This window comes from Citricoccus muralis, assembly GCF_029637705.1.
In the GTDB taxonomy this organism is placed as follows: domain Bacteria; phylum Actinomycetota; class Actinomycetes; order Actinomycetales; family Micrococcaceae; genus CmP2.
Genome location: NZ_CP121252.1, coordinates 630,522 through 861,207, shown reverse-complemented (window position 1 = coordinate 861,207; position 230,686 = coordinate 630,522). Strand labels below are relative to the sequence as shown.

Annotated in this window: 192 protein-coding genes, 8 tRNA genes, 3 rRNA genes, 3 pseudogenes and 1 riboswitch (2 of these 207 only partly in view); of the genes and pseudogenes, 85 read left to right on the top strand and 121 right to left on the bottom strand. The window is 64.1% G+C overall.

Annotated features, from left to right (window positions below; genetic code table 11):
• Positions 1-817, top strand: partial view of a phosphoserine transaminase gene (gene serC / locus P8192_RS03920; protein ID WP_278158654.1) — the 3' portion only. 311 nt of this gene lie to the left of the window's left edge; 817 of the gene's 1,128 nt are visible here — the last part of the coding sequence; its start codon lies off the left edge, out of view; it ends in the stop codon at positions 815-817.
• An 86-nt stretch (positions 818-903) separates the two neighbouring features.
• On the opposite strand, the gene P8192_RS03915 is transcribed toward serC, so the two are convergent.
• On the bottom strand, positions 904-1,692 hold the full coding sequence (locus P8192_RS03915; RefSeq protein WP_278158652.1) for a DUF3027 domain-containing protein: 789 nt from the start codon (positions 1,690-1,692) through the stop codon (positions 904-906).
• Positions 1,685-2,068 (bottom strand): cold-shock protein, encoded by a 384-nt coding sequence (locus P8192_RS03910; protein WP_270106041.1) that lies wholly within the window; start codon positions 2,066-2,068, stop codon positions 1,685-1,687. Before P8192_RS03910 ends, P8192_RS03915 begins: the two co-directional genes overlap by 8 nt.
• Positions 2,069-2,272: 204 nt before the next feature.
• Between P8192_RS03910 and P8192_RS03905 the strand changes: the two genes are divergently transcribed.
• The 7 genes from P8192_RS03905 to P8192_RS03875 all read left to right on the top strand — a co-directional run bounded on the left by P8192_RS03905 (position 2,273) and on the right by P8192_RS03875 (position 10,537).
• Positions 2,273-2,560 (top strand): hypothetical protein, encoded by a 288-nt coding sequence (locus P8192_RS03905; protein ID WP_278158650.1) that lies wholly within the window; start codon positions 2,273-2,275, stop codon positions 2,558-2,560.
• Between the two features lie 52 nt (positions 2,561-2,612).
• Complete coding sequence (locus P8192_RS03900) at positions 2,613-4,964, top strand: helicase-associated domain-containing protein (protein ID WP_278158648.1); 2,352 nt, start codon at positions 2,613-2,615, stop codon at positions 4,962-4,964.
• The gene (locus tag P8192_RS03895; protein ID WP_278158646.1) at positions 4,961-6,640 is read left to right on the top strand and encodes a DNA repair helicase XPB; all 1,680 of its coding nucleotides are present in this window, start codon (positions 4,961-4,963) and stop codon (positions 6,638-6,640) included. Before P8192_RS03900 ends, P8192_RS03895 begins: the two co-directional genes overlap by 4 nt.
• Positions 6,641-6,717: 77 nt before the next feature.
• Positions 6,718-7,425: a response regulator transcription factor gene (locus tag P8192_RS03890; RefSeq protein ID WP_270106045.1), complete on the top strand. Its 708-nt coding sequence runs from the start codon at positions 6,718-6,720 to the stop codon at positions 7,423-7,425.
• Positions 7,426-7,428: 3 nt separating this feature from the next.
• A complete protein-coding gene (locus P8192_RS03885; RefSeq protein ID WP_431521136.1) occupies positions 7,429-9,069 on the top strand; it encodes a sensor histidine kinase in 1,641 nt (546 codons plus the stop codon).
• Between the two features lie 115 nt (positions 9,070-9,184).
• The gene (locus P8192_RS03880) at positions 9,185-9,475 is read left to right on the top strand and encodes a WXG100 family type VII secretion target (RefSeq protein ID WP_270106046.1); all 291 of its coding nucleotides are present in this window, start codon (positions 9,185-9,187) and stop codon (positions 9,473-9,475) included.
• An 87-nt stretch (positions 9,476-9,562) separates the two neighbouring features.
• Positions 9,563-10,537 (top strand): DUF4031 domain-containing protein, encoded by a 975-nt coding sequence (locus P8192_RS03875; RefSeq protein ID WP_270106047.1) that lies wholly within the window; start codon positions 9,563-9,565, stop codon positions 10,535-10,537.
• Positions 10,538-10,633: 96 nt separating this feature from the next.
• Here the strand turns inward: P8192_RS03875 and groL are convergent, their stop codons facing one another.
• The 3 genes from groL to P8192_RS03860 form a co-directional block, all read right to left on the bottom strand.
• Positions 10,634-12,268, bottom strand: coding sequence for a chaperonin GroEL (gene groL, locus P8192_RS03870; RefSeq protein ID WP_270106048.1), 1,635 nt, complete (start codon positions 12,266-12,268; stop codon positions 10,634-10,636).
• Positions 12,269-12,469: 201 nt separating this feature from the next.
• The gene (locus P8192_RS03865; protein ID WP_278158642.1) at positions 12,470-13,144 is read right to left on the bottom strand and encodes a LytR C-terminal domain-containing protein; all 675 of its coding nucleotides are present in this window, start codon (positions 13,142-13,144) and stop codon (positions 12,470-12,472) included.
• Complete coding sequence (locus tag P8192_RS03860; RefSeq protein ID WP_270106050.1) at positions 13,141-13,398, bottom strand: DUF3263 domain-containing protein; 258 nt, start codon at positions 13,396-13,398, stop codon at positions 13,141-13,143. The genes P8192_RS03865 and P8192_RS03860 overlap by 4 nt, the downstream gene beginning before the upstream one ends.
• Positions 13,399-13,508: 110 nt before the next feature.
• On the opposite strand from P8192_RS03860, the gene P8192_RS03855 reads away from it, so the two are divergent.
• Positions 13,509-14,195 (top strand): uracil-DNA glycosylase, encoded by a 687-nt coding sequence (locus P8192_RS03855; RefSeq protein WP_278158640.1) that lies wholly within the window; start codon positions 13,509-13,511, stop codon positions 14,193-14,195.
• 9 nt (positions 14,196-14,204) lie between these two features.
• Here P8192_RS03855 and P8192_RS03850 read toward each other — a convergent pair whose 3' ends face one another.
• Positions 14,205-16,046, bottom strand: coding sequence for a threonine/serine ThrE exporter family protein (locus tag P8192_RS03850; RefSeq protein ID WP_278158638.1), 1,842 nt, complete (start codon positions 16,044-16,046; stop codon positions 14,205-14,207).
• Positions 16,047-16,229: 183 nt separating this feature from the next.
• A tRNA-Val gene (locus tag P8192_RS03845) sits at positions 16,230-16,306 on the bottom strand.
• Between the two features lie 102 nt (positions 16,307-16,408).
• On the opposite strand from P8192_RS03845, the gene P8192_RS03840 reads away from it, so the two are divergent.
• Positions 16,409-17,161 carry an AzlC family ABC transporter permease gene (locus tag P8192_RS03840; protein WP_270106053.1) on the top strand — a complete coding sequence of 251 codons (753 nt, stop codon included), beginning with the start codon at positions 16,409-16,411 and terminating at the stop codon, positions 17,159-17,161.
• A complete protein-coding gene (locus P8192_RS03835; protein WP_278158635.1) occupies positions 17,158-17,469 on the top strand; it encodes an AzlD domain-containing protein in 312 nt (103 codons plus the stop codon). The genes P8192_RS03840 and P8192_RS03835 overlap by 4 nt, the downstream gene beginning before the upstream one ends.
• 11 nt (positions 17,470-17,480) lie before the next feature.
• Here P8192_RS03835 and P8192_RS03830 read toward each other — a convergent pair whose 3' ends face one another.
• Positions 17,481-18,857 (bottom strand): NtaA/DmoA family FMN-dependent monooxygenase, encoded by a 1,377-nt coding sequence (locus P8192_RS03830; protein WP_278158633.1) that lies wholly within the window; start codon positions 18,855-18,857, stop codon positions 17,481-17,483.
• 115 nt (positions 18,858-18,972) lie between these two features.
• Between P8192_RS03830 and P8192_RS03825 the strand changes: the two genes are divergently transcribed.
• A complete protein-coding gene (locus P8192_RS03825) occupies positions 18,973-19,206 on the top strand; it encodes a hypothetical protein (protein ID WP_278158630.1) in 234 nt (77 codons plus the stop codon).
• Positions 19,207-19,250: 44 nt separating this feature from the next.
• On the opposite strand, the gene P8192_RS03820 is transcribed toward P8192_RS03825, so the two are convergent.
• The 7 genes from P8192_RS03820 to P8192_RS03790 all read right to left on the bottom strand — a co-directional run bounded on the left by P8192_RS03820 (position 19,251) and on the right by P8192_RS03790 (position 25,549).
• Positions 19,251-20,612 (bottom strand): GntP family permease, encoded by a 1,362-nt coding sequence (locus P8192_RS03820; protein WP_278158628.1) that lies wholly within the window; start codon positions 20,610-20,612, stop codon positions 19,251-19,253.
• Positions 20,613-20,691: 79 nt separating this feature from the next.
• Complete coding sequence (locus tag P8192_RS03815) at positions 20,692-21,858, bottom strand: glycerate kinase (RefSeq protein ID WP_278158626.1); 1,167 nt, start codon at positions 21,856-21,858, stop codon at positions 20,692-20,694.
• A 65-nt stretch (positions 21,859-21,923) separates the two neighbouring features.
• Entirely contained in the window at positions 21,924-23,045 is a 1,122-nt protein-coding gene (locus tag P8192_RS03810; RefSeq protein ID WP_278158624.1) for a sugar diacid recognition domain-containing protein, read from the bottom strand.
• A gap of 56 nt (positions 23,046-23,101) precedes the next feature.
• Positions 23,102-23,680, bottom strand: coding sequence for a type IV toxin-antitoxin system AbiEi family antitoxin domain-containing protein (locus tag P8192_RS03805; protein WP_278158622.1), 579 nt, complete (start codon positions 23,678-23,680; stop codon positions 23,102-23,104).
• A gap of 107 nt (positions 23,681-23,787) precedes the next feature.
• Entirely contained in the window at positions 23,788-24,435 is a 648-nt protein-coding gene (locus P8192_RS03800) for a DUF6308 family protein (RefSeq protein ID WP_278158620.1), read from the bottom strand.
• 98 nt (positions 24,436-24,533) lie between these two features.
• Positions 24,534-24,610: transfer RNA gene (locus tag P8192_RS03795), tRNA-Thr, on the bottom strand.
• Between the two features lie 63 nt (positions 24,611-24,673).
• Positions 24,674-25,549, bottom strand: coding sequence for a DsbA family protein (locus P8192_RS03790; protein WP_278158618.1), 876 nt, complete (start codon positions 25,547-25,549; stop codon positions 24,674-24,676).
• A 113-nt stretch (positions 25,550-25,662) separates the two neighbouring features.
• Here P8192_RS03790 and P8192_RS03785 point away from each other — a divergent pair, with 113 nt between their 5' ends.
• Positions 25,663-26,982: a DUF4032 domain-containing protein gene (locus P8192_RS03785; RefSeq protein WP_278158616.1), complete on the top strand. Its 1,320-nt coding sequence runs from the start codon at positions 25,663-25,665 to the stop codon at positions 26,980-26,982.
• Here the strand turns inward: P8192_RS03785 and treZ are convergent.
• Positions 26,921-28,849: a malto-oligosyltrehalose trehalohydrolase gene (gene treZ / locus P8192_RS03780; protein WP_278158615.1), complete on the bottom strand. Its 1,929-nt coding sequence runs from the start codon at positions 28,847-28,849 to the stop codon at positions 26,921-26,923. The genes P8192_RS03785 and treZ overlap by 62 nt on opposite strands.
• Positions 28,846-31,230: a malto-oligosyltrehalose synthase gene (gene treY / locus P8192_RS03775; protein ID WP_278158613.1), complete on the bottom strand. Its 2,385-nt coding sequence runs from the start codon at positions 31,228-31,230 to the stop codon at positions 28,846-28,848. Before treY ends, treZ begins: the two co-directional genes overlap by 4 nt.
• Before the next feature lie 80 nt (positions 31,231-31,310).
• On the opposite strand from treY, the gene P8192_RS03770 reads away from it, so the two are divergent.
• Together P8192_RS03770 and P8192_RS03765 are read left to right on the top strand one after the other, a co-directional pair.
• On the top strand, positions 31,311-31,958 hold the full coding sequence (locus P8192_RS03770) for a GntR family transcriptional regulator (RefSeq protein WP_278158611.1): 648 nt from the start codon (positions 31,311-31,313) through the stop codon (positions 31,956-31,958).
• Positions 31,955-33,208, top strand: a complete 1,254-nt coding sequence (locus P8192_RS03765) for an MFS transporter (protein WP_278158610.1) — start codon at positions 31,955-31,957, stop codon at positions 33,206-33,208. The genes P8192_RS03770 and P8192_RS03765 overlap by 4 nt, the downstream gene beginning before the upstream one ends.
• An 11-nt stretch (positions 33,209-33,219) precedes the next feature.
• Here P8192_RS03765 and P8192_RS03760 read toward each other — a convergent pair whose 3' ends face one another.
• Positions 33,220-33,720, bottom strand: a complete 501-nt coding sequence (locus P8192_RS03760) for a hypothetical protein (RefSeq protein WP_278158609.1) — start codon at positions 33,718-33,720, stop codon at positions 33,220-33,222.
• A gap of 67 nt (positions 33,721-33,787) precedes the next feature.
• On the opposite strand from P8192_RS03760, the gene P8192_RS03755 reads away from it, so the two are divergent.
• Together P8192_RS03755 and P8192_RS03750 are read left to right on the top strand one after the other, a co-directional pair.
• On the top strand, positions 33,788-34,693 hold the full coding sequence (locus P8192_RS03755) for a fumarylacetoacetate hydrolase family protein (RefSeq protein WP_278158608.1): 906 nt from the start codon (positions 33,788-33,790) through the stop codon (positions 34,691-34,693).
• A complete protein-coding gene (locus tag P8192_RS03750; RefSeq protein WP_278158607.1) occupies positions 34,690-35,325 on the top strand; it encodes an NADPH-dependent F420 reductase in 636 nt (211 codons plus the stop codon). The genes P8192_RS03755 and P8192_RS03750 overlap by 4 nt, the downstream gene beginning before the upstream one ends.
• A 16-nt stretch (positions 35,326-35,341) precedes the next feature.
• On the opposite strand, the gene P8192_RS03745 is transcribed toward P8192_RS03750, so the two are convergent.
• Complete coding sequence (locus P8192_RS03745; protein ID WP_278158606.1) at positions 35,342-36,133, bottom strand: alpha/beta fold hydrolase; 792 nt, start codon at positions 36,131-36,133, stop codon at positions 35,342-35,344.
• Positions 36,134-36,449: 316 nt separating this feature from the next.
• Between P8192_RS03745 and argG the strand changes: the two genes are divergently transcribed.
• Positions 36,450-37,871, top strand: a complete 1,422-nt coding sequence (gene argG, locus P8192_RS03740) for an argininosuccinate synthase (protein WP_278158605.1) — start codon at positions 36,450-36,452, stop codon at positions 37,869-37,871.
• Positions 37,872-38,082: 211 nt separating this feature from the next.
• On the opposite strand, the pseudogene P8192_RS03735 reads toward argG, so the two are convergent.
• Positions 38,083-39,407: pseudogene (locus tag P8192_RS03735) on the bottom strand (ISL3-like element ISPfr2 family transposase).
• A gap of 632 nt (positions 39,408-40,039) precedes the next feature.
• A complete protein-coding gene (locus P8192_RS03730; RefSeq protein WP_278158604.1) occupies positions 40,040-40,351 on the bottom strand; it encodes a putative quinol monooxygenase in 312 nt (103 codons plus the stop codon).
• 107 nt (positions 40,352-40,458) lie between these two features.
• Here P8192_RS03730 and P8192_RS03725 point away from each other — a divergent pair, with 107 nt between their 5' ends.
• Entirely contained in the window at positions 40,459-41,400 is a 942-nt protein-coding gene (locus tag P8192_RS03725) for a GlxA family transcriptional regulator (RefSeq protein ID WP_278158603.1), read from the top strand.
• A gap of 907 nt (positions 41,401-42,307) precedes the next feature.
• Here the strand turns inward: P8192_RS03725 and dld are convergent.
• From dld to P8192_RS03705, 4 genes are all read right to left on the bottom strand, one after another.
• The gene (gene dld / locus P8192_RS03720; protein ID WP_278158601.1) at positions 42,308-44,020 is read right to left on the bottom strand and encodes a D-lactate dehydrogenase; all 1,713 of its coding nucleotides are present in this window, start codon (positions 44,018-44,020) and stop codon (positions 42,308-42,310) included.
• A 199-nt stretch (positions 44,021-44,219) separates the two neighbouring features.
• Positions 44,220-45,494 (bottom strand): TRAP transporter large permease, encoded by a 1,275-nt coding sequence (locus P8192_RS03715; protein WP_278158599.1) that lies wholly within the window; start codon positions 45,492-45,494, stop codon positions 44,220-44,222.
• Between the two features lie 2 nt (positions 45,495-45,496).
• On the bottom strand, positions 45,497-46,042 hold the full coding sequence (locus P8192_RS03710) for a TRAP transporter small permease (RefSeq protein WP_278158597.1): 546 nt from the start codon (positions 46,040-46,042) through the stop codon (positions 45,497-45,499).
• Complete coding sequence (locus P8192_RS03705; protein ID WP_278158595.1) at positions 46,039-47,124, bottom strand: TRAP transporter substrate-binding protein; 1,086 nt, start codon at positions 47,122-47,124, stop codon at positions 46,039-46,041. Before P8192_RS03705 ends, P8192_RS03710 begins: the two co-directional genes overlap by 4 nt.
• A gap of 140 nt (positions 47,125-47,264) precedes the next feature.
• Here P8192_RS03705 and P8192_RS03700 point away from each other — a divergent pair, with 140 nt between their 5' ends.
• Positions 47,265-47,915 carry a GntR family transcriptional regulator gene (locus P8192_RS03700; protein ID WP_278158593.1) on the top strand — a complete coding sequence of 217 codons (651 nt, stop codon included), beginning with the start codon at positions 47,265-47,267 and terminating at the stop codon, positions 47,913-47,915.
• 214 nt (positions 47,916-48,129) lie between these two features.
• Positions 48,130-48,870, top strand: coding sequence for a GntR family transcriptional regulator (locus P8192_RS03695; protein ID WP_347403424.1), 741 nt, complete (start codon positions 48,130-48,132; stop codon positions 48,868-48,870).
• A 209-nt stretch (positions 48,871-49,079) separates the two neighbouring features.
• On the opposite strand, the gene P8192_RS03690 is transcribed toward P8192_RS03695, so the two are convergent.
• Together P8192_RS03690 and P8192_RS03685 are read right to left on the bottom strand one after the other, a co-directional pair.
• Positions 49,080-50,180: a Zn-dependent alcohol dehydrogenase gene (locus P8192_RS03690; RefSeq protein WP_278158591.1), complete on the bottom strand. Its 1,101-nt coding sequence runs from the start codon at positions 50,178-50,180 to the stop codon at positions 49,080-49,082.
• 138 nt (positions 50,181-50,318) lie between these two features.
• Positions 50,319-51,101 (bottom strand): IclR family transcriptional regulator, encoded by a 783-nt coding sequence (locus tag P8192_RS03685; RefSeq protein ID WP_278158589.1) that lies wholly within the window; start codon positions 51,099-51,101, stop codon positions 50,319-50,321.
• 107 nt (positions 51,102-51,208) lie between these two features.
• Between P8192_RS03685 and P8192_RS03680 the strand changes: the two genes are divergently transcribed.
• The gene (locus P8192_RS03680) at positions 51,209-52,663 is read left to right on the top strand and encodes an aldehyde dehydrogenase family protein (protein WP_278158587.1); all 1,455 of its coding nucleotides are present in this window, start codon (positions 51,209-51,211) and stop codon (positions 52,661-52,663) included.
• Between the two features lie 113 nt (positions 52,664-52,776).
• Here the strand turns inward: P8192_RS03680 and P8192_RS03675 are convergent, their stop codons facing one another.
• From P8192_RS03675 to P8192_RS03655, 5 genes are all read right to left on the bottom strand, one after another.
• On the bottom strand, positions 52,777-53,172 hold the full coding sequence (locus P8192_RS03675; protein ID WP_278158585.1) for a hypothetical protein: 396 nt from the start codon (positions 53,170-53,172) through the stop codon (positions 52,777-52,779).
• Positions 53,169-53,444: a helix-turn-helix transcriptional regulator gene (locus tag P8192_RS03670; RefSeq protein ID WP_278158583.1), complete on the bottom strand. Its 276-nt coding sequence runs from the start codon at positions 53,442-53,444 to the stop codon at positions 53,169-53,171. Before P8192_RS03670 ends, P8192_RS03675 begins: the two co-directional genes overlap by 4 nt.
• A 163-nt stretch (positions 53,445-53,607) precedes the next feature.
• Positions 53,608-53,681 (bottom strand) — tRNA-Pro (locus tag P8192_RS03665).
• A 98-nt stretch (positions 53,682-53,779) separates the two neighbouring features.
• Positions 53,780-55,165, bottom strand: coding sequence for an FAD-binding oxidoreductase (locus P8192_RS03660; protein WP_278158581.1), 1,386 nt, complete (start codon positions 55,163-55,165; stop codon positions 53,780-53,782).
• Positions 55,162-55,653 carry a GNAT family N-acetyltransferase gene (locus P8192_RS03655; RefSeq protein ID WP_278158579.1) on the bottom strand — a complete coding sequence of 164 codons (492 nt, stop codon included), beginning with the start codon at positions 55,651-55,653 and terminating at the stop codon, positions 55,162-55,164. The genes P8192_RS03660 and P8192_RS03655 overlap by 4 nt, the downstream gene beginning before the upstream one ends.
• A gap of 100 nt (positions 55,654-55,753) precedes the next feature.
• Between P8192_RS03655 and P8192_RS03650 the strand changes: the two genes are divergently transcribed.
• From P8192_RS03650 to P8192_RS03610, 9 genes are all read left to right on the top strand, one after another.
• Positions 55,754-57,427 carry an ABC transporter substrate-binding protein gene (locus P8192_RS03650; RefSeq protein WP_278158577.1) on the top strand — a complete coding sequence of 558 codons (1,674 nt, stop codon included), beginning with the start codon at positions 55,754-55,756 and terminating at the stop codon, positions 57,425-57,427.
• A 3-nt stretch (positions 57,428-57,430) separates the two neighbouring features.
• Complete coding sequence (locus tag P8192_RS03645) at positions 57,431-58,378, top strand: ABC transporter permease (protein WP_278158575.1); 948 nt, start codon at positions 57,431-57,433, stop codon at positions 58,376-58,378.
• Positions 58,375-59,172: an ABC transporter permease gene (locus P8192_RS03640; RefSeq protein WP_278158573.1), complete on the top strand. Its 798-nt coding sequence runs from the start codon at positions 58,375-58,377 to the stop codon at positions 59,170-59,172. The genes P8192_RS03645 and P8192_RS03640 overlap by 4 nt, the downstream gene beginning before the upstream one ends.
• A complete protein-coding gene (locus tag P8192_RS03635; protein ID WP_278158571.1) occupies positions 59,169-60,011 on the top strand; it encodes an ABC transporter ATP-binding protein in 843 nt (280 codons plus the stop codon). The genes P8192_RS03640 and P8192_RS03635 overlap by 4 nt, the downstream gene beginning before the upstream one ends.
• A 51-nt stretch (positions 60,012-60,062) precedes the next feature.
• Positions 60,063-61,285, top strand: a protein-coding gene (locus tag P8192_RS03630; protein ID WP_278158568.1) for an IS3 family transposase whose coding sequence is annotated in 2 segments (ribosomal slippage) — positions 60,063-60,336 and positions 60,336-61,285 — 1,224 coding nt in all. Because the reading frame shifts where the segments join, the coding sequence is not laid out codon by codon here.
• A 64-nt stretch (positions 61,286-61,349) separates the two neighbouring features.
• Positions 61,350-61,493: an ATP-binding cassette domain-containing protein gene (locus P8192_RS14490; RefSeq protein WP_431521135.1), complete on the top strand. Its 144-nt coding sequence runs from the start codon at positions 61,350-61,352 to the stop codon at positions 61,491-61,493.
• A gap of 134 nt (positions 61,494-61,627) precedes the next feature.
• Positions 61,628-63,211, top strand: a complete 1,584-nt coding sequence (istA, locus tag P8192_RS03620; protein WP_278156880.1) for an IS21 family transposase — start codon at positions 61,628-61,630, stop codon at positions 63,209-63,211.
• An 8-nt stretch (positions 63,212-63,219) separates the two neighbouring features.
• A complete protein-coding gene (locus P8192_RS03615) occupies positions 63,220-64,026 on the top strand; it encodes an ATP-binding protein (RefSeq protein ID WP_270105186.1) in 807 nt (268 codons plus the stop codon).
• Between the two features lie 109 nt (positions 64,027-64,135).
• Positions 64,136-64,762 carry an ATP-binding cassette domain-containing protein gene (locus tag P8192_RS03610; RefSeq protein WP_278158566.1) on the top strand — a complete coding sequence of 209 codons (627 nt, stop codon included), beginning with the start codon at positions 64,136-64,138 and terminating at the stop codon, positions 64,760-64,762.
• Between the two features lie 147 nt (positions 64,763-64,909).
• On the opposite strand, the gene rrf is transcribed toward P8192_RS03610, so the two are convergent.
• The 12 genes and pseudogenes from rrf to P8192_RS03550 all read right to left on the bottom strand — a co-directional run bounded on the left by rrf (position 64,910) and on the right by P8192_RS03550 (position 83,730).
• A 5S ribosomal RNA gene (rrf, locus tag P8192_RS03605) occupies positions 64,910-65,026 on the bottom strand.
• Between the two features lie 161 nt (positions 65,027-65,187).
• Positions 65,188-68,296: ribosomal RNA gene (locus P8192_RS03600) — 23S ribosomal RNA — on the bottom strand.
• Positions 68,297-68,880: 584 nt separating this feature from the next.
• Positions 68,881-70,410, bottom strand: a 16S ribosomal RNA gene (locus P8192_RS03595).
• Together the 16S, 23S and 5S rRNA genes form the textbook arrangement of a ribosomal RNA operon.
• 524 nt (positions 70,411-70,934) lie before the next feature.
• Positions 70,935-73,235: pseudogene (glgB, locus tag P8192_RS03590) on the bottom strand (1,4-alpha-glucan branching protein GlgB); the annotation flags it as partial.
• Positions 73,181-75,226 (bottom strand): alpha-1,4-glucan--maltose-1-phosphate maltosyltransferase, encoded by a 2,046-nt coding sequence (locus tag P8192_RS03585; protein ID WP_278159719.1) that lies wholly within the window; start codon positions 75,224-75,226, stop codon positions 73,181-73,183. The pseudogene glgB and the gene P8192_RS03585, both read right to left, overlap by 55 nt.
• Positions 75,227-75,396: 170 nt before the next feature.
• Positions 75,397-76,188 (bottom strand): ABC transporter ATP-binding protein, encoded by a 792-nt coding sequence (locus P8192_RS03580; RefSeq protein WP_278158564.1) that lies wholly within the window; start codon positions 76,186-76,188, stop codon positions 75,397-75,399.
• On the bottom strand, positions 76,181-77,140 hold the full coding sequence (locus tag P8192_RS03575; RefSeq protein ID WP_278158563.1) for an ABC transporter permease: 960 nt from the start codon (positions 77,138-77,140) through the stop codon (positions 76,181-76,183). Before P8192_RS03575 ends, P8192_RS03580 begins: the two co-directional genes overlap by 8 nt.
• Positions 77,141-77,244: 104 nt before the next feature.
• Positions 77,245-78,270, bottom strand: coding sequence for an ABC transporter substrate-binding protein (locus tag P8192_RS03570; RefSeq protein ID WP_278158562.1), 1,026 nt, complete (start codon positions 78,268-78,270; stop codon positions 77,245-77,247).
• 265 nt (positions 78,271-78,535) lie between these two features.
• A complete protein-coding gene (gene glgX / locus P8192_RS03565; protein ID WP_278158560.1) occupies positions 78,536-80,668 on the bottom strand; it encodes a glycogen debranching protein GlgX in 2,133 nt (710 codons plus the stop codon).
• Complete coding sequence (gene rlmB / locus P8192_RS03560) at positions 80,661-81,620, bottom strand: 23S rRNA (guanosine(2251)-2'-O)-methyltransferase RlmB (protein WP_278158558.1); 960 nt, start codon at positions 81,618-81,620, stop codon at positions 80,661-80,663. The genes glgX and rlmB overlap by 8 nt, the downstream gene beginning before the upstream one ends.
• 28 nt (positions 81,621-81,648) lie before the next feature.
• On the bottom strand, positions 81,649-83,112 hold the full coding sequence (gene cysS, locus P8192_RS03555; protein ID WP_278158557.1) for a cysteine--tRNA ligase: 1,464 nt from the start codon (positions 83,110-83,112) through the stop codon (positions 81,649-81,651).
• 105 nt (positions 83,113-83,217) lie between these two features.
• The gene (locus P8192_RS03550) at positions 83,218-83,730 is read right to left on the bottom strand and encodes a CarD family transcriptional regulator (RefSeq protein WP_270106098.1); all 513 of its coding nucleotides are present in this window, start codon (positions 83,728-83,730) and stop codon (positions 83,218-83,220) included.
• A gap of 310 nt (positions 83,731-84,040) precedes the next feature.
• Here P8192_RS03550 and P8192_RS03545 point away from each other — a divergent pair, with 310 nt between their 5' ends.
• Entirely contained in the window at positions 84,041-84,622 is a 582-nt protein-coding gene (locus P8192_RS03545; RefSeq protein WP_270106099.1) for a hypothetical protein, read from the top strand.
• 104 nt (positions 84,623-84,726) lie between these two features.
• Here the strand turns inward: P8192_RS03545 and P8192_RS03540 are convergent, their stop codons facing one another.
• On the bottom strand, positions 84,727-85,407 hold the full coding sequence (locus tag P8192_RS03540) for a response regulator transcription factor (protein WP_278158556.1): 681 nt from the start codon (positions 85,405-85,407) through the stop codon (positions 84,727-84,729).
• Positions 85,404-86,513: a sensor histidine kinase gene (locus P8192_RS03535; protein WP_270107464.1), complete on the bottom strand. Its 1,110-nt coding sequence runs from the start codon at positions 86,511-86,513 to the stop codon at positions 85,404-85,406. The genes P8192_RS03540 and P8192_RS03535 overlap by 4 nt, the downstream gene beginning before the upstream one ends.
• A gap of 223 nt (positions 86,514-86,736) precedes the next feature.
• Between P8192_RS03535 and phoU the strand changes: the two genes are divergently transcribed.
• Entirely contained in the window at positions 86,737-87,396 is a 660-nt protein-coding gene (gene phoU, locus P8192_RS03530; protein ID WP_278158555.1) for a phosphate signaling complex protein PhoU, read from the top strand.
• A 117-nt stretch (positions 87,397-87,513) separates the two neighbouring features.
• On the opposite strand, the gene P8192_RS03525 is transcribed toward phoU, so the two are convergent.
• From P8192_RS03525 to P8192_RS03515, 3 genes are all read right to left on the bottom strand, one after another.
• Positions 87,514-88,269: a phosphoglyceromutase gene (locus P8192_RS03525; protein WP_278158553.1), complete on the bottom strand. Its 756-nt coding sequence runs from the start codon at positions 88,267-88,269 to the stop codon at positions 87,514-87,516.
• Between the two features lie 88 nt (positions 88,270-88,357).
• Positions 88,358-88,708: a DUF2516 family protein gene (locus P8192_RS03520; protein ID WP_270106103.1), complete on the bottom strand. Its 351-nt coding sequence runs from the start codon at positions 88,706-88,708 to the stop codon at positions 88,358-88,360.
• Between the two features lie 9 nt (positions 88,709-88,717).
• On the bottom strand, positions 88,718-89,962 hold the full coding sequence (locus P8192_RS03515; protein ID WP_278158549.1) for a trans-sulfuration enzyme family protein: 1,245 nt from the start codon (positions 89,960-89,962) through the stop codon (positions 88,718-88,720).
• A gap of 88 nt (positions 89,963-90,050) precedes the next feature.
• Between P8192_RS03515 and tmk the strand changes: the two genes are divergently transcribed.
• The 4 genes from tmk (at position 90,051) to P8192_RS03495 (ending at position 93,619) form a co-directional block, all read left to right on the top strand.
• Positions 90,051-90,770, top strand: a complete 720-nt coding sequence (tmk, locus tag P8192_RS03510) for a dTMP kinase (RefSeq protein ID WP_278158547.1) — start codon at positions 90,051-90,053, stop codon at positions 90,768-90,770.
• Positions 90,767-91,945, top strand: a complete 1,179-nt coding sequence (locus tag P8192_RS03505) for a DNA polymerase III subunit delta' (RefSeq protein ID WP_278158545.1) — start codon at positions 90,767-90,769, stop codon at positions 91,943-91,945. Before tmk ends, P8192_RS03505 begins: the two co-directional genes overlap by 4 nt.
• 25 nt (positions 91,946-91,970) lie before the next feature.
• Positions 91,971-93,479, top strand: coding sequence for an alpha/beta hydrolase (locus P8192_RS03500; protein WP_278158543.1), 1,509 nt, complete (start codon positions 91,971-91,973; stop codon positions 93,477-93,479).
• A 66-nt stretch (positions 93,480-93,545) separates the two neighbouring features.
• Positions 93,546-93,619, top strand: a tRNA-Thr gene (locus tag P8192_RS03495).
• An 8-nt stretch (positions 93,620-93,627) separates the two neighbouring features.
• On the opposite strand, the gene P8192_RS03490 is transcribed toward P8192_RS03495, so the two are convergent.
• Positions 93,628-94,092, bottom strand: coding sequence for a hypothetical protein (locus P8192_RS03490; RefSeq protein ID WP_278158541.1), 465 nt, complete (start codon positions 94,090-94,092; stop codon positions 93,628-93,630).
• Positions 94,093-94,128: 36 nt separating this feature from the next.
• A complete protein-coding gene (locus P8192_RS03485; protein ID WP_431521158.1) occupies positions 94,129-95,136 on the bottom strand; it encodes an NAD(P)H-quinone oxidoreductase in 1,008 nt (335 codons plus the stop codon).
• 112 nt (positions 95,137-95,248) lie between these two features.
• Here P8192_RS03485 and P8192_RS03480 point away from each other — a divergent pair.
• Positions 95,249-95,336 (top strand) — tRNA-Ser (locus P8192_RS03480).
• A 125-nt stretch (positions 95,337-95,461) separates the two neighbouring features.
• Here P8192_RS03480 and P8192_RS03475 read toward each other — a convergent pair.
• The 4 genes from P8192_RS03475 to P8192_RS03460 form a co-directional block, all read right to left on the bottom strand.
• Positions 95,462-97,003, bottom strand: a complete 1,542-nt coding sequence (locus P8192_RS03475) for an IS1634 family transposase (protein ID WP_431521101.1) — start codon at positions 97,001-97,003, stop codon at positions 95,462-95,464.
• A gap of 794 nt (positions 97,004-97,797) precedes the next feature.
• Entirely contained in the window at positions 97,798-103,146 is a 5,349-nt protein-coding gene (locus tag P8192_RS03470) for a DEAD/DEAH box helicase (RefSeq protein WP_278158538.1), read from the bottom strand.
• A 17-nt stretch (positions 103,147-103,163) separates the two neighbouring features.
• On the bottom strand, positions 103,164-106,208 hold the full coding sequence (locus tag P8192_RS03465) for a hypothetical protein (protein WP_278158536.1): 3,045 nt from the start codon (positions 106,206-106,208) through the stop codon (positions 103,164-103,166).
• A 176-nt stretch (positions 106,209-106,384) separates the two neighbouring features.
• A protein-coding gene (locus P8192_RS03460) for an IS3 family transposase (protein ID WP_278158466.1) occupies positions 106,385-107,532 on the bottom strand; the annotation gives its coding sequence in 2 pieces (ribosomal slippage) (positions 106,385-107,262 and positions 107,262-107,532; 1,149 coding nt in all).
• Positions 107,533-107,939: 407 nt separating this feature from the next.
• On the opposite strand from P8192_RS03460, the gene P8192_RS03455 reads away from it, so the two are divergent.
• Complete coding sequence (locus P8192_RS03455) at positions 107,940-109,133, top strand: IS110 family transposase (protein ID WP_278158534.1); 1,194 nt, start codon at positions 107,940-107,942, stop codon at positions 109,131-109,133.
• Positions 109,134-109,162: 29 nt separating this feature from the next.
• Here P8192_RS03455 and P8192_RS03450 read toward each other — a convergent pair whose 3' ends face one another.
• The 4 genes from P8192_RS03450 to P8192_RS03435 all read right to left on the bottom strand — a co-directional run bounded on the left by P8192_RS03450 (position 109,163) and on the right by P8192_RS03435 (position 115,959).
• Positions 109,163-111,433 carry a 3'-5' exonuclease gene (locus P8192_RS03450; protein ID WP_278158532.1) on the bottom strand — a complete coding sequence of 757 codons (2,271 nt, stop codon included), beginning with the start codon at positions 111,431-111,433 and terminating at the stop codon, positions 109,163-109,165.
• Positions 111,434-111,463: 30 nt separating this feature from the next.
• Positions 111,464-111,991, bottom strand: coding sequence for a hypothetical protein (locus tag P8192_RS03445; protein ID WP_278158530.1), 528 nt, complete (start codon positions 111,989-111,991; stop codon positions 111,464-111,466).
• A gap of 246 nt (positions 111,992-112,237) precedes the next feature.
• Positions 112,238-113,385, bottom strand: a protein-coding gene (locus P8192_RS03440) for an IS3 family transposase (RefSeq protein WP_278158466.1) whose coding sequence is annotated in 2 segments (ribosomal slippage) — positions 112,238-113,115 and positions 113,115-113,385 — 1,149 coding nt in all. Because the reading frame shifts where the segments join, the coding sequence is not laid out codon by codon here.
• 558 nt (positions 113,386-113,943) lie between these two features.
• The gene (locus P8192_RS03435) at positions 113,944-115,959 is read right to left on the bottom strand and encodes an FAD/NAD(P)-binding protein (protein WP_278158528.1); all 2,016 of its coding nucleotides are present in this window, start codon (positions 115,957-115,959) and stop codon (positions 113,944-113,946) included.
• 146 nt (positions 115,960-116,105) lie between these two features.
• Between P8192_RS03435 and P8192_RS03430 the strand changes: the two genes are divergently transcribed.
• Both P8192_RS03430 and P8192_RS03425 read left to right on the top strand, forming a co-directional pair.
• A tRNA-Ser gene (locus tag P8192_RS03430) sits at positions 116,106-116,194 on the top strand.
• Positions 116,195-116,969: 775 nt separating this feature from the next.
• Entirely contained in the window at positions 116,970-117,284 is a 315-nt protein-coding gene (locus tag P8192_RS03425; protein WP_278158526.1) for an XRE family transcriptional regulator, read from the top strand.
• Positions 117,285-117,310: 26 nt separating this feature from the next.
• On the opposite strand, the gene P8192_RS03420 is transcribed toward P8192_RS03425, so the two are convergent.
• Both P8192_RS03420 and P8192_RS03415 read right to left on the bottom strand, forming a co-directional pair.
• Positions 117,311-118,045 carry a hypothetical protein gene (locus P8192_RS03420; protein ID WP_278158524.1) on the bottom strand — a complete coding sequence of 245 codons (735 nt, stop codon included), beginning with the start codon at positions 118,043-118,045 and terminating at the stop codon, positions 117,311-117,313.
• Positions 118,046-118,054: 9 nt separating this feature from the next.
• The gene (locus P8192_RS03415) at positions 118,055-119,275 is read right to left on the bottom strand and encodes an MFS transporter (protein WP_278158522.1); all 1,221 of its coding nucleotides are present in this window, start codon (positions 119,273-119,275) and stop codon (positions 118,055-118,057) included.
• Between the two features lie 141 nt (positions 119,276-119,416).
• On the opposite strand from P8192_RS03415, the gene P8192_RS03410 reads away from it, so the two are divergent.
• Positions 119,417-120,175, top strand: coding sequence for a DUF1345 domain-containing protein (locus P8192_RS03410; protein WP_278158521.1), 759 nt, complete (start codon positions 119,417-119,419; stop codon positions 120,173-120,175).
• 36 nt (positions 120,176-120,211) lie between these two features.
• Complete coding sequence (manB, locus tag P8192_RS03405) at positions 120,212-121,741, top strand: phosphomannomutase/phosphoglucomutase (RefSeq protein ID WP_278158520.1); 1,530 nt, start codon at positions 120,212-120,214, stop codon at positions 121,739-121,741.
• Here the strand turns inward: manB and P8192_RS03400 are convergent, their stop codons facing one another.
• On the bottom strand, positions 121,742-123,901 hold the full coding sequence (locus P8192_RS03400) for a RecQ family ATP-dependent DNA helicase (RefSeq protein ID WP_278158519.1): 2,160 nt from the start codon (positions 123,899-123,901) through the stop codon (positions 121,742-121,744).
• 135 nt (positions 123,902-124,036) lie between these two features.
• Between P8192_RS03400 and P8192_RS03395 the strand changes: the two genes are divergently transcribed.
• Complete coding sequence (locus P8192_RS03395; RefSeq protein ID WP_278158517.1) at positions 124,037-124,405, top strand: hypothetical protein; 369 nt, start codon at positions 124,037-124,039, stop codon at positions 124,403-124,405.
• 48 nt (positions 124,406-124,453) lie between these two features.
• Here P8192_RS03395 and P8192_RS03390 read toward each other — a convergent pair whose 3' ends face one another.
• Positions 124,454-126,292: a phosphoenolpyruvate carboxykinase (GTP) gene (locus tag P8192_RS03390; protein ID WP_270106120.1), complete on the bottom strand. Its 1,839-nt coding sequence runs from the start codon at positions 126,290-126,292 to the stop codon at positions 124,454-124,456.
• Between the two features lie 288 nt (positions 126,293-126,580).
• On the opposite strand from P8192_RS03390, the gene P8192_RS03385 reads away from it, so the two are divergent.
• Positions 126,581-126,654: transfer RNA gene (locus P8192_RS03385), tRNA-Arg, on the top strand.
• 86 nt (positions 126,655-126,740) lie between these two features.
• Here P8192_RS03385 and P8192_RS03380 read toward each other — a convergent pair.
• From P8192_RS03380 to upp, 7 genes are all read right to left on the bottom strand, one after another.
• Complete coding sequence (locus P8192_RS03380; RefSeq protein ID WP_270106122.1) at positions 126,741-127,277, bottom strand: SixA phosphatase family protein; 537 nt, start codon at positions 127,275-127,277, stop codon at positions 126,741-126,743.
• A 4-nt stretch (positions 127,278-127,281) separates the two neighbouring features.
• Positions 127,282-128,448 carry an N-acetylglucosamine-6-phosphate deacetylase gene (locus P8192_RS03375; protein WP_278158514.1) on the bottom strand — a complete coding sequence of 389 codons (1,167 nt, stop codon included), beginning with the start codon at positions 128,446-128,448 and terminating at the stop codon, positions 127,282-127,284.
• Between the two features lie 48 nt (positions 128,449-128,496).
• Positions 128,497-128,829 (bottom strand): GNAT family N-acetyltransferase, encoded by a 333-nt coding sequence (locus P8192_RS03370; RefSeq protein WP_278158512.1) that lies wholly within the window; start codon positions 128,827-128,829, stop codon positions 128,497-128,499.
• A 27-nt stretch (positions 128,830-128,856) separates the two neighbouring features.
• A complete protein-coding gene (locus P8192_RS03365) occupies positions 128,857-129,987 on the bottom strand; it encodes a pirin family protein (protein WP_278158510.1) in 1,131 nt (376 codons plus the stop codon).
• Between the two features lie 70 nt (positions 129,988-130,057).
• Complete coding sequence (locus P8192_RS03360) at positions 130,058-130,522, bottom strand: carboxymuconolactone decarboxylase family protein (RefSeq protein WP_278158508.1); 465 nt, start codon at positions 130,520-130,522, stop codon at positions 130,058-130,060.
• A 99-nt stretch (positions 130,523-130,621) separates the two neighbouring features.
• A complete protein-coding gene (locus tag P8192_RS03355) occupies positions 130,622-131,446 on the bottom strand; it encodes a winged helix-turn-helix domain-containing protein (RefSeq protein WP_270106127.1) in 825 nt (274 codons plus the stop codon).
• Positions 131,447-131,793: 347 nt separating this feature from the next.
• A complete protein-coding gene (upp, locus tag P8192_RS03350) occupies positions 131,794-132,429 on the bottom strand; it encodes a uracil phosphoribosyltransferase (protein ID WP_270106128.1) in 636 nt (211 codons plus the stop codon).
• Between the two features lie 54 nt (positions 132,430-132,483).
• Between upp and tadA the strand changes: the two genes are divergently transcribed.
• From tadA to P8192_RS03335, 3 genes are all read left to right on the top strand, one after another.
• The gene (tadA, locus tag P8192_RS03345; protein WP_431521133.1) at positions 132,484-132,990 is read left to right on the top strand and encodes a tRNA adenosine(34) deaminase TadA; all 507 of its coding nucleotides are present in this window, start codon (positions 132,484-132,486) and stop codon (positions 132,988-132,990) included.
• Between the two features lie 81 nt (positions 132,991-133,071).
• A tRNA-Ser gene (locus P8192_RS03340) sits at positions 133,072-133,162 on the top strand.
• A gap of 121 nt (positions 133,163-133,283) precedes the next feature.
• Positions 133,284-133,523: a hypothetical protein gene (locus P8192_RS03335; RefSeq protein ID WP_278158505.1), complete on the top strand. Its 240-nt coding sequence runs from the start codon at positions 133,284-133,286 to the stop codon at positions 133,521-133,523.
• Positions 133,524-133,578: 55 nt separating this feature from the next.
• Here P8192_RS03335 and P8192_RS03330 read toward each other — a convergent pair whose 3' ends face one another.
• Together P8192_RS03330 and P8192_RS03325 are read right to left on the bottom strand one after the other, a co-directional pair.
• Positions 133,579-134,034 carry a DoxX family protein gene (locus P8192_RS03330; protein ID WP_278158503.1) on the bottom strand — a complete coding sequence of 152 codons (456 nt, stop codon included), beginning with the start codon at positions 134,032-134,034 and terminating at the stop codon, positions 133,579-133,581.
• Between the two features lie 227 nt (positions 134,035-134,261).
• Positions 134,262-135,614, bottom strand: coding sequence for a sodium/glutamate symporter (locus P8192_RS03325; protein WP_278158501.1), 1,353 nt, complete (start codon positions 135,612-135,614; stop codon positions 134,262-134,264).
• Positions 135,615-135,757: 143 nt separating this feature from the next.
• Between P8192_RS03325 and rlmH the strand changes: the two genes are divergently transcribed.
• Positions 135,758-136,216, top strand: coding sequence for a 23S rRNA (pseudouridine(1915)-N(3))-methyltransferase RlmH (gene rlmH, locus P8192_RS03320; RefSeq protein ID WP_278158499.1), 459 nt, complete (start codon positions 135,758-135,760; stop codon positions 136,214-136,216).
• Here the strand turns inward: rlmH and P8192_RS03315 are convergent.
• The 4 genes from P8192_RS03315 to P8192_RS03300 form a co-directional block, all read right to left on the bottom strand.
• On the bottom strand, positions 136,204-137,196 hold the full coding sequence (locus tag P8192_RS03315; protein ID WP_278158497.1) for a diacylglycerol/lipid kinase family protein: 993 nt from the start codon (positions 137,194-137,196) through the stop codon (positions 136,204-136,206). The genes rlmH and P8192_RS03315 overlap by 13 nt on opposite strands.
• A gap of 13 nt (positions 137,197-137,209) precedes the next feature.
• Positions 137,210-137,812 (bottom strand): low molecular weight phosphatase family protein, encoded by a 603-nt coding sequence (locus P8192_RS03310; RefSeq protein ID WP_278158495.1) that lies wholly within the window; start codon positions 137,810-137,812, stop codon positions 137,210-137,212.
• Complete coding sequence (locus P8192_RS03305; protein ID WP_278158493.1) at positions 137,794-139,299, bottom strand: polysaccharide biosynthesis tyrosine autokinase; 1,506 nt, start codon at positions 139,297-139,299, stop codon at positions 137,794-137,796. The genes P8192_RS03310 and P8192_RS03305 overlap by 19 nt, the downstream gene beginning before the upstream one ends.
• A gap of 89 nt (positions 139,300-139,388) precedes the next feature.
• Positions 139,389-139,874, bottom strand: coding sequence for an ElyC/SanA/YdcF family protein (locus P8192_RS03300; protein WP_278158490.1), 486 nt, complete (start codon positions 139,872-139,874; stop codon positions 139,389-139,391).
• Between the two features lie 129 nt (positions 139,875-140,003).
• Here P8192_RS03300 and P8192_RS03295 point away from each other — a divergent pair, with 129 nt between their 5' ends.
• Positions 140,004-141,437 carry a hypothetical protein gene (locus P8192_RS03295; protein ID WP_278158488.1) on the top strand — a complete coding sequence of 478 codons (1,434 nt, stop codon included), beginning with the start codon at positions 140,004-140,006 and terminating at the stop codon, positions 141,435-141,437.
• Here the strand turns inward: P8192_RS03295 and P8192_RS03290 are convergent.
• The 11 genes from P8192_RS03290 to P8192_RS03240 are packed head-to-tail and all read right to left on the bottom strand — an operon-like array spanning position 141,328 to position 154,333.
• Positions 141,328-142,548, bottom strand: a complete 1,221-nt coding sequence (locus P8192_RS03290) for a hypothetical protein (RefSeq protein WP_278158486.1) — start codon at positions 142,546-142,548, stop codon at positions 141,328-141,330. The genes P8192_RS03295 and P8192_RS03290 overlap by 110 nt on opposite strands.
• 4 nt (positions 142,549-142,552) lie before the next feature.
• Positions 142,553-143,689: a glycosyltransferase gene (locus P8192_RS03285; protein WP_278158485.1), complete on the bottom strand. Its 1,137-nt coding sequence runs from the start codon at positions 143,687-143,689 to the stop codon at positions 142,553-142,555.
• A 47-nt stretch (positions 143,690-143,736) separates the two neighbouring features.
• On the bottom strand, positions 143,737-144,855 hold the full coding sequence (gene wecB / locus P8192_RS03280) for a non-hydrolyzing UDP-N-acetylglucosamine 2-epimerase (protein WP_278158483.1): 1,119 nt from the start codon (positions 144,853-144,855) through the stop codon (positions 143,737-143,739).
• A 13-nt stretch (positions 144,856-144,868) separates the two neighbouring features.
• A complete protein-coding gene (locus P8192_RS03275) occupies positions 144,869-145,963 on the bottom strand; it encodes an NAD-dependent epimerase/dehydratase family protein (RefSeq protein ID WP_278158481.1) in 1,095 nt (364 codons plus the stop codon).
• Positions 145,956-147,011, bottom strand: a complete 1,056-nt coding sequence (locus P8192_RS03270; RefSeq protein WP_278158479.1) for a polysaccharide biosynthesis protein — start codon at positions 147,009-147,011, stop codon at positions 145,956-145,958. The genes P8192_RS03275 and P8192_RS03270 overlap by 8 nt, the downstream gene beginning before the upstream one ends.
• Entirely contained in the window at positions 147,008-148,246 is a 1,239-nt protein-coding gene (locus P8192_RS03265) for a glycosyltransferase family 4 protein (protein WP_278158477.1), read from the bottom strand. Before P8192_RS03265 ends, P8192_RS03270 begins: the two co-directional genes overlap by 4 nt.
• 43 nt (positions 148,247-148,289) lie before the next feature.
• Positions 148,290-149,588: a hypothetical protein gene (locus P8192_RS03260; RefSeq protein ID WP_278158475.1), complete on the bottom strand. Its 1,299-nt coding sequence runs from the start codon at positions 149,586-149,588 to the stop codon at positions 148,290-148,292.
• A gap of 11 nt (positions 149,589-149,599) precedes the next feature.
• Positions 149,600-150,634 carry an ATP-grasp domain-containing protein gene (locus P8192_RS03255; protein ID WP_278158473.1) on the bottom strand — a complete coding sequence of 345 codons (1,035 nt, stop codon included), beginning with the start codon at positions 150,632-150,634 and terminating at the stop codon, positions 149,600-149,602.
• On the bottom strand, positions 150,631-151,617 hold the full coding sequence (locus P8192_RS03250; RefSeq protein ID WP_278158471.1) for a sugar transferase: 987 nt from the start codon (positions 151,615-151,617) through the stop codon (positions 150,631-150,633). The genes P8192_RS03255 and P8192_RS03250 overlap by 4 nt, the downstream gene beginning before the upstream one ends.
• Complete coding sequence (locus P8192_RS03245; protein ID WP_278158469.1) at positions 151,614-152,804, bottom strand: DegT/DnrJ/EryC1/StrS family aminotransferase; 1,191 nt, start codon at positions 152,802-152,804, stop codon at positions 151,614-151,616. Before P8192_RS03245 ends, P8192_RS03250 begins: the two co-directional genes overlap by 4 nt.
• Positions 152,801-154,333 carry a polysaccharide biosynthesis protein gene (locus P8192_RS03240; RefSeq protein WP_278158468.1) on the bottom strand — a complete coding sequence of 511 codons (1,533 nt, stop codon included), beginning with the start codon at positions 154,331-154,333 and terminating at the stop codon, positions 152,801-152,803. The genes P8192_RS03245 and P8192_RS03240 overlap by 4 nt, the downstream gene beginning before the upstream one ends.
• A 50-nt stretch (positions 154,334-154,383) precedes the next feature.
• Between P8192_RS03240 and P8192_RS03235 the strand changes: the two genes are divergently transcribed.
• A protein-coding gene (locus tag P8192_RS03235) for an IS3 family transposase (RefSeq protein WP_278158466.1) occupies positions 154,384-155,531 on the top strand; the annotation gives its coding sequence in 2 pieces (ribosomal slippage) (positions 154,384-154,654 and positions 154,654-155,531; 1,149 coding nt in all).
• Here P8192_RS03235 and P8192_RS03230 read toward each other — a convergent pair.
• Complete coding sequence (locus P8192_RS03230; RefSeq protein ID WP_278158464.1) at positions 155,528-155,716, bottom strand: hypothetical protein; 189 nt, start codon at positions 155,714-155,716, stop codon at positions 155,528-155,530. The two genes, P8192_RS03235 and P8192_RS03230, sit on opposite strands and share 4 nt — an antisense overlap.
• A 295-nt stretch (positions 155,717-156,011) precedes the next feature.
• On the opposite strand from P8192_RS03230, the gene P8192_RS03225 reads away from it, so the two are divergent.
• The 5 genes from P8192_RS03225 (at position 156,012) to P8192_RS03205 (ending at position 165,576) form a co-directional block, all read left to right on the top strand.
• Positions 156,012-161,039 (top strand): ATP-dependent helicase, encoded by a 5,028-nt coding sequence (locus P8192_RS03225; RefSeq protein ID WP_278158463.1) that lies wholly within the window; start codon positions 156,012-156,014, stop codon positions 161,037-161,039.
• A 7-nt stretch (positions 161,040-161,046) separates the two neighbouring features.
• On the top strand, positions 161,047-162,036 hold the full coding sequence (locus tag P8192_RS03220; protein WP_278158461.1) for a DNA-formamidopyrimidine glycosylase family protein: 990 nt from the start codon (positions 161,047-161,049) through the stop codon (positions 162,034-162,036).
• A 44-nt stretch (positions 162,037-162,080) separates the two neighbouring features.
• A complete protein-coding gene (locus tag P8192_RS03215) occupies positions 162,081-163,094 on the top strand; it encodes a pseudouridine synthase (RefSeq protein WP_278158460.1) in 1,014 nt (337 codons plus the stop codon).
• A complete protein-coding gene (locus P8192_RS03210; RefSeq protein ID WP_278158459.1) occupies positions 163,094-163,750 on the top strand; it encodes a DedA family protein in 657 nt (218 codons plus the stop codon). The genes P8192_RS03215 and P8192_RS03210 overlap by 1 nt, the downstream gene beginning before the upstream one ends.
• Before the next feature lie 110 nt (positions 163,751-163,860).
• Positions 163,861-165,576 carry a hypothetical protein gene (locus tag P8192_RS03205; protein WP_278158457.1) on the top strand — a complete coding sequence of 572 codons (1,716 nt, stop codon included), beginning with the start codon at positions 163,861-163,863 and terminating at the stop codon, positions 165,574-165,576.
• 28 nt (positions 165,577-165,604) lie between these two features.
• Here the strand turns inward: P8192_RS03205 and P8192_RS03200 are convergent, their stop codons facing one another.
• Positions 165,605-165,919: a hypothetical protein gene (locus tag P8192_RS03200; protein ID WP_270106176.1), complete on the bottom strand. Its 315-nt coding sequence runs from the start codon at positions 165,917-165,919 to the stop codon at positions 165,605-165,607.
• Positions 165,920-165,941: 22 nt separating this feature from the next.
• Here P8192_RS03200 and P8192_RS03195 point away from each other — a divergent pair, with 22 nt between their 5' ends.
• The 5 genes from P8192_RS03195 to P8192_RS03175 are packed head-to-tail and all read left to right on the top strand — an operon-like array spanning position 165,942 to position 170,217.
• Positions 165,942-166,826 carry a glutamine amidotransferase gene (locus P8192_RS03195; protein ID WP_278158455.1) on the top strand — a complete coding sequence of 295 codons (885 nt, stop codon included), beginning with the start codon at positions 165,942-165,944 and terminating at the stop codon, positions 166,824-166,826.
• The gene (locus P8192_RS03190) at positions 166,792-167,943 is read left to right on the top strand and encodes an NADH:flavin oxidoreductase/NADH oxidase (protein WP_278158453.1); all 1,152 of its coding nucleotides are present in this window, start codon (positions 166,792-166,794) and stop codon (positions 167,941-167,943) included. The genes P8192_RS03195 and P8192_RS03190 overlap by 35 nt, the downstream gene beginning before the upstream one ends.
• 20 nt (positions 167,944-167,963) lie before the next feature.
• Positions 167,964-168,503 carry an NUDIX hydrolase family protein gene (locus P8192_RS03185; protein ID WP_278158451.1) on the top strand — a complete coding sequence of 180 codons (540 nt, stop codon included), beginning with the start codon at positions 167,964-167,966 and terminating at the stop codon, positions 168,501-168,503.
• An 8-nt stretch (positions 168,504-168,511) separates the two neighbouring features.
• On the top strand, positions 168,512-168,856 hold the full coding sequence (locus tag P8192_RS03180) for a bifunctional 3-phenylpropionate/cinnamic acid dioxygenase ferredoxin subunit (RefSeq protein ID WP_270106180.1): 345 nt from the start codon (positions 168,512-168,514) through the stop codon (positions 168,854-168,856).
• Positions 168,853-170,217: an NAD(P)/FAD-dependent oxidoreductase gene (locus P8192_RS03175; protein ID WP_278158449.1), complete on the top strand. Its 1,365-nt coding sequence runs from the start codon at positions 168,853-168,855 to the stop codon at positions 170,215-170,217. The genes P8192_RS03180 and P8192_RS03175 overlap by 4 nt, the downstream gene beginning before the upstream one ends.
• A gap of 21 nt (positions 170,218-170,238) precedes the next feature.
• Here P8192_RS03175 and P8192_RS03170 read toward each other — a convergent pair whose 3' ends face one another.
• Positions 170,239-171,366 (bottom strand): FUSC family protein, encoded by a 1,128-nt coding sequence (locus tag P8192_RS03170; RefSeq protein ID WP_278158448.1) that lies wholly within the window; start codon positions 171,364-171,366, stop codon positions 170,239-170,241.
• Positions 171,367-171,452: 86 nt separating this feature from the next.
• Between P8192_RS03170 and P8192_RS03165 the strand changes: the two genes are divergently transcribed.
• Positions 171,453-172,835 carry a tRNA guanosine(34) transglycosylase Tgt gene (locus P8192_RS03165; protein WP_278158446.1) on the top strand — a complete coding sequence of 461 codons (1,383 nt, stop codon included), beginning with the start codon at positions 171,453-171,455 and terminating at the stop codon, positions 172,833-172,835.
• Between the two features lie 16 nt (positions 172,836-172,851).
• Here the strand turns inward: P8192_RS03165 and P8192_RS03160 are convergent, their stop codons facing one another.
• Together P8192_RS03160 and P8192_RS03155 are read right to left on the bottom strand one after the other, a co-directional pair.
• Positions 172,852-173,409, bottom strand: a complete 558-nt coding sequence (locus tag P8192_RS03160; RefSeq protein WP_278158443.1) for a GNAT family N-acetyltransferase — start codon at positions 173,407-173,409, stop codon at positions 172,852-172,854.
• 96 nt (positions 173,410-173,505) lie between these two features.
• Complete coding sequence (locus P8192_RS03155; RefSeq protein WP_278158441.1) at positions 173,506-174,423, bottom strand: SRPBCC family protein; 918 nt, start codon at positions 174,421-174,423, stop codon at positions 173,506-173,508.
• Between the two features lie 175 nt (positions 174,424-174,598).
• Between P8192_RS03155 and P8192_RS03150 the strand changes: the two genes are divergently transcribed.
• The gene (locus P8192_RS03150; protein ID WP_278158440.1) at positions 174,599-175,813 is read left to right on the top strand and encodes an acyl-CoA dehydrogenase family protein; all 1,215 of its coding nucleotides are present in this window, start codon (positions 174,599-174,601) and stop codon (positions 175,811-175,813) included.
• 35 nt (positions 175,814-175,848) lie between these two features.
• Here the strand turns inward: P8192_RS03150 and P8192_RS03145 are convergent, their stop codons facing one another.
• The 6 genes from P8192_RS03145 to P8192_RS03120 all read right to left on the bottom strand — a co-directional run bounded on the left by P8192_RS03145 (position 175,849) and on the right by P8192_RS03120 (position 183,790).
• Entirely contained in the window at positions 175,849-177,609 is a 1,761-nt protein-coding gene (locus P8192_RS03145) for an HNH endonuclease signature motif containing protein (RefSeq protein ID WP_278158439.1), read from the bottom strand.
• Between the two features lie 255 nt (positions 177,610-177,864).
• On the bottom strand, positions 177,865-179,586 hold the full coding sequence (locus P8192_RS03140) for an MDR family MFS transporter (RefSeq protein WP_347403423.1): 1,722 nt from the start codon (positions 179,584-179,586) through the stop codon (positions 177,865-177,867).
• Positions 179,583-180,245 (bottom strand): TetR/AcrR family transcriptional regulator, encoded by a 663-nt coding sequence (locus P8192_RS03135; RefSeq protein WP_278158437.1) that lies wholly within the window; start codon positions 180,243-180,245, stop codon positions 179,583-179,585. Before P8192_RS03135 ends, P8192_RS03140 begins: the two co-directional genes overlap by 4 nt.
• A 45-nt stretch (positions 180,246-180,290) precedes the next feature.
• Positions 180,291-180,971: a queuosine precursor transporter gene (locus P8192_RS03130; protein WP_270106190.1), complete on the bottom strand. Its 681-nt coding sequence runs from the start codon at positions 180,969-180,971 to the stop codon at positions 180,291-180,293.
• A gap of 159 nt (positions 180,972-181,130) precedes the next feature.
• Complete coding sequence (locus tag P8192_RS03125; protein ID WP_278158435.1) at positions 181,131-182,408, bottom strand: acyl-CoA dehydrogenase family protein; 1,278 nt, start codon at positions 182,406-182,408, stop codon at positions 181,131-181,133.
• Positions 182,408-183,790 (bottom strand): monooxygenase, encoded by a 1,383-nt coding sequence (locus P8192_RS03120; protein WP_270106192.1) that lies wholly within the window; start codon positions 183,788-183,790, stop codon positions 182,408-182,410. The genes P8192_RS03125 and P8192_RS03120 overlap by 1 nt, the downstream gene beginning before the upstream one ends.
• Positions 183,791-183,804: 14 nt before the next feature.
• A riboswitch (SAM riboswitch) is annotated at positions 183,805-183,920 on the bottom strand.
• A 137-nt stretch (positions 183,921-184,057) separates the two neighbouring features.
• Here P8192_RS03120 and P8192_RS03115 point away from each other — a divergent pair.
• Positions 184,058-184,852 (top strand): hypothetical protein, encoded by a 795-nt coding sequence (locus tag P8192_RS03115; protein ID WP_278158433.1) that lies wholly within the window; start codon positions 184,058-184,060, stop codon positions 184,850-184,852.
• Positions 184,853-184,944: 92 nt separating this feature from the next.
• Here P8192_RS03115 and P8192_RS03110 read toward each other — a convergent pair whose 3' ends face one another.
• Positions 184,945-186,057, bottom strand: a complete 1,113-nt coding sequence (locus P8192_RS03110; RefSeq protein ID WP_278158431.1) for a type I restriction endonuclease — start codon at positions 186,055-186,057, stop codon at positions 184,945-184,947.
• A 185-nt stretch (positions 186,058-186,242) separates the two neighbouring features.
• Here P8192_RS03110 and P8192_RS03105 point away from each other — a divergent pair, with 185 nt between their 5' ends.
• From P8192_RS03105 to P8192_RS03070, 8 genes and pseudogenes are all read left to right on the top strand, one after another.
• The gene (locus P8192_RS03105; protein WP_278158429.1) at positions 186,243-186,980 is read left to right on the top strand and encodes an IclR family transcriptional regulator; all 738 of its coding nucleotides are present in this window, start codon (positions 186,243-186,245) and stop codon (positions 186,978-186,980) included.
• Positions 186,981-187,102: 122 nt separating this feature from the next.
• Positions 187,103-188,167, top strand: a complete 1,065-nt coding sequence (locus tag P8192_RS03100; RefSeq protein WP_278158427.1) for an ABC transporter substrate-binding protein — start codon at positions 187,103-187,105, stop codon at positions 188,165-188,167.
• Positions 188,168-188,205: 38 nt separating this feature from the next.
• Positions 188,206-189,051, top strand: coding sequence for an ABC transporter ATP-binding protein (locus tag P8192_RS03095; RefSeq protein WP_278158425.1), 846 nt, complete (start codon positions 188,206-188,208; stop codon positions 189,049-189,051).
• The gene (locus tag P8192_RS03090; protein WP_278158423.1) at positions 189,041-189,835 is read left to right on the top strand and encodes an ABC transporter permease; all 795 of its coding nucleotides are present in this window, start codon (positions 189,041-189,043) and stop codon (positions 189,833-189,835) included. Before P8192_RS03095 ends, P8192_RS03090 begins: the two co-directional genes overlap by 11 nt.
• Positions 189,832-191,529 (top strand): dihydroxy-acid dehydratase, encoded by a 1,698-nt coding sequence (locus tag P8192_RS03085; protein ID WP_278158421.1) that lies wholly within the window; start codon positions 189,832-189,834, stop codon positions 191,527-191,529. Before P8192_RS03090 ends, P8192_RS03085 begins: the two co-directional genes overlap by 4 nt.
• Positions 191,530-191,552: 23 nt before the next feature.
• The gene (locus tag P8192_RS03080; protein ID WP_270106201.1) at positions 191,553-192,896 is read left to right on the top strand and encodes an FAD-dependent oxidoreductase; all 1,344 of its coding nucleotides are present in this window, start codon (positions 191,553-191,555) and stop codon (positions 192,894-192,896) included.
• Positions 192,880-194,160 (top strand): annotated as a pseudogene (locus P8192_RS03075) (aconitase X). Before P8192_RS03080 ends, P8192_RS03075 begins: the two are co-directional and overlap by 17 nt.
• On the top strand, positions 194,157-194,621 hold the full coding sequence (locus P8192_RS03070; RefSeq protein ID WP_270106202.1) for an aconitase X swivel domain-containing protein: 465 nt from the start codon (positions 194,157-194,159) through the stop codon (positions 194,619-194,621). Before P8192_RS03075 ends, P8192_RS03070 begins: the two are co-directional and overlap by 4 nt.
• Here P8192_RS03070 and P8192_RS03065 read toward each other — a convergent pair.
• Both P8192_RS03065 and P8192_RS03060 read right to left on the bottom strand, forming a co-directional pair.
• A complete protein-coding gene (locus P8192_RS03065) occupies positions 194,618-195,625 on the bottom strand; it encodes an ABC transporter substrate-binding protein (RefSeq protein ID WP_278158419.1) in 1,008 nt (335 codons plus the stop codon). The genes P8192_RS03070 and P8192_RS03065 overlap by 4 nt on opposite strands.
• Positions 195,626-195,660: 35 nt before the next feature.
• Entirely contained in the window at positions 195,661-197,034 is a 1,374-nt protein-coding gene (locus tag P8192_RS03060; protein WP_278158416.1) for an aminomethyl transferase family protein, read from the bottom strand.
• 135 nt (positions 197,035-197,169) lie between these two features.
• On the opposite strand from P8192_RS03060, the gene P8192_RS03055 reads away from it, so the two are divergent.
• Together P8192_RS03055 and P8192_RS03050 are read left to right on the top strand one after the other, a co-directional pair.
• Complete coding sequence (locus P8192_RS03055) at positions 197,170-198,099, top strand: LysR family transcriptional regulator (protein WP_278158414.1); 930 nt, start codon at positions 197,170-197,172, stop codon at positions 198,097-198,099.
• Positions 198,100-198,195: 96 nt separating this feature from the next.
• Positions 198,196-199,188, top strand: coding sequence for a VOC family protein (locus P8192_RS03050; RefSeq protein WP_270106206.1), 993 nt, complete (start codon positions 198,196-198,198; stop codon positions 199,186-199,188).
• Between the two features lie 99 nt (positions 199,189-199,287).
• Here P8192_RS03050 and P8192_RS03045 read toward each other — a convergent pair whose 3' ends face one another.
• Positions 199,288-199,899 (bottom strand): RraA family protein, encoded by a 612-nt coding sequence (locus P8192_RS03045; RefSeq protein ID WP_278158412.1) that lies wholly within the window; start codon positions 199,897-199,899, stop codon positions 199,288-199,290.
• 49 nt (positions 199,900-199,948) lie between these two features.
• Positions 199,949-200,680, bottom strand: a complete 732-nt coding sequence (locus P8192_RS03040) for a PIG-L deacetylase family protein (protein WP_278158410.1) — start codon at positions 200,678-200,680, stop codon at positions 199,949-199,951.
• 137 nt (positions 200,681-200,817) lie between these two features.
• On the opposite strand from P8192_RS03040, the gene P8192_RS03035 reads away from it, so the two are divergent.
• Positions 200,818-201,192 carry a PH domain-containing protein gene (locus P8192_RS03035; RefSeq protein WP_278158408.1) on the top strand — a complete coding sequence of 125 codons (375 nt, stop codon included), beginning with the start codon at positions 200,818-200,820 and terminating at the stop codon, positions 201,190-201,192.
• A gap of 285 nt (positions 201,193-201,477) precedes the next feature.
• Here P8192_RS03035 and P8192_RS03030 read toward each other — a convergent pair whose 3' ends face one another.
• Positions 201,478-202,128, bottom strand: a complete 651-nt coding sequence (locus P8192_RS03030; RefSeq protein ID WP_278158406.1) for a GntR family transcriptional regulator — start codon at positions 202,126-202,128, stop codon at positions 201,478-201,480.
• A gap of 82 nt (positions 202,129-202,210) precedes the next feature.
• Here P8192_RS03030 and P8192_RS03025 point away from each other — a divergent pair, with 82 nt between their 5' ends.
• The 4 genes from P8192_RS03025 to P8192_RS03010 are packed head-to-tail and all read left to right on the top strand — an operon-like array spanning position 202,211 to position 205,573.
• Positions 202,211-203,353, top strand: a complete 1,143-nt coding sequence (locus P8192_RS03025; protein ID WP_278158404.1) for a 4-oxalomesaconate tautomerase — start codon at positions 202,211-202,213, stop codon at positions 203,351-203,353.
• Between the two features lie 30 nt (positions 203,354-203,383).
• Positions 203,384-203,917 (top strand): hypothetical protein, encoded by a 534-nt coding sequence (locus P8192_RS03020; RefSeq protein WP_278158402.1) that lies wholly within the window; start codon positions 203,384-203,386, stop codon positions 203,915-203,917.
• 33 nt (positions 203,918-203,950) lie between these two features.
• On the top strand, positions 203,951-204,799 hold the full coding sequence (thiD, locus tag P8192_RS03015) for a bifunctional hydroxymethylpyrimidine kinase/phosphomethylpyrimidine kinase (protein ID WP_278158400.1): 849 nt from the start codon (positions 203,951-203,953) through the stop codon (positions 204,797-204,799).
• Between the two features lie 36 nt (positions 204,800-204,835).
• On the top strand, positions 204,836-205,573 hold the full coding sequence (locus P8192_RS03010; RefSeq protein ID WP_278158398.1) for a DsbA family oxidoreductase: 738 nt from the start codon (positions 204,836-204,838) through the stop codon (positions 205,571-205,573).
• Positions 205,574-205,602: 29 nt separating this feature from the next.
• On the opposite strand, the gene P8192_RS03005 is transcribed toward P8192_RS03010, so the two are convergent.
• Positions 205,603-206,856: an MFS transporter gene (locus P8192_RS03005; protein ID WP_278158396.1), complete on the bottom strand. Its 1,254-nt coding sequence runs from the start codon at positions 206,854-206,856 to the stop codon at positions 205,603-205,605.
• A gap of 43 nt (positions 206,857-206,899) precedes the next feature.
• The gene (locus P8192_RS03000; protein WP_278158394.1) at positions 206,900-208,018 is read right to left on the bottom strand and encodes a thermonuclease family protein; all 1,119 of its coding nucleotides are present in this window, start codon (positions 208,016-208,018) and stop codon (positions 206,900-206,902) included.
• Positions 208,019-208,159: 141 nt separating this feature from the next.
• On the opposite strand from P8192_RS03000, the gene P8192_RS02995 reads away from it, so the two are divergent.
• Entirely contained in the window at positions 208,160-209,125 is a 966-nt protein-coding gene (locus tag P8192_RS02995; RefSeq protein WP_278158392.1) for a YeiH family protein, read from the top strand.
• Positions 209,126-209,146: 21 nt separating this feature from the next.
• On the opposite strand, the gene P8192_RS02990 is transcribed toward P8192_RS02995, so the two are convergent.
• From P8192_RS02990 to P8192_RS02975, 4 genes are all read right to left on the bottom strand, one after another.
• The gene (locus P8192_RS02990) at positions 209,147-210,250 is read right to left on the bottom strand and encodes an enoyl-CoA hydratase/isomerase family protein (RefSeq protein ID WP_278158390.1); all 1,104 of its coding nucleotides are present in this window, start codon (positions 210,248-210,250) and stop codon (positions 209,147-209,149) included.
• A gap of 34 nt (positions 210,251-210,284) precedes the next feature.
• A complete protein-coding gene (locus tag P8192_RS02985) occupies positions 210,285-211,364 on the bottom strand; it encodes a cytochrome b/b6 domain-containing protein (protein WP_278158388.1) in 1,080 nt (359 codons plus the stop codon).
• A 389-nt stretch (positions 211,365-211,753) separates the two neighbouring features.
• Positions 211,754-212,740 carry an electron transfer flavoprotein subunit alpha/FixB family protein gene (locus tag P8192_RS02980; protein WP_278158386.1) on the bottom strand — a complete coding sequence of 329 codons (987 nt, stop codon included), beginning with the start codon at positions 212,738-212,740 and terminating at the stop codon, positions 211,754-211,756.
• 43 nt (positions 212,741-212,783) lie between these two features.
• Positions 212,784-213,590: an electron transfer flavoprotein subunit beta/FixA family protein gene (locus P8192_RS02975; RefSeq protein WP_278158384.1), complete on the bottom strand. Its 807-nt coding sequence runs from the start codon at positions 213,588-213,590 to the stop codon at positions 212,784-212,786.
• A 31-nt stretch (positions 213,591-213,621) separates the two neighbouring features.
• Here P8192_RS02975 and P8192_RS14485 point away from each other — a divergent pair, with 31 nt between their 5' ends.
• A complete protein-coding gene (locus P8192_RS14485; protein ID WP_431521187.1) occupies positions 213,622-213,891 on the top strand; it encodes a hypothetical protein in 270 nt (89 codons plus the stop codon).
• A gap of 143 nt (positions 213,892-214,034) precedes the next feature.
• Complete coding sequence (locus tag P8192_RS02965) at positions 214,035-215,132, top strand: YihY/virulence factor BrkB family protein (RefSeq protein WP_278158381.1); 1,098 nt, start codon at positions 214,035-214,037, stop codon at positions 215,130-215,132.
• Positions 215,133-215,154: 22 nt separating this feature from the next.
• Here P8192_RS02965 and P8192_RS02960 read toward each other — a convergent pair whose 3' ends face one another.
• From P8192_RS02960 to P8192_RS02940, 5 genes are all read right to left on the bottom strand, one after another.
• Entirely contained in the window at positions 215,155-216,621 is a 1,467-nt protein-coding gene (locus P8192_RS02960; RefSeq protein ID WP_278158379.1) for an XRE family transcriptional regulator, read from the bottom strand.
• Between the two features lie 160 nt (positions 216,622-216,781).
• The gene (locus tag P8192_RS02955) at positions 216,782-217,753 is read right to left on the bottom strand and encodes an ABC transporter substrate-binding protein (RefSeq protein WP_278158378.1); all 972 of its coding nucleotides are present in this window, start codon (positions 217,751-217,753) and stop codon (positions 216,782-216,784) included.
• Between the two features lie 86 nt (positions 217,754-217,839).
• On the bottom strand, positions 217,840-219,078 hold the full coding sequence (locus P8192_RS02950; protein WP_278158376.1) for an NAD(P)/FAD-dependent oxidoreductase: 1,239 nt from the start codon (positions 219,076-219,078) through the stop codon (positions 217,840-217,842).
• A gap of 3 nt (positions 219,079-219,081) precedes the next feature.
• Positions 219,082-219,408, bottom strand: a complete 327-nt coding sequence (locus tag P8192_RS02945; RefSeq protein ID WP_278158374.1) for a 2Fe-2S iron-sulfur cluster-binding protein — start codon at positions 219,406-219,408, stop codon at positions 219,082-219,084.
• Positions 219,409-219,579: 171 nt separating this feature from the next.
• Positions 219,580-220,308 (bottom strand): IclR family transcriptional regulator, encoded by a 729-nt coding sequence (locus tag P8192_RS02940; RefSeq protein WP_278158373.1) that lies wholly within the window; start codon positions 220,306-220,308, stop codon positions 219,580-219,582.
• 132 nt (positions 220,309-220,440) lie between these two features.
• On the opposite strand from P8192_RS02940, the gene P8192_RS02935 reads away from it, so the two are divergent.
• The gene (locus tag P8192_RS02935) at positions 220,441-221,640 is read left to right on the top strand and encodes a cytochrome P450 (protein WP_278158371.1); all 1,200 of its coding nucleotides are present in this window, start codon (positions 220,441-220,443) and stop codon (positions 221,638-221,640) included.
• 3 nt (positions 221,641-221,643) lie between these two features.
• On the opposite strand, the gene P8192_RS02930 is transcribed toward P8192_RS02935, so the two are convergent.
• Positions 221,644-222,483 carry a spermidine synthase gene (locus P8192_RS02930; protein WP_278158369.1) on the bottom strand — a complete coding sequence of 280 codons (840 nt, stop codon included), beginning with the start codon at positions 222,481-222,483 and terminating at the stop codon, positions 221,644-221,646.
• Between the two features lie 252 nt (positions 222,484-222,735).
• Between P8192_RS02930 and aceA the strand changes: the two genes are divergently transcribed.
• Positions 222,736-224,031 carry an isocitrate lyase gene (aceA, locus tag P8192_RS02925; protein ID WP_270106229.1) on the top strand — a complete coding sequence of 432 codons (1,296 nt, stop codon included), beginning with the start codon at positions 222,736-222,738 and terminating at the stop codon, positions 224,029-224,031.
• A gap of 42 nt (positions 224,032-224,073) precedes the next feature.
• Entirely contained in the window at positions 224,074-225,756 is a 1,683-nt protein-coding gene (gene aceB, locus P8192_RS02920) for a malate synthase A (protein ID WP_278158368.1), read from the top strand.
• Positions 225,757-225,849: 93 nt separating this feature from the next.
• Here aceB and P8192_RS02915 read toward each other — a convergent pair whose 3' ends face one another.
• From P8192_RS02915 to P8192_RS02895, 5 genes are all read right to left on the bottom strand, one after another.
• Entirely contained in the window at positions 225,850-226,869 is a 1,020-nt protein-coding gene (locus P8192_RS02915) for a LacI family DNA-binding transcriptional regulator (protein WP_278158366.1), read from the bottom strand.
• Positions 226,870-227,004: 135 nt separating this feature from the next.
• A complete protein-coding gene (locus P8192_RS02910) occupies positions 227,005-227,910 on the bottom strand; it encodes a glycine betaine ABC transporter substrate-binding protein (RefSeq protein WP_278158364.1) in 906 nt (301 codons plus the stop codon).
• Between the two features lie 61 nt (positions 227,911-227,971).
• Positions 227,972-228,805, bottom strand: a complete 834-nt coding sequence (locus P8192_RS02905) for an ABC transporter permease (RefSeq protein WP_278158362.1) — start codon at positions 228,803-228,805, stop codon at positions 227,972-227,974.
• Positions 228,802-229,995, bottom strand: coding sequence for a quaternary amine ABC transporter ATP-binding protein (locus P8192_RS02900; RefSeq protein WP_278158360.1), 1,194 nt, complete (start codon positions 229,993-229,995; stop codon positions 228,802-228,804). The genes P8192_RS02905 and P8192_RS02900 overlap by 4 nt, the downstream gene beginning before the upstream one ends.
• A gap of 500 nt (positions 229,996-230,495) precedes the next feature.
• Positions 230,496-230,686 carry the 3' end of a dihydrofolate reductase family protein gene (locus P8192_RS02895; RefSeq protein ID WP_278158357.1) on the bottom strand. Its footprint extends 352 nt past the window's final position, so the window shows 191 of its 543 coding nt (coding positions 353-543); the start codon falls outside the window, past its right edge; the stop codon is at positions 230,496-230,498.

Here is a 230,686-nt window from a genome sequence, read left to right as displayed (position 1 = left end):
GTTCGGTTCGAAATTCGCCAAGGCCACCAACAAGGCCCCTTTCTTGGAAGCGTCCTCGATTCTGACCGCCGAGCCGGGGACTCGCCCCGAGCCTGTCGCCGAGACCGGTGTGGACGTCTACGCCTGGCCGCACAACGAGACTTCGACCGGAGTGTCTGCGCCCGTGCAGCGCGTAGCCGGCGCGGATGCCGATGCCCTAGTGCTGGTGGATGCCACGTCCGGTGCGGGCGGCTTGCCCGTGGATGTCGCCGAATCCGACGTCTACTATTTTGCCCCGCAGAAGAACTTTGCCTCCGATGGCGGCCTGTGGTTGGCTCTGTTCTCCCCCGCCGCGCTGGCCCGGGTTGAGGAGATCTCGGCATCCGGTCGCTGGATCCCGGACTTCTTGGACGTGAAGACCGCTGTCGATAACTCGGTGAAGAACCAGACCTACAACACTCCGGCGCTGGCCACTCTGGTGATGCTCGATGAGCAGCTGTCCTGGATGAACTCCAACGGCGGGTTGGACTTCACCACCGCCCGCACCAAGGATTCCTCGGACCGGATCTACACCTGGGCCGAGCAGTCGACCTTCGCCACCCCGTTCGTGACGCGTGCGGAAGACCGTTCCCAGGTGATCGTCACTGTCGACTTTGACGAGGCCGTCGACGCCGCCCAGGTCGCTTCGATACTGCGCGCCCACGGTGTGGTGGACACGGAGCCGTACCGGAAGCTGGGACGCAACCAGCTACGCATCGCCACCTTTGCCGCGATCGAGCCCGAAGATGTGTCGGCACTGCTCTCCTGCATCGACCACGTGGTTGCGCAACTCGGCTAAGTCGGGCCCGCCCGGCAGGGCATCAGACTGCAGAGGGCCGAACCCTATCCGGGTTCGGCCCTCTGCTGTGGTGCGGCGAGGTGCTGTTATTCAGCCTCGTGCGCGGCCTGCTCGGCTCGTTGAGCAGCCTTTTTCGCGGCTTTCCGCTCGGCTTTCTTCTTGGCCTTTTTGGCGGCCTTCTTTTGGGCGGCCTTGGCTGCCTTTTTCGCGGCTTTTTCGGCGTCGTCGTCGGTATCCGACTCTGCCTCAGGGGTCACGGCGTCGTCAGCATTGCCTGCGTGAGAGTCCGACGACTTCTTCTTGGACTTGCCACCCTTGCTCTTGGACTTGTTCTTCTTCTTGCCCTTGCTGGAGGGTTCCGAAGAGTGAGACGAGTCTGAGGATTCCTGTGAGGTGCTGTCCTCGGCGTGCTCGTCGTCCTCGGTTTCACCGCGGAACTCGGCCAGCGCTTTCTCCGGGTCTCGTCCTTCGGCGATGGCACGCAGGCGCACGCGCTCTTCTTCGGAGGCGCGTTCGGACCACGGCACCCACGGCGGAGAGAGCAACGCACCCTCACCGGGGAGCATGCCCACCTCGCACACGGTCAGCGTCTTGCTGCGCGGGGCGCGGGCCAGGGTGCAGAACCATTCCCAGCCGCGGTAGCCGCGCACGTGGGCAACGAACCGGTGGGTGACCACGCGGTCGTCGTCGGCCATCGCACTGACGTGCTCACCGAGCTCGGCCGCGTCGACCGATTCCAGTAGCGCCTCGCGGGCGGTCTCCACCGCGGCAGCCAGCGTCTGGTCAAGCTTGGGCCGACGACGGCCGGAGCGCACCGGACCCAGGGTCAGGCTCTCCTCGGGGGGAGCGTCAAGGGTCTCTGCGGGCTCAGGCATCGAGATCGTCCGCCACCTTCCGTAGCACCTGGGCGAGCTTCTCTGACTGCGAGCGTGACGGGTAGGACCCCTTACGCAGCGAGGTGGAGGCGGTGTCCAGCCAGCGGATCAGGTCATCCATGATGGTGGCCATATCCTGCGGCTTCGGGCGCTGATTGCGCACCACGGAGGTGCCGCGGTCGATCACGGTGGCGGACAGGGCCTGCAGGCCGCGACGGCCTTCGGCGATTCCGAATTCCATGCGGGTGCCGGCGCGCAGCTCGGTCACCCCGCTGGGCAGGGCCGAAGAGGGCAGGTGAACTTCCTGACCATCATCGCTCTGCAGAAATCCGAAACCCTTCTTCGAATCGTAAAACTTCACTTTGCCGGTGGGCATCTTCTTCGTTTCCTCTTGCGTACATTGTCGTGACACGGGCTCCACCCTCGACGCGGACTAGCCGATGCGGCTCTAGTGGCTAACATGCTGCGTCGCGTCGCAGTGGCCGCTACCGGAGACGGAATCGTCGTCACGCCCGATAGCGGGAGAGTCTATAGTTCAGACAAGGATACCCCCTGGCACGCTTCGGCGTAGACTGAGCAGATGACCACACCGACCGCGCCACGCCACACCACCACCCCCTCGGCCCCGCTGATGGCAGCACCCAGCGTCGCTCCGGTGCCGCTCGGATTGCAGGTGCTGCTCTGGGTCGGCGTCGTCATGACCCTGGCATCGTTTGTCGCCACGGTGGCACTGTTGGTGGTCTATTTTGTGGGCACCGCGCAGCTGCCCGCGCTGTTCTGGTTGGCGCTGTTCGCGTTCCCGATCGGCTTCACGTTGATTCTGCTCTACCTGGTGATCGCGGCCCTGCGGCGCCGTCGGCAGGCGTGAGTCGAATCCCGACACGCCCCCTCGCCACGATGAGCGCGGCCGCGGATTCGTGATGACCACGCTGCTTCAGCATCTGAGTGACCGCAGCGACGATGAGTTGCGTCTTCTGTTCCGGCTCCGCCCCGACCTCTGCATTCCCGGGGTCGCTGACTTCTCTGCGTTAGCAACCCGCGCTTCCACCCAAATGTCGGTGTTGCGCGCTCTGGAGCGACTGAACGAACCGCAGTTACAGGCGCTCTCTACCGCGGTGGTACACGGGCAGGACTCTGTGAGCCTCGCCGAGCTGGCTGCCCTGCTGGCCCCGGATGCGGCTGAGCACGAGGACGAATTAGCCGCCACGGTGGCTGAGTTAGTCGAGCGGGTGCTGCTGCTGCCAGCAGAGGACGAGCGGTGGAACGTGCCCGGCCCGGTGCACCGCGCCCTGGGCACCTATCCGGCGGAGCTGGGTCGCCCCGCGGCGGTGCTGGGATCCGACCATTCGGCGCGCAGCCGGGAGGAGATTCGGCGGCGGATCGTAGAACACCCGTCGGTGACCCAGGAGGACGACGCCGCCAGGGTGCAGCGCGGTCTCGAGTTACTCGCTCACTCCCCCGTGGCCCGGGTGCCGGATCCGGCCGGTGCGGTACTGACGGTGTTGCTGGACACCGGGATCCTGGTGCGGGTCACGGAGGACACCGCCGAGCTGCCACGAGAGACCGGGCTGGCGTTGCGTGGCGGCACCCTGTTTCCCGCGTTTTCGATCGCCCCGCCCACTTCCGGAGCGGCCCGGGTGCTTCCGATGCTGGTCAACAACGCGGCGGCTGCTGCGATCTCGGACCTCCTGCGGGGGATGACTCACCTGGTGCGCGCGGCGAGTTCGGCCCGTGGGGTGCCCACGCTGCGCTCCGGCGGGGTCGGGGTGCGCGAGGTGCAGCAGTTGGCGCGCCGTCTCGACGCCGACGTCGAGGACACCACCTGGCTGCTGGAACTGGCCGCTGCAGCAGATGTCATTGCCCTGAATCCTGACACCTCCCGTTGGGAATCCCGCTACACCACGGCACTGTGGGGCCGGTTGCCGCGCCACCGGCAGTGGCACCTGCTGGCGGCCGGATGGCTGAGCAGTCAGCGCGCCCCCTTCACGGCCCCGCTGGCCGCTCCGGCACAACAGCGATCTTCCTCTGCGTCAGGTGCTACTCCGGGTCGCGCACTCGCCCCGGACCGGGCACGCGCCGACGCCCCACGGCTGCGCCAAGGACTGCTCGACGCCGCCGCCGACCTCGACGCCCGGCATCCCGGCACCGCCGTCGTCAACGAGCTGGAAACGTTCCGCCGCTGGCAACACCCCCGCTCGATTACTCGCACCCAGGCTTTTACGACCCCGCTGGCGGGCGAAGCCGAACGGCTGGGGCTCTTCGGAGCGCAGGCCCTCACCTCCCCGGGCCGGGCGCTGGCCGAGCAGGGTCTCGAGGGGCTCGACGCCGCCGCAGATGCCGTGGCTGAACTGTTGCCCGCCCCGATCCGCACCCTGCGCCTGCAGGCCGACCTCACCGCGGTCGCCCCAGGATTCCTTGACCCCGAGCTGGCGGCACATCTGGAGCGCTTCGCCGATGACGAGGGCGACGGCACCGCCGCGGTATTCCGGTTCTCCGCCGAGAGTGTGCGCCGCGGACTCGATGATGGGCTCACTGCCGAGGCGATGCTGGAACTGCTCGCCGCGCACTCCTCCGATGCCCTGCCGCAGACCCTGCGCTACCTGATCGACGACACGGCGCGCCGGCACCTGGCCCTGGCCGTTCACCGCGCCGGCGCAGTGCTGACGGTGGAGGAGCCGGCCACGCTGACCACCCTGCTGGCGATGCCCGAACTGGCTCCGGCCGGACTGCAGCGGCTCAGTGACACCATAGCCCTGAGCCGGCTCGACGACGCCGAACTGCACGCCCTGCTCGCCGAAACCGGACGCCGGGCCGCCCGCCGCGGGCACCATACCGAGAACTCCCGATCCCCACTGATCCCCGGGCCGGGCGGCGCCGCTGTCCCGACCGGTCGTGTGACGCCTGCTTCCGGTCTCGCCGTCACGGTGGCCTCCCAACAGCTCACCGAGGACGACATCGAGGCCCAGATCCGACACCTGCGCACAGCCCCCACCCGACCGACCCCGACGGGTGAGGGCCCCGAGGAACTCATCGCCGGGCTCACCGAGGCCGCCGCACACCGGCGCGAACTCTCCGTGACCACCGCCAACCACCAGGGTGCTCACGTCACCCGGCGCCTGTTGCCCACCGCCGTCGGCGATGGCCGGCTGCGCGGCCGCGACCTGCAACGCGATACGGACGTCATCGTCCCGCTGCACCGCGTGGTCTCCGCCGTCCCCGTTCATCCAGCGCAACCCACCGAATCCACCGTGCCTGCTGAGGAGCATTCGTGACCGAGTCCACCGGCGCCCTGATCGTCCAGTCCGACAAGACCGTGCTGCTCGAGGTCGACCACCTCGCCGCCACCGAGGCGCGCGGTGAGCTCGCCAGCTTCGCGGAACTGGAGCGCGCCCCGGAACACGTACACACCTACCGGATTACCGACCTGGGGCTGTGGAACGCCCGCGCCGCCGGGGTCGACGCCGAGCAGGTGCTGGACGTGCTGCTGCGCCACTCCCGCTATCCGGTGCCGCACTCCCTGCTGATGGATATTGCCGATGTGATGTCTCGGTACGGCCGGCTGCGGCTCGAACGCGACGAACAGCACGGCCTCGTCATGCGCACCACCGACTACCCGGTGCTCGAGGAAGTGCTGCACGCGAAGAAGACCGCCGAGCTGTTCGGTCCGCGCATCGACGCCACCACTGTGGTAGTCCACTCTGCGGCCCGCGGCCAGCTGAAACAAGCGCTCATCAAAATCGGGTGGCCCGCCGAAGACCTCGCCGGCTACGTCGATGGCACCCCGCATCCCATAGCCCTGACCGACGGCAAGGACGACCCCGACGCCGACCCAGACTCCAGCTGGGAGTTGCGCCCCTACCAGCAGCTCGCCGTCGAGAACTTCTGGGCAGGCGGCTCGGGCGTCGTCGTGCTGCCCTGCGGCGCCGGCAAAACCCTGGTCGGGGCCGCCACCATGGCCACCTCCTCGACCACCACGCTGATCCTGGTCACCAACACCGTCTCGGCACGCCAGTGGAAAGCGGAACTGCTCGCACGCACCACCCTCACCGAATCCGACATCGGTGAATATTCGGGCTCCGCTAAAGAGGTCCGCCCCGTCACCATCGCCACCTACCAGGTACTCACCACCAAACGCGGCGGTATCTACCCGCATCTTGAACTGGTCGACGGCAACGACTGGGGGCTGATCATCTACGACGAGGTCCACCTGCTCCCGGCCCCGATCTTCCGGATGACCGCGGACCTGCAAGCTCGACGCCGCCTCGGACTCACAGCAACGCTGGTTCGCGAGGACGGGCGCGAGGCCGAGGTGTTTTCCCTCATCGGCCCCAAACGCTACGACGCCCCGTGGAAGGACATTGAGGCCCAGGGGTACATCGCCCCGGCCGTGTGCACCGAGGTGCGGGTGGACCTGCCCCACGACGAACGCGTCACCTACGCCATGGCCGAGGACGCCGATAAATACCGCCTCGGCGCCACCTCCGAGGTGAAACTACCCATCGTCCACGCTCTGGGCCGCCGTCACGCCGGAGAACAGCTGCTGGTGATCGGGCAGTACCTGGACCAGCTACGCGAAATATCCGAGCTGCTCGGGGCTCCGCTGATCACCGGCGACACCTCGGTGAAGGTCCGCCAGCAGCACTTCGATGCCTTCCGAAACGGCGACGAACAGGTGCTGGTGGTGTCCAAGGTTGCCAACTTCTCCCTGGATCTGCCCGAGGCCACCGTCGCTATCCAGGTGTCCGGTGCTTACGGTTCCCGGCAGGAAGAGGCCCAGCGGTTGGGTCGGCTGCTGCGCCCCAAGCAGGACGGCCGCTCGGCGCATTTCTATACCATCGTCACCCGCGACACTCTCGACCAGGACTACGCCGCCAAACGTCAGCGCTTCCTCGCCGAGCAGGGCTACGCCTACACGATCATCGACGCCGAGGACGTCACCGCCAGCTGATCGCGTTCAGCTGAAGTCACAGCTTCGGCCAGCCAACATCTAGCCAATGCACAGCTTCCACCGTCACACTTAACGACATGAACTCAGAGAATCCTGAAGCAAAGCTGCTCGTCGTCGACGACGAACCCAATATCCGCGAGCTGCTCTCCACCTCCCTGCGCTTCGCCGGGTTCGAGGTGGTCGCCGCCGCCAACGGTCGGGAGGCCCTGGCCGCCGCAGAACAGGAACAGCCCGATCTCGCCGTGCTCGACGTGATGCTGCCCGATATGGACGGCTTCACCGTCACCCGCAAACTCCGCGCCGCTGGCAAACACTTCCCGGTGCTCTTCCTCACCGCCCGCGATGACACCGAAGACAAGGTCACCGGCCTCACCGTGGGCGGCGACGACTACGTGACCAAGCCCTTCTCCCTCGACGAGGTCGTGGCCCGCATCCGCGCGGTGCTGCGCCGCACCGCTTCACTGGAGGACGACGAGGCCGTCCTGCGCGTAGATGATCTGGAGCTCGACGACGACGCCCACGAGGTCCGCCGTGCCGGGGAGATCATCGACCTCTCCCCCACCGAATTCAAGCTGCTGCGCTACCTGATGATGAACCCGAACCGGGTGCTGTCGAAGTCGCAGATCCTCGACCACGTCTGGGAGTACGACTTCAATGGGGACGCCTCCATCGTGGAGTCCTACATCTCCTACCTGCGGCGCAAGATTGACCGCAAGGACCTGCCGAACATGATTCAGACCAAGCGTGGCGTGGGTTACCTGCTACGGTCGGCGGACAAACGCTAAGTCTTGGCGTCCCCCACCAAACAGATTCCGGCGCGCCCGAGCCGACCGCCTCGGGTGCGCCGTGGTTTTGCACCCTTCCGCTGGATCTCCAGCACCTGGCGCGCCGCCTCCCTGCGTTCCCAGCTCGTGGTGATCACCTCGGTGCTGATGATGGCCACCGTGTTCATCACGGCCCTGCTCACCAGCTCCCTGTACCGCCAGGAGCTGATGCGCCAGATCGACGAGGACATCCACGCCAACGCCGGAGCGGTCTCCACCTTCCTGATTACCCTGGGCAGCTCCAGTGAGCTCGACAGCGACTCGGTGCAGCAATCCATCGTCCGGTTCTACGCCGAGGCGTGGGACAACGACGGCAACGTCACCGTCGCCATCCGCACCCGGGCCGACTCCCCCGATATCCCGCCGCTCACCGAGGAAGAAGTCAACGCCCACGGCACCGAGGCCTACAACGTGCCCGGCACCGCCGATGACTCCCGCGGCTGGCGCGTCCAGCTCTACCGCCTCGAATCCGGAGCCGGCTCCATTGCCATCGCCCTACCCTTGGACACCGTCTACGAATCCGCCGACCGGGTCACCACCCTGGTGGTCACCATCGGCCTGCTCGCCACCCTCGGTGCTTCTCTCATCGCCTACACGGTGGTGACCCGCGCCTTCGGACCCTTCAACCGAATGGAACGTACCGCGGCGGCCATTGCGGCCGGGGACCTCTCCCAGCGCATCACCAACGGCCCACCCGACACCGAAGTGGGCCGACTCTCGCGCTCCCTGAACGCCATGCTCGCCCGCATCGAGACCGCATTCCGGGCCAAAGAAGTTTCCGAAGACAAGATGCGCCGGTTCATCCAGGACGCCTCCCACGAGCTACGCACCCCGCTGGTCACCATCCGCGGCTACTCCGAGCTCTACCGTCACGGCGGCATCGTCAAGCCCGACGACGTCGCCACCGCCATGAGCCGCATCGAGTCAGAATCCACCCGGATGACCCACCTGGTCGAGGACCTTCTCACCCTGGCCCGCTTGGATGAGCAGCGCCCCCTGGACCTGGTGCCGTTGGATCTGCTCATGCTGGCCACCGACGCCGTCGTCGACACCCGGGTCAACGCCCCGGACCGTACCGTGTCCCTGGTGGGAATCGATTCTGATCTGCCCGCGTCCGCTCCCACCATCGGCGACGAACACAAGCTGCGCCAGGTCATCGTCAACCTGGTCACCAACGCGCTGCGCTACACCCCGGAGGGCACCCCGCTGGAGATCGCAGTGGGCACCGTGGACGTGCTCTCGGGACTCGACGACGACGGCTCCGCCGGCGCATTGGGCTCGGATCGCGGGGTGGCACGCGATGCCGTCATCGAAATCCGCGACCACGGCCCCGGCATCTCGGAAGAGGATGCGAACCGGATCTTCGAGCGCTTTTACCGCGCCGATACTTCCCGGCACCGTGAGACCGGTGGCACCGGGCTCGGCCTGGCGATTGTCGCCGCCATCATCGCGCAGCACGACGGCTCCGTGCGCCTGAGCGAAACCGAAGGCGGCGGCGCCACCATGTCGGTGCGCCTGCCCTGGCATCCCATCGAGGACGACGAGGATTCGGAGGATTCCGACGCCACCGAGGAAGACGAGAACGGCTCCTCCACAGCCTCCTGAGCCACGGGTCTTCTCCCCCACCGCAGGCTCGCGGCTCGGCCCACTCCGCACCAGACTTCTAGCGTGGTCATCAGAACGGACAGCCCGTTCCCCGACGACGACTCAGGAGACACCCATGGCACTGGTTCAGATCGACACCGACGACCTTCTCGCGAAATCCTCCGCCGTGGAGGGTTCCATTGGGAGGTTGCAATCCGAAGTGAACGCAATGGAAGCCCACCTCCGCCAGCTACAGGACACCTGGCGCGGACAGGCGTCCAATAATTTCCAGGAGGTACTCACTCAGTGGCGCGCCACCCAACTTCGGGTGGAAGAGTCGCTGACCTCCATCCGTACCGCCATGAGCCACGCCGCGGACCAGTACCTGCAGACGGAGACTGCGAACGCCTCCATGTTCCGCGGATAGTCACCTCCGTGACCTGCGCGCACGAATATCGCCCCGTTGAAAGGTGAACGCCATGGTTCCGGCCTGCATCCTCGGTAGGCTGGGACCATGGCAGTTCTCATCGATCCAGCTCGGTGGCCGGCACATGGCACCGTCTTCTCCCATCTGGTCTCAGATGAATCGCTGGATGAGCTGCACCGATTCGCCCGCGCCAATGACGTCGCCCCGCGCGCCTTCGACGGCGACCACTACGACGTGCCCGTGGAAATGTACGGGGATCTCGTCGCTGCCGGCGCCGTGGAGGTCTCCGGCAGCGAGCTGGTTCGCCGCCTCGTCGCCTCGGGGCTGCGCATCCCCGCCGCACAGCGCCCCAGCAAGCTGCAGAAAATCCTGCACCAGCGCTTCGACCGGCTCTTCCCCGGCACCTCGGAGCTGGACCGGGATCCGATCGCCACAGGTCTGATCGAGCGCTGGCGCGAACCTCACCGGCACTACCATGACCTCTCGCACCTGCTCTCGGTACTCAAAGCGTTGGATCTGTTGGAGCGACAAGGCGAATCCTTTGGCCCCTACCCGCGGGCCGTTAAATTGGCGGCGTGGTTTCACGATGCAATCTACCTAGGAAGTCCGGCCCGCCCCCCGGGGCAGGATGAAGAAGACTCCGCCCGGCTGGCCGAGCGCACCCTGCCCGAGCTGGGGCTGCCGGCCTCAGAGATCATCGAAACGGCCCGGCTGGTGCGGCTGACCTTTACCCACGATCCCCACGAGGACGATCCCGGCGGCCAGGTGCTCTGTGATGCCGACTTGGAGGTGCTGGGACGCAATCCGGGCGCCTACGGCCGCTACCGTGACGCCGTCCGGCAGGATTTCGCCCATATCCCCGACGAGCAGTTCTTCGCCGGTCGGGAGAAAGTGCTGCGGTCATTGCTGGCGCAGAACCCGATCTTCAACACCCGCACCGCGATCAAACGCTGGGAACGACAGGCGCGCAAGAATCTCATCGCCGAGCTCTACCCCTCGGGCAAGGCCCGCAAGAAATCCGACGAGACACCAGAACAGCCCGACGAGACTCAGCAAGAGTAGCGAACCACAAAACGACGGTGGCCCGCACTCCGTTCAGGAGTGCGGGCCACCGTCGGTGATCCTCGGGTCAGCGAGGCGTCATCCGTGATCAGCTGATCACATCATGCCGCCCATGCCACCCATCGGGTCCATGCCTTCGCCGCCGCCGGCCGGAGCCTTCTCGGGCTTGTCTGCGACAACGGCCTCGGTGGTCAGGAACAGACCGGCAATGGAGGCCGCGTTCTGCAGTGCAGAGCGGGTCACCTTCACCGGATCGTTCACGCCAGCCTTCAGCAGGTTCTCGTACTCGCCGGTGGCGGCGTTCAGGCCTTCACCGTCGGCGAGGGACTGCACGCGGTCTACCACGACGCCGGGCTCGAGGCCAGCGTTCAGGGCGATCTGCTTCAGCGGAGCCTCCACAGCGACCTTGACGATGTTGGCGCCGGTGGCCTCATCGCCTTCCAGGTTCAGACCGGCCAGCACCTTGGCGCCAGCCTGGATCAGGGCCACGCCACCGCCGGCGACGATGCCCTCTTCCACGGCAGCCTTGGCGTTGCGCACGGCGTCTTCGATGCGGTGCTTGCGCTCCTTGAGCTCCACCTCGGTGGCAGCACCGGCCTTGATGACAGCCACGCCGCCGGCCAGCTTCGCCAGACGCTCCTGGAGCTTCTCGCGGTCGTAGTCGGAGTCGGTGTTCTCGATCTCAGCGCGGATCTGGGCTACGCGGCCGGAGATCTGGTCGGCGTCGCCGGCGCCCTCAACGATGGTGGTCTCGTCCTTGGTCACCACAACCTTGCGGGCGGTGCCGAGCACGGAGATATCAGCGTTGTCCAGGGACAGGCCGACCTCTTCGGAGATGACCTGGCCACCGGTGAGGATGGCGATGTCGGCCAGCATGGCCTTGCGGCGGTCACCGAAGCCGGGAGCCTTGACGGCCACGGACTTGAAGGTGCCGCGAATCTTGTTGACCACCAGGGTGGCCAGGGCCTCACCCTCGACGTCCTCAGCGATGATCAGCAGCGGCTTGCCGGACTGCATGACCTTCTCCAGCAAGGACACCATGTCCTTGACGTTGGAGATCTTCGAGTTGACGATCAGGATGTAGGGGTCCTCCAGGACAGCTTCCTGGCGGTCGGCGTCGGAGACGAAGTAACCGGAGATGTAGCCCTTATCGAAGCGCATACCCTCGGTCAGTTCGAGGTCCAGCCCGAAGGTGTTGGACTCCTCGACGGTGATGACGCCTTCCTTGCCCACCTTGTCCAGGGCCTCGGCGATGAGCTCGCCGATCTGGGTGTCAGCGGCGGAGATGGACGCGGTCGCGGCGATCTGCTCCTTGGTCTCGATCTCCACAGCGGAATCGAGCAGCTGGGCGGTCACAGCTTCGACAGCCTTGTCGATACCGCGACGGAGGGCGATCGGGTCGGCACCGGCGGCCACGTTGCGCAGGCCTTCCTTGACCAGGGCCTGAGCCAGCACGGTCGCGGTGGTGGTGCCGTCGCCTGCGACGTCGTCCGTCTTCTTGGCGACTTCCTTGACCAGCTCGGCGCCGATCTTCTCGTAGGGATCCTCGAGCTCGATCTCCTTGGCGATGGACACGCCATCGTTGGTGATGGTGGGGGCGCCCCACTTCTTCTCGAGAACGACGTTACGGCCGCGGGGGCCCAAGGTCACCTTCACGGCGTCGGCAAGGGTGTTGAGCCCCTTCTCCAGGCCGCGGCGAGCCTCTTCATCAAATGCAATGGTCTTAGCCATTTGTCGCAGTCCTTTCTGGACGGGTCTTGATGTAGGTACCTCGGCCCGAGTTAGCGCCCGCGACGGCTGGTCGACGCACTGGTAATCGACCCAACTAACTCGAGAAAGCTCTGGCAGTCAGAGCCCGAGAGTGCTAACCCCATTTTTAGCACTCACCCCTGGCGAGTGCAAGTGCTTGACGCCCGGAACGAACTGCGACGGTCAGTCGGCGAAGTCGTCGGCGAGGACCACGGCGATGGCACCCATGCTGGGCACGTGGACGGCGGTGATGCCAAGCTCGTCGGCGATGGCCTGAGCGGTGGCTTCGTCGTCAGCGTAATACACGACCGATGAGGACACGGCGGAGCCCTGCCAGTTCGCGGTGATCGGCACGTTGAAGCCCGCACTGGTCAGCTGCTGGGTTGCTTGTCCAGCCAGCCCCGGCGTCATGGTCGCGTTGTAGACCTCGATGCCCTGGCTGTAATCGACGTTGGCGGCACCGGTCGGGTCCGGCTCCTCCCCGCCCTCCAGGTCGTCGCCCGCTCCCGCTTCGCCACCGGTCGGGTCGGTCTCATCGCCCCGGGCAGCGTCCTCGTCAGTGGCCTCAGCTTCACCAGCCCCGGCATCGGTCTCAGCGTCGGCGTCCGTGCCGGAAGGATCGGCGGGGGCTTCGGTGGTCTGCTCATCCGTGGGTGCGGAGGCACCGAACCAGTCGTTGCGCAGCTGGGGCAACAGGAGGAAAGAGACGATGCCCACGACCAGCGCCAACGCGGCGGCGATGATCAGCACATTGAGCCCGGTGTTGGACTCGGGCTTGGCGACGGCGGCGCGGTGAGCACCGACCTGGTCGGTGTATTCCGGGACGTCATCGTAGTGGTCCTGCGGATACTTGGTCATGAGCTCCCCTGCTCTGGACTGCCGTGGGCACGAAATCGGGTCGATCTGAGTCTACGCAATCGTCGCACTACCAGAGGTTTATAGGCCAGGGCGCGTTCGTCGTCGAGCAATCGGGCGAGAATCTGATAGTACGTCGTCGCCGAGAGCCCGAACGTATCGCGGATGGCCTGGTCTTTCGCTCCCTGGTAGGTGAAACGCTGTTCTTCGAAGGCGAGGATGTTCCGGTCCCGCTCAGAGAGCTCAGAGCCGGGCATGGATCGCTCCTCGTTGAATCGGTAACCAGCATAACGACGGGTGTCGGTGATCCTCCATTTTACGCGCTCGGACGTCGGCCATGGTCCCGACGGCTGGTTAGGCTGGTGGGATGCTGATCTCTGACGTACGTGAACCCCTGGATCAGGGCTGGGATGCGGTGCTGGCCGAGCACACCGGCACCTTCGCCGCGTTGGCGGAAACCCTGCAGGAGCGGCAGAAATCCGGGGAACAGGTGCTGCCGGCGGCCGAGAATATTCTGCGCGTGTTCCGCCAGCCCTTCGATGAGGTCAAGGTGCTGATCCTGGGTCAGGACCCCTACCCCACCCCGGGACATGCGGTGGGGATGAGTTTCTCCGTGGCCCGCGACGTGCGTCCCCTGGCGCGTTCGCTGACGAATATCTATCGGGAACTGCACGACGACCTCGGCATCGCCCCGGCCGAGCACGGTGATCTCACCTCGTGGGCCGAGCAAGGTGTGGCCCTGCTGAACCGGGTGCTCACGGTGCAGGCCGGCACACCGGGCTCGCACCGTGGCCTGGGGTGGGAGCAGATCACCGAAACCGCTGTACGGGCGCTGGCCGCTCGGGACCAACCACTGGTGGCGATCCTCTGGGGCAACGATGCCCGCCGCATGGCCCCGGTGTTGCAGACGGGCGAGCACGTGCTGGTGATCGAGTCCGCCCACCCCTCCCCGCTGTCGGCACGTCGCGGGTTCTTCGGTTCGAAGCCCTTCTCGCGGGCCAACGAGTTTTTGCGGGCCCAAGGTGCGGAGCCAGTGGACTGGCAGGTGCGCTGACCGCTCGGCTCAGCGGCGGCCGATGCGCCGTCGTTCGTTCCCTTGCAGATTCGAGGTGAGCGGGCGGGCTAGGGTGTCGCCCAGCACGGAGCCGGCTGCGACCGCCAGGATGACGATGGAGGCCATCACCATGCCGACGATGCCGCTGACGGCACCGGTGTTCATGGCGATCTCGTACATGGAGCGGAAGATGGCCAGACCGGGCAACAGGAACAGCACCGAGGGCACCGCGATCACCAGCTGCGGTGCACCGAGACGCAATGCGACCATGCGCGCTAGGAAACCGATGATGACGGCGGCCACGGCAGGTGAAATCACCGGACCGAGTCCCAGGAACAGAGCGAATTCGTAGCCGATGAATCCGAGGGTGGCGACAATGCCGGTGGGCAGTAGCAACCGCCACTCGGATTGCTCCGCGGCCGCCACTCCAGCCGAGGCGAAGAACACCAGGATGCCCAGCACCCACACAGGGTACGAGTTGACCGGGGCTGCGGTCACGTCGACCTCGGGCACCCCCATTTGTGAGGCGGACACGGCGGCCAGCACGATGCCGCCAACCATGGCGACGTAGGTCAGCGCTGCGGAGACAAAACGGCCGGCCGCGGTGATCGGGAAGCCGTTGATGCCGTCCTGCACCGCGGAGACGATGCGCCCCGAGGGCAACATGATCATCAAGATGCCGGCCACCACCGTAGCCGGGTCCTTGAACACGTCGAAGGAGAACAACCCTAACGAGATCACGGTGGCCAAGAACCCACCCAGCATGGTGGTGAAGAACTCGGGCGCTCGCAACCGGGCCATGGAATACATGGCGATCACCACGACGGCCGCCGACACCAGCGTCATCAGCCCGGCCAGCGGGCTGCCACCGATGTAGAGCACGAACAGGGCGGCGAACAGGGCGTTGGCCGACACCGTCATCCACGGCCGGAACGGCTTGCGCCGGTGCCGGATTTCAGCCAGTTGCCGCTCAGCGTCTTCGCGGGTGATGTCGCCGGATGCAATCGCGGAGACCAACCGATGTAAGAACGCCAGCCCGGCGTAGTTCTGCGACCAGGAGCGCACCACGCGCTGCAGCGTGTACGGAGTCTCCCCCGGAGGCGCATAGTTCAGCGAGAACGCCTGGTTGGTGATGTCGATCTCGGTCTCGTGCACCCCGTACGCCTGGGTGACCACGATGATCGAAGTCTCCACCTCCAGGGCGCCGGCACCGAAACGGAACATGGTCTCCCCCAACTTCATGGCGAAGTCCAGGGTGTTGCGAATATCGGCGGCCTCAGCGGCCTTCTGGTATTCCTTGCGCGCTGCAGCTGCAAACGGGCTGGTTTCCAGGCGGCTCACCAGGTTCATCACCTGAGTAGGCATCCGCTCCTGGTACGGTTCGGCCGGCTGGGACTCTGACTCCTCACGACGGCGCGGGCGACGCGCGGGCAGGCGCAGACCGCGGGACGGGCGGCCGGTCGAGGTGCCCGGCTCTCGCTGAGCTTTCCGGGGGCGGGTTGGTTGCGGGCGGGGTGCTTCCGGGGCGGAGATCACCGGCAGCGCGCCGACGGTCGGGGCGGGCTCGGGATCCGCCGCGGGCACCGTGTAGAGGTCACGGGTGTCCGTGCTCGGCGTCTCCGTTGCCGACAGCGCAGCCGTGGGCGCGGTCTCAGGGCCGAACCCGTCCGAGGGGTCCATCTGGGGCGCCTGAGCGTCCGGGTTGGGGAGGGTGACCGCGGGACGGATCACGGGAATGGTGATCTGGCCGGTGGCTGGCGCCGTTTCTGATTCCATGGCCGCACCGGCGGCGGTAGAACCGTGCGGCACCTCATCGGGTGAGGATGCGTCGGGGTGCGGTTCGCGGGTCATTCGACCACCTCCTGTCGGCTCACTCGCGGCCGTCGGCGGACCGCGGGTCCGTGACGGACCATCTCTGATGTGTGTGTCATGACGCCTTCGCGGCGGTGAACCACGATCGACGAGGAATGGAATTTCACGGGCGGACGACCCGCTCTTAACGAGATCAGGACCCCTGTACAGGGCCCTGATGGGTGGTGGATCTTACTGGACTCGAACCAGCGACCTCTCGCGTGTGAAGCGAACGCTCTAACCAACTGAGCTAAAGATCCAAGCGACTTAGTGAGTTTAGCAGAGAAGACCGGCGCGCAGAAATCCATCGTGCGTGAGAAACGCAACCGTCACGACCTGGGGTTGATCATAAGATGGGCGCTATGCCCGCTACCCCCTCCGAGCTCGCACGGGAACAGCCCGACCCTTCATTCTGGTCGCATCCCGCCCTGCGCACCGGCGTCTCGGTGGCCATCGCTACTGGACTGTACGGTATCTCTTTCGGCGCCCTGGCCGTCACCGCCGGGCTCTCCGTCTGGCAGACCATCGCCCTGAGCGCCCTGATGTTCACCGGAGGATCCCAGTTCGCCTTTATCGGAGTCCTCGGCGGCGGATCCGGAGCCCAACTGGGCGGGGCCGCCACCGGGGCTGCCTCGCTGCTCGGGGTGCGTAACGCCGTCTACGGCATGCAGATGAAGGCACTGTTGCGTCCGCGCCCGGCCCTGCGACCGCTGGCGGCGCACGTGACCATCGATGAGTCCGCCGCCACGGCCGCCACGCAGACAGACCGCCGTGGCATCAGCATTGGTTTCTGGAGTGCCGGCATCGGTGTTTATCTGCTGTGGAATCTGTTCACGATTGTCGGCGCGGTGGCAGGGACCGCGCTCGGTGACCCAGCCAACTGGGGCTTGGATGGTGCGGCCACCGCAGCGATGCTGGGGCTGCTCTGGCCCCGGTTGCGCAGCGGCAACACCTGGGCACTGGCGGTCACCGCCGCCCTGGTCACTTCGATTACCCTGCCGATGTTGCCGGCCGGGCTGCCGATTCTGTTGGCCGCCGCCGTCGCCGGCATCTGGGGCTGGTTCATTGCCGAGCCGCGCCCCCGCGCCGAGATTCTGCGAGAGGAGGCCTCATGAGCCTGTGGTTCTGGATACTGCTGGCCTCGGTGATTGCCTTCGCCACCAAATTCGTGGGCTATTTGATGCCACAGGCCTGGCTCGAGCACGAGCGGGTGCTGCGCACCGCCAACGCGGTGACCATCGGACTCCTCGCAGCATTGGTGGCGATGAACGCCCTGGGTGATGGCACTTCACTCACCGCGGATTCTCGCATCGGTGCGCTTGTTGCCGCTGCGGTAGCCCTGATCCATCGGGCTCCGTTCCTGGTGGTGGTGCTGGTCGGCGCGATCGTCGCTGCGGGACTGCGTCTGCTGGGCTTCCCCTAAACCGGGTTTCTTCAGCCCTGGCGGCGGCGCGATCCTCCGGTGGAGTGCGTCGGCAACCAGTCGTATCCAAAGACCCGGCCGCGCAACGTCTGCGACTGCTGCACGTCGACGTCCGTATGGTCCGGCACGGCGTCGAGGTATCCGCGAGCACGCAGTTCGGGGCTGACGTGTTCAGCGAAGGCTTGCAGGTCGATGTGACGCAGGGCGTAGTCGACGTTGAAGCCGTCCACCCCGGCCTCGGCCATCCACCGCTCCAGTTCGTCAACGACCGTCTTGCCCGAGCCGATGATCACCGGGCCGCGAGCGCCAATGGCCATATAGGCGGCCAAGTCTGCCACGGTCCACTGCCGGTCCGGGTCCATGGAGGTGAACGATTGCAGTGCGGAGCGGTTGCCCTCGATGTGCACTTCTTCGATCACGTCGTCGCCGGAGAGCTGGGCCAGGTCCAGGCCGGTCCACCCGGCGAACAGGGCCAGCGCGGCGTCCTCGTCCACGTAGTGGGTGTAGTCGCGGAACCGTGCCTGCGCTTCTTCATCGGTGGCAGCGGCGATGACGGTGATCGAGGTGATCAGCCGCACCTCGTCGCGGGCGCGCCCGGCCGCCGCCAGACGCGCTTCTACCTGGTCCACCAGTTGGCGTACGTTGGCCGGGGAGGTGCCCGAGAAAAAGAGCGCTTCGGCGTGCTTGACGGCAAAGTCGATACCCCGCGGTGACGAGCCCGCTTGGAAAAGCAAAGGGGTGCGCTGCGGACCCGGCGTCACCAGCGCGGGCCCAGGCACCGAGAACCACCGGCCCTGGTGGTCGATGGTGTGCACCTTGTCGGGGTCCAGGTAGGTGTTCGCCGCGGCGTCGTTCACCACAGCGCCGGGCTCGACCGAGGCTTCCCAGAGCCCGTAGACGACGTCCATGTATTCATCGGCCCGGTCATAGCGCTCGTCGTGGCGCATGAGCTCTTCCGTACCGAGATTGCGCAGCGCCGACTGTTGGTAGCCGGTCACGATGTTCCAGCCAATACGCCCGCCGGTGAGGTGGTCGAGCGTGGCGAAGGTGCGGGCCAGCAGGTACGGGGGCAGGTAGGAGACGTTCGCGGTGACGCCGAAGCCGATCCGTTCGGTCGCCGCCGCCAGCGCGCTGATCAGCAGTAGCGGATCGAGCGCCGGGTACTGCATGCCGGCCTGAATCGCAGTGCGCCCCGACCCGTCGTACACGTCGTACACCCCGGCCACATCGGCAAAGAACACGGTGTCGAAGCCCGCGGATTCCAGCAGTTGCACGTGCTCGACCCAGAAACTCAGGTCGGTGAACTGGTCGGGATCGGCATCGGGGTGACGCCAGAGCCCGGACGTCTGGTGAGTGGGCACCATCATGTCGAGCGCGCTGAGGAACATGGCTCTCATTGTCACACGCGGATTCACCTCACCCGCGCAGGTGCTCGCGGAGTGACGTGCACCTCGGCCTAGAATGGCGGTGCACCCAACACGCTAGCGCGGCAGGAGGAAAACGATGACGGACCCTCGTCCTCTGGATCATTCCGACCGCGCCGCACACCGCGCCTGGCAGCATCAGTACGGCCAACTCATCGAGGAACTTCTGGCCTCCGAAACGTGTACGTGCACCTGGGCGACCGAGCGGATCCGCCAGTGGGGCGGGACGTACCTGGATCACCGTTATCGCACCGAATCCGACCCACAGTGCCCGCAGCACGGACACGAACACGCCTCATGGTGGTTACGCTGATCCGCTCATGAGGCGTGCTCGGTCGTGATGATTCCGGCCGGTCCTTAGAGCAGCACGGCCCCCAGAATCCAGACCACGATGAAGGCGGCGAGGCCTTCGATCCCGGAGGCCACCGTCAGCGTGCGGTATGCCGTGCCCACCGGGATGCGGCTGAGCTGCGACACCACCCAGAAGAAGGAATCGTTGGCGTGCGAAACCACCATCGCGCCTGCACCGATGGCCAGCACCGTCAGCACCATGCCCAGGTCAGATCCCAGCCCCATGGACGGCAGCAGCGGTGCCATCATCGCCGAGGTGGTCACCAGGGAGACGGTGGAGGAACCCTGCGCGGTCTTCAGTGCGGCGGCCACCAAGAACGGAACCAGCAGTCCCAGCCCCAGTGAGCTCAGCCCATCAGCCAGGAAGTCGGTGAGACGGGAGCCGCCCAGCACCGCACCAAACGCGGCACCGGCACCGGTGATGAAGATGATGGGGCCGGAAACGGTGACCGCCTCGGAGATCTGCGCGTTGAACCGTTCGAGCTTGCCCTTGCCGCGCATCAGCAACACTGCGGATGCCAGGCCAAGGATGAGCGCGATCAGCGGGGTGCCCAGAAAGATGATGATCTCGGTGACGATGCTGTCACCAAACGGCTGGGCGGGCAGCTTCGCAATCGAGGACAGCATGATGAGCACCAGGGGCAGCACGATCGGAAAGAAGGAGGCGGCCGCCGAGGGCAGTTTTCCGTAGCTGGAGCGCAGTTCCTCGTAGGTCTTGTTGTCCAGGTCGGATTCCGACGTCGGCTCCAACAGCGGCAGCGTGCTCTTGGAGAAGCGCTGCGCGTAGAGCAGGCCCGCCATGGCGGCCACCATGGCCACCGGCAGACCCACCAGAATCAGGAAGTCCAGGTTGTGGGAGATGCCGACGTTTTCCGCTGCTGCCAGTGGACCGGGGGTGGGAGGTACCAGGGTGTGTGTCGCGTAGAGGCCGGTCATCAACGCAATAGCAGTGGCGATGTGTGAGACCCCGGTGCGCACGGTGATCGCCTTGCGCAGGGAGTTCAGAATCACGTAGCCGGAGTCGCAGAACACCGGAATAGACACGATGTAGCCGACCAAGCTCATGGTGAGGTTGGGGAATCGCGGTCCCAGCACTCTCACCAGAAAATCGGCCATAGCGATCGCCGCACCGGAACGCTCGAGGATCGCCCCGAGCATCGTGCCAACCAGAATCACCAAACCGATATTGCCGATGGTGCTTCCAAACGCTCCGCCAATGGCGGTGACGACTTCGTCCATAGGCACGCCGTAGGCGAATGCCGCGATGATGGCGGCACCCAGTAGTGCCAGCAAGGGGCTAATTTTCCACCGCGCGGTGACCAGCACGATGCCGATCACCAACACGATCAGAACGATGAGTTCATACATTTCGGGGGTGCTTACTTCAAGGGGTTCGTCACGACGGTGTGCGTTGGAGTGATGAGGTGAGTGACAGAGGGGATGCGCGTCAGGGTGTCAGCAGCAGACGAGCAACTTGATAGGCGGTCCAGGTCAGGTTCTCGGCGGTGTGCGGCGCCGTCTCCTCCAGAGTGCCCGGACCGCGGCCGATGGAGAACGCCGCTGTCACGCCACTGGCCTGCAGCGCCTCGGCATCCACGGCCACCTGGCCGGCCAGGACGATCATTGGGGTCGTTTCTGCGGTGAGCTGCCGGACGCCGTGGATGACTTTGCCGTCCAGCGACTGGGTGTCGAACCGGCCTTCACCGGTGAACACGAGGTCCGCTTGACCGATTTTTTCGGCCGCACCGAGTGCGTCGCTGACCATTTCCCATCCGGGCACTAGCTCGACGGTGAAGAAGGCATAGAGCAGCGCTCCCAGCCCGCCGGCCGCGCCCAATCCGGCCACGCCATCGAGGGATTTTCCGCCAGATTCCGCCACCACCTCAGCCAGGTGCTTCAGGCACCGGTCCAGGTGCTCCACGTCTTCAAGAGCGGCGCCCTTCTGTGGGCCGAAAACATGCGCCGCGCCCTGCGGCCCGGTGAGCGGGTTGGTGACGTCGGTGGCAATGCGCCAGGTGACGTCTCGTACTCGAGGATCAATTCCGGAGAGGTCGATGGTGGCAAGGTTCAGCAGCGAACCACCACCGTCGGGCAACTCGACGCCGTTCACATCGAAAAAGCGCGCGCCGAGTTCGCGCAGCAAACCGGTACCGGCATCGGTGGTGGCTGATCCGCCGATGGTCAGCAGGATTTCGTCCACGCCTTCATCAAGGGCGGCGCGCACCAAAGTGCCCACTCCCCGCGTGGTGGCTTCGGCAGCCCGTAGCGGGACATCGCTCACGGCGGCGAGCCCGTTCGCCTGGGCCGCCTCGATCAGTCCGATGCGGCCATCGGCAGAGACGGCGTACTCGGCATTGCAGGGCCGGCCGATCGCGTCCGTGGTCGTACAGCTCTGGGCAGATGTCCCCCACGCGGCGAGCACTGCATCCAGGGTGCCTTCTCCCCCATCGGCAAAGGGCAGTTCATCGACAATGATGTCCTGTTGCGCTTCACCCGCTGCACGACGGACACCATCAGCGATGGCCGTAGCCACCCGACGGGCGTCGAGGGTGCCTTTGAAGGAGTCAGGAATCACTGCCACACGTAGTGGCGACGGTCGATCTGCACGGCTCATCCTTGCAGATTATGACACAGGTCACATCTATTTCGACGTGCAAAAGCACTACATCGCGCACCTAGTCAGGAGCCGAATATGTGCAGATCACCCAGTGCCGCGCGGGCATATACGGATAGCAGCAAGGCGGATAGTTCCGCCCCGATCCTCGGATCGTGCCCTGTGCGTGCGATGATCTGGTCGATCCGCTGAGCCATGGTGTTCCGATGGATGTACAGCCCCGCAGCCGCGGCGTGGCTGGAAGAGTGCTCGCCTAGTGCCAGCACCGTTCGACACTGTTCTCGGGTCAGCTTGGACACTACCTCGGCACGGTGCGAGATGGCGGTCCGCGGCATCGAGGCCACCACCGAGGCAATCTCCCACCGCCACATCGGTGGCTGTTGCATCTCGTCCGACTCAGTAGAGGCGTTGACTGCGGGGAAGATCCCCGGGGTCGCGCAGGCGTGGCGCAAAGTGACCGCTTGCGCTTGGAGCTGTGCCATGGAGGATGCGGCCGGTACAGCGATGCGTCGCTCGTCCACCAGCTTTCCTCCCCGTGGCGCGGAGGCACCAGACCGTAGCGTCCAGACCGCGCCGAAGAGTTCGGCTGCCATGACCCCCGGCGTCCTGTTGAGTCGGCGCAGCCGTTCACTCAACCGCCCCGGCGTGACCGTCCGCAGAGGGTCCTGAGCGTCGATGTTGAGGCTGACCGCGAGCGTCCACGGCCCCAGGATCGACAGCGCGGACAGGCGCGAGCCGAGGTCGCTGGGATCACTGGCCCCGGAGCTCAGGGCAGCGAGCACATCGCGGGCTTGGGTGTCCCGTTGAACGTCGTCGTTGATTTGCCGTTCTTGAGTGAGCAAGAGTTCCACGGTCAGGGCGATGAGCTCGGCCGTGGAGCGCACCTCGTCGGGGTTGCCGGTGAGTCCCACAACACCGCGGACCGCACCGTCGTGCCACAGCGGGATGTTCACGCCGGGACGCACGCCCGATTCATCGTCACGGTCCCAGATCTCCACGGAATTTTGGGCGGCCACGACCTGCAGTGCGCCTGCGTGGTGAGTGCCCACCCGATCCGGGTCAACCGCAGCGATGATCACACCGTGGGAGTCCATGATGTTGATGTTGTGACGCACCGTGGGTTTGATGGTGTCGATCACGTGCTGCGCCATGTCACGCGTCATCAGCTCCGGAGCACGCTTCTTCATTTCATGAACGGTATCAGTGCATCTTGGCTAGTCGCCTCCGATAGGTGCTGGCGGTGTCACTGGAGAATTTTCAATGCGTCCCGGATTCGAGGGAGCGCTTTCGGGAACGAGCTCGCAACCTTCAGTAACCGCGCCGGAGTGTTCCCTCGATTCCGTAGCCAACGACGGAGTACTTCATACGCAACGTCACTTCCTTCCCGGTGCATCAGTCGAAAGCTGTCAACGATGCTCCGTTCAGCCGAGTAGATCGCCACGATGGAGCCGCCGGCATCCGCGTGCTCACGACCGATCGAAAATGTTGCTGGATTGAAGCTATGCCAGGTCACGTTCGAGAGACCGGTTGGCCGATGGGCCCCTCGAGGAAGTGCGATATCGGAAGCAAACGGGACCACATCACTCCGGCCGTGGTGAACGAGTGCACTCGCCAGGCACAGTGTGGCATCGCCACGCAGAGCCGTAACGATGGCTATTGCAGTAAGTTCTGGCTGAATAACGTCTGGACGCAGATAGACACCTCGCTCAACACGCTCGATTTCGTCTCGCTGGAGCAAGGAATAGACATGTTCCTTGGTCAGACCGACTGAGCGCGCATCTTCAAGAGTGAAGGCAGCAGGAATAAGCTCGGATATCGGCATCACGGCCTCCTCACCCTTTACACATCAAGGGTATCGGTAGAGAGTTAGGATGGACCGGTTCGAATTTCTTGGCTCACCGCCGCAGGTTCTTGAATCGTCGATGACCGCTATTTTCCGCCCAGATGCCACGCAATGATGTCGAGAGCCCGAAGCCTAGTAATTTGCACGTCCGGCAAAGCTAGTTTGGTCACTTCTTCTAAGAATGCTCGGTTCTTAGTGAGATCTTCCTGCAGTAAAGGCAACCACGAACGAACATAGTCCCGATGCGACCGATTCCTGTCTTTCGGAAGCGGCGCCGCGTCGCCTTCGGAGTATGTGCGCCATACTTGCTTGTCGAAGAGCGGAAGTAGAGCAGGTAGCTTTCGATGAAGGACCTTACTGAGCTTGGTTTTGCCGACCTGTGGAGTCGGCGCGTATTCGTCGAGCACACCGAAGAGATCAGCAATGGCGTCGAGAGTCTCGTCACCAGCGTCTTCGAGCGTTCCGTCCAATGCCGGGTCAGCAAGCCGTTCATTCAGCGGCGCCAGGAGGCGACGAAACGTGTAGAAAGTGGGGATCGGCTTTTGCCCTGCGTTAAGCAATGAAACCGCCAAAAGGTCGGCGTCCCCGACAACCTTCGACGCGGTAGAACTCTCGTAACTGTCGTATGCCGGATAGGCCCATTTCCCTTCTTCGGTTAAATACGCTTCGGCATAGCAAAGAAGTTTCTGCGCGGAACTTGAGCGTCCGCCCACCGTGATCATCTGGTCTCCCATAGCAAGACCCTACCAGGCGAAAATTCAACGACGAAGGCCCTCACTTTGCTCTGGATCTCCAGAATGCGTGAAGGCCTTCGTCGTCTTCAGTGGTGTGGTGGAGCCCCCTGCCGGATTCGAACCGGCGACCCTCTGTTTACAAGACAGATGCTCTGGCCAACTGAGCTAAGGAGGCGGGATCGTTCACGTGCCAATTTCGTGACAGCTCGAGAACGACCTTATCTAGGGTAGCGGAAAATCAGGCACCCTGGTGCTCGTCGATGATGGACTGGGTCCACTCAGCGAAGCCCTGGTCGGCGCCGTCCACGGCCCAGTTCTTACCCTGCACCCACACGGAGGGGGTACCGGCCACGCCGTCGGCCAGTGCGAGATCGGAGGTCCAGTCCACGAACGGACGGTAGGTGTTCCCGTCAACGCAGGAGCTGATGTCCACGCCGAGACCGGAGGCCATCTCCTTGAGCTCATCATTGCTCATGCCCTGACCGTCGTAGGCGGCGAAGATCTGGGCGATGTAATCGTTGTAGGACTCCGGGGACTCCTCGGCCACGCAGATGGCGGCGTTGGCTGCGCGGGAGGAGTAGTTCTCGGTGCCGGGCGAGTCCAGGAAGTTCACGAGGCGGTATTCCAGGGTGATGTCTCCGGCATCGAGCCACTGATTGAGCTGTTCACCGTTGGTCTGCTCGAAATCGGCGCAGTGCACACAGTTCGGATCGGCGTAGACGATAACGTTCACGGGCTCGCCTTCGGCGGAGGCTTCGGCGCCTTCCAGCTCGGAGGGCTGACCGTCGCCGACATTGGCTTCACCGACGGATTCGACGTCGACCTCTCCCACGTCAGCACCGTCGGCGATCTCCGTGGTGGAGGTCAGCACGACGCCACCCTGCTCGGTAGCAACGGCCGGAGCGGGGCCAGTGGTGGGGATGGAGCGGGAAGAGTTCATCCAGATAAAGCCGACGACCACCGCGACGACCACCACCACGACACCCACGATCGACCAAATGGTGATCATCTGGTTGCGCTTTTCACGCTGACGCTGCTGCTCTGCCATCTGACGTGCTTTATCGCGCGCCGATTCCTGACGTTCCTTCTTCGAAGGGCGGTTGTTCGAGGCCATGAAGTCTGTTGGTCCAATCGTGGTGGGTGCCGGAGGGCACGGTACGTTCAACGGGCGACACTTTACCGCTCAAATCTGAACTACACCTGAGATGACGTGGGTAGACTCGACTCATGAGTGCAGGGGTCGAACTCAAGATCACCGCCGGAGGAGAATCAGGATCCGGTGTGGGCACGGCTGACGTGCTCGAGCTCCCTTTGGATCTGCCGTTGCTGGAGTGGCCGGCTGGTTATCTGGCCGCCCTGCCGCGGGGTATTTCTCGGCACGTGGTGCGTTTCGTGCGACTGCCCGGGATGGTGGTGGCGATGAAAGAGACCACAGACGCCGCAGCGCATCACGAATACGGGCTGCTGCGGCAGCTGCGTCGACTCGAAGTGCCGTGCGTGGAACCGGTGGCGGTGATTTCTGGACGCACCACCGCCGAGGGTGATCCGCTACCCACCATGCTGGTGACCCGACATCTGGCGTTTTCTCTGCCCTACCGCGCGGTGTTTTCGCAGCAGCTGACCCGTGACACCCTGACCCGGCTCATCGACGCGCTGGCCCTGCTCCTGGTCCAACTGCATCTGGAGGGGTTTTACTGGGGGGATGTGTCGCTGTCGAACGCGCTGTTCCGCCGCGACGCCGGTGCTTTCGCCGCGTATCTGGTGGATGCGGAGACGGGTGAACTGCACGGGAACCTGTCCCGCGGGCAGCGCGAGCACGACCTGGAGATCGCCCGGGTGAACATTGCCGGGGAGCTGATGGATCTGCAGGGCGGCGGGATGATCGAGGCGGATGTCGACCCGCTGGGCACCTCAGAGCTGATCATGGCGGCCTACCGGTCGCTCTGGGATGAGCTCACCGCGGATATGACGTTCTCCGCCTCAGAGCGGTGGCGGATTGAGGATCGGATCCGCCGGCTGAACGAGCTGGGTTTCGACGTCGAGGAGTATGCGCTGCGTCCGCGAGCGGGTGGCTCGGAGCTGGTGCTGCAGCCGAAGGTGGTGGACCCGGGGCATCACACCCGGCGTTTGGAGCGGTTGACCGGGTTGCGAGTGCAGGAGAATCAGGCGCGACGGTTGTTGCATGATCTGGATGAGTACCGGGCGGAGGTGCACCCGGGGCTGGACGAGCACGAGGCGGCGCACTATTGGACCACGGAGGTCTTCGAGCCGATGGTGGCGGCGATCCCGGAGCATTTGAAGGGCAAGCTGGAACCGGCCGAGGTGATGCACCAGTTACTGGAGCACCGCTGGTACCTCTCGGAGCGCGCGCAACGGTCGGTGAGCCTGCAGGAGGCGCTGGATTCCTACCTGGCGGAGGTGCTACCCGCCCGTCGTGATGAGGATGCCATTGTGCTGAACCCGACCACGAGTATGCTCAGCGCGGTCAATCCAGAGGACGCCGAAACACCGCCACGGCGTGCCGAGGAACCACCGTCAGACCACTGATCACGGGCAACTCGTCGAGGAAGCTTTCAGGGCCGTGGGCCAGCACGAGTTCGGCCTCGGCGTGCAGGTCCGGCGGCACGGGCATCGGGGCCTCCCCCAGGGTGAGCAGGATGCTGAGGTGGGGTAGCTCGTCGTCGTGGGAACGCCAGCGGTCGAGCATCACATAGCGGGAGTGCTCGTCCACGTGGCACCGGGTCAGGGACCGGTCCGGCTCGGTGAGCGTGGGGGTGTCGGCGCGCAGCCGGATCAGGCGGCGATAGAGCTCCAGCAGGGTGGAGTTTTCGGTCTGGGACCAGTCAAGCCGGGAGGCGCGGAAGGTGGCCGGATCTTGCGGGTCGACCACAGCGTCGGCGTCCCAGTCCATGCGCTCGAATTCACGGCGGCGCCCCTCAGACACCGCGCTGGCGAGCTGCGGGGAGCGGTGGGCGGTGAAGAATGCGAACGGGGTGGTCGCGCCCCATTCCTCCCCCATGAAGAGCATGGGCGTGTACGGGCCGAGTAGCAGCAGGGCGGCTTCGATGCCGAGCTGACCGGCGTCCAGCACGGCGGACGGGCGGTCGCCGGCCGCGCGGTTGCCCACCTGGTCGTGGTTCTGCACGGAAACCACCAGCCGCCAGTTCGGGGTCTCGGCTGGCAAGGGGGCACCGTGGTCGCGGCCGCGGAAGCTGGAGTAGGTGCCGTGGTGGAAGAATCCGTGCGCCACGGTTTTCTCGAGGGCGGCCAGCGGGGCGAAGTCGCGGTAGTACCCGTGGTGTTCCCCAGTGACGGCGGAGTGCACGGCGTGGTGGTAGTCATCGGACCACTGGGCGTGCAACCCGTCGCCGTCCGGGCGCGGGGTGATCAGCCGCGGGTCGTTGAGATCGGACTCGGCGATCAGGTGGCGGGGCACCCCGGTGCGCTCGGTGATCTCATCGGCCAGAGCGGCCAGCTGAGCCAGCAACCGGGGCGTGCCTGGAGCGCGGGCGGCATCGTCGTCGCTGGTGTCCATCAGAGCGTGCACGGCGTCCAGGCGCAGCCCATCCACCCCGTACTCTTCGAGCCAGAGGGCGGCGTTGTCGAGGATGAGCTCGCGTACGGTCACGGAGTGCTCGCCGTGCAGGTCGGGCCCGTCGCCCCAGCCGGTGGTGGCGTCGCTGAGATACGGGCCGAAGGCGGGCAGATAGTTGCCGTCGGGACCGAGGTGGTTGTAGACGACGTCCTGAATCACACACAGCCCGCGGGTATGACAGGCGGCGACGAAGCGACGGTATGCATCCGGGCCGCCGTAGGACTCGTCGACGGCGAACCAGCCCACCCCGTCGTAACCCCAGTTGTGGTCGCCGGAGAAGGAGTTGACCGGCATCAGCTCGACGTGGGTGATACCGAGGCGTACCAGGTGGTCGAGGCGCTCGATAGCGGAGTCGAGGGTGCCGTCGTGGGTGAAGGTGCCCAGGTGAAGTTCGTAGATGACCGCGTGGCGCAGCGTGTGATCGGTCGGCACTGTGGGTGCTGAGGCGCGATGCTCGGTGCCGGCGGTGTCACGGCGGGCGGGGCCATGCACGGTGTCGGGCAATCGGCGAGCGCGGGGATCCGGGAAAGGCCCGGCGCCGTCGATCACGTAGCCGTAGCCGGGGTCGGTGCGATGTTCCGGCGCCAGCTGGGCCAGCGCCTCATCGAGGGCGACCGACGCAGGCGCCCACCAGCCGTCGTCGTCGCGAGTCAGGTCCAGGCTCGCGGCGACGGGCCAGCTCACGGGCTCCTCGGTAGCAAGCTGAGCGGCGAATCCGGGGCGCAACTCCCCGGGGGCAGTGTCGGTAAGAACCAGTTCCACCCGCTCGGCGTGCGGGGACCAGACGGCGTAGGGCGGGCGCGGGGCAGAACGGCTCATGACTGCGACTCCGGGGTGAGTGTGTGCGAGGCGGGGATCAGCAGCGCCACCGGCAGGTGTTCCAGTAGCTGGGCGACCGGCGCCACCCGGTGCTGCCGGGCGTCGATGCGGGTTCCGGTAAACGCGTCGACGAACTCGCGCTCGGGCAGCACCACGGCGGTGTCGTCCCAGTATCGCTCGAGCCACCAGCGTCCGGCCACGGCCACGGCCTCACCCCGGTGACTCGCAATGACGCGATCTGCTTGGGCACCCACCACCTCGGCCGGGGCGTAGCGGGTGAAGAGGGCCGGGTGGTCGCGGCGCAGTCGCAGGGTGCGGGCGGTGATGAGCAGCTTGGCGTCATCGACATCATCGGGCAGGGTCCACGCCGTCGGTGGCTGTTCCTCGAGGCGGCGCAGGGCCGAGGCACGCGAGGTGAAGTCGACGCTGCGCCGGTTGTCCGGGTCTACGAGGGTGGGGAACACCGTCTCGGTGCCCTGATAGACGTCGGGGGCGCCAGGGTTCACCAGGTGCAGAAACCGCATCACCAGCTGGTTGCGGGCCCCGGCCTCGCTGATCCGGTCGCTGACGTGCTGGAGGATCTCGCGCACCGGACCAGTGCCGGCGGTGGCGGCTTCGGCGGCACGGATGAGAGCCTGTTCGACGTCATCGTCGGGGTCGGTCCAGGTGGTGGCAGTGCCCGCCTCTCGCGCGGCTTTGACCGCGTAGTCGGCCAGACGCTCCGTATCGGGCGCCGTGCCGTCAGCGGGCCACACCCCCAGCAGGGTTTCCCAGAACAGCTTGGCGAAGGTCCGGTCATACTGGGGCGCTGCCCGGTGAAGCTGTTCCAGTTGTGCAGCCCAGTCGGCGGCGCACTCGGAGAGAACGGCGATGCGGGCCCGCACGTCCTCGCTGCGCTTGGTGTCGTGGGTGGACAGCGCAGTCATCGCGTGCGGGGTCTCCGCCTGACGTTGGGACTGGGCACGGTGATACTCGTCGAGGTCCACGGCGAAGCGGGAGGGATCGCCGCCCACCTCGTTCAGTGAGCTCAACCGGGTGTACCGATAGAACGCGCTGTCTTCCACGCCCTTGGCCATGACCGCGCCCGAGGTCTGTTGGAAGCGCCGCGCCACCGGCTGCTCGGCGTCGGTCAGGATGGGGTGCAGTTCGTCCAGCACCGGGGCCAGCTTTGGACGGCGAGCGCGCACCGCGGCGAAGGCTTCCTCCAGAGAGGCGCGCCCGGTGGGCAGATAACTGCGGTAGACGGGCAACGACGCCAGCAGCTCGTTCAGTGCTTCTTTCCGAGCATCGACGTCCACGTTGTCAGCCCACCCCAGCTCGCGCAGCAATCGGTTCACCTCCGAGCCCAGTTGGGTGCGCGCCACGGTGAGCCGGGTGTGATGGGTCAGTTCAGCCCACTCCCTCGCCGGGTCGCGCTGACCGGCGGCAGCGTCCAGCGCCTCAGCACCGGTGGGGTCGGTGAGCACCCGGTCGATGACGGCCAGCGCCTCATAGCCGGTGGTACCGGACACCAACCAGTCGGCGGGCAGCTCTTCCCCGGGCTCCAGGATTTTCTCGACCACGACGTGTGCCCCATCGGTCGCCTCGTGTAGCCGGGCACAGTAGCCGCCCGGGTCGGCGAGCCCGTCCACGTGGTCCAGGCGCAGCCCGTCCACCACGCCCTCGCGCAGCAGGCGCAGCGTCACCGCGTTCACCGCTGCGAACACCTCTGGGTCCTCCACTCGCACCGCGGCGAGCTCATTGATGGCGAAAAACCGCCGGTAGTTCAGCCGGTCATCCGCCCACCGCCACGGCACCAGCCGGTAGTGCTGGCGGGCGTGCACCTCCCGCGGGGTGAGCCCGGCATCGAGGCTGCCCTCGGCCAATGGAAAGACGTGGTCGTAGTAGCGCAGGGTCTCCCCTTCGATGCGCAGCTGGTCCAGCTCGGCTTCCGGGTCGGTTTCGTTGCCGTCGCCGAGCACCGGAAGTAGCACTTTTCCTTCTCCGGCCGCCCAGTCGATGTCGAACATCTTCGCCGAAGCTGAGGCTTGCCCCTCGCGCAACACGTCCCACCACCAGGGGTTCTGTCGAGGGTCGGCCACACCCACGTGGTTGGGCACGGCATCAAGCAACACACCCATGCCGGCCTGATGTGCCGCTTCGGCCAGCCGACGCAGTCGCCCCTCTCCCCCGCGCTGCTCATCCACCCGGGTGGGGTCCACGACGTCGTATCCGTGATCGGAGCCCGAGGTCGAGGCCATCATGGGCGACAGGTACACCCAGTCCGCGCCGAGATCACGCAGATACGGCACCACCTCGAGCGCGTCGTCCACCGTGAAGGACGGGCTGATCTGAAGCCGGTAGGTGCTGCGCGGAGAGGGCGATGCCAGTGGAGTGCTCACTCTTCTGGACGCTAACAGAACCGCTGGCGAGCGAGAAGAGTTTGCGCCCGCTCCACACTGGCATGCAACATAGATACATCATGTCTGCATCATCCGAGGTCACGGCCGCCCAGAAGGCCTACCAGTCCGTTAAGGCGCGGATCCTGTCCGGGGAGTTGCCGCCCTCGGAGATGATCACCGAAGGCGAGGTCGCCCAACAGTTAGGCATCAGCCGCACCCCGGTGCGCGAGGCCTTGCTGCGCCTGGAGGTCGAAGGGCACTTGCGCCTGTACCCGAAGCGCGGCGCCCTGGTGGTGCCGATCGCCCCGGCTCAGATTCACGAGATTTTCGACGCCCGGCTGCTCGTGGAATCCCACGCTGCCCACGTCGCCTGCGCCGCACCCGAGGCCAGCCACGCCCGGCTCTTGGAGATCCTCTCGGTGGTGATCAACCAGCAGTCCCAAGCCATCGACGACGGCGAACTGCAGCGCTACGCCGAACTCGACGCGCAGTTTCACCACCATCTCATTGGCGCTGGGGGCAACACCCTACTCACCGAATTCGCCACCAGCATCCGCGAGCGCCAGCAGCGCCTCGTCGCCGCCTCGGTGGACCGCGACGCTGACCGGGCACGCGTCTATCTTGAAGGCCATCGCGCCCTGTATGAACGGCTGCGTGACCGCGATCCTGTCGGATACTCCGACACGTTGGCCGAACACCTGAACACCGCGAAGGGGACGCTGCTGTGAGCCGCCGGACGCAGTCCGCCCCCGCCTGGGCGCGGCACCCGGAACGGGCCTGGCTCCCGGTGGCCGCCGCCATGATGGCGGTGGCCTGGGGCGGCAATGAATTCACCCCCCTATTGGTGATGTACCGCGACGTCAGCGGATTCACCGAGTTCACCGTGTACGGGTTGTTGGCCGCCTATGTGGTGGGCATCGTGCCCGCCCTGTTGATCGGTGGACCGCTTTCCACGGCCTGGGGCCGACGCATGGTGATGCTACCGGCCGCGCCGGTGTCATTTCTCGGATCCACCGTGTTGGCCCTGTCTCCCGACTCAGCGCCCCTGTTGGCGGTGGGGCGCGTGCTCTGTGGTGCAGCGCTGGGCATGGTGATGGCGGTGGGCAGCACCTGGGTCAAGGAACTCTGCGATCGCGCCGGCACCGACCCCACCGCGGGGGCACGCCGCGCCGCTCTCTCGCTGACCGGCGGGTTCCTGCTGGGCGCCGGCGTGGCCGCAGCACTGGCTCAGTGGGCACCCGGCCCCACGTACCTGGCCTATGTGGTGCATCTGGTGCTGACTGTGGCCGCCGGATGCTGGCTGTTCACCGTGCCCGAAACTCGCCCCCGCCGCTCCGAGCTCTCGGGCCGGCAACTCGTGCGACTCTTCGCCATCCCTTCGGCACGACATCCACGGTTTTTGCTCGTCGTGGTCCCGGCCGCACCGTGGGTGTTCAGTTGCGCCGGTGCCGCCTATGCGGTGCTGCCCATGTTCCTCAGCGACGCCGCCGGGGACCTCCCCATTGCCTTCTCCGGCATGATGACGGTCGTGACCCTGGGGTGCGGTGTCGGCATCCAGACCCTAGGCCGCCGGATCGATACCCCGCGCAGTTCCCGGGCCACGGTGGTCGGTTTGTCGATCGCCGCCACCGGCACCCTGCTCGGAGCCGGCGCCGCCTCGACCCATCAGCTCGCGCTCGGCTTGGTCGCCGCGGCCGTACTCGGCGCCGGGTACGGTCTCACCCTGGTGGCCGGGCTCTCCGAGGTGCAGCGCATCGCCACCCCGGATGATCTCGCCGGTCTCACCGCCGTGTACTACTCGCTGACCTACCTGGGGTTCTTCGTGCCCATGGTGCTGGCCACCCTCTCGGCCTACCTCAGCTACGCCGCACTCTTCGCCATCGGCACCGGCATCGCGCTGGTATGCCTCATCATTGTCGCCTGCGCCTGGCGTGCCTTCCTACCGCCGGCCGCCCCGTTGGAGGAATACCCCAACTAACGTCAACCGCGTCAGTCCTCGTCGGCCGATTCCTCCGGTTCGGTCAGTCCCGGGTGGTCACCCATGACGGTTGGCTCACCGGTCTGCGGGTCGAAGGCGATCAGCACCTCCTCATAAACGGTGCCATCGGGCATCACCACCGTGGCGTTCAGGGCGTTGCCGCGCCAGCCGTTGCCCTGCACATCCTCGGTGCCATACTTGATCGACACGTTCTGGTCGACGGTCTCCTCGAGGTGGTTGACCGTTACGTACGAAAACACCCCAGCGACCACACCGAGTGCAATCATCGCCAACGCCGCGTACATTTCGCGGCGGGCATCGAATCCACGGTCTGCCCCCTCGTAGCGAGTGTCTTCGCCGTCTTCCGCTCCCATTCCGCCGGTGGCGTCGAGGCGAACATAGCGGCGTTGGCGCCAGCGGGAGTGCAATAGCACCACCACGCCGGCGGCGAGGAACAAGACGGCAGCCCAGAGGGTGACCTGCGTCGTCTGGAGATCGAGTGGCTCGTACATGTCTCCATTGTCCCATCTCCGCCCGGCCCTCTTGGGCGTAGGTCAGCCGGTGTGATGAGATGGAGGCATGAAGCTTGCCACGTTCCGCCAGCCCGATGCCGCCACCGATCAGCCCGGCGCCACCTTTGCCGCCCTGATCACCTCCGTGGAGACCCACGACGGCGTCGAAACCGCCACCGCAGCAGTCGCCCTGCCCGAGGTGCAGGATGTGGGCGAGTTCCTGGCTTACCCCACTGAGGAGCGCGAGGCCATTGTCGCGGCCGCGCTGGAGCAGGCTGAAGAACAGCCCGCTTCCGTGCTCGATCCGGCCGAGCTGACGTATGACACCTTGGTCCCCTTCCCCACCAAGGTGTTCTGCGTGGGCCTGAACTATCTCAACCACATCGAGGAAACCGGCCAGCAGCGCCCCGAGTATCCCTCGCTGTTCGCCAAGTTCGGTCAGTCGCTCACCGCCGCCGGTGCCGAGATTGAGATCCCGGCCGAGGACCACCGTCTCGATTACGAGGGCGAGCTCTGCATCGTCATCGGCGAGCCCGGCCGCCGCATCGCCGAGGCCGACGCCGCCGACCACATCGCCGGCTACGCGGTCGCCAATGACGTCTCCCTGCGCGGCTTCCAAGGCCGCACCACCGAGTGGTTGCAGGGCAAGATCTTCGAGGCCACCACCCCGGTCGGCCCCTGGCTGGTCACTGCCGACGAGTTCGACGGCACCGGCACCATCTCCACCTTCGTCAACGGCGAGCGGGTGCAGTACGACGACGTCGCCGATCAGGTGTTCTCCCCCGCCCAACTGGTCTCCTACATCTCCACCATGATCACCCTGCTGCCCGGCGACCTCATTCTCACCGGCACCCCGGCCGGGGTCGCCCTGGGACGCCGCAACGATGAGGGCCGTCACCCATGGCTGCGCTCCGGCGACGTCGTAGAAGTCCGCATCGAAGGCCTCGGCGCTCAGCGCAACACCATCGCATGACCGAGCCCATCACCGTCATTGGCGTGCTCGGGGCCGGCCGCGCGGGCACTGCACTCGCCCGGGTCGCCGACAGCTGCGGCATCGAGGTCGACATCGCCGCCACCCGCACCCCCGTCCAGCTGAAGTACCATCTGGCCCAGTACGCCCCACGTGCTCGCGCTGTGAACGCCGAGGAGATCGGCGAGCGCGCCCAGATCGTGGTCCTCATGGTGCCGCAGGAGGATCTCGACGACGTCGACGCCCCCACCCTGGCCGGCACGGTGCTCGTGGACGCCACCAATCGCTGGCAGCAAGAACCGGTGCCGCGCTGGCTGCAAGCACATCTCGATGAGGGGATGTCCAGCTCTGAGGCTATTGCCACCCACTTCTCCACCGCCCGGGTGGTCAAGGCGCTGAATCACTTGAGCCACTGGGATCTCGATGCTCCTGACCGAGCCACCGCCTCACCGCGGAGGGGCTTGCTCGTGGCGTCCGACGACGATGCCGCGGCCGCACTCGTCTCGAGCTTGATCACCCAGCTTGGCTACGACCCGGTGCACGTGCCGCGTCTGCACAAAGGCCGCATCGCCGAGCCTGGCGGCCCCTTGTTCAACCGCCCCATGACCGCCGCGCAGATCCGCGAAGTCCTCTGAGCGACCCGATTCCGGATTAGGCGGCCGGCGCCCACGAGCCGGAGGCCCGGCTGGCCGGCGCGACTCCGAGCGCGTTCAGAATCCAGCTCACGTAATGCGGGGCCTGAGTGGGCAGGTGATGCCCGGTCTGCGACACGAACACATCGATCGAATCCGGCAGTTCGGCCTCATTCAGGTTCGACAGGTAGATCTCACGGTCCTGCGCCCCGGTCACCACCACGGCAGGCACCTCCAGCTTCCGCAGATCGCTGAGACCTTTGCCGCGGAACACCACTTCTTCTAGAGCGCCTTCTCGCGCTTTGGCCGAGTGGCGCCCGATCACCGGGAAGCCGAGCAGTCGTGCGGTGACCCAGCCGGCCGCGCGGAATTTCGAGGTCAACAGGAACCGGTAGAGGGCACTCGTATCCAGAATGGAGGAGCGCGCTTCGTCGCCGTCGCGGTACAGCGGAGCATTGAGAATCACCAGCTGAGATACCAGCTCGGGGTGACGGCGTGCCAACTTCATGGAGACCAGGCCACCCAGCGAGTGCCCGATGAGGATCACGGGCTCTTTCTCCGCGACGGCTTCGACGGCCGAGCGGACGTGCTCGACGTGCTCGGTGTAGTCGTAGCTCGTCGCGGGCGCTTTGGCCGCGGAGCCGAAACCCAGTAGATCGATGGTGACCACGCGGTACCCGTCGGAACTCAGACGACGCCGGACCGGTCCCCAGTATTTGGCAGACGCCAACAACCCGTGCAAGAGGACCACGGTGGGGCCGTCGCCGGGATAGTCGTGAATATGCGACATACGGGTATCGGTCGAAGTCATGAAATCAGCTGCCTAGCAAACGCAAAAATTCGTGGGGTGCTGCCCGCTTCGTGCGGGGCGCCAACGGCCGACGGCTCAACGGAGGAACGGCACCAACAGGGCGCGGAATCTCCGCGCAAGAACAAAACCTGACATTAAGTTTAATGGCACATGACGCGTAGGCAAACTCCACCCCCTGGTCGAGCCCCTGAAATTCACTGCACACGGGTCTGTTGTGTGACCAGCGAGGACACCATTCGGTCGGTCATTGCTGGCTTTGCTAAGTTCATGGAAAGGTTAGGTCCCAGTATTCGACACCACGATGGAGTAACGAGTCATGTCCAAGGTTCTCTCTTCGCTTCCCGTCGGCCAGAAGGTCGGCATCGCCTTCTCCGGCGGCCTCGATACATCCTGCGCGGTGGCGTGGATGCGCGAGAAGGGGGCCATCCCCTGCACCTACACCGCCGACATCGGCCAGTATGACGAGCCCGACATTGACGGTGTGGCCGATCGCGCCAAGGAATACGGTGCCGAAATCGCCCGTCACGTCGATGCCAAGCGCGCCCTGGTCGAGGAAGGCTTCGTCGCCTTGCAGACCGGTGCGTTCAACGTGCGCTCCGGCGGCAAGACCTACTTCAACACCACCCCGCTCGGTCGCGCCGTCACCGGCACCCTGCTCGTACGCGCCATGAAGGAAGACGGCGTCGACATCTGGGGCGATGGCTCCACCTATAAGGGCAATGACATCGAGCGGTTCTACCGCTACGGACTCATGGCCAACCCGGCGCTGCGCATCTACAAGCCCTGGCTGGACAACGACTTCGTCGAGGAGCTCGGCGGCCGTCACGAGATGAGTGAATGGCTCGTCGCCCATGGGTTCCCCTACCGTGACGCCACCGAGAAGGCCTACTCGACCGATGCCAACATCTGGGGCGCCACCCACGAGGCAAAGAAGCTCGAGTTCCTCGATGCTGGCCTCGACATTGTGGAGCCGATCATGGGTGTGGCCGCCTGGCGCGATGACGTCGAGGTGGCCACCGAAGAGGTGTCGGTGCGTTTCGAGTCGGGCCGTCCTGTGGCCATCAACGGCATTGAATACTCCGACCCGGTGGCCTTGGTCTACGAGGCGAACGCGATCGGCGGGCGTCACGGTTTGGGTGTCTCCGACCAGATCGAGAACCGCATCATCGAAGCCAAGTCTCGCGGCATCTATGAGGCCCCGGGCATGGCCCTGCTGCACATCACCTATGAACGCCTGGTCAACGCCATCCACAACGAGAACACGCTGGCCGCGTACCATAACGACGGCCGACGGCTGGGACGCCTGATGTACGAGGGACGCTGGCTGGACCCAGAGTCACTGATGCTGCGGGAGTCGCTGCAGCGCTGGGTTGGCTCCGCGATCACCGGCGAGGTCACCCTGCGGCTGCGCCGCGGCGACGACTACACCATCCTCAACACCACCGGCCCCGGCCTCAGCTACCACCCGGAGAAGCTCTCCATGGAGCGCACCGTGGGTGCCGCATTCGGCCCGGAAGATCGTATCGGTCAGCTCACCATGCGCAACCTCGACATCGCCGATTCACGTGCCCGCCTCGAGCAGTACGCCTCGCTGGGCCTCGTCGGAGGCTCGACCGCGCAGCTGGTGGGCGAACTCGAGTCCGGCGGCGCCGAAGCGATCGCCAATGCCGTCGGTGGCATCGACGAGAATGCCGACGAGCTGGGTCTCGCCGCCGCCTTCGACACCGGAACCGACTGAACATTCCGTGATCACGACGTGACGTCGAGGTCACGGCGAATGGGCCGCACCCAACCACCAAGGTGGCTGGGGGCGGCCCATTTCCCTGGGCTACCCCAGACGCAAAAAACCCGGACCACCACAGTGGACCGGGTTGCGCTCCCTGGCGAGAGCGTCATTTTCTGGTCGGGGTGACAGGATTTGAACCTGGGGACCCGTCCTTTAAAAAGGCTCATCCCAATCGGGGGTGTAGGAGTTGGGGTCTGAAGCCGCCGGTCTCGAGCAGGCTTCGGGCGATGTAGTTGGTCAGGTTGCGGAACCCGAGTGCGGAGCCGCGCAGGTGTTCGAGCCGTCCGTTGAGCGCCTCGGTCGGCCCGTTGCTGGTGCCGGGTCGTTCGAAGTCGGCGAGCACGTCAGCGGCTCGCTTCTTCAGGGTCCGGCCCAGGGTGGTGAGCTCGGTGAGCACCTTGGGGACGCCGGCGCTGAGGTCGGTGATCAGCTTCTCCATGAGCTCGCGGCCACGTTGCCGGTCCTCGTGGCGATAGGCGGCGATCATGCGCTGGTAGACACCCCAGGTAGCCTCGACCTCGACGTGAGCGTCATCAACGAACAGCGCGCGTAGCCTGTCGCTCTGCTTGTCGGTGAGCAGGTCCGCGCCGGTGTGCAGCGTGCGCCGCGACTTGTAGAGCGGGTCGTCCCTGAACCCACGGTGCCCGTGGATCGCGAGTTGGACCCGGCGCCGGCACCTGTCGAGGGCGTCACCGGCCAGGCGCACGACGTGGAAGGGATCCATCACCGTGACCGCGTCCGGGATCTCCTCTGCAGCGGCGGTCTTGAACCCGGTGAAGCCGTCCATCGCGACCACCTCGACCGCGTCACGGAAGGCGTCGTCGCGGTCGGCGAGCCAGGTCTTGAACGCCGCCTTCGACCGGCCATCGACCATGTCCAGCAGTCTTGCTGGGCCGGCGCCATCGCGGACCGGGGTGAGGTCGATGATCACGGTAACGTACTTGCGCCACGCCTGGTGTGGCGCCAGACGTGCTCATCGACGCCAACGACCTTCACGCCCTCAAACCGCGTGGGGTCGTTGATCAGCAGCCGCTTGTCTTCAGCCAGGACCGCGTTGTGGGCGGTGTCCCACGCGACCCCGAGTCCCTCGGCGACACGGGCGACGGTGAGGTGTGCGACCACGATCCCTTCCAGCGCCCACCGCAGCCCGGTGCGCGAGAGCTTCGCACGTGGCTCCGCCGCGGCGCTGGTGTCTTGGCGCCACACGTGTCCGCAGTCGGCACAGCGGTAGCGGCGCACTACAACTTCCAGCACGGTCGGTCGCCAGCCCAGCGGCTCGTGGGCCAACCGCCGGATCACGGTGTCACGAGCAGCGCCTTCGCTGCCGCACCGTCGGCACCACTGATCTGGTTCCACCACGCGGCACGCGAGGACCGCACGCTCCGGTTCAAGTCGTTGTCCGGTCACGCTCAGACCGAGGCCGTCGAGTCGAGCGAAGGCGGTCAGGTCAGGGCGGCCGAAGCCGGCCGGCGGGGTAGCGTCGGACACGTCGAGGTCTTTCGGATGGATGGCGTAGGAACCTCCATCGTCGGGAGACCTCGACGTCTATCTGCGGACCGACGCGCTCGGCCGACCTACACCGTCATCTGAGAAGACCCCTGAAACGACTTCGACGACGACGGGGCCGGCGAGGAGGAGGGAGCGGTGAGCTAAAGGAATGGAGCTTGCTCGGCTTCGACGCCGCCGCAAGCTCCGGTGAAACGGTCGGTACTGGTCGGTCGTCGTCGGTCACCACCGGATGGCGGCGTCCCCCACGCTCGGCGTTTGCGCGGGTCAGCGGCTCGTTCGCCCAGTGGGCGCATCAAGCGATAGACGCAAAGCCGACGTGATGAGGTCGTCGGTTCGATTCCGAAAGGCGGCTCCGGCGAACCGCCCCTGCCCTGCGTTTCCGCAGGTCAGGGGCGGTTCGGTTCTGGTGGTCGCGCGATGCGCTGGCCTCACGGCTCTGCCCGACACCGACGTCGCTCTCCTCTGCGACGGACCCCTCGCCGGCTCAGCGCTCGCGGCCGGCATCCTGTCCGTGTGCCGATAGGCCTCGCACCGCTCGGCAACGCAACCGGGCGTTGCGTCGTGACCTGGCGACGGCTCGGCGGGGCGCGATCGTCTCGTGCGTTGGCGGACTACGGAAGCTTGGACGCGAGAACGTCGGCCGCCAGGATCTCGGGTGCTGCGCCGAGCAGGTGCTGGTTAGCCGTCAGAGCTGCGACGATGGCGCCGTTGGCGTGGGCGTCGCGAGCGGCCTCGTCGGGGAATGCATCGAAGATCCAGAAGGTGTCGGCGTCGGTCCTGACCGCGAACCAGACAATCGTTCCTACTTCTTCGTTGGCGAGCGCGACAGCGCCGGCAAGCAGATCGGCAAGCGCGTCCTGCTGTCCATCGGCCGCGACGATCTTGGCGACGAAAGCATAGGGAAGTGATGCGGGTGTTGACATGAGAGACTCTCCTTGAAATCGGTGTTCTTAGTGGTACGGGTTCAGCCTATGACGAGCGAGGGCCCGTGGGGAGTGGCGTATACGGCAGTAATGCTATTGTTTACGTCATGCGTATCGGACTAATCGCGATCGACGGCTGCTTCGGTTCGGCTATCGCGTCGATCATCGACATCGTGCGGGTGGCCGACGGAGCCCGCGGCGATGTCGACCCGCGGATCGACCCGATCGAACTCGCCATCCTCGGACCGAAACGGCGAGTGACCACGACGTCATCGATGACCCTGTCGGTGGACCACCCGCTGTCGGAGTCCGGAGAGTTCGACGTCGTCGTCGTCCCTGCGCTTGGAACCCTTACGGCCGCCGCTACCAACGACGCCCTCCAGAGCCGAGATACTCGTTCGGTCATCGCCTCGCTCGGGCGCCTCGACGAGGCGACCACCCGGATCGCCGCGGCGTGCACCGGCGTGTTCGCTGTCGCCGAGACCGGACGGATGCATCATCGGCGGGCGACGACCAGCTGGTTCCTGGGTCCGGAGTTCCTGAAGCGCTATCCGACCGTCGCCCTCGATCTCGACACCATGGTCGTGGCCGACGGGAACCTCGTCACCGCCGGCGCCGCGTTCGCCCACATCGACCTCGCGCTCTCACTCGTGCGATCGATCAGCCCCGACCTGGCCCAACATGTCGCCAAGCTCCTCATCATCGACGAGCGCCCGTCGCAGGCCGCCTTCGTCGCCTACGAACATCTCCAGCACGAGGACCCTATCGTCGTCGACTTCGAACGCTTCGTGCGCGCCCGCCTGGACGAACCGTTCAACCTCGCCTTCGTCGCGCAGTCGCTCGGCACCAGCCGGCGCACCCTCGAACGACGAGTCCGTGCGGCGCTCAACCTCACTCCGCTCGGCTTCGTCCAACGGCTTCGCATCGAACGAGCTCGGCACCTCTCAGCAACCACGGACCTCACCTCCGCCGAGATCGCGCGACGGGTCGGCTACGCGAACGCCGAGACTCTCCGCTCCCTCCTGCGCAGGGAGCGACGCCATTCCTGACCTATCGCCATGCCTGTAGCCGGTGTCCTAGCGCTCGACTGGAACCACCTCTCAGCACGTCGCGTCGACGCTCCTGCGTCACCCCCTGGACGACCCACTCGACACACCCGCAGCACAGGCCATGTGACGTGTCCCGACTTCCCGGACGGTCGGGGTTGGGCGGCCGTGATGTCGCTGCGTTCTCGTCGAGGGGGTCAGCAGACTCGATCAGGGTCGATTGGGATGAGACGCGAAGGCGGTCAGGTCAGGGCGGCCGAAGCCGGCCGGCGGGGTAGCGTCGGACACGTCGAGGTCTTTCGGATGGATGGCGTAGGAACCTCCATCGTCGGGAGACCTCGACGTCTATCTGCGGACCGACGCGCCCGGCCGACCTACACCCTCATCTGGGAAGAGCCGCGAAACGTGTCGTCGGTGATGCCATCGCCCAGCTGCGCCGTATGAATGGCGGCAGCGCCCGCCGGGTGCTGGTTCGGGCAGACTCGGCGTACTACTCGCATGCGGTCGTTACCGCCGCCACGCAGCAGGGCGCGGCGGTCTCGGTGACCGTTCGGATGATTCCCTCGATCAGGCGCGCGATCGAGCAGATTCCCGATACGGAGTGGACACCGATCGAGTACCCCGGCACCACTCGCGACAAGGAGACCGGTCTCCTGATCTCCCGCGCCGAGGTCGCGGAGGTTCCCTACACCGCATTCACCTCGAAGAACGCGCAGCAGATCATAGGGCGGCTGGGCCGACGCATCAGCCAAGATCAGAGCAGACGGGCGAGAACTCACTTCACAGCCCATTTGCTTGGAGCAATCGCTGTTCCTCGCGATAGGCCATGCCCGCGTAATGTGGAACGAGCCCGCGCTATGCGCCTCTCCTCGGCCAGCGACCTCCGGTCTACGTCTGTTCTCCCGCAGGGTTATCCCCAGTTCTTGCGCGGCGACGTATTACCCACTCCGGCGTTGAAGACGTTGCACGGGTCGAGCCGCTTGTAGTGCTCCACCAGCGCGGGAGGCGCCTCGTACAATCGGCCGTAGTTGTGCTCAGCAGGGATCGCCGCTCCGCGATCTTCGAGCAGTTTCGTCATCTGCTTTTTGAGCTCGACCAAGTCGACACCTTTCTTCGCCACATGATTCTGGTGAAGGACATGGCAGAAGAAGTGGCCGTAGTACGCGCTCACCTCGAGCTTATCGGCGATCTCGGGTGGTAGTGTCTCGAGCCAGTCCTCGTCGTCCCGCCGAAGCGCCACGTCGAAGGTCACCATGCCGCCCACGTTCTTGCGGTAGAGGTTGAAGTATCTCGCGATCGCGCTGGCCGCGCCGAAGCGCTGCAGCATGGCACTCTGCGCTTCTTCGTCGGTGCAGACGAAGAACGCGCCAGCCCTCCCGGATTCGGCGAAGAACGAGGCCAGAAATTTCTCGGTCTCCGTTTTCTGGGCGTCCCCGACCTCCATGATCAAATGATGCTCGAAGCGGTCCCTGTAGTCGAGCATCCGCTTCGGCAGCTGCTGGGGCAGCAACGCGAAGGCCTTCTGGGAGATCGTGTCGGCGAATGTCTGACCTAGGAACGGGAAGAGCTTCGCGAAGACCCCGTTCGCCCAGCTCTTGAGGGCGAACATTCGTCGCACCTGCTGGTTTCCCCAGTGTTTCAAACCGACGAAGGTGTCCTTGCCGTATTTCTCGGCTAGGTCGAAGGTCGCGCGGTCGAAGTACTCGCCCGAGATGGGCAGCTGTCGGTCGGCGGTGAGAACGACGCGCCGCAGATCCTCGAGCTCGGACGGATCGTTCGTGCCGATGTAGAAGGTCGTGGTGCGCCAATCCTTCGGAAAGGTTCGCGTGCGCACTGCGAACACCATGAGCTTGCCAGCGCACCCGGACGACTCGAAGAGGAACTTCGGGTCGGCGTTGTACCGCGCAGGTGTGCCGACGATCTGACGTACATGCTCCCCGTACTCCGTGTCGAGGGAATCGGCCGGAGGAGGAGTGACGTCGGCCGCATCCCAGTCGCCGCGCTGCAGCCTATCGAGCACCTGCGCAGGATCGTCTCCCAGTTCGATGCCGAGATGGTTGACGAGTTCGACCCTGTTGTCCTCATTCACACGAGCATAGATCGCGTACTCCGTAAAGGCGGGGCCTTTACGGACCTGGCTGCCTCCCGAGTTGTTGGCGAGCCCACCGACCACGGACGCCCCGATAGAAGTAGAGCCGATCACCGAATGCGGCTCCCGTCCGTGGGGTGCCAGAGCCTCCTCGAGCTCGTACAGCCTGGCCCCGGCCAGGCACACCGCCTCACGCGCATCGTTGATCACGTGGATCTGATTGATGCGCATCGTCGAGATGATCACCACCTCGCGGTCGTAGTCCTGGTCCCCCGGGCCAGAGCCTCCGGTCAGGCCGGTGTTGGCGGCCTGAGGGATGACGATGAGATCGTTATCGACACAGACCTGCAACGCTAGCCACATCTCAACGAGAGTGCCAGGGCGGAGCACCGCGAGCACCTTCCCGGCCCCGAAACGGCTCCCACGCGCATACGGGGCCGTCGCTTGAGGGGAAGTCAGAACTTGGCTCGTCCCCAGAATGTCGACGAACGCTTTCAGTGTCTTTTCAGACTTTCGGGGTCTGTCATCATGCATTTTCGATCAGCCTCTTTTCATTGTTCTCGAACGAACTCCCGGCACGTTCCCCACTCTCCCGACACCGATACTGCATGTGTTGAGATCCTTTGCTGTTTCGATCATCGCTTCTCCACCAAGAGAAACTTGCCTGCTTTGCCTGAGCGACGCCGGGAAAGGGCCGGCTGATTCGGACACTTTCTCGGCGTCACTTGCCCATCTACGGGGCGATAAGGGCCATCGAGAGCCAGGGCACGAAGCTCACGAGAAGGGCGACGCCGAGCAGTAGCGCGATTCCAGGCATGATCGCGACCATGGTCTGCTCGCTGCTCACCTTCGCAGTGTTCGATGCGATGAACACGTTCGGGCCGAGCGGTGGCGTCACGAAGCCAATTGAGATCTGGACAACGACGATGATACCGATATGGATAGGATCAAGCCCTGCTTCAGCGAGCACCGGCATGAGTACCGGTGAGGTGAGGAGAATCGCTGGAATCGTATCCATGAACGTGCCAATCAGAAGTAGCAGCAGGTTCGCAAGGAGCACGATCACTACTGGGTTATCGCTGATGCCACTCATTGCGGAAACGATCGTCGCAGGCACGTCCTCGATCGTAAGGAAGTGTCCGAATACGACGGCCGCGGTCACCATCACCATGAGGGCACTCGTCGAGATAGCTGCGCTTCCGAATGTGTTAAGGATCTCGCGAAGGGTGGTTTCACGATAGAAGCCGAGGCTGACGACCAGTCCATAGACGACGGCGATGACAGCCGCCTCGGTCGGGGTGAAAACGCCACCGTAAATGCCACCAAGAATGATTACTGGCATTAGGAGTCCGCCAATGGAACCCCAGAGTGCCTGAGCACGCTCGCGCCAGGTACTCCGTTCGACCCCGCGGATGTGGTGGCGTTTCGCGTGGACGATGACCCAGCCCATGAGCACGAGTCCCATGAGGATACCCGGAATCACGGCTGCGATGAAGAGATCTCCGATGCTGGTGCCGGTCACGACTCCGAAGAGCACGAGAGGAATGCTCGGCGGCAGGACGACACCGATGGTTCCGGCTGCTGCGATCAGCGCGGCCGAGTATTTCCGAGTGTAGCCGGACTTGACCATCTCTGGGATCATGATGCTGCCTACGGCGGCGACCGTCGCAAGCCCTGATCCTGAGATCGCGGAGAAAAACATTGCCGTCAACACTGCCGCGACTCCGATTCCGCCGGGTAGGTGGCCGACAAGGGCGTTGGCAAGGACGAACAGGCGCCTCGATATGCCGCCCCGTCCCATTATGAGACCGGCGAGGATGAAGAAAGGAATCGCCATTAGCGGGAAGGAATCGCCGGCTACCGTCAGTGACTGAGCGACGAAGGTGTAAGTGATGCCGGTGTCGGCGAAGAGGATGGTCACCGCGCTGGCGAGCAGGAAGGCGTAGACCACGGGGATTCCGCAGGCCAGGCCGATCAGCATGACGATGGTGAGGAGCAGTGCATCCATGATTACACCTCCGTTTCTTCATCTAGCGAGGACGCTCGCCCGCCGGGCGGTGGCTTCCAGATGGCGATGCTCGCCTGCACGGCTCGGATCGAAGCAAGAAGGAGGCCTACCGGCAGCGCGGTGTACACCACCCACATCGGCAGGTTTAGTGCTGAGGAAGTCTGCCCGAGGCTGAACATTCGCACGACGAGGATCATCCCGTAGATCAGAATGAGGACGTTGAGGGCGAAGATCACTACCTGGATTCCCTGCTCCCACCAGCGTGAAGCGTTCGCGGGCAGCCGGGAGATAACGGCGTCGACCGTGACGTGCTGGGCCTTGAGTACGACTGCGCCGAGCGTGAAGTAGATCAGCCAGATGAAGCAGTAGCGTGCTAGCTCTTCGCTCCAGGAAAAGGAGTCACCGAAGACGTATCTTGCGATCACCTGCAGGAAGATCACGACGACCATGACACCGAGCAGCGCGCCGCCGACGTATTCTTCGATCGAGTGTCGTTTCCACCAGACTTTGGGCTGGCTGAGACTGGTTACTGTCGTGTTCGTCGTCATTGACGTTCCTCCTCGATTGCCGCCTCAAGGTGGTCTACGGTCTCATCCCCGACTGTTTCGCGCAGATATGGCAGGGCGGCACCCTGCATTGCTTCCCGGAATTCCTCGCGCCCCTCATCAGAGATTTCGGCAATTGTGACACCGGCTTCTTTGATGATCTCGGCGGATTCGATGTCTGATTCTGCGGCACGGATCCGGTTGAACTCGACACTCTCCTGCGCGGACTCGACCACAACTTGCTGCAGATCTTCAGGCAGCCGGTCGTAGAAAATCTTCGACAGGATGAGCGTGCTCGTCGAGTGAACGTGCGCGGTCAATGTCACCCGGTCTTGCACCTCGTAGAAGCGCTGGGAGACGATGAGCGCCAGTGGGTTTTCCTGTGCGTCAATCGTGCGCTGCTGCAGTCCGGTATAGACCTCACCGAAAGCCATCGGAGTTGGGTTCGCCTGCGTTGCGTCCCACGCTTCGAGTTGGAGGGTGTTTGGCTGCACGCGGATCTTCACCCCGTTCAGGTCGTCAGGCCCGTCGACCTCGATGCCTCGCGTGGTGAGATGACGTACGCCGTTTTCCAAATACCCCAGGCCCACGAGATCGATGTGCTCGAGGGCGGCGAGAACCTCTTGCCCGAACTCGCCGTCAAGCACCCGGTGTGCATGATCGGGATCATCGAAGAGATACGGGGTATCCCACACGTTCTGCTCTGGCGAAAACTGGCCCAGGATCCCAGAGGTGGTGGCCGTCATCTGAATGCTGTCGAGTTGCACGGCAGTGGTCAAGGCATCAGCAGTCCCGAACAGTGCGTTGGGAACGACCTTGACGTCGATTCTCCCGTTCGACCGTTCCTCCACGAGTTCTTCAAACAACAAGTAGGTCTCGTGGTAGTAGTGATCGGTCGGTACCTCGTGCGCGACCACGAGCGAGAACTCCGGCTTGGTTTCCTCTGCCGTGGCACTGCACCCGCTCAGGAGCACGAGGAGGCTCCCCAATCCGAGCGCGGCCGATGCACGCCGCTTTCTCATCTTCTGGTGATTCATAGACACCTCGGTCTTTAGGAAGAACAATCCTTTGACGGTTTCCCGCATGTAACATGTTAAGTGATCCAGGTAACATGCTAAGTGATCATTTCAGTCGCCGCAACTCAGCGATCACAGCGCCACCTTGCAGGGATCGGCCTGCCTGCAAAGTAGGATGCGTTTGAAGCCCGCACCAGGAGAGGACGGATGTGATCATCAAGAATCAGCCCCTCGGCGTTCAGCTCGCCAAGCGGCTACGCCGAGAGATCCTCGACGGAACCCGTAGCGCCGGGGACCTCCTAATCGAGAACACGCTCTCCGCAGAGTTCGGCCTGAGCAGAGGCCCGGTTCGCGACGCATTCCGGCAACTGACCCAAGAAGGACTAATCGAGATGCAGGGGCGAAGCTATCGAGTGTCCGAGTTCACCCGAGACGACGTCAGAGAACTCTATGACCTGCGGTTCTCATTGGAAAGGCTCGCGGTGGAGCGCGCCATGCATTCCGCCCCCGATTGGTCGCGGTGCCACAAGGCGCTCGAGTCGATGCATACAGCAGCCGAGCAGGGCGACGCTGCCGCGTTTGCGCTCGCTGATCTCGAATTCCACCGAGGCTTCTATGAAGCAACCCCGCAACGGCGAGTGACGCACGCCTCTCGCACCATCGAACGCACGCTCGAGGTGCTACTCGAACTCACCCCCACCGTGAAGAATGACATGCCCAGCATGACCGTCGAGCATCGGGAGATCCTCGACGCTATCGAAGCGAACGATTCCCGCTGGCCCGGGCTACTCAAGGCTCATCTCGACCTCGGAGCGGCGAAGCTCGACACGCTGTTTCCCGACAGAGCGGCGTCGGCGTAGCCCTGAGCAGCTACGCACCCTCCGGCTCAGCCAAAGCGCGTTGAAGCACCGGGCAAGATGCCGACCACTCACCCCGGTACCGGGGAGCTGCTTGCGACAGGAATCCGTCGGCGAGAAGGGATACTGCGGTCAGTCTGAAGGTCGTTATGGAAGAATCGTGGTGCCCGGCTCAACATGAGCGCAGCAAGTTTCGGTATAGCTCAAGGAGTGGATAGTGGCTAAATCAGGCGAGACGTCGATCAGTCTCGGAGCTTCACTCGCCGACCAGGTCGTGCGATTCGTGACGAATGCAGCGGCCTCAGGGGAACTGGAAGTCGAGCAGTTCTACAGCGTCTATCAGCTGGCAGAGCAACTCGGCATCTCCCGCTCCCCCGTTCGTGAGGGGCTCTTACGACTTGAAGAGGCTGGCCTGATCCAGTTCTCCCGAAACAAGGGCTTTAAGATACTCCCGGTCGGCCCGCAAGACGTCGCGGAGATCTTCAGCATGAGAATAGCCGTGGAAGTTCCAGCTGCCGCCCGAGTGGCGAAGCGCGCGGATCGAGCTTGGTCCGCCGATGCCGATCAGATTACGGCGCGAATGACCGCGCTCGCCTCTGCCGATGACGCGGAGGCTTTCATGGAGCAAGACCGGCGGTTGCATGATCTAATCATGGACGCATCGGGGTCGCATCGCGGTCGAGACGTAGTGAATCGCCTCCGCGTGTCCACGAGCAGACTGGGGGTATCGACGGCAGGGAAGGAGCGCTCCCTCGACCAGATCCTGCGCGAGCACGCCCCGATCTTGCAGGCAGTCCGCGAAAGAGACCCTCAGCGAGCGGCGAAAGCAATGCACGATCATCTCTACCGGACGGGTTTGCTCCTGGTGGAACAGACTTGGTCTGCGCTACCCGAGGATTCGCCGTTGCGGCAAACAACACCTTCCGAGATATGGAACGATTTCACCATCACTCGCTAGGCCCCAAACACCCTCGCTGAGTACCCTAATTCTCCCGAATCAATCTGGCGAATAGCAGCTGGATCTACGCGAGTTCCTGCCGCACGAGACGGTACCAGTACCCGCTTCACGCGACAGGAGACCTTTAACTGGAACGGGCGTTGGCGACGACCGGCATTCGAAGCACCTGTCCTTGTGACCAAACCGGCTCATCGGAGTTGATATACGTTTTACGGAAGCAAGACCGGACGACCAACGGCTTTGGTGCGCAGATGCTCCACGGCTTCGTTCGCTTCGGCCAGGGGGAAGGTCTGATCGAGCAGCTTGTCGAGCGGGATACGACCCGAGCGATACAGGCCCAGAATCTCAGGCAGCTGCAGGGGAATGTTCGAAGATCCATAGAGGGCTCCGACCACTCGTTTCTCGCCCTGAACGAGCTGATTGAGCGGAAGCGTGATTTCATCCTTTATGCTTCCGAGGCCGGCTACCACGAGGGTGCCACCCGAGCGGAGCGCGTCGAACCCCGCTCGGATCGTCGGCTGTTTGCCGATGGCTTCGAAGACGTAGTTCGCGCCGCCGCCGGTGATCTCTTGCACCCGATCGGCGAAGTCTTCCCTCGCGGAATTGAGCGTGTGAGTCGCTCCAAGTTCGCGCGCCTTCTCGAGCCTGCTGTCAACGACATCGGAGACGATGATCTGCGCGGCACCGACGAGCTGTGCGGCGATGACGGCTGCGAGACCCACGCCGCCCGCCCCAATGATCGCGATGCTCTTGCCCGCGGGCTCAGGCATGCAGTTCATGACGGTGCCCATCCCAGTGATCACGGCGCATCCGACGATCGCGGCAATCTCAGAGGGCACGTCCTGATCGATCGCAACAAGCGACTCCTGGGAGACCACGGCGCGTTCCGAAAAGCAAGAGTCGCCCATGAGGTGGTGGTAGCGCACACCGTCTTTGCTCAGTCTGGTACCGCCACGGAGGAGTTCGTTCTTCTGTGCATGGATTCGGCCGAGCGAGCAGAGCGCAGGACGGCCTGCAAGGCAGTACTCGCAGCTGCCGCAGCGCGGACGCCACATCAATACGGCCTTGTCACCTGGCTTGAACGCAGCGACGCCCTCACCTACGGCCTCAACAACGCCTGCGCCCTCGTGACCGAGAACGATGGGGGTCTTCGCAATGAAGTCCCCGGCGAGGTAATGCAGGTCACTGTGGCAGACACCCGTCGCCTCAATTCTCATGAGCACTTCGCCTGGCCCCGGCTGGTCGACTTCCAGCTCTTCGAGAACCATTGGCTTTCCGATCTCATGCATGACCATTGCTTTCGCTTTCATTGCGAATGCACTCCTTTGTGTGAAACTAGAGCGACTTCGTTAGTCGCTAAACTTAGAACAACCCGCCGCGCGGATACGGTCACACTGTAAATTCCCTCCAGCTGGTTTCACGAACTCCTGATCCGCTGATCGGATCACTTAGAGGTCGCTGAAGACACTACTGGCACGGATGCGCCGATTCAAGCCGAGTGCCGCTGTCTGCACGGCGCTACCAAACATTTTCACGTTGATCTCTGCGACTGGGCCAGTCACCGAAATCGCTGCAAGTGGCGATTTGTCGGCACGCAGAATCGAGGCGGCAGCGCAAGTTACACCGGGGTTGGATTCTTCGATTTCATACGCGACGCCCTCCTTGCGAATCTGGGCGATCTGCCGCTTCAGAATCGCACGATCGGTAATCGTGCCTGGTCCGACTTTCTCGAGCGGGCCAGACAAGATCCGTTCGACCTCTTCGTCGGGCAGCGCGGCAAGCACCGCTTTGCCTCCCGCAGTTGCGTAGGCGGGAACTCGGCCACCGATACGGGATTTGATCTCAAGCTGAGCAGCCTCGCCACGGCCTCGGAGAATCTCGACATAGACCTGGTCGATGTCTTTTAGCACACTCAGTTGCACCGTGAGCCCGGTCGCCTGACGCAAGTCAGCCATCGCGCCCAGCGCGAGTTGCCGAAGCTCTTTCGCCCGTTGCGCCAGCTCGCCAAGCTCGAACATGCGTATACCGACACGCACGCCCTTGCCTGCTGGTTCGAGGAAGTCTACGTCAAGGAGATCGGCAACAATTCGCGAGGTGACAGATTTGGCAAGTCCTGTCCTTCGCGCAATTTCAGAAACGCGGAGTACCGGTTCATCTGCAGTGAAGACCGCCATCACGTCAGAAACCCGGGCAATCATCCCTTTTCTTTCGTTCCGCTCATCGGATCGCATGGCCCCAGTTTAGCGGCCCCACGTTGTTGAATGGAGAGATGCGCCAGGCAAGTAAGCCCGTGCGCGCAGAACGAACGCTTCATTTCACAGCAAGGAAGAGAGCACGAATGACTGAGAACCAAATCGTCGCGTCTGTTGAAGACACTGTAGTCAAGGTTGCGGCGGCCTCCGCGGTCTGGGCAGCCACCCCGGAGACCGAGCGAGCACGAGTGATTCGGGCTGTGGCAGATGCCCTGGACGCGGCAGCCGACTCACTGATCCCGATCGCTCAGGAAGAGACGAACCTTCCGACGCCTCGTCTGCAGAGTGAGTTGAAGCGCACGACGTTCCAGCTTCGCCTCTTCGCTGAGACCGTCGAGAAGGGCGAGTACCTGGGCGTGATAATCGACCATGCCGACCCGGTATGGCCGATGGGTGCTCCCCGCCCCGATCTGCGACGTATGCTCGTTCCGATCGGCCCGGTGCTCGTGTTCTCAGCCAGCAACTTCCCCTTCGCGTTCTCCGTGGCCGGCGGTGATACCGCTGCTGCGCTCGCGGCGGGCAACGCTGTAGTGGTGAAGGCTCATCCGGGGCACCCAAAGCTTTCCGACGCAACAGCTACGGTAATCACCGGCACTGCGGCAGAGGCGGGCGCACCTGAAGGCCTGCTCGAGGTCATTCATGGCCAGCAGGAGGGTGTCGACGCGCTGAAGCATCCCGCGATCAAGGCTGCCTCGTTCACTGGCTCCATTCCGGGTGGGCGGGCGCTGTTCGATATCGCGAATGCGCGGCCGGAGCCGATCCCGTTCTATGGCGAGTTGGGCAGCGTCAACCCTGCCTTCGTCGCACCGGCTATTGCTGCTGCACGCCCAGAAGAGATTGCTGAAGGCTATCTTGGATCGATCACGGGTAGCCAGGGGCAGTTGTGCACGAAGCCGGGACTGTTGTTCGTTCCTGAGGATTCGATGGTTGTGGAGCACCTTCGTGCTGCGCCGGCTCCCTCCCCCGCCCCGCTGCTCAACGATCGGATTCAGGAGTCGTATATTCGCGAGCTGCAGCGCATCCAGGCCGCAGAGGGCGTTGAACCCATCAAGTCGGGTGACAACAGCCTCAACAATCCTCCGCAGGCGACGGTGCTGTTCACCAGAATCGACCAGGTACTTGCGGATCCCAAGAAACTGATTGCTGAGGTCTTTGGCCCTGCTGGAGTCGTGGTGGCCTACTCCGACCCAGCTGCACTGACCGAGGTGGCCAAGGGTCTGGAGGGGCAGCTTACCTCGACGATTTTCGCCGAAGCCGAGAAGGATTCCGATCTTGAGATCGCTCGCAATCTGCTACCGATTCTGCGAGAGAAGGCCGGACGCCTGCTGTGGAACCAGTGGCCCACCGGCCTGTCGGTCACCTACGCACAGCAGCACGGAGGCCCCTACCCGGCGACTACCGCTCCGACGACGACTGCGGTCGGAACGACCTCGATCGCACGATTCCTGCGTCCGGTGGTGTTCCAGAACTTCCCCGAAACGCTGCTACCCGCACAGCTGCACGATTCCAACCCGCTGGGTGTCCCGCAGCAGGTGAACTGAACGATCCCTTATCTCCTTCGCCACCACTCCTTGAGATGGTTGCGGGGCGGTGGCGAAGGAGCCGACCGAATTGAGCGAAACTTTCCGCGTCTCCGAATCACCGGTATCTCGTCTCACAGCAGAGCCCCCACCCTATGACATTCGTGCGGCGTTCGAGCATTGCTCGACGACCAGACAAGGGCGCGCATGTTCCTTTCGTCGAGCTCCCTGGTCGACTTCGCGATTCGCCCCTCGAGGTCGAGGTCTTCGAGCCAGTAGTCGACCAGTTCCCCGAAGCTGCTGTCGGGAGTCAGCGGGGTCGAGGTGAGCTCAGGGTTGAAGAGGCTCCGCTCGAGCAGCTTCGCTTTCAGTGCCCGCTCCGCCACCGGACGGGTGGCTCCGCTGCACTGCACGACGCGGTTCTTCCCCTCCCAGTCTCGATAGTTGGCGCGTACGGTGCAGCGCCCGGTCGAGGAGGTGGAGAACCAGATGTCTCCGTAGGTGCCGATGGTGAGGCGCTGGCGGCTCATTCTGACACCTCCGTCTCGGAGAGAGGCGCTTCTTCCATGGCGGAAGGATCAGCGTCTCGCCGTTCGGCGATCCACGATTGCACGTCGGAGAGTGCGAACTTGAGGTGCTTGCCGAAGCGATGGGCGCGGGGGCCGTTGCCCCTGGTGCGCCAATCGTAGATCGTCGAGACCGGCACTCCGAGATAGGAGGCCAGGTCGCCGATGTCGAGCAGGGGTTCGAGCCCCAGATGATGCAGTTCGTTGTTGAGTTCCATGCCGGGGATGTAGGGCATCAACACCCGAGAAACCGGAAGTGCTCGGAGACAACGAACTCGTGTCGGATACCGTTTCGGACGGAGCCGCCGAACGGGGTCAATTACGTGACAATCACGTGACCTGGTCATATTCCACCAACTAAGAAGGCCGCGGAATCGCACTGATTCCGCGGCCTCTGAGTCGGGGTGACAGGATTTGAACCTGCGGCCTCGTCGTCCCGAACGACGCGCGCTACCAAGCTGCGCCACACCCCGTTGTTGGTGTTCCACCCACCGACAAAACCGTCGGACGGAGCAACCACAATGGTCAATCTTAGAGCGTTCACCCGGTTTTCACCAAACCGTATCGCAGACTACGCGATCGCCCGTCCCGGGTTCAGGCGATGCTCCGGATCGAAGAGGTTCTTCAGCTCCCGTTGTACCCATATAGCAGGCTCATCGTGCTCTCTATTGAACCAACGCACCTTGTACGAGCCCACGCCGTGCTCACCGGTGATGGTCCCACCCATCTCCAGCGCTACCTGGATGGACTCATCCAGCGCCGCATCTAGACGGGCCATCCCGGCCGTGCCTTGGTCAACGTCGATCCAGAAACTGGGGTGCAGGTTGCCGTCACCGGCGTGGGCGATCACCTTGATCTTCACATCATGGTCCCTCCCGATCCGCTGCACCTCCCGCACATACTCCACGAGCCGTGATTTCGGCACCGCCACGTCTTCGCCAACCCGGATATCGGTGACCGTGTCGTCTCCGCGGGCGTGACGACGCAGCTCAACCAGGCTGCGGGCCCGCTCATCACCGGGCGGGCTGACTTGGGCACCCAGCGGGGCCAACGCGTCGCGGATCGCGTCCATCTCAGCAGCGGCACCGTAACCGTCGGTCTGCACCAACAGACACGCTCCGCCCAGGCCGGCCAGGTTCGAACCATGCGCCGCGTCGAGGGCGGCCATGGTGGCGCCGTCCATCATCTCCAGAATGGCCGGTTGCACCCCGGCCTGGCTGATAGCCAGCACCCCGGCCGCTGCCGTCTCCAGATCCTCCACAAAAACAGAAGCGGTCTCCTCTGCCACGGGGAGCGGGCGCAGCCGCACCGTGATCTCGGTGACGATCCCCAGAGTGCCCTCGGAGCCCACGAAGAGCCCGGTCAGGTCGTAGCCGGAGACGTTCTTGAAGGTCCCTGTCCCGGTGCGCAGCACGGTCCCATCGGCCAACACCACCTCGAGAGACAGCACCGAGTCGCGGGTGACCCCGTATTTCGCGCAGCGCAGCCCTCCGGCGTTGGTGGCCACATTGCCGCCGATGGTGGAGATCCGGTAACTGGCCGGATCGGGAGCGTACATCAGCCGATGTTGTTCAACCGTCTGCCCCAGCTCGGCGTTGATCACCCCGGGCTGTACCCGAGCGGTCTGGTCCTCCACGTCGATACTGAGAATCTGGTTCATCCGCTCCAGCGAGATCGTCACCGCGTCGCGCAGCGCGTGAGCTCCTCCCGACACCGAGGTCCCGGCACCGCGCGGCACCACCGCGAACCCTTCCTCCGCCGAGGCACACATCAGCGCAACGACGTCGTCCGTGGAGGTCGGGAACACGACGGCGAGCGCCCGCTGGATCTCCCAGTCGGCAGTAGGCCCGTGGTCGGTGGCGTACGCATCCAGGGTGGCCTCATCGGTGGCGATCGCCTCCGGAGGCAGCACCTGGCTCAGCCGGTGCAACACCTGCTGGCGATCAACCCCGCTCATGCGCGCTCCGCATCAGCACCCATGGCACCACCGGTCAGCGCCGAGGGGGCATCCTTAATCATGGTGACGTGCGGGATCTCGGCATCCAAGTACTCTTCGCCCACCCGGTAGGTGCCGAACCCGGCATACCAGGCTTCCAAGTGTGCCTGCGCGTGAATCTCCACCCGCTCCCCGCGGTGCGCATCCATGGCAGCGGTGATGAGCTCCGAGGCATACCCGTGCCCGCGGTGCTGGCCATCCGTCGCCACCCGACCGATCGAAATGCCCACCGCTTCGCGCAGCACTCGCAGGGTCGCCACCGGGGTGCCGTCCACGGCGATCCACCAGGTTTCAGAGCCGGACTCCAGATCGCGTCCGTCCAGGTCCTCCACCGTGGTCACGCCCTGGCCCATGGTGAACACCCGGTAGCGCAACCGGGCGATCTCATAGGCGGTCCGCGCGTCCAAGTCGTACCAGTGTGCTCGCTGTACAGTCATCGGTTCGCTCATAGTCGCCAGTGTAGAACACCGTATTGTTGCGCTGCTCACAGCGTCACGAGGTGACCGGGATCATGAAGGAACCTCCCGCGGGTCAGTAGACTGAACAGCTATGCACTCACGTTCTTCCTCACGCCTGGTCTCGGTCGCCGGTGGCCTGACTGCCGCGGCCCTGTTGTTGGCTTCTTGCTCTTCCGATACCTCCGCTCCCGGCGCCGATGAGGACGTCGCCCCGGTCACCGGCGGCACCCTGGTCTACGCCTCTGGCGACGCCGAACCCACCTGCCTCGACCCGCACGTCGGCGGCAACTACCCGCAGTCGTTGGTCTCCTCCCAGTACCTGGAGACCCTGTTCACCGCCACCGACGACGGCGAGATCGTCCCCTGGCTGGCCGAAGACTCCGAGGTCTCCGAGGACGGACTCACCCACACCATCACCGTCCGCGAGGGCATCACCTTCCACGACGGCACCGAGCTGACCGCCGAAGCCGTCAAGGCCAACATCGAGCACTTGCAGGACCCTGATACCGCTTCCTCCACCGGCTGGCTGGCCGTGCAGAAGGTCGAGTCCATTGAGCTGCCCGACGAGCGCACCGCCGTGCTCCATCTCTCCGCACCCGACAACGCACTGGAAGAGTCCCTGTCCATGATCTGGACCGCCATCCAGTCCCCCGAAGCGCTGGAACGCGATCAGGACACCAACTGCGCTGACCCGGTGGGTACCGGCCCGTTTCAGGTCGAGTCCTGGGACCGGCAGACCGCGGTGAACCTGGTCCGCAACGAGGACTACGTGTTGCCCGCCGAAGACGCCCACGTCGCCGCGCATGACGAGGACACCCCGGGCTCCTATCTGGACGGCATCACCTGGCGTTTCATCCCCGAAGCCGCTACTCGTTACTCGGCCCTGCAGTCCGGCGAGGTCCATGTCATCGATAACGCCCAGCCCGACACCATCTCCTCCGCCGAGCAGACGGACCTGGGTCACCTCGACGCTCCTCGCCCCGGCGCCTCCAACCGCATCGAGCTGAACTCGTCCAAGGCTCCCTTCGACGACGCCACCGTGCGCGAAGCGTTCATCCGCGCGGTGGATGTCGACTCCGCCGTGGAGTCCTTGTTTTTCGGCACCGCGCAGCGCAGCCACTCGCTGCTCAGCTCCGTGGAACCCTTGGGGGTCAGTGATGATTCGCTCTTCGGTCAGGACGTCGAACGGGCCAACGAACTGCTCGACGAGGCCGGCTGGACGGAGCGCGATGATGACGGCGTGCGCACCCGCGACGGCGAGCGCCTGGAGCTGACGTTCCCGGTCTCCACCAACCAGTCGGTGCCGGCCGAGCAGTCCCTGTTTGAGCAGCTTCAGGCTCAGGCCGCAGAGGTCGGGTTCGATGTCACCATCAACCTGTTGGATCTCTCCAGCTGGTACGGCGCCCTGGCCGAGCACAACTACGATCTCGTCTCCGCGCCCTACACGAAGGTCGGCCCCTCGGTGCTACGCATCCTCTACCACTCCGACTCCACCGTGCCCGCACCCTCCGGCTACTTTGCCAACAACGCGCAGGTCACCCTGGATGAGCTCGACGAGATCCTGATCGAGGCCGAGCAGACTTCCGACGATGCCGAACGCGAGCAGCTCTACGAGCAGGCCCAGCGCACCGTGTTAGAGGACTACTACGTGCTGCCGCTCTACGACCAGCAGAACCACTTCCTCTACAGCGACGACGTCCACGGCATGGGCGAGACCACCGCGGTCTCCAGCCCCATCTACTACAACGTGTTCCTCGAGCAGTAGCCGATGCCGCGGCGCGCCCTGGGGAGTCTCCGCTGGCTGGCACGGCACGCGCTCGGCGCGGTCGTCGTGCTCTGGCTGGTCGCGACCGCCATCTTCCTCGGCATTCGCGCCATCCCCGGCGACCCGGCCGAGGCCATCATGGGTGGACCGGGCTCCCAAGCCTCCGAGGAAGCCCTGGCCGCAGCCCGAGCCCAGCACGGTCTCGACCGACCGCTGGGCGTGCAGTACCTGATCTTCCTGGGTAACATCGCCCGGCTGGATTTCGGGTCCTCCTACGCGCTGCGCACCCCGGTCACCGAGGTGATGGGCGATGTCCTGCCAGCCACCCTGCGCCTGGCCGTCATCGCCCTGGTCCTGGCCTGGGGGCTGGCGTTGGGGTTCGCCCTGGTCTCGCTGCGGGCCGGGGCGATCGGCCGTCACGTCAGCACCCTGCTAGAGGTCGTGGCGGCCGCCGTCCCGCACTTCTGGCTGGGCTCCGTGCTCATCCTGATCTTCTCCTCGGCACTGGGCTGGCTGCCGTCAGTGGATAACGGCACGACGGCGGGACTCATCCTGCCCGCAGCCACGCTGGCCCTGCCGCTGGCCGGGTTCCTGGCCCAGGTGATGCGCGACTCGCTGACGACGGCGATGGGCTCCGAATTCGCTCTGGCCGCCCGGGCTCGCGGGGCCAGCCGGTCCAGTGTCTTCTGGCGCCACGGGCTGCGCCACGCTTCCCTGCCCGCGGTGAACCTCAGCGGCTGGGCGTTTTCGTCGCTACTCTCCGGTGCGGTGGTCGTCGAGGCCGTCTTCGCCCGCCCCGGCCTCGGTCGTGCCCTGCTCTCCGCTGTGCTTTCGCGCGACATCCCCATGGTCACTGGCATCGCGATCTTCTCCGCGCTGATCTACATCGTGGTGATGGCCCTGGCCGAAGCCGCCGAACGCGCACTCGACCCCGAGCGGAGCCACGCATGAGCCGCCCCGCCGCCCTCGCCTCCCTGATCTTCTGCGCCCTGCTCGCCGTCATCTCGCTGGCCCCCGGCTGGATCTCCCCCTACCCGCCGCTGGCGGTCTCCCCCACCGACGCATTCCAGGGCCCCAGCTGGGCGCACCTGATGGGCACCGACGAATCCGGTCGCGACATCTTCTCCCGCGTCATCCACGGCACCCGCGATTCCCTGTTCATCGGCCTTGCCGCCACCGGACTCGGCATGAGCATCGCCGTCGTCCTCGGCACCCTGGCCGCCATGGCCCCGCGCTGGTTGGACGCCGTCGTGCTGCGCACCCTCGAAGCCCTCTATTCCATCCCGTCACTGCTGATGGCCCTGCTGATTATCGCCTTCACCGGCCCCGGCACCTGGCCCGCCATCATCGCGGTCGGATTATCGACGGCGCCCGGCTATGCGCGCCTGGTCCGCTCCCAGATCCGCCATCTCCGTGGCTCAGAAATGCTCGAAGCCGCCACCGTGCTGGGCCGCACCCCCTGGCAGAAGGCCACCAACCACCTCATTCCCAACGCGCTGCGATCCCTCACCGCGCTCATCACCCTCGGTGTCGGCCAAGCCGTCATCTGGGCCTCCGCCCTGAGCTTCCTCGGCCTGGGAACTCCCCCACCCGAGCCTGAGTGGGGTGCCATGCTCGCCGCCGGGCGCACCTATCTGCACTTCGCCTGGTGGATGACCCTGTTCCCCGGCCTAGCCATCGTCACTGTCGCCGCTGGCACCACCCTGATCGGCCGCGCCCTGGGCGGACGAGTGAGGACCATATGACCACCGTCGCCTCCGTCTCGAACCTCTCCATCCGCTTCGGCGCCCTCACCGCGGTTAAGAACGTCTCCTTCACACTCGAGGCCGGCTCCTGCCTCGCACTCGTAGGAGAATCCGGGTCCGGGAAATCCGTCACCGCCCGCGCCCTGTTGGGGCTCTCCGGTGGACGCGTCAACGCCAAGGAGCTCACCGTGGTCGGCCAAGACGCCCGCAACCTCACCGACCCGCAATGGCGCCGCCTGCGCGGGGCCCGCGTCTCGATGATCCTGCAGGACGCCCTGATGGCGCTGGATCCGCTGCGCCCCATTCACCGCGAGATCGAGGATCTCCTCAGAGAACATACGAAGCTCAACCGCGCCCAACGGCACGAACGGGTCATCCAGGCTCTCACCGATGCAGGGATGGACGAACCCGCCTATCGGGCCCAGCAGCGCAGCCCACAGCTCTCCGGCGGCATGCGCCAACGCGCGCTCATTGCCCAAGCACTCCTGGGTGATCCCGACATGGTGATCGCAGATGAGGCGACGACGGCGTTGGATACCCGGCTTACCGCACTCGTCCTCGACCAGCTCAACGGCATCAAACACCAGGGACGGGCCGTGCTGATGATCAGCCATGACCTCGCGCAAGTCGCCCAGGTCGCGGACGACATTGCCGTGATGCGTCAGGGTGAAATCGTCGAGGCCGGACCGGCCGCACAAGTACTAGAAGACCCACAGCACGCATACACCCAGATGTTGCTGCGTGCCATCCCCACCGGGGTTCCACGCCATCAGCCACTCAGCATCACCACCACCCCCCGCACGCCCCCAACAGGGCCAAGTGGGCTTACCCTGAATTAGTGGACATCTGAGCAAGGTGGCGGCTGTGGCTGTTACCAGGAAGGTGTCACGATGAGAACCATGACGAGTAAACGCCGGAGCTTTACCCCGGAATTCAAAAGAGAAGCCGCTCGATTGGTGATCGATACCGATCGCAGCATCCGAGCTGTCGCCGAAGAGATCGGCGTTGGAGAACAGTCACTTGGCCGGTGGGTGAAGATCGAGCGCGAGTCTCGCCAGCCAACGAAACGACGCACCGTCGAGGAGCTTGAAGCTGAGAACGCGAGGCTAACGAAGGAACTCTACGAGGCCAGAAAGGACAATGAGTTCCTGGGAAAAGCCGCGAGCTTCTTCGCGCAGAAGCGTCAGGACCGGAACGGTTTGAACTGATGCACGTGGAGAAGCACAATCACCAAATCAAGCGCATGGCGCGATTATTAGGAGTCTCCGCCTCGGGCTATTACGCCTGGGTCGGTCGCGAAGGTCGTCCTCCCGGGCCGCGTGCGGCACGTCAACGACAGATCGACGCGAAGGTTCGCGACGTTCATGCCGAGTCTGGTCACGTGTATGGAGCGCCTCGGATCAGTGCTCAACTCGGCCGAGAAGGGATCAACGTCAATCGGAAAACGGTGGCTGCGTCGATGCGTCGTCAGGGGTTGGAAGGGATCAGCCCACGAATGTTCTCCCCGGTGACCACGATCGCTGGAGTACGCCCGCATCGCATTCCAGATCGGGTGAAGCGCACCTGGGATCAAGGCGAACTGGACAAGGTCTGGATCAGTGATGTGACGTATCTACGTACCGGGGAAGGATGGCTGTATCTGTGCCTGGTCACCGATGCCCATAGCCGGCGCGTGCTGGGCTGGTCGATGTCGAGGGTGCAGAACTCCGAGCTGATTGAATCCGCGCTGCGAAGAGCGTGCTTGGTCCGGCAGAATCACAAGCCTGATGGCCTGGTATTTCACGCGGATCGAGGGGCCCAGTACACCAGTGAAGACACGTACAAAGTCTGTTGGGATTTGGGCTTGGCTCAGTCAGTCGGCCGGACCGGGGTTTGCTTCGATAATGCGATGGCAGAGAGCGTGTTCTCCAAATTGAAAACCGAGTTCTATGACCGTCGTGTCTGGGCTACCCGGGCTGAAGCTCGTGCTGGGGTCGTTCATTGGATTGAGCAGGTTTACAACCGTCGGCGACTGCATTCGGCCCTCGGGATGCTCCCGCCGGTGGAATACGAACATTCCCTTAGGGAACAGCAGTCAGCCGGTGAGATAGAAAGACTTCAGGCAACGGCCTGATGAACTAAGAACATGTCCACAACTTGCGGGCAAGCCCACAAGCTCTAGCAACAAGTTCCCACTCGTGGTGAATCAACTGAGCAGGACCTTCCAGGGGCGCACTGCCGTACAGAACGTCAGCTTTCGCATTGACCGCGGACAGACGGTGGGCATGGTGGGAGAATCCGGTTCCGGGAAGACCACTACGGCACGCATGATTGGCGCATAGCGTTAGATGAAAGCGCTGGTCTGGGTACCTGGAAGCGTTGTTCTGGGTATGTGGTAGCACTGTGGTCTGCTGAGGAGTAGCGGCGTCGTCCGGCGCTGCTTTCTCTTCTAGATTCATGGAAGCAGGCCTTCATCGTGGTTGATTACAAGAAGATCATGTCTCTGTTGCTGGAGTCGCGGTCTTATCGAGATATCGCTGAGTCCTTAGGATGTTCTCAACGAGACGTCGCTAAAGCCCGTGCGGTGATCAAGGAGCACGGCCTCACAGGTGATCAAGTAGCTGTCATGACCGTAGAACGGGTAGAGGAACTCTTCCCCGATCGGCGCCGACGAGTTGCAGGTGAGTATCTAGCGCCGGAATTCGGCCCGGTCGTGGCATCGATGCGTTCGAACCGTCACTTCACTTTGCTCCAGGGGTGGAGAACTTATCTCGGTGTGGCCTCCGAACTGCGGAAATACTCGTATTCTCAGTACTGCCACCTCTTCAGCGATTACGCGGCAAGAAACGATCTTGTAGCCACTTTGCACCATGAACCGGGGCGGGCGGTATTCATCGATTGGGCCGGTGACACCCTCCAGGTCTGCGACGCGGTCACCGGTGAAATCACCAAGGTCTACTTGTTCGTCGCGGTGTTGCCGTACTCGGGGTTGGTGTACTGCACAGGATGCACTGATATGCGTATGAACGCGTGGTTGAGCGCTCACAAGGCAGCTTTCGAGTATTTCGGCGGGGTGCCCCAGATTGTGGTCCCTGATAACGCGCCCACTGCTACTCACCGCCCTACCAAAGGTGAGTCTGCCCGGGTCGTGAATCCGAAGTACCAGCAGTTAGCCGATCACTACGCAACGGCGATCGTGCCTGCCAGGGTGCGCAAGCCTCGAGACAAAGCCGCCGTAGAATCTGCCGTTCAGGTGATCAACAAGCGAGTCATCGGATATCTCTGCGAAGACGTCTTCACGACCGTGACCGAGCTCAACACCGCGATCGCTGTTCGGATGAGGGAAATCAATGAAGAGATCCGCCGGGCTGATGGGACCACCAGGGCCGAACGATTCATGGCAGAAGAGGCATCTGCTTTGGGAGGCTTGCCTGTTGAGGGGTTTGAAGATGTTGAATACCGGCAGGTCAAAGTGGGACGGAATTATCATGTGACCTGCGATTATCAGCACTACTCAGTGCCTCACCGACTCGCAGGTCAATTGCTGCGAGCACGACTGACGGATCAACAGGTCAGTATCTTCGATGGCGATGCCATCGTTGCAGAGCACCGACGAAAACACGGCCGCCGGGGCCAGTACTCCACTGATTCCGCGCATGTACCCCTCCAGCACCAAGACGTCGCTGGCTTGTGGTCTCGTGATTGGTTTATCCGTCGGGCGGCCGCGTTTGGGCCGGCCACCGTGGAGATCATCACCGCGGTCTTAGACCGCCATAAGATCGAGGCTCAGGGGTATCTGGAGTGCCAGAACATTCTCGAGTCCCTGGGCAAGCGCGATAAGCAACGCCTCGAGGCTGCGTGCACGCAGTTAGCCAACCTGGGTGGGTATGCCAGCTATTCCGGACTCAAGCGACTCATGGCTGCCATTGATTCTGATACGAAAACATCTCGGCCACACAGGCCAGCAGCCGCCACCATCAAGCCCCAGCCGGCCGTCGATACCCTCGATCCAGCACAGATCTACGTGCGTGGAGCTGACTACTACCAGCAGGGACGGTGAACAGCGCCATGACCACGACACCGGCGAGCCCGGCCTTGATGAATTCAGTGTTCACTACCGAGGACAAAGAGAAGTTTCGTACCTTACGGATCACTCACTTGGCTGCGAAGTTCGAAGAACTCATCATCGATGAGAGCAACGACCACCTGACCCCGGAGCAAATATTCCTGGCGGCCGTTGATGACGCTTTAGACCAGCGAAGAGTGAAGAACATTCAGAAACTGCTCCTGGCTGCTCAGCTACCGATCATGCGGGCCTCGATCGCGGAGATCCATTATCAAGAAGGACGGAACATTACCCCAGCCAGGATGGCCCGCTACGCCGCACATGACTGGGCCAATGAGACCGCTAACCTGTTGATCACCTCGCCCACAGGAGGAGGAAAGACCTATATTGCCTGCGCGATTGCCGTAGCGGCATGTCACAACGAGCATAAAGTCTTCTACACCCGCATGGACGAGCTCGCTCGTCGTCTCGTCATCGCTCGAGGCGATGGCATCGCTCATCAGGCCTTGTTGAACCGGCTATCTGATGCGGATCTACTCATCATCGACGATTTCCTGACCGTCGGTATTGACCCTGAAGCCGCGAACGATCTTTTCGCGATACTGGCAAACCGAGAACACCGGGCAGCCACCATGATCGCTTCTCAAACCGGGCCCGCGTACTGGGCTTCAGCTCTCCCTGACAGAATCGCTGCGGATAGTATCGTCAATCGACTGGCGAATAATGCCCGCACGATAAACCTTGGCGACATTGATATGCGGCGCCACCAAGGTGAACAGACACGAGCGGCCCCTGGCTACTGGGAGTAGAAAAACTCGAGAAACCGACGACCGGGAAGCACCATAGAGGTGCTTCCCGGTCGTCAGAACTCCGCTACCACTTACCCAGACCAGCGCTTTCATCTAAGGCTATGCGCCAATGATTTTGGGTCTGGAGTCACCCGATCACGGCGAGGTCCACATCCAAGGGCAGCGCTTCGTTCCAGCTCATGAGAGTGAACGACGCCAGCTGCGTACCGCGATCGGTGCCGTCTATCAGAACCCCTTGGGCTCGTTCGATCCTCGGCATACGGTCGGCGAGGTGCTCACCGACGCTGTCACCCGCGGCACCAGCCGACGACGACCGGCTGCCCGAGACAGAGTCCACGAATTACTGGATCAAGTCCACCTGGCCACGACGACATCTCATCGGAAACCGTGGGAACTTTCGGGCGGGCAACGACAGCGGCTCGCCATTGCCCGAGCACTCGCTGCCCGGCCTGAGGTGTTGATTCTCGACGAACCGGTGTCGGCCCTGGATGTGTCCGTCCAAGCCACTGTGTTGGATCTGCTGGACGAGATCCAGATCGAACAGCAAACAAGCTATCTGCTGATCAGCCACGATCTCTCGGTGGTGGAGCACATGAGTGATCAGGTCTTGGTCATGTACCAGGGAGCTGCCGTGGAGCAGGGGCCTGTGGGCGATATCTTCACTGCCCCTCAGCATCTGTACACTCAGCAGCTCCTGGCGGCTCAGCCAACACTACGCGGCCCCTTCAGCGCCTAGCCCACCACGATCGTGACGATCTGCCTTCACCAAGGAACCACCGCTTAAACAAAACTGCCCCGTCCTCGAAAGGACGGGGCAGTTCACTGCTTAAATGGGTGGGGCCCAGTACAACACCGTACTGGGCCCACACCACTCAAAAAGAATGTCCGGCGGCGACCTACTCTCCCACACGCTCCCGCATGCAGTACCATCGGCGCAATGAGTCTTAGCTTCCGGGTTCGGAATGGGACCGGGCGTTTCCCCCACGCTATGACCGCCGTAACTCTACCAACCACACCCCACAACGGGGCGGGTAAAACCAAGGCATGCTACAAACACACACTACACTCTATCCAATTATCAACACACAAACCCAACGGGCTGGTGTTCACATAACCATACAGTGGACGCAAACAACGCTTGTTACCTACAAGTGAAAAATTGTGATTAAGTCTTCGGTCTATTAGTACTGGTCAGCTCCACACGTCTTTAGTCCGCGCTTCCACACCCAGCCTATCAACCCAGTCATCTACTGGGAACCTCACACAACAAGTTGTAAGGAGAACTCATCTCGAAGCCGGCTTCCCGCTTAGATGCTTTCAGCGGTTATCCATCCCGAACGTAGCCAATCAGCCATGCACCTGGCGGTACAACTGACATACCAGAGGTTCGTCCGTCCCGGTCCTCTCGTACTAAGGACAGATCTTCTCAATTCTCCAACGCGCGCAGAGGATAGGGACCGAACTGTCTCACGACGTTCTGAACCCAGCTCGCGTACCGCTTTAATGGGCGAACAGCCCAACCCTTGGGACCTACTCCAGCCCCAGGATGCGACGAGCCGACATCGAGGTGCCAAACCATGCCGTCGATATGGACTCTTGGGCAAGATCAGCCTGTTATCCCCGAGGTACCTTTTATCCGTTGAGCGACGGCCGTTCCACAACGAGCCGCCGGATCACTAGTCCCGACTTTCGTCCCTGCTCGAGCTGTCACTCTCACAGTCAAGCTCCCTTGTGCACTTACACTCAACACCTGATTGCCAACCAGGCTGAGGGAACCTTTGGGCGCCTCCGTTACCATTTAGGAGGCAACCGCCCCAGTTAAACTACCCATCAGGCACTGTCCCTGACCCGGATCACGGGCCGAAGTTAGATGTTCACTATGACCAGAGTGGTATTTCAACGATGACTCCACCCCCACTAGCGTGAGGGCTTCACAGTCTCCCACCTATCCTACACAAGCCATACCGAACACCAATACCAAACTATAGTAAAGGTCTCGGGGTCTTTCCGTCCTTCTGCGCGTAACGAGCATCTTTACTCGTAATGCAATTTCGCCGAGTTCACGGTTGAGACAGCGGGGAAGTCGTTACTCCATTCGTGCAGGTCGGAACTTACCCGACAAGGAATTTCGCTACCTTAGGATGGTTATAGTTACCACCGCCGTTTACTGGGGCTTAAATTCTCCGCTTCGCCACACAAGTGCAGCTAACAGGTCCTCTTAACCTTCCAGCACCGGGCAGGAGTCAGTCCATATACATCGTCTTACGACTTCGCATGGACCTGTGTTTTTGATAAACAGTCGCTTCCCCCTGGTCTCTGCGGCCCTGACCCGCTCCACCCAGCAAGTAGGTGTCACGGTTGGGGCCCCCCTTCTCCCGAAGTTACGGGGGCATTTTGCCGAGTTCCTTAACCATGATTCTCTCGATCGCCTTAGTATTCTCTACCTGACTACCTGTGTCGGTTTAGGGTACGGGCAGTGTCAACCTCACGCCGATGCTTTTCTAGGCAGCATAGGATCACCAGATCTCCCACATCGTGGGAGCCCATCAAGTCTCAGGCACACGCCCAGCGGATTTACCAACCAGACACCCTACACTCTTAGACCGGGACGATTCCATTGCCCGGCCTGGCTACCTTCCTGCGTCACACCTGTTAATACGTTTGCCTCCCCAGTTCAGGTCCCACGCTCCCCTGCCACGTCACCCCGAAGGGTGATCTAGGCAGGTTCGGGTGGTTAGTATCACCAGATCAGCATGGACGGTTTACCACCGGTACGGGAATATCAACCCGTTGTCCATCGACTACGCCTGTCGGCCTCGCCTTAGGTCCCGACTTACCCAGGGCAGATTAGCTTGACCCTGGAACCCTTAGTCATCCGGCGGACGGGTTTCTCACCCGTCTTTCGCTACTCATGCCTGCATTCTCACTCGTGCACATTCCACCACTAGTTCACACTGCGGCTTCACCACGTACACGACGCTCCCCTACCCAACAAACCAAACGGTTCATTGTCACGGTTTCGGCGGTGTGCTTGAGCCCCGCTACATTGTCGGCGCGGAATCACTTGACCAGTGAGCTATTACGCACTCTTTCAAGGGTGGCTGCTTCTAAGCCAACCTCCTGGTTGTCTCAGCAACTCCACATCCTTTCCCACTTAGCACACGCTTAGGGGCCTTAACCGATGATCTGGGCTGTTTCCCTCTCGACTATGAAGCTTATCCCCCACAGTCTCACTGCCGCGCTCTCACTTACCTGGCATTCGGAGTTTGGTTGACGTCAGTAACCTTGTAGGGCCCATCAGCCATCCAGTAGCTCTACCTCCAGGAAGAAACACGCGACGCTGCACCTAAATGCATTTCGGGGAGAACCAGCTATCACGGAGTTTGATTAGCCTTTCACCCCTACCCACAGCTCATCCCCTCAGTTTTCAACCTAAGTGGGTTCGGTCCTCCACGTGCTCTTACACACGCTTCAACCTGGCCATGGGTAGATCACTCCGCTTCGGGTCCAGAACACGCGACTCAAACGCCCTATTCAGACTCGCTTTCGCTACGGCTACCCCACACGGGTTAACCTTGCCACGTATCACTGACTCGCAGGCTCATTCTTCAAAAGGCACGCCATCACCCAGACACAAGATCCAGGCCCTGACGGATTGTAAGCACATGGTTTCAGGTACTATTTCACTCCCCTCCCGGGGTACTTTTCACCATTCCCTCACGGTACTGATTCACTATCGGTCAGTAGGAAGTATTTAGGCTTACCAGGTGGTCCTGGCAGATTCACACGGGATTTCTCGGGCCCCGTGATACTCGGGAAACACACCAGCAGCGCAACGCAGACCAACTACGGGACTTCCACCCTCTACGGTCAGGCAACCAAACCTGTTCGTCTCAACGCGCACCAACTGCAACAGGCCGGCAGACCCATCACGCATGCTCCCACAACCCCTGAAACGCAACCCCTGCCGGGTATCACACGCTCCAGGTTTAGCCTCATCCGCTTTCGCTCGCCACTACTCACGGAATCACTGTTGTTTTCTCTTCCTGCAGGTACTGAGATGTTTCACTTCCCTGCGTTCCCTCCAACTGGTCTATGTGTTCAACCAGCGGTCACACGAACACGCGAACGCGTCGTGCGGGGTTTCCCCATTCGGACATCCTGGTATCAACGCTCGGTTATCAACTCCACCAGGCTTATCGCAGATTCCCACGTCCTTCATCGGCTCCTACTGCCAAGGCATCCACCATGTGCTCTTAACAACTTAGCCACAAAACACTAAGCCATCATCATAAATAATGAGCTAAAAACAACCACACACCACACACAACCAAACCACCCCAAAAAGAGGCCGGCCAGCCATGATGATGATGCGGTCATCACACAGATAACAAACAAATACTCTCGACTAACACACACCACTCAACGCAGCATGTGTCACAAAAATAAGATGCTCGCGTCCACTATATAGTTACCTAAACAACAACCCACACACACCAACCAACCCACCAAAACCAGCAGGCCAGCCCATGCGACAGGCAAAACTAGAACAACCATCGTCCCAGCAAAACAACTTTGCCAGTCCTGTTATCCCAGGACCCAATAGTGCACCAAAGAAACCCACCTAACACCACGACCAACAACCCACGGCCTCCACACCCGACACTCAAAAAGCATCAGTAGTACTACCAGGATCGCCAGCCATGCACTTAGCACGGCACAAAGAATGTTGATGTTCCACCCATGAGCAGTCACTGCCACCACACACTCGGCGATGAAACAGGACAACACCCCAACACCACCAGGCCACCACCAAGGCGACCCAGCAAAAACGTGTTGAAGAAAGCTCCTTAGAAAGGAGGTGATCCAGCCGCACCTTCCGGTACGGCTACCTTGTTACGACTTAGTCCCAATCGCCAGTCCCACCTTCGACGGCTCCCCCCACAAGGGTTAGGCCACCGGCTTCGGGTGTTACCAACTTTCGTGACTTGACGGGCGGTGTGTACAAGGCCCGGGAACGTATTCACCGCAGCGTTGCTGATCTGCGATTACTAGCGACTCCGACTTCATGGGGTCGAGTTGCAGACCCCAATCCGAACTGAGACCGGCTTTTTGGGATTAGCTCAACCTCACAGTATCGCAACCCATTGTACCGGCCATTGTAGCATGCGTGAAGCCCAAGACATAAGGGGCATGATGATTTGACGTCGTCCCCACCTTCCTCCGAGTTGACCCCGGCAGTCTCCCATGAGTCCCCGGCATAACCCGCTGGCAACATGGAACGAGGGTTGCGCTCGTTGCGGGACTTAACCCAACATCTCACGACACGAGCTGACGACAACCATGCACCACCTGTGAACCAGCCCAAAAGGGAAACCATATCTCTATGGCGATCTGGCACATGTCAAGCCTTGGTAAGGTTCTTCGCGTTGCATCGAATTAATCCGCATGCTCCGCCGCTTGTGCGGGCCCCCGTCAATTCCTTTGAGTTTTAGCCTTGCGGCCGTACTCCCCAGGCGGGGCACTTAATGCGTTAGCTACGGCGCGGAAAACGTGGAATGTCCCCCACACCTAGTGCCCAACGTTTACGGCATGGACTACCAGGGTATCTAATCCTGTTCGCTCCCCATGCTTTCGCTCCTCAGCGTCAGTAACAGCCCAGAGACCTGCCTTCGCCATCGGTGTTCCTCCTGATATCTGCGCATTTCACCGCTACACCAGGAATTCCAGTCTCCCCTACTGCACTCTAGTCTGCCCGTACCCACTGCAGACCCGGAGTTAAGCCCCGGGCTTTCACAGCAGACGCGACAAACCGCCTACGAGCTCTTTACGCCCAATAATTCCGGATAACGCTCGCGCCCTACGTATTACCGCGGCTGCTGGCACGTAGTTAGCCGGCGCTTCTTCTGCAGGTACCGTCACCCCGAAAGGCTTCTTCCCTACTGAAAGAGGTTTACAACCCGAAGGCCGTCATCCCTCACGCGGCGTCGCTGCATCAGGCTTGCGCCCATTGTGCAATATTCCCCACTGCTGCCTCCCGTAGGAGTCTGGGCCGTGTCTCAGTCCCAGTGTGGCCGGTCACCCTCTCAGGCCGGCTACCCGTCGTCGCCTTGGTGAGCCATTACCTCACCAACAAGCTGATAGGCCGCGAGTCCATCCAAGACCGATAAATCTTTCCACCTTCCACCATGCGGTGAAAGGTCATATCCAGTATTAGACCCAGTTTCCCGGGCTTATCCCAGAGTCAAGGGAAGGTTACTCACGTGATACTCACCCGTTCGCCACTAATCCAACCCCTGCAAGCAGGAGTCTTCATCGTTCGACTTGCATGTGTTAAGCACGCCGCCAGCGTTCATCCTGAGCCAGGATCAAACTCTCCGTAAAAAAATACAAAAAGAAAAAGGAAACGCACCAGCCGGAAAAACCAGCACGCCCCAAAATCCCAGCAAAAACTCCCCTGAGAGCGACGAGGCACCCCAGGAGAAGTAATTACCAATAAATAAAATTGGCATCAACAAACTTGGCACACTATTGAGTTCTCAAACAACAGTCGGCTTCCGATGTCCTGGAGATCTTTTCGATCTCCGCTCTCCCGGAGCAACTTTTCTAACTTATACCCTGTCTCGATCCGTGTCAAATCCGATCTGCGTGATCGTGATCTCATCTGATCGATATTGAGTTGCTAGAGCGACGTTCCTTGCGGTCCATCTGCGCCCGTTCTCTCACCGTTTTCCCGGTGTTTTCCTGGGCACGAATGAATACTCTACACACGTTCCGCGGAGGTGCAAAATCGACCCAAAAGCGCCCGGATTCCGCATGATTCCGCGGTTTTTGGAGGGGCCGGCACCGTCGAATCGGCGGTTTTCGGTCAAAAATGACCCAAAAGGTGACCGAGGTCACCGAAATTGCTATTTTTTCGGCACAAAGTACAGGGTCGTCAGCGCCGGGACAGTGATGCGGCCACTGGTCGGTTGTCCATGCTCCGCCGGCCCGTCGGCAACGATTTTCCCGAGATTGCCGTTGCCCGCTCCCCCATAGGCGGAAGCATCGGAGTTGAACGTCTCGGCCCAGGAGCCCGCGGACGGCAGCCCGACGACAACATCGCGGTGTTCGGTTCCGGAGAAGTTGGACAGGCAGACCAGCGGGGTTCCCTCGGCGGACCAACGGATGAAGCTGAACAGGTTGCGGGCGCTGTCCCCGCCGTCGATCCAGGTGAAGCCGGCCGGTTCGTCGTCGAGTTCCCATAGTGCTGGGGTGGCACGGTACTGAGCGTTCAGATCGCGTACGGCTTTCATCACGCCCTTGTGCCTCGGGTTCTCGGTCTGCCACCAATCGAGCCCATGGGCCTCAGACCATTCGGCTTCTTGGGCAAACTCGCCGCCCATGAAGAGCAGCTTTTTGCCCGGGTGCGCCCACATGTACCCGTAGTAGGCGCGCAGTCCGGCCAGCTGCTGCCACCGGTCGCCGGGCATGCGGGCGAGGAGAGAACCCTTACCGTGGACGACCTCGTCGTGGGATAACGGCAGCACATAGCGCTCCGAGTAGGCGTAGGCCATCGAGAAGGTCATGGTGCCGTGGTGCCACACCCGGTTGATCGGGTCCTCGCTGAGGTAGTTGAGGCTGTCGTGCATCCAGCCCATGTTCCATTTTTTGCCGAAACCGAGCCCGTTCTGTTCGGTGGGTCGGGTGACGCCGTCGAAGGCGGTGGATTCTTCGGCGATGATGATGACGCCGGGGTGCTCACGGTAGGCGGTGGCGTTGACTTCCTGGAGGAACGAGATTGCCTCGAGGTTGTGGTTGCCTCCGTGCACATTGGGGACCCAGCCCCCTTGCTCTCGGGAGTAGTCGAGGTAGAGCATGGAGGCCACGGCGTCGACGCGGAGCCCGTCGATGTGGAACTCTTCCAGCCAGTACAGGGCGTTGGCGACGAGGAAATTGCGGACCTCGTTACGGCCGTAGTCGAAGACTTTGGTCCCCCAGTCGGGGTGCTCGCCCTTACGCGGGTCGGCGTATTCGTAGAGTGGTTCGCCGTCGAAGTTGGCCAGCGCCCATTCGTCTTTCGGGAAGTGGGCGGGAACCCAGTCCATGATGACGCCAATATCCGCCTGGTGCAGCCGGTCAATCAGGTAGCGCAGGTCGTCCGGGGTGCCGAAGCGCGAGGTGGGCGCGTAATAGCCGGTGACCTGGTAACCCCAGGATCCACCGAAGGGGTGCTCGGCCAGGGGCAGAAATTCGACGTGGGTGAAGCCCTGCCAGGACACATACTCGACGAGCTCGTCGGCCAGCTGCCGGTAGCTGACCTGGGCGTCGGAATCGGCACCCGGCGGACGCCAGGATCCGGCGTGAATTTCGTAGATGGACATCGGACCCTGGTGCACGTTGTTGCGCTGGCGGGCGACCATCCAGTCGTCGTCGTGGAATGCGTAGCGGGACTCCTCGACCCGGGAACCGGTGCGCGGCGGGACTTCGGTCCAGCGGGCCAGGGGGTCGGCGCGGTCGACCCACTGACCGTGGCGGGTGAGGATCTGATACTTGTACACCGCTCCGGCGTCGACGTCGGGAAGGAACAGTTCCCAGACCCCGGAACCGCCGAGGGAACGCATAGCATGCAGGCGGCCATCCCAGGAGTTGAAGTCGCCGATGACGCGCACGGCCTGGGCGTGGGGTGCCCACAGTGCGAAGGACGCCCCGGATACTTCGCCTTGGGGCGTGGAATAGCGGCGGATGCGGGAGCCCAGCACAGTCCAGAGTTTTTCGTGCCGTCCCTCGCTGAGCAGGTGCAGGTCCATCTCGCCCAGGGTGGGCAGATAGCGGTAAGGGTCGTCGTGGACGGTGTCCTGTCCCCCCGGGTAGCGCACGGTGTAGCGGTAGCCGGGGACCTGGCCTTCGGGCTGATCGGTGAGCACCCCCACCCAGATGCCCTGGTGTTCGTGCTGCAGACGCACGGTCTCGCCGGTGTCGGTGCGGATACTCACGGCCTCGGCCATCGGTCGCAGAATCCGGAACGTCACGGAGTCAGAGGTGGCATGGGCACCCAGCACCTCGTGCGGCTGGTGGTACCGGCCCTCGGCGACGGCGCTGAGCACGTCCGGGGACACCGTCAGCGGTGCGGTCGATGCGGTCATCGTAGTCTCCGATTTCTTCGGGGTGGCGGTCATGGGCGCCGTATCACGCGCAGCACGTGGGCGGGCTCGACGAACGGGTCGAGCCGGACATAGTTGGTGTCACCCCAGTGGTAGCGCGCCCCGGTGATCAGGTCTTCGACGTCGAAGGTGCCGGCGGCGTCGAGGTCGTGCTGGTGCAGGCCGAGGGCGTTGAGGTCGAGGCGCACGGTGGCTTCATGGGCGGTGTGCGGGTCCACGTTGACGACGACGATGAGGGTGTCTTCCCCGGGGCCGAGGTAGTCGTGGTCGGTGACCGTCTCGGCGTCGGCGTGCCAGCCCTCGGGCAGGGCGGTACGGGTTTTGGAGAACACCAGGATGTGCTCAGTGTCGGCCTCGTGGAGAGTCAGATTCTGCAGTTGTTGCAGGGCGGGGTGGGCGCGGCGGATCTCGTTGAGCCGGCGCAGATAGGGTGCCAGGGACTGCCCGCGAGCTTCGGCTCCGGCAAAATCGCGGGGCCGGTACTCGTACTTTTCGTTGTCGATGTACTCCTCGGCGCCCGGGCGGGCCACGTGCTCGTAGAGTTCGAATCCTGCGTAGACGCCCCACAGTGGGTTGGAGAGCGCGGCGAGGGCCGCCCGGATTTTAAACGCGGCCGGCCCACCGAATTGCAGGTATTCGGTGAGGATGTCCGGGGTGTTCACGAAGAAGTTCGGGCGGTAGTACCCGGCGGTGCGCTGGGTGACCTCAGCAAGGTAGTTAGCCAGTTCTTCCCGGGAATTCCGCCAGGTGAAGTACGAGTACGACTGTTGGAATCCGACCCGGCCGAGCGCGTGCATCATCGCCGGGCGGGTGAAGGCTTCAGCCAGGAACACCACCTCGGGGTGCTCGGCGCGGACCCGTGCGATGAGCCACTCCCAGAACCACAGGGGCTTGGTGTGCGGGTTATCCACGCGGAAGATCTTCACACCGCGGGACACCCACAACTGCACGACCTTCAGCACCGCGGCGGAGAGGCCCTCCGGGTCGCGGTCGAAGTTCAGCGGGTAGATGTCCTGGTATTTCTTGGGCGGGTTCTCGGCGTAGGCGATGGAACCGTCGGCACGCTGGGTGAACCATTCTGGGTGTGCCTGAACCCAGGGGTGGTCGGGGGCGCACTGCAGGGCCAGGTCCAGGGCGATCTCGAGGTCGTGTGCCGCGGCCACGCTGACGAAGTCGGCGAAGTCGGCTTCGGTGCCCAGGTCCGGATGGATGGCGTCATGCCCACCGTCGGCGGATCCGATGGCCCACGGTGATCCGGGGTCGCCGTCGCGGGTGGTCAGGGAGTTGTTGCGGCCCTTGCGGTGCACCGTGCCGATGGGGTGGATCGGTGGCAGGTACACGACGTCGAACCCCATGGCGGCGACCTCGGGCAGGCGGCGCGAGGCAGTCTGGAAGGTGCCGGAAACCCAGGCCGAGGTCTCCTCGTCGAAGCGGGCGCCCTCGGAGCGGGGGAAGAACTCGTACCAGGATCCGGCCCCGGCCAGGCGGCGCTGCACGTCCAGCGGGAAGGGACCGGTGACGCCTACCAGGTCGCGCAGCGGCTGGACGACGAAGACCTCGTGCACGGCGGACGAATTTCCGGCGGCAAGGCGGTCGGGAACGGGCAGGGCCTCATCGGCGAGGGTCTGGGCGGCGGCAGTGAGCACCGCTTGCTGGGCGGGGTCGTACTCGGGCCGGGAGGCGGCGTCGCGGAAGAGGTGCACCCCTTCCTGCAGCATCAGCTCGACGTCGACGCCGGCTTCGATCTTCACGCTGGCGGCATGGACCCACGTGGCGTGCGGGTCGGACCAGGACTCGATGGTGAAGGTGTGCAGGCCGATCCCGCTGGGGCGCAGGGTGGCGTGGAAGCGGTCGGTGCCGGGCGCTCCGGGGCGCATCCGCACCCGCTGGACTTCGCGTTGCGCGGCATCGGTGAGGACCACGGTGGCGCCGAGCTGGTCGTGGCCCTCGCGGAAGACCGTGGCGGCCACGGCCACGTCTTCACCGACGATGGCTTTGGCTGCGTAGCGGCCGCAGTCGATCACGGGCTCAACTGCCGTGACGGGGATGCGGGTCACCGTGACCTCGGGAGATGAGGGTGTGCCGCCGGAGTTCGAGGGGGTGCGCCGGGAGCGGTTCACATGTTTTTTCGCCACGGCATTAGCCTATCCAGCACGAAGGCCCCGAGGCTATGGTCGATTGACCGGTCTCGGGGCCTTCGCGGCGGAGGTGAGGTGATGGTGCGGGCTTATTGCAGCAGGGAACGGTCGCCCAACGTCGCTCCCTTGATTTTGGCGAATTCGCCGAGCAGGTCTTCGACGGTCATGGTGGCTTTCTTTTCCGCCTCGACGTCGAGGATGATTTCGCCGTCGTGCATCATGATCAGCCGGTTGCCGACCTCCAGCGCCTGGGCCATGTTGTGGGTGACCATCAGCGTGGTGAGCTTCTGCTCGGAGACAACTTTTTCGGTGAGCCGGGTGACCAGTTCGGCACGCTGAGGGTCCAGGGCCGCGGTGTGCTCGTCTAACAGCAGAATCTTGGGCTGCGAGAACGTGGCCATCAGCAGGCTCAGTGCCTGGCGCTGACCGCCGGAGAGCAGTCCCACCTTGGCCTTGAGACGGTGCTCGAGGCCGAGTTCCAGGGCCAGCAGTTCCTCCGCCCATTGCGTGCGCTTGGCCTTGGTCACCCCGAGGCCCAGTCCGCGCGACTGGCCGCGGCGGGCGGCCAGGGCCATGTTCTGTTCGATCGTCAGGTCCGGGCTGGTGCCAGCCATAGGATCCTGGAACACCCGGCCCACATAGGCAGCGCGCCTGTGGTCGGGCATTTTGGTGACGTCCTTGCCGGCGATGGTCACGGTGCCGGAGTCGGGACGAAGCTTGCCCGCGATCGTGTTCAGCACCGTGGACTTACCCGCGCCGTTGGAGCCGATCACGGTGACGAAATCGCCGTCGCGCAGGTGCAGGTTCACGCCGCGCAACGCCTTGCGCTCGTTGACGGTGTTCGGAAAGAACGTCTTGTTGACGTTGCTCAGCTCAAGCACGGTGGCCCACCTTTCCAGCTTCTTCGGCCTCGGCGGCGGCTTCTTCGGCGGCTTCCTTGTTCAAGTTCTCGACCTTCTTGTTCTTCCGGCGCAGCGAGAATCGGCGGAAGATCTTCCACTGCGGCAGCAGCAGAGCGGCCACCACGAGTACCGCGGAGATGAGGCGCATGTCGTTGGGATTCAGCCCGGCGGTCAGCGCGTACTGGATGGCTAGGCGGTAAAGCACGGCTCCCACGACGACAGCGAAGGTGGCAATGATGACGGTGCGGGTGCCGAAGATCGCCTGACCGATGATCACGGAGGCCAGGCCCACAAGAATCAGACCGATACCCATGGAGATGTCGGCGGAACCCTGGTACTGGGCGATGATCGAGCCGCACAGGGCAACCAAACCGTTGGAGAGCATCAGACCGATGATCTTCATCCGGTCGGTGGAGACACCGAAGGAGCGGATCATTTCCTGGTTGTCGCCGGTGGACTGCAGGGCCAGGCCCATGTCGGTGGAGAGGAACCAGTCGAGGGCGAACTTAATGATGAGCACGCAGATCAACAGGATGATCACCGCGCCCCAGGTGCCGCGCAGCCCGGCCTGAGAGAACCAGGTAAACACGGTTTCTTGGCCCAGCAGCGGCGCATTAGCTCGATTGCCCATGATGCGCAGGTTGACCGAGTACAGGGCCAGCATGGTCAGAATTCCGGCCAGCAGCGGGTTGATGTTTCCTTTGGCGTGCAACAGGCCGGTAATGAGTCCGGCGAGGGTGCCCACGAGGAAGGCCGCGCCCATGGCAAGCAGCGGGTTCACCTGCTGAGTGATGAGCACGGCGGCCGTGGCGGCGCCGGTGGTGAAGGATCCGTCGACGGTGAGGTCGGGGAAGTCGAGAATCTTGAAGGTGAGGTAGACACCGAGGGCCATGATCGCGTAGATCAGACCGAGTTCGAGTGCGACGATCATGATCTATCGTCCAGCTTTCCGTCGGGGTGTTTCGGATGGATGGTATCGGCGGGGCCGGCCGTGGGGATGTGCGCGGCCGACCCCGCCGAACAGGTAGCGCGAGATTATTCTTCGTCCTCGCCCTCAGCGTCGGCGACGTCGCGGGCGTCAGCCAGCAGGTCCTCGGGCAGGGTGATGCCCATCTGCTCGGCGGCTTCCTGGTTCACGACGACCTCGAGGTCCTCGGAGGGCACGGTCTCCACCGGGGTGTCGGCCGGCTCGGACTCACCCTGCAGAATGCGCAGCGCCATCTCGCCGGCCTGCACGCCCTGGGCGTGGTAGTCGATGCCGTAGGTGGCCACCGCGCCGCGTTCCACGGAGTCGGTGTCGGCGGAGATCACGGGGATCTGCTGGTCGATACCGTAGGAGAGCACCGATTCCAGACCGGAGACCACCGTGTTGTCGGTGGGCACGTAGATAGCATCGACGTCGCCGAGCGCCTGGACGCCCTGCTGCACCTCGTTGGTGTTGGTGATGGCGCGTTCGACCAGTTCCAGTCCGAGTTGCTCGGCCGCGTCGCGTGCTGCTTCCACCTGGACCACCGAGTTCGACTCGGCCGAGGAGTAGACGATGCCCACGGTCTCGGCGTCAGGGGCGATCTGCTGGAGCAGCTCGAGCTGTTCGTGGACGGGGTTCATATCGGAGACACCGGTGACATTGCCGCCGGGAGCCTCCCAGTCGGCCACGAGCGAGGCGTCCACCGGATCGGTGACAGCGCCGAAGACGATCGGACGATCGGTGATGGCGGTGGCGGCCGAGATGGCGGAGGGGGTGGCAATCGCGAAGATCAGGTCGTGATCCGACTGGGCGAAGTTGCCGGAGATGTTGTTCATGGTGCCCTGGTCGGCCTGGGAGTTCTGCTCATCCCAGGTGACCTCGGCTCCGGCGGTTTCGAAGGCTTCCTTGAAGCCGGCCGCGGTGGCGTCGAGCGCGGGGTGGGAAACGTACTGCGAGATGCCGATCGAGTAGGACTCGCCTTCGGCGCCGCCCTCATCGGCCGCTCCGCCGTCGCCGTTGGAACCGCACGCAGTGACGGTCAGGCCGATTGCTGCGAGCACCGCCGTGGTGCGTGCAAGGTGTGACAGTTTCATGGGGTGCTCCCTCTCTCGTCAACCAACAGAAAACGATTCGCGCGGGATACGGGAATCGCGTGGATGAACAGAACGATTGACCATCAGGTGTGATGTGACTTCTATCACAGTCAACTTTGCCACAAGATGCCGCTTCAGTCCACCGCGTACCGATCAATGTGTCTACCAAATAGATGATCTCGCAGTCGAAACGTATCCGGCGGAAGCTGATGGTGCGTGTTCTGCAGACACCATGCTTCCACACCCGCGCCGCGAGTGGCTCGGATCACTGTGAGAGCGCGTAAATGGAGATCGAGTATCCAGGGATCGCCAGCACGTCTCCGGCGCCCACGGTCGATCCCACGCGGTCGCGTTCGCCATGGGTGCTCAGTGCCAGCACCAGTTCTCCGCCGGCCAGATCTCCCAGCAGGTTCTCTGCCCCGGGTTTGGAGCCGGGAACGCGGACGACGTCGGCGTCGAGTCCGCCGTTGAAGATCACGAGCCCGGAGGTCCGCCCGCCCGGGATGCCGATGAGCTGCTGCAGCACCCGCACCGAGGGACTCTCCCATTCCTGCTGGGTCATGGGTTCGCCGTCGGCGTTGAACCACATCATGTGCCCGGAGTCGCGGGAGGGGTAGGTGTAGGGCTGGTCGGCCAGGAACGCCCGGCGCAGTCGGATCATCCGCCGGGTGAGGGCGTGCATGGTCTGGGCTGCCGGGTTTTCGAGCAGTCGCGGCCAATCGGTCCATGAGAGCTCGTTGTTCTGGCAGTAGGCGTTGTTGTTGCCAGACTGGCTGCGGCCGAGCTCGTCACCGGCGGTGATCATCGGCACGCCCAGCGACATCAGCAGGGTGACCATCACATTGCGCATGGTGCGCTGCCGGGATTGCTCCACGTGGGTCTCATCGGTGGGGCCTTCGGCACCGTGGTTGTACGACCGGTTGTTCTCGGTGCCGTCGCGGTTGTCTTCGCCGTTGGCCTCGTTGTGTTTGTGGTTGTACGACACCAGGTCGCGCAGGGTAAATCCGTCGTGGGCGGTCACGTAGTTCACGCTGGACAGCGCCGAACGCCCCGAGGGGGCGAAGAGCCCCTGGGATCCGGAGAGCACATCGGCCAGCCCGCCCAGGGGGCTGGGTCGATCGCCGTGGTCCAGGGCGGCACGGGAGGTCACCCAGAAATCTCGCACGGTGTCGCGGAAATGGTCGTTCCAGTCACGGAAGCCGGGCGGGAAGCGCCCGGTCTGCCAGCCTCCGACCGAGACATCCCAAGGCTCGGAAATCAGCTTGACCTGGGAGAGCACCGGATCGGAGGTCACGGCCACCAGGAACGGGTGCTGCGGGGTGAAGTGGTGGTGAGCGTCGCGGCCCAGGGAGACGGCCAGGTCGAAGCGGAAGCCATCCACCCCGAATTCCTCGACCCAGCGGCGCAGCGAGTCCAGGGCCATGCGCACCACGGTGGCGTCGGCGAAGTTCAGGGTGTTTCCGCAGCCGGTGGTGTCCAGGTAGTCGGAGTCCGGACTGTCATCGACGTGGCGGTAGTAGGCGCGCTCCCCCAGCCCGCGCCAGCTGTAGGTGGGGCCGGTGGGGCCTTCTTCAGCCGTGTGGTTGTAGACCACGTCGAGAATCACCTCAATGCCGGCCTCGTGGAGCAGCCGGACCATTCCCTTGAATTCGTCCGCCACGGCTTGGGGGCCGCGCCGCTGGGCGTCGACGGTGGCGTAGCTGGGGTGCGGGGAGAAGAACGACAGGGTGTTGTAGCCCCAATAGTTCTCCAACCCGAGCTCCGACAGATGGGACTCGTCGGCATGGTGGTGCACGGGCAGCAACTCGACCGCGGTGATGCCCAAGCGCTGCAGGTAGGCGATCATCACCGGGTGTGCGAGCCCGGCGTAGGTGCCGCGCAGGTGCTCGGGGATCTCCGGGTGCAATTTTGTCTGCCCGATCACGTGGGCTTCGTAGATGATGGTGTCGCGCAGAGCGGTGTCGGGTGCGGTGACACCACCCCAGTCGAAACTGCGCTCCACCCGGGTGGACCAGTGAATCCCCTCGCGGGTCTCGACGGCGTCGCCGCACGGATCCAGCAGTCCGCCCACCACCGGACCGGTCGGTTCCAGATCCTGGTCCCGCGGGATGAACGCGTAGAGGCTGCCGTTATCGAGTCCGGTGAGGGTGCCGTGGTGCACCCCGTGGTTGAATCCGGGCAATTCCACGCGGTGCAGGTCTGCTACCGTCGGTGCGGCGTCTCGGGGGAAGTCACTGGTGGTGAAGACGACGTCGACCTCGGTGAGTCCGGGGGCGTAGACGGCCAGGTTCACGCACTGGCACGACTCGGCGGCTACCTCGGGTTCCCGATGATGTGTTCCAGACGCGGCCGAGGCGCCCAGCGGCGTCGGGCGCGAGGGGTGTTGCGGTTCAGTCACCGCGTCCGCCCGCCCGCGCCACCGCGATTTCGTACAGGGAAATGCCGACCGCCATCGAGGCGTTGAGCGATTCCATCTCGGAGGCGATCGGGATGGAGACGATCTGGTCGCAGTGTTCGCGCACCAGCCGGGAGAGGCCCTTGCCCTCGGAGCCGACCACGAGACAGATCGGGTCGGTGGCGAGGGGCAGTCCGGGCAGGGACTGGTCGCCGTCGCCGTCGAGGCCCAGCACGAAGTAGCCGAGTTTCTTGTACTCGACGAGCGCGTTGTTCAGGTTCGACACCTGTGAGACGGGCACCCGGGCGGCGGCACCGGCGGAGGTCTTCCACGCGGTGGCAGTCACCCCCACCGAGCGGCGGGCCGGCACCACCACGCCGTGAGCATCAAAAGCAGAAGCCGAGCGGATGATGGCCCCGAGGTTGCGGGGGTCGGTGATGGAATCCAGGGCGATCAGCAGCGGCGGGGTGCGCAGGTAGCCCTTGTCCCATTCCTGCATCAGTCGGTCGGCTACGGTGACGCCGTCTTCGTACTCGTAGGGTGGCACCTGCAGCGCCATGCCCTGGTGGTTGGCCTCGTTGGTCATCCGGTCGAGCTCGATCCGGGTGGTCTCCATCACCGGAATACCGCGTTCTGCTGCCAGCTTCAGCGCTTCTTTGACGCGCTCATCCATCTCCAGACGCGGGGCCACGTGCAGGGCGCGGGCCGGAATATCGGAGCGGAGGGCTTCGACCACCGGGTTGCGGCCGGCCACGGTTTCGTCCTTGTGGCGCGAGCGGGTGTTGCGCTGCTGGCGCTGCTGAGTGGGCTTGTAGCTCTTGTGCCAGGTGCGGTCCTCGGCCTTGGGCGTGGGACCGCGACCGGCCAGGGACTTACGGTGTTGACCGCCGCTGCCCTTGGTGGGGCCTTTTTTGGTGGACTTGCGGGCAGCGCCGGGGCGTCGTGGTGTTGCCATGGTGTGGTCCTTTCGGTGGCGGTGCGGGTCAGCTCTCGAGCGTCCAGGCGACGCCGTCAGCAGAGTCGGCCAGGGTGATGCCGGCCGCGGCCAGCTGGTCGCGGATCGCGTCGGCGGCAGCCCAGTCGCGCTGCTCACGGGCGGTCGCACGAGCCTGAATCTGTGCGTCCACGAGGGCGGCAAGGGCGTGACTGGCGGCGCTGTCGCCGTCATGGCAGGAACCTTCGGGCACCTCGTCGAGACCCAGGATGCGCACCATGGCGTCGACTTCCAGCAGCCGATCGCGCAGTGCAGTGGTGTCGTTCTCGGCCAGGGCGGTGTTGCCTGCGCGCACAGTGGCGTGCAGGCTGGCCAGGGCCTGGGGCACGTTCAGGTCATCTTCCATGGCCGTACGGAACGCCTCCGGCACGGCGTCCACGAGTACCTCAGGCAGGGCGGCGATGTCGTCTCGCAGGGCGGCCCGGGCTTTGGTCTGGAAGTTTTCGATGCGCTCGACCGCGGTAGTCGCCTCCTCGAGCGAGGTGGGCCGGTAGTCCAACGGTGAGCGGTAGTGCGCCTGGCCGAGGAAGTAACGGACCGCGGTGGGTCGGGCTGCGGCGAGCATCTCTTCGGGCGAGACGGTGTTGCCCACGGATTTGGACATTTTTTCGCCTTCGTAGGTGACCATGCCGTTGTGCATCCAGAAGCGGGCGAACTCGTCTCCAGCGGCGGCCGACTGGGCCAGCTCGTTTTCGTGGTGCGGGAAGCGCAGATCGAGCCCGCCACCGTGAATGTCGAAGGTTCCGCCCAGGTACTTGGTGGACATGGCGGAGCATTCTAGGTGCCAGCCGGGGCGGCCTCTCCCCCACGGGGAGGCCCAGGAAGCGGTGTCTGGGTCGCCGTTCTTGTGACCCTTCCACAGGGCGAAGTCGCGCGGGTCGCGTTTGCCGCGCGGGTCCGCATCCGGTGCGGCCTGCATGTCGTCGACGTCTTGGCGGGTGAGCTCGCCGTAGCGGTCCCATTCACGCACGGTGAAGTACACGTCGCCGGAGTCATCCGTGGCCGGGTAGGCGTAGCCGGCGTCCATCAAGCGCTGAATCAGCTCGAACATCTCGGTGATGTGCCCGGTGGCGCGTGGCTCGTAGGTGGGGCGCAGCACGCCGAGGCTGTCAAAGGCGGCGGTGAAGGCCTGCTCGAAGCGGTAGGCCAGGGCCCACCAGGGTTCCTGGGCAATATAGGGCGGCTGCGGAGTCTGCTCGGTGTCGTAGGACGCCGCCGATTTCTCCAGGATCTTGTCGTCGATGTCGGTGACGTTGCGTACCGAGGTGACGCGCAGCCCGGTGGCGCGCAACCATCGGATCAGGATGTCGAAGGCAATGGCCGAGCGGACGTGGCCAACGTGCGGCAGCCCCTGGACGGTCGCGCCGCAGTAGTAGATCGAGACCTCTCCCGCGCGCAGCGGAGTGAAGTCGCGAACCTGTGCCGTCTTGGTGTCATAGAAACGTTGTGCCACGGTGTTGGATTCTACCGGCTTTATACCGCGCCAGCAGACAGAGACGACGGAGGGCGAACCGTATGGTTCGCCCTCCGTCGTGTGTGGCAGGTTGCCATGATGGAATTATTTGGCGGCGGCCGCTGCGGCCGGTGCCACCTCTTCCAGGGTTTCGTTCAGCAGGCCGATGGCTTCTTCTTCGCTGATGTCCTTCGCCAAAGCGAGTTCGGACTCCAGCACCTGGCGTGCTTTGGCCAGCATGCGCTTCTCACCTGCGGACAGGCCGCGGTCATGCTCACGCCGCCACAAGTCACGCACTACCTCGGCTACCTTAATGACATCGCCGGAGGCGAGCTTCTCCAGGTTGGCCTTGTAACGACGCGACCAGTTGGTCGGCTCTTCGGTAAATTCTGCGCGCAGGACATCCAGCACTTCCTGCAGACCCTGATCATCGACCACATCGCGAACGCCGACCAGATCGACGTTTTCGGCGGGGACCTCAATAGTCAGATCGCCTTGAGCGACACGAAGTTTCAGGTAGGTTTTTTCCTCGCCCTTGATCTTCCGCATCTTGATCTCTTCGATAGTTGCCGCACCGTGGTGCGGGTAGACGACAGTCTCGCCGACCTCAAAAACCATGTGGATAAACCCCTTTCCCGGCGTTTAGTCTATCACAGAGCCCCGTGATTCCGGGAGTGTCGTCGCCTCTTTGCGGCCTGCATCACCCATAATGCTCCCCCGACGTCACTCTGCGTCGTCCCCGCGAATTCGTTCCGGGATGCACGCCGCGTCGCAGCACAGCCAGGCCTGGCGCGGTGCAGGAAAACCCTGATCAGCAGGGGCTGAAGAGGGGTCGTGCACCGGTTGGCGTACACAGCGTCTCACGTCGTCTGAGACGGCGCGAATGAGATACTCTCTAAGGGAACATCACTGTTTTCATGCACCGACCGTGATCGAGGAGAACACCATCGTGAAGGCCACCACCATTCGCCGCGCCTCTGTGGCCGGCCTGGCAGCCCTCGCTCTGCTAGGCACCACCGCCTGCAGCGCCGTCAATCTGCAAGCCACCACGTTGGAGTACGCCCCCTCAGACGGCGTGCAGGCCAATGTTGACAACGTCCAGCTGCGCAATATCGCTCTGATTGCCGCTGAAGAAAACGGCGCGGGCCGCTTCATCGGCTCCCTGTCCACCTCGGACGGCGAACCAGCCGAGGTCACCATCACCGTGAACGGCGAGAGCTTCGACTTCTCGGTTCCCGGCAACCTCGAGAACCTGATGCTCGAGGCCGAAGAGAACGAGACCGTCGTGACCAATATCGGCGGCCACCCCGGCGGCATGGTGGACGCTGAGGTCTCCGTCAACGGCACCACCGAGCCGCTGCGCATCGCGGTGCTCTCCGCAGCACTGCCCGAGTACCGGGACTTCCTGCCCGTGGAGGTGTCCGAGGGCGAGCTGACCGATCACCTCTACGACTTCCCCGAGCACGGCGGCGGTCACTGGGTGGGCGTCGACGAAGACGGCGGGCACTGATCCCACACCCCTACCGGGTCCTGAAACATCATCACGAAGGGCCGGCGCAGCATCCAGGAGATGAGGCGCCGGCCCTTCGCTATGTTCCCTATGTCTGCTGCGGTCTACGGCTCGAACTTGTAGCCCAGCCCGCGCACGGTCACCAGATGACGCGGGTTTGACGGGTCCGGCTCCACCTTGGAGCGCAGCCGCTTGATGTGCACGTCGAGGGTCTTGGTGTCCCCCACGTAGTCGGCGCCCCACACCCGGTCGATGAGCTGGCCGCGGGTGAGCACCCGACCGGCGTTGCGCAGCAGCATCTCGAGCAGCTCGAATTCCTTGAGCGGCATCGAGGTCTGGTCGCCACCGACGGTAACCACATGCCGTTCCACATCCATGCGCACCGGTCCAGCCTGCACGGAGGTGCTGATCAGATCGTCCGGCTCCGCCTGACGGCGCAGCACCGCACGAATACGCGCCACCAGTTCCCGCGAAGAGTACGGCTTGGTGACGTAGTCATCCGCGCCGAGTTCCAGACCCACGACCTTGTCGATCTCCGAGTCCTTGGCGGTGAGCATGATGACCGGAACGTTCGAGGTGCCGCGCAACTGGCGAATCACTTCGGTGCCTGGCTGACCGGGCAGCATCAGGTCGAGCAACACCAGATCAGCGCCGGCCTTCTCGAATTCGGAGACCGCATCGTGGCCATCTTCAACGACGGTGACCTCATACCCTTCGCGCTCCAGCAGGTAGGACAGCGGGTCACTGATGGACGGCTCATCCTCCACTACGAGGATCCGACTCATCTTAGTTCTCCTTTCCCACCGGATTCGGTGGTCTCCTGAGGGATCTCGGGGTCGCTCTCGGGCAACTTCACGGTGAAGGTGGATCCCGATCCGAGTCTTGACCACAGCGACACTTCGCCGCCGTGGTTAGCGACCACATGTTTGACGATGCTGAGCCCCAGACCGGTGCCACCGGTCTGGCGTGAGCGGGCGGCGTCAACGCGATAGAAACGCTCAAACACCCGCTCTTGGTCTTCATAGGCAATGCCGGGGCCCTGATCGGTAATCGAGATTCGGGCCAGCCCCTTCACCGATTTCATCCCGATGCCGACCACCGTGTTCTCCGGTGAGTAGCTGACAGCATTGTCGACCAGATTACGAATTGCGGTCATCAGCTGATCCGGGTCGCCGAACACGACACCGGTGATCTCCCCGGCCACCCGCAGCGTGATGCCGCGGGCCTCGGCCTCGGTGCGGACCCGGTCCACCGCCTCGGCGACCACCCGGTTCATGTCTACCGGGGAGGCTTCGCCGGCAACGTCCTTGCTCTGCAGCCGGGAGAGCTCAATGATGTCCTGCACCAGCTCGCCCAGGCGCACGGATTCGATGGACAGCCGGCGGGTAAATCGGCGCACAGCCACCGGGTCTTCGGCGGCGTCGTCAATGGCTTCAGAAAGCAAACCGATAGCACCGACGGGTGTTTTGAGTTCGTGGGACACGTTCGCCACGAAGTCGTGACGGATCGCTTCGGTGCGGGTCAGCTCGGTGCGGTCCTCCGCGAGGATCAGAATGTATTCGTCCCCCAGCGGCGCGATGCGCAGGTGTACCTGCCAGCGTTCATCGCCATAGCGGCCGCGGGTGAGTTCGTGTCGGCGGTCCAGAATCACACCGTCTTCACGTACGCGTCGAGTGAGGTCCACCACCAGGTCGTGCACCAGATGGTGACCGCGCACCAGCCCGTAGGCGTAGGCGGTCGGGTTGGCGCGCACCACGCCGTCGACGGCGTCGACCACTACATAGGCCCGACCCACCACGGCCAGCACATCGGCGGCGCCGGACGGAATCAGCGGTTCATCGACCACCATGTAGCGGGCCCGCCGTCGCTCCGAGACGCGGAAGGCGAGCATGGCGACGAGACCGAGCACGAGCCCGGTGACACCGCTGAGCACGCCGACGAGCACTAGATCATCCACCCAAGAAACACTACCCTCTCGTGTGGTGACGTTTCTCGTCGTCGACCCGTTGAGCCCGGTTGTGCAACTGAACGTAGCTAAAGTTCAACTGCCGTTCACGTCGATGCGTCATGATAGGTATGACCGTGTTGTTGTTGCGCGCAGAAATGAGGAGCACATGCGTGAACTGTTCCAGGCTGACCTGAAGTCCCTGGGTGACCAGCTCGTAGAGATCGCCGGACTTGTCCGCGTGGCGATGGAGCGTGCCCGCGAAGCGGTGGAGACCGCTGACGTCGAGCAGGCGGAGCAGGTGATCTCCGATGATGCCCGGATCGATACGCTGCAGAACACCCTGGATGAGAAGGCCATCGAGCTGCTGGCCCTCCAGGCTCCCGTTGCCACCGACCTACGCACCGTGGTGGGTTCCCTGCGCATGTCCACCTCGCTGGAGCGTATGGGCGACCTGGCTCGCCACATCGCTCAGCTGACCCGCCTGCGTTACCCCGAGCTCGTGTTCCCGGAGTCGCGCCGCGAGTCATTCAGCCGCATGGCAGATGACTGCGTGAAGGTGGCTGCCGCCCTGGAGCAGCTGCTCACCGAGCACGACCTGGACTACGCCCGTGAGATCGTGAAGCTGAATAATGAGATCAACGAGCTGCACGCCCAGAACTTCAAGGCCGTTGCCGCCGCCGACTGGGATGCCACCGCTCCCCAGACCGTCGATGTCACGCTGGCGTCGCGCTACTTCGAACGCTTCGCTGATCACGCCGTGTCGGTGTCCCGCAAGGTGACCTACCTGCTCACCGGTGAGTGGGAGCCCACCATTCCCTCCGCCTGATCACCGATCGGTGAGATCCACCGGGTCTGCACCAGACACCAACAGGGCGGCCCCTCCTCGGAGAGGCCGCCCTGTTGTTTGTCTTCTAGACGCTCTTCGCTCCGACGCGCGGTGACGTCAGTGCTGCGCTCCCTGGTTGGCCACGGCCGCAGCGCCGGCCTCAGCAGCCTCCGGGTCGAGATAGCGGCCTGCACCCAGCGGCTTCAGATCCGCACCCAGCTCGTAGTACAGCGGAATGCCGGTGGGAATGTTCAGCCCGGCGATATCGTCGTCGGAGATGCCTTCCAGGTGCTTCACCAGCGCGCGCAACGAATTGCCGTGAGCGGCGATCAGCACGGTCTTGCCGGCCTGCAGGTCAGGAACGACCTGGTCATTCCAATACGGCAACAACCGCTCGACAACGTCCTTGAGGCACTCGGTCCGCGGCGCGTTCTCGCCCAGTTCGGCGTAGCGGGGGTCGCCGTGTTGCGAGAACTCCGAGGAGTCATCGAGCTGCGGCGGCGCGGTGTCGTAGGAGCGGCGCCAGACCATGAACTGGTCCTCGCCGAACTCGTCGCGGATCTCGGCTTTGTTCTTGCCCTGCAGCGCACCGTAGTGGCGCTCGTTGAGGCGCCAGTTGCGCTTAACGGGGATCCATTGACGGTCGGCGGTCTCCAGCGCCAGGTTCGCGGTGGTGATCGCGCGCTTCAGCAGGGAGGTGTGCAACACGTCGGGAAGCAGCCCCTCCTGCGCCAGCAGCTCACCGCCTCGGGCGGCCTCGGCGCGGCCCTTCTCGGTCAGCGGCACGTCGACCCAGCCGGTGAACAGGTTCTTCTCGTTCCAGTCGCTCTGACCGTGCCGGAGCAGGACGAGCTTGTATGCAGTCTCAGCCATGGTGCCAGTCTACGGGCAGGGTAGCTCGTTCACGACAGCTGCGGTTTCCGTGACAGCCCGACCACCACGGCGCGGTATGCCGCCTGGCTTAGTAGCCGTATCCGGAGTCGCCGTAGAGCTTGAGCTGACGGCGCGGACCGGCCAGATACACGGCGGCCACACACAGCGCGGCAATGCCGAACAAACCGAGCTGGCCCGTGGGTGAGCCGTACTGCAGTAGCGCGACCAGCGAGCTCCAGGCGCCCAGCCCGGCCACCACCGCGGCGATCACGGTGAGGATCAGCCAAAACTGTTTGCCGCGCAGCCCTGCACGTTCGAACTGGGTGCCGCCGCGGCTCACGCAGTCGGCCACCGCCCACAGCGCCAACACGCCGCCGGTCACGGTGAGGGCGAACATAATCCAGCCCTCCAGCATGAGAACGAAAACGAGGTACGACATGCGCCCAGCCTACCGCCCAGCGCCGCTTTGAGCGTCGGCGGCGCGCAGCGCCTGATCAAGATCGGCCCACAGATCCTCCGCATGCTCGATGCCCACCGACAGCCGCAGCATGCCCTCCGGGACCGTACTCGGTTCGGACGAGAATCGACGACGCCGCTCCACCAACGATTCCACTCCGCCCAGCGAGGTCGCCGGGGTCCACAGCCGCAGCCCGTGCACCACCGCATCCGCGCGGGCGGCCGACCCCAGATCCACGGTGAGCACCGCCCCGAAACCACCCTGCAACGTCGCAGCTGCGAGCGCGTGCCCCTCGTGGGAAGCCAGCCCGGGATAGCGCACCGGATCGGAGCCGCGCGCCTCGAGCCGGCGGGCCAACTCCGCAGCGCTGTCCATGGCACGTTCCAGCCGCAGGGCCAGGGTACGCATACCGCGCAGCGCCAAGTACACATCCATGGCCGAGGGGATCGCACCGAACAGGGTGCGGTGGCCGGCCAGCCGGGCGCGCAGTTCGACGTCGTCAACCACCACTGCGCCCATAATCAGATCCGAGTGCCCCGCCAAATACTTGGTCACCGAGTGCACCACCACGTCCGCGCCCAGGCGCAGCGGCTGCTGCAGCAGCGGGGTGGCAAACGTGTTGTCCACGGCGCACAGCGCACCGTATTCATGCGCCAGCGCCACCAACGCCGGAAGATCAGCCACCTCCAACATCGGGTTCGTGGGCGACTCTAGCCACAGCAGATCCACCGTGCCACCCGCGTTCCGGCGCTGGTCCAGCACCTCGCGGACCTCGTCGAGATCACGCAGGTCCACCCGAGTCACGGAGAGCTGTCCAGCCTCGGCCAGCTGATCGAGCAGGCTGCCCAACCCCTGGTAGGCGTGGCGCGGCACCACCACATGTCCGCCCACCGGCACCAGGTGCAACACGGCGGTGATGGCGGCCATGCCGGAGCCAAAGAACAGGGCGGGCGTGGCCTCGGCGTCACGCACCTGCTCCAGCTCGGCGAGCAGCCGCTCGGGCCCGTCGAAGGTGGGGTTCGACATGCGCGCATACACCCGCTGGCCGGGCACCGCATCGGTGGCGGTGCCGTGGAACGTGGAGGTGAAATGTACCGGGTCGTTCACCGGCGCATTCTCCTCGGGAGCCGGGCGGGCGGCGGCGACCAGCAAGGATTCCACTCGCAATTGCGGTGTGGAAGTATCGGCGGAGGCAGGCGTGGAAGCGGGCGTGAAAGCGGTGTCATGATCGGCCATGGGAACACTGTATTCCTCTCGTCCCCGCTGACGGTGTGCGTTGTTCCAGATGTCGAAGCCGCGCGGGGGCCTGACGTAGGCTGAAGGGGTGCACGACGACTCACAGCCGGCTCCGCCTGCCCCTCTGAAGACCCCCGGATACTTCGTCGTCTTCGAAGGCGGGGACGGCTCCGGGAAATCCACCCAGGTCAACGCCGTCTGCCGGTGGCTGGAGTCCCAGGGGCGCGAAACCGTGCGTACCCGCGAGCCCGGCGGCACCGAGCTGGCCGAACGGATTCGGGAACTGCTGCTGGATCCCCGCCACGCGCCCGTCGACTCGGTCACCGAGGCGCTGCTGTTCGCCGCAGCCCGTTCCACCCACGTGCGCACCGTGATCTCCCCCGCCCTGGAACGCGGGGCCGTGGTGGTCTCCGACCGCTTCCTCGATTCTTCCCTGGCCTATCAGGGTGTGGGCCGCGACCTGGGCGAAGACTGGGTCAGCACGATCAACGACCGCGCGGTCAACGGAACCCTGCCCGATCTCACCGTGGTGCTGGATCTGCCGGTCGATGAAGCACGACGACGGCGGGAAACCCGCGAACAGGCCGCCGCCGGCACCACCGATCGCATCGAGGCCGAGGGCGAGGATTTCCAGCACCGCCTGCGCGAGGTGTTCCTGCGCCGGGCCAGCGCGGCCCCGGAACGCTATCTGGTCCTCGACGCCCGAGCCTCGGTCGAGGACCTCACCGCGCAGATTCAGCAGCGCATCGCCCATGACCTCGACCATCCAGACGCAGCCGTCTCAACAGCCACAGGAGGAGACCGATGACGCAGACCCTCGACGTCGCCCAGTTCCCGGCTGTGTGGCACGATCTGACCGGCCAGTCCGCCTCAGTGGCCCAGCTTCACCGTGCCGCCCAGCAGGAGGCTCCCACCCACGCCTGGCTGTTCACCGGCCCGCCCGGGTCCGGGCGCTCCACCGCCGCCCGCGCCTTCGCCCAGGCCCTGCAGTGCGAGAACCCCGATCCGGCTCAACGCGGCTGTAGCATCTGCCCCACCTGCCTGACCATCGCCTCCGGCACCCACCCCGACGTCAAAGTGATGGCCACCGAGAAGGTGAACTACGGGATCGACGAAATCCGCGACCTCATCGGTCTGGCCCAAGATCGCCCCGCCACCGCCCGCTGGCGCATCTTCGTTATGGAAGACGCCGACCGGATGACCGAGCGCGCCACCAACGTGCTGCTCAAAGCCATCGAGGAGCCGCCCCCGCGCACCATCTGGATGCTGTGCGCGCCTTCGCCCGCGGACGTGTTGATCACCATCCGCTCCCGCACCCGAAAGATTTCGCTGACTATCCCCTCGGCCGAGAGTGTGGCCCGGCTACTCACCGAGCGCGACGGCCTCGACCCGGAAATGGCGCTGTTCGCCGCGCGGGCCTCCCAGTCCCATGTGGGCGTGGCCCGCTGGCTCGCCTCCAACCCGGAGGCCCGGGCCCGCCGCGAACAGATCGTCTCGCTGCCTTTGCGCGTCGGTTCTACCTCCCAGGCCATGGCCGAGGCGGCCGATCTCATTCAGATCACCCAGCAGGAAGCCACCGCCTCCGCCGAAGAACGCAACACCGCCGAGCGCGTTCGGCTCCTGCATTCCCTCGGCCTGAGTGAGGACGACACCGTCCCGCCGAAACTGCGCCACCATGTCAAGCGGCTCGAGGAAGAACAGACCGCCCGGAATCGCCGCAGCGTCCATGACGCACTCGACAAGGCAATGATCGATCTGATCGGGCTGTTCCGCGATGTGCTGGCCGTCCAGCTGGGCACCGACGCCGAGCTGATCAACGAGCATCTGCGTGACCAGATCATCGGCTACGCCCGCCAGGGCACCTCCCAGCACACCCTGGCCGCCATCGACGCCATCGGCCAGGCCCGCACCCGCCTCACCAGCAACGTCCCCCCGCAGCTCGCCGTCGAGGCCATGCTGCTGGCCTTCGTTCCGCGCCGCTAGAACTTCCCCCGAAAGGACGTCCCCTATGTCTCCCAGTCCCCGACGGCGCCTGCGCTGGTTCGGTCTGCTCGCCCTCACCGCCGTGGTGGCCACCGGCTGCGAGTCCACCGAGGAAGCACCGCCCGAACAGGTTGAGGCCAGCCTCGAGCGGTTCTACACCCAGGACGCCGTCTGGGACACCTGCGAAGACGAGAACTCCGAGTGCACCCGGGTCGAGGTGCCGCTGGACTATGCGGACCCCGAGGGCGACACCATCGAGATCGTCGCCGCCCGGTCCGGTGAGGCCGACCCGGATCAGCCCGTGCTGCTGGTGAACCCGGGCGGCCCCGGCTCCTCCGGTGTGGACGTTGTCGTCGACTATCTGGACACCGTCACCACCGAGACCCTGCGCGAGGCCTACACCGTGGTGGGCTTCGACCCTCGCGGGGTCTCCCGGTCCGAGCCGGTGCGCTGCCTGTCCGATGCGGAGACCGACGAACAGCGCCAGGTCAGCTACGACCCCTCCACCGAGGAGGGTCTGGCCACCGCGGCTGAGATGGCCGCCGAGTTCGCCCGAGCCTGCGAGGAGAACACCAGCGAGGTGCTGGGCTTTGTCGACACCGAATCCGCCGCCCGGGACATGGACGTGCTGCGCTCTGTGCTCGGCTCCAGCGAGCAGCTGAACTACCTGGGCTTCTCTTACGGCACCAAACTGGGTGCCACCTACGCCGACCTGTTCCCCGAGAACGTCGGAACCATGGTGCTCGACGGCGCACTGGACCCGTCGCTGACCGAGGAAGAGGTCGCCACCGGTCAGGCCGCCGGTTTCGAGCAGGCGCTGGGTTCCTGGGCGGCATGGTGCGCCGAGGAAGCCACCTGCCAAGCCGGCACCACCGAGGACGACGTCGTCGCTGCCGTGCAGGCCGCCTTCGAGGAGGCCAAGGAGAACCCTCAGACGGCCCAGGACGGCCGCATCGTTCCCGCGTCCACCTTGGTCTCCGGGTTCATCACCCCGCTGTACTCGCAGCAGAGCTGGCCGATCCTCAGCGAGGGATTCAACATGGCGCTCGACGGGGACCCGTCCATGATGTTGTATTTCGCCGATCTCAATGCCGGGCGCGAGCAGGACGGCACCTACTCTTCCAACATCCAGTCCGCGTTCACCGCGATCAACTGCCTGGACTACCCGCGCGCTGATGATCCTGATCAGATGCGCACCCACGCCGACCAGTTGGCCGAGGCCTCCCCCACCTTCGGCGCCTATCTGGCCTATGGCGGGATCAACTGTGCCGAGTGGCCTCACGACGGCGCCGACTCGGTGGACACGGTCTCCGCCGAGGGCGCGGCCCCGATCCTGGTGATCGGCACCACCGGCGACCCGGCCACCCCCTACGAGTGGTCCCCCGCCCTGGCCGAGCAGCTCGACTCCGGGGTACTCATCACCAACGAGGGCGAGGGGCACGGCTCCTACGGCCCGCAGAACGAGTGCATCGCCATCCTGGTGGATGACTACTTTGTCGACGGCACCGTTCCCGAGGACGGCACCACCTGCTGATGCGCTTTGCTCAGAGCCCCGCTGTACGGCTAAGATGTCTTCTCGTGGCATCGTGCATGCCGCGTTGCCTCCTTAGCTCAGCTGGCCAGAGCAGCTCCCTCGTAAAGAGCAGGTCACCGGTTCGAATCCGGTAGGAGGCTCTCACTCTTTAACGGCCGGTGGATTCTTCCCACTGGGCCGCGAGCCGTTCGGCTTCGTCCACATCTTCGATGACCCGCTCCGCGCGGCGCCCGACCGTGAGCACGTCCGTCTGCCCCAGCCTAAACATCGCGGCAGCCTGGGCCACGGTGGCCAGATGGTTGGCAGCACGCGAGAGCACCCGGTGCACGTCCTGAGCACCGGAGGGCACATCCATCCCAGCCCCCGGATACAGGGCGTGTGCACGCACGCAGAGGCTACGCACCCGGTCGGCCACATCGGTCAACACATTGCCGGCATGCACGAGTCCGTTGTGTTCCTCGACGGGCACGCTACCTTCGGCCTCATTCACGACCTGCCAGTAGCGGTCGAGTGAACGGCGAAACCAGTCATGGGCGCGCCGCCAGAGCTCGTGGCCGAGTTCGTCGTCATCCTTTTTCGCTTGTCGACGCCGGGCAAAGGGGCCTAGCGGCATCGGCGCGACCCCCCGGTTAGGTGCGATGTCATGACTCTAGTGTTCCATGACCAGCAGGATTTTGCCGGTCCGGCCGTCGCTGGCGAAATATTCGAGTGCCCGCTCCGCCTCCGCCATCGGGAAGGTTTTCGCGATGCTGGGGCTGATCGCACCGGAGGCGATCATCGGCCACACGTGCTCGCGCACCTGGGCGATCACCTCGGCCTTCTCCTCCACGGAGCGTGAGCGCAGGGTGGAGCCGGTGATCCAACCCCGCTTGGCCATCAGTTGCTGCAGCGGCAGGGTGCCTTGGGCTCCCCCGCTCAGCCCAATGGTGATCACGCACCCGCCGTGGGCCAGCGCGCGCACATTGTCTTCCAGATATTTTCCGCCCACGACGTCGAGGATGACATCGGCACCGTGGCCTTCGGTGATCTCATGCACCCGTTCGGCAAAATCCTCATCGCGATAGTTGATGGCCTCCACCGCGCCCAAGGACATAGCCTGCTGGCGCTTCTCTTCCGAGCCCACGGTCGCGATCGGCTGGGCGTCATACGCAGCCAGCATCTGCAACGCGAACGAGCCAATACCGCCAGTGCCGCCGTGCACGAGCACCCAGTCCCCGGGTTCGGCCCCGGCCTGCATCACCAGGTTCGTCCAGCAGGTGGCCGCCACCTCGGGCAGCCCGGCCGCTTCTACCAGCGGGATCCTGTCCGGAACGGGTAGCACCTGGCGCGCATCCACCGTCACGTATTCGGCGTAGCCGCCGCCGGCCAGCAGCGCGCAGACCGGGGCGCCGAAGTCCCAGGAGACCACCCCGGCGCCCACCGCTTCGATGGTGCCGGACACTTCCACCCCGGGCACCTCGGAGGCGCCCTCGGGTACCGGATAGTCTCCGGCCCGTTGCAGCAGGTCTAGATTGTTGAGTCCGGCCGCGGCCACCTTGATCAGCACTTCGCCCGGCCCTGGGCTCGGCAGTGGGTGCTGGTTCACCACCACCTCCGCCGGATGCTTGAAGCTGGGCTTCTCCTCGCCCGCGGGAGTTTCAAAGTCAATGGCAGACATGGTGGAGGTGGTGGGAGTCATGGCTCCATCATCACCCATGACCGGCGTTCCTGGTCAAGGAATTGCTCGCTTTGCGGATCCCCTGCGGCCTGCCTGTAAGATAGAACGGCCAGGATGGTTGTCCGAGCGGCCGAAGGAGCTGGTCTTGAAAACCAGTAGGCGGTAACCCCGTCTCAAGAGTTCGAATCTCTTACCATCCGCGCGAAGACAAGGAAGCGGCCCCGATTATCGGGGCCGCTTCCTTCGTTCCAGGGTCGGATGAGGCCTATTCCATGCCCAAAGCGTGTCCATCGGCGCGGGACGCCTCACCTGAGTCGTGCCAGATTTAGTGCGTAGTTTTTGAGACCAACGAGTCGAGCAGTTTCTGGGCGTCTGCGGGGATGGACGGAGCCGCGGTGAGCTGTTGCCCATTGATATCAATCGTGACCGTCCGCAAAGGTCTCAGCGCTTGCACGAGTTTCTTGATACTCACCCCAGTCACTGCTTGCAGGTGACGAGCTACGGCCAGCGCGCAGAACACGATCGTCAAGTGCGCCTCGATCGAGTCCCGCTGATGATGGAACATCGGCCGGGCACGGAGATCGCTCTTCGCCATCCGGAATGACTTCTCGACCTTCCACAGATCGTGATACGCAGCAACCACTGCGCCACCCTCCAAGACCTGCGGGCTAATATTCGTCACGTAGCCTTTCAAACCCAGTAGCTGTCTGGCTCGCTCGACCAGCGCCCAATCCACCCCGGGTTTCTTCCCGGTGAGTTTCACGAACCGGTCCTTGCGCACTGGCCGGGCCCCGGAGGCGACTTTCTCTGCTTTCTCGATCTGCTTATTCAACGAGTAGTTATCGCGCTTCTCACGCTGGAACGAGTAGTGATACACCACCCTGCGCGCCCTGGCATTAGTGCCGGTACCCATGGTGCGTGATGATTCCAGGACCTGCCCGTCGGTGAAGTAAGTGCCATGACGGTCGAAATGCTCCGCCAGGTCATACGGGGCTTTCGTGATCCTCGAGCCGACAATGAAAGAGAACCCCGCATCCTCCAAAGCATTGAGGTTGGCTGCTGAGAGCATCCCCGCATCAGCGACGACCACCAGATCCTTGACCTGGTGACGGTCTTGGAAAGACCGCAGCACCGGGACCAGGGTCAAGGTCTCGGCCTTGTTGCCTTCGAAACAGTGGATCTCTAAAGGGAACCCCTCACGATCCACCAGTAACCCGACCACGATCTGTGGATCGACTCTGCGTTCTTTACTCATCCCGACTTTGCGTAGCTCGTCTTCGTCATTGGCGTCGAAGTACAAGGTCGTGACGTCATAAAGCACCACAGACAAGCCAGCATGGCCTGCGGTCTTCAGGGCGTGTGCGTAGGCTGCCCGGCTGAACCCATCCCGCCAGTCCTGGCTAATGGATTCAGCCAGGGTACGCCAGATCGTGCGCAATGACGGGGCCTTCACGCCGAGTTCTTCCAGGACACGGATCGTGTCCGTTTTCGAGGTCGGCTCGATCAGTCGGGCTAACACCAGCTTCTGGAACACCGTGTTCCCCACCCCGGTGAAGCCCAGATGCTGATACGCGTCCTCCAACACGTTCCACAGCAGTTGAGCTGAGGAACCCGTCCCCCTCGGCCCGATGAGCGCAACGCTGGGCTGAGCACCCGGTTGGTCCGGGGTGCTGGGAAGTTCGAGGTCGAGTTCTTCTTGATCCCCTGCGATCTTGGTTTTCGCGATATGAACCAGTGCGGCGATCTCGGCATCAGTATGCCCGGAGCCGATGTGTTCTACGATCTTCTGGATCCCGCGCTTGGTATGAGCAATCTGGACCGCGGTCGCTCCTGAAGCGGTCTTCACTTTCCGCACGAACAAGCCCACCTGCACAGTCTAGTCGGCACACGATTAGTGCGTAGATTCAGGAACCCGAACCGCGGAATATCAACGATCTACACCCCTCGACCACTTATTTTCAACAAACATGGCACGACTCAGGCCTCACGATGCATCACCTCGACAAAGAGCTGCTCCGCGGCGGTTTCGCCGTCGCGCGATGCTTATGACCGGGCGCACCTCAGTGGACACCGTCAGCCTTCCGAACCCTCTAGGGACGCACGGACATTCATACCGACATGAAGCTCCAGAAACCGGCCCAGAGCCAACGGGCGAAGAGCGGACTACCGTCCTCTCGGCCAAGGGTTGCCCCGTGCTCCCGTCCCGAAGTTCCCTGTGCCTTCCTAGCCTCGCTCTGGGCAACCAGCTGGAACAGCACGTCTGGCATCGTTCTGGAGACCCGGCGTACGAAGGCCGCACCGCCGTGAACCTTCGGCTCTATGTCCCACATCTTGGGGCACTTGGTCACAATATTGAATGCCAACCACAATGTTCTGCTGACGTATCGGCCATAGACACCTGTGGACAGCCCACGCTTGGCACCTGGGGTCAAGGTAGCCAAGCAGGCCTGGTTCACCGCAGCAGATGGAGCCCCAACATACTACTGTGATCCCGGCTCACTTTGGCAGGGCGGCACGGATGATGACGCGAACGACTGGCCGTCTTTGGCCGACGCGCTTAACCACTGATCCTGGACTTTCCTGAGAGAGGAACATCGCGGGTGGCGCCGTTCATACTAATTACCTTATTCAATAAAGGTTTCTGCACTGCGGGAATTCACACTAAACCCACTCATATTTACCATTCCTGTCAAGTGCTCGCACCAATACCGACAGGGCGTTCTTCTCGAATTCAACATGGTCGCTCTGGGAAAGTTGCAAGCCCGGCAGTTCTTGTGCAGCCTCGGACATTGCTTGCCTTTGTGCATCCGTCTCTTCACCATTCCGGAACCATAATGGATGTCCGATGACGACGCCGATGCCGTCTTCGTCCAGCGTTACGACCGGAACCTCAAACGTACCCGCTGTCACTATCTGTGCGCCGTCATGAATGGGCGCGACGAGGGAGCGAAGCTCCTCAGTGCGGGAGAACCACCGACGCAAGTTCAGGTCGAAACCGGCACTCAGGTCAAGAACATCCAGCGCGAGCCGCCAGTCCAGCACACCATGCCGACGCTGATTATCCCATGTCCGAAGACAGTCTGGGCAGGATGTCGTGCAGGACAGGTGACCGTTATTTTCGAACCGTTCCGTAATGCGTTCCCTGGTGTCCAAGAGCAGTACCTCAACGTTATCGGCTTTGGCGATTTCAATGGCATAGCCGGCACCATTGTCTAAGGTATCTGACATGAATGCTCGTGCCATCGGATGCTTCTCGCGTGAGTACACGTCGAGACCGATCTGCATTTCCTGCGGATCAATGTCCAGCAAAGACTTGGCACCACTACGCAGAACCTCTGCGAAAGACCACATCGCGCTTAGTCCTGCTGGCAGGTCATCAGCGCCGATGTACAAGCCGCCGTTGGAGGTCTTGGCGCGCGCCAAATCCAGCGTCATCGTATCTGTGGTCTTAATTTCTCCTATAGCGGCCCGACCAAGCTCGACGCCTCCGGAGGGTTGCCCCTTCCATTTGGGGCCATACAAGCCCTTATTAACGGCAATAACTGATTCGTCCGGCTGTCGCTTCAGCTCGAATAGGTCACCGCGATAGTCGTTATATTGGAGGATTTGGCTCTGCTCATACAGCTTGACGTCAACTGCCAGAACTGAATGTTCCTCCGTCGGGGACCCGGCCGGTACGAAAGTCGGGTCACTTCTTCCTTGGCTGCGAGACCCATCTAGCCGGAATGGTCGATCACGATAAGTCGACCTGAAACCGCGCGGCTCATATAGATCAAACTCATCGGCAGGACCGCCACAGTTCATGCAACTCCCCTCAGATGTAGTGACGTCTGCACTCTCGTGACCGAGTGACGTCTTGTTGCAGCTACGGCATTTTACAACCGAGTGCCGCGGTCCAAGGGGATCGGCGGGAACCCAAGCGGTGCCCTTCTTGGCGTAGTGCGCGAAACCGGCGCCAAGATGCATCAGTCCGTCTCGAACCACTTCAGCCCCCGGCGCGTAATTCGTGATCGCCATGGAAAGTGGCCTGTCCGCAACAACAGAATCATCTATGTTCCGCCCGCCGACAGGCTCAAAGTAAAGATTCCGAACGCGCGTTGGAAAACCAAACAACGGCAGTAGTCCGCTCAAAGCGAGAACAAGGCTCAGCTCGTTCTCGGTCTTGTCAGACAGTTCAATGGCCTGGTCGATGGTCGACACTAATTCGGTACGCGCCCAGTTTTCAATGGCCAACAGCTGGGGCTGGCTTACTTTCGTGTACCCCGACACACGCTTCGTGATAGCCGCGATCGTAGGACTCGTGGCCAGCCACTCCTCGACGCGCGTTCGGTACCTTGGCCATGTCTCCGTGGTCCCGAATGAACCGTGAAGACTCGAGGGGCCCCAGGCCGGCGCATCAGCTCCCAAAGACGCAAACGCTTGTTTTAGGAACTCCGCTGCCGCTACACGGCGCAGGATACGTTCGCGTCCGAGGTCCAAGAAAGGTTGCGGCGGCAGATCTCCGGTCATCCGATAGGCGTTATTAAAGTAGTACTCATCGTGTGCCGAGTCGCGGCATGAGGTAACCGCAAAAGAGAATGCTTGGCCGGCTCGACCAGCGCGGCCCACACGCTGTTGGTAGTTGAAGCGCTGTGGCGGCATGTTGGCCATCACTGTTGCGTTGAGCGTGCCGATATCCACGCCCACTTCCATGGTCGTCGTCACGCTCAGAACGTCCAATTGGCACGTCAGGTTGTTCTCCTCCGGCTCTGGCAACTGAATCCCTTTGAACCAGCGTTGACGTTTACGCTGCTCAGCAGCAGGCTTGGTCTGTGCCGTCAATTCGGCTACGGCGATTCGCCTCACATCCCGAGTACCCAACCAGCCATAGTAGTCCGTCTCGACGTCAGAGCGCCTGCGAGCTATCAACCCTGAGAAGTTGCAGCCTCGATTCGTACAAACTCCGGCAGAAGGATGAAGGTGTACGAAGCCACACCGCTGACACGTCCATTGGTGGTCCGCAACTGGTGCGAAGGCGACCGGCACCGAGGGCCCATGCAGAGATAGGACCCATCCCTCCTTGAAGTATCCGGAGGATTTAAAAGCGGCGTACACCCAGTTCTCCAGTTGAGTAGCGTCCACACCATGCAGGGCACTGACATTCTCAAGGTACCTAGCTACAGGGCTAGGCACCTTGATGCCATCGGCATTGTACTGCCGGCGTCCCTCGTGGATGCCAGCCATGCCCAAGATCCGCAGGCAGCTCGAAGCCACTTGTTGAGAAATGTCCCCGTCGAGCCCCGACCCCTCGTTGTCGACGTTGGCCTGCAACCATGCAACTCCAACTGACTCGATGTCACGACGGCCCCCGTCGAAGATTTGGCTCGCCAGCTCTTCATCGAGCATTCGCTCCAATTTTTGTCGGACTTGATCGGACTGGGTAGGCCCTTCGGGCACCCACTGTCCTTCCCTCGGCGGATCAAAATAGCGATACCAAGGAACTCCTTGAATCGCTTGCGCGTATGGGATAGGGCCGCCTGGACTGACACCCAACTCAACGAAACTAGACTCCACCCGCACGCGTAAGTCCGGCCAACTGATGGCAGTGGAGTCTTGATCGCGCAACTCTTGAAGTGTTGCCTCGTCGCTTGCATCGAAATGACCAATGGAGACCCTAGTAGCGGCCTTGTAGGCGGCCTTGTTCGACTTCATTACATGCATAACGCGAGCTTCCTCAGCAGCCGTCAAGCCTTCCGAATCATCAAGATAACGAATGAGCAAGTCGGCCGTGTCCGTCTGGGCTACGTCTTTGAGTCCCCGCACCACGTTCTGCACAAGGATGTCCTTGAATTGCTGGGCAGATAGCGAAGCAGCAGTACGCGCCGCAGTATCCCGGTTATCGGTGAACACAATCGTGCGATAGTCCTCCGGGCGTTCACCCAGCAACCTGGGCAACTGTCGGAGGTATACCGACGTCGATTGACTAGGCGACGTGGCGTGCCCTTGGAGCGGAGTGAATACCGATCCAGAAGTGAACCCATCGTCCTGTCGGTTCTCCTGACCGCACTGAGGACACCGTCCCGGAACAGCCGGAGTGGCCTCAGCACCGGGCTTTCCGGCCACATTCAAAACCCAGCCGTTGGTCCCATCGTCGCCTTGCTGCGTCAGTCGGCCGTCTGCAGTGAGACGCGCCGGAGCCCAGCCCAACTTGAACCCCTTGGCAGCCCATGTTTTCCTGACTCCAATGGGCTCGACTCCGTCAGCCGTCGGCCAGAACCACCGGTAATCCGCACGGCGACGATTTGTCAGTAGCCCGGGAGGATCAGCCAACACACCAGATGGTGTGGCACTGAGGCTCTCTTCGCCCTCACCTTGGGGAAGGATGTAACCGCCGAGGCTTGTGTCTCCACATTCCGAGCAGAGTATTAGCTCGAGAACACGTGACCCGCAGTCGTCACACACCGAGATAGGTCGGGAAAACGCTTTGCCGACATTCCGGTACTCATCCCGTCTTCCATCCTCGACACCTTCGCAGTATCGGTTACTACACGCCCAAAGGCCCGAAAGCACCCGGGCGAAAATATGCCCTCGAAGAGGCACGCCCACTTCGTCACCTTCAGCGATCGCACTCATGACGGCAGCGAGCGCCCGTTGTTCAGAATCTTCTCCACCGAAAACCCTGTCGGCGAGAGTTGTCAGATACTGTGCCCTGTACCGCCGCTCACTTTCATCGAAGCAGGCCACCGCGAGTGCTTCAGAGAGCTCAGCAGATCTGGATTGCAATGTCCCATCTGATGCTTGCTTCAGGATCTCGGAAGTAGCCAGAGGAAGATTGGCATGAAGGGTCTTCGGTTGACCGGAAGATACGGCGAACGTCGACCGCGACGTGCCGAAGAACTCTTCGAGGAACTCAAGACCTTGTGAATCATCGTTCAGAGAGGCGCTGGCACCAATGATCCGAAGCTGCGGACTGTCTGTTTCAAGTCCTAGTCGGTCCATGAGTCGACGCAGTAATAGTGCGATTTCGCTGCCCGAGGAACCTCGATAGGAGTGCAACTCGTCAACAGCCAAAGTGAAAACGTGGTCTTCAGATTCTTCCAACCACTCATGGGTCTGTCTGAACATTGGCGCTTCGAAGTCGCGCATCAGGATGGCATTTATCATGGAGAAGTTAGACACCATGACATCTGGCGGGGACTGGACCATGTCCCAGCGGGCGACCATTTCGTGCTCCGCGGGGTCAGTGAACAGAGAAAGATCCTCGTCAGAAACTAAACCTGATCGCGTCAGTGAAGCGAACTCATTCTCCAAGTCCCTCAGATCTTCCATAACCCGACCCACGACACCTGACGCCGCACCTATCTTGGGCATGACGTTATTGCCCGGAGTGGCCCCGGTATAACGCCCCAACCATAGTCGTGCCTGTGGCATCGACTGCGAGATGCGCCGGAAAGCGAGCCGGAGCCGAGTGAGTTGGTCCTCCACCAAAGCATTGGTGGGGTAAAGGATCAGCGCACGCAACGCTGCCTGGCGGCTCTCGTTCTTCCGTATGGGCGAGTACCCGCCGCCCTTCCACCAGGTGTTAACCGGTCCCGGGTTCTCCCAAGTCTCGGATTCAGCCACCAGCCGCAGGAGAATCGGCAGGAGAATCGCTTCAGTCTTCCCAGAGCCAGTACCGGAGGTCACGACGATATTGTGCTTACCTACTTCTCCCACGCCCCGGTTGACCAGAATGCTTTCGGCTTGGTGACGTCGGAGTTTCGCGGATTCGCCAGGCCGCGCATGCTTTCTGAACAGGGCGTCTCCGACGGTGGTAGCCACTGCTTCGGAATATCCGGCGCGGATGGCAGTTTCCACCATGTCGTCCGTCGACGGGTACGGAATCACCGGCTCTATTAGTGGTTCTTTAAACACTTGGTCCGGAAGGGCGAGGAGTTCCGCCCGATCCGCAGCAAGCCCCGGCGATCTCAATGCGTAGTTTGTGGCGTAATAACGACTGAACGCCTCCTGCAGGTCAGCTGCAAGGCTCATGGGGTTTGGTTTGACGCTCAAAAGAGGACCTTTCCGATCAGGGTGGAAGCGGTTTCGGCGGACACATTGGAATAGACCAGAGACCGAGAAGCCGGATCTCGCCCCGGAAGATCTCCACTGCACAAAGTTGCGACCCGCGCATAGAGCCCGGGGAGATCAGCCCCGAGAGGCACCCTCAGCTCAGTAGTCACGGGGTCATAAGCAATCAACGGGGTATCCAGCGCCAGAGCCGCGAGATGCTTGCCAAGTTCGACAGGAACCAGCACACTCGTGCCCTTCATGAGATGCTCGTTCGTTCGGAAGAAGTATTTCGCGCTGTAGCTCTGCGAAACCCTATAGAGCCCCGGGAGTGAAGCGAGTTCCACGTCGTACCAGGAGGCTGACCGTACGTCGAAGTACTCATAAGCAGGTGCAAATGGCATTTCTTGCGGTGTCAGGCCTGCCCCAACGCTCGACAAGGTCGGGAGAACCTGAGCCAATGCTAACGCCGCGCTCGAGAGCACGACCTCGTCCTCCACAGTGTCGAGGGCAAGGATTCCTTCTTCGTCGATTCCCCGTGCTTTGATCATGGATTGACGTTCTGGTGCAACCGGGACTATATCTACGCCGTGTTCCTCAAGTTCCTCTACCAGGGGCTCCGCGGCCAAGAGCGGCCAATACCCAGTCAGCAACCAAGATCCATCAGTGAGTTCGCCTATACCGGTTGCAGCGACTTCCCAATGGGTGACGCCCATTTTGGCATCGCGTTGCAATTCGAGGATTCCCAGCGCTTCCAGGCTATTGAACAGTTCTCTTTCGAAGATGGCAGAGTCCTCGATCTGGCGAGCCAAGACGGAGAATTCCGTCCTGGTACCAGCCCCTAGGTAATACAGAGCATCAATAAGTGCTGGCCAGTGACCATCAGAATCACGCACCGTCGGCAAAGGTGTGCGAGTGACTTCCACTGCCTCTCCTGTGTAGGGCAGGGTTTCGTTCCGCCGAGTGCTCCGGGGTACGTAGGTCGGAAATCTCTTGCTCAACCCGCATTCCGAGCAATGGCCATACATCCAACGCGTTTTCGGGAAGCCGCCGTCGAACGTCGGCAGCTGGATCTTATGTGCGCCGGTGACCAGGCAAGACTTCGCCCCTGGCTCGGGGATCCTGAGGGGCTTACCTCTCATCCTCATCCGCGGGGCACGATTCCATGTTGGTTTTACCGGGAAGGGCACATCAGGTACTGGGATGACAGGGGCATTGATCCCCAAACCATCCACGCAGGGATGCTCAGCCTCCGCAGACGGCACTGACCGCAGCGGCCACAATGGGTCGTGCAAGTCATGGGTCAGAGACCGAAAAGCCCGGGCGACCTCATGCGTGTCCATGCTAGAGTCGCGAAGCTTCACGGACAGCGTCTGGAGGTTCCTACCATTCTTACCGGCCTCGCGGAGCACCAAAGTGAAGTCGGTCTCGCCTTGCAGATGACCGTTGAGTGGAACTACAGCGGGTATCTGTAATGATGCTACCAGCGTGCGAGGTACGACCTGGAGTGTCGCAGGGTCCCTGGTTTCCATTACCAGATCGATTTTTTTGTCGGTTTCAGAGGCGATGGCGATATCCAGTGGCAGTCGCGAGCTCCAACGAGGAAGACGCCCCGGCAATTTGAGGCCACCAGTAATGGACATTTGAGTTGATAACCGTGGCTGGAAGCCACTGAGATCTTGGGCCCCTGATGTGAGCTCATCGCGCGGCGCGCGCAAGAACAAGACGTCGTTTAGGACAACCCACCCGGTTGGAACACCACCTTGACCTGCTCTGATGACGGTGTATCCCGGTTGCGCAGCGTCATCCACGACACTAAGCACCTTATCCAGCAATCCAGGCTCATCTTTGACAAGAATTCGTGACTTGGTCGCCGCAATCACGCGGGTGGATTCTACATAACTGGCGGACATTGGATCGTGCGGCAAAATGATAACGCGCCCCGGGAACCGACGGAGCATCCGGCCCTCGTTGGTGCGGACTTTCAGGTCGCCGCCGATTGCGGAACCAACGTCCAAGCCAACGCGCTTGATGTCGAATCCAGCCGCCGATGTACCAACCTGCTCGAGGTCAACGGCGAGCTGTTCGCCGTCATCACCCAGGATTACCACTGGATCGCCCGGCTGAAGGCCAGACAGGGCCATGACCCCGAACCGCATCTCCTTCTTCAGACCAGCACGGAAGTCTCGCATCGTGAGCAACAAACGTTCCGGAGCGGACTGTACGAATCCCACATCTGACGGACCTTTCGGGCCTTCCCAAGCCGACAACTCGGCGAGGGCAATGTCGACAATGCGGTCACGGTTGCCCTCCCGCGCCCAGATCTTACGCATGGCAGTGTTCGCCGCGGACCTCTCAGTCGCGACCCAGACGTCGATTGCCCCGTACATGTCCATCGGGGCGACTGTCATTCCTGAATGGAAGCCCTGCTCCTCGAACAGCTTCCCGAGATTCTTGCGCTCCCTCCCTCGTACGAGAGCCTGCGAGATCGGCAACCCAACGTAACGATGCATGAGGGCGTAGGCGCTGGGAATTCCGAGCTCTCCACGGTTATCTTCCAGCCAAACGCTCAGGGCTTCCCAGTAAGCCTCGCTCGAATCGCGGAACGAGGCCCGGAACCGTGCTGTGTCAGCCTGCGAGATCCCAAGAAGGTTTTCAAGGCTTGAGTAGAAGCCCTGCTCAGTGTTTCCTTCCACCGAGGGCCCACCAATGCGCTCAGCTGCGATCGAAAAGAGCATGAGAAGTGCTACCAGAGGGGGAGCCGAGACAGCAGTTCCCTCCCGGACAGCAATCCGTCGTCGGCGGATCCATCTCCGAGTGTCGAGGTCGTATTCTGCAAAAGCTGATCGGCCCGAGGACTTGATTTTCAGCTTTGACGCAACGGCTGCGGCCAGTGATCTGTCGGCATCTTCGTCGTTCACTCCGACGATTCGGCACGCCTCGACGAACGCCACATCATCCCGATCCAGATAAACTAGGTTGCCGGCTCGCTCAGGCATGAAATAGGACCTCGCCAATGCCGAGTTCCATTGCTCATACTCCACACCGTGAGCGTTCATGTCTTGCCTCTTTCTCCGTGTTCATTGACGAGTTCACCTCCTCAGTTGGTGGTGCCATTCGCCGGTGTATATTCATTGCTCCCGAGTCAACTCGAAACGGCGGACATTGAAGATGGTAATGGCGCGGGTTCGTCGGTGTGACTCCTGGGCCGCCCCCGTAGTTAGGTCCGCTCAGTATGCGAGTCGGTTTCTTCGAACGTGTGGGTGCAGGATCGAGCGTACTCGACCGGGGCCAGGTACCCCAGCGAGGAATGTCGGCGCTCGTGGTTGTACTCGTGCTTCCAGTCGCTGATCACGACCCGTGCATGGAGCAGCGAGTAGAAGCTGTTGATGTTCAGACACTCGTCGCGGAGCCTCGAGTTGAACGACTCAACGTATCCGTTTCGCCAGGGCTGACCGGGCGGGATGTACGACAACCCGGTTCTCGTGCCAGCCCAGTCTGCAACGGCATCCGAGATGAACTCCGGCCCGTTGTCACTTCGCAGCATCATCGGTGCCCCATGCTCAGCGACGAGTTCCTCGAGATGCTCGATGAATCGCTCTGCGGTGATCGACCGCTCCACAAGACCACCCAAACACACGCGGGTGTGCTCATCCACGATGGAGCAGATCTTGATCGCTTTGCCGCGCTCATCGACATCAAATTGGAAATCAACCGCCCACACCACGCCCGGCGCAGCCGCCTTGGGGGCGTCAGCAGTTGATGACCCCACCCGCTTCCGCCGACGTTTCTGCGGCACCCGGAGCCCTTCTTCACGCCACAAACGTTGTACCTTCTTGTGGTTCACATTCCAGCCCTCAGCACGCGCGTCATGGTACGCACGTCGGTACCCCCAACGTGGGTGGTTCTTCGCAAACTTCCGGAGCCAGTCGCGCAGCGCCTGGTCAGGGTCTGCCGGGGTGTCGCCTCGGAGCGGCCGCCGCCATGCGGAGCGGGAAAGCCCGGCCAGGCGGCACGCCATGCGCTCACTGATCTGCAAGGTGCGAATCAGGTGCGTGATAGCGGCGCGACGCCTACCCGGGCCTAGAAGTTTCCCTCAGCCAACTCCTTCAAAGCAGCCTTCTCGAGCTCTGCTTCGGCAAGCAACCGCTTCAGGGTCGCGTTCTGCTTCTCGAGCTCCTTGAGCCGTTTCGCGTCGTCGGCTTTCATGCCGCCGTACTGGTTTCGCCACCGATAATAGGTCTGCTCGGTAACCCCGAGCTCGCGGCAGGCATCGGCGATCGTATTGCCCTCGCCCAGGAGCCGGTCGGCTTGCCCGAGTCTCCGGACGATCTGCTCCGGGGTGTGACGCCTTCTTTGTTTGCTCATCGTGTGATCCATTCTCCCCGCGAGCGCGGGGGTCAGGACTCACATAACGAATGGACCTAGAAAACGGGGTCAGCCCACTCCCACTCGGACTGACCAGCATGTGTCTTGATCGTGATGTGTCCACCGGCCCCGCCGCCTCGAAAGGACTCTGAGAGTGGGACTGACATCGCGGCGTCTGGCGAGGAGGATGGGGTCATAAGGCCTCCGGTGTGGCCCAGCACTAGGACTGAACCACTGTTTCCCGCTCGTGATCTGCCCACCGGATACAGGGGCCTTACATGGAGGTGATCCAGCCGGACGGACATGACCTCATAGGAGCCTGGTGGTCCCGGCCTCGTCAATGTCTTGTCTGCCCGTCCGGCCGGAGCCTTCCCAAGGTTGAACACAACGAGAAAGGCAGTTCCATCATGGCAAGTTCCGCACTGGATGTATACGCCGGGGTTGATACCCATGCCGAGACACACCACGTAGCCGTGATCGACGGGTTGGGACGCCGACTCGGTGACACCGAGTTCCCCACCACGGTTCTCGGTTACCAGCAGCTCTTGGCTTTCGTGGGTGAGTTCGGGACGGTCCAACGTATCGGTGTGGAGGGAACTGCCTCGTATGGGGCCGGGCTCACCGCCTATCTGCGGGCCGAGCGGATCGTGGTGCGAGAAGTCATCCGCCCCAGTCGGGCAGCCCGCCGCAACGGCAAGTCCGACCCCATCGATGCTTATGCGGCGGCCCGGAGCGTCGCAGCTAACGACGACCTGCCGATCCCGAAGCTGCTGGATGGCGAGGTCGAGCAGATCAGGGTCACACTCCGAGCCCGCAGCAGTGCCATTAAGGCCCGCAACGTGGCCATGGTCCAGATCAAGGACTTCCTCACCACCGCACCAGCCCGGGTACGAGAGTCTTACCGGTACTTGTCTGATGAGGAACTCATCGAGGTACTGGCCGCTAGTCGTCCGCAATCAGATCAGACGCTGAAGCGGGTGTTGCGTCGATTGGCGCGGCGCTATGAATACCTCGGTGAGGAAATTGATCAGGCGGTCGAGGAGCTGGAGGTGCTGACGGTTCGGGTGGCTCCGGAGCTCACTCAGGCTCGAGCGATCGGTACGATCACCGCGGCCCAGTTACTTGTCACTGCCGGGGCTAATCCGGAACGGGTCAAGTCCAAGGCTGCTTTCGCAGCATTGTGTGGTGTGAGTCCGATCCCGGCTTCTTCCGGTAAGACACAGCGTCACCGCCTCAACCGAGGCGGGGATCGGCAAGCGAATTGGGCGTTGCACCGGATCGTGATGGTCAGGATGGGCAACGATGAACGTACTCGTCGCTATGTTGAACGCCGCACCGCTGAGGGAAAGGGAACCAGGGAGATCATGCGATGTCTGAAGAGATATGTGGCTAACGAGGTCTACACATTGATTCTTGACCCTGATCAAGTCCCGCCCTCAGACGACCTTCGCCCACTGCGGCATCAGCAACATTTGACCCTGACACAGGTCGCTGATCACTTCGATACTTCGCCGGGGAAGATCTCCCGGATCGAACGCGGCCAAAGCCGAGATGATCACTTCACAAAGCAGTACCGAAAGTACCTCCTACAAACGCTTTGACACCATATAGGAGCATCACGATAAGCCCGTTACACGTACTCAGAAGCTTCCCCGGACCAGGTGACCACCAGCTCGTCGCGAGCCCGAGTGGCCGCTACATAGAAGAGGGAGCGCTCCCTCAGCCGTAGGTCACGCTGTTCGTTCTCCGGCATCCCACCTAACATCCAAGCGGCCGGTAGTTCTTCAGATCCCACACCCATCACGATGGCACGTTCGAATTCCATACCCTTCGCATTGTGCATCGTCAAAACATCGATGGCCCCTCGCCCGGAACTCATGTCAATGCAACTGTTCAGTACATCTGATTCGCGTAGCTCCCGTGAAACAACCTTCCGGACCTTGTTGCTGCGCACCATCACACCGATGGCCTTCGGATCGACGTTCTCTTCGTCAATCCATCTACGGATATGGATAGCCGCAGCGTGCACCTCATCCGCAATAGATTCCGCTTGCACTAACGTGGGCTTCGGTCCGGAACGCACCGAGCGGTACTCGGAAGTGTCCTCAGACGCGTCTTCCATGTCGTCATATTCTGCGCCACTCAGTACCCCGACGGCGAAAGCCAGGTTTTCAGCGGTCGTGCGATAGTTCAAGCGCAGGCGCCGCGATCGCCCGACGATGTTAATTCCGAAACGGGACAGAGTGACCTTCTCGCCGTAAATACGCTGGTGAGAATCTTCCGCAATGAACAAGTCATCGGTACCGGGCTTGACTAGTGCTCGAAGCAGCGCCCAGTGACTAGCGTGTAGGTCCTGCGCTTCATCCACCAGAACTCGATCGGCAGGCAACTTCTCGCCTCGAGCGGCCCTTTCCTGAAGAATTTTCGCAGCTATTGCGGCGACCTCAGGATAGGTGGCCTTATTTTCTAGCAGATTCGCCTTCCTGAACTGAGCGAAAACCTTCCACAGCTCTTTGCGGCTCGACTGGTTCAAAGCGGTACCACGGCCTCGACGGGATGCAATGCTGTAACCAGCTTCGTCAACTACCCCGTTGGCCAGTACCACGGAAATGTACTCCTGGTTCAGGAATGAAGGGTGCAACAGTTCCTCAGGAAGATCGGGGCATGCAAGGTCGACGGCACCTTCGAATTGCTCGCGCGTGTCCGAGATGCGCCCCCCGGCCAAAGAGTTCTCCCCCGCCCCCAAGACTGCGGTGACTGCCACTCGCAATTCTGCGGGACTAGCGTCAGACACCATCTGTGCGGCAATCTGATCTATTCCGAGCACGGAAACCCCAGTTTGTCCAAGTTCCACCTGCGGCACCGACTTATCGAGCTTTCTCAATTGTTGTTGTAGCGCGGCAGCCAGTTCGCGGGTGAAGGTTGTCAGCACCACCCTGGTTCGCGAATTTTCGTGGGTCAGGTGTCGAGCCCGGTGGATCAGTACCACCGTCTTTCCCGTCCCTGCACCTCCGGACAACCGAAAGGGACCGCTTGTCGATTTCTCCACGTAGGTGCGCTGTTCCGGGTGGAGGAATACCCGCCAGCGGTCTATGTTCATCGACTCAATTGCGTCCTTGAGTTCCTGAGGATTATCTCCGACAAACACGAAGCCGGGGGTACTAGAAGATGTCAGTGTCCGAATGAGCTGTTCGTCTTCGTTGACGTCTATGTGCATGGCCGCCAGACCCAGCTCACGCATGACCTCGTCTAGATCCCTCCCGTTGGCCAATTCCAAGAGCACTAGTCCTTGCGCCTCAGGAGCGTCGTTTATCAGTGAATTTAGCTCGGATTCAGTATTAGCTTCGAGAGCTTTTCGGGCAAGATCGTGATCGAGACCCGCTCGGGACACAAGGTCCCCAATCACCCAGGACTCCGGCAATTGGTTCGTCCATTCGGGCAATTCAGCCAACTTACCTGGCAATAACGTCGAGTGAGCAGCGATATCAGGGCCCTGATTCTCCGATTCTTGAGGCGACGACGTCTGTGATACTTGCCATGTCACGCCCGCGCCCGGTGCATTCTTCGATTGAGGCCGGTCGTGGTACTGCTGGACCTCGGGGACACCCAGCACTGTGTTCATCTTCAGTTCGTGTGTGCGGGCGATTCTGATCGCCTCGTCATGGGGGAACGTCCCAATATAGACGTAATGGCTATCCTGCTTGCTCTCAAGCTTGAAAAGGACTGCTCGCCACTGATCATTCACCCGCCCTGTGCGGGCGCGGCGATCGCGCGCTTTCACCATAGGTTCGATGTGTAGACCGGGAACAGTATCGTCCAACTGCAACTTGTGGAGGAACTTGAACACGGCCCGTTCCACCGAACCGTCCAACTTATTCTTCCGGCTGGCCAGGATCACCATCGGCATAACTCAAGTTCCTTTTCCCTCGGGTCACGAAGTAGAGCGCCTACTCCGCACATAGTTAATGCTCAGCGCCCGTCGTAAACCGCCCGCTTCGCCACCATCCACATTGGGCGAGCCGTCGTCGGCCGCCTCCTCAAACACTTCCTCATTATTGCTCGCGACTACGCCTTCACTCCTCCACAGAAGTTGAGTATCAGTGTCCCCGCTCTCCTGCTCACTGATGTGAGGTAACGTCACCTGCGAGTGCATTGCTGACCCCATGAAATGGCCGCAGTCATCTTCAGCGCCCCGGCGGCCCGATGGACCTACACCTAAAACAAGTAAATTGGCCCAGTCAAGCCACGTCCGCCAGAAGTCCACGAAGTCGCTACCACCGATGCCAGCCGCGCGGTCAACCTTGCCCACCTCAGCCTCATCAAGCAGGGCTTCCAGGACCTTGCAGAGCCCCCCGCTAGTTGCAGTCGCGGATATAACCACCCGAGCTTCAGCACCGACAGGCAGAACTGACTCTGGGATCGCTTCGAGACCAATATGCATGATGCTGCCGACTGACACAGCTACTGCTCCTTTCCGACCACCGAAGGACTCCAGTGCAACATTAATCACATTATGCGACAAGAAATCTCGCTCGCGGTAGAAATTGAATGTTTGCGAAGCACACCCTGCATGGATCCCATCGCCCTCGGCACTCGTCAGTCCACCCGCACGGGAATCTAGACGATGAGATAGACGTATCCGTCGTAGCCAATACCATCGAAAGTATGACTCGCGTTCATGACTGGAGATGGGCCGCCCCCGTAGTTAGGTCCGCTCAGTATGCGAGTCGGTTTCTTCGAACGTGTGGGTGCAGGATCGAGCGTACTCGACCGGGGCCAGGTACCCCAGCGAGGAATGTCGGCGCTCGTGGTTGTACTCGTGCTTCCAGTCGCTGATCACGACCCGTGCATGGAGCAGCGAGTAGAAGCTGTTGATGTTCAGACACTCGTCGCGGAGCCTCGAGTTGAACGACTCAACGTATCCGTTTCGCCAGGGCTGACCGGGCGGGATGTACGACAACCCGGTTCTCGTGCCAGCCCAGTCTGCAACGGCATCCGAGATGAACTCCGGCCCGTTGTCACTTCGCAGCATCATCGGTGCCCCATGCTCAGCGACGAGTTCCTCGAGATGCTCGATGAATCGCTCTGCGGTGATCGACCGCTCCACAAGACCACCCAAACACACGCGGGTGTGCTCATCCACGATGGAGCAGATCTTGATCGCTTTGCCGCGCTCATCGACATCAAATTGGAAATCAACCGCCCACACCACGCCCGGCGCAGCCGCCTTGGGGGCGTCAGCAGTTGATGACCCCACCCGCTTCCGCCGACGTTTCTGCGGCACCCGGAGCCCTTCTTCACGCCACAAACGTTGTACCTTCTTGTGGTTCACATTCCAGCCCTCAGCACGCGCGTCATGGTACGCACGTCGGTACCCCCAACGTGGGTGGTTCTTCGCAAACTTCCGGAGCCAGTCGCGCAGCGCCTGGTCAGGGTCTGCCGGGGTGTCGCCTCGGAGCGGCCGCCGCCATGCGGAGCGGGAAAGCCCGGCCAGGCGGCACGCCATGCGCTCACTGATCTGCAAGGTGCGAATCAGGTGCGTGATAGCGGCGCGACGCCTACCCGGGCCTAGAAGTTTCCCTCAGCCAACTCCTTCAAAGCAGCCTTCTCGAGCTCTGCTTCGGCAAGCAACCGCTTCAGGGTCGCGTTCTGCTTCTCGAGCTCCTTGAGCCGTTTCGCGTCGTCGGCTTTCATGCCGCCGTACTGGTTTCGCCACCGATAATAGGTCTGCTCGGTAACCCCGAGCTCGCGGCAGGCATCGGCGATCGTATTGCCCTCGCCCAGGAGCCGGTCGGCTTGCCCGAGTCTCCGGACGATCTGCTCCGGGGTGTGACGCCTTCTTTGTTTGCTCATCGTGTGATCCATTCTCCCCGCGAGCGCGGGGGTCAGGACTCACATAACGAATGGACCTAGAAAACGGGGTCAGCCCAGAGACGCCGATCAAGGAGTAGACCTGAAAAGCAAGCGCGATGAAGTTGCTACCGGTAATGCAGAATTCGAAGTTCTCAGATAGATGTAACGAGTACAGCCATCGCTATTCAACGCATTTGAGCGGCTAAATCACTAGCTTCTGTCCTGTGGTGCCATTGCCCTAATCTGGCTTTCACCGTCTGCGCGGTTTGCCGATTGCACCCAATGTGTTTGCAAGATCAGCTATGAATGGCGTTGGGAGATGCGTCAAGGAAACGTTTGGATATGCTCGACTCAACGGTCGACTGAACAACAAGATCCCTAGGACCTTTCAAAGTTAAGGTAAAGGTATGTCCTAAGAGCGACCCTGGAGGTGTCGCTAACGAACAGGTCTGGGCTTCAGCTTCATTCAATCTATCTTCTAGGCATCGGAACACTCACAGGATGTTCTCCAGCGTTACTACGCTCTCGACTTCGCTAGAGCCGACACGTTGAGGATGGCTACCGCTGATTTCCCAACCGGTCCAGTATGTCTCGGGCTGCGGCATCGGCGTCGCCCAAGGTCCAAGCCCGGCCGGCCGGATCCTGGCCAGACTCGGCAGCAATAGCGGTACCCCACTGCACAGAGGCCAGCTGGAGACCGAGCACGTAGACACTGCGATGGGCGGTCCCGTCCGCGCGGATCAGCCGATAGGGTCGCGGCGCGGTGACGTCCAGCCCGCGCCCGGGCAGGATCGCGCCTTCGTCATTCTCTTCAGGACGAGGTCGAGCCAACCCGCTGTCGAGCAGCTGTCGCAGCAGGGGGTTTTCGGAGAGCTGCACCTGGTTGGCCGGCATCATTGCCTCCAACATCCAGGTGCCTTCGTGCCGGAACTGGCTGGGGCGTCGTTGCAGGTGCGCGGCCACCGGATTCGCGTCGGTGCCCACATGCGGGCTGACGGCTGCGAACCGCGATTGACCCTCATGGTCGATACTCTCGGCAACCTCAAAGTGCGGAGCCGGGCCGATGAACTGCACCAGACCCGCACGGGAGACGGCCAGCAGTTGCTCGATGCGCTCTAGTGGCGGTCCCGACGCCAGCCCTTCCACCAGAGGCTCGAACCAGCCAGCGATATCTCGCAGCCGCGAAGGGTCCGACACCCGTTGCTCAGCAACCAGGCGCTTGACCACCAACCGCGCGGCGTGCAGGGTACCGATCGCCATCATCACAGCCGAGCGCTCCCCTGCGGCCGCATGCTCGCATAGCTGCACCAACACGTCATGGACTTCCCGCTGGTATTCCTCCGAGGTGGCGAACGACGAGTCCGCGATGGGCTGAGACAGTGAGCGGATGTCAAAGGGCTGTTGGTCGAGGCCGAAATCGCGCAGCGCATCTTCCACATGACGCCGCGTCAACGGTTCTCCTCGGTCTGATACCTCGAGCATCGTGACCAGATGCGTATAGAAGTTCCGGGCCGTCGTCACCGCACCGAACGTCTCGGGCTTCTCCTGCACCAAGGTGTCGTAGTAGGCGCGCACCACGTCACGGTGAATCAGCGGCCAGAGGTCTCGCTGGAAATCGACCTGTTCGTCCTGGTCCAGCAAGCGTTGGACATTTGCATCGGTGAGGTAGCGCAAGGTGACACCGTGCGGCACGAACGCGTCGGTCTCGGCTTTCGGGAAATAGGGCGTGCCGCGACGTGACCCGGCGTGGAGCACCGGTTCCTGGCCGCTGGGAACGTAATCGAAGCGCTGCCCCGGTCCGCGGCCGGTCTCGACATACGTTCCGCCGCGGGCCTGGGTGAATTGGCTCAGCGCATCGAAGAAGTTCAGGCCCATGCCGCGGATCAGCACATCGGCGCCAGCAGGAATGCTGGCATAGTCCACCTCCGCGGGCAGGTTCGGTGGGATGTAGTTCAGTCCGACGGATTCACTCGCGTCGAGCAGTTGCTGCTGATTGCGGTTCAGCCTGGCTTCCCCATGGCCTAGTGCCAAGACGACGTGATCGGCCTGGAGTACCCGCCCCGACTCCGTCGCGAGCGAGTATCCGGCGTGCTCCGCTTCAACAACTTCTACGATGTTTTCGGAGACGATCGTGTAGTCCTGCACGGCGGGATGATTCTCCAGGGCGGCGCGAACTCGATCGCTCAGCTCGCGCAGGTAGGCCCCATAAACAGCGCGCGGAGGATAGTCATTGCGGTGCAGAGTCGCGTTCACTCGGGCCGTCGATTGCCGCCACTGGTCAAAGGTCAGCCCCACGCCAGAATCGGCCAGTCCGGTCCCTGCCGTGGCCGCCGCCGTCGGGTAGAACGACGGCGTGTTCATCAGCAGCAGCTCCGATTGCTCGGTCGACCATACTCGGCCCGGGCCCACCTGGTGCGGTTCGCAAACAACGATCCGCACGCGCTGGGAGAGGGTGTCGCGAGACAACTGTGCCAGTAGTCGTTCCAGGAAGGACACACCCCGGGGACCGGCACCGATCACCGCGATGGTGACGGTCCGCTGATCTGTACCCGTGGATGAGTCGATCTGTGACATCTTCTCCCCTATTCCTCTCGCCATAGCTTTCACACCATCTTCAGCTTAGTTGTGGTGGGGCCCACACGTGGTCGAGCTCGCTTTGATCTTGAGGTTCCGAATTCGGTATCCTGTCGTGACGACGTTTTCGCAAGAGAACATCGTGGGGAGACGTGCCAGAGCGGCCGAATGGACTTCACTGCTAATGAAGGGTCCGGCTAACACCGGACCGGGGGTTCAAATCCCCCCGTCTCCGCCGATGTAATGTCCTGGGACATCGTGCAAACGATGTCCCAGGACATTCGTGTTTTCGGGCTGTCCTATTGCATGGTGGTAGTTTTTCGGGATTGTGCAATATGGAACCTGACGAATGAATTAGTCCGGATACAGCCGCTGGTCCAGCTGCGAACTTTCTGGCATGGACGACCTGATCGCGCGCTCCCACGCGTCCGGGGCCGAGGTAGCGCTCCGGAGGCGAGAGTTCGTCCGTGTGCTTGCAGCGGCGCCGCTCGAGGCAGAGCGAGAACTAGCTGAATCTGAGCGCGACAGCTAATGCCAAACCATTGGTTCCGTTCGCATGCCGCAGTGGCCTTTGTTCGACCCGCAGTATGTCTCAGGACATTAGGTGAATGATCTCTCGGGCACCGAGCGTGAAGGCTGGGTGTGTCCTATTGGGTGAAGGATGTCTCAGGACATGGGTGAACGATGTGTTGAGATCACACACCCCCGTCTCCGCCGAAACAGCCCCGGAAACAAGCCAATGTTTCCGGGGCTGTTCCCGTTCTTTATGAGGGTGTGCCCCAGCAGGACCCTACTCCTTGAGCATCGAGTGCCAACCATGGACGCATACAAGATCGGAATGACCGCTGTCGTGGTGGGTGCAATCGCCAACTTCGCGTCGCTCGTAGCCGGGATCTTGGTCTTCAGCTTCGGGTCCGGGGCCGTCATCCAAGTAGTACAACGCCGCAAAGCAACGCTGCAACTAACCCACCACCCTGGATCGCTCTCGCCGATAGTGAGACACTGGTCATATGAAGAGTGAGTACATATTCAATGGTGAATTGGCTCGCGCGGCCCGCGCCCTCGTCGGCGTCAACGCCCAGTACGTAGCCAGCGAGTCCGACGTGCCCCTGGACCAGCTCCGCAGTTTCGAGAAGGGTCTGCATGACCTCTCCGACGCCGAGCAGACCCGCGTGGAGCACGCGTTGTCCCGTCTCGGTGCGGTCTTCATTCCGGACGGCCCCGAGGGCGGGTACGGTGTCCGGCTGCGATTCGCTCGCGGCAAGATCAATTCCATCGGCCGTTGGGAAGGCGAAGGTGGACCGACCGCTGAAGACGATGTCTAACCCAGCCTCTTGATCCGGCCGAGGGGTCAGTCGTCCTGTTTGCCTTGCTCTTGGGCGATGATGCGTAGCAGGTCCAGGGACTCGTTGTCGGTGAGTAGCGTGTGCTCGGCTAGCATGCTGGCGGCTTCTTCTACGCGCTGGTCGCGCACGAGCGCGGTGATCTGGTCCTTAAGCCAGGCCGGCAGCTCGTCACTGGAGAGCTGAACGGTGCCTTCGGGACGGACGACCTCCACGTGGAACGGCTGATCCGCCGACGGCGCCTCGGTCTGCCAGTCATCGGGGACCGTCAGATCCGTGACCTCGGGGGTGGACTCCCGCTTCTCGATGACCGACGGCGCAGACGCCTGATCCTGCACCGGAGCCGCAGCGGACTGATCGGCGGCGTCGTCATCAGCCGTCGGGTCGACATCGGCCACCGGGTTCCACTGCTGCGGGTAGGAGGCCAGCGACTGCACGTCGAACATGGCGTCCATGGTGCCAACACCGGTAGCGTTGCGGTAGAGCACTGCGGCCTCGGCGGCCTGGCCGGCGGCGATGCGCCGGTACACCTCGCGGTGGGTCTCCTGGTCCATCCGGGCTGAGGCTTCGGCGGCGGCTTCGGGGCTGACCCGGTTGGCCAGGCCGCGACGCTTGCGCGGGGCCGATGACCCACCGCTGCCCGCAGCTCCTGCGCGTTTGCTGGCACGCGAAATGAACACGCCGACGCCCACGGCGATGAGGGCGACCACAGCGATGATCAGCACAGGGACGAGGTACTCCATACCACCAGTCTAGGGGTTTGACGAGGATCCGTCTGCCGCAGGGCGACCCGGACGAATCACGATCGCCAGCACCAGGGAGATCAACGCAAGTCCGGCCGTCATCAACACCGTTCCGGACCAGCCGTAAAAATGCAGGAAGACCCCACCCAGCCAGCCGAAGAGGCTCGACCCGGTGTAATAACCGACGTTGTAGAGCGCCGAGGATTGCGCTCGCCCGGCTACCGCGCCTGAAGCGGCCCAACCGGAGGCCACCGAGTGTGCGCCGAAGAAGGCCCCGGTGAAGACCACCAGTCCGATGATGACCAGCCAGAGCCACGGCGTCAGCGTCAACAGCACCGCGCCGATCATGACGATCACCAAGTGGATCAGCACCCGCCGATGACCGTATTTTCCGGCTTGTTTACCCGCCCAGGGCGAGGTGTAGCTGCCGGCCAAGTACGCCAGGAACACCATGGATACCAGACTCACGGGCAGGAAGAACGGTTCCTCCATAAGGTGGAATCCGAGGAAGTTATAGATGGCCACGAAGCCACCCATCAGCAGCATCGCGTGCAGATACATGCTGAGCAACAACGGTGAGCGCAGGTTGCCGGTGATCGAGCGCAGCGCTTCGGTGAGGCTCTGGCGTCCCGGTACAAAATTGAGGGCGCGGGGGCTCAGCGCGACGAATCCGGCGGCGCAGAGCACCGCCAGCACCACGACCACCAACACCCCGAGGCGCCAACCCAACAGGTCGCCTAAGGGTGCGGCGATGATGCGCCCGGAGAGTCCGCCGATGACGGTGCCGCCCACGTAGGTGCCCGCCGCCTGGGCTGCAGTTTTAGGGTGAACTTCTTCGTTCAAATAGGCCAGCGCCAGGGCTGGTACCCCGCCGAGGGCTAGGCCCTCCAGCAGTCGGAACGCGAGCATCAGCTCGAAGGTGGGCACCACCACGGTGACGACTGCCGCAGTACAAGCGAGCACGATCGACCACGTCATTGCTCGTTTGCGTCCGATCCGGTCGCCAATGAACGCCCACGGAATCACGGACAATGCCAGACCCAGGGTGGAGGTGGAGATCAACAGTGCGGCCTGATCGGCACTGACACCCAGGTCCCGGCTGATCAAGGGCAGCAGCCCCTGGGGCGAGTACAGCTGGGCGAAGGTCGCCACACCAGCCAGGAAGAGGCCGGTCAGCAGCCGACGGTATCCACCGGTGCCGGGTGTGTGCCCCTGCCAGGTGTCTCCCACGGTGATCTCAGCCCCTCGTCGTGTGTCATCTGGATAGGGCGTTCGGTCCAGGCGGTCGCCCCTCGACTCACTGTAGACCGAACCTGGACACACTGACGCTGTGAGTCACGCCCGCGCACAGGCAGTCGTGAGAGTGGCGTCATGAGGCTACGATTCCTGGCGCACCGAGCCTGGCAATCGACCATGGACAGCGACGTCTGGAGATCCACGCTGGTCGTGGCCATCTCAATGGTGGTGTTCCTGCCCCTGAGCATCCCGCTGACGTTCTGGATCGGTTCCGTTCGCCCTGATCACGAAGTGGGCCTGCCTCTAGATATGTTCTCGCTACTGCTTTACCTGGGGGTCTATTGGATTCTGTACTCCGTGGTGTACGTGACGATGACGATCTGGTGGTTCCAGCGGCTGGATTCGGCACGTCTACACGAGAAGCTGCGCACCACCTCGAGCGGACCCAGCACCGATCGAGGCTGGTTCATGAACCTGATGAGCTCGGACGGCACCATGTCGCTGTCGCTGCAGATGTGCCTGCTGGCACTGATCTACACAGTGGTGGTGATGATCTCACCGGAGGTGCGCGCTGAGTTCGGCATGCGGATCCTGGCGGTACTGGTTTCCGTGGTGAATTGGGTGACGGTGGTGGTCACGCAGGCGCTGGCCTACGCTCGGCTCTCCGCAGTCGACTATCGCACTGAGACGGCGTCGATCACGTTTCCCGGCACGCCCCACCCGATGTGGTCGGACTACATGACGCTGGCCGTGGGGGTCTCCACCATGCTGGGTCCTGCCGATGCTCAACTGTCGGGGTCGCGAGCGCGGCGGGCACTGCAGTCTCATGCGCTGGTGAGCTTCGCATTCAACTCGATGGTGTTCGCTTCTCTCGCCACGCTGATGCTGTCGTAAGGATGTTTTCAGCACCTCTGACTACACTGGAGCCTCGTGACTTCACCTGTTTCTGGATCCCCGGGCGCTGCGACGCCGATTGACCTGACCGATTCCTTCAAGGCCTACGACGTGCGCGGCATTGTCGGAGAGACCATCACGGAGGAATCGGTGCGCGCCGTGGGTGCCGCTTTCGTGGAGGTGCTCAACCTGGCCGGGCAGACCGTGCTGCTGGGCGGCGACATGCGCGCCTCCACCCCTGCTTTCATTGCTGCTTTCGCCGAGGGTGCCACTGAGCGCGGCGCCGACGTTGTTGATCTGGGTCTGATTTCCACCGACATGCTCTACTACGCTGCCGGGGTGCTGGACGCCCCGGGCGTGATGTTCACCGCCTCGCACAACCCCGCGGCGTACAACGGGATGAAGATGTCGTTGGCCGGGGCGGTGCCGATCTCGTCGGAGTCCGGGCTGTTTGAGATCCGCGACGTGGCCCAGGGGTATCTGGAGTCCGGGTTGCCCGAGCCAGTGGTCGCGTTGGGCTCGCGCATCGAGAAGGACCTGCTGGCCGGATACGCCGGCTACCTGCGCTCACTGGTGGATCTGAGCGGCTCCCGCCCGCTGAAGGTCGTCGTGGACGCCGGCAATGGTATGGCTGGCAAGACCACCCCCGCGGTGCTGGGCGACGCCGAGCTCGCCGCACTGCCGTTGGAGATCGTTCCGCTGTACTTCGAACTGGACGGCACGTTCCCGAACCACCCGGCGAACCCGCTGGAGCCGGAGAACCTGCGGGATCTGCAGGCGGCGGTGCGTGAGCACGGCGCCGATCTTGGGTTGGCGTTCGACGGTGACGCCGACCGTTGCTTCGTCATCGACGAGCAGGGTGAGCCGGTCTCCCCCTCGGCGGTGACCGGACTGGTGGCTCGCCGAGAGATTCATCGGGCCCGCGCCGGCTCCACGGTCAACGGTGTGGTGCACGCCCCGGAGGAGACCCCGGTGGTGATTCACAACCTGATTACCTCGCGCGCGGTGCCGGAGCTGGTGGCAGCCGAGGGTGGTCGCGCTGTGGAGACCCGCGTGGGGCACTCATTCATCAAGGCGGTCATGGCGCAGGAATCTGCGGTGTTCGGCGGCGAGCACTCCGCCCACTACTACTTCCGCGACTTCTTCAACGCCGATACCGGCATGCTGGCCGCAATGCACGTGCTGGCCGCCCTCGGCGAGCAGCCGCTTCCGCTGTCGGAACTGGCCGCCGAGTACAGCCCCTACGTGGCGTCCGGGGAGATCAACTCCGAGGTGGCCGACAAGGATGCCGCTGTGGAGAAGGTGCTCGTTGAGTTCGCGGTGGGCTGGCCGGAATCGGGTGCGAATACGGGCTACGTGTGCGAGCCCTGCCACCCGAAGCTGGCGGGTCGGGAGACTCGGGTGAGCCAAGTGGACGGCACCACCGTCTCCGCTGCTGATGGCAGCTGGTGGTTCAACTTGCGCCCCTCCAACACAGAACCGTTCTTGCGTTACAACGGTGAGGCACACGACCGCGAGACCATGGAGATCGTGCGCGACGCGGTGCTGGCACTGGTCCGCAGCTGATCAGCCTGCTGAGGCCAGCGCCAGGGGTAGTACGCCTTGGGCTCCGGCGGCACGCAATATCCGAGCGCATTCGGTGAGCGTCCACCGGGAGTCCACCAGGTCGTCCACGAGGAGTACCGGGCCGGACCGGCCCTGAGCTGCAGCTTCCTGCAGTGCCTGTGACATCGGCTCGGGCACGCTGAACTGTTCGTACACCGCGGCCAGCCGAAAGGCGCTATTGCCGCCCGGAGGTCCGCTTGGACCACCGAAGGGTGCGGCTAACTCCCCCAGGTACGGCAACTGGCCAATGGAGCTGATTCCCTCAGCCGCGCTGCGCACCAGGGTGGGGCGACGGCGCGAGGGCACACTGACCACGGCGATGGGACGTTGTTGCCATGGCCATTCCTTCAGCAGGGTGACCATCGCATCCATGAGTGCCTTGTCCACCGGGTGGTCCTGGGAGACATCGTCGCGCTGCCCCAGGAGCTCGCGCAGCCGGGTACCCCAGCCGACATCGGAGAGCCGGGCGATGGCCCGGCCCTCCTCCGACTGGGCGGTCTCCGGGATCTTGCCTTTGAGTTCCACCCCAAGCCGGTCCATTCCCGTGGGCCAGGCCCGGCGCGGTTCGATGCTCACACCCACCTGGCCGAGCGCCCGGGAGGCCTGGGCCCGGGCGTCGTCAGCGACCTCGGTTTGGTACCAGGGGCCGGCGCACCGGTCGCACCGCCCGCAGTCGGCGGCGTAGGGGTCATCGAGCACGGTGGCCAAAAACCGCATGCGGCACTGCTCGGTATGTTCGTAGTCGAGCATCAGCTTTTCCTCGGCGATGCGCTCGGCTTCCACCCGACCGTAGCGTTCGCCGTCGTAGCTCCACGCTACTCCAGTAGTCTGCCAGCCCCCGGCGGCCCGCTCCACCGCCCCGTCCACCGCGAGGACCTTCAGCAGCAGTTCCAGCGGGGTGCGCCGAATATCCACGCGGGCTTCCAGGGCCGGGACCGACAGGGGCGCACCGGCTGCGCTGAGCTCGTCGAGCACCGTGCGAGCCCGGTGTTCGTCGGGCATGGAGGTAGTGGCGAAGTAGCGCCAAATGTCACGGTCTTCCTGGCCGGGGAGCAGCAGCACATCGGCGTGGTCGGTGCCGCGGCCGGCACGGCCCACCTGCTGGTAGTAGGCCACCGGCGAGCTGGGAGCGCCCAGATGCACCACGAACCCGAGATCGGGCTTGTCGAAGCCCATGCCCAGGGCGGAGGTGGCCACCAGTGCTTTGACGTCGTTGTTTTTGAGCGCCTGCTCCAGTTCGGCCCGCTGCTCCGGATCGGTGCGGCCCGTATAGGCCACCGCCGTATGGCCGGCCTCGCTCAGCGCCCGGGCGGTGTCTTGGGCGGAGGAGACGGTCAGCGTGTAGATGATGCCGGATCCGGTGAGATCTTTGAGGTGGGTGATCAGCCAGGCCAGGCGCTGAGCGGGGTTGGCCAGGCGCAGCACGCCTAAGCGCAGCGAGGAGCGCGACAGCGGCCCGCGCAGCAGGAAGACCTCCTCGGTGCTGGCGGCTCCGAGCTGTTCCATCACGTCGTGGACCACGCGCTCGTTGGCGGTGGCGGTGGTGGCCAGTACGGGCACTCGGGTGTCTCCGGAGGCGGGCAGTGAGCCGATGACGTCGCGGATGCGGCGGTAGTCGGGACGGAAGTCGTGACCCCAGTCGGAGATGCAGTGTGCCTCGTCGACCACGAGCAGCCCCATGGTGCGCAGCAGTTGCGGCAGGTAGAGGTCGCGGAACCGCGGATTGTTCAGTCGTTCGGGCGAGATCAGCAACACGTCAAGATCGTTTTGAGTCAGGCGCTGCTGAATCTCGTCCCATTCGGTGGCGTTGGCGGAGTTGATCGCGGCGGCCCGCACGCCGGCGCGCTGGGCGGCGGCGACCTGGTCACGCATCAGGGCCAACAGCGGGGAGACGATCAGCGTGGGCCCGGCACCACGGGCGCGTAGCAACAGCGCGGAGAGGAAGTACACCGCAGACTTACCCCAACCGGTGCGCTGGACCACGAGTGCTCGGCGGCGATGCTCCACCAGGGCCTCGATGGCTTCGAATTGGCCGTCGTGGAAGACGGCGTCATCGCGTCCCACCAGACGGCGCAGCGCGCTCTCGGCTTCGGCACGCAGGGAGGTGTCAGTCTTGGGCATGGCCACATCCTACGGGACCGGCTCGGCGCGCGGGTTCGCTATCCACAGCAGGGGGTCAACCATAGTCTTCGTCGACGGTGGTCAGTATCGTCGTAAGACACTCTGCACGAGTGATTGAGGATGAGGAGGGTCACCATGGCGTTGAATGTCACCGCGACCCAGCTGAATCAGGCGGTCATGTGGGCGGCCGGGCAGCGCAAGGTTGGTCGGATCCACCAGGTCTACGCGGACAACCTCACCCAGGAGCTGAGTTTCGTCTCGGTGATCATCGGCACTTTCGGTAGCCGGGAGACCTATGTGCCGCTGCACGAGGCGACCTGGGCTGAGCACGGGCTTTCGGTGCCTTATTCGAAGCAGACCATCAAGCAAGCACCCAGCGCCGATGCGGATCGGGCACTGGACGCCGAAGACGAGCAGCTCATTTACGACTACTACGCCGCCACGCACGAGGTGACGAGCGACGAAGCCAGCGAGACGACCACCGAAGAGAGCGACCCGCATTAGACGCGAGCCGCTCTCTTCGGTGGTCGTCGCTGACGACCGGGGTGGGTATCAGCCCAGGCGGGCCTTCAGGGCATCCAGTTCCTGAGTGATGGATGCGGGCAGCGAGTCACCGAAGCGGTCGAACCATTCCTGGATCAGCTTGACCTCGTCGGCCCACTCGTCGGCCTTGACGGCCAGCGCGTCCTCGAGGTTCTCCGGGTCGAGGTCGAGGCCGGTCAGGTCCAGAGATTCCGGAGTCGGCACGAAACCGATGGGGGTCTCCTCGGCGTCAGCCTTGCCTTCGAGACGCTCAACAACCCATTTCAATACGCGTGAGTTCTCGCCGAAGCCCGGCCAGGCGAAGCCGCCGTTGCGGTTACGACGGAACCAGTTGACCAGGTAGATGCGGGGCAGCTTCTCCGGGTCGACCTTGCCGGACACCGAGACCCAGTGGTTCAGGTAGTCGCCGGCGTCGTAGCCGATGAAGGGCAGCATCGCCATCGGATCGCGGCGCACCACGCCCACCGCACCGGTGGCGGCGGCGGTGGTCTCCGAGGACAGGGTGGCGCCCTTGAAGATACCGTCTTCCCAGGTGCGGGACTCGGTGACCAGCGGGATGGTGGTCTTGCGGCGGCCACCGAAGAGGATGGCATCCAGTTTGACCCCGTTGGGCTCACTGTACTCCGGTGCCAGCATGTCGGTCTGGTCGATCGGGGTGCAGAACCGCGAGTTAGGGTGAGCAGCGGTGGTGTCCGATTCGGGGGACCAGTCGTTGCCCTGCCAGTCGATGAGGTGCTCGGGGACCTCGTCGGTCATGCCTTCCCACCAGACGCCGCCGTCGTCGGTCAGTGCGACGTTGGTGAAGATGGAGTTGCCCTTGGTGATGGCGCGCATGGCGTTCGGGTTGGTCGACCACCCGGTGCCCGGTGCCACGCCGAAGTAACCGGCTTCGGGGTTGACCACGCGGAATTCGCCGTCGTGCCCGGGACGAATCCAGGTGATGTCATCGCCCAGCGTCTCGGCCTTCCAGCCGTCGATGGTGGGGTCGATCAGCGCCAGGTTGGTCTTGCCACAGGCCGACGGGAAGGCGCCGGAGATGGTGTAAGACTTACCCTCGGGGCTGGTCAGACGCAGGATCAGCATGTGCTCGGCCAGCCAGCCCTCATCGCGAGCCATCACCGAGGCGATGCGCAGCGCGTAGCACTTCTTGCCCAGCAGGGCGTTGCCGCCGTAGCCGGAACCGTAGGAGTAGATGGAGCGCTCCTCGGGGAAGTGCACGATCCACTTGGTCTCGTTGCACGGCCACGCGACGTCTTCCTGGCCTTCCTCCAGCGGGGCGCCGACCGAGTGCAGTGCGGGAACGAAGAACGCTTCCGTCTCCTCGATCTTCTTCAGCACCTCGGTACCGATGCGGGCCATGATGCGCATGGATGCCACGACGTAAGCGGAGTCGGTGATTTCCACGCCGAATTTGGGATCCTCGGCGTCGAGGTGGCCCATCACGAACGGGATCACGTACATGGTGCGGCCGCGCATGGAGCCACGGAACGCGTCATCCAGGATGCCGCGCATCTTGGAGGGCTCCATCCAGTTGTTGGTGAAACCAGCGTCGTGCTCGTTTTCGGAGCAAATGAACGTGCGATCCTCGACCCGGGCAACGTCGGCCGGATCGGAGAAAGCAGCATACGAATTGGGGAAGGTCTCCTGATTCAGCTTGACCAGGGTTCCTGCTTCGACCATCTCGGCGGTGAGTCGGTCATATTCTTCCTGTGAGCCATCCACCCAATACACCGAGTCTGGCTCGGTGAGCGTGGCCACCTCCTTGACCCAGTCGAGCAGCTTGGCGTAGGACGTGGGCGCACTCGCCTCGACCTGGTCAGCGATCGGCAACGAGGAGTTCTCAGCCATAGGGTTCCTTTAATGATTGCGGACACACGTGAACTCAGAGAAGTTCAGCGGCAGAGCAACGCATGCACGACATTGTGCACACCACCACGCGCCTCACTCCCCACGGACCGGCACAGCCAGCCCTTAGCGGTGATCCTACCAGGTGGCTCACCTGTGTTTCGTGACACTACTTTCCCGCACTCGCCCGCAAAATCGCGGGCTCGCATCCCGCCTGGGCACCGGTTGCTCAACTCGATTTTGCATTCGCGAACTGAGTGCGTATAGTTATTCGAGGTCGTTACGACTGATGCGCCCTTAGCTCAGCTGGATAGAGCGTCTGTCTACGGAACAGAAGGTCAGGGGTTCGAATCCCTTAGGGCGCACGATCAACCCGCTGGTGACAGCGGGTTTTGTCGTTTAACAGTCACCACCGACGTCCGCCGACCACGAGGCCTCCCCCGCGCCGGAGTCAACTGTCGTGGCGGGGCACGGTGAAGTGCGTCATCCGAGCATCGCGCCCATCAAGGGTCGCCCAGTCTCCAGGAATCTCGAAAACCTGCAGCCCCAGGGTCGGATAACGCTCGGCCATCTCCATGACGGCGGATTCCTCAGAATCGACCGAGGCGATCCGCATTCCGAGTTCCTGCACCCACGGCATATGCCCGATGACGAGCAGGGTGCGGGTCTGGTCTCCGGTTTCGTTGATCACCGACAGCGCCTCGCTGGGGCCGGCGTGATAGAGCCGCTCCTCCAGGTAGGGGGTGGGCGCCTTCTCCCCCAGCTCGGAGCACACCCAGGTGCAGGTCTGGCGGGTGCGCAGCGCATCGGAGCAGATGATGGCGTCGGGGATCAGCCCGGCCTCACGCAACCAGATGCCGGCGTGTGGGGCGTCGCGGTGACCCCGGGTGGCCAGCGGACGGTCGTGATCTTCGACGTCGCGCGGCCAGGCGGCCTTGGCATGCCGCAGGATGATGAGCCGTTTCAGGTCGTCGCGCGCGGTAGTCATGGTGCTACTGTACCGAGGCAGTAAGCTCTCTGCCTTGCTTCCATACGCGACGGCGACTGCCGGAGAACAGCACCCCGGAGAAGGGCTCATCCAGGGCGGCCGGGGCCGGTACGGGTAGACCCAGCGCCTCGGCGGGGGTGCCGCAGCTCGCCCGGGCCAGTGCAGGGGCGGGAACTCCCGCATCGAGCAAGCCTGCCACTTGGTCCCCCAGCGTTGCGGTGGCACCGGCCAGGGTGTCGGTTCCGGTGAGGGTTGCGCGGCCACCGCGCACGGTAACGTCGAGACTACCGAGACGGTACTCGCCGTCGCCGATGCCCGCAGCGGCCATGGCATCGGAAACCAGCATCACGGTGGAGCTGGGGTCCAGCGAGCCCAGCAACTCCCCCACCAGGTCCGGGTCGAGGTGGATGCCGTCTCCGATGACCTCCACCGCCGCCGCACCACGTCGTGCCGCGGCCAGGAACTCCAGCACCGGCCCGGGGCGCCGATGATGCAGCGCAGGCATCGCGTTGAAGAGATGGGTGACGGTCTGGCGAATGCCGCGCTCCGCGGTCCGGGCCAGCACCGTGCGAGCCTGGGTTCCGGTGGCCGCGGTATGACCCCACGACGGGCGGGCTCCGGACTCATGCAATGCTGCAGCAGCCTCCGCCGCGCCGTCGAGTTCGGGGGCCAGGGTCATCGAGCGCACCCAGCCGCCGCCGGCGTCGAGCATGGCCTCGAGGTCGGCCAGATCGACGGGCCGCAGGGCGGCAGGGTCCTGCGCGCCGCAGGCACCCGGGCTCAAGAAGGGCCCCTCGAGGTGAATGCCGGCGAGAATTCCCGCATCACAGGCCCGAGCGAGAGCGGCGATGGCGGGCAGCGGGTCTGGCAGTGAGACCAGAGATCCCACGAGGTTCAGGGTGCCCCTGATCCCATGAGCCTCGGCGGCCCGAGCGATCTCATGCAGCTCCGGGGCGTCCGAGAAGGAGACGCCGCCACCGCCGTGGCAGTGCACATCGACAAGTCCCGGGAACACGGCGGCATCCGTTCGGGACGATGATGCTGGGGCGCCGCTGGACTGGGTGACGGGTGGTTCGACGTCGACCACGGTGCCCAGGTCGTCCAGGACGAGCCCGCTACCAACGCACCGACCATGGGCATCGAGGATGGTGGCGGACAGCTGCTCAACCATAGGAGGTTCTCTCGTTCGCTGGGTTAGTCTGGGCCGGCCGGCGCCGGGTCAGCGCAGCAGCTGCAGGTGCGTCGGGGTGGGCGCGACCACGTGTGAGACGAAGTCGGGGTGCTTCTCGATCCAGCCCTTGACGTAGGGGCACACTGGGACGATGCGCGCACCCGCTGCGATGGTGGCTTCGAGAGCGCCGCGCACCAGCACGGAGGCCAGCCCCTGCCCGGCGTATTCCTCCTGCACTTTGGTGTGCGGGAAGATCCGCTCCACCGTTCCGTCGGCCGCTTCATGGTCGACGTAGATGGTGTAGCCGGCGCGGGCGTCGTCGACGATCACGGCGAAACGGTCGTCTTGGTCGATGACCTGTGGGGTTGCCTGGTCGTTCATGGTCTACCTTTCTCGAGGAATGGGGACTCAGCCGCGCGGCCGCATCCGGGTGTTGGGTGGTTCTGGCGCCGGCAACGGCGCCGGGCGGCCCGGTGGAAATTCGCCGAACTGGGGGAAACTGCGGCCATCGTCGTACTGCATGCCGATCAGCGCATCGAGGTCGGGCCCGGCGATGGCCGCACCGCGCGGGTGGCCCGCCGGAATGGGTGAGCCCTCAGCGGGGGCTTCAAAGCCCATCTCCTGCTGATAAGCCGCCCGAAAGGTGAGGATTTCTTCGTGGCTGCGGCCGATGAAATTCCACCACATCACGATCTGCTCGCCCAGCGGTTCCCCGCCAATGAGCACGGCCAAGGTGGGCTCGTCTCCGGCGGTGATCGTCAGGCGCGTGGCTCCGTCGTCGACGACGCCGAGGTGGTCCTTCTCCACGGTGACCCCGTTGAGCTGCAACGCAGCGGATACCGCCAGAACTCCGTGTTCATGTTCGGCCGGCACCTCGACAACGAGTTCGGCGCCGGGCTCCAGCCGAATCTCAGCGCCGGTCAGCGGGAGGTAGGTCGGCACCGGCGATGTGTAACCAAGCAGGGAGCCCAGGAACACTTTGGCTTCGAACCCATCCCCGCGAATCGGTGTGGGTCGGTGGTGCGCGAGCGAGGGGTCCGTAAACCGGTGGGCGTCGGGAAAGGCGTACCAGAGCTGCACCCCGTGGAGCACCGTGGTGTCATCCGTGGAGTGCTCCGAATGGGTGATGCCGCGGCCGGCGTTCATCAGGTTGACTTCCCCGGGACGTACGGTGGCCCAGTTTCCGGCCGAGTCGATGTGGTCCACCCGCCCCTCGAACAACCAGGAGACGGTGGCCAGCCCGGTGTGCGGGTGGCGTGCGACCTGCATGCCGCCGCTTTCGGCGACGTCGTCTGGTCCGAAGAAATCGAGGAAGCACCACGCTCCCACCAGGGACCGTGCTCGTTGTGGCAGAGTCCGGCGCACCGTCATGGCCCGGGGTCCGCCCAGCGGGACGTCCCGTGGTTCGAGCACCTCAACCACACTGTTGCCCGCGGCGTCGTCAGCGGACTCGCGGCGCACTCCCGGGGTCAGTCCCTCGGTGAACCGGGGGCCGTTCTCGCAGATCGTTTCTTCCGGATTCTTCTCAAGATTCGTCATCGTTTCCCCTCGATGTTTCCATTCTCCACATTCCGCGGCGAAACGGGCAGGCCTGCCCACCGCTCGCCGGTTAGGAGCGCAGCTTCACCGGGTGGTGGGAGAGGATCGAGATCCGGTTGGTGAGGTTCATCGTCATCGCCAACCATTGCACAGCCGAGTACTGGGCATCGGTGAGTACAGCGGCCGCCATGATCTGGGAGACGTGCAGGCTCTCCTGGTCGGGCAGCCGCGTCACAGCCTCGGCCAGATCCAGCGCAGCGCGTTCCTCCTCGGAGAAGAGTTGCTCGGCTTCGCGCCAGGCCGCTACCGTGCCCAGACGCTGCGAGGACACCCCGGCTTGTTCGGCGCGGGGCAGGTGCACATCGAGGCAGTAAGCGCAGCCGTTGATTTGGGAGACCCGAATGTTCACCAACTCGATGAGCTGGTCGTCGAGTCCTGCGGCACGGGCCGAGCCGGTCGCTGCGGTGGCCAACTGACCGACGGCTTTCCACGCGCCAGGATCTGACTTGTCGAGATAGAAGGACAGTGCGTCCACGAATTCCTCCAAGCGATGCGAATGCTACTGCTGGAGAAACCTCACGGGGCGCGGAGATATTCCGCGCCCCGTGAAGGATAAATCAGTCAGGTGAACTGATCAGATGCTGTATTCGGGAGCCGCCCAGACGACGACCTCCGGGTGCTCGTAGAACCGGTACCCCTGGCCGCGTACGGTGCGCACGGTGCCGGAAAGACGGCCAAGCTTGGCCCGCAGACGACGGATGTGCACGTCGATGGTGCGCTCGTTGGGGACCTCATCGGAGTTCTTCCACAGGGATTCCAGCAACTCGTCGCGGTTGACGGTGCGCCCGCCATTTTCGACGAGGTAGTTGAGCAGCTCGAATTCCTTGTAGGTGAGGTTCAGGGCTTCGCCATCGAGCAGCACTTCGCGGCGGGCCAGATCGATCAGCACGCCCGGCTGGCGGGTCGACACTGGAGCCGGCGGCTGGGCGAGATCCGGGCGGATGCTCTGCTGCATGGTCGGGTCGCCGAGTACCTGACGCACGACCTCGAGATCGTCACCAGGGGCACCGGCCGGGGCGATGGCCACGGCGGCGTGAGAATCGGCACCGGGAACCAGGGATTCCACATAGTGGCGCAGTTCGTTGGCCAGGCGGGTCAGCGAGGTGCCAGCTGCGGAGGCGGCTGCCTCGTCCATGCCCACGTAGATGACGAAGCCGCGGGCTTCGGTTTCCTGGGCCACGGCCTGCAGGTTCGACGCCCCGTTGGGAGCCAACATGGTGCTGGGCTCTTCGCCGGTGAAATGCTGTTCATCCGACTCCACATCGCTGACGGAGCGCAAAGTGCGCTGCGTCGCCACCGGAGTGGCGCCACCGTGGTTGCGATACATTCGCGCTCGTTCGGCTCGACGCTGAGCGTTGCGAACGGAGATGTGAACGTATCCCTGCGGTGAAGTTGTCATTGATCGATTCCTTTGATGAACAGGTACCTTCGGCTACGGAATGGTGCTGACCACAGGGTTGCCATGAGCAGCGGTATTACCTCACCGGCGGTGACGGACGCGCGGGAGCCTGTAGGTTCCCTGCAAAGCGCATCTCGGAATTTCTTTACTCAACAGTGGTCCGTCATAAACCGTCGTGGCAAGTAACATAAGCCCCAATGTCTCACTATGTGGAATACTTCGGTGCTTTTGTGACAAAACTCACTCGTAATATTCGGTACCATTCGTCTCACCTTGTGCGATGACCCGATACGTGCTTGAGCGGAACCTCGCGGAATTCACCAGCACCAGCTCCCATCGGGCCCGAATTATTCTGCGACGCCGTACAGGCGATCTCCAGCATCTCCCAGGCCAGGGTAGATATACGCTTTGTCCGTGAGCTTCTCGTCAATGGAAGCCAAGTAGAGGTCGACGTCGACGTCACCGTGGGATTCTTCGAGCCGAGCCAGACCTTCAGGTGCACCGAGCAGGCAGATGCAAGTCACCCGACGCGCATTGCGCTGGTACAAGAAGTTGATCGATTCGGCCAGGGTGCCGCCGGTGGCGAGCATCGGGTCCAGCACGAACACGTGGCGACCAGTCAGGTCGGCGGGCAGCCGCTCGGCGTAGGTCACGATGTCGAGGGTTTCCTCATTGCGCGCCATGCCCAGGAAGCCGACTTCAGCAGTGGGTGCCATGCGCACCATACCCTCGAGCATACCCAGACCCGCGCGCAGAATCGGGACCACTAGCGGGCGCGGACGCATCACACGTTTGCCCACCGTCTTGGTGACCGGCGTTTGGATTTCGACGTCCTCCAATTCCAGGTTCCGGGTGGCCTCGTAGGCCAACAGCATCACCAGTTCCTCGGTGAGCTGGCGGAAGATATTGGAGGGCGTTTCCTGGCGACGCAGCTCCGTCAATTTGTGGGCGATCAGTGGGTGCTCAACAACGTGTACCTGCATGGCCACGAGTCTACGGCAGGTCGCGCAAGTACAAGGCGCCCTATACTTCCAGTCATGAGCCTGCTCCCGGTCCCTGACGACACCGCCCTGCGCGGCTGGATGCAGGAGGCGATCGAACTCGCTGAGAACGCTGGTGACCGCGGGGATGTGCCCATCGGCGCGGTGGTCGTCGACGCCGCCGGAAACATCATCGGCACCGGCGCCAATGAGCGAGAACAGCACGGCGATCCCACCGCCCATGCCGAGGTGCTGGCACTGCGTCGCGCGGCTCACCATCGGGCACAACGGCACCCCAACCAGGAGCACAGTTGGCGTCTGGATGATTGCACCCTGATCGTCACGCTGGAGCCGTGTGCCATGTGCGCCGGGGCGATCGTGCTGGCTCGGATCCCCCGGCTGGTGTTCGGCGCCTGGGACGAGAAAGCTGGTGCCTGTGGATCCGTCTTCGATGTCGTGAGGGAGCCTCGACTGAATCATGAGGTTCAGGTGCATCCGGGCGTGCTGGAATCCGAGTGCGCTGCGCTGCTCACCGACTTCTTCGACGAGCGTCGCCGCAACTAATCGGTCGAATGTGTTCAACTCGGTTTTGCCCACTGGTGGCGAACCGGTAAGCTAACCAAGTCGAGTTTCACCACTCGAGATGGTGACGTGTCCGAGCGGCCGAAGGTGCAACACTCGAAATGTTGTGTACGGTAACCCCGTACCGTGGGTTCAAATCCCACCGTCACCGCCAGCTGACAAGACCCCTGTCTCCGCAGAATCATGCGGGAACAGGGGTCTTCGTCGTACGCTCGAGTCTACGGTTTTCCCCCAGAGCGGATCGAGCACTACCGCCACGACAAGGTGCTCCTGGGATGGATCGTGCCAGAGGGCGAGAATTTCGCCACGGTCGACCTCTTGAGGGTCGAAACGAGCCGGTTGATTGGTTCAGCGCTGAGCAGCGGCTCGAAGAGATCGGACTCGGCTATCTCACGGACCGCTTCGCCTTCCACGCGTCGCTTCATCAGCGGATCTCGGTGCACCTGCTCGAGGTGTCTCCCCGCGGGATCATTATCCAAGGAGGGCTCTCCGACAATCCGAAGGGTGAGAGCTGACCAACGCACGATCTTCCGTAGCCGGCGGCCGGCGATCTCATGCCGCTGGCCGAATTCACCGACCCCGACGACGGCGAGTAAACAGCGCGTCGATACTGAGGCGTCCGGGGCCGACGACGGCGATCACCAGGGCACCCACGGTGAGAGCGGCAACCAATTCCCAACCGCCCTGGTCCACGAACACGGTGTCAGTCCAGTGCGCGATGCCCCAGGCACCGGCCATCACCGCGGTAATAGCAATGCCGGCCAGCGGCGTCAACAGCCCGAGGATCAGCAGCGCTCCCCCGCCGAATTCCACGCCGGCGGCTATGGTGGCTGACATGTGCGGCGCGGGCACCCCCATCTGCTCGAAGGATTCTCCGGTACCAGCCAGGCCCCACTCGTCGAGCTTCTGCCAACCGTGGGCCATCATGATCAGCCCGAGGGCAATGCGGGCCGCTAGTAGCGCGATGTCGGCGACCAGCGGGGGTGTGCGGACGAGCTGGGCGTACGGGTTCTGAGTCTGAGCCATGCGAAGCTTCCTCTCTTTGGTCTGGACACGGGCAGACGGTAGCAACCGGACCCTGGGATTTTCCGGACCAACACCGGCCTCAGAGATTCTCAGGCAAACTCTGGTATTTCAGATCTCAAAGACGCAGAAAACTGGGCCACCCGAACGAACGGAGCTCGTTCGGGTGGCCCAGTGTGTTGCGATAAAGGTCACGCGCGTGACCTGAGATGTCTTGCCTCGAGTGGAGGTCAGGCAGATACCGCCGCGGCGTCGCGTTTGTTGGCGCGAATAATGAAGAACGCGGCAACCATGGCGACGACGGCGATCGCGCCCCAGATGCCCACCACCAGCCAGGCGGAACCGGCGATCACCAGCAGCGGAACGAACGTCACCGCAGCGATCTCGACGGGGGTGACCGGAATGTAGGCCACGCCGAACTCTTCCATCGTCCCGGATTCCAGCTTGGGGTCGGTAATGCGCAGCAGCGCCACGCCGGTGGACACTGCACCGGTGGCCCAACCCCAGGTGAACAGTTGCTTCTCGAACCAGCCATCCCGCATCAGCCGCGGTGCGACCACCAGGCCCAGCACCAGGCACAGGGCCAGGCCGAAGCCGAAGAGGATCAGCAGCTCGACCCAGTAACCGGCAACGATGGCCGGAGCGATGGAGGCGATACCGCAGACGATGAGGATGTCGGTGGCGGAACCGGCCACGGAGTTCAGCGATCCGCGGTCGAGGTAGGTAGAGACCTTGGTGCGGGTCATCACCGAGCGCACGATCAAACCGATCACGAACGCTACGGAGAACACGGGGATCGTCAGGTCTTCCCACTGCGAGGTGACCAGCAAGGTCACGCCGTAGGCACCGGCGGCAATAGCAGAAACGACACCGACCTGGAATGCCAGTGACTCCACGGAGGCACCGGAGAAAGTATGCTGGCCGATGGCCGGGCGTTCCTCCACTTTGCGGATCAGGCCGGTGCGCATGTCTTCGGGCAGAGACTTCATGCCACGGAAAGCCTTGGCGTGGCCGCGGGAGGCGCCGATCTTGGCCTGAATGATGCCGCCGACGACGCCGACGATCAGGCCGACGGTTGCGGCAGTGTAGGCCAGCGAGGCCATCTCGGGGTCGCCCGCCTGCTGGGTGAAGACGTCACCAATAGCAGCGGCGGAACCAAAACCACCCGCCCAGCCGGCGAAGAGCAACACGCCGATGCTGTCGGGAGCGTCAAAGAGCGGGCCGATGAGCATCAGCACCAGTGCCATACCCAGAGCGACCTGCAACGAGTACATCAGCACACCGTAGGCGGAGAAGGATGCGACGTTGCGTCCGATTTTGAAGATATTGAAGTCATCGGTCAGCGCAATGCAAGCGAACACCACGGCAATCAGCACAGAGCCATAAGTGCCCATGTACTCCGAGAAGGGGATCAAGCCCAGCCCGTTAGGACCGAAGGCCAGACCCAGAATGCCGGCCATCACCGAGGCGGGAATCATCATGGTCTGTAGCCACGGGATCACGGCCCGAAGCCAGGTTCCGATAGCCAGCAGGACGCCGATCAGACCAGCATCGATCAGCAGCACCCAAGGGGTGAATTCCACAGTCGTCTCCTTCGACGTCGACTACGTTGGTGTCACGCGTTGCGCGGTGGTGATGCGCATTCGACGCGCGGTGGTGGTGAGCGTGCCAGCACGGGTGCGCCAGCGTCGTCCCTGTAGGACAGAGGAAGTCTAGACTAGTATCCATGGCCGTTACCATCCTCGCCGTCGGACGCAAGCATGAATCCTGGGTGCAGGAGGGTATTGAACGGTATGAGAAACGGCTGAAAAAGCCCTACACCGTGACCTGGCAGTTGCTGCCACATTCGGCCCGCCAGCACGATCACGCCCGGGCAGAAGAGTCGGAACGGATCCTAGCGAAGATCTCTCCCACGGATCAGCTGATCCTATTGGACGAGCGCGGCACGAACCTGACCTCGGAGCGGCTGGCCGAGCACGTGCAGTCTCGGTTCGATACCGGTCAGCATGTAGTGCTGGTGATCGGCGGCGCCTACGGCGTGGATGACCGGGTGCATCAGCGCGCAAATCTGGTGTGGTCGCTGTCGAAGTTGGTGTTCCCACATCAGTTGGTGCGCCTGGTGTTGGCGGAGCAGCTGTATCGTGCCCAGGAGATTTCCGGGGGGCGCCCTTATCACCACGTCTGAGTGTGGCGAACTGTCTCTGAGTGAATGAGGCGTACGGCCCCGGGCACGACCTGCACCTGTAGCTCATGGTTCCCCGCATCCTCGGTGGCGGATGGGGTGCCGAGCGGGGGTGCGTGGACGGCTTCTCCGTCCGCGTACACCGGAACACCCGCGGGGATGTGGATGCGCAGTCGGGTGGCTTGATGGGCACTCAGCGGCCGCAAGAGCCGATGCGCACCCAGGTAGACGAGCGGGAACAACAGGGTCACCCCGGTGCGGGAGACTCGTCCCACCGTGGAGACATTCAGTACCCCGTCGTCGTGCTTCGCCTGCGTGTTCAGCGGAATCCCGCCGCCAATATAACCTCCGTTGTGCACGCAGATGAGTGCGACGTCGAGGTCATGGGCGACCTCGTCGAGCTGCAGTCGCATGCGTCGGGTGTGGAACCTGGGTAGGGATTGGACCAATCCCACCAGATAGCGCAGCGATCCGGGGATGTGCCGCAGCGTTTCGGCACGTTGGTTGACTTCTGCGTCGAAACCGATGTTCAGCGAGTTGGCCACCCACCATTCGCGTGTCACGCCGGGGGCGCGCAGGATGACATGCAGCGCATCGACGGCAACGGTGGTCAGCTCGGGTGCACGCAGGGCGGTGAGGAGGTGCTGCAGTGCCGCCGGTGAAGAGAGGGGCAGGCGTGCGGCGCGAACGAAGTCGTTGCCCGTTCCTGCCGGGATCACGCCTAATGGCACTTCGGTCTGCGCCACCAGGTTCACTCCGGCAGCCACCATGCCGTCGCCGCCACGCACCAGCACCGCGTCCACGCCCTCGGCAAGTTCGCGGCGCGCCTGAGCCATCTGCACCGCGTGGTCGTCAGGGTCCGGGACGATGATCTCCGCGTCAATCCCGGCGTCATCACTGAACTGTTGAGGGGTCACCCCACCCAACGCGCCGCGTCCCGCATGGGGGTTCAGCAGCACCAGAATGCGGCGTCGTCGTGGCATGGACTCCACGCTACTATGCGGGTCGGTGCGCCACCTGGTCGACAAAGCCGGCGATCCGCAGCACCGCCGTCTCGATGACCTTCGCGGCGTGGGCGTACATGTCGTCGGATCCAAGATACGGATCGACGACGTCGTAGTCGTCACGGTGGTCCAGTGGCGGCACTACCCCGCGCATCGATCCCACCAGTGCGACCACTCGGGCCATGACGGAGCCTTCCTGCCCGCTCCCCGGTGGTGCTAATTCTTCCGTCATCTTGTCTTCGGTCATGGTGCTGACGATATGGGCGAATTCGAGCAACGTGAAGCAATACCGGCTGGCGGGTGGATGTAGTTCCACCACAGTGCGCCGGTGCTGGCGATCTAGTGCTAGCACCAGGTCGGCGTCCTGAATCTGCGCGGCAGTGAGTTGAACTCCGCGGTGTTCTTTCGCGCCGTGGCCACCCAGCAGTAACGACCAGTGTCGCGCCTGTCCGGGCATAGCGCAGCCCACCATGGCGTGGGTGCCCGCACTGGTCACGGTGATGTCGTGGTGGGCGAGGTGAGTGGTGAGGAGATGCTCCGCGATGGGCGAGCGGCAGATGTTGCCGGTGCAGACGGTCAGGATCCGATGCGCCATCGGGAGTCCTGAGCACCCATCGTCGACGCCGGGGTTTCGATCTCCGTGGCGTGCACCGTGGGACCGAAATCGACCGCCGATTCCGCCGTGTCGCGGTCCAGGTGATCAGGTGATGCCCCGGTGCGCGCCCGCTCGTAGCGGTAGTGCGGATAGAGTGCCCGGTCGGCGCCCTTCGCCGGCATCTTGGTGGCCACCACGCCAAGCAGTCGACTGTCGATGGTGTGCAGCGTATCCAGGGCGGCGGAGAATTGCGGGCGCTTGGTGCTCTCCGGGGTCACCACCAGCACCGTCCCGGTGGCGAACTTCGACATCACGGCGGCGTCGGTGACCGGCAGCAGCGGCGGGGAATCGATGAGCACGTAGTCGACTCTCGAGCCCAGCCGGCCCAGCAGCGCTTCCATGGCGGCGGAGCCCAGCAACTCACTGGGGTTCGGAGGAATCGCGCCCGAGGGCAGGATCTCCAGCTTCCGGCGGCCCCAGTGCTGCAGCACCTCGGAGAGGTCCGCACGGCCAATGAGCACATCGGTGAGCCCCACTCCGCCTTCAATTCCCATCACGTCGGCCACGGTGGGATTGCGCAGATCGGCATCCACCAGCACCACGCTTGCGCCGTTGTCGGCGAGCGCGATCGCCAGGTTGGTCACGGTGTTGGTTTTGCCTTCGCTGGGCATCGCACTGGTCACCACGACGACGCGCTGACTGCCTGCCGCACCGATGAACTGCAGATTCGTGCGTAGGCTGCGGAACGACTCTGCGCGCGGGCTCATCGCGTCCGAGTGCACGATCAGCGGGCGGGTGGCGACCTCGGGGTCCACGGGAATGCGTCCCAGGATCGGGGCGTCCGTGAGCTGCTCGATGTCGCGGATCGAGCGGATGCGGGTGTCCAGCACGGAGCGCAGCAGGGCGATGCCGACGCCGACAGCCAATCCCAACAGCAGTCCCACGGCGATATTGATGGGGATGTTCGGGCTGACGGGAGCCTCGGGCACCGGTGCCGGCTGGATCATTCGCACCTGGATAGGGCTGACACCGTTCGCGTCGGCCACCTCGATCTCGTTCTCCACCACCCGGGAGAAGACCTCGCCGGTGGTATTGGCCAGCGCCGAGGCCTCGCCCGGATTCTCATCGCTAGCGGTGATCGAGATCAGTACCGTGTTTTCCGGGGAGGCGACCGACAGCGAATCGCGCAGAGAGGTGCTGGTGGTATCCAGGTCGAGTTCATCGATGACGTTGTCGAGCACGATTGCGCTCGTCGCCAGGTCGATGTAGCTGTTGACCGACTGCTGAGCGAAGGTCGCACCCTGCACCAGGTCGCTGGCGGTGTCGGCCTCATCATGACGGACGGACACGTACAGTTGCGACGTCGCCTCATATCGAGGTGTGACGAGCATCGAGAACGCCCCCGCCGCGAGGACTCCGGCCAGGGTCATGGTCACAACCAGCCACCAGCTCTGGAGCAGAATTCGCATGTATTCGCGCAATTCCATGAGCAGATTCCTTTCGGGCCGAGGTCGTCACCCCACGCTTCACACCTGCCTACACACTACACGCATCAACTGAATCCTGGGTATTTCTTTCAACATCCCCGCGACAAAGCATAACGAACGAATGCAGCCGACTCATAGAAGAGCTGCCGCACCCACACCGCACTCTCCATGTCACGACCGTCGTCCACCATGACCAATTCCCCCGAAAAGCAGCGCTGGAAATACATCTCGGCCCGACTCAGGTGCGGAACCATAGTGATGACCATGACCGAGCCCCAGTCATGCTGTTCGGCCAGGCGCGCCCAGGAACGCGCCTCCCCGCGCGTGGTGAGCGGATCGGGGGTCACGCAGGTGACGGTGAAGCCGTGCTCGCGTCTACAGAACTCACCCCAGTGCGCCTCGCTCGACACCGTCATGACCAGGTGATCACTGTGGCCGGCTTCGATCAGGTCGACGGCGCGGTCTAGTCGCTCCGGTGACACCACGCCCAGCGCGTAGACAGCATCCACCGGCGCCGGTTCGTCCGGTGAGGCAAGCAGGATATAGCGGGCACCGAGGACCACCCAGGTCGTCACGAGGAGAAGACTCGCGACCGCCGCGACACGTCGGGGGCGGCGTTGGACTGTTCGCGGTTCTTGTTCCACACACACCCCACAGAGTAGTATCAGGTTCAACTATTAAAGCATGGGACGAGGAGCACCTCTGTGGGGCAACGTGATGCTGAGCTGCACGGCCCGCGCTCGCTCGCCATCGGCGCATCGACGCTGATGCCGCGCGCTCTGGTGGCCGTGCTGTGCCTCAGCGCTTTTGGCCCGTACCTGGTGGGGCCGCTGCGCGTCGAGCAGATCGTGGTCTACGGGCTAGCCGCCGTCGTTGTGCCTTTCGCGTTCCCCTTCTTCCGTGCCATCGTGTTGCGCCTGGTGGCGCCCTGGGCGCTGTTTGTGCTGATCTCCTTGGTGGCGGTGATCTCACCGGTGACCGCCTCGCTGCCCTGGGATCGAGGCTCACTGATGGCCAGCGCGGACAATCTGCTACTCCCCGTGGCCATCCTGCTGACCTTGGCCTGCTTGGTCCGCCCGTCGACGGCGACGACCGCGCTGAACACCGCCGGGGCCGTCATCGTGTGGGGTGCGGCGGTGAACGCTGTCCTCTCCATCATCCAATCCATGACGCCGGCGCTGAATCCGCTACTGCGATACTTCTGGTCGAGCAGCCCGGAGAGTCTCTCCACCGCAGAACATGCGGCCACCATGGGACGGTATTCCGGGATCTTCAATCAGCCAGCCGAGGCCGGCCTGGTGTACTCCTTGGCCCTGTTCCTGGCCATCTACTTGTACCGCAAGCGCACCACCGTGCTGCTGTTCGTGATACTGGTGCTGTGCATCGGCGGTGCGTTCACGGTGTCCAAAGTGTTCGTACTGGCGGGGCTACCCCTGGGGGTCTATTACCTCTGGCGTTCGGTGGCCCCGAGCCGAAAGATCTGGCTGCTGTTGATCGTCCCGGTGACGGCGGCGCTGCTCACCTCCTCCGGGTTCTTCCAGAACTGGGACGGCTTCGACTATCTCATCCGGCTGCTCACTCCCCCGGCCGATCAAAGCCTGCTCGAGTTCTACACGGCCGGACGATGGAACGAGGATTCGGCCATCATGATGGTGATGTCGGCGGTGCTCTCAGCCAGTCCCTGGGTCGGGGTGGGATTGGCCGGACTCGCGGTGCCCTATGACAGCGCCTGGACCGAAGCGATCATCGTGGCAGGGCTGCTCGGCGTGGTCTGTGTGGCCGCCACTTACTTGGCGATACTGTGGATCGCCCGTCACACCCAGGACCCGCAGCGACGGCGGCTGGCGTTCATGGTGGCCATCATGCTGATCGGCGCGTCCTTCGGCATTCCGTCGTTGACGGTGAACCGGTCCACGACCCTGATCTGGGTGGTGGTGACGCTGCTGATCCTGGCCGTGGGTGCGGAGCGTAGCGAGGACTCCGATTATGCGGGCACGTTGGCTGGCAGGCCCGGATCCCCCTGGCAACTCACCGTCGACCGGCGTCGGCGGACCCCTCTTCCCGAGGCTGGGTCGACCGTGCCTGCGCCTGATCCTGTTTCCGGTAGCCCCAGTAGGACAGCCAGGTCCCCAGGCTGACGATGATCGAGACCACCAGGATCGCGATGATCGCCCCCTGAGCCCCCATGCTCCAGGCCAGGGCGGGAACCACGGTGAGACGGGCAACGGCGCCGATCACGCTGATCCGCATCAGCTCGCGGGCCCGCCCATCGACCCGGTGGACGGCGTGCACGGCCGACATGGTGGCCACCACGATGACGTCGAGCCCGGCCCAGATCAACAGCGGCTGCACGGCGTCCCAGGAGCGCCCCAGAATGAGTTCACCGAAGAAGACACTCAGCACCAGCATCGCCCCCACCAGGAGCAGGGCCAGTCCGGTGGGCACGGCGAACCAGTAGAGCATGTGCTTGGCGCGGTCTTCCTCTTTGCCGTCGGCGATCTGCCGGATGGCCAGGGTGGAGACGCTGGTGCTGATCAGGTTGATGGGCCCAAACACGGTGGAGGCCCCGCGGATGGCGCCCAGTACCGCCGTGTGGGTGACCGCGGCCAGAATAAACGTCATCACGTGCACGGAGCCGTTGCCGATCAACACCTGGACACCGAAGTGGGTGCCGGTGGCCACTCCCTGCTCCGAGGCCGGCCACCGGGGGATGAACCGCAACCGCACCTGGTACGCCAGCATCACCGCGCTCAGCCACAGCCCTGCCGCCCAACACAGCACAACCCACACCACGGGCACGTTCCCGACAATGGCGGCCGCACTGCCCGCGCACACCAGGGTGAGTTGGACGACGTCGGCCGTGAGACCTTTGCGGATCTGTCCGTCACTGACCGCCCACAACCGGAGGTAGTTGTAGCAGACGTAACCCGGGACCACCGGACTCATCGCCAGCACGATCGGAGCACTCATCACCCATCCGGCGCCAGCCACCAGCACCGCAACACTCAGGGAGACCAACAGCGCCCGGGAGAACGCCTGCTGGCGGATCGTGGCGTTGGAGGCGTGCAGCAGCGCCCGGTTGACCCCGATTTCGCGGGCGAACAGATCGATGAACGCCATAGCCGCGAAGCACACGCTGAAGACGCCGAGCAGGGCCGGGCCCCCTTGGCGTCCGATCACGATGGTCAGCAGCATCGCCACGATACTGCTGGCGGCGTTGCTGGCGATCAGGCCCGCGAATCGGATCATGGCCTCACCCGCGGACCGGCTCGCCCGTTGCGGCCATCAGGTCGAAGAAATGAGGCTGGGCCGCCGTCTCGTCCCACCAGTGGCGGTAAGCGGATTGGGCGCCGCGGCGCACCGCACGCCGTTGCTCGGCCGACAGCGCCAGATATCGGTTCAGGGCGGTCGTCCAGGCGTCGACGTCGCGCTCCACCACGTATCCGGCACCGTGGTCGCGGATCCGCTCCGTCCAGGGCGTCTCGGGAGTGATCATCACGGGGCAGGCCGCGGCCAGGGCCTCGGCCACCACATGCCCGAAGCTCTCGCCCCGGGTGGGAAGCAGTAACAGGTCGACCCCGTTGAGCGCCGTCGCCACCTCATCGTGGTGCAGCACCGAGGCGAACCGCAGGTCCACAGAAAACTGGAGCGCCACTTCCCGGCAGCGGCGGGCATAGTCGGCGGACTCTTCCGGACCGTAGACCACCAGCGGCACCCGGTGCCCGGTTCGGCCCAGCGCCTCGATGGCCAGGTGCAGGCCCTTGTGCTCCATCACGCGTCCGAGGAACGCCAGGTGAGGTTCCTCGCCAGCGCCGTCGGGGACCGATGCGGGGTGCTGAGGCAGCAGGGTCGCGTCTTCCTGGACGATGACGACGGCGTCGTCCCCGATCACCCGGCGGATGTCTTGCTCCTCATGCACCGATGCCGCCTGCCACGACACCCGGTGGTGGGTGCCCAGCAACTTGTTGACCCGCATCAACACCTTCTTGCGCAGCGCATGCCGCCCCAGCGCGCCGACGGCGAATTCTCCACGCGGGGCGACCACCACCTCCGCCCGGCCAAAGTATCCGGTGCGGGCGAGCATCAGCACGGCCTGGGTGAAGGTCGGCGACCAATAGGAGTTGCAGTAGATGTAGTCGGGGCGCGAGGCGCGCAGCTGCCGCCACATCTGGACGACCCCACCGGCGCGGTGCGTGGAGGCGTAGTAGACCTGGGCCCGCCCGTAAGGAACCCATGAATCGACCGTGCCCACCAGGTCCTCGTCACCGTTGAGGTCCCGGCTGGAGGTGATCACCCGCGTCCGGTACCGCTCGGGCGCTGAGGACACGATGGCGTCCAAGGAACGGATGGGGCCGCCAGCCTGCACCGCGGGAGGAAAGTGCGGGCTCATCACGCAGATCGTGGTCACGGGTGCCTCCGGTCTCGTCGTCGGGCCGGTCAGCGCCGGATGCCCTTGCGCAGGCGGTGGGTGCCCACCTTGGAGCGGATGAAGTTGACGACGCGACGGGAGGAATCCGCGATCTGATATTCCGCCGGAATGGTCGCTGGACCCTCCTCCCGGTGCTGGGTGATGGTCATCTGCACGGCGTCGACTACGTCGTTCGCCTCGAGCCCTGTCGCAATGATGGCCCCGGTTTCCAGCGCCTCCGGTCGTTCGATGGCGTCGCGCAGGGTGACCGCCGGGAACCCCAGAATCGAGGATTCCTCGGAGATGGTCCCGGAATCGGAGATCACGCAGCGGGCGTTCAACTGCAGCTTGTTGTAGTCGTGGAACCCCAGCGGCGGGTGCATGCGTAGCCGGTCGTCGACGTCGAGACCGAAGGCTTCGATGCGTTTCTTGGTGCGCGGGTGCGTGGAGACCAAACAGGGTACCCCCTCGGCTGTGGCCACCGCTTGGAGGGCCGCGAGCGCGGCGGTGAGCCGGTCCTCCCTATCCACGTTCTCCTCCCGGTGCAGGCTCGCCAGCAAGTACTCCCCCTCGGTGAGCTCGAGATGTTCGAGGACGTCAGAGGCCTCGATCTGATCGCGATAGGTGGTGAGGATTTCCAGCATGGGTGAACCCATCACCATCACGTCTTCGGCTCGCACGCCCTCGGCGATCAGGTTCCGCCGCGAATGCTCGGTGTAGACAAGGTTGTAGTCGCTGACGTGGTCCACCAGGTGGCGGTTGATCTCCTCGGGTACGTTCGGATCGAAGGAGCGGTTGCCGGCTTCGAGGTGGAACACCGGGACCTTGAGCCGTCGGCCGATCACCGCGGCGATGCAGCTGTTGGTGTCCCCCAGCACCACCATCGCGTCGGGGCGCTCCTGGTGGATCACTGCCTCGGTGCCCTTGATGACGTCGCCGAGCATCGCCCCCAGCGAGGAGGTATCGGCGTCGAGAAAATGGTCCGGCTGCCGCAAGCCCAGGTCGTCGAGGAACACCTGACTGAGCTGGTGATCGTAGTTTTGGCCAGTGTGGACCAGCACGTGATCCGTGAATTTTTCCAGACGCCGAATCACACACGCCAGCCGGATGATTTCTGGTCGAGTGCCGACGACGGTCATGATTTTCATTCGCTGCTGCATATTAGACCGTCTCCGGGATCGTGTCGGGGGCGTGGGCGTCGAACAGGTCATTGGTCCAGAACGAGGTGTACAGATCATCCTGACCGGTGTTGGTGATGCGGTGCGCCCACCCGGTGGGCATGTCCACCGAGACGGGCTCATCTCCGGTCACCTCGACGTCGTAAACCTCATCGGTGAAGAGTTGTCGTAATGAGATGGTGGCCGATCCGGCGAGCACCGTGAAGCGTTCGACCTTGCGCCGGTGGTAGTGGTCGCCGCGGGAGATGCCCGGGTGGGTGATGGAGAAGGAGGACTGGCCGGTGCCGCCGTGGTTGCGGATGATCTCGAAGAATGAGCCGCGGGCGTCGGCGTGCCGGGTCAGCTTCACAGGGGTATGGTCCGGGAAGGTGAAGGAACGATACGTGTTGAACAGGTCACGGTCGAAGGGGTCGGCGATGTCGGGGATCTCGCCACGACGGTACGTCTCGGCCTGGTGCTGCAGCCGACCCAACAGCCCGGTCACCGATTCCACCACTTCCAGCTCGGGCTGTTGCTCGGGCTCGACGGTGCCGATCAGCAGATCGGCGGCGTTCTGGGCGTGCAACAGAGTCAGTTCCTTGTCACCGTTCACCACCGGCTGTCCCCCGTGGGCCAGCTGGTGGCAGAACGTGGCGGTAACGGAGTTGTAGTTGGGGCGTCCGTGTTCACCGAAGAGATTCGGCAGCCGCACGTCCTGGAAACCGCCGCCCACCTTGTCGGCGGCCGCGGTCAGCAGCTCAGCAGCTCGGGCTTTGGAATCGCCGTACGCTCCCGTCGTTCCGGCATGAATCGAATTCGCGTAGACGATCACCGACGGCGGGTTTTCGCAGCGGGTCAGCGCCTGGGCGAGGTGCTCTGCGAAGCCGATATTGCCCTGGCAGATCTCCTCGTCGCTGGCGCGGTTGACCCCGGCCAGGTGGATGACCCGTTCCGCGCCGTCCAGCGCGGCCACCGCGGCGTCCAAATCAGCATCTGCTCCCACGACGATGCGCTGGGGCTCGACGTCGCGCTCCCGCAGGGCGACCCTGGTGTGCCAGCCCAAAAATCCGTGGCTGCCGGTGAGCGCGACCTTAAGCATCGGACAACCGCTGGGACACATCGATGCCGGCGTCGGTCAGTTCGCGGCGAATCTCGGGCAGAGTGAGGAGCAGGTCTTCGACCGCCTCGACGTCGAGACGTTCCACGGTGTGTGAGTCATAATCCACGAAGGTCTCCCGGTGCAGATCGCCTTCTTCGACGTAGAGCTCGTAGTTAAGCTCCCGGTTGTCGGCGGGAACCCGGAAGTACTCGCCCATGTCCTGTGCGCGCGAGAGCTCCTCGCGTGTAGCCAGTGTCTCCGAGACCTTCTCCGCATGTCGAGTGCCGATCAGGCTGACTGTGGAGGAGGACTCAAAAAGGTTGATCATCGCCTGGGCGAGATCGCCGATGGTGCAGGCCACCGCTTTCCGGATGAACAGGTCTCCCTGGGACGCTTTTTGGAAGGCGAATTCCACGAGGTCCACCGAGTGGTCCAGCGACATCATGAACCGGGTCATGTTCGGGTTGGTGACCGTGAGGTCCTTGCCCGCACGTAGCTGGCTGACGAAGAGCGGGATGACGGAGCCTCGGGAGTACATCACGTTGCCGTAGCGCACGCAGGAAACGATGGTGGCGGTGGTCGGGTTGTTCAGGCCGTGGGACTGCGCCACCTTCTCCATGAGCGCTTTCGATTCACCCATGGCGTTGACCGGGTAGACGGCTTTGTCGGTGCTCAGGCAGACCACCGATCGGGCACCGTTGTCGGCGGAGGCGCGCACCACGTTGTCGCTACCGAACACATTGGTACGCACGGCTTCCAGCGGGAAGAACTCACACGAGGGTACCTGTTTGAGCGCGGCCGCGTGGAACACGAAGTCGATGTCGCGGGTGGCCCGGTCGACGCTGTCGTAGTCGCGCACATCGCCCAGGTAGAAACGCAGGCGGTCGTCACCGAGTGCATGACGCATCTCGTCTTGCTTGGCCTCATCCCGGCTCAACACCCGAATTTCGGCCACGTTGCGCTCCAGCAGCTTCTTCGTCACGGTGCGACCAAAGGAGCCGGTGCCACCGGTAATGAGGATCTTCCGTCCCGCATAGGAGTAGTTCATGATGTGGCCTTTCGCGCCGATACCTGGAGGAGGATGTTTTCGATGTTGGAGACGGCGGCCTCGCGGGAGAACTGGTCCCGGTAGGCTGTCTGGGCTCGTGCGGCCATGGATTTCCGCTCGCTGAGGTTGAGTTCGTGTGCACGACGGAAGGCGGCACTGAGTGCGGCCACATTTTCAGCGTCGGCGGTGAACCCGACCCCGAATTCTTCGACGATCCCGCGCAGGTCGCCCTGCACGGTGGTGATCACGGGCACCCCGCTGGCCATGGAACTCTGGAATTTCGACGGGATGGTCCCGTGGAATATCGGGAGGTCTTTGAGCGTGACGAGCGAAAAATCTGCCGCGGCGTAAACCTCTGGCATCTGCTCACGGGGCACCCCTGGATGGAAGGTCACGTTGGTGATGCCGCGTTCGCGCACCAACCGTTGCAGTGCTTCCACGGCCACCCCGTCACCGACCAGGTGCAGTCGGAAATCGTCGTGTTGTAACGTCTGGGCGGCCAGCACCGCGGTGGGCAGATCCTGCAGGTCACCAATATTTCCGGCGTAGACCACCTCGGTGGCGGCCCGGTCCGCCGAACGCCGGGCCGCGGCCATTGCCTCCTCGCGCGCGGCCGCGATGTCTTCGTCGCCCCAGTTGAACACGTAAGTAGTCCGCTCCGGTGCCGACCCGCGTTCGATGAGCGCATCCACCATGCTGGGGGCGATGCCCACGACGGCGGAAGCATGTCGGTACACGCTTTTCAGCCAGGGCTCCATCAGCGCCGTCAGCTTCCGCACCGTGCCACTGGATTCACCGATGGTGGAGCCGGTGATGGAATCCGGCCAGAGGTCCTGAACGTGGAGCAGGTAGGGTGTTCCTCCCAGCAGCCGCCAGAGCCAGGGCCCGAACCCGGCGGTCATTTGGGTGGCATACACGTAGACGACGTCGGCGCCGGCGGCGAACCGTCGGGCGGTGGCCGAGCTGGCCCCGAAGCTGAGGTAGTTGGCGATCCTCCGCGCTGGATTCTGCGAGTGATCCGGGTAGAGCGGTACGCGCAGCACGTCGATGCCCTGCACGTTCTCGCGCTGACGCCACGACAGCCGGTACTCATCGAAGAGCCGGCCGTGCGGGTAGTTCGGGAACCCGGTGAGGACCCGCACCTCGTGCCCGGCCTCGATCAGCCCGTGGGCCAGTCCCAGGGGGATGCCGGCGTCTTCCGGGGCGAAGTATTGCGTGACAATCAAAACGTGCATGACCGCTCCTCTGGCGCGGGTCTGCCCGCGGACTGTGTCTGTTTCATCGGCGCCCAGTCAAGACCGCAGACGAGTGATGGGTGGCCTGGGATGTCGACTCGGCGGGGCCGACGATACGCGCGTGCACGTCGTCTTCGTTCCAGTAGTTACCCTGGAGGAAGTCGTCGATCCCCCATTTCCGCCGCACCAGGCTCAGCGAATCTCCCTGCCGCGCATAGACAGCCGGCAGGTACTCGATGAAGAGCGGTTGGAAACACATGGTGTAGGCGCCGACTTTGCCGAACACCAGCCGGTCTTCCGGTTCCAGCTCGGCCCGGTTGTGCAGCTTGGTGATGCGGTCATCTTCCATACAGGTGAAGCCGCTGATGATCTGTTCCGGGTGCGTCTGGTTGGAGGCGGATTCCAGGCGCACATCGAGCACCCGCTGGCGTCGGAAAAGCGGGTCAATGTTGGTGCGGCTGGCATCGGTGACCACGATGGTGCGACCATCGATCTCTTTGACGTCGACCACGCTGGCGTGAAATTCGACCGGCACCGCAATGAGGGATCCTCCCGGCTCGACGATGAGCTGGGTGGCCTCGGTGTCGACGACGTCGTCGAGGGTTGCCCGGATGGCGGCGATGTAGTCGTCGAAGGACGGGGAGGCGTCGTCGCCGCCGAAGAAGCCGCCGCCGATGTCGATCCAGTCGAGGCTCAGCTCGTGTTCTTCCACCAATTCCGCGGCCACAGTGGCGGCGGCCCGATAGACGTCGAGGCTCTGGGTGCGGGAGGTGCGGTGCAGGTGCAGCCCGGCGATGACGACCCCGACCTCGCGAAGCCGGCTGATCACTTCATCAAGGTCACCGTTGGCCGTGTTGAAACCGAATCGGCTGCCGTCGTCTCCGTCACCATGTTCGTCCTGGCAACGCGCAGCCAAATCCCAATTGACCCGCAGGCCCACGCGGATCTCCAGCTCGGGGTGGTCCTGAGCCAGTTCCACGGACCAGTCGACTTCCCGCTGGGCATCGAGGTTCACGATCGAGCCGTCACCGAGGGCTTGCCGCAACAGCTCGCGGCTCTTGAGTGGACCGTTGTACACGATCTCGTCTTCGGCGTAACCCAGTTTCTGGGCCAACTCGTATTCGGTGTCGGAGACGACTTCGGCCCAAACACCGTGCTGGCGCATGCGGGTGATCAGCCAGGGCAGGGAGTTCGTTTTCATCGAATACGACAGGATGGAATTGGGCCAGTGAGCTCTTAGGGCCCGTTGGAACCGGTCGACGAATCGATCGAGGATGTCCACATCGATCACGAAGAAGGGGGTGGGCGGTGCTGGACCCGAGGTGGGTTCTAAGGCTTCCATAACAACGTCTCCTAGAGGTGCGAGTGTTGGAGTGAGTGGGCGTGACGGTCTGGAGCGTCGAATCGGATCATTCCCTCATGTTTGGCGGAAACGATGTCCAGTTGATACGCCGCCCATTCCGAGGCGGCGGGGCGTCCGGCCAGCGACGCGACCATGAACTGCGGAACGTCGGCGCCGGCGAGGTGGTTGAAGGGGTATCCCCCACTGAAACGTGGGTTGATGTCGATGACGTGGGCGATGCCGTGGTGATCGACGAGCACATCCAGGCTGCAGATGCCGCGGACCCCGAGTCGGGTGTTCAGCCGCTGCCCGAGTTCCAGGAACGGTGCGTTATCGACGGAGACGGCGGTGGCGGACTCACCGTTGCGCATGGTGACGATCCGGCGAGCCAAGAGCCCTTGGACGGCCCCACCGGTCAGGGGCGCGATGATGTCAACACCGTATTCGTCTCCGAAGATCGCGACCTGGATAACGCGCTCGGCGCCCTCGAACACGATCCCGTCTGGTGATCCTGCCAGCAGGCTGGATAGCTCGGCGTGACTGAGGCGTTGCAGCCCGGAGGAGGCGCTGCCGTAGCGGTCCTTGATGATGAAGTGCTCCCCGCGTTCGAGCAGGGCCCGCACACCGGCGGCATCGGAGAGTAGCGCGCAGTGCGGCACCGGGATGCCAGCGTGTTCCAGGGCCGCTGAGGTCTGGAACTTGTCGGCGGCAATCTGGTGCTGGAGAGGCCCCAGCACCGGCACCGTGACACCGCGATCGCGCAACTGATCCGCCAATCCGCGGGACAGCAGGGTGAGTTCCTGATCGTTGAGGGTGATGAAGAGGTCGGGGCGCAACTCCTCGACGGCGTCGATCATCGCCTGCGGGTACTCGGGACTGATGTAGGCCGGCATCACCCGGTGCCCGTCCGCAGCAGCAACAGCAGCGGCGTGTGGGTCGTGGTCGAAGACGATGACCTCGCCGGGGATGCCCAGATTGCGTAGCGCCTGCTGAAACCAGTGCACGAGGTAGACCCGGCGCCCGGCGGAACCAATCACGATTCTCATGCCTCGGCCCCCTCGATTGCCATGGTCCGGGTGAGGTGGTCCACGGTGCGGCCCTCATCCGGAATTTCCACACGGTCGGCGCCATAGGAGGCGGCCCGTTGCAGGAGCCGGAGCAGCACCGCTTCTTTCCACTCCGGCACCGGCGTCTCCCCCACTTCTTGGGATACCAGGCGCAGGGAGGCGGTCACGGTGCCCGTTCCCACCCCGGTGAGTTGGCCGAAGCCGATGGGCTGCTCACTCAGGGCATCGCGCTGGAAGTACACCCAGCGGCGTTCCCGGCGCGCGTCGATATCGGTTCCCCAGTCTTCCGGGCACATCCCGCCGTAGTCGGCGTCGTCCAGCACCGCCTCGACCAGGCCGTCCTCGGGTTCGGCGCCGAGGAAATCGTCAACGGTGACGCTGTCGTCCGAGGAGATCCCGGAGCGGCCGAACACCACGAGCACGGTTTTGAGCAGAATTTCGGCGTCGAGCCGGGCATTGTGCCGGTCTACATAGTCGACGTCGAGGTCGAGACGGGCGTCCCAGTCAAGGCTGTTTCGGCCACTGACCTGGGCCAGGCCGGTGACACCGGGGCGCACCTCGTGTCGGCGGGCCTGGTGGGCGGTGTAGCGCGGGAGGTATTTCATCATCAGCGGTCGCGGCCCGATCAGGCTCATTTCGCCCTTGACCACGTTCAGCAGAGAGGGCAGCTCGTCGAGGCTGGTGGCGCGCAAGACCCGGCCAAAGCGGGTGAGGCGTTCTGCATCGGTGACCCAGCCACGCTCGGGATCCACGGGGAGCATGCTGCGGAATTTCAGCAGGTTGAAGGGGCGCCCCTGCAGGCCGGGCCGGGCCTGCACGAACAGCACCGGGGACCCGAGCTTGATCCGCACGACCACGGCAACCGCCCCGATCACCGGGGACAGGGCCACGAGGGCGAGCGAGGAACCTACCAGATCAAGTCCGCGTTTCACCTGGGAGTACCGCAGGCGAGACCGTGTCATGGCCGCTCCTCCAGGAATGCGCGCACGACGGCGGTCACCCTGTCGCGCTGGGCGGCCGTCATGCCTGAGCCGCTGGGCAGGGTCAGCGCCTGGGCGAAGAGCCGCTCGGCCACCCCATTGATCTCACCGCGGGCGCCGTGGAACACCGGCTGCAGGTGCATCGGCTTCCACAGCGGGCGGCTCTCGATGCTGGTCGCCGAGAGGACAGCGCGCAGCTCGTCCGCGCTCCACCCGGTACGTTGGGGGTCTACCAGAATGGAGGTCAGCCAGGCGTTATCGTCGGCATCGCTCTCACCGCCGAAAATTTTCACTCCGGCGACCCCGGAAAACAGCGTGCGGTAGTGGCAGCGCAGCCGGTGTCGGCGGGCGATCATCTCGTCGAGCCGAGAGAGCTGGGCGCGGCCGAGGGCGGCCAACACGTTGCTCATCCGGTAGTTGAACCCGATCTCGGTGTGCTCGTAGTGCACCACGGGCTGGCGTGCCTGGGTGGAGAGATAGCGGACCCGTTCGGCCAGGGAGGCGTCGTCGGTGAGGAACATGCCGCCGCCGGAGGTGGTCATGATCTTGTTGCCGTTGAAGGACACGATGGCGGCGCGCCCGTAGCTGCCCGCGGGCCGGCCACGATAGCTGGCCCCCAGGGATTCGGCGGCGTCGGCAAGCACGGGCACCCCGTACTGGGCGGCGATCGCCTCGATGGCGAGATAGTCAGCACTCTTGCCCAGCAGGTCCACCGGCACGATGGCGCCGATGCGTTCCCCGGCTTCGATCAGTCTGGCCAGGGCTCGCTCCAGCAGGGTCGGGTCGAGGTTACCGGTGGTCGGTTCGGCGTCGATGAAATAGGGTTCGGCGCCGGTGTAGGCGATGGCGTTGGCGGTGGCGGCGAAGGTCAACGTGGAGGTCAGCACCACGTCACCGGGGCCGACGCCGAGCCCGAGCAGGCCCAGGTGTAGCCCCGCCGTGCCGGAGGACAGGGCCACCCCGTGGGCGACTCCGACGCGCTGAGCCAGTTCGGTCTCGAACGCGGTCAGATCGGGACCCACCGGGGCCACCCAGCCGGAACGCAATGCTGCAAGCACGGCGGCCTCCTCGGTCTCCCCCACATCCGGCGGCGAGAGGTGGATTGGTTCGTGGACCTGGGCTGGCGCCGTAGCCAGCAGCTCGGTGTGATGATGTTCGCGCGTCGTCATGCTCGGTGCTTCAATCTCTCGGACCAATCTGCAAAATCGAGCATGGAGACCGGCATCGGCTCCACGCGGGCGTGCGAGATCCTGGGGTGGAAGGGCCTCTCCAACAGTTCGTCGTAGCCGACCAGTTCCTCGTGCAGCTTCTCGCCCTCGCGCAGCCCGGTGTAGACGATGTCGATGTCTTTACCGGAAATGTCGATCATCCGCTGAGCGATATCGAGAATGCGCACCGGCTCACCCATATCAAGGATGAGCACTTCTCCCGTGCGGCCGATCTGCCCGGCCTGCAGCACCAGCTGGCAGGCTTCCGGAATCGTCATGAAGTACCGGGTGACGTCCGGGTGGGTGACAGTGACGGGCTTGTCCTGCTGAATGAGCCAGGTGAAGGTGGGCAGCATGGAACCACGGCTGCCGATCACATTGCCGAACCGGACGGAGAGGTACCGGACCCCGGTCTGTTCCCCGGTCCACGCGGTGAGCTTTTCCGCCACCCGTTTGGAGTGGCCGAGCACGCTGGTGGGGTTCGCCGCTTTGTCCGTGGAGATGTTGATGAACGTCTCGACGTCGGCCAGCCGTGAGGCCTCCAGCACGTTGAAGGTGCCGAGCACATTGGTTTTCCAGCCTTCGGCCGGGTATTGCTCCAACAGCGGCAGGTGTTTCAGCGCGGCCGCGTGGAACACCACTTCGGGGCGGAGCTCACCGAAAATCCGCTTCATGGCATCGGCGTCACGGATATCGGCCAGCACCACATTGCTATCGGTCAGCAGTCCGTTGCCGGTGAGGTTGAGCTGCACCTGTTGCAGGGCGGTCTCGTCGCGATCAAGAATATACAGCTCGGAGGGGGCGAACCGCTGGATCTGTGTGCACAGCTCGGAGCCGATGGATCCGCCGGCACCGGTGACCAGCACGCGTCGACCGGTGAGGTATCCGGCGATCTTCTCGACCTCGGTGTCGACCGGGACCCGGCCGAGCAGGTCCTCGATCTTCAGATCGCGCAAGTCCACCTTGCGAACGTCGCCCTGGAAGAGCTCATTGACCGAGGGCAGCACTTTGATCTGCACGTCCTGATCCTGCACCAGGTCGTGCACGCGGCTGAGCAGTTCAGGCGCCGGGTCCGGCACGGCCACAATGAGCGCCCGGGCACGCGTCTCGGCAATGATGTCAGGCAGATCGGCCACCCCGCCGCGCACGCGCAGACGGTGTACCTGTGCGTTGCACTGTTCCGGGTCGTCATCAATGACAGCGACGGGCCAGTACGACGACGCCGGGTCGGTGGCGAGCTGCCGTGTGATGTTCGCGCCCAAATATCCAGCCCCGAGCACGATGGTCGGCACCGAGCGTACCCCGGGACCGGAGCGCAGCTCGACGGCGAGCCGCTTGAGGTAGCGCACACTGAACATGAAGACCAGGGCGATGGACACGGCGATGGCGCCGAGACCCCACTCGATGCCCAGCGCTTTGCCGACGATGACCAGGGAGAACACCAAGATCAGGCCCGTGCACAGTGGGCTGACCCCGTTTTCTAGGTCCATTCGTTATGTGAGTCCTGACCCCCGCGCTCGCGGGGAGAATGGATCACACGATGAGCAAACAAAGAAGGCGTCACACCCCGGAGCAGATCGTCCGGAGACTCGGGCAAGCCGACCGGCTCCTGGGCGAGGGCAATACGATCGCCGATGCCTGCCGCGAGCTCGGGGTTACCGAGCAGACCTATTATCGGTGGCGAAACCAGTACGGCGGCATGAAAGCCGACGACGCGAAACGGCTCAAGGAGCTCGAGAAGCAGAACGCGACCCTGAAGCGGTTGCTTGCCGAAGCAGAGCTCGAGAAGGCTGCTTTGAAGGAGTTGGCTGAGGGAAACTTCTAGGCCCGGGTAGGCGTCGCGCCGCTATCACGCACCTGATTCGCACCTTGCAGATCAGTGAGCGCATGGCGTGCCGCCTGGCCGGGCTTTCCCGCTCCGCATGGCGGCGGCCGCTCCGAGGCGACACCCCGGCAGACCCTGACCAGGCGCTGCGCGACTGGCTCCGGAAGTTTGCGAAGAACCACCCACGTTGGGGGTACCGACGTGCGTACCATGACGCGCGTGCTGAGGGCTGGAATGTGAACCACAAGAAGGTACAACGTTTGTGGCGTGAAGAAGGGCTCCGGGTGCCGCAGAAACGTCGGCGGAAGCGGGTGGGGTCATCAACTGCTGACGCCCCCAAGGCGGCTGCGCCGGGCGTGGTGTGGGCGGTTGATTTCCAATTTGATGTCGATGAGCGCGGCAAAGCGATCAAGATCTGCTCCATCGTGGATGAGCACACCCGCGTGTGTTTGGGTGGTCTTGTGGAGCGGTCGATCACCGCAGAGCGATTCATCGAGCATCTCGAGGAACTCGTCGCTGAGCATGGGGCACCGATGATGCTGCGAAGTGACAACGGGCCGGAGTTCATCTCGGATGCCGTTGCAGACTGGGCTGGCACGAGAACCGGGTTGTCGTACATCCCGCCCGGTCAGCCCTGGCGAAACGGATACGTTGAGTCGTTCAACTCGAGGCTCCGCGACGAGTGTCTGAACATCAACAGCTTCTACTCGCTGCTCCATGCACGGGTCGTGATCAGCGACTGGAAGCACGAGTACAACCACGAGCGCCGACATTCCTCGCTGGGGTACCTGGCCCCGGTCGAGTACGCTCGATCCTGCACCCACACGTTCGAAGAAACCGACTCGCATACTGAGCGGACCTAACTACGGGGGCGGCCCAACAGGACCGAGGCCGCCAGCGATCGGACTTCCTCGAAGCTTCCGTAAATGTATCGGCTGCGATACAGGTACCAGCGCCAGCCGAAGAAGAGCTGGAACAGCACGGCCCACAGCATGACACCGCCGAGTGCGAGCAGAGTCTGCGCCCCCAGGGTGAAGGAATCTTTCATGAGTCCCGCACACAACAGCGCTGCACACCAGCACGCTGCATCCAGGAAAAACTGGGCGGAAGACCGCCACCGACGTTCGCGTGAGCGATCCGTTGCCGTCACCTCACGGCGTGAGTGAATTCTGATAACGCTCACGGTCTAGCACCGTCTCAAAGTTGTCATTTTGGGCCTCTGACTCGGAGTGATGTCGTTCGACGAGTCTAACCGTAAAGTGTGTACTTAATCAAAGCTTCTAGTGATATGTCTCATAAGTCGGGTGGGGCTTGACCTGCGCGGGGCCATTACCCTGGAGACCATGGCAGATTCTCCCGTGTCCTCGGTGCAGAGCGATGCGGTGCTTGCGCGGTTCAGCCCGAGTACCCGTGCTTGGTTCGAGGGCGCCTTCGACGCGCCGACAGCGGCCCAGGTAGGCGCCTGGGATGCGATCTCCACCGGCCAGCACGCCCTGGTAGTGGCGCCGACCGGCTCCGGTAAGACCCTGGCTGCTTTTCTGTGGGCGCTGGACGGTTTTTTGCGCGACGCCGATCAGCCCGCCGCCGGAGAACAACCAAGGCGCGGCACCCGGGTGCTGTATATCTCCCCTCTGAAGGCGCTCGGCGTCGACGTCGAGCGAAATTTGCGCGCCCCGCTGATCGGGATCTCGCAGACCGCGCTACGCGAGGGAGTCACCGTGCCCGAGGTGAGTGTGGGAGTGCGCTCCGGAGACACCTCCGCCCGGGACCGGCGTCGACTGGTGAGCACTCCCCCGGACATTCTGATCACCACCCCGGAGTCCTTGTACCTGATGCTCACCTCCCAGGCCCGCTCGACGCTGGCCGGGGTAGAGACGGTGATCATCGACGAGGTGCACGCGGTGGCCGGAGATAAGCGCGGTGCGCACCTGGCCCTGAGTCTGGAACGTCTGGATGCGCTGTTAGCGGAAACGGGTCGTCGGGTGCAGCGGATTGGACTCTCTGCCACGGTGAGCCCAACGGAGGAAGTGGCCCGGTTTGTGGGCGGAGTCCAACCGGTGACGGTGGTGGATCCGGGATCGGCGAAATCTTGGGACCTCACGGTGTCGGTGCCGGTGGAAGATATGACGGATCTTCCTGGCGCGGCGGGGGCTGGATCTGGTGCAGCAGTCGGTCCGGGGTTCGGCGAGGCGGGCTCTGGTCCGGGGCTGCAGCCGCATGCCTCACTGTGGCCGCATGTGGAGGAGCGGATCGTCGACGTCGTCGCCGAGAACCGCTCCACCATTGTGTTTGCGAATTCGCGCCGGCTGGCCGAGCGGCTGACCGGCCGGCTCAATGAGATCTGGGCGGAACGACAGCTGGGAGCAGCGGACTCAGGTGCTGAGACCGGGACAGATACCGCGGAGATTGAGTTCGCCCGCGCCCACCACGGTTCGGTGTCGAAGGAACAGCGGGCCCTGGTGGAGGACGCGCTGAAATCCGGCCGATTGCGCTGCGTGGTGGCGACGTCGTCGCTGGAACTGGGCATCGATATGGGTGCCGTGGACGTGGTGGTGCAGGTGGAGGCTCCACCCTCGGTAGCCTCGGGACTGCAACGCGTGGGCCGCGCCGGACACCAGGTGGGCGAGACCTCGGTGGGCTGGTTTTTCCCGAAGCAGCGCGGGGATCTGGTGACGACGGCGGTGGTGACCGAGCGGATGCGCGCCGGACAGATCGAGACGCTGCGGGTGCCTACGAATCCGTTGGATGTGCTGGCCCAGCAGACCGTGGCCGCGGTGGCGCTGGACGAGGTGGACGCCGAATCCTGGTTTGACTTGGTCCGCCGTGCCGCGCCCTTTACGACGCTGCCGCATTCGGTGTTCGAGTCGGTGCTGGATTTACTGGCCGGGCGCTACCCCTCGGATGAGTTCGCGGAGTTGAAGCCGAGGGTGGTGTGGGATCGAGAGGCCGGCACCTTGACCGGGCGCCCCGGGGCTCAGCGACTAGCGGTGACGTCGGGGGGCACGATTCCCGACCGCGGACTGTTCGGGGTGTTCCTGGCCGGGTCGGAGAACGAAGGATCGGGGTCTGGGTCTGCGGGCACCGCGCGCACGGGCGGACGTCGGGTGGGCGAACTCGACGAGGAGATGGTATACGAGTCCCGGGTCGGGGACGTGATCATTCTGGGGGCTACCAGCTGGCAGATCCAGGACATCACCCACGACCGGGTGCTGGTGGTGCCCGCGTTTGGCCAGCCTGGACGCTTGCCGTTTTGGCGCGGCGACGCCGAGGGCCGGCCGCTGGAACTGGGTCGGGCGCTCGGGGCGTTCCGTCGCGAGGTGCACGGTACGGCCGACGCTGGCTCCGTTGACTCAGAAGGCCGCGCAGAGCCCCGCGCGCGGCTCAGCGCGGCCGGGCTGGACGCCTGGGCTACAGACAACTTGCTGAATTATCTACGCGCCCAAGCGGAGGCCACCGGGCAACTGCCCACCGAGCGCACCCTCGTGGTGGAGCGATTCCAGGACGAACTCGGCGACTGGCGGGTGGTGCTGCACTCCCCCTTCGGCATGTCGGTGCACGCGCCCTGGGCGCTGGCGGTGGGGGCCCGGTTGCGCGCCCGCTACGGCATGGACGGCCAGGCGATGGCAGCGGATGATGGGATCGTGCTGCGGGTTCCGCTGATGGACGACGAGCCACCCGGGGCCGAACTGTTCACCTTCGAGACCGACGAGCTGGACGAGCTGGTGCGCACCGAAGTCGGTTCCTCCGCGCTGTTCGCCGCCCGATTCCGGGAGAACGCCGCTCGGGCCCTGTTGTTACCGCGCCGCGATCCGGGCAAGCGCACCCCCTTGTGGCAGCAGCGCCAGCGTTCCGCCCAGCTATTGGAGGTAGCGCGGAAACACCCGCGGTTCCCGATCATTCTGGAGACGGTGCGCGAGTGTCTGCAAGATGTCTACAACCTGCCCGGACTCACCGAGGTGATGCAGCAATTGAGCGCGAAGTCGGTGCGGCTGGTGGAAACCACCACGCCCACACCGTCACCGTTCGCGCAGTCGTTGTTGTTCGGTTACACCGCGCAGTTCATGTACGAAGGGGACTCTCCACTAGCGGAGCGCCGAGCTGCTGCACTCTCGCTAGATCCGGGACTGCTGGCAGACCTGCTGGGCACCGCCGAGCTGCGGGACCTGCTGGACCCGCAGGTGATCGCCGACGTCGAGGCCCAGCTCCAGCGTCGCTCGCCGGCCCACCGCGCCCACGGGATAGAGGGCGCGGCTGACCTGTTGCGGCTGCTCGGTCCGCTCAGTGCCGAGGGGCTGGCGGAGCGGCTGACGGGTGACGGTGAGAGTAGCGCCGGCGCCACCGAGGAATCCGCAGAACCCACAGAATCCACAGCATCCGTGGCCACGGCGCGGGCGCACGCCGAGTCCCTGGTGCGCAGCAACCGGGCATTTTCGATGCGGATCGGGGGCGAGACGGTGTTTGCCGCGGTGGAGGATGCCGCCCGGCTGCGTGATGCCCTCGGGGTGCCGTTGCCGATGGGGATCCCGACGGTGTTCATCGAACCGGTGGCGGATCCGCTGGCCGATGTGGTGGCCCGGTACGCCCGCACACACGGGCCGTTCACCGCGGCCGAGGCGGGGGCGGCGGTGGGGCTGGCTCCGGCCGTGGTGTTCCAGACCCTGCAGCGTCTCGCCGCGGATCAGCGGGTCAGTTCCGGGGCGTTCCGTCCCCGCCCGGTGGTCGAGAACGATCCAGCGAGGCACGACGCCGGACCCTGGCAGCAAGAATGGTGCGACACCGAGGTGCTGCGCCGCATTCGTCGTCGCTCCCTGGCCGCGCTGCGGGCCGAGGTCGAACCCGTGGAGCAAGCGACGTATACCCGGTTCCTGCTTGATTGGCAGGGCATCCAGCCGCGGCGCTCCACCGGTGCAGCACCGACCACCGCCGGGCCTGAGGCGCTAGATCAGCTGGCTTCGGCCTTGGATCAGCTGGCAGGCTATCCGGCTCCGGCCTCGGCGTGGGAGTCCTCACTGTTGCCGGCCCGGGTGCCCGGTTACACCCCCTCCCTGCTGGATCAGCTGCTCTCCACCGGGGAGTTCCTCTGGACCGGCACCGCCGACGCCCCCGGCCAGGACGGCTGGCTGGCGTTCCACCCGGCTGATGCTGCGGACCTCACCGTGGCGGAGCCCGCCGACGACGACGCGACTGCCTTCGCGATGACGCCGGCGCACCGGGCGCTGCTGAGCGTGCTGCGCGGCACCGGCGCCTGGTTCTTCCCGGCGCTGGCAGAGCAGGTGCGGCTGAAACATCCCGAGGCGGAGACCACCCAGACTCAGCTGGCCGACGCGCTGTGGGACCTGGTGTGGGCCGGGCACCTCACCAACGACACGTTCGCCCCGCTGCGCGGGCTGTTAGGGCAGGGCACGACGGCGCACCGCACCCCGACGCCGCGGAATCGCGCCCGAGCCGGGCGCCCCTCGCGCGGCCAGCGCCTGGCTCGGTTGCAGCGCCTGGACGGCTCATCAGCATCTTTATCAGGGTCTCCGGGACCGTCGGGGACTTTAGGAACCGCAGGATCCACCGAGCTCGGCGCGCTCTCACCACTCTCGGCCCGGGATCAAGCGCGCACCGCCGGGCGCTGGTCGTTGGCGCCCGCCCCGGCCGACGGCGCCGGCGCCACCACCCTGCGCGCCCATACCCAGGCGGAGGCGCTGCTGGACCGTTACGGAGTGATCACCCGCGGCTCCGTGCAGGCCGAGCAGCTGCCCGGCGGTTTCGCCACCCAGTACCGGCTACTCACCCGCATGGAGGAGGCCGGGCAGGTGCGCCGCGGCTACTTCATCGACCGGCTGGGCGCGGCCCAGTTCTCCACCGCCGCCACCGTAGACCGGTTGCGCGGCTTCACCGCTTCCGAACAGTCCAGCACCCGCCGCAGCGCCCCCGTGGCGGTGGCCCTGGCCGCCACCGACCCGGCGAACCCGTACGGTGCCGCGCTGCCCTGGCCAGACACCACTGCGAGCGCGGCGGGAAACTCTGGAACAACAGGAATCTCTGGAACGTCAGGCCGGCACCGCCCCGGTCGCAAGGCGGGTGCGATGGTGGTGCTCGTCGACGGCGAGCTGGTGCTCTATCTGGAGCGCGGCGGACGTAGTGTGCTGAACTTCATCGACGACGCCGGTGCTCCCCACGACGCCAGTGCTCCCGATGATGACGCCGCCGACACCCTGCGTGCGGCGGCGCGGGCACTGCACGCCGCCCTGACCGCAGCGCGCGTTCCGAGGCTGGCCACCGAGCGGGTCAACGGCGAGCCCGTGCTGGGCACCCCACTGGCCACCGCACTCATCGAGGCAGGGTTCTATTCCTCGCCGTCGGGCGTGCGGTTCCGGAGCTGAGCCGACCGTGCCTGAAGGAGATTCCCTGGTCCGGCTGGCTCAGCGCCTGCGCCCCGTCGTCGTCGGCACCCTGCTGAGTTCCAGCGATTTTCGCGTGCCCGCCCTGGCTACAACGGATCTGGCGGGTGCACAGATGTCCGCCGTCACCACCCGCGGAAAATATCTGCTGCTGCATCTGGACCTGCCCTCATCAACAGCAGTGCTGCTCTCTCATCTGGGCATGGACGGCTCCTGGCAGCTCCAGCATCTCGACGACGCTGACGGACCGACGCACCCGCAACGCCAGCAGCATCGAAACCGTCCGCGCCGCTTCAACGACCCCGCCGGAACCACCCGGGCGGTGCTGACCGCACCGACCTTCCGATTGGTAGGTGTTTCCCTGAAAGAGGTCCACCTGCTGACGCCCGCACACACCGAACGGCGGTTGGCGTTCCTCGGCCCCGACCTGCTGGACCCGGAGTGGGGGGCTGAACACCTCCAGACGGCGCTGACCCGGATGCGGGCCCAGCCGCAACGCCCCATCGGCACCGCCCTGTTGGATCAGCGCAATATCGCCGGCATCGGCAACATCTACCGCTGCGAAACATTGTTGCTGACCCGGATCGATCCCCGCACCCCGGTGGGAGACCTCGACGACGACGCCGTGTCTGGTCTGGCTGGAGTGCTGGAGCTGGCCCGGGCGCTGATGCTGGCGAACATCGACCCCGACCCGCCCGGCTCACCCTGCGCCGCCGGTACTCCCCGGAGCGCCAGCTCGCGACGCACCACCACCGGGGTAACCCCGGATCCGCACGCCCCGTTCGGGGTGCGGGTGCTCGACCCTCAGGGTCCCGCCGCCCGCCGGCTGCTGCTGCGCGGCACCGCACCGTATTGGGTGTACGGCCGCGAGCGCGAGGGGTGCCTGCGTTGCGGTGGACCGGTGCGCCGCGAGGACTGGGGCGACCCCGGTGCCGAGGAGCGGGTGCTGTACTGGTGCCCGCGGTGCCAGAGCCGGTGATGCCAGAACCGGTGAAGTCCTGCGGTGATGTCACAATGGTGGGCGTGACCTCGTCGTCGTCCTCCCCCCGTGTTCCGCCGCTGCCCGTGCGCGACGGCGTGAATCCCACCCGACTGCGGGTGCCGCGGCAGGGAGCGTGGCCAACGATCGCCGACTACGTGCTCGAACGGTTCGGCCATGTGGACCCCGAGGGCATCCGCCGTCGGTTCCGCACCGGGGAGGTGCGCGCCCCGGGCGGCGCCGTCGTTGATCTGAACACTGCTCTGGGCGCCCACGAGTTCATCTGGTACTACCGCGATGTGGCGGACGAACCGCACCTGCCGTTCGAGGTACGGGTGCTGCACCGCGACGAGCACCTGGTGGTAGTGGACAAGCCGCACTTCCTGCCCACCACCCCGGGCGGGCGATTCCTGCAGAATTCCGCATTGGTGCGGCTGCGGCGCGCCCTGGATCATCCCGATCTGGTGCCGCTGCACCGCCTGGACCGCGCCACCGCTGGCGTGCTGGCGTTCTCGGCCTGTCCCGACACCCGCGGGGCTTACCAGGCGCTGTTCGAGAACCGGGTGGTGGCAAAAACCTACGAGGCGGTGGTGCGCCTGCCCGATACGCATTCAGGGTGGGTGGACCGACTGCCGGTGATCTACCGGAACCGGATGGAGAAGACCAAGGGCGTCATCACCGCGCAGGTGGTGGACTACCCGGTGGCGGAGTCCGGACGGCTGCCGGCCCCGCGCACGGGTAAACAACGGCGCAGCCACGCGCCCACAGTGGGCCCGAACGCCGAGTCCCGAATCGAGCTGCTCGGTACCGGGGGCGGGCGGGCGCATCTGAAACTGACCCCGCACACCGGGCGCACCCATCAGCTGCGCGTGCACCTGGCCGCCCTGGGCACCCCGATTCTGCACGACCGGTTCTACCCGGAGCTGCTGGACCATGCCGACGACGACGTCGACGCCCCATTGCAGCTGCTGGCCCGCACCCTCGGCTTCACCGATCCGCTCACCGGGCAGCCGCGGCTCTTCCGTTCCGAGCTGGAGTTGGCGGAGGTGCCGCGCTGATGGCGGAGCAATGGGGTGAGCTCGGCGGCTGGTTTCACCTGATCACGCTGGTGTTCGTCGTCGTCGACGGTCTGGTGCCGATGGTGCCCGGCGAGGTGCTGGTGCTGACCTCCGGGGTACTGGCCAGACAGGAGGAACTCTCGCTGTGGGCGAGTCTGCTGACCGCCTGGGTGGGGATCATGCTCGGGGACCTGGCGGTGTACGCGCTGTTCCGCACTCGCGGACCCGAGCTGCTGTTGGGACGACGCTGGGGTGCCCGGGTGCAACGCGGCGTGCAGCGCACCTTGGACAAAGCCGGGCCGGCCCCGGGGTTCGCCTTGCTGCTCGCGCTGCGGTTCGTCTCCGGCGGGCGCACGGCGGCCATGGCGACGGCCGGAATGGTGCGGATGCCGTGGCGCACCTGGCTGCTGCTGTCCACCACCGGCTCGGCGGTCTGGACGGTGTACATGGTGGGGCTGGGGCTACTCACCGGGTCGGCGCAGCGGCTGCCCCTGTGGATCTCGGTGCTGGTAGGCATCGCAGTGGGCCTGGGCGTGGGATCCCTCGCCGCGGCCCTGCTGTGGTGGCGACGACGTCGCGGCAGTGCCCGGGGCGAGATCACGTCCGATTCCTCCACAGACGATTCGGAAGCACCTTTCACGGACACAGAACGGTAAAGACGCGTGCGGCGTTGAGCATCGTCTCAGCCTGTCCGATTACAGTAGTCCCGCAGGGACTGGCGCCAGCCCCGGAAACCCCGCGCTCACACCGGAGAGAAAGGCACACCGTGACAGATCCGACGTCGTCCGATTCGTCCGATGCCCTCGCGCGCCTGAAAGCGCAGACCGAGAAGCCCGCGGCGCCTGAGAAGCCGGCAGAATCAGCAGAGAAATCAGCGCCCGCCGAGAAGCCCGCCGAGAAGCCCGCGGCGCCTGAGAAGTCGGCACGGGTGACGATGGCGGATCGGCTCAATGGCTGGCTGGACTCACTGGGGTCCCCCGACGCCGAACAGATCGAGAAGCGGATCGCCGATACCCCGGGGCGAATGCGGCGCCACCAGTTGCGCCGTCGTGCCGAAAAACAGCTGCGGGACCGCCGCGAACAAGAACGTCAAGCCGAGGAACAGGCCAAAGCCAAGCGTCGCGCGGAACTGGCCGCCGCGATCGAGGAGACCAACCGGTTGCTCGCTGAGCGTCGCGCTGTCGAAGAGGCCGAGCGTGCCGAGACCGAACGTCGAGCCGCCGCTGAGCGTGCCGAAGCACAACGGCTGGCCGAGGCTGAACGCCGTGCGGCCCAGGAAGAGCGCGAGACCGAGGCCCTGCACATCGCGGCCCGGGAACTGGACGGCACCGATCATGTGCCCGCCCCCGACCGGCGCCCGCCGCTGCAGCAGCCCGGTGAGGAGCTGAGCGACGCCCAACTGCTGGACCGCGCCCGCGCCCTGCTCCCCGAGTGGCGGCGCCGCGACCGGATTGTGGAGAAGGCCCGCGCCATCGAGACCGCCGCCTCCGCGGCAGCCGAGGGCGACGGTTCCGACGTCGACGACCGTCACGACCACGATTACCTGCACGACGCCCCCTACGTTCCGCCCTATGTGTTGCCCTCCCGACAGCGCGACCCGGAGCCGGAGCTCTCCGATACCTTCCGCCAGGTCACCGTCACCATCACCTGGGTACTCGCGGTCGCAGCCGGGCTGGTCAGTACCGGTTGGCTCGGGGATGCCACCTCGTTGCGCGAAATTCACGACGGCGCCTACCGGGGCGGCTCCTCCCTGCTGTCGATGGCGGGCTGGTGGATGGCCATCCTGCCGGTACTCTGGGGATTGCTCGGCGCCTATGTGCTGTATCAGTGGGCGCCGTCGCAGCGCTCCGCCGTGCGTCAGCGCGCCGTCGGCTGGTATGTGGCCAACGCGATGATCACCTGGGCGGCGTGGTTCTTGCTGGTGCATGCCCAGCCCTGGGGTCTGGAGATCCTGGCCGCCGGCGCCACCACCGTCCTGTCGGTGCGGGCTATCCAGGTGTTGAACCTGCACACCGCCCGCCACCGCACCGAGCGCACCTTCACCGACGTCGTCATCGGGGTGTTCACCGGTTGGTCGATCGTGTTCTGCCTGTTCTCCGTCTCGGTGGTGCTGACCCGCTGGGGCGCGAATCTGCTGTGGATCCCCGGCGAGATCTGGGCGGTGCTCGGACTGCTGCTCACCACCTGGGCCACCTCGCTGCTGACCATGACCGAGCGCGGGCGCATGGCCATCGCCCTGGGCTACAGCTGGGGGTTGGTGGCCATCATGGGGGCGCGCCTGTTCGGCCAGCTGTTCTCCACCTGGGTGATCATCGTGGCTGGCATCTGCGCGTTCGTCGTCATTCTCACCACCGAAAACCGCCGGTACCGCATTGCCCGGGCCGAGCGGCACCAGGTCCCCTTTGATCACGACGTAGACGACGAGACCGACGACGACGCTAACGACGGTTTCGGCACCGACGAGCTGAACCTCACCCGCTGACCGGACGCCGCTCCCCTGCCACCCGGGCTCATTCCGAGAGCGTGCGCACCCAACGACCGCCCCGGCGCAGGAACAGCTCGGCCGTCCCGGTCGCGGCCACTTCAGACACGGCGGCCCGCATCCTCCGGACTGCCAGCACCGCCAGCTGCTGCTCTTCGGCGTCGCTGGTGGCCTCCACCGTGAAGCGCAACACGATCTGCGGCACCCGGGCCACCACCTCGATGTCGGTGGACTCCACCGTAAACAGGGCGGCCAGGGAGGCGCGCGCGGTGGTCATCACCTGCGGCGGGGTGTGGCCGGGGCGCAGGTCCCCGATCTGCAAAACGGTGCGGTAGGAGGGCATCAAACCAGTCTATTCTGGGGGAATGCCCAACACCGCCGCGCAGCCCGTGCTGCTGATCCAGACCCGCGCCGACGACGTCGCCGTGGCCGATGAGCTGCGCTCCACCGCCGCCCTGGGCGAGTTCGTGCCCGGCCAGCTGCGCAGCCTGCGCCTGGACCGCGAAGTGGCGGAGCGTCCGGGCCACGCCGGGGCGCCCTGCCTGGACTGGCAGCAGATCATGAACGCCCACGCCGCGATTATTCTCGGTGGCAGCCCGTTCAACTCCTCCGATCCGGCGGAATCCAAAACCCCGGTGCAGCGACGGGTGGAATCCGAACTGCGGTTCCTCTTGGATCTCGTCGTCGCCCAGGATTACCCGTTCCTCGGCGCCTGCTACGGAGTGGGCGCGCTCGGGGTGCACCAGGGTGCGGTGGTAGACACCCAGTACGGAGAGCCGGCGGGCGTGGTGCGGGTGCGCGTCACCGAATCCGGGGCCGAGGATCCCCTGCTGGCCGGGGTGGATGTGGAGTTTGATGCGTTCGTCGGCCATAAGGAGGCGGTCAGCCGCCTGCCGGAGACCGCTACCCTGCTGGTGGGCGGCGAGGCGTGCCCGGTGCAGATGTTCCGGGTGGGTGCACACGTGTACGCCACCCAGTTCCACCCCGAACTGGACCAGGAGGGATTGCTGTTTCGACTGCGGCTCTACGCCCACCACGGCTACTACGATCTCACCGAACAGCAGGCGCTCTTCACCGCGATCGAGGCGGCGGAGGTCACCCAGCCGCAGCGGATCCTGGCAAACTTCGTGCGTCGCTACGCGCAGAACACCGGCCGACACACTGGCCCCGGTCGCTCTCGGAATAGTGGAGCGACATCGGCTGTTGGCCACGAGTATGACCACTTCGACCGCGTTCCCCCATCTGTTTGATTCCCTGACTATCGGGCCGCTGAGCCTGCGCAACCGCACCATCCTGGCCCCGATGTGCATGTACTCGATCACCGAGCACGACGGCGTGCCGGGCTCCTGGCACCAGGTGCATCTCGGCGCCCGTGCGGCTGGAGGATTCGGCATGGTAGTCGCCGAAGCCACCGCCGTCTCACCCGAGGCACGCATCTCCCCGGCCGACGTCGGGCTCTGGAACGACACCCAGCGCGACGCTTGGGCCCCGATCGTCGAGACCATCCGCTCCTACGGTGCGCTGCCCGCCGTGCAGCTGGCCCATGCTGGAGCCAAAGCCTCCACCGAGCCCGGGCTGCCCGGCTACACGGGCGCCTCGGTCGGTATCGACGACGACGGCTGGCAGACTGTGAGCCCCTCGGGCATCAACCCCGTCTCCGGGCTGGCCGAGACCCGCGAACTGAGCACGGAGCAGGTGCGCCAAGTGGTCGCCGATTTCGTGGACGCCGCCCGCCGCGCCGATGAAGCGGGGTTTGAAGCGGTGATGATCCACGCCGCCCACGGCTACCTGATCCACCAGTTCCTCTCCCCGGTGACCAACCAGCGCACCGATGAGTACGGCGGCAGCGTGGAGAACCGCACCCGGTTGCTGCGCGAGATCCTCGCGGAGGTGCGCGCCGTCTGGCCCGCCGAGAAGATCCTGGGGCTGCGCATTTCCGGCTCCGACTACGTGGAGGGCTCCTGGTCGCTGGACGATTCGGCCGAGCTGATCGCCGGGCTCGTGGACACCCCTCAGGCCCGCGCGCAGTACGGGCTCGACTGGGTGGACGTCTCCTCCGGCGGGATCGGCGACACCTACCGGGGCCCCTCCGGCCCCGGCTACCAGCTGCACCTGGCCGAGCGGATCCACCGGGTGGCGGAGGCGACGCGCGACAGCGAGCGTCCGCTCACGGTGTCCGCCGTCGGCATCATCACCGAGCCCGGCCAGGCCCAGCAGATCGTGCTGTCCGGTCAGGCGGATGCGGTCTCGATTGGTCGTGCGGCCCTGGCCGATCCGAACTGGCCGGCCCGCGCCTCCGTCGAGCTGCGCCCGAACAGCGAGATTCCGTTTCCGCCGCAGTACCACCGGGCCCAGCGCGCGCTCTGAGAACCTGGTAGAACAGAATCATGAGTGTTCGCACCCCTGACCCGCACCCGGGATGGCTCAACGAGGACGATCTATACGAGGCACGGCGGCGACTGCCGATGGTGTACGTGGAGGCGATCCCGGTCCGCGTGGATTCGCTGGGCTACGTCTCCGAGGTGGGCTCCCTGTACGTGGCCGACGACGACGGCCGGTTCTACCGCACCTTCGTCTCGGGGCGGGTGCTGTACCGCGAGACCATCCGGGCCGCCCTGATGCGCCATCTGGAGAAGGACCTCGGCCCGCTGGCGCTGCCGCAGCTGCCCCCGGCGATCTCCCCGTTCACGGTGGCCGAGTATTTCCCCTCCCCCTCGGAGACCGGGCTCACCGATGACCGCCAACACGCCGTCTCGCTGTGCTATCTGGTGCCGGTCACCGGGGAGTGCCAGCCGCGCCAGGACGCACTCGAGCTCACCTGGTTCACCCCGGACGAGGCGCTGTCGCCCGAGATCCAGAACGAGTTCGTGGGCGGACGCGAGCTCCTGGTCCGGCAGGCGCTGGCCCATGCGGGTTGGGGGCGGTGACGGGGCCGATGAGTAGCGTTGACCCGATCCGCGTCGGTTCCGTCAGTGAGGTTCCCGAAGGCGAGGCACTGCTCGTGCCGGCCGCCACCACCGGCACCGTGCCGATCACGGTGTTCCACGCCGAAGACGGTGAGTTTTACGCGCTCGACGACCGGTGCACCCACGGGGCGGCGTCGCTGGCCGAGGGCTGGATTGAAGACGACCAGATCGAGTGCCCCCTGCACGGCGCGGCATTCTGCCTGCGCACCGGGGCCGCACTGACCCTGCCCGCCACCGTGGACACCCGAACCCACCGGGTCGAGGTGGACGGCGAGGACCTGCTGCTCTACCCGGGCACCCCGGCGTCGTCATGAGTTCTGCTGGCCCGGTCGCCCAGCCAGACGCCGATCCTGTCACCGGCCCGGTCATGATCGTGGGTGGATCCGTGGCCGGATATACGGTGGCCTCCCGGCTGCGCCAGCACGGGTTCACCGCCCCGATCACCCTGATCGACCCCGAGGGGCTCCCCTACGAGCGCCCGCCGCTGAGCAAGCAGCTGCTGCTGGGGGAAACGGGCCCCGAGGACCTCGCGCTGGCCGGCACCTCCTGGTTCACCGAGCACGAGGTCGAGCTCGTCCACGCGCGCGTGGAGTCGTTGCGGCTGGGTCCGGCCGGGGCGGAGCACACACTCACCCTCGACGACGGCGCGGAGCTCACCGCCGCCACCGTGGTGCTGGCCACCGGGGCCACACCCATCAGCCTCGGTATTGAGGTCGACGACGACGCACCCAGCGCCAACGATCCGTCAGCGGATCCGCGAGTGCTCACCCTACGCCACCGGGACGACGTCACCGCACTGCGACAGATTCTCGACGCCGCACACCACACCGGGCGACCGGCGCGGATCGCCGTCGTCGGCGCCGGGGTGCTGGGCGCGGAGCTGGCCTCCTCACTCACCGAGCTCGGCGCCGAGGTGGTGCTCTTCGCCGGTCCCGGCATCCCGGCGTCCGCGCTCTTCGGCCGCCGCATTGCTGCACGGTTGCACGCCCAGCACACCGACCACGGGGTACACGTCTTTCCCGAGTACGCGGGTTCGGTGCGCCTGCACAGTTCCAGCAACACCAAGCCCAGCTCCGACCCGACCAGCACCGGCGTCGAGGTCCTGACCCTCTCCGGCGCTGCCGTGCCCGCCGACGCGGTGATCTCGGCCATCGGCATCTCCCCGAACACCTGGCTCGCCGAGGAGGGCGGACTCGAGTTGGCCGACGGCATCATCGTCGACGCCGACCAGCGGGCCAGCCACCCGGATGTTTTCGCCGTCGGCGATGTGGCCCGCCATGAGCAGGCACCCCGGCGCACCGAGCACTGGCAGCACGCCATCGACACCGCCACCACCGCCGCCGCAGTGATCGCCGAGGCCACCCCACCATCCCCCGGACCGGAGTGGTTCTGGTCGGACCGTTACGGGGTGCATGTGGAGGCGATCGGCAGCCTGCGCGCCGCCGCGGCCGACCACCCGGCCACCGGATACACCGTCGTCCACCGTGAGGACCCGGCTCATCCGGAGAAGCTCGCCACCTTCGTGCTCGACGACGCCGGGCTGCTGGTCGGGGCCGCCAGCATCGACGACCCGCTGGCCGTGCGTGCGGCGCGGCGCATCATCCAGCGCGGTCTCGTCGTCGATCCCGATCAGCTGGCCGACCCCGAGGTGAGTTACAAGGCGCTGGCCCGGTGAAGCAGCTGGCCCGGTGATCTCTCACCCGCGCACGGAGGGCCCCACCGAGCGTTCGGGTTCGGCGGTGCGCTTCACGTACCGGCGCCACGCCCAAGGGAAGAGCACACACATGACGCCGATGCCGGAGCCGATCACGGTCTCCATGGCACGGTCGTACATCAGCGCCGTCGCCTCGGCCCCGGTGGGCAGTGCGCCGGTGTGCGCCGACGTCGCCAGCACCGTGGCCAGCAGCGCCAAGGGGGTCACCACCGCCTGAGCGATCATGTACTGCCGGGCGATAAACATTTCCGCGGTGAACTGCAGGGCGGCGATCAGCAGCACCAGCACCCACAGCGCCGGTTCCAGCGCCAACACGGCAGCGAGCACGAGCAACCCGAGGAACGTGCCGATCACCCGCTGTAGCCCGCGGCTCACCCGGTACCGGGTCGAATGCCCCACCAACGGCACCACCGCGGCCACCATCGCCCAGTAGTTGTGGCTGATCCCGAGGGCCGCCCCCAACGCGGTCGCCACCGTCCCCGCGGCACCGGCGGCCACCAGATACCAGACGCCCTCGCCCAGAATGATCTTGCGGTGATCCTCCGACAACGCCTCCGTGCGCGGCCAATACAGCGGGGTCCGGTGCGATCGCAGCACCCGCGACACCAGCCCCACCGCCAGGGCGAATCCCACGGTCGCGCACGACGTCGCCATGGCCTCCCACCACGCCGGCTGCACCGGAATCGACGCCACCGCGGCGAACGCGAAAATCTGAAACAGCGAACCCGATGGACGCAACCGCCAGTGCGCGGCGATCACCGAGGCCACCCCGGCCACCGCCGTCGTGCAGGCCACCAGCAGCCACGGGTTCTGCGCCTCCGAAATACCGACGCGTCCGGCCAGGGTAGCCAGCAACAGTACCGCCAGCATGAGCCCACCGGCGCGCGCCTGCATCTGGAAGCGGGCCGCGTGATCGAGATTGCGCCCATAAATGGCGGTGAACGCCCCGAAACAGGCAAAAATGGAGAGATCAATCCGGTCGATCGCCAGCAGGGTCAGCAGCGGCACCAGCACCGTGATCGCGCAGCGCACCCCCGCCTCGTGGTCGCGGTCGGCGGGCCCGATCGTGAACAGCGACGGCAGCGGATTCGTCAAACTCCTCAGCGCCATGGCGGCTCCCCCTCTCCCTCATGTCGGGGCCCGGTCGACCGCGACAGCTGCCCCGGTGTCAGCGAAGCCCCACCATGATCATTACCATGGAACCTGTGCCTACCGACGCTGATGCCGCCCAGAACGTGACCAACCAGACAGCCGCAGCTGCCCGCCAACCAGCGCAGCCCTCCCCGCGTGATTTCTCGTTCAGGGTGGAGCACCGGCTCACCGGCGACGACGGCGCCCCGCGCCACGGCCGCACCGGCACCATCGTCACCCCGCACGGCATCATCCAGACTCCCGCCTTCATTCCGGTCGCCACGCAGGCCACCGTGAAAGCCGTACTGCCGGAGGCGATGGCCGAGCTCGGCGCGCAGGCGCTGCTGGCCAATGCCTACCACCTGTACCTGCAGCCCGGACCGGATCTGCTCGACGAAGCCGGAGGTCTGGGGCGGTTCATGAACTGGCCGGGGCCCACCTTCACCGATTCCGGCGGCTTCCAGGTGATGTCCCTGGGCTCCGGGTTCAAGAAGGTCATCGACATGTCCGGCCCGAAGAAGGTCGAGACGGTGGGCTCAGACGACGCGGTGGCGCCGGGCAAGGAGCGGCTGGCCCACGTCGACGACGACGGCGTCTGGTTCAAGTCGCACCTGAACGGCGACCGCCACCGGTTCAACCCGGAGGTCTCGATCAGCATCCAGCATCAGCTCGGCGCCGACATCATGTTCGCCTTCGACGAGCTGACCACCCTCTACAACTCCCGCGGCTACCAGGAGGAGGCGCTGGAGCGCACCCGGCTCTGGGCACAGCGCTGCCTCGACGAGCACGCCCGGCTCACCCGTGAGCGCAGCGACCGGCCGTACCAAGCGCTCTTCGGCGTCATTCAGGGCGCCCAGTACGAAGACCTGCGCCGCAAGGCCTGTGCTGACCTGGCCGCCATGACCACCGAATTCAATGCACATTCCGACGGCGCCACGAGCACCACTGCCGAGACCAGCATCAGCTCCGGCTTCGACGGCTACGGGATCGGCGGGGCGCTGGAGAAGAAGAACCTGGGCACGATCGTGAACTGGTGCGCGGACGTGCTGCCGGAGAACAAGCCGCGGCACCTGCTGGGCATCTCCGAACCCGATGACATCTTCGCCGCGGTGGAGGCCGGGGCAGACACCTTCGACTGCGTCTCCCCCACCCGGGTGGCCCGCACCGGGGCGTTCTACACGGAAAAGGGCCGGTTCAACCTCCCCGGTGCCAAGTACACCCGCGATTTCTCACCCCTGCAGGAAGGGTGCGACTGCTACACCTGCGCCCACTACACGCGCGCGTACCTGCGTCACCTCATCAAGGCGAAGGAGATGGTGGCGCACACGCTGATCTCCATCCACAACGAGCGGTTCACGGTGCGCCTGGTCGACCGGGTGCGCGCCTCCATCGCGGACGGCACCTTCTACGAGCTCAAGAACGAGGTGCTGGGCCAGTACTACGGCTGACGCGGGCTGACGCCGCTCACACCCCGTACGCCACGGGCAACCGCACCTCGCCCGAGGGAACGGGTGCTGATTGGTCGAGGATCCGGACCTGCAGCGCCTCCGGCTGGTCAGCGAAGCCAGCGGTGATCCCGTGTGCCTCAGCCGGTTCGAATCCGAAGCGCGGATAGTAGTCGGGGAACCCGTAGACGACCACCAGCGACGCCCCGTCGGCCTGCGCGGCGGCCAGAGCCGCTTCGATCACCGCGGTGCCGCCGCCTTCCCCGTGATGCTGGGGCAACACCCCGGCGGGCGCCAGCATCAGAACGTCAGCTTCCGCGTCCGCCTCACTGATGGTGCAGCGGTGCAACACGGCGTGGGCGGCCGCCGTCGTCTCCAATTCGGAATCCGGGATCGCCGTCGTCATCCCGATGATGGAGTAGCGTGGAATCCAGTGCTCGGGATCCTGGCGCAGCGCGTCGATCAGGTCTGCCTCGGCGCTGGTGTGGAAGGCCGCTTCCAGCACCTGCCGGATCATCCGCCGATCCTCAGCCGAGCCCTCGTTTTCGCTGCGGGTGCGCCACAGTAGTCCGCTCATCTGCACCATTGCTCCTCCAGCATGTCTCCGCAGCACCCGTCAGGGCTCCCTCCGCGGGTGCTGTTCAAACCACTCTAGCCAGGTCCGTGACGCACGTCACTCCATGCCGGGCGAGGGTGCGACGACGTCGTCCACCACCGTCTCCCAGCGACGCCGTGCGGCGGAGCCGACCTCGGCAACCTGGGACTCCCAGACGGCGGCACTGAGGCCCCGGCTGGCCTCCGGGTAGAGGTAGCCGCGCACCACGAGGGTGCGCTCCCCACCCATGAGCAGGGTGCCGAACTCATAGACGGCGTCTGTCGTGCGCAGCGTCACCGACCGCGAGGTGGCGTCCTGATCGGACAGCGAGTCGGTGGTGGCGATGACCGTGCCACGCAGCAGCTCGCCGCCTGGCTGTTCCGTGCCGCCTGCCCCGGACGGTGCTGGGTTGCTCACACCGCGTTCTTCTCCGACGACGGCTCCGACCAACCCGAGCGTCGTCACGATGTCGTCGTCGGGACCTCCGGCGCGCATCACCAGGGCCTGAGCCGCGTGGCGGTCGCCGAAGTGAGCGTGGAACTGCAGCAGGTTCAGCCAGGCGCCTTCCCATCCCTCCTGGGTGCCCAGGATGGCGTCCTTCCAGGTCGCCCCCTCGGCGCTGATACCGCTGCGCAGTGTGGCTCGGGTGACGGTGCCGTCCTCACCCACCGGAGTCAGCACGATCTCGGTCTCCCACGGCGGCACCGGCTGCTCCTCGCCCATCCAGTCGGCCTCGAGGTACCGATAGCGGCGGTGCGGCTCCCACTCGACGATGGTGCCGTGCGATGCGCCGAAGTCCCCGTGATGGGTGATGAGCGCTCCGCCCACGCGCCCGTCGATCTCCGCCTCGACGAACCAGCGCCGGTAACCGGGACCGGTGGCCACCGATTCCCAGACCGCTTCGGGGGTGGCCGGAAGATCCACGCTGACCTCCATGAAGCAGTGTTCGTCGTCGACGTCGATGTGGGTGCTGATGCTCTCCGCGGGGTCAGTCATGCGTCCAGCGTGGCACCGTGGGTCCACCGGGTCAATGGAACCGATGTCTTCGTCACGAACCCTCTGGTATTACCGCGCATGACCTCCGCCGGCCGAGAGCATGCTTTGGCCGGGCCGCCCCAATTACCGTAGCGTTCATCGCCCCCTACATGACCCTGACCGAAAGGAGCCAGCCGTGTCAGATCGTCTGCGCCAACTACAGGAAAAGTACCGCCCGCATTTCGAGAAGATCGCGGACGGCGCCTCCGAACGTGACGCCACGCGCGAGCTGCCCTACGAGCTGATCAAGCAGCTCATCGCCGATGGTTTCGGCGCGGTGCGCGTTCCGGTGGAGTACGGCGGTGCCGGTGCGACCCTGCCCGAGCTGTTCGAGCTGCTGACCGACCTGGCGACGGCGGATTCCAACATCACTCAGGCTCTGCGGGCGCACTTCGCGTTCGTGGAAGACCGCCTCGTGGCGGAACCCGGTCCGGCGCGGGACGCCTGGCTGCGCCGCTTTGTCGACGGCGATCTGGTGGGCAACGCCTGGACCGAGATCGGCGACGTCGCCCTGGGTGAAACGGCCACGAAGGTCTCCCCCACCGATGACCCGGACGTGTTCCGCGTCAACGGCCAGAAATATTACTCCACCGGGTCGATTTTCGCCGACTGGACCGACACCACCGCCCAGCGCACCGACACCGGCGACCAGGTGATCGCCGTCGTGAGCACCCACCAGGATGCGGTGGCTCGCTTCGATGACTGGGACGGCTTCGGCCAGCGCACCACCGGCACCGGCACCACCATCTTCACCGACGCCGAAGTCTCCGCCGAGAACGTCATCCTGTTCTCCACCCGGTTCAAGTACCAGACTGCTTTCTATCAGGTGGTGCTGCTGTCGGTGCTCGCTGGCACCGCGGCGGCGGCGGAGAAGGATTTCGGTGCCACCCTGGCTGCACGTCATCGTACGTTCAGCCACGGCAATGGTCCCGCTCCGCAGGATCCGCAGCTGCTCCAGGTGATCGGCGAGGTGTCCTCGGCGGCGTTTGCCGCACGCGCCACGGTCTACCGCACGGCTCAGGCTCTACAGGATGCGTACGACGCGGCCTTCGCGCTGCGGGAGGGAACCCTCACTCTGGAGGAGGAAGAGCGGGTCAATGACCACACCGAACTGGCGTCGGCTCAGGGACAGGTGGCGCTGACCGGCTACGTGACGAACGCGATCAGCCATGCTTTCGATGCGCTAGCGGCCTCGAGTTCTTCGACGTCGAAGAACTTGGACCGGCACTGGCGTAATGCCCGCACCGCCGGCTCACACAACCCGTGGGTGTTCAAGGCGAAGCAGATCGGCGATTTCGCGACCAACGGCACGGTGCCGTCTCGCATCTGGGCCGTCGGTTCCACGAAGTAATCCGACGCCAGATAGGCACGCCACATGGCGCCAGTCTATTGTCGCTCTGGCCGCCAGTAGGTGTTGCGTCTCGGGACCTGGTCGGGGTCGATATACGGTGGCGCGGTGAACCAGGGCACGTCGTCGACGATCCGGATCTGCCAGTCTCCTCGGTCGGCTAACCGGTGGTCGTGGTGGCATAGCAGCACCCCGTTGGCCGTCGAGGTCGGTCCTTGATTCCGGGCTGGGTCGATGTGGTGGCTTTCGCACCACGGCGCCGGAGCCATGCATCCGGGGGCGGCACAGCCGCCGTCGCGGGCGACGAGGGCTTTGCGCAGGTGTTTGTCGAAGAATCGCTCACTGGTGCCTACATCCAGGATCTGCCCTGCCCCACCGAGGACGACGGGCAGGATCTCGGCTTCGCAGAGTAGGTGCCGGATCGCGGTGGGGCTGATGGGTCCGGTGTAGGAGCCCTGGCAGAGCTCGAAACGGGTCAGGGTCCCATCGGTGAGCCAGGCCGGGTCAAGGTTCTTCGGGGCGATGTCGGCCTGGTGCATCATCCGCAGCAGTAGCGGCAGGTCGAGGGTGACCAGCATCTGGGGCCGGGTCCCGCCCTGATCCGGGAGCGTGTTGTGCGGGACTTTCAATCCGGCGGTGAGGACGCCGATGAGGGCGTCGTGGGCTTTCTGGTCCCGGGTGCGCTCGTCCAGGTTGTCGACTGGGGTGCCTGTGGCATCCACCGCGTGGGTGGTTTCAGCACCCTCTGCAACGCTGGGATCGGCGCCTGCCTGGGTGCGAGTACCCGCGTCTGATGTGGTGGTGTCGCCGCTGTGGGAGCCAGGAGTCGCCCTGGGGTTGTTCATCGCGTGGACCAGGGTGCGGAAGAGTTCATCACCGGCCTGATCGGTGGCGCATTGCCAGATGTTGAGCTTGCCCCGGGTGCCGATGCGGCGTAGTCCCCGTTTTTTCTCAGCGATCGTGTCGTCGGGGGCTTCGCCATCGGGATTCACCTGGTTGCTGGTGCGTTCCTTCCATCCTGCGGCGTACGCGGCGAAGGCGTTGTCGTCGAACTCCCGAGCCTGTGTGACGAGGGTTTTCTCCCCGTCGTTGATGAGTTTTTTGACCTCGTCCGGGTCGGTGCTGACACTGCGGGCTTCTTCTTCCACCGCACGGAGGGCATCGATGATGGCCTGGACGGCGCGTGGGGTGATTTCGCCATCCACGGCGGCGTCGTGAACGTCGGGTCGCGGGGGTTCGGTGGTGGTGCCTGCGGCGTCGGTGAGGCTGGTGAGCGTGGTGTCGGGGTGGATCGCGGTGGCGGTCTGAATCCGGCGCCGGGCCACCCCGAACCCAACCTGGGTCTGGAAGCGGAGGTAGTCGGCGGCGTTTTTGTGCGTTACCCGGCCGGTGGGCAAGCCGAGCAGTTCCAGGCGCTGTTCGTGCAGCGGGAAGATCCGACCGACGATCCCGGCCAGGGCGGTCTCGACGTTCTCGCAGAGCCGCCCCAGGACGGCGGCCTGCTCGATCATGCTGGGCAGGGACGCGGCAGGGTCCTCGCAAATGATGGCGTCGGCGTCGTTGTTTCCCTGGGTGGTGTAGTGGCCGTGTTCGTTGGGCAGGAATGAGGTGCCCCAGTCCTGGCGGGTGTCCGCACCTTCGCGGTGGAACGGGCTGAACTCATCGTGGGCGTGAGCACTGGAGAGGCGGCGGCTGAGGGTGGTGAGCCCCTGGGTGAGCAGGATGGTCAGGTCGGCGGTGGAGAGGTCATCCAGGGCGTCGAGCAGGGGTAGCAAGGGGGATGAGACCACACTGGTCATGACCTGGCTCCCTCCGACGTCGGATCATGTGCGGGTACGTTTGTTCTAGAACTAAGTCTAGTGCACGGATCCGATTAAGGGAATGGCTGATCTAAAATGTGGATAAGTCGGGTGAGCGAAAAATGGGCGTGTGGGAGTGCGCGGACTGGTGCGGGAGCTGGCCCCTCCACAGGGGTGCGACACACGTAGATAGCAACGGCACCGGACCTAAGAAGAGATCCAGCGCCGCTCAGCGACGCTTGCAGGGCCAGGGGGTTATCGAGTTTTCGAGGGGCTTATCAGGCGAGCGGACTCGAGTGAGGGTCCGGAACGCGCCTCGGCGTCGTCAACCGCGATCTCGTCAGAGTCGGCCTCATCACCGCGCAATAGCGGCAGGGCCCCGGTTTCCGGAGAGCCGGCCGAGGTCGCTCGCACTCCGTCCTCCACCGTGGTGGCCAGCGGCTTCTGCTGCACAAACAGCAACAGCACCGCGGCGGCAATCATCAGCGGCAGGATGTAGAGGAAGATCGGCATCAGCGCCTCGTTGTAGCTCCCGACAATGACATCATGCATCGCGTCCGGCAGCTGCTGCACCATCTCCGGCGTCAGGTTATTCACGGAGGACCCGCCCGCGGCAGCACCCGACGACGCCATCCGCTCCCCCAGGATGTCCTGCAGTCGCGTGATGAACAGCGACCCCACCACCGCCGAGCCCAGTGTGGCCCCGACCTGGCGGAAGTAGTTGTTCGCCGCGGTCGCTGTACCCACCACGGACACCGGGAACGAGTTCTGCACGATCAGCACCATGATCTGCATGGACATACCCAGCCCCAGACCCATCACGCCGAGCGCGCCACAGAGCATCCAGATCGCGGAGTCGGCCTGCAACTGTGAGAGCAACACCAGCGACCCTGCCACCACGACGGTGCCCACCACCGGATACGTCTTGTAGTGCCCGGTGCGCGACACCACCATGCCGGTGATCACCGACGTCAGCAACATGGTGCCCATCATCGGCACCATCAGCAGCCCGGCCTGCGCCGCACCCACACCCGTCACCATCTGAATGTAGGTGGGCATGTAGCCCAACGCGCCAAACATCGCCACACCGGTAATCAGCCCGGCCACGGTGGTCAGGGTGAAGTTACGGTCGGCAAAGAAGCTCAACGGGATCACGGGCTCGACTGCCTTCGACTCGACGACGACGAACAGCACCGCCAGCACGGCGGCCGCCACGAACAACCCGATGATCAACGGGGAACCCCACTCGTATTCGCTGCCACCCCAAGTGCTGGCCAGCACCAGCGCGGTGGTGGCCGCAGCGATCAGGGCCATGCCCAGGTAGTCCAGGCGCGGGCGGTCGGCGCCCAGCTTCTTCGGGGCCGGCAAAAACAGCGCGACGGCGAGCATGGCCAGCACACCGAAGGGCAGGTTAATCCAGAACGCCCAGCGCCAGCCCGGACCCTCGGTCAGCCAGCCACCGAGCAGGGGTCCGGCCACCGAGGACACGGCAAACGCCGCACCCATGATCCCCATGTATTTACCGCGCTGCCGCGCCGGCACGACGTCGGCAATAGCAGCCTGCGAGAGGATCATCAGGCCGCCGCCACCCAGTCCCTGGATGACGCGCGAAACGATCAGCACCTCAATGCTGGAGGCCAGCGCCCCGGTGATCGATCCGATCATGAACAGCCCGATGGCAACCAAAATCACCGGGCGGCGACCGAACACATCGGAAATGCGCCCATACACCGGCATGGTGATGGTGGAGGCGAGAATGAACGAGGTGATCACCCACGACATGTGGTTCACCCCGTTCAGGTCACCCACGATGGTGGGCAGGGCGGTGGCCAGCACGGTTTGATTGAGCGAGGCCATCAGCATGGTGAGCAGTAGCCCCACGAAGAGCAGGACCAGGGATTGCTGCGGTTTCCGTTGCGGATTCTGCTGCGAGTTCTTCGGTGACGTCGCAGCGGCGTCGACAGGTGTCACGGTCACAGTACTTCCTTGAGCGTGGTCGAAAAGAGCTCGACGGCGTCTACGAGGGCCGGAGAGTCCGGATCGATCATCGAGTCGGGATTCTTGGCGTAGGCGAAACGCAGTGCGGTTCCGGCGATCATCACCATCGCGTGCGCGACGTCGGGGGTGGTGCGCGGTTCGCCGTCCTGGTGGGCTAGATGTTCTACGAGCACCTCGGAGATGACGTCTTCGGCGCGCACCGCGTAACGCTTCAGGGTGTGCGAGAGCGACGGCGCCAGCCCGGCGAGGCTCATCAGGTCCTGGCGGGTCTCACCGCCCACCCGGGACGACGACATCACCGACATCAGCAGCCGCACCACCGGCCCGAGGGCGCGCTCAACGGCGATTTCTTCCAGGAACTTCTCCAGTACCTGCGGCGGCACCGAGGGCTCGAGCACGCCGAGGATCGCCTCGTCCTTGGTGGCGTAGTAGTTGAAGAAGGTCCGGCGCGACACCCCGGCCGCGTCCGAAATGGAGGTAATCGTGGCAGCTTCGTAGCCCTGCTCCGTCACCTGGGCGACGGCGGCCTCATGGAGGGCCAGCAGGGTCGCCTGGCGCTGTTGTTCGCGCCGACCCACAGTGGATTCGGCAGCGAACTCAAGGCCGGTGTCAGGAATAGAGACGTCACTTTTTTGCACCAGTGCAGTTTATGCACTGGTGCAAAGTTTTGCAAGTCGGGAGGGTTAGCGCGCTCCGTAGGCCGGTTCGTGGCGCTTGACCAGGGCCATCACCCACATGGTGACCGGGGAGAACACGATCTCCACCACAGATTTGAAGACGAACCCGACCACCACGTAGTTCACGAACTGGCCCATGGTTTCGATGCCGATCACCTGGGCGGCGATCGCGCAGAACACCAGGGTGTCCAGGAATTCACCCACCAGCGTGGACGCAGCGATGCGCCCGAACAACAGTCGCTCGCCGTTGCGGCGCTTCATCCGGGTCATCACCCAGGCATTCGAAAGCTGGCCCACGAGGAACCCGAGCAGCGAGGCGCCCACAATCATCCACACTGGACCCAGGGTGCGCTCGAGTGCTTCCTGTCCGTCATACCAGGAGGCGCCGGGGAGCACGATGATGATCCAGTAGCACAGGGCCGCGAACGCGGAGAGGGCGAAGGTGGTGATAATGGCCCGGCGCGAGGCGCGGAAACCGTAGACTTCGGAGACGACGTCGCCGATGATGTAGGCCAGCGGGAAGAGGAAGAAGCCGCCGTCGGTGATGATGGGCCCGAACTCCACCCCCTTGGCCGCTCCGATGTTGGAGAGGATGAGCACCACGGCCATCAGTGACATGAAGATGGCGTAGAGGCCTCGTCCGGTGGGTGCGTAATGTGCGGGTGCGGCAGTTTCGGGCACAGTCATTCCTTGTGAACGCGACGAAAATCGATGATGAGCAACGTGATGGGTCTCGACGACGACGGTGTCACTGCCTCTCCGGCCCGTGCGCGCCTGCTGCCCCAGGCGGCGTCGAATCACCGATATTGTGTCACACCTGCCGTCACCCCGTGGTCACACCTGCCGTCACTGCTGCTGGCCGGGCGTCCCCACCGTGTAGCTGCGCTCGACCGGGGTGGCGTTAACCTCCCAGTCACCGATGATCCGGGCCCGGTAGATCAGCGGGTTGTGGCTGGCCAGCACCCGGGCGTTGCGCCAGTGCCGGTCCAGCCCGCGCGAGGCCGACGCTGCCGAAGCCCCGCCCACCTCGAAGATCGCGGTCGCCGTGGCAAGTACCGCCGGGGCGATCACCTGCTGCGCTTGGTAGACGGAGAGGTAGAGCCGGTCGACGTCGATTTCCGGGAGGATCCGCCCGTCCGACTCGGCCTGCAGCTGGCGGGCCAGCTCCGGCAGAATCGCCGCAAACGCAGCGCGGGCGCCGAAGATCTGCGACGACGCGTGACCCACCACGTGCAGCACCTGCGGGTCCTGCCCCGGCAGCTCGGCGGCACCATGGGAGAACCCTCGGGTCCGCGAGCGCACGTAGCCGGCGCCCTCCTCCACCACCGCCTGGCCGATGCCGGTCAGCACAGCCAGGTGCACGTACTGGGCGAGCGCCTGTCCGAACGCGACGCGGCCGCCGGAATCGGGGCCGTCCCCGGGCGGGGCGATATCGGCGTGCGGCACCGGGGTCGAGGCGAAACGGGTGGTCCCGGAGGCGGTGAGCTGCTGGCCGAAGCCGTCCCAGTCGTCGACGATCGTGATGCCCGGCGCGGTACTCGGCACGGCCGCGCTCACGGGCTGTCCGTCGTCGTCGGTGGCAGAGACGAGGATCCAGTCAGCATACGCAGCCCCGGTGGAGTAGAACTTCTCTCCGGTGAGCACTCGCACGGGGTAGCCCTCGGCGTCGCGCCGTTCGGTGGTGTGCAGCCGCGTGACGGTCTGCCCGCGCACGTTGCCGCGCTCCGTGAGGGCGTTGCCCACGATGGCGCCCTCGCCGATCCGGCGCAGCCACCGGTCCCGAAATTCCGGCGTGGCCGGGTCATCTGCAGGACGGGACAGCACATCCTCCACGTGCAGCCAGTGCGCCCGCAGTGCCTGTGCCAGGTTAGAATCGGCCCGGCCTAGGGCCACCAGAAACCAGGAGGCCTCCTCGAAGCTCAGCCCAGCCCCGCCGTACTCTTCCGGCACGCGCAGTCGGGTGTAGCCGGCGTCGCGCAGGGCGTGCACCGCGTCGCGGTCCAGCTCCCCGGCGGCTTCCCGGCTCACGGCGGTGGCCGCGATCTGGTCGAACACCGGGGCCAGCTTCTGATGCGCGGCCCGGACTCGGTCGGGCTGTGTTCCCAGCTCACGCGTCGTTGTCATCAGATGCCCTCTGCGAACTGTACCGGCGTCGCAACAGCACCAGCCTCAACGCCCGCTTCACCCGCTTCACCGGCACCCGCCGCAGCCGGATCGGAGTTCCGTGCTGTCGAGTGGTGCGGCGGCAGCACCCCGTTGATCCGGTAGTTCCCCACCGCCTGGGTGCGGTAGATCAGCGGGGTGTGGCTGGCGATGGCGCGCGCGTTGAGCCAGTGCAGGTGCAACTGCTTGGCCGCATCCGTGGCGGAGGCGCCGCCGGCCTCAAAGATCTGCCCGGTGGCATCCAGAATCAACTCCGACACCACCAGCGACGCCTCCGAGAGTGCAATGTTCGCCCGGGCGTGCGCCTCCAGGAACACCGGATCCTCCAGGTCGGTGTGCCCGCGAGTGGCCCGGTACGACTCCTCAACCACCTCGGCCGCCCCGCGCACGATCTGCCGCGCCGATGCCACCTTCGCCGACACCGCCCCGATCACCTGGTGCACCAGCGGATCCTGGGCGGGCGTCTCCGCCGTCGCGTGATCGTAGGTCCGACGCCGCTTCTGCACGAACCGGGTGATCTCGCGCAGTGCTGCCGCACCAATCCCGGCTTGAGTGGCGGTCAGCACGATCCACAGCACCGTGTAGGCCAGCACCCCGGTGGGCACGTTGAACTCCTGCAACCGGTCGGCCTGCACCGGAACCCCGCGGAACGTGGTGGTGCCGGATGCGGTGAGCCGCTGGCCGAACCCGTTCCAGTCATCCACCCGTTGTACCCCGCGGTCATGCGCATCCACGACGACAAACAGCGGGCCCTCGTCCTCGCGCCCGGGACGCGTGGCCGACACCAGCAGGTAGTCGGCGAACAGCGCGCCGGTGGAGTAGAACTTGTCCCCGGAGATCTCCCCGATCTGGCTCGTGCCGGTGGCCACCGCTGACTGCGAGGTGTCGGCGTCGACGTCGGAAAACAGCACCGGCGCCTTGCCTGCCGTCGGCGGCAACTCCACCAGCGCGTTGCCGAAGATCTTGCCCGCGGCCACCTCGGCCAGCCACCATTGAGACACCGAGCCCTGGGACTCGTTCTCGTGCTGTTCGGTGAACATGAAGTGCCCGTGCAGGGCTTGCGGCAGGTTGGAATCCGCCGCAGCAAGCTCGATCAGCAGCTCTGCCAGCTGCTGCAGGCTCGCCCCGATTCCGCCGTACTCCCGACCCAGCCGCACCCGGGTGAACCCGGAATCGCGCAATAACTCGATCGCGTCGAAAGCCAGCTCATGGTCCAGTTCCCGTTGCTGCGCCCCGGCCCGGATCAGGGCGAATACCGGATTGAAGTGCTGGGCCAGCTGCTCGCTGGTGGGCCCGTGCTCGGCGGTGGCTTCTTTCAACTGGGCAAACGTCGACGTCGACATGGGGAGGGTCCTTTCCTACGTACTTGCCCGGGACGGTCGTACCGCGGGCCGAATCCTCACCTGGAGCACCCCACTACGGCGAGAGGGTTGCCGTCCGGTCAGCCAGGGCTTCGCACCGGATCTCGTGATTCTCTGGTCCCGAACCTAGCCGGGCCCGCGCGACGTCGACAACCTTTTCGGCCCAGATCGCGCACGCTGGGACACATTCCGTCACCCTCGCGGCTTCAGCTGTTCCCGGCGTCGCGGCACACACCCTAAGCTGAGACCATGACTTTCTCGGAGATCGCCACCACCGCCGCCGTGTCCGCTTTCAGCCTCGTTGACCCTCGAGATCTCGACGACGAAACCCGCCGCTACTACCAGGCCGGATCGGCCCTCACCTCGGTGCTCGCACTCAGCACCAGCAACCCCACCCTGCGCTCCACGCCGGCCCTGCTACGTTGGGGCATCAAGGCCGGAGCCGACGCCGTCGGCTGGTGGGCCGCCGATGGCCGCTTCGATCACTGGGACACCGCCGTGCACGAATGGATCGAGTCCAAGGGCTCGGAGCACCCACGTTGGTGGATCGCCGCCGGGGCCGCCGCCACCATGGTCGGCACCTTCGCCCTGGACCGCGCGCTCAGCCGCTGGGAATCCCGCGCGGCTTGGGAACGCGAGCTCGAGGAGACCGAGGAAGAAGACCTTTTCGAACCGCTGCATCCGCGCGTCCGCGAGGTGCTGGAGTTACTGGCCCCCGAGGAGCTGATCCAGTCCGAAGACGTCCAGGAACAAATCAATTCAGCCACGCAGCTCGCGTTCGAGCCCACCTATGACAGCGTGGTGTTCCACGTGCCGGAGGAATCGACCCGGCTCGTCCCGTTCCAGCAGACTTGGTGCGTGGCCGGGGTGTTCCAGCGCAATGGGGTGGAGCATGAGATCCGGTTGATGATCAACGACGGACTGCTGGGCGAACTCGTCATTTACGCCGACGACGACGCCGAGGTCGCGTTCTCCAGCCTGAACGAGTGGCCCGCGCCGAGCGAGATCACCCTGATGATCGAGTCCCCCACCCCGGTGTCCTGACTCATTTTCCATAGACGATCATGGCTGCGGACACTCGATGGTGTTCGCAGCCATGACCTAATTTAGAGAAGAAAGTACACCCGGCGGAGCTGTTACAGACTCTCGAGAATTTGTTTGGTTGTGGTCCTCAGTGAATCAGCAAACTGATAGATATCGACCAAACCGTTGATGGGGTGCCTGGTTTCGCGGCGTTCCTCGTCAAAAGTGCCGATGTACTTTTGGGAACGATTGAAGTGGAGCCGCGCTATCGATCGACGGTTATTGTCATCGAGCATGATGGCGAAATAGGACTTGGAGTCCCGGTAGTAGATGCGCTCCGGTGCAACCTCGCTACACACGATCGCCCTGATGATGTGGAACCCTTCCAGCTCTTCAATCGTGGTTTCGATGCCGTCATCCTCAACGACTGCTTCTTGCAGATCCTGATCAACGACTTCTTCGCTGGAAAGATTCTCAGCGAGTGAGGCTCCGCTTTCTACGGACACGGCAGTGTCCCCGAGCGCCGTCTTCAGACGATCGTTGACCTGGTCCCGAAGGAACTGACGCGTCGCTTTGGCGATGAGGCTGGCGAACTGCTCTCGAACCCGTTGTGTGACGGGACCTTCGTAAACCTTCGAGGCAATGAATTTGACCCAATCATCATCCGCTTCATGGAAGAAGTCACCGATGCGCCTCTTGATCGCGCTGATGTATTTGAGCTCTTCGGCTGCGTTCACCACCGATTCAAGGTCGAAGTCTTCTTTGGACAGCTTCTTGAGTTCAGGCAACAACGCATCGTCAATGTCGTTGAGGTCCAAAACCAGGAATGGCTTCGAGTCCATTTTGTTCGGGGCGTCCAGATCTGTATAGAACTGGTACTGCTCACCGTTCGTCAAAATGGCGATCCGCGCTTTCGTCACTGCGAAGTATCGGAAGAGCTGCGATGCATGTTCTAGCTTCAAATTGCTCGTCAGACTCTTGCACTCGACCAACATCTGGATTTCGCCATCCCGGACGATGGCATAGTCGATCTTCTCGCCCTTCTTGATGCCGAGATCTGCCGTGAATTCCGGCACAACCTCCAGTGGGTTGAAGACGTCATATCCAAGGATCGACGAGATGAATGGCATCACCAAAGCATTCTTCGTCGCCTCTTCTGTAGCGATAAGGTCTTTCTGCTGGTGCATTTTGGCCGCTAGCGAGTACAAACGTTCCGAAAAATTCACAATGCTCCTTTGCGAGTGACGTTCATCTCCATGCTAGGTCGAACCTGGACGTAAACCTAGAGGAATATGTGAAGTTGCCGTAGATGAACGCAGCGCCGCTGGTGCCGCGAAGTCGCGGTCCATGACAGCAATAACTCAACCGATAGAGTGTGAGTCAGCACACATCACCGGCTGAGGGGCGCGCAGTGGATTCAAACGGAGGCATTCTTGCCCGGGTGGCGCGCATTCTGAAGACCCTGGCCCACAGCGGCGCCGGGCTCACCGCTACTGAGATGTCTCGAGCCACGACGATCCCGGTGTCGACCTGCCATCGGATTCTGCGCGCCCTGGCCGAGGAAGATCTCCTGGAGATCGACACCGCCTACCGCTACCACCCGGGACTCTCCCTCTGGGAACTGGGCACCACCTCCCCCAGGTCGGGACAGATCCAACAGGCAGCACTGCCTTTTATGCGGGATCTGATGCACGTCTCCGGCTTCCCCGTGCACCTCGCTGTCCGCGATGGCCTCCAGGCGGTCTTCGTGGAGAAGATGTATCCCTCCGGCAAGGTTCCGGAGAGGCCCCACGTCGGCAGCCACTATCCGCTGCATCTGACCTCCGTGGGGCTGGCACTGCTGGCTCACGCGCCGTCGTCGGTCCAGGAGCAATATCTCAGTTCAACGCTGGAGCGCCGGACGAATCTCACCGTGACCGATCCACATCAGATCAGGCGGACCCTGGCCGATATCCGCGCCCAGGGGTTCGCCATCAGCGACCGGCAGGTCAATGAGACGTCCATCTCGGCGGCCGCTCCGATCAAGAGTGCCGACGGCAGGGTCGTCGCCGCCCTCTCGGTCAACACTCCCCACGGCGTGCTACGCGAGCGAACCATGGCTCACGCGGTGCAGACCACCGCGCTGAGCATCTCCCGGGCGATCTCCTGAACCGCGGTTTTCTGCAAAATTCGGACCACAAATCCCACGTCGTGAAATGTGACTAGCCTCACACTACCTCGATTGAAAGGGTGTCTAGTGCAGGCATCACCCTTTGAACTCGAGGAGCACCCATGTCACGGCAGTCCGCAGCACCATTTCAGTCCATCTCCCGTCGAGGATTCCTCGGCGGTTCCCTCGGTCTGGCGGCCCTTGGCGCACTGACCGCCTGCGGCAGCGCCGGCGGTGCTGCGGGCGGTGGTGCCAGCAACGGATCCACTTCCGCCTTCACCTACTTGAGCTACCTGCCGATGGAGACCCTCTCCGTCGCACCGGAGCTGATGGCCGCAGCGGGTGGCTACTTCGCGGATCAGGGACTGGACGTGACGTTCCAGACCACCAAGGGTTCCCCGCAGGCCATTCAGACGCTCGTCTCTGGGGCCGGCCCGCTCACGCGCGTCGGCTTGATCGATCTGATGACGGCCGCCGCCGACGGACAGCCGCTGGTGAATGTGGGCAGCATTGTGCGCGGTTCCTCCATCCGCACGCTCTACAGCACGGACGCACCACTAGCCTCTCCGGAGGATTTCGCCGGCAAGACCGTCGGGGTGCCTTCCGAAGGCGGCACCAGTGACAAGTCGTTGTCGCTGATGCTGCACAAGGCCGGCATTGACCCGTCAGAAGTGCAGCGCCAGGTGGTCGGTCTCGGCCCGGGAACATTCGAGCTCGTCAAGCGCGGCGACATCGCCGGCTACATGGTCAGCATCGACCAGGCCATCACCACCATGCACCAGTACCCGGGTGAAGCCGACTACTTCGACAGCGGATACCAGGTGCGCGCTGACGCCCAGATCTACACGGCCAGCCGCGACTCCCTTGAGCAGCACGGCGACGCGATCGGCAGCTACCTGACCGCCATCAAGCAGGCCACGCAGGCGATGGTCGACGACGAAAGCCTGGACGAGGTGCTGGAGACGCTGCGCAGCGAGTACTCCTTCGCCTCCCTCGACGACGACGAGATCGCCCGGGAGGCGCTCGACCAGGCGCGCGCCCTGTGGACCGCCGACGGCACGGCCGAGTTGCTGGTGACCGACGAGAGTTATTGGGAAGAGGGCTACCAGGAGCTGGTCGACGCCGGCCTCGTCGAGTCCGGCCACGACGTCTCCGAATGGGTCGACAACAGCTTCGTCTCCGCCTGAGCATCCCCTGATTTCAGACCGTGAGGAAAGCACAAGATATGTCATTGCAGATCAACACTGAGTCCCCTTCACCGGTAGACGTCGATGACGTCAAGGTTGATATCCGCATCGCGGAGCTGGAGAAGACCTACAAGACCGATCGTGGCCACGTCCAGGCCCTGAGCGGCATCAACCTGGAGGTGCGACAGGGAGAGTTCGTCTCCCTGGTCGGACGCTCCGGCTGTGGAAAGACCACGCTGCTGCGGATCATGGCCGGGCTCATCCCGCCCACCGCCGGCCAGGTTCTCATCGAGGGGCAGTCGTTGTGGACCGGCGAGCGCGTCAACTCCAAGCTGGTGCGCAATCTGGGGGTGGTGTTCCAGGAGGCGAATCTCTTCCCCTGGTACAGCATCGAGGAGAACATCGCCCTGCCGCTGAAGCTGCGCGGCACCCCGAAGAACGCCCGTCGGGCCCGCGTCCGCGAGCTGGCGGAGCTGGTCGGGCTGGGCGGGTTCCTGAAGAACTATCCGCGTGAGCTCTCGGGCGGGATGCGGCAGCGCGCCGCCATCGCCCGCGCCTTGAGTGATGATCCGCAGCTGTTACTGATGGATGAGCCCTTCGGAGCTCTGGACGCCCTGACCCGGGAGAAGATGAACGCCGAGCTGCAGCGCATCGCCCTGGCCACCGGGGCCACCGTCGTCTTCGTTACCCACGACATCGACGAGGCCGTCTCGCTGGGCGATCGCGTCGTGCACCTGACCCCGCGGCCGGGACGGATCAAGGAGATCATCGACGTCCCGTTGACCCGTCCCCGCACACCCCTGGTGACCCAGGACGACACCTACCAGGACCGCGTCACCCACCTGCGGACATCGCTGAACGAGGAGCTGGACCATGAATCGTAAGAAGCTGCTGCGCATCCTGCCCTGGATCACCACACCGGGGCTGCTCATCGTGCTGTTTGTGGTGTGGGAGATCACCGTCAAGGCGCTGGACGTCTCACCGCTGATCCTGCCGCCGCCGTCGTTGATCTTCGAGGGCCTGGGCTCCGTGCTCGGCGAGGCCAGCACCTGGTCGCACATCCGGGTGACCGTCATCCAGATCCTGATCGGATTCACCGCGGGAACGTTCGCCGGAGTCGTCGTCGGCGTCCTGCTCGGCAAGCTGCCGCTGCTGGAGGCGAGCGTGCGTCCGCTGATCATCGCCCTCGAGGTGATTCCGAAGGTGGCGCTGATCCCGCTGTTCGTCATCTGGTTCGGCTTCGGGATGACAACGAAGATCATCATCGCCGGGCTGCTGGCCTTCTTCCCGGTCATGCTCAACGTGCTACTCGGGGTGCGCTCCGTGGATCGCGGTCACCGCGACGTGATGCAGAGCATCAACGCCTCCCGGTGGCAGACGTTCAAGCACCTGGAGGTGAAGAGCATGATGCCGCACGTCTTCGCCGGCATGGAGACAGCCATTGTCCTCGCCGTCATCGGCACCATCGTTGGCGAGTATCTGGGCGGCAACGAGGGGCTCGGGTACCTGGTGGTCCGAACGCTGAACGAGCTCAATGCCCCGGCGCTGTTCGCCGTCATCCTCATCCTGGCGACGATCGGCCTGATCATGTACTTCACGGTGAACTCGCTGAAGCGGTTCGTGATCCCGTGGCACGAGTCGGTCTACGGCAGGAGGGAATCGGCATGACGGAGTCCGCGACGCAGACATTGCGCAGCAATTTCCCCGTCGGTTCGCCCCGGTGGGCCACCCGGCGCACCCAATGGCGCGCCCTCGGGCTCAACGATGAGGACATCGACAAGCCGAAGATCGCGGTGGTGAACTCCTCATCCAAGCTCGCCCCCTGTTTCAGCCACCTCGACGACATCGCGGACCGGGTCTGCGAGGTCATCCGCGACCAGGGCGCAATCCCGTTTGAGGTGCGCACCGTGGCCCCGACCGATTTCATGATGGCGGCGGGCCGCGGCGGAGGCTACGTGCTCTCCAGCCGGGACCTGCTCACCAATGACGTCGAGGCGGTGGTTGAAGGCGCGCAGCTGGACGGGATGATCTGTTTGGCCTCGTGCGACAAGACGACGCCGGGACAGCTGATGGCCGCCGGACGGCTCAACGTGCCCACGGTCGTGGTGCCCTGCGGCTATCAGCGCAGCGGTCGCACCGACGACGGCGAGGTCGTGGACATCGAGGAGGTGTTCATCCGCGCCGGCCATGTGGCCTCCGGGCGCTGCACGCTCGCCGAATTGTGTGGGATGAGCGACCGGGCCATTCAAGGCCCCGGGGTGTGTTCGGGGATGGGCACGGCCAACACCATGCACATCGTCTCCGAGGCGCTGGGGATGAGCCTGCCGGGCAGCGCACCGGTGGCCGCCAATAGCCCGGCGATGTGGCGGAACGTCGACGATTCGGCACGCGCCATCGTGGCGGCGGTGCAACAGAATCTGCGGCCCCGCGACATCCTCACCCCGGCGGCATTCCGCAACGCCGTCGCCAGTGTGCTGGCCGTGTCAGGATCCATCAACGCGGTCAAGCATCTGCAGGCCATCGCGGTGGAGTCCGGGCTGGAGCTGGATATCAGCGCGGAGTTCGCGCGGCTGCAGACCGTGGTGCGGCCGCTGAGTACCGTGCGCCCGGCCGGGCCGACATCGATCGAGGAGTTCGACGCCGCCGGCGGTGCCCTGGCGGTGCTGCACCAGCTGGGCGGCGTCGTCGACCGCAGCGTCACCACCGTGACCGGACGGTCACTGGGCGAGATTCTCGCTGATCCGTGCGCAATCGATGAGCAGGTCATCCGGCCTCTGGACTCCCCCGTGGCCGACCACGCCACGATCCAGATCCTGCACGGCTCGCTCGCCCCACACGGGGCCATCGTGAAGCTCTCGGCCACCGAGATCCGGGCCACCGCGTTCTCCGGCCCGGCCGTCGTTTTTGAAGACGCGGCCGCGGCGATCGAGGCGATCCACGCCCAGCGCATCCCCTCCGGCTCCGTGCTGGTGGTGCGCGGGCTGGGACCGCACGGCACCCCCGGGATGGGGATGGCCTCGAACGTGGTCTTCGCCCTGGACGGCGCCGGGCTGACCAATACGGTTTCCGTGGTGACTGACGGACAGCTTTCCGGTCTCGTCAACAAGGGCATCGTCGTCGGCGAGGTCAAGCCTGAGGGGGCCCGTCCCGGGGCACTCAACCTCGTTCGAGACGGGGACCTCGTCGCCATCGATCTCCGCGAAGGAACCGTCGACCTCAAACTCACCCCGGACGAGCTCGACGCGCGTTCATTTTCCACCGCATCGAAGACCACTCATCCACCCAACAGCTGGCTCAGTGTCTATGACACGACCGCCACCGACCTTGAGCACGGAGCGACCCTCAAAGGCGCTTCGCACTAACCTGCACAACCGAAGGATGGACCATGCCTCACGCACTGACCGAGGTCAAAGTACACGAAGTCACCAAACCACAACCCGATTCTGTCGAGGAACTATCCGTTGACATCTGTGTCGTGGGAGCCGGCATTGCCGGCATCTCGGCCGCGCTGACGGCAGCACAGCTCGGCCGCCGCGTGGCACTCGTCGACGCCCTCCCTGTTTTAGGTGGCCAATGTGCCAACTCGTTGATCGGCTTGTTCTGTGGAATCTACGGAAATGGTCCGGCCTATGAGCAACTGACACACGGAATTTTCGACCCCATGTTCCGAGACCTCGAGCCGGCGGGCGACATTTCGCACAACTACCGTCACACCATCACCGTCAACTACGACGAGCACGCGGTCGGCCGGTGGATGGAACAGCAGGTTGTCGAGGCAGGAGTCATTCCACTGACGGGGGCATCCATCCTCTCGGTGGAGAACGACGGTGGGCACCTTGATTCGGTCACTTTTGCCACCCGCTACGGATTTGCCCGCATCCAGGCAGCATCGTTTATTGATGCCAGCGGCGACGCGGCATTGACCTGGGAGGCTGGCTTGCCATGCCAGGTCCCCGAGCGAACCATTTGGGGCTCTCAGCAGGTGCGCATCGAGAACCTTCGCCCAGATCAGGCCCCGGACGCGGCGGATCTGACGGCACGGCTCCAGGATCGAGCCGAAGATTTCGGTCTGATCCGCAAGGACGGACTCGCCTTCTTCTTCCCGGGTCGAGACACAGCCGTGCTCAATATGACCCACATCGAATCTCCCTTGTCGGCGGTGGCAGCCGCCGAGGCGCAAATCCGCGGCAAAGATCAAGCCGACCGCGTCTTGGACTTCCTGCGTGAAGATTTTCCCGAGGCCTTCGGTGACGCAAAAGTCCGGCTCTACGGACTCCCGGGACGCCGCCAGACTCGATGGATTCTGAGCGAGCATCAACTCACCGAACACGAGGTGCGCGCCGGAACCCGTTTCGACGATTCCATTGCTCGGACGTCGTGGCCCATCGAGCTCCACGACCAGCCTCGTGGCTATGTGTGGGAGCAGTTCGATTCCGACCACGTCCATCACATCCCCTTGCGCAGCATCACGCCCCGGGGAGCCGTCAATCTCCTGGCCGCCGGGCGCTGCGTCGATGGTGACGCGGCAGCACTGTCCAGCATTCGAGTGATGGGACCGTGCGCCGCCATGGGCGAGGCTGCCGCGCATGCGCTCGACCTGACACATGGCGGTGCACTCAGCGACCTGAATCTCAACGATCTGCGTCAGCGGGTCAGTAAGAACATCGATGGACCCGCACCAGTAGGTGCGGGATCGGACGGGAGGGTTTCAGATGCAGCTCACCACTGAGGAAAAGATGATGCGAGACGGCGTCGAGGGTGAAGCCGTTGCCGCTGCCATGGACCTGCTCATCCGCTACGGCGAGGGGCTGGATGCAGAGCGACTCTGCGAGGTCCGCAACGTCGCCGGAACCTCGACACAGCCCACACCGGCGAAACAGAAAATCGTCGCCGAACATGGTTGGGATAAAGCCTTCGCGGTCATCAACCTTGATTCGGACCAAGACCTCTCCATCCCTTCCATGAAGGTCCCCACCTGTCAGCTGCAACACGGCTTCGGCGCAGATGCGATCGGCACCATTCCCTACCGCCAAGAGCTCGTACAGCAGCAGGAAGACGCCGAAGCGTTCGCCAGCGATCGCGGTATCAACATCCTCGCCACCTGCACTCCCTATTAGGTCGGGAACCTGCCCGTCCGGGGCGAACACATCGCGTGGATGGAATCCTCAGCCGTGATCTATGCCAATTCGGTGATCGGCGCGAAATCTAACTGCGAAGGCACGGCGTCGACCGGCGCAGCCTCATTGACGGGACGGGTCCCCTATTGGGGAAATCACCTCGATGAAAACCGCTACGGCACCCATCTTTTCTCGTCTGAAGTCCGGATCGATTCTTTTCTCGATTGGGGACTCTTCGGATACCACGTCGGTGGAATCGTCCAGGAAGAGCGGCCAGTCCTCACCGGAGAACTCGGTCTTCCCACCGCGACCGATTTGAAGCATCTCGGTGCTGCCCTGGCGACCAGTGGCGGTGTTGAGATTTTTCATATGCCTGGTTTCACACCGGAAGCGCCCACACTCGAGGCGGCATTCGGGGACCAACCGGTGCCGACGGAGATCGCTTACACCTCGGAAGATCGTCGTCGTGCCTACGAGACCCTCAACGACCAGGGATCCTCCGACGACGTCGATTTCGTCTTGTTGGGATGTCCCCATGCGTCACTGGAGCAGATCCGAGAGATCGCGTCTCTGCTCGACGGAAAAACTCTGCACGAAGGTACTGAGTTGTGGGTCATGACGCCTCGGGCGCTACGGTCGGTCGCACAGCGGAACGGCGATATTGCCACTATTCAAGCCGCTGGAGGCAAGGTCCTGACGGACTCCTGCCCGGCCATGTCGAGGACCGCACCGAAAGGATGTCAGGTCTTCGCTACCGACAGTGCAAAACAAGCCCACTATTTGCCGGCGATTCTAGGAATCGAAGCGTGGTTCGGGACCACCAGAGAATGCGTCGAGGCCGCACTCACCGGTACATGGAGAGGAGAATTGGCATGACATCACTCCGTCATCACGAACCACTGACCGCGGATTCTGTACCACAAGTCGAGTCCAACAGAATTCTTCAGGGGCGAGGCATCGTGCCCGGGCTCGTACGAGGTGAGGCGTTGGTCTCGACCGAGCAGATCTCCGGATGGGGCGGCATCGACCCCTCCACCGGAGTCATCGTCGAACGACGCCATCCCCTGCGCGGTGTCTGCTTCACCGACAAGGTTTTGGTTTTTCCCGGGGCCAAGGGATCGTCTGGGTGGTCTGGCTTCTTCCAAAGCACACGTTTGTTGGGCACGGCCCCCTTAGCCATGGTGTTCACCCATGTCACTTCCAAAGCAGTCCTGGGCGCAGTCGTGACGCGAGTTCCGACGGTCAGCGAATTCTCCGTCGACCCGGTGCACATCATCCGCACGGGCGACACCGTCATCGTCGATGGAGACCAAGGCACGGTGACGGTGCTGGTTTAGTACGACCCCTCCCCGAGCAGATCGGTCACCGACAGCGAGTTCTGCAGCAGCCCATCGGCCTCCGCCAAGTCGGCAAGCTGCTGGGTCGAGTCCTGGTTGATGCGTTCCGGGAAGTCGGGAAGGATGATCCGCTCCGCCAGATCCGCGTCCAGGCTGGTGTATTTGGGCAGCACCGCGCGCACAGCATCCGGGTCGCTCCGCGCAATGGACTGTGCCTCCGCCATCGCGCTCTGGAACGCAGTGACCCGCTCCGGCTGCGCATCCCAGATCTCCTGTGTGGTGAAGTACGCCGAGACCGTCAACCGGTCGATGGGCTTCGCATAACTGGAGAGCACCACCCGGGCACCCTGGTCTTTTGCGATCGTCAGGAAGGGCTCCCCCACCGCGATTGCGTCGACCTGGCCGTTCTCCAGGGCCGCCGGCATATCCGGGAACGCCACCTCCACGTAGTCGATACCCTCGGGGTCGCCACCCGCATCCCGCACAGCAGCATTCAGCGTGGTGTCGTTGATGTTCTGGACGGTGTTGACGGCAATGGACGCCCCCGCCAGGTCAGCCCCGTTCTGGATCTCACTATCGTCTCGGACCAACACCGCGAAGTAATCCTGGCCGTCCCTCCCGTTGGACCCGGACCCGGGCGCCACCGTGACCAGGTCCAGCCCGCGCGATCGTCCGATGAGCAGCGAGGTGAGGTTGGAGAATCCGAAGAGGTTCGCCCCAGAAACCACAGCGGGCACGATCGCAGAGCCTCCCTGTGCGAGCGTCGTCTCGATCTCGAGTCCGTGGTCGGAGAAGATCCCCTGCGTCTTGGCGATGAAGATGGTGGCGACGTCGACGATCGGCAGCACCCCGACCTCCTCCACGCCACCCGTCGCTGCTCGGGACGCGCCGGTGGTCGTCCCTGCCGAGGGCGAGCCGTCCCCGCAGCCGAGCAGAACCCCGGCGGCGCCGAGTCCCAATCCGCCCAGAAGCACGGCGCGCCGTGTCATGGTTCGCTGATGCATGTCTGTCTCCTCTCCGCGCCGGTGACGGCAACGGCTCAGCTGTTGCGTCGGTAATTCTCGCGGGCAAAGCGCGAGTACGGTGCGGGCTGCACGGTCGCGCGGATCTGGATCTGTCGGTGCGCCTCGACGGCGGGTTTGGTGGAGGCAGGGTCCTCGCCCCACACCAGGGTCACCGCGGTCCCCGGAGCCGAGAACTCCTCCTCGATGGTGGCGAGGGAGACGAAAGCCTGCTCGTTGGCCAGGTAGCCGGCGTCCAGCGAGATCCCGACGTCCCTGCCGTCATGGAGCACGCGGTCGGTCTGGAACTGCCCGTAGCGCGCCTTCGGGAGGTTGATGAACTTGGCGGGCACTCCTTCCTCGTAGAGGGTGCGCTGGGCTGCGGCCAGTTCCTCCGGGTCCCACACCAGGGTGACCTTCTTCCGCGATGCAGCCTTCGCGTGGCTGCGCAGCGCCTCTCTGCCGATGAAGTCGTGGTCCCAGTCGATGACGAATCCGTAGCCGAGGTCGAAGGGGGTGAGGTAATAGTCCTCGATGTCCTCGGAGTCCAGGCTGCCGGCGATCGATCCCATCCGCGCGGCGGGCAGCCAGTCCAGGTATTCCTCCATGCGCTCTCCGGTGAAGATCGCGGCCGGCGGAGAGGGCACCCACGCCGATTCGAGATTGGCGACGGAGTAGGCCAGCGACCCCACCCGAGTCAGGTCGAACTCCGCTCCGGCCTCGACCAGCGCCTGGAGGATCACCTCGCGGTCTTCCCACGGTCCCCACATCTCGAACCCCGGCTGACCGGCCATGCCGTGCCGGATCGCAGGAATCCGCCGACCGGCGATCTCGAATTCTAGCATCCCGAAGAACCTGGTCTGGGCCACCTCGATGGTGCTGACTTTCTGCATGAGCTTCTCGGCGTCCGGTCCTTGCACCTCGTACCGGTACAGTGTCGGATCGCCCTGGCGCACCGCCGAGGAGGCGTCACGTTCGAAGGTGACATCGTAGTCTCCGGTCTCTCCGATGAACTGCACCCAGTCCAGCACCATGTGCCAGCCCACCAGGTCGAAAGACTCCTCTTCCAGATACACCAGGATGGCGTCGCCGATCAGGTAGCCCTCGTGGTTGACAGCGATGAACTGTTTGGCCATCTGCGGGCGGAACCGGCTGACATTGTTGACGCCGGTATCCGAGAGCAGCCGCAGGGCGTCGGGTCCGGAGATGAACAGGTCGGTCATGTGATGCGACTGATCCAGCAGGGCCACCCCCTCGCGCCAGGCCCGCTGCTCCGAGCGCCAGTTGGTGAATTCTGCTTGCACCGGGAACACCGTGGGCTTGGCTTGCGCGTTGCGCAGCGCGTCGACGGCGCTTCCCGCGGTGGCGATCGCTTCGGCGGCGGTGGTCGTCGCTGTGGCGGTGAGGGTCATGAGGCTCCTTCGTCAGGATCGGCCTGCCAACGGTGCGCTGGCAGTGGATTACCTCGACCCTAGGGACCGCACGCGGAGCACCGCATTAGAATCACTAATAGTTATCCGCGTCACACTACATCGGGAGGGGCGCCCATGGACCTGAATCTCGTCCGCGTCTTCGCCGCGATCTACGAGTCCCGGAGCCTGACCGCCGCCGCCGACCGGCTCTACGTGACCCAGTCGGCCGTCAGCCAGTCCCTGGGACGGCTGCGCTCCTCCCTCGACAACCCGCTGTTCCAGCGCCGGGGCCGCTTCATGGAGCCCACCGCGCTGGCGAAGGAAATCTACCCGGCGTTCCGCGACGCACTGCTCGGCATCGACGGCGCCATGGACAAGCTCACTGCGTTCGATCCGCAGCATTCGACCCGTCAGTTCCGCATCGCCCTGTCCGAGCTCGGCGAGGTGGGCTGGCTGGCCAATATCGTCGCCGATATCCGGCGAGAGGCACCGCAGGTGCGGGTGCGCAGCTTCCTGCTGCAGCAGCACGACATCGACGAGTGGCTCCACCGCGGACTGGCCGATGTGGCGATCGCCCCGGCGGAGATCCCCGGCGATCTGGAGCGCACTCCGATCAAGACGCAGACCTACTGCGTGGTGATGTCGGCCGACCACGCCGTCGCCGGCGAGGAGATGACTCTGGAGACGTACCTGACCACACCCCGGGTCGTCGTCGCCAGCGACTCCAGCGCCGTGCATCTGGAAGCGGTGGAGCGGCGCGCGGCGGCCTACACGGAGCCCGCGGTGGTCGCGCAGCACTATGCCAGCACGCTCTCGCTGATCCTGCAGTCCCCGGACCTGCTCGCCGTCGCCCCGCGCTCCCTGGCCGAAGGATGGGCGCGCTCCTGGCCGATCGTCGTCAAGCCGCTGCCCTTCGAGATGGATCCGATCCGGCTGGCCGTGTACCGGCGCCCCGGTACCCACGAAGGCTCAGGACTGGATTGGCTCTACCGGATGGTGCTGCGGGCCACCATCGGGTTGCCGACTCACTTCGAGACCATGGGCGCCGAGGAGCGGCTGGACTGAAACGAGACTCTGCCAGCCCCTAGCCAGGGCAGGACACGCGACCTATCATATTGTTGACAATATTGTTCCGAAAATGAGTCCTGCCGGGAGGGCCCTATGACCGAGCGCATCCGCGACATCGCCCATCTCTCCACCGTGGAGCTGTACACGCCGAAATTTGAGGAATCCCTGTGGTTCTTCCGTGACCTGCTCGCCATGCGCGACGTCGGCCACACCACCGAAAACGGCTACGAGTCGGCTTACCTGCACTGCTGGGATGACTACGAGCCCTATTCGATCAAGCTCACCCAGCGCGAGCACGCCGGTGTCGGCCGTGTGGGCTGGCGCGCGAACAGCCCCGAAGCACTGGAGCGACTGGTGGCGCGCATCGAGGCCTCCGGTCAGGGCGAGGGCTGGGTCGACGGCGAGATGGGGCGCGGCCGCACGTACCGGTTCACTGACCCGGACCAGCACCTCATGGAGGTCTACTTCGACACCGAGTGGTACCAAGCCGATGACACCGACCGGCCGGCCCTAAAGAACCAGGCCGCAAAGTTCCCCGGATTCGGCGCCAACGCCCGTCGCCTCGACCACATCAACTACCTCACCGCAGATATGGCCGGGGTCTGCGACTTCACCGAGCAGGTGCTGGGCGGGTACACCACCGAGTTCATTCAGCTCGACGACGGCGATGTAGGCGGGCACTGGTTCACCTACGGCAACAAGTCCTACGACGTCGTCTACTCCGATGACTGGACGGGCACCCCGGGTCGGTTGCACCACATCGCCTTCGCCTCCGACACCCGTGAGGACATCCTCAAGGCCGCGGACATCTTCCTGGAGAACGGGATCTTCATCGAGTACGGCCCCTACAAGCACGCCATTCAGCAGGGCTTCTTCCTGTACGTGTGGGAGCCCGGCGGCAACCGCATCGAGCTGGCCAACCAGGGCTCGCGCCTGATCCTGGCCCCGGATTGGAAGCCGATCCCATGGACCCAGGGCGAGCGCGCCAAGGGCCAGGCCTGGGGCATGAAGACCATCTCCACCTTCCACACCCACGGCACCCCGGTAGTCGAGAACGCGGACGCCACGGAGAACCCGCACGCCTGAGCACCCTCACCGGGGGCTCCGCAACGACAGCGGGCCCGGACCGCCGTTTGGCGATCCGGGCCCGCTTCGTGCGAGATCACTACGCGACCATCGACTGACTTACAGTCCGATTTCGGCGCGTTGCTTCTCCTCGGCCACCAGCTTGGCCTGGGCCGCGGCCAGCACCTGCTCCGCTTCGTCGCGGGCCACCACGACGACACCGTCGTCGTCGCCGATCATCAGGTCGCCCGGACTGACCGCCACATTTCCGACAGCCACCGGGCCGCCGATGCGGTAGGGACCATTGCGGTACGGGCCGGCCGGAGTGACGCCGCGGGCAAAAACCGGGAAGTTAATCTCCTGCAGGTCCACGGCATCGCGCACGCAACCGTCAATCACGAATCCGCGGCAGCCGCGCTTCTTGGCGCGCGAGGCGATCAGCTCGCCGATGAGGGCGCGGTGCGTGAGCCCCTGACCGTTGATCACGAGTACATCCCCCTCGGTCAGCGAGTCGACGACTGCGTGCACGCCAGCGTTGTCGCCGCCGCCCACGGTGAGCGTCACCGCGCGGCCCACCAAGCGCGCGCCCGGGCTCGGCCACACGGAGCTGATCCCGGCATCCAGCACGTTCAGGCGGTCCTGGCCGTCGCTGATCGGCGCCGACGGAATCTCGGCAAACTTCTCGAGCAGCTCGGCCTCGGTCATCGTGGACGCTACAGTATTCTCAGTCATTCATTCCCCCTGGGTCGTGTGCGAGTCTCGACGATACCAGTGTGCTGGGTCACACTGTGTCGATCACGTTCGGAACCACGCGCATGAACGCCTCGGCCTGACGGATGTCCTTGTTGCCGGTGACCTTGCGGGCATGGTTGCCTCGGTGCTCGGCGCGCTCGGCGTAGTAGGACTGCAGGTACTGCTGGGCTTTCATCTCAGCCATGGCCAATTTCTTGCGCTCGAACGCCGAGGTAATGTCGACGAACACCGTCGGGGTGAAGCCGCACAGCTCGGGCTGGTGCGGCTCGAAGATCAGGAACTCCGAGGGCGGAGCCGTCTTGAAGCCCGACTCGACGCCGGCGCCGGAGGTCATCAGCCGGGCCTTCTGCACCATCTCATAGGCCACGGGGTGATCCGGGTTGAACGGATCCTGATCCGGGTGGGTCATCACCACGGTGGGAGCGTAGTCACGCATCAGCTCAGCCAACCGCTCGATGTCGGAGTGGTCGTTCACCAGCGGGTAGTCACCCAGGTCGAAGGCCACAAAGCTGGCACCCAGATGTCCAGCCGCCCGCTCGGCCTCGCCGTGGCGGATCTTCTTCACGTTTTCCTCGGTCTGGCCTTCCTGCTTCCACAGTTCGCCGGATTCGCCGCGTTCGCCATAAGTCAGGGCGACGACGGTAGCCTCACCGCCGGCGTCGACGAATTTGGCGATCGCGCCGGCGGCGCGCCACACGAAATCTGCCGAGTGCGCACCCACCACCAACAGCCGCTGTCCTGTACGAGAATTCTCCGTCATTGCTCTGCCTCCGCAGCCTCGACATCACTGGTCGTTCACCAGCTTAGAACGACGGACAGCAAATTGCCACCAAAATTGTTGACAATCATGACCCGGCGCGACTTATCGTGTCCATCACAGACCCTAAGATGCACTTCATGATCGACTTTCAGAACGGCGGCTTCTACAAGCTCAGCGCAGTTGACCCTCAGCCACTCCAGAAAGAGATTGGCCCACTGCTCATCGAAGGGGAAAATGTTCTCCAGACTTTCAAGGGCATCCGGGACTTCATCGCGTTCACCAACAAGCGCGTGATCGCCGTCAACATCCAGGGCATCACCGGCAAGAAACGCGACTACACTTCCCTGCCATTTTCCAAGGTTCAGGCCTTTTCCGTAGAGACAGCAGGAACTTTCGATCTGGATGCCGAACTGGATCTATGGTTCAGCAGCGTCGGCAAGGTGCGCTTCGAATTCAGGGACAACGTAGACATCCGGATGCTATCCCAGCTCATCGCGGGGTACGTGCTGTGACCTGACCCGAGCGGGGTCGGCAGCATCTCGTGTGCCGTTTCCCAACGGCACCGTTAACATGATCCTCAGGACGTCATCTCAACGCCGACCCTGAAATCTTATTGATGTATGCGAAGCACATCATGGCAGGAGCTGCCGTTGGTGCCGCGAGCATCCTCTTGCTGTGGCTCTTCAATGAACCATTGACACTTCTCACGGTCACCTTGTTCATCGCCACGCCGATCCGCGTTTCCGTCGGAACGGCCATGGCATTCAGGTCACAGCGCGCTAAGCAATAGATACCGCCTACCCGGCGCTGGTGACGCCCTGAATAGCTCCGGCCACCGAGCTCAAGTGGGCGTGCATGGCGTCGCGCGCGGCGTCGGCGTCACGGGTGCAGACCGCCTCGATGATCGCCAAGTGCTCCGGCAGGGACACCTGCGAGCGTCCGGGTTGAGCGGAGAGTCGGTACTGATAGCGCACCGCCTGCGCCTGAAGACGACGAATGGTCTCAGCAGCCGTCTTCTGATCAGCAATCCGGATGATAGCGGCGTGCAGCAGTTCATTGCCGCGAGCATAAGCGGCCTGGTTGCCGGTCTCCACGGCATCGGTCATGTTGGTGCCGATGTCTCGCAGCTCGGTGATCTCGTCTTCCGAAACTTTTTCGGCCGCCTTCGCCGCGCACAGCGCTTCCACCGCAGCGCGCACTTCGATGATCTCCAGCGCCTCCTCGAGCGTCACCTGGCGCACCCGAGCCCCGCGGTTCTGGATCCGCTCGATCAGACCCTCCACGGCCAGGTCGGCAAGCGCGGAGCGCACGTGCCCGCGAGAGGCACCCACCGCCTCAGCGAGATCAGCTTCGACCAGCCGCTGCCCCGGGACCATCTCGCCACTGGTGATCGAGGTGCGGATGTACTGGGCAACGTCAGCCGCCGTGACGGGGCGCGAGGTTTTCACGGAGGTCTCCTCAAGATATGGCACAGTGGGTCAAGATTGTTACACAATATTGTAGACAATCAGCTCGAGCGAAAGGGTTGCCGTGCCGTCAGCTTCAGACTCCGCTTCCTGGACCGAGGTGCCGTGCATGCAGATGCGCGGCGGTACGTCCAAGGGACTGTATTTTCTCGCAGACGATCTCCCCGACGACCCGGCCCAGCGGGACCGGCTGCTGCTGCGGCTGATGGGCTCCCCCGATCGGCGCCAGATCGACGGGCTGGGCGGGGCACACCCACTGACCTCCAAGGTCGCCGTGGTCTCTGCCGGTCGCGACGAGAATGGTGATTCCGATGGCTCGGTGGACTATCTGTTCCTGCAGGTGAGCGTTGATCAGGCCATCGTCAGCGACCGGCAGAACTGCGGCAACATCCTCGCCGGGGTGGCCCCATTCGCTCTGGAACGGGGGATCGTGCCGATCACCGGGGACACCACCACGGTGCGCATCAATCTGCTGAATTCGAATTCCGCCACGCTAGCCACGGTGGAAACGCCGAACGGGACGGTGCGCTACACCGGCGACACTGCCATCGTGGGGGTACCCGGCACCGCGGCCGGCATCACCCTGGAGTACCGCGACGTCGCCGGCGGCACCACGGGCGCCCTGTTCCCCACGGGCACCGCCCTCGACACCTTCCGTCTGGCCGAGCACGGCCCGATGCCCACCCGGGTGGAGGCCACCTGCATCGACAATGGCATGCCGGTGGTGGTGCTCGATGCCTCCGCGTTCGGACTCAACGGCGATGAGACCGTGGAGGAGCTCGAAGCAGACACTGATCTGCGCGGCTCCATCGAGGAACTGCGCCTGAAGGCCGGGCGCTCCATGGGTCTGGGTGATGTCACCGAAGCCACCGTGCCAAAAATCTGCCTAGTCTCCCCCGCCCAGTCCGGCGGTGACTTCTCCACCCGGTGCTTCATCCCGCACCGCGTGCACGAGGCGATCGGTGTTTTCGCAGCGGCGTCCGTCGGGGCGGCGTGGAGGATCCCGGGCACCGTGCTCGCACGGCGGGCCCACTCATCACGGCCCGGCGACCCGAATGACGACGCGGCCGCCCTCGTCGTTGAGCATCCCACCGGCCAGACCACGATCGTCGTCGAGACGGACGGCGATCAGGTCACCCGTACCGCCTCGGTCTCCACCGCGCGCAAGCTCATGGACGGCATGACCTTCGCCGAGACAGAAGGATAGCCGGAGCGTACAGAGGATAGAATCGTCGCGATGACAACTCCGGTCCCCCAGAAATACAAGCATTCCCGCCCCTCACGCCTACGGGAGAAATCCGCACTGCCCCGACTCTCCATGTCGGTGTTCGGGCTCATCGTCGCCTGGCTGGTGCCCAACATGGTGATGGCCGTGGTGGTGCTGGTACTGAACATGCTGCCGGTGCGCGAGCAGGTCGGTGACCTCACTCCGCTGCTGACCATCGTGGGGCTGGCCGGGCTCATCATCGGGCTGCCGCTGGCGCTGCTCATCAACCGGGTGTTCCGCCACCAGCTCAACCACTCGGTTCACGTACTGGGGTACGCCCTCATCGGCTTGCTCTATGGCTTGGCCGTGCTGTTGGCCGAAACCGGCGGCCTGGTCCCGTTGCTGATCCCCTTGGTCGGGTTCCCGGCCGCGATCCTCCTGGCCCTAGGGCGCCTCGCGGCGATCCCGCTGACCCGCGTCATCGAGCCTGAGATCGACGTCGAGGCCGAGACAGAGCCGGTCGTAGACACGCGCGACGAGGACACGCAACGTCCCTCGATGTGAGCTGAACGGCACCGGGGTTCTACGATAGGTTCCATGACCGATACCACCGCCGCACCCGCATCCGCCTCTGATCTCACCACCCCGGCCCTGGCGCTGAGCATCGCCGGTTCGGAAGCCACCGGAGGCGCCGGCGCTCAGGCCGATCTGCGCACCTTCCAGGAACTGGGCGCGTTTGGCATGATCGCCCTGACCTGCATCGTCTCCTTCGACCCGAAGAACAACTGGAACCACCGCTTCGTTCCGGTGGAGGCTTCGGTGATCGCTGACCAGTTGGAAGCCATCCTGACCGACTACGCCGGCGTGCTGAAAACCACCAAGCTGGGCATGATGGGCTCGCCCGCCACCATCGAGACCGTGGCCACCGCGCTGAAGACCCAAGAATGGGAGAACGTGGTGCTGGACCCGGTGCTGATCTGCAAGGGCCAGGAGCCCGGCCACGCCCTCGACACCGATGAGGCGCTCAAAGCGCAGCTGCTACCGCTGGCGACCTTCACCACCCCGAACCACTTCGAGGCCGAACAGCTCTCCGGGATCAGCATCTCCTCGCTCGAGGACCTGAAGGAAGCGGCTCGGCGCATCCACGACGCTTCCGGGGTCACGGTGCTCGCCAAGGGCGGCATCCGCCTGGAGGGTCCCGACGCCGTCGACGTCTTCTACGATGGCACCACCCTCGAGGTACTCTCCTCGCCGAAGGTGGGCGAGCATGCCGTCTCCGGCGCCGGCTGCTCCCTGGCCGCCGCGGTGACCGCCGAGCTGGCCAAGGGCGCCACGGAACTGGACGCCGCACACCGGGCCAAGGAGTTCGTCACGGCTGGCATCCGCCAGCGCGTCGCCGGCCAGACCCCCTTCGATGTGCTGTGGCAGGGCGGGCTGCGCGCCTGAGGGAATAGCAGCGGACGACGTCGGGTTAGTTCAACTATGAAGGTTCAGATTTTCTCCGACGTCGGCTGCCCCTGGTGCTATATCGGCTGGCGCCGTTTCACCACCGCCCTCGAGCAGTTTCCACATCGCGACCAACTCGACATCCAGTTCGGCTCGTTCCAGCTGGATCCGAGCCTGCCGGAGCACGATCACCGCTCCGAGTCTGAGTACCTCTCACAGGTGAAGGGCATTCCCGCCAAGCAAGTCGCGCAGATGCTCGCCCACGTCACCGCGCAGGCCAAGGAAGAGGGTCTGGACTACGACTTCGATTCCCTGGTGGTGGCCAATTCCTGGACCGCCCACCGCCTGATTCAGCGTGCAAAGGCGGTCTCTGCAGACGCAGCCATCCAGGTGGAGGAGCGCCTGTTCAACGCGCATTTCGAGCGCGGAGAAAGCATTGCGGACGTCGCGGTGCTGACCCGCATCGGGGTGGAATCGGGGCTCACCGAGGAACAGGTTCAGGAAGCCCTCAACGACGCTCAGTGGGAGGACGCCATTCGGGCGGACCTCGCCCAGGCGCGCGCGTATGGGGTCACCGGGGTGCCGTTCTTCGTGCTCGATGAGCGCTACGGTCTCTCGGGTGCGCAACCACCGGCTACCTTCCTGCAGGCGCTCACCCAGGCCTACCAGGAGCACACGCAGCGCAGCCCGCTGAAGCCCATCGTCACCGATGCTGCCGATGATGCTGACGCCGCGTTACAGGGCCAGGCCTGTGGGCCGAACGGTTGCGACTGATCCCGCAGCGGAATCAGTGAGTCGATCGTTCAGCCGCTGACGTTCACCGTCAACCACGGCCGGCGAAGGAACACCAGCGCCAACACCAGGCCGATCACGGCGGCGGTCACGGTCATCGTCCACGACAGATGCCAGCCGCCCACAGCGGTGGCGATTGAGGTCAGCAGCACCGGGCCCACAAAGTTCGCCCCGTTGTACACCTGGTTCATCAGCCCCATCACGGCGGCCGGTGACCCATCGGCCGGGGCCGCGTCCACGCCGACGCGCGTCATGGACGAAGGAATCAGCGCCGCAATCCCGGAGAACACCGCGGCCGCGACCAGCTGTACCCACAGCCCGCCAGGCACCTGGGTCCAATCGGGGGCGAAAATCAGCACGGTGGTCACGATCATCGCGATCATCCCGGTAGTCACCAGCCACCTCGGGGCCACACCGCGCTGCAGCAGTCGGCCACCGATCACGTTGCCGACACCATTAACCAGCCCCACGACGGCGGTGGCCGCACCGACCCACACCCCGTGCACCCCGGCGTCGCCGAAAATAGTGGGCAGGAACCCGATGATCGCACCCCACTGCAGCGTGTAGCAGGCGAAAATCACCGCGCAGACCCAGGGCATGCCGGCGGACACGGTGCGCCCGATCCGGCGCAACGCCTCCCCCACCCGCACTGCCGTACCGGATTCGGTGGGGATGCGCCACAGCGCCAGCGGTATCATGAGCACCGAGAGCACAGCCATGATCAGCCACCAGGCATGCCAGCTCACCACCTCTGCACCGGAGAGCAGCAGCGTGGAGGCCAGAACCGCCACAAACACGGCCATCCCCTGGAACGCCGACCACCAACCCATCGCCGTGTTAATCCGCTCGGCAGGGGTGATCCTCCGGATCAAGGGCGGGGCGACGACGGTGACCAGAAGAAAACCTATGCCTTCGACGGCGCGGGTGGCCATCAGCATCCAAGTATGTTCCGCAGCCGCGCCCAGAGCCGAGCCCCCGCCGAGCAGCCCCAGGCCGAGCGCCAGGCTGGTGCGCAGCCCGATGCGCTCACAGAAGAGGGATGACGCCAGCCCGAGAATCATCGAGGCGACCTGCACGATCCCGAGCAGGGCACCGGCCTGAACAAGGCTCATGCCCAGATCGGCACGAATGAAGTCCATCGCCCCGGGCAGTTTCCAGACGTGCATGGCAGCCACCACGCCGCAGACTAAAACGATGATCCAGGCGCGGGCACCGGGCGTCGGAGTCGCGGAAACGGCCCCCTGTGGCCCCGCTGAAGATGGCATAGCCATCACATTACCTCTCGGCTGAGGTATTCAGGCAGACGACTCAGTCGTCGGAGTCGCCACCGCGGCCACCTCGGTTGCCACGATCGCCGCGGTCTCCGCGGTCTCCGCGGTCTCCGCGGTCTCCGCCACCGGAGTCAGAACCAGAGCCGGAGTCTGAATCGGAGTCTGACTCCTCGTCGCTCTCCTCTTCTTCCTGCTCTTGCTCCTCCTGCTCGCGCTGCTCTTCTTCTTCCTGCTGGCGAGCTTCTTCCTCGGCACGTTGGCGCTCTTCTGCGGCCTGACGCGCTTCTTCGGCGCGGCGAGCTTCTTCCTCCGCCTGACGCTGTTCTTCCTGGATCTGGTCGCGGTACTCCTGCAGGCCCTCACCCCAGGATTCGATGTCGGCGATGATCGTGTCGACCTGATCCGCGTAGACGGTTTTCTCCTCGCCCCAGGCCAGGGCGCTCACCGACTCACCGGTGGTCGGAATATTGGCGAGCAAAGCACGGGCATTCTGGGCCTCGGTCATCAAAGAGGTATAGACCGAGTTCATCTCGTCGAGCTCCTCCTGCGAGGACGGGGTGCCCTCCGGGATCTCCTGGATCTTCTCCAGAATGGGTCCCATTTGCGCGGGCAGAGTGCACTCGGCGTCGGTGGAGTAGATTCCGGCCTCGGCGTCCTTGGCTTCCTGGTGCGCCTCTTCAAGGGCGCGCGACTGCTGCTCGTCCATCGCGCTCTCCGGCGAGGGGACAGCCAGTCCGGAGCGGACCATGGCCACCGAGAGATCTTCGCCGTCGACGGTCACCATGCCCCAGGTTTCTCCGCCGGGTGCACCGGCGTAACCGGGATGCTTCAGCTCGATTTCGGAACCGTTCGGAACGAGCTCGGCCAGGTGCACTGTTGACTCTGAGCTCATGCAGGTGTTGAGGGTCTCGTCGGCGTCTTCGCTCGGGCTCAGCGGGGCGGCAACGCCGGTGAGCCGGATGGTGTCCGGACCGGTGGCGCGCTCGACCGACATGGACTGGCCGCTCAGCACCTCGGTGACCGTGGTGGGAGTCTGCTCACGCGTGAGCTGGCGAATCACGGTCAGTGTGGCCAGACCCAGCAACACGGCCGCAACCACGATGAGGGAGATCAGCACCGCTGGCGACATGCGCCGCGAGGCAGGATAGGTGGCCATGCAGTCGGACTTCCTTGAGGTGTCGAGAAATGGGACTGTGGCATTCTATCGCAACGATACTGGGCGATTCCTGGTCACGCGGTGGAATGCGGGTTGGTGGAGTGCTTTACAACGCCCGCGGGCGGGGGCAGACTCGATCGGGTGACGATTTCAGCCCGACAGATTCCCGGAGTGCTCCTCTGCGCGGCGGTCGCCGCCCTGGCTTGGGGTATATCCCTGCTGATTCCGGGAGTGCCACCCATGTTGCTGGCGATCCTGGTGGGTGTGCTCTGGCGGAATCTGGCACCGGTGCCGCAGCGGTTCGACCCGGGCACCGCGCTGAGCGCAAAGACCCTGTTGCGCTGGGGCATCGTGCTGTTAGGGCTGCAGCTGTCCTTGACCGCGATACTGGATTTGGGTTTCGGGGTGATCGCCGTCGTGCTGGCGGCGGTGGCTGTGACAGCGGGAGCCACCGTGCTGTTGGGCCGGTGGCTGCAGGTCGACCGGGAGCTGACCCTGTTGGTGGCGGCTGGCTTTTCTATTTGCGGTGCGGCCGCGGTGGCCGGTGCCCAAGGTGTATTGAAGGCCTCCAAGGAGAAGGTGGCGACTGCCGTCGGACTCGTGGTGCTCTTCGGAACGCTGATGATTCCACTGGTTCCTGCGCTGACCAGTTGGCTGGGCCTGGACGAGCGAGCCTCCGGGATCTGGGTGGGCGCCTCGACCCACGAAGTGGCCCAGGTAGTGGCGGCCGGTGGCACGGTTGGCGCCACGGCACTGGCAGTGGCGGTCACGGTGAAGTTGGCCCGCGTGATGTTGCTGGCACCGCTGCTGATGGGGCTGGCCGCCGCACAGCGGCAGAGTGGAGTCGAGCGTCCGCCACTGGTGCCGTGGTTCGTGCTCGGGTTCATCGTGCTAATGCTGCTACGCACCACCGGGTGGGTGCCGGAGCCGGTGATCGACGTCGTCGCAGTGGTGCAGTCCACTCTGCTGATGATGGCCATGTTCGCACTGGGGCTCGGCGTGCATCTGCGGTCATTGGCCGCCGTGGGACTGCGCCCCGTGGTCCTGGGTACGGGGGCGACCCTGGTGATTCTGGCCGTGGGCGGGGCCGGCGCGCTGCTCGTGTAGCCCCAGGGTTGTGTCCTTGATTCAGCTGCGAGGCAACTCGAAGTCACCGGAGGCGGGGACGTCGAAGTGGGCGGCGATGTCGTCGTCGCTCACCTCCTCGAGGCGGGCCGGTGACCAGCGCGGGCTGCGATCTTTGTCGATCACCTGGGCGCGGATGCCCTCCACCATGTCCGCCCCGTGCATCAGGTGGACCCCGATGCGGTATTCCTGGGTCAGTGCCTCTGCCAGGGATCCGATGGTGGCCAGGCGGAGCTGTGCGGCGTGGGTGACCGCCAGGGCGGTGGGCGAGACGCGGCGCAAGGTATCGGCGGCAGTGCGGGCGCTGTCGTTGCCGCGACGTGCTTCGGCGTCGAGTGCGCCGATGATATCGGCCAGGCTCTCGGGAGCGTAGCACCGGTCGATCCAGTCACGCTGCTGCTGCACTTCCGATGCCGGAGACGCGGTGGCATGGCGGGCGATGGCCTCGTCTGGGGGCAGGGTCTCCAGATCGAGCCGCAGCTGCTCGAGTCGCTCGGAGGGTACGAAGTGATCGGCCAGCCCCAGGTAAATCGCGTCGGCGCCGGAGACGTGTGCACCGGTGAGCGCGAGGTGCATGCCGGTGCGACCCGGGGCGCGGGAGAGCAGGTAAGACAGTCCGACGTCGGGGGTGAATCCGATGCCCACTTCGGGCATGCCGATGCGGGTGCGCTCGGTGACCACGCGGTGGCTGCCGTGGGCGGAGACCCCGAGTCCGCCGCCGAGCACGATGCCGTCCATCAGGGCGATGTAGGGCTTGGGGAAGTGCGCGATGCGGTGATTCATCCCGTACTCGACGAAGAAGAAATGCTCGGCTTCGGTGGCGCGCTGGCCGGTGAGGAGCTGGTAGACGGCGACGATGTCTCCGCCGGCGCACAGGCCGCGGTCGCCGGCTCCGGTGATCAGCACGGCCTCGACGTCGTCGTCATCGGCCCAGTCCCGCAGGGTGGCGTCAATCTGCTGGACCATGGCGAAGCTCAGTGAGTTCAGGGCCCGGGGCCGGTTGAGTTCGAGGTGACCGAGGCGGGCGGCGGAGCCGCGGCGGGTGACGATGAGTTCGTCGGTGGCGGTGGGTGCGGTCGCTTCGGTGGGTGCGGTCGAGTGGGTCATGGGCTCCACTCTGACACTGGGGCCACGGGTGGGGCTAGCGTCGGGTGACGGTTCCCGTGCGGGCGGCCACGGGTGCGGTGAACAGGGCGCGTGTGAGCAGCAGGGCCACCGCCGACAGGGCCACGGCGCCCAGGAATACGGCCATCCCCCAGGCGTCAGCGGCGTCGCGTCCCGTGAAGATGTGGTTGAGGTTGCGCTGGGCGCCGGTGAGTAGCACCAGCCCGACATGCAGGATCACGAACGCCACAAAGTACACGGCGAGGGGTCGGTGGGCCAGGCGGGCGGCACCAAGCGGGAAGGCCCGGTTCAGCCCCGGGGTGTCGGGCCACCAGCTGGAGACGCGCCAGCCGGTGAGGGCGGTGAGCGGGGCGGCGACGAACACGGTGAGCGTGTAGGCCAGCTGTTGGGCGGCGTTATAGTGCACCCACGAATTCTCGAGCGGCCAGTCCAGGGAGAGGTACTGAATCACCACGGAAATGGAGTGCGGGATGACTTCCCAGCTGGTGGGGATGATGCGCGCCCAGTGGCCGGTAGCAAAAAGCAGCACCACGAACACAAGCCCGTTGAGCACCCAGAGCACGTCGACCATCTGGTGGGTCCACTGCCCCAGCGTGATTTTGGGTGGGCGGGCGCGTCCGGCGGCGAAGAACCCGCGAGGGCGGGCCTGCCAGTAGGCGGCGGGTCGCTCGGAACGCAGCCCGAATCCGGTGCGGACGATCACCACCATGAAGAAGAAGTTCAGGAAGTGTTGCCAGCGCAGCCAGGCCGGGAAGCCGGAATCCGTCGTGTCGTTCGGCTCCAGGTGGCCCGGGTAGGCCGCGATGAACTCGGCCACCGGGTCGAGGGTGCGTAGCCAGCGGGCGGCGATCACCAGGATCAGCGCCACGACGACGGCGAGCGCGACCACCTTCACCGCGCGTCTGAGCCAGGACCACTTCCCCGGGCGCAGCTCCGTGATGTCAAGCGGACGGTCCGAAGTGGGCTGGGGTGCAGGCTGGACCGCTTCGTCCTCTGGCGCGCCCAGACGCCGTTGATCGGACCGATCCGAGGTCTCGGAGTCGCCCTTCTGCCTGAAATTCGGTGCCTCGGGCTGGGACGGGGACGAACCACCCATGCGTGGCGGCTTCTGCCCACCCATGCGTGACGGCTTCGATTCACCCATCCGAGACGGGCGGGCGGTCTCCTCGGCGCGAATTCCTCGCTTTTCAGACAGATTCGGAGTGCCTGGGGCACTTTTTTGTCTGGTTAACGATGAATCTGACATGGGCTGCGTAGAGCCGCCCATGCGGGAAGGCGACTTTTCGCTCGGGCGCTGCTCACCCATTCGCGACGGTGTGGTCTGCCCCATTCGCGATGGTCCAGCGGTCCCTTTGGTTGCGCCCGGCGACTCGGTCTGGTCCGGCCCCGGGGTCGACGCGGGGCGCCCCATACGGGAGGGGCGTCGCTGAGGCTGGTCCGGGGTGTCGGTCATGGGGAACGAATTCGAGTCAGTTCTGTCTCGGCTCAGCCGCGGGAACGGAGCTCGTCGAGCAGCGCGGGCACGACGGTGAACACGTCGCCCACCACGCCAAAGTCGGCGATCTCGAAGATCGGGGCGTCCTCGTCGGTGTTGATGGCGACGATCGTGCGGGCGGTCTGCATTCCGGAGCGGTGCTGAATGGCGCCGGACACACCGAGACCAATGTAGAGGTCCGGCGAAACGGTGACGCCGGTCTGGCCTACCTGTGCGGAGGCGGGGGCGAACTCATCGTCGACGGCGTCGCGGGTGGCCCCGACCGCGCCCTCAAACTCGTCGGCCAGTTGCTCGGCCAGGCCGAATCCGTCGCGCGAGCCGAGTCCGCGCCCGCCGGCCACCACGGTGCGCGCCGAGCGCAGCTCCGGACGGTCTCCCCTGGATTCGGCACTCTTCCAGGCCTCGATCCGTGCACCCGCCACACTCTGCGGCGCGGCTGCCTCCAGCACCTGGACGCTGGGCTCAGCCACGGCGTCGGCCCGGGTCTCCACGGCGCCGAGGCGCACGGTGATCACCCGGGGTCCGCCGTCCACGGTGGAGACGGTCTCGTAGTCGCCGCCGAACACGGAGTGCCCGGCCACGATCTCCCCGTCCTGCAAGCCCACGTGGACGGCATCGGCGCACACCGCCCCATCCACGCGCACGGCCAGGCGCCCGGCCACCGCGCTCGAGACGGTCGTCGCGGCCAGTAGCACGGCGTCGGGAGCGAACCCGGCCACCGCCTCACTCAGCGCCTCCAACAATGGGGTGCCGAAGGTCTCAGCCAGAGTGGCATCCTCCAGGATCACCACGCTGGCCGCACCGGCGCGTCCCAGCTGGCGCGCCATCTCGTCGGCGCCGCCCGGCAGCGCGACGGCAATCGCTGTTGTCTCGCCCAGGGCCGAGGCGGCACCGAGCAGCTCCGCGGCAGAGGGATGAATCTGTCCGGCTGCGTCGGTTTCCACGCCCACCACGATGGTCGGGGTTGGTTGGGTCATCGGGTCACTCTCCTGCTCAGGGGGTGCGTCGGCTCGAACGGTCTCAGCGCGGGCGTCGGGACGACAAGAAGTCGGCCAGCTGCTGCACGGCCGTGTCGTCGTCCGCGGCGTTGATCAGTACACCAGCTTTCTTGGCTTCGCGGCGTTGCGCGGAGACCATCACCGACGACGCCGCTCCGGCGAGCGCCCCGGCGTCGGCACCCTCGGTGAGCTCCGCCAGCGACCAGGTCTGCAACGGCTTACGCTTGGCGGCCATGATCTGGGTGAACTTCACCAGCCGCGGCTCCCCCACCTGATCCGTCACCGACACCACGCACGGGTAGCCGGAGCTCAGCCGCACGGTAGCGCCATCGGTCACCGTCACCGCGTGCACCCCCTCGCCAGAAATCTCCACGCTCTCAGCGGCCGGCAATACGGCCGCACCCAGCAGTTCGGCGAGCATGGCCGGAACCACCGCGGTGCCGCCGTCGGTGGAGCGGTCCCCGGCCAGCACCAGGTCGGCCCCCAGTCGACGCACGGCTCCGGCCAGCACCCGGGCGGTGCGCATGGCATCGGCTCCGGCCAGTTCAGCGTCGGTCACGAGCACCGCTTCATCGGCACCCATGGCCAGCAGTTTGCGCAACATCGCCGAGGCCTCGGCCGGCCCCATGGCCAGCGCGATCACCTCCACGGGTTCGGCTCCCTCAGCACCAGCAGCGTCGCGGTAGCGCAGCGCCACCTCCAGGGCGCGCTCCGAGATCTCATCGGGGACCTGTTCGCCACCCTGGCGGTCGATAACTCCGGTGGTCAGGTCGAGATGACGGTCTGACCAGGTGTCGGGGACGTGCTTGGCCAGCACAACGATTCGCACGGAACACTCCTCTGCTGCACCCGGCGCACGGATGCCTCAACGCAGTATCGATTCAGATAAGGGACTTCCGTATCGATGGTACCGCTCTGCCGGTCTAGAGCCATCCTTTGCGTCGGGCCGGTTCAGCGATTCACGCCCGCTCGCCGAGACCAGCCTGCGCAACGCGCTGCTGTCCTCCGGCGGCGACGCCTCCATTCTGGTAGCAAGCCCCATCACCTGGGTGCTGTACGGCCTGATGGCGGCGGTGCTGATCTTCACCGTCTGGCGGCGTCTGCGCCAGCGGAAGTCGGTGGACGTCTGACCCACTGACGCTCACCCCACGACGGCGGTCGGTCGCCCTCCGTGCACCTGGAGAACTCCACCGTGCACGAAGGGTGCCCGGCCGCCATCGTATTTCCTACACTGTGTGGGAACATACTCACCACCGGAAGGGCCACACCTCACATGGGCACCCGTGACGCGATCGACCGCACCCTCGAGAACGAGGACCTCCCCGTCCCCGACAAGCACGATGCTGCCCGCAAGCTCACCGGCCCCGGTCTGAAATACGCGCTGAAGCGTGCCGTGAAGAAGTTCAGCCTGGACGCCGGCACCGACCTCTCGGCGATCCTCACCTACTACATGGTGCTCTCGCTGGCCCCGGCACTGCTGGCGATCTTCTCGATCCTGTCCCTGGTGTTGGCCTCTAATGCAGACACGGTGCGAAGCATGATCGACGACGTCGTCACCGACGCGGTGCCGGTGGACTACCAGCCGCTGGTGCTGAACCTGGTGGAGACCATGATGGATTCCACCGCCGGCGGCATCATCGCCCTGGTCATCGGTATCGCCACCGCGCTGTGGTCGGCCTCCGGGTACGTCAAGGCGTTCTCCCGCAATATGAACACCATCTACGGGGTGGCCGAGGGGCGCGGCTTCGTGGCCCAGACCCTCACCATGCTCGCGGTCACGCTAACCATGCTGGTGGGCGTCGTCGTCGTGTTGGTCTCCCTGGCGCTGAACCGGACTCTGGTGGATTCCCTTTTCGCCCCGCTGGTGGAGCCGCTGGGCCTGCAGCCCACGCTGACTACCCTCACCGAGTCCTTCCTGCCGGTGTGGGAATGGGTGAAGTACCCGGTGGTGCTGCTGATCATCATCGGGCTGATCGCGGTGCTCTACCATTTCACCCCGAACGTGCAGCGGCCGCGGTTCCGTTGGCTGTCCATCGGCGCGATTTTCGCCTTGGTGGGCATCGCCCTGGCCGGGGTGGCCATGATCATCTACCTGACCTACTTCGCCGGCTACTCCGCCTACGGGATGATCGGTACCATCATGGCGCTGCTGTTCGTACTGTGGGTGTTCAACATTGTGCTGCTCATGGGCGCAGAGCTCGACGTCGAGATCGAGCGCGCCCGCGAACTGCAGACCGGACTGCCCGCCGAGGAGGACTTGCAGTTGCCTCCGCGCGGTGTGGCCAAGGTGGAGAAGCTCAAGGAAGGCGACGACGAGATCGTGGCCGAGGGCCGCAACCTGCGCCGCGCCCTGCATGACCCGGAGGACTGAGCTAGCTCATCGCGCCGGAGCATCAGTCCTGCTGCGCCGCCAGGAACTCGAAGACCTCGACCTCGTCCACACCGGGGAACGCCCCGGGCGGCATCGCGGCCAACAAGTGCGCGTTCGCCCGGGCTGCGGGCCAGGCATGGCCACCCCAGTCGGCTTCGAGCTCCTCGGAGGGTTCGCGGCAGCAGCCCCGCTCCGGGCACCGTGATACCGAGCGCGAGGTGGTCTCCTTCCCTCGGAACCACTTCGCCTCATCGAATGGCACCCCGATCGACAACGAGTAGAAACCAGACGAGTGCCCCTCGACCACCGCGGTGCACCAATAGGTGCCCGCGGGGGTATCGGTGTACTGGTTGAAGGCTCGGAAACGGTCGACCACGCCAAACACTTCTCGCGAGGTCCAGTACCGGCAGATCTGCTGCCCTTCGATGGCGCCCGTGTGGTCCGCCGGAAACGTCACGCCGTCGTTCTCATAAGCCTTGTGCACGATCCCGGATTCGTGCACCTTCTGGAAGTGACAGCGAATCCCTAAGTGCACGGTGGCCAGGTTGGTAAACCGGTGGGCGGCGGATTCGTAGGACACCCCGTAGGCGTCGCGCAGGTCCTCGATGGCCAGGTCTCGGCGTTCCTTGGCGGCTTTGAGGAACTTGACCGTCTCTTTCTCGGGCATCATCAGCGCGGCGGCAAAGTAATTGGTATAAACCCGCTGCCGCAGAAATTCCGAATAGCTCTCGGGCTCACCGTGCTTGAGCACATAGGCGCCGATGGCCTGCAGTAGCACCGAGCGTGGCTCGTGATCGGGGCTGCGCGATTGGGAGAGGTAGATGCGCATGTTCTTCAGGTCGGTGACCGACCTGGTGGAGTGCGGAAGATTCGGCACGAACCGCACCGAAAACCCCAGGTGCTCGGCCAGATCAGCAGCAGCGTGGTGACTCAGCGGACCACCGGAATGCCCGACGGCATCCAGCAAGTCCTGGGCTTTGCGCTCGATCTCCGGGTAGTGATTGTTGCAGGCGCGCATCTCTTCGCGTAATTCCACATTGGCCCGGCGCGCTTCCTCCGGGGTGGCAGCTTGTTCTTCCATCTTGCGCCGCAGCTCCCCCTGGAGCCCTGCGATCACCTCGAGAACTTCGGTGGGGGTGCGCGAGGAAATTTTGATGGTGGGCAGCCCGAGCGAGGCATAGTGTGCGGACCGCTGCATCTTCTCCACCGTGATCTCCAGTGCCGCGCGCTTCGATGGCGGCTGGGCGGTAAGCAGCTCATCCACCGTGGTGTTGTAGATTCCGGCCAACCGTGTCAGCAGGGACAATCGCGGCTCACGCTTGCCGTTCTCCACCAGGGAAAGGAACGACGGCGTCGCGTCGACCATCTCGGCCAGCTGGTCCAAGGTCTTGCCTGATTCGTTGCGCAAATGCCGTAGCTGGCGCCCCAAGAGTACGGCGTCGAGGCCCATGTCCTCGCCCGCGCGAGCAACAGATGTGGTGGAGGTCATACCTCTAGAGTAGACAATTTTTCGCGTTCTTTGTACCAGGATGACTAATTCAGCGTCGAAGCTTCGCGAAGAGTTCGATTTCTTGACTGATGTGTCGCACCGAGGAGGTATCAGCCTGCCTGCGGCCGGGTCCAGCATTCGACCGCAGGCAGGCCCTTACTCACTGGACAAAGAAGTCATCATCAATCGGATTCTCCTCGATGAAGCCGTACTTCACCATCAGATCAGCGAGGTCGCCGAGTTGCTCTGTCCGAATCTCACTGTCATATTCGTCGAGGAATAGCGTGACTTCAGCAACTTCCTCCGGAACGTCCATGAATTCCATGACCGCTTCCGTCGGCCCGGTGGGATCATTCACGTATTGATCCACCAAAGCAGCCATCGCATCCTGAAACCGACTGAGGGCTTCAGCGTTGTTCTCAACATAGTCGCCCGCGCTGAACCCGACCACGGTGGGCAGTCCAGGAATGATCTGGTTGGGATGGCCCAGCATCTCGATCCCGTCCGTCGACTCAGCGTTACTCTGGAAAGGTTCAGGCGCCCAAATCGCGTCAACGTTGCCGACCTCCAGCTGCGACTGCATATCGGGGAAGTTGATCTCGACAAAATTCACCGCACTGGGATCACCGCCGTCCGCTTCGACCGACTCCATGATCGTCAGGTCGCCCTGACTGCGGAGCGCATTCGTCGCCACATCCAAGCCTTCCAGATCGGACCACGATTCAATGCCCTCGCCGGAGCGGACCAATACGCCGTTGACGTCGTACCCCTCCTCCAGGGAATTGGCGAATCCAGACACGATCCGCATATCCATTCCCTGGTCGGCCGCCTGCATCACCGACGCAGCATTTCCAATCACCACATCCATTTGGCCGGTCTGCAGTGCGGGCAACATGGCGGCCGCACCCTGTCCGGTTTCGATGGTGACGTTCAGCCCGTGTTCCTCAAAGATGCCCTTCTCGACGCCGTAGGGAATGATGGACGCGTGGGCGATGGGGATGATCCCGAGCGTCAGGTCGATGAGTTCGCTCTCTGCCCCGGCTTCATCGTCAGATTCCCCGGAAGCTGGGCCTCCGCAGGCGGTGAGTGCGAGCAAACCAGCGAATCCCATAGCGAGAAATGGGCGTGTCATACTTTTCATTTCATAACTCCTCACAATGTGGCAAGTAATGTCTACGGTGGCCAGACCCCTGGTGCGGATCCGACAGGATCCGAGCTTTAGGCGGCCGATGCTTGTTGTGCTTTCGTGGCGGTCACGAGTGAAAAACCTGGCTCTACCGCTTGGTCATAGGTCACGAGGATGGCGTGTTCGAGGGCTCTCCGAGCCGCCATGTGCACCGCCGGCTGGTTGACGGATTCGACCGAGGTCAAGATATTGCGCTGAAAGTTCATCACCGAGAACTTTCCTTCGTCGGGCTGGCCGACCGTGATCCGTCGATCGTTCGCTCCGACGATGCCAGCGATCTGAAGCTTGTTTTTGCCTTGAACCGACCAAAACCACGGAACCGCTCTATACGCGTCCGTTCCCCCGAGAATCGTCGAGGCAGCGTGCCGTCCTTGCGCCGTTGCATTCTGCACCGATTCCAATCGTGCCCTCGTGCCGGCATGCACGCTGGGGAAGCGTGCGCAGTCGCCGACGGCCACAATTTTCGGGTCCGAGGTCCGCAACGAGGAATCGACCAGGATTCCGTCGTCAACGTCGAGTCCGGCTTTCGCCCCCAGGGTATCGTTGGCCATCACACCGTTCCCACACACCACGACATCGGCTTCGTATCGGTTCCCCAGCGTCGACAGGGCGACCAGTTGTTGCCCACCCGGAGTGGTGTCAATTCGGGCGATCCGTTCTTCGAATTTGAGATCAATACCGGTCGATCGATGTGCCTCGGCAAACCACTCACTCATCACCGGGCTCGAGGTCCGCTTCATCGCACGGCTGCCCGACTCCAGGATGATGATGTCGCACCCGAGTGCGCGCAGACCAGAAGCGCATTCCAAGCCGATGAACCCAGCACCGACGATGACCACTTTCGCCCCGGGACGTATCGCGCTTTCCAGTCGCTTCGCATCCTCAAGGGTCCTCAACCCGAAGACGCCCGGTAGGTCTGCCCCGGCAATTCCCAACGGTCGTACCCGGGCTCCCGTCGCCATCACCAACTGCGAATAGGGAAGCTGTTGACCATCCGCCAACCGCACGGTCTGGCGCCGACGATCGATGCCGGTCGCAGCCGTTCCGCGCACGAGGTTGATGTCGTTGTCGCAAAAGAACATTTCAGGACGCAACGGCAATGGTTTGATCGCGCCCGCCGTATTCATGAGCTCTTTCGAGAGAGGCGGTCGCTGGTAGGGCCACGGGGCTTCGTCCGTCACCATCGTGATTTCTTCGCCGTAACCGCCCGCTCGAAGTGAGTCAGCGACCTGCACGCCCGCTTGGCCGCCACCGATAATCACCGTCGTCATCGCTTAGACCTGCACTTCCGGAACATCAACTTCCAAGCGCTCGTCTTCTGAATCTAGGGCGATCTGGCACCCGAGTCGACTTCGCACCGGGTCTCGCTTGGCAGCCGTCACGTCCAGCATCTCTTCTTCGTCGTCCGAGACGGGGGGAAGACGATCGAGGAATTCTTCTCGAACGTACACGTGGCATGTGGCGCACATGGCTTGGCCGCCACATTCCCCGATAATTCCGGGCACATTGTTCGACAACGCCGTCTGCATGACTCGGCCACCCACGGGCGTCTCGACCTCTCGGGTTGATCCGTCGTTCAGGTGATACGTGATGACGGGCATCGTGCCTCCTCTAACACTCGTGCATTTCTCGTGGCGGGACGACCTGACGTCGTGTACCACCGTGCATTCGAGTATGAAATGGATCACACAGGGGTGCCGGATAGTTTCGAATCATTCGAAGACACTTATTGGGCTCGGCAAGAGCACCTGTCGAGTTAGCGTCGGGGGAGGCTACGCGTCATCGCGCGTCAAGGTGTCAGCCAGCCCTTGGCCGGCTTCGCGGGCAGCACGCCGCAACGTGGCCACGACATGTTCGACATCCGTGCCCTGAGACGGGACGACCGCGGCGAGTGCCGCCACGGCCGAATTCCACGGCGACATGATGGGCACCGCAATGGAGGTGGCGTCGGGATGCACGAAGCCTTCGGAAACGACGAATCGATTGTGCTCGACCCGACGCAGCCACTGGCGCATGCTGGCCTCATCCATGGGCATCGAGGGCCACCCGGCACGCGGGGATTCGTCCATCAGCCGCGCTCTGACGTCCGGATCGCCGAGCGCGACGAGCAAAATCCCGCTCGAGGTGCGGTACCAGGGCAGCCGTCCACCAATTTTCGTAAAGTTCACCACCGGATCGTCGGACGAGAGCCGTTCGATATACAGCATCTCGGATTGCGAGAGAATCCCTAGCTGCACGTGATGACCAATCAACGCGTGCGCCCTTTCCATGGGCCGCAGCGCCGCCTGTCGCAGGCCGAACGTTCCCGGTGCTCGAATGGCGATCTCCCACAGCTTGACGCCGAGCATGAAGGTACCGCGCCCGCGCTCAAGCAATCCCTCGTCTGCCAGCTGATGCGCTATGCCATGCACCGAACTCACCGGCATCGATGCCCTTCGAGCAATCTCGGTCAGCGTCAACCCTGAATCGTTCGGGGTAAAAGTCTCCAACACCCTGCGCATCCGATGAATGGCGGAGACGCCCGCTGATTTCCGAGCCACGACCCCTCTTTTCGCATCATTCGAAAACAACTAACAACTTCACTGTGAGTCAGATCATACTCAAGAAACGAACTCGCCCGAGAAGGAGGACCGATGTCTACCGTTCATGAGGATGCTGCCGTTGCAGACCTGCCCGTCGCCGATTGGCTCAACCCTGCGGAAATGGCCCGCGACCCTTTCCCCACGTATCGGAAGTTGAGGTCCGAATCGCCGGTCTTCTGGGCCCCGGCCATCAATAAAGTGATCTTTTCCACCTACGCGGGGTGCGGATACGTCGAAGACCATCCAGAAATTTTCTCGTCCCATGTCGAAGGGGCGGCCATGGTGAAAGCGATGGGTGGTCGCCCGCTGATCCGCAAAGACGACCCGCACCATGCGACTGAGCGCCGCCCCATGAATAGGCCGCTGCGACCCAAGAACATCATGGAAGCCTGGTCCGACATGTTCGCGGAGAACACCAACCACTATCTTGACGTCTTGGACGAGGTCGGGCCGGGCGCCGACCTGAACCACGATTTCGCTGCACCGCTGGCTGCGAAGAACCTGATTTCCATGCTGGGCATGCACCCTGTGGAACCCGACGACATGGCACGCTGGAGCGCTGATTTCATCGCAGGGTCGGGAAATGTCCTCGACGATGCTGACATCTGGCGTCGCTGTGATCAGTCCCGCGATGAGTGCCATGAAGCACTCGATGAGACGATCTCACGACTCCGGCGCCAGCCCGATTCCTCCATCACGTCTGCCATGCTGGAAGGCGGCCTTCCAGAAGAGTCGGTCCGGCTCAATGTCATGCTCACCATCTCCGGCGGAATCAACGAGCCGCAGCATATGATCACCAACTCCGTCCACGAGCTATCCCACCATCCGGAGGTCCTGGCCGAAGCGCTCCACGACGAGTCGGTCTGGAACAAGATCTTCACGGAGTGCGCGCGGAAATACACGCCGATCGGGATGATCACCCGAGAGACGATTGCAGACGGCGAGTTCGACGGTTTCCGCATTCCGTCTGGCCTCCAGGTGGGGGCCATCCTGGCCTCGGCGAATCGGGATGAGAACCAGTTCAGCGACCCGGACCGATTTTCCGTCCATCGGTCCGAAGGAACCCACTTCGCGTTTGGCCGTGGTGTTCATCAATGTGCCGGCAAATGGGCGGCTCAAGAGTCGATCGGTCGCATTGCCGTGCCAGCCCTGTACGATCGCTTCCCGAATCTGACACAAGCACCGGGACGCCCTGAAGAATGGGACGGATGGGTTTTCCGCGGGATTACATCCATGCCCGTCACCTGGTAACGGTTATGTTGATGCCTGCACGCATTCAGCCGTGGCCGCAGGATCCAGGACCGCCGCCGGGTGCGGACCGCGGGCCAAAAGCGCCGATCGCAACTCGTCGGGATCCGCTACCGACATCCCGTCACCGGCGGCCAGGATGAGGTTGCCGGCGGAACGCCGCTCCAGCAGGCCAGCGTCCACCAGTGTCCAGGCGCCAGAAAATCCTGCATCTGTGGCGGCGGATTCGAGCAGCCGGGCCTGCCGCGCAAAGTACGGAAGCCCGGCGTCGTCACCGATATTGACCAGGAGCACACCACTCGGGTTCAGCATTGCGAGCAGCTCCGCGTAGAACGACTCCTCGGAAAGGTGCTCGGCCTCCCCCAGCCCGGTGTAAATATCCAGCACGACGGCATCGAAGCGCCGCCCCTGGTCTGACAGCTCCAGCGACGCGGCGCGCGCATCACCGACGATCACGTCCAGGTCGGTACCCGCGGGCAGCGGCAGCTCGGAGATCACCAGGGAGGTCAGCTCCCGCTCGAGCTCAATCACCGTCTGCGCGGAGCCGGGACGCGTGGCCTGCACATACCGCGGCAGGGTGAGCGCGCCGGCACCGAGATGCAGGACCCCCAGGGGCCGTGTCGCCGTCCAACAAACGTCGATCACGTGGGCGATGCGAGCAAGGTATTCGTAACGGATACGCCGTGGGTGATCGAGGTCCACATGCGACTGGATCATTCCGCCAACCTCCAGCACCCAGCCGTCGTCGTGCTCATCCTGGATGATGCGCGCCTGCTGTCCGGTGGCACTGAGCTGGATACTGCGGCCACTGGGTCGGGACATATCGCGTGACTCGGAAGTCGTCATGCGCCCATTCTTCCATCGTCACGGGCGCACCTCGCGGACGCCTGAGTCAAAAACTGCAGATTTTTTACCCCTGATGCAGCTTTTCGTGATGCCACCCACATTCTCGCCGCAAAGTCGGCGTTCCTTTCGATTGCGTCAGACCGTCCAAATCTTTTCTTCAGATTCCCCTGCCTTCGGGGTTGTGGAGGCACCAGAGTGGTGTGCATAGCAACCGCACAAGCCCCATCGGGGAAGAAATCGAAGGAGCAGATCATGGAACAGCACACTCCCGTTTCGGCCGAACAGATCCAGCACGACTGGGACAACAACTCCCGCTGGGAGAACACCCAGCGCGACTACACCGCCGAGGAAGTCGTCCGTCTGCGTGGTCGTGTTCAGGAAGAGCACACCCTGGCCCGGCGCGGTTCCGAGAAGCTCTGGGAGCAGCTCACCGACGAGAACTCCCGTGGTGACTACACCAACGCTCTCGGCGCTCTGACCGGCAATCAGGCCGTGCAGCAGGTCAAGGCCGGCCTGCGCGCCATCTACCTCTCCGGCTGGCAGGTCGCCGCCGATGCGAACCTCTCCGGTCACACCTACCCCGACCAGTCGCTCTACCCGGCCAACTCGGTGCCGCAGGTCGTTCGCCGCATTAACAACGCACTGATGCGCGCCGACCAGATCGAGTTCTCCGAGGGCATCCAGACCGTGGAGGATTGGCTGGTCCCGATCGTTGCCGACGCCGAGGCCGGCTTCGGTGGCCCCCTGAACGCTTACGAACTGATGAAGTCAATGATCGCTTCCGGCGCCTCCGGCGTGCACTGGGAGGACCAGCTGGCTTCGGAGAAGAAGTGCGGCCACCTGGGCGGCAAGGTGCTGATCCCCACCGGTCAGCACGTGCGCACCCTGAACGCTGCTCGACTGGCAGCCGACGTCGCCGATGTTCCATCCGTGATCATCGCCCGCACTGACGCTGAGGCAGCCACCCTGATCACCTCAGATGTGGATGAGCGCGACGCCGAGTTCATCACCGGCGAGCGCACCGCGGAAGGCTTCTACAAGGTCCGCAACGGCATCGAGCCCTGCATCGCCCGCGCCAAGGCCTACGCTCCGTACTCGGATCTGATCTGGATGGAGACCGGCACCCCGGACCTGGAGCTGGCCCGCCAGTTCGCCGAGGCCGTCAAGGCAGAGCACCCGGACCAGATGCTGGCCTACAACTGCTCGCCGTCGTTCAACTGGAAGAAGAACCTGGACGACGAGACCATCGCCAAGTTCCAGCGCGAACTGGGTGCCATGGGCTACACCTTCCAGTTCATCACCCTCGCCGGCTTCCACGCCCTGAACCACTCCATGTTCGATCTGGCTCGCGGCTACAAGGAGCGCCAGATGGCTGCTTACGTCGAGCTGCAGGAGCGCGAGTTCGCTGATGAGGTCAACGGCTACACCGCTACCAAGCACCAGCGCGAGGTCGGCACCGGTTACTTCGATGCCATCTCCACCACCCTGAACCCGAATGCTTCCACCCTTGCTCTGGTGGGATCGACCGAGTCCGGTCAGTTCCACTAAGCACATGACACCGACGTCATGAATTCCTGATCGGAGAGAACCATGTACCCCATCGACACGTCAGTGACCATCAACAACGTGACCATGCAGGGCCACTATGTGCCCGGTCGCGACGAGGTCCTCACCGCGGAGGCCCTGGAGTTCCTGGCCTTCCTGCACCGCAAGTTCAACGCACGTCGTCTGGAGCTGCTCGCTGCTCGTGAGCAGATGCGCCAGGCCATCAGCGCCGGGCTGACTCCGGACTTCCTTCCGGAGACCCGCAAGATCCGTGAGGATGACTCCTGGCGAGTCGCCTCACTGGCACCGGGGTTGAAGGATCGCCGAGTCGAGATCACCGGCCCGGTGGATCGCAAGATGACGATCAACGCGCTGAACTCCGGAGCACGGTGCTGGCTGGCGGACTTCGAGGATTCCTCGACGCCGTCGTGGGAGAATTCCGTATCCGGGCAGGTCAACCTGCGTGACGCGATCCGTCAGCAGATCGACTTCACCTCGGACGCCGGCAAGGACTACCGTCTGCAGGCCGAGCGGCTCGAGGATATGCCCACCATCATCGTTCGCCCCCGGGGTCTGCACCTCGAGGAAGACCACATCCTGGTCGACGGCGAGCCGATGTCGGGATCACTCATGGATTTCGGGCTCTACCTGTTCCACAACGCCGAAGAGCTGATCCGTCGCGGACGCGGCCCGTACTTCTACCTTCCGAAGCTCGAGCACAACCTCGAGGCTCGCTGGTGGAACTGCGTGTTCGTGGCCGCACAGGATTACCTCGACATTCCGCAGGGCACCATCCGGGCCACCGTGCTGATCGAGACGATCACCGCGGCCTTCCAGATGGAGGAGATCCTCTACCAGCTGCGTAACCACGCAGCCGGGCTAAATGCCGGCCGCTGGGATTACATCTTCTCGCTGATCAAGGTGTTCCGTGAGCGTGGAGCCGACTATGTGCTCCCTGATCGTGCCCAGGTCACCATGACCCAGCCGATGATGCGGGCCTACACCGAGCAGCTGGTGCGCGCGTGCCACCGCCGCGGCGCCTCGGCCATCGGCGGCATGGCCGCTCAGATTCCGAACCGTCGGGATCCGGAAGCCAACGCGGCAGCACTGGAGAAGGTGCGCGCCGACAAGACCCGCGAGGCCCAGGATGGCTTCGACGGTTCGTGGGTGGCTCACCCCGACCTGGTGCCCGTGGCCATGGAGGTGTTTGACAAGGTGCTGGGTGAGAACAACAACCAGATCCGCACCCGCCGTCGCGAGGACGTGATCCCGGATGCGGCAGCGCTGCTCAATGTGGGCGCCACCGAAGGCGAGATCACCGAAGCGGGCATCCGGATGAACATCGACGTCGGCATCCGCTACTTGGATTCCTGGTTGCAGGGTAACGGCGCAGCCGCCATCCATAACCTGATGGAGGACGCCGCGACCGCCGAGATTTCACGGTCGCAGCTGTGGCAGTGGATCCATGCTGGTGCCACCGCCACCACCTCGGAAGGATCCGAGCGGACAGTGACCCGGGAGTGGGTCAGCCAGCTGACCGAGGAGGCGTTCGCTGAGTTGCCGCGCACGGAGTCGGACATGCTCGATGAGGCCAAGGAACTGTTCGTCGAGGCCGCCCTGGCCGAAGAGTTCCCCGAGTTCCTCACCGTTCCGGCCTACCGCCGGTACCTGTCAGCTGCCGCTGACGCCGCCGGAGCACGGGCTGAGATGGTGGCCGCGGCCAGCTAATCACCCGCTTCATCGCCGCACCGCGATGACGACGCCCGCAGCAGATTCTCCACTGCTGCGGGCGTTGTTGCGTCTGATGCAGGTCAAGAATTACTAGCGCTGAACCTTCCGCACCGCCACGGTGGCCCGGTCCACGATCTCCGAGGAGATCACCGTATGCACCGGGCGCAGGGAGGCGATACGACGTTCCGGAAGGTTCATCACCGCGTCCAGTGCCTCCAGCGCCTCCAGGCCTCCGCTGGCGATCGGCACCCGGATGGTGGTCAGTGCCGGAACGCATAGCCGGGACAGAATCGAGTCGTCAATACCGATCACCGACACATCGCCGGGTACTCCCAGCCCCCGATGGCGTAGCTCCGTGACGAGGCCGAAAGCGATCTGGTCGTTGAAAGCCACCGCCGCAGTTGCCCCGGATTCCAGCAACTCATCCACCACGGCAGCACCGGACTCCTGGGCGATAGGCATGGGCCCCCATTCGAGCAGGCTGATGCCCAGTTCCTCGGCGGCCGAACGCATGAAACGGTCACGTTCATCGGCCACGGCTGCTTCTCGTGGTCCACGGAGCCAGGCCACCTGATCGTGGTTCAGATGCTTCAGCCGGGTCAAGGTTTCGGTCATCTGCGGGCGGGTGCGCAGGATCACCGAGCGCACCCCCTCCACGGGAAAACCGACGACGACCGTCGGCACGCGAGCCGCGAAACCACGCAACGCTTCGGGATGTGATCGAGGCGATGCCATAATCAGCCCGTCCACCTGCGGGATCAGGGCTTCAGCTAGTTCGTTCTCCACCACATCCGACTGGTCGGTGTCGGCCACCAGCAGCGAGCGCCCTAGGGCACGGGTGCGGCGTTGCACTTGCTTTACCAGCGGGGTGAAGTAGGGGTTGGCGATATCCGGCAGGATTAGTCCAACGTTGCCGGTGCGGCGCAGCGCCAGCGAACGGGCCAGCGGGTTGGGTTGATATCCGAGTTCTTCTGCCGCCTTCATCACGCGCTGATACGCGGCTTCCGCCACCATGTCAGGGCGAGAGAAGGCCCGCGAGACCGTGGAGGCGGACACGGCGGCACGGGCCGCGACGTCCTTGATGGTGGGCGTGCGCGAAGACGAAGTCATGAGGCTCCTGAGCCAGTAAATCGGGTGGTTCCATCATAGTCGGCGTCAGAAACAGTGCTGCCCGGGTGCAACCCCAGAATTTCTGGTGTCGCACCCGGGCAGCAGATCACCGAATCAGGTCCGGCATTCGAGGTGTCAGCTGGTCATGCCGTCCACGTACTCCTGGTTCTCGGCGACCCACTCCTCAATAATCGGAGAGTAGTCCGAGACATCCTGGTTCTCGTTGAACATCACGTTCTCGAGGGTGTGCAAGGTGTCGGCATCCATTTCGAAGTTCTGGAACCATTCGGCCACCTCAGGGAACTCCTCGGTAAAGCCCTCGCGGCCGTAGGTGCTGATGGTTTCCCCGTCACCGAAGGCACCCTCCGGGTCCTCGAGATCCTTGATCGGGAAGCCCTCGTAAGCCCAGTGCGGACGCCACAGGGTGACGACGATGTTTTCACCGTTCTCCGTTGCCGTGGAGAGCTCCTGCAGCATCGCTGGCGTCGACGAGGTGGTGAAGTCCATACCCTCCAAGCCGTAGGTCGGGATGACCTCGGACTCGGTGATCTGAACCAGACCCGCACCCGGATCAATACCCACAATCTGGTTGCCGAACTCGTCAGCGTGGTCTGCCAGCTCGTCCAAGGAATCGATAGGAGCATCTTCGTTCACCGCCAGGTGCAGAGTGGCTTCCTCGTTCCAGGTACCCAGCTCCTCCAGGTCTGCGCCGAACTCGTCAACGTAGTCCGCGTGGGTGGTGGGTAGCCACACGTCGAGCGTGGCGTCGTAGTCGCCGGTCGACAGGCCGGAGAAGACCGGAGCCGGGTCGGCGTACTCAAGGTTGACGGTGTACCCGTTTTCCTCGAGCACGTACTTCCACAGCTCCGATGCGGCGATGCCTTCTTCCCAGCCGTTGAAGACGGCGATGGTGATTTCTCCACCTTCGCCTGAGGCTTCACCGTTGTCGCCGTTGCCGGCGTCGTCACCACATGCCGTCAGGGTCAGCCCTGCCACGGAGAGCGCGGCGATGGATTTCCAGATGGTCGACTTTTTGGTCATGATGTCTTCCCTTCCCTTGGTTGAGTGAATATTCGGTTGTCTAGCCGGTGCGGGGCACAGGTTAGCGTTGGTTCGCCTTTTTCTTCGGGGAGGTGATCCGGTCGAGGTACATGGCCAGAATCACCACAGAAATGCCTGCTTCGAATCCGAGGCCAGCGTCGATACGGTTCAGTGAAGCCACCACCTGGCCGCCGAGGGCGCCCGCACCGACCATGCCGGCGATGACCACCATGGACAGCGAAAGCATGATGACCTGGTTGATACCGGCCATGATCGTTGGCATAGCCAGTGGCAGTTGGATCTGGCGCAGAATACGTCCACGGCTGGCGCCGAAGGCCTCGCCCGCCTCAACTACTTCACGGTCCACGCCGCGGATACCCAACTCGGTGAAGCGAACGCCCGGAACCATGGCGAAGATGATGGTGGCCACCATGCCGGGGACCACGCCCACGCGGAAAATCACCAGCGCCGGTATGAGGTACACCATCGGTGGCATAGTCTGCATGAAGTCCAGAACCGGACGCAGGATGTTGGAAGCAGTATGAGAACTAGCAGCGAGGATACCGAGCGGGATAGCGAGCAGCGCCGCAATGAGCGTCGCCACTACGACGAGTCCAAGGGTCTGCATGGCGTTGTCCCATTGGTCCACGCCTTGGATGATCACCAGACCGATGACGGTACCGAGCGCGAGCTTCCAGGATTTGATCCACCAGCCCAAACCGGACAGCACGATCACAATGACCCACCACGGCGGTGTGGTCAGCAACCACACCAAAGAGTCGTTGGCGCTGAGCATGCCGGAACGGATCACCGAGAAAACCCCGGAGAACACATCCAGCATCCATGACAGGCCTACTTCCACCCAATCGCCGAAAGGAATGCGGAAGTCGTTCATCGCTGGCCCCCTTCCTCAGCAATGGTCACATCTGACACGGGTGCAGACTCCGGAGGTTCAGGACGGGTTTGCAGGGTTGGCTCGTGCTCAGCTGCGGTGATTGACTCATGCGGGGCCATCGCTTCGAGCAGCTGTGACACCTTGACATAGCCAATACGTACTTTCTTGCCGCCTTGCTCACCCTCGACCGCAACCGGACCGTCTGCTTCAACGGCAATGGGGACGATCTCCTGCAGGGTGGCGCCGGGCAGAACCGAGGCGATACGCGCTGAGGAGTACTCACGCTGTTCTGATTCGGAGAGCTCCTGAGCCGGAATCATCACGGATTCGGCCGTGAGCACGCGCCCACGATCGACATCGGCGGTGAATGAGGCGACATAGTCGTCAGCAGGGTGGGCCAGAATATCTTCGGGAGTGCCGATCTGAGCGATGCGGCCGTCCTTCATCACCGCGATGCGGTCTCCGAGGAACATCGCCTCATTCAGATCGTGGGTGATAAAGATGATGGTGCGTCCCAGTTCCTTCTGCAGGGTGACCAGCTCATGCTGCATCTCGCGCCGAATCAGCGGGTCTAGAGCAGAGAAGGCCTCGTCCATCAACAGGATGTCATTGCCGGACGCCAGCGCGCGGGCTAGGCCCACACGCTGTTGCATGCCGCCGGAGAGTTCACCGGGGTAGTTGTTATCCCAGCCTTCGAGACCAACACGAGCCAAGACGTCACGTGCGGTTTTTTCCCGTTCGGCTTTGCCCTGGCCTTTGATCTCCAGACCATAAGCTGCATTATCGAGGACGGTGCGGTGCGGTAGCAGTGCGAAGTGCTGGAACACCATCGACATGTGCGCGGAACGCAGCTCGCGCAGCTGCTTCTTGGAGAGCTTGCCTAGATCCTTGCCCATGACTTCGACGGTTCCGTCGGTGGCGGGCTGTAATGCGTTCAAGGTTCGAATCAGGGTGGACTTACCCGAACCGGACAACCCCATGACGACGAAGATCTCTCCCGGCATGACCTCGAACGACGCATCGATGACGGCTGCGGTCCCCAGATCCTTAAGGTTCTCTCGTGGTTCTCCGGCTTTGATCCTACGCAAGATTTCTTTGGGACGCTTGCCGAAAATTTTGAAGACGTTGCGCACCCGGACCACCGGTTCAGCGGTGCTCGACGCGGCTCCCTCGGCCTGTGGTTGAGTCATCCTCTGCTCCTCTCTTCGGCTCTACTCGGTACTAGACGTTGACGCACCCACCTCGTTCTGTGCGGCGATGCGACCACAACGAGTCGCTCCACGTGCGATGAGACCAAACGAGAAGTACCTTTCAACACTAGCAAGACATTTCATGTTTTTCAGATCTGATGTGAGAATATCTTTATCTCACTGTTACATAAGGCGAATAAACAACTTTTCACGATGATTTCTAGAAGGAATGCATAATTTAAGTAGCGCCCCTCGCCCTCCATCAACCACACCGTGCTCACATCCCGCAGTTTCTCGCGGATCAAGCAGCCTGCTTGTGTCTGCGAACGAGCTTCTAGAAACCTGGATATTTGCTCAGAGTCGACGATTCTTGACTCGCGACGCATGGCACTCAAACGTTCACTCACAGCGAAATCACAAGCGGGGGCCAACATGCTGCCTGGAATTGTTCTCTGCATTTCTGCCGCCAGATAATCGTTTTCTAGCTGACTTCTCCGTCCTCAGTCCCGCAGGGCGTAAGTGAGCACCGCGTTGCCAGCCGCTGTCGCCGTTGCCCTCATCAGACGCAATCGAGTCAGCGGCACCGATTCATCGAAGAGTCGACGACCTTCAGGGACTACCACTGGGTGCGTGGTCAGAGTCAGTTCGTCGATCAGGCCGGCAAGAAACATCGAGCGCACAGTAGTGATCC

Coding starts and splice junctions, on each gene's coding strand:
- P8192_RS03915 (WP_278158652.1), bottom strand. CDS start 1,692: ATGCCTGAGCCCGCAGAGACCCTTGACGCTCCCCCCGAGGAGAGCCTG.
- P8192_RS03910 (WP_270106041.1), bottom strand. CDS start 2,068: ATGCCCACCGGCAAAGTGAAGTTTTACGATTCGAAGAAGGGTTTCGGA.
- P8192_RS03905 (WP_278158650.1), top strand. CDS start 2,273: ATGACCACACCGACCGCGCCACGCCACACCACCACCCCCTCGGCCCCG.
- P8192_RS03900 (WP_278158648.1), top strand. CDS start 2,613: ATGACCACGCTGCTTCAGCATCTGAGTGACCGCAGCGACGATGAGTTG.
- P8192_RS03890 (WP_270106045.1), top strand. CDS start 6,718: ATGAACTCAGAGAATCCTGAAGCAAAGCTGCTCGTCGTCGACGACGAA.
- P8192_RS03880 (WP_270106046.1), top strand. CDS start 9,185: ATGGCACTGGTTCAGATCGACACCGACGACCTTCTCGCGAAATCCTCC.
- P8192_RS03875 (WP_270106047.1), top strand. CDS start 9,563: ATGGCAGTTCTCATCGATCCAGCTCGGTGGCCGGCACATGGCACCGTC.
- groL (WP_270106048.1), bottom strand. CDS start 12,268: ATGGCTAAGACCATTGCATTTGATGAAGAGGCTCGCCGCGGCCTGGAG.
- P8192_RS03865 (WP_278158642.1), bottom strand. CDS start 13,144: ATGACCAAGTATCCGCAGGACCACTACGATGACGTCCCGGAATACACC.
- P8192_RS03860 (WP_270106050.1), bottom strand. CDS start 13,398: ATGCCCGGCTCTGAGCTCTCTGAGCGGGACCGGAACATCCTCGCCTTC.
- P8192_RS03855 (WP_278158640.1), top strand. CDS start 13,509: ATGCTGATCTCTGACGTACGTGAACCCCTGGATCAGGGCTGGGATGCG.
- P8192_RS03850 (WP_278158638.1), bottom strand. CDS start 16,046: ATGACCCGCGAACCGCACCCCGACGCATCCTCACCCGATGAGGTGCCG.
- P8192_RS03840 (WP_270106053.1), top strand. CDS start 16,409: ATGCCCGCTACCCCCTCCGAGCTCGCACGGGAACAGCCCGACCCTTCA.
- P8192_RS03835 (WP_278158635.1), top strand. CDS start 17,158: ATGAGCCTGTGGTTCTGGATACTGCTGGCCTCGGTGATTGCCTTCGCC.
- P8192_RS03830 (WP_278158633.1), bottom strand. CDS start 18,857: ATGTTCCTCAGCGCGCTCGACATGATGGTGCCCACTCACCAGACGTCC.
- P8192_RS03825 (WP_278158630.1), top strand. CDS start 18,973: ATGACGGACCCTCGTCCTCTGGATCATTCCGACCGCGCCGCACACCGC.
- P8192_RS03820 (WP_278158628.1), bottom strand. CDS start 20,612: ATGTATGAACTCATCGTTCTGATCGTGTTGGTGATCGGCATCGTGCTG.
- P8192_RS03815 (WP_278158626.1), bottom strand. CDS start 21,858: ATGAGCCGTGCAGATCGACCGTCGCCACTACGTGTGGCAGTGATTCCT.
- P8192_RS03810 (WP_278158624.1), bottom strand. CDS start 23,045: ATGAAGAAGCGTGCTCCGGAGCTGATGACGCGTGACATGGCGCAGCAC.
- P8192_RS03805 (WP_278158622.1), bottom strand. CDS start 23,680: ATGCCGATATCCGAGCTTATTCCTGCTGCCTTCACTCTTGAAGATGCG.
- P8192_RS03800 (WP_278158620.1), bottom strand. CDS start 24,435: ATGGGAGACCAGATGATCACGGTGGGCGGACGCTCAAGTTCCGCGCAG.
- P8192_RS03790 (WP_278158618.1), bottom strand. CDS start 25,549: ATGGCCTCGAACAACCGCCCTTCGAAGAAGGAACGTCAGGAATCGGCG.
- P8192_RS03785 (WP_278158616.1), top strand. CDS start 25,663: ATGAGTGCAGGGGTCGAACTCAAGATCACCGCCGGAGGAGAATCAGGA.
- treZ (WP_278158615.1), bottom strand. CDS start 28,849: ATGAGCCGTTCTGCCCCGCGCCCGCCCTACGCCGTCTGGTCCCCGCAC.
- P8192_RS03770 (WP_278158611.1), top strand. CDS start 31,311: ATGTCTGCATCATCCGAGGTCACGGCCGCCCAGAAGGCCTACCAGTCC.
- P8192_RS03760 (WP_278158609.1), bottom strand. CDS start 33,720: ATGTACGAGCCACTCGATCTCCAGACGACGCAGGTCACCCTCTGGGCT.
- P8192_RS03755 (WP_278158608.1), top strand. CDS start 33,788: ATGAAGCTTGCCACGTTCCGCCAGCCCGATGCCGCCACCGATCAGCCC.
- P8192_RS03750 (WP_278158607.1), top strand. CDS start 34,690: ATGACCGAGCCCATCACCGTCATTGGCGTGCTCGGGGCCGGCCGCGCG.
- P8192_RS03745 (WP_278158606.1), bottom strand. CDS start 36,133: ATGACTTCGACCGATACCCGTATGTCGCATATTCACGACTATCCCGGC.
- argG (WP_278158605.1), top strand. CDS start 36,450: ATGTCCAAGGTTCTCTCTTCGCTTCCCGTCGGCCAGAAGGTCGGCATC.
- P8192_RS03730 (WP_278158604.1), bottom strand. CDS start 40,351: ATGTCAACACCCGCATCACTTCCCTATGCTTTCGTCGCCAAGATCGTC.
- P8192_RS03725 (WP_278158603.1), top strand. CDS start 40,459: ATGCGTATCGGACTAATCGCGATCGACGGCTGCTTCGGTTCGGCTATC.
- dld (WP_278158601.1), bottom strand. CDS start 44,020: ATGCATGATGACAGACCCCGAAAGTCTGAAAAGACACTGAAAGCGTTC.
- P8192_RS03715 (WP_278158599.1), bottom strand. CDS start 45,494: ATGGATGCACTGCTCCTCACCATCGTCATGCTGATCGGCCTGGCCTGC.
- P8192_RS03710 (WP_278158597.1), bottom strand. CDS start 46,042: ATGACGACGAACACGACAGTAACCAGTCTCAGCCAGCCCAAAGTCTGG.
- P8192_RS03705 (WP_278158595.1), bottom strand. CDS start 47,124: ATGCGGGAAACCGTCAAAGGATTGTTCTTCCTAAAGACCGAGGTGTCT.
- P8192_RS03690 (WP_278158591.1), bottom strand. CDS start 50,180: ATGAAAGCGAAAGCAATGGTCATGCATGAGATCGGAAAGCCAATGGTT.
- P8192_RS03685 (WP_278158589.1), bottom strand. CDS start 51,101: ATGCGATCCGATGAGCGGAACGAAAGAAAAGGGATGATTGCCCGGGTT.
- P8192_RS03680 (WP_278158587.1), top strand. CDS start 51,209: ATGACTGAGAACCAAATCGTCGCGTCTGTTGAAGACACTGTAGTCAAG.
- P8192_RS03675 (WP_278158585.1), bottom strand. CDS start 53,172: ATGAGCCGCCAGCGCCTCACCATCGGCACCTACGGAGACATCTGGTTC.
- P8192_RS03670 (WP_278158583.1), bottom strand. CDS start 53,444: ATGCCCTACATCCCCGGCATGGAACTCAACAACGAACTGCATCATCTG.
- P8192_RS03660 (WP_278158581.1), bottom strand. CDS start 55,165: ATGAGCGGGGTTGATCGCCAGCAGGTGTTGCACCGGCTGAGCCAGGTG.
- P8192_RS03655 (WP_278158579.1), bottom strand. CDS start 55,653: ATGAGCGAACCGATGACTGTACAGCGAGCACACTGGTACGACTTGGAC.
- P8192_RS03650 (WP_278158577.1), top strand. CDS start 55,754: ATGCACTCACGTTCTTCCTCACGCCTGGTCTCGGTCGCCGGTGGCCTG.
- P8192_RS03645 (WP_278158575.1), top strand. CDS start 57,431: ATGCCGCGGCGCGCCCTGGGGAGTCTCCGCTGGCTGGCACGGCACGCG.
- P8192_RS03640 (WP_278158573.1), top strand. CDS start 58,375: ATGAGCCGCCCCGCCGCCCTCGCCTCCCTGATCTTCTGCGCCCTGCTC.
- P8192_RS03635 (WP_278158571.1), top strand. CDS start 59,169: ATGACCACCGTCGCCTCCGTCTCGAACCTCTCCATCCGCTTCGGCGCC.
- P8192_RS03615 (WP_270105186.1), top strand. CDS start 63,220: ATGACCACGACACCGGCGAGCCCGGCCTTGATGAATTCAGTGTTCACT.
- P8192_RS03610 (WP_278158566.1), top strand. CDS start 64,136: ATGATTTTGGGTCTGGAGTCACCCGATCACGGCGAGGTCCACATCCAA.
- P8192_RS03575 (WP_278158563.1), bottom strand. CDS start 77,140: ATGATCGTCGCACTCGAACTCGGTCTGATCTACGCGATCATGGCCCTC.
- P8192_RS03570 (WP_278158562.1), bottom strand. CDS start 78,270: ATGAAACTGTCACACCTTGCACGCACCACGGCGGTGCTCGCAGCAATC.
- rlmB (WP_278158558.1), bottom strand. CDS start 81,620: ATGGCAACACCACGACGCCCCGGCGCTGCCCGCAAGTCCACCAAAAAA.
- P8192_RS03550 (WP_270106098.1), bottom strand. CDS start 83,730: ATGGTTTTTGAGGTCGGCGAGACTGTCGTCTACCCGCACCACGGTGCG.
- P8192_RS03540 (WP_278158556.1), bottom strand. CDS start 85,407: ATGAGTCGGATCCTCGTAGTGGAGGATGAGCCGTCCATCAGTGACCCG.
- P8192_RS03535 (WP_270107464.1), bottom strand. CDS start 86,513: ATGCTCGCCTTCCGCGTCTCGGAGCGACGGCGGGCCCGCTACATGGTG.
- phoU (WP_278158555.1), top strand. CDS start 86,737: ATGCGTGAACTGTTCCAGGCTGACCTGAAGTCCCTGGGTGACCAGCTC.
- P8192_RS03525 (WP_278158553.1), bottom strand. CDS start 88,269: ATGGCTGAGACTGCATACAAGCTCGTCCTGCTCCGGCACGGTCAGAGC.
- P8192_RS03520 (WP_270106103.1), bottom strand. CDS start 88,708: ATGTCGTACCTCGTTTTCGTTCTCATGCTGGAGGGCTGGATTATGTTC.
- P8192_RS03515 (WP_278158549.1), bottom strand. CDS start 89,962: ATGGCCGATCATGACACCGCTTTCACGCCCGCTTCCACGCCTGCCTCC.
- P8192_RS03505 (WP_278158545.1), top strand. CDS start 90,767: ATGACGCAGACCCTCGACGTCGCCCAGTTCCCGGCTGTGTGGCACGAT.
- P8192_RS03500 (WP_278158543.1), top strand. CDS start 91,971: ATGTCTCCCAGTCCCCGACGGCGCCTGCGCTGGTTCGGTCTGCTCGCC.
- P8192_RS03490 (WP_278158541.1), bottom strand. CDS start 94,092: ATGCCGCTAGGCCCCTTTGCCCGGCGTCGACAAGCGAAAAAGGATGAC.
- P8192_RS03485 (WP_431521158.1), bottom strand. CDS start 95,136: ATGTCTGCCATTGACTTTGAAACTCCCGCGGGCGAGGAGAAGCCCAGC.
- P8192_RS03470 (WP_278158538.1), bottom strand. CDS start 103,146: ATGAGCCTTGCAGCTGACCTGCAGGAGGCGTTCAGTCGTTATTACGCC.
- P8192_RS03455 (WP_278158534.1), top strand. CDS start 107,940: ATGGCAAGTTCCGCACTGGATGTATACGCCGGGGTTGATACCCATGCC.
- P8192_RS03450 (WP_278158532.1), bottom strand. CDS start 111,433: ATGGTGATCCTGGCCAGCCGGAAGAATAAGTTGGACGGTTCGGTGGAA.
- P8192_RS03435 (WP_278158528.1), bottom strand. CDS start 115,959: ATGTCACAGATCGACTCATCCACGGGTACAGATCAGCGGACCGTCACC.
- P8192_RS03425 (WP_278158526.1), top strand. CDS start 116,970: ATGAAGAGTGAGTACATATTCAATGGTGAATTGGCTCGCGCGGCCCGC.
- P8192_RS03420 (WP_278158524.1), bottom strand. CDS start 118,045: ATGGAGTACCTCGTCCCTGTGCTGATCATCGCTGTGGTCGCCCTCATC.
- P8192_RS03410 (WP_278158521.1), top strand. CDS start 119,417: ATGAGGCTACGATTCCTGGCGCACCGAGCCTGGCAATCGACCATGGAC.
- P8192_RS03400 (WP_278158519.1), bottom strand. CDS start 123,901: ATGCCCAAGACTGACACCTCCCTGCGTGCCGAAGCCGAGAGCGCGCTG.
- P8192_RS03395 (WP_278158517.1), top strand. CDS start 124,037: ATGGCGTTGAATGTCACCGCGACCCAGCTGAATCAGGCGGTCATGTGG.
- P8192_RS03390 (WP_270106120.1), bottom strand. CDS start 126,292: ATGGCTGAGAACTCCTCGTTGCCGATCGCTGACCAGGTCGAGGCGAGT.
- P8192_RS03380 (WP_270106122.1), bottom strand. CDS start 127,277: ATGACTACCGCGCGCGACGACCTGAAACGGCTCATCATCCTGCGGCAT.
- P8192_RS03375 (WP_278158514.1), bottom strand. CDS start 128,448: ATGGTTGAGCAGCTGTCCGCCACCATCCTCGATGCCCATGGTCGGTGC.
- P8192_RS03370 (WP_278158512.1), bottom strand. CDS start 128,829: ATGAACGACCAGGCAACCCCACAGGTCATCGACCAAGACGACCGTTTC.
- P8192_RS03365 (WP_278158510.1), bottom strand. CDS start 129,987: ATGACGAATCTTGAGAAGAATCCGGAAGAAACGATCTGCGAGAACGGC.
- P8192_RS03355 (WP_270106127.1), bottom strand. CDS start 131,446: ATGACAACTTCACCGCAGGGATACGTTCACATCTCCGTTCGCAACGCT.
- upp (WP_270106128.1), bottom strand. CDS start 132,429: ATGCAGGTACACGTTGTTGAGCACCCACTGATCGCCCACAAATTGACG.
- tadA (WP_431521133.1), top strand. CDS start 132,484: ATGAGCCTGCTCCCGGTCCCTGACGACACCGCCCTGCGCGGCTGGATG.
- P8192_RS03335 (WP_278158505.1), top strand. CDS start 133,284: ATGGATCGTGCCAGAGGGCGAGAATTTCGCCACGGTCGACCTCTTGAG.
- P8192_RS03330 (WP_278158503.1), bottom strand. CDS start 134,034: ATGGCTCAGACTCAGAACCCGTACGCCCAGCTCGTCCGCACACCCCCG.
- rlmH (WP_278158499.1), top strand. CDS start 135,758: ATGGCCGTTACCATCCTCGCCGTCGGACGCAAGCATGAATCCTGGGTG.
- P8192_RS03315 (WP_278158497.1), bottom strand. CDS start 137,196: ATGCCACGACGACGCCGCATTCTGGTGCTGCTGAACCCCCATGCGGGA.
- P8192_RS03310 (WP_278158495.1), bottom strand. CDS start 137,812: ATGGCGCATCGGATCCTGACCGTCTGCACCGGCAACATCTGCCGCTCG.
- P8192_RS03305 (WP_278158493.1), bottom strand. CDS start 139,299: ATGGAATTGCGCGAATACATGCGAATTCTGCTCCAGAGCTGGTGGCTG.
- P8192_RS03290 (WP_278158486.1), bottom strand. CDS start 142,548: ATGATCCGATTCGCGGGCCTGATCGCCAGCAACGCCGCCAGCAGTATC.
- P8192_RS03285 (WP_278158485.1), bottom strand. CDS start 143,689: ATGAGCCCGCACTTTCCTCCCGCGGTGCAGGCTGGCGGCCCCATCCGT.
- wecB (WP_278158483.1), bottom strand. CDS start 144,855: ATGAAAATCATGACCGTCGTCGGCACTCGACCAGAAATCATCCGGCTG.
- P8192_RS03275 (WP_278158481.1), bottom strand. CDS start 145,963: ATGCTTAAGGTCGCGCTCACCGGCAGCCACGGATTTTTGGGCTGGCAC.
- P8192_RS03270 (WP_278158479.1), bottom strand. CDS start 147,011: ATGAACTACTCCTATGCGGGACGGAAGATCCTCATTACCGGTGGCACC.
- P8192_RS03265 (WP_278158477.1), bottom strand. CDS start 148,246: ATGCACGTTTTGATTGTCACGCAATACTTCGCCCCGGAAGACGCCGGC.
- P8192_RS03260 (WP_278158475.1), bottom strand. CDS start 149,588: ATGGAAGCCTTAGAACCCACCTCGGGTCCAGCACCGCCCACCCCCTTC.
- P8192_RS03255 (WP_278158473.1), bottom strand. CDS start 150,634: ATGAGAATCGTGATTGGTTCCGCCGGGCGCCGGGTCTACCTCGTGCAC.
- P8192_RS03250 (WP_278158471.1), bottom strand. CDS start 151,617: ATGACACGGTCTCGCCTGCGGTACTCCCAGGTGAAACGCGGACTTGAT.
- P8192_RS03245 (WP_278158469.1), bottom strand. CDS start 152,804: ATGACGACGCGCGAACATCATCACACCGAGCTGCTGGCTACGGCGCCA.
- P8192_RS03240 (WP_278158468.1), bottom strand. CDS start 154,333: ATGGACCTAGAAAACGGGGTCAGCCCACTGTGCACGGGCCTGATCTTG.
- P8192_RS03230 (WP_278158464.1), bottom strand. CDS start 155,716: ATGAAAGATTCCTTCACCCTGGGGGCGCAGACTCTGCTCGCACTCGGC.
- P8192_RS03225 (WP_278158463.1), top strand. CDS start 156,012: ATGGCAGATTCTCCCGTGTCCTCGGTGCAGAGCGATGCGGTGCTTGCG.
- P8192_RS03210 (WP_278158459.1), top strand. CDS start 163,094: ATGGCGGAGCAATGGGGTGAGCTCGGCGGCTGGTTTCACCTGATCACG.
- P8192_RS03200 (WP_270106176.1), bottom strand. CDS start 165,919: ATGCCCTCCTACCGCACCGTTTTGCAGATCGGGGACCTGCGCCCCGGC.
- P8192_RS03195 (WP_278158455.1), top strand. CDS start 165,942: ATGCCCAACACCGCCGCGCAGCCCGTGCTGCTGATCCAGACCCGCGCC.
- P8192_RS03190 (WP_278158453.1), top strand. CDS start 166,792: ATGACCACTTCGACCGCGTTCCCCCATCTGTTTGATTCCCTGACTATC.
- P8192_RS03185 (WP_278158451.1), top strand. CDS start 167,964: ATGAGTGTTCGCACCCCTGACCCGCACCCGGGATGGCTCAACGAGGAC.
- P8192_RS03180 (WP_270106180.1), top strand. CDS start 168,512: ATGAGTAGCGTTGACCCGATCCGCGTCGGTTCCGTCAGTGAGGTTCCC.
- P8192_RS03175 (WP_278158449.1), top strand. CDS start 168,853: ATGAGTTCTGCTGGCCCGGTCGCCCAGCCAGACGCCGATCCTGTCACC.
- P8192_RS03170 (WP_278158448.1), bottom strand. CDS start 171,366: ATGGCGCTGAGGAGTTTGACGAATCCGCTGCCGTCGCTGTTCACGATC.
- P8192_RS03165 (WP_278158446.1), top strand. CDS start 171,453: ATGGAACCTGTGCCTACCGACGCTGATGCCGCCCAGAACGTGACCAAC.
- P8192_RS03160 (WP_278158443.1), bottom strand. CDS start 173,409: ATGAGCGGACTACTGTGGCGCACCCGCAGCGAAAACGAGGGCTCGGCT.
- P8192_RS03155 (WP_278158441.1), bottom strand. CDS start 174,423: ATGACTGACCCCGCGGAGAGCATCAGCACCCACATCGACGTCGACGAC.
- P8192_RS03145 (WP_278158439.1), bottom strand. CDS start 177,609: ATGACCAGTGTGGTCTCATCCCCCTTGCTACCCCTGCTCGACGCCCTG.
- P8192_RS03130 (WP_270106190.1), bottom strand. CDS start 180,971: ATGACTGTGCCCGAAACTGCCGCACCCGCACATTACGCACCCACCGGA.
- P8192_RS03125 (WP_278158435.1), bottom strand. CDS start 182,408: ATGACAACGACGCGTGAGCTGGGAACACAGCCCGACCGAGTCCGGGCC.
- P8192_RS03120 (WP_270106192.1), bottom strand. CDS start 183,790: ATGTCGACGTCGACGTTTGCCCAGTTGAAAGAAGCCACCGCCGAGCAC.
- P8192_RS03115 (WP_278158433.1), top strand. CDS start 184,058: ATGACTTTCTCGGAGATCGCCACCACCGCCGCCGTGTCCGCTTTCAGC.
- P8192_RS03100 (WP_278158427.1), top strand. CDS start 187,103: ATGTCACGGCAGTCCGCAGCACCATTTCAGTCCATCTCCCGTCGAGGA.
- P8192_RS03095 (WP_278158425.1), top strand. CDS start 188,206: ATGTCATTGCAGATCAACACTGAGTCCCCTTCACCGGTAGACGTCGAT.
- P8192_RS03090 (WP_278158423.1), top strand. CDS start 189,041: ATGAATCGTAAGAAGCTGCTGCGCATCCTGCCCTGGATCACCACACCG.
- P8192_RS03085 (WP_278158421.1), top strand. CDS start 189,832: ATGACGGAGTCCGCGACGCAGACATTGCGCAGCAATTTCCCCGTCGGT.
- P8192_RS03080 (WP_270106201.1), top strand. CDS start 191,553: ATGCCTCACGCACTGACCGAGGTCAAAGTACACGAAGTCACCAAACCA.
- P8192_RS03070 (WP_270106202.1), top strand. CDS start 194,157: ATGACATCACTCCGTCATCACGAACCACTGACCGCGGATTCTGTACCA.
- P8192_RS03065 (WP_278158419.1), bottom strand. CDS start 195,625: ATGCATCAGCGAACCATGACACGGCGCGCCGTGCTTCTGGGCGGATTG.
- P8192_RS03060 (WP_278158416.1), bottom strand. CDS start 197,034: ATGACCCTCACCGCCACAGCGACGACCACCGCCGCCGAAGCGATCGCC.
- P8192_RS03055 (WP_278158414.1), top strand. CDS start 197,170: ATGGACCTGAATCTCGTCCGCGTCTTCGCCGCGATCTACGAGTCCCGG.
- P8192_RS03050 (WP_270106206.1), top strand. CDS start 198,196: ATGACCGAGCGCATCCGCGACATCGCCCATCTCTCCACCGTGGAGCTG.
- P8192_RS03045 (WP_278158412.1), bottom strand. CDS start 199,899: ATGACTGAGAATACTGTAGCGTCCACGATGACCGAGGCCGAGCTGCTC.
- P8192_RS03040 (WP_278158410.1), bottom strand. CDS start 200,680: ATGACGGAGAATTCTCGTACAGGACAGCGGCTGTTGGTGGTGGGTGCG.
- P8192_RS03035 (WP_278158408.1), top strand. CDS start 200,818: ATGATCGACTTTCAGAACGGCGGCTTCTACAAGCTCAGCGCAGTTGAC.
- P8192_RS03020 (WP_278158402.1), top strand. CDS start 203,384: ATGACAACTCCGGTCCCCCAGAAATACAAGCATTCCCGCCCCTCACGC.
- thiD (WP_278158400.1), top strand. CDS start 203,951: ATGACCGATACCACCGCCGCACCCGCATCCGCCTCTGATCTCACCACC.
- P8192_RS03010 (WP_278158398.1), top strand. CDS start 204,836: ATGAAGGTTCAGATTTTCTCCGACGTCGGCTGCCCCTGGTGCTATATC.
- P8192_RS03005 (WP_278158396.1), bottom strand. CDS start 206,856: ATGCCATCTTCAGCGGGGCCACAGGGGGCCGTTTCCGCGACTCCGACG.
- P8192_RS03000 (WP_278158394.1), bottom strand. CDS start 208,018: ATGGCCACCTATCCTGCCTCGCGGCGCATGTCGCCAGCGGTGCTGATC.
- P8192_RS02990 (WP_278158390.1), bottom strand. CDS start 210,250: ATGACCCACTCGACCGCACCCACCGAAGCGACCGCACCCACCGCCACC.
- P8192_RS02985 (WP_278158388.1), bottom strand. CDS start 211,364: ATGGGTGGTTCGTCCCCGTCCCAGCCCGAGGCACCGAATTTCAGGCAG.
- P8192_RS02980 (WP_278158386.1), bottom strand. CDS start 212,740: ATGACCCAACCAACCCCGACCATCGTGGTGGGCGTGGAAACCGACGCA.
- P8192_RS14485 (WP_431521187.1), top strand. CDS start 213,622: ATGCCTCAACGCAGTATCGATTCAGATAAGGGACTTCCGTATCGATGG.
- P8192_RS02965 (WP_278158381.1), top strand. CDS start 214,035: ATGGGCACCCGTGACGCGATCGACCGCACCCTCGAGAACGAGGACCTC.
- P8192_RS02960 (WP_278158379.1), bottom strand. CDS start 216,621: ATGACCTCCACCACATCTGTTGCTCGCGCGGGCGAGGACATGGGCCTC.
- P8192_RS02955 (WP_278158378.1), bottom strand. CDS start 217,753: ATGACACGCCCATTTCTCGCTATGGGATTCGCTGGTTTGCTCGCACTC.
- P8192_RS02950 (WP_278158376.1), bottom strand. CDS start 219,078: ATGACGACGGTGATTATCGGTGGCGGCCAAGCGGGCGTGCAGGTCGCT.
- P8192_RS02945 (WP_278158374.1), bottom strand. CDS start 219,408: ATGCCCGTCATCACGTATCACCTGAACGACGGATCAACCCGAGAGGTC.
- P8192_RS02940 (WP_278158373.1), bottom strand. CDS start 220,308: ATGCGCAGGGTGTTGGAGACTTTTACCCCGAACGATTCAGGGTTGACG.
- P8192_RS02935 (WP_278158371.1), top strand. CDS start 220,441: ATGTCTACCGTTCATGAGGATGCTGCCGTTGCAGACCTGCCCGTCGCC.
- P8192_RS02930 (WP_278158369.1), bottom strand. CDS start 222,483: ATGACGACTTCCGAGTCACGCGATATGTCCCGACCCAGTGGCCGCAGT.
- aceA (WP_270106229.1), top strand. CDS start 222,736: ATGGAACAGCACACTCCCGTTTCGGCCGAACAGATCCAGCACGACTGG.
- aceB (WP_278158368.1), top strand. CDS start 224,074: ATGTACCCCATCGACACGTCAGTGACCATCAACAACGTGACCATGCAG.
- P8192_RS02915 (WP_278158366.1), bottom strand. CDS start 226,869: ATGACTTCGTCTTCGCGCACGCCCACCATCAAGGACGTCGCGGCCCGT.
- P8192_RS02910 (WP_278158364.1), bottom strand. CDS start 227,910: ATGACCAAAAAGTCGACCATCTGGAAATCCATCGCCGCGCTCTCCGTG.
- P8192_RS02905 (WP_278158362.1), bottom strand. CDS start 228,805: ATGAACGACTTCCGCATTCCTTTCGGCGATTGGGTGGAAGTAGGCCTG.
- P8192_RS02900 (WP_278158360.1), bottom strand. CDS start 229,995: ATGACTCAACCACAGGCCGAGGGAGCCGCGTCGAGCACCGCTGAACCG.